Here is a 230,686-nt window from a genome sequence, read left to right on the forward strand (position 1 = left end):
TCCTCAATGAAGACCCGTGGGAAAGACTGCGCAAACTACGGGATGTGATCAAGAATACCAAACTTCAGATGCTTTTAAGAGGCCAGAACTTGGTCGGTTATCGCCACTACGCCGATGATGTAGTGGAGTCCTTTGTCAAAAAAGCCATTTTCAATGGCATTGACATCCTGCGCATCTTCGATGCCTTAAATGATCCGAGGAATTTAGAAAAGGCCATGACTGTAGCCAAAAAAGAAGGAGGCCATGTTCAGGCCACCATTTCTTATACCATTAGCCCCTTCCACGATTTGGCCTATTACTTAAAGCTGGCCCAGACTCTGAAGGATCTGGGGGCAGACTCCCTGTGTATCAAAGATATGGCAGGTATCATTACGCCCACGATGGCCTTTGACTTAGTGAAAGGTTTAAAGGAAAATATTCAGCTTCCGGTGCAATTACACTGCCATTATACTAGTGGTATGGCCGCTATGGCCTATTATAAAGCCGTTGAGGCGGGAGTAGATGTACTGGATTGTGCTATGTCTCCATTCGCCCTCTCTACCTCCCAACCAGCGGTGGAGACGATGGTAGCCAGTCTGGAGCATACTCCCCACGCAACCGGTCTGGACTTAGAAAAATTGTCCGAGATCGCAGAGTATTTCAAGGGCGTAAGAGGAAAATACAAAAAATTTGATGTCGCCGACAGTACGGTAGATACCAATGTGCTCCGCTACCAGATTCCGGGTGGCATGATTTCCAACTTTATTTCTCAACTGCAGCAGCAGAATGCGCTGGATAAACTGCCCCTGGTTTTGGAGGAAGTGCCTAGAGTGCGGGCGGATTTCGGCTTTCCTCCTTTGGTGACGCCGTCCAGTCAAATTGTAGGATCACAGGCCGTGTTAAACGTTTTGGTAGGCGAGCGGTACAAAATGACATCCAATGAAACCAAAAGCTATATGAAAGGCCTGTACGGCCAACCTCCGGCTCCTATGAATGAAGAGGTGAGAAAAAAAGTGATCGGAGAGGAACAGCCCATTACGGTACGCCCGGCTGATTTGCTGGAGCCCCAAATGGAGGAAGCGAAAAAAGAAATCGGTTTTTATGCGGAAACAGAGGAAGATGTCCTGTCCTATGTTCTGTTCCCTCAGGTGGCGAAAAAGTTTTTGGAAGAGCGCTTAGCCGGAAAGGCCCAGGTAGATTTTACTTTGGTAGGAAGCGAGAAAAACGTGAACCATTATCCGGTGTAAAGGAGAAAGCCCTTGGGCTTTCTTGGGGATCCGGAGAAGGAAAAAGATCCAGAAGGGATCAATTTACGAAGTAAAAAAGAATTCCAGGCTATCTGCCTGGTTTTCTTGCTGTTTAAGGAAAAAATTTCTTTATTTAGGGAACATTTTTTAATTTTTTTAGTCAAAAGAATGATAGGAAAAACGGGCCCGGAAAAATGAATGACAATTTTTGGCTTGTTCTTTTGGCAGGAATGCAGGAGGGGAAAGCGAATAATAAAATTACAGATATTTGAAGGAATTTTGTCGTCATGAAAAAGGGGCTTCAAAAAGCCTGATGGTTCTAGTCGGAAAGGAGAAAACCTTGAAAAAAAACAGTTTAAGGATCAGTATCATACTTCTGTTTTGCTTGTTTGTTTCCGGAAATGGGTATGCTCAAGGGGAGCAATATTATACCAAATCGGATCCCTGGGTTTATACGATCACCCATAAAATAGTCTTAAGCAATCCTTCTCAGGAGGAAATCCGGGATATTAGCGTGACCCTTCCCTTAATGGATACCAATCAGCCTGTTTATCAGGAATTGTTGGGCGAAGAACTTAGCCCGTGGCCCGATCAGATCATCCGGAGCAAAACGGGTACCCGCCAGGGGGTTTTTCACATCCCGGTCCTGAGGCCGGGAGAGAAAATAGTCCTTCAACAACGCTACGGGGTGAAAAATTTTGCCATCGAATACAAAATTGATCCCGAGCAAGTTTCCTCCGATTATGCCGGTTATCAAGGAATTGATCCCAAATACTTACAGCCGGAAACAAAAATCGAATCGAATCATCCCTTAATTGTCAATTACACCCGGGATGCCGTGAAGAATGAAACCAATCCCTTATTGATGGCACAAAAATTATTTGCCGATATCAATTTATTTATGACCTATAAAGAGGGGATTAATGCCAATAAAGGCGCTTTGAACGCGATTCGCACCGGTGAAGGAAATTGTGAGGACTATACGGATCTTTTTGTGGCGGCAGCCCGGGCGGTGGGAATACCGGCCCGATGGAAAAGCGGTTATTTATATCTGCCCAAGGAATATAACGCTCCTCCTTATATCCGGGAAGATGGCAGCCTTGATATTACATTGATGCGGCACACATGGCCGGAAATCTATCTTCCTGAGATCGGGTGGGTGGTGCTGGATCCCACTTACACCTATACCGTTCAGTCCGGAAAGAAACAGGAAAAAGTAGTGGACTGGAATAAGTTCGGCAAAATTGAATCTAGTTCCCGGCATATTTTCTTTAGTTATGGAAGCCATGATGACGGATTTATTGAATGCAAGCGCAGAAGCGGCGACCCCCAACCGGACGTGGACTTTTCTGAGAGCCTGGTTTTTGGAAACAATGTTTTTCCTTTCCGGGATGCCTCTACCCATTGGGCGAAAGACAGCATTATGTTCCTGACCACAGGATATCCCATCCGGATTCTGGGCGGATACGGGGACGGCTTGTTCGGGCCCAATGACTATATCACCAGGGCCCAGCTTGCCGCGATGTTAAACCGTGTTTTGTCCCTGGACTATCATGTGGGCAAACCTCAGTTTTCCGACATCACGCCGGGATATTGGGGATATGCGGACATTGCTGCGGTGAAAGGAGCAGGAATCGTGGCCGGTTTTCCGGATGGAACCTTTAAGCCCGAAAGGTATGTGTCCCGGGCGGAGCTGGCCGTTATGTTAGACCGGTCCTTCGATTTACCCTACCCTGCCGCCGGGATCACTTTTAAAGATTTGAAGCAACCGGGGTTCTCCTGGGCAGACGCCAGTATCGTTACTTTAGCAGGGAACGGCATCGCCGGCGGATACAAAGGGGGCTTGTTCAAACCGGAAAAACCGGTAACCAGGGCGGAAGTGGCCGTCTTTTTGTCAAGAATATTGAATGGAACGTTTAGGGCAAAAGTCCACTAAAGAATCAGGAATAGGCTTTTCTAAATGGAACCACCGGCAACTAATACCGGTGGTTTTTAATATAAATATTACAAAATTCCCTTTCTATAACCTGTCAATGTATATTATGGAAAATTTTTGAGTATAATCTATTAATGATTTATATTGTTCAAAAGAAAGGGGGGCTGTAAGATGAGCGTAAACAAAAAAGTGGAAAAAGAGTTTTTCACTTTAAAAGAGGTGGCAGAGGCAATTGGTGCCAGCTATGGAACGGTGAAAAGGGATATTGATAACGGCAACCTTCCGGCATATCGGATTGGCCGAAAATATTTTGTCGGTAAGGAAGATGTAGGAAATTACCGCAGTGACATGCACCAACGCCGGAACGTAAATGGCTATACTATTCAAGAACTGATGGAGAAGATCCCACTTAGTTATGCTTTTATTGTTGAGTTAATTAAATCAAAGAAACTTGAGGCAGTAAAAGTTGGCAGGCAATATGTAGTTCCATTCGAAACCTTTGATAATTTTATGGAAAAGAAGAAAATAGAAGGATAAACGATGAAAAGTCCTCCAGGATCCATGGGGGACTTTTCATCGTCGGAATATTAATGAAATTTCTCCTGTAATTATTGAAATAACGCGGAAAAGATTGTTATAATAATTCATAGTAAACGGGAAAGGAAATATTTGACCATATGAAGGAGGTAGTTTTATGTCGTTGGTGGACAAGAGCTGTCGGGAGTTTGTGGATGCTTTAGCGGCTAAAGTCCCTGTTCCGGGTGGCGGCGGAGCGGCTGCCTTAGGAGGAGCGATTGGTATTGCCCTTTCCACAATGGTGGGAAATTTTACCGTGGGAAAGAAAAAATATGCGGATGTGGAAAGTGAAGTAAAGGAACTGATCGAAAAGGGGTTAAAAATTCAGGCGGACCTGATGGATTTGGTGGCAAAAGATGCGGAAGCCTTTGAGCCCCTTTCTCAAGCTTATGGATTACCCAGCGAGACGGAAGAGCAGAAGAAGATCAAGGCAGAGACCCTGGAAAGAGAATCGAAGAATGCCATTGCCGTACCTTTGGAGATTATGAGAAAAGCCTATGAAGGAATCAAGGTCCATCAGCGGATGGGGGAAATTGGCAGCAGGCTTTTAATCTCGGATGTGGGATGCGGGGTGGTATTTCTGCGGGCAGCCTTAATCGCCGGCCAATTGAATGTCGTGATCAACTTAAATACCATTAAGGATACGGATTTTGTACATAGGACCAAAGAAGAAGTGGACCATTTGGTAAACGATGGAATTCAGGTTGCCGATGAAGTCTGCCGGTTAGTATTAGGGCAAATCTCCTCCTAAATGGACAGTAAAAGAGAAACCCCAGAGAAGCGGATGACAATTAACCTGGGAAAGGAATGAATGTAAAAAATGGCAGAAAAATTGATGGGAAAAGACGTTGCCGCCGCCATGAAAGAGAATTTAAAAGCGCAGGTGACGGAAGCCAAGGAAAAGGGCTTTGTGCCCAAACTGGCAATTATTCGCGTGGGCGCCCGCCCGGATGACTTGTATTATGAGGGCGGGGCGAAAAAAACTTGTGAATCCATCGGCATGGATTGCCAGGTATTTGAATACCCGGAAAACATTGAACAGGAATCTTTTGAGCAGGCTGTAAAAGAAGTGAATGCCCGAGCGGATGTAAACGGCATCTTAATGTTCAGTCCGCTGCCGAAGCATTTAAAGGAAAGCAAGATCAGAGAACTGATTTCGCCCGATAAGGATGTGGATAGCCTCACTTTGGGCAGTGCCGCAAAAGTCTTCGTAGGTGATAAAACCGGATTTGCCCCTTGCACTCCCCAAGCCGTGATGGAGATTTTACATCATTTCAGCATTCCTGTCCAAGGGAGAAAAGCGGTCGTATTGGGACGTTCTCTGGTGGTGGGGAAGCCGCTGGCGATGCTGTTATTAGGGGAAAACGCCACGGTCACCGTATGTCATTCCAAAACCCAGGATTTGCCCGGAGTGTGCCGGGAGGCGGATATTTTAATCGCTGCCGTGGGACGGGCAAAGATGGTAAAGGCCGACTACGTGAAGGCCGGGCAAGTGGTCATTGACGTCGGCATCAATGAAGATCCTGATAACCCGGGAAAATACTGTGGTGATGTAAACTTTGCCGCTGTGGAACCGATTGTGGATAAGATTACTCCTGTGCCGGGCGGGGTAGGATCGGTAACGACTGCCGTACTGTGCAAACATACCGTGATGGCATGTAAAATGCAAAATGGGTTCTAAAAAAGTCATTAGCTCGGGGAATACCCAATAGACAAGTTTGGGCAGCATAAGGATGAAGGACAAGTTATCGTACAGATCAAAATTTTTTAGAAAAAAGCGCAGTGACGCGCTTTTTTCTAGTTCGGTACCCGGATCCCGAAGGCATTCTTTTATCCCACCAAGGGTATCTTGCGATTTTTATATGGAAGTATAGCATGCCGTCCTTTTGATAGAAGCAAGTAAATAATGGCAAGAATCAGGGAAAATTTAAAAATAATTTCCGTAAAAAAAGGTAATTTTTCATAAAAAAAGAAAAGATAATAGAAAACCTATAAGGAGTCGATGTAAATTGACCAATTACCGAAAAAATAATTTATTGCCGTTGGTATTATCTATTCTATTTTTCATTGGCACGATCATTAATTTTTTAATACGGTCCTATACCATGGCAGGTATTTTGCTCATTTTAGGAATTCTTTGGTTTGTGGGCTATATGATTAACCAGAGACCTTATTTGACCCTTGGAGAGGGAAAATTGATTGTGTCCCGGGGAATCATGCAGCCGAGAGAATATGATTTGTCCAAAATTACGGTTGCCAAGACGGAAAAAGGATATATGCAGCTCATCTATGGACCGAAAAGCGCCGAGGAAAAATTAAACATCGTGTTAAGTGCCATGGGAAGCAAAGTTGGGCAGCAGTTTCTGGAGGATTTTAACCGAAGCCTGAAAGACGCGAAAGATAAAAGATCTGCTCATTAGCAGCAGTGATGGGGAACCTTTTTGAAACTTTTGGCGTCTATCAGGGAAAAGGAGGGGAGCACAATGAACTGTAAAGAAATTCAAGACCTTTTATCCCCTTACCTGGATCAGGTTCTGACTCCGGAGGAAATGGGCTTGGTTCGTCAACACCTGGCGGGTTGTGAAATCTGTCGTCAGGAGTTGATGCGGCTGAAAAGAACCATTCGTTTAATCCATACGTTGGAAGATGTTCCGTTGCCTATAAATTTTCAGCATGATCTTCATCATAAATTAGTGTGCGCCCATCAAGAAGAAACAGAAGAAACGGCAGCTTCTTTTTTTAATCGGAAAAGCAGCTGGGGAAAATATTTTTCTAAATCCCACTGGATCTCTGTTTGTGCCGCCGCCGTGCTTCTATTTTTTATGTATACGGCATTTTCCCCGCTTTTTTTCAGCAGAGAAGACTCAGATCTGCCGGCCCCTCCATCATCGCCTCAGGAGTCGGTAAAATCTGGTGAGATGGACCAAGCACAAAATAAGGCCAAGGACGAGACCAATGATCAAAAGGAATTGGTTCAACCCCAGGAAAGCACCCAGACAGGGGAAAAAATTTCTGATGATGCCGTGAAGGCGCCAAAAAAAGAGAAGAAGATTGCCAGTCAAGGAACAGGCGACAATCAAGTGACAGGCGATAGCGGAGAAAAAAGGCAAAACGGCAGCCAGGCTGCCCGGGGAAAAAAGGGTGAGCAGGTTGACATGGCAGTTCTTCAGAAAGCGGCGGCTGCTCCAAAACTGATACCGGTGCCGGCTTCTTCTCAGGACCTGACGGAGGATGCCTCTAGGAGCATGAAAGGGTTTAGCGTGGCAAAAGCCTCCGGGCAGAAGGGGGAAGAGATCATGCTTCAGAACGTTTATGTGGAACTGGAAATCGGTGCGGGGGAATATCAAAAGGTGATTACGCAGATCAACAATTTACCCTTAAAAATACCTGATGGCATGATCATAATTGATGCGGATTCCGGAGAGAAAACACAGGATGCCGAAATTACGGTTTCTGTGGCGAGGGATTATACGGAACAGGTTTTGTCCTCGTTGGAGTCAATGGGAAAAGTATTGACTCAAAACACTTCCGGAGAGATCAAGATGAACACGCTGTCCTTTGAACAACCGAAAGAAGAGACGAAAGAAGAACCCGCCTATGTGACAATTAAGGTGGTGTTAAAAGAAAATTCCAATTAAGCCGGATGAATCAGAATATACTGTGGGAGGAGTATGGGTGGATAGATCCCTTTCGATGCAGTTATATCAAAACATGGTGCACAGGCTGCTGGACCCGAAATGGTTAGGACAGTTTACTGTGTTGGCGCCAGCTGTAAAAAGATGGGTAAAAACGCCGGATTTTTTGAGCCAGATAGAGAGGATGGTAGACAAGAAAGATTATACCTGCCAGAACGTATTTTCCTTATGCGGGCCGGTTTTAAGCGAAATTGCAGGAGAAGATGAGCCTCAGGATTGGCTGAGTTTTATTTACCGGTATGCCGTGGGTAAATCCTTCCCCCATACCGTTGATTTTTATGCCTCTCAAGGATTAAGTGAGGCGTGTATGTTATTTTTGGAATCTTTGCGGGTCGTATCGGAGTTCCAAAAAAGTTTTGGGGAAGATGACACCTGGCAGAGTAAATATCCCATGAATTTTTTGACCCGGAAAGAAGAAAACAACCTGGAAAATCCGGAGGAATATAAACAATTCCTCCATGCTTTTCAGAAAGATTATGTTTATGAAATGATGAAAATAAACCAAGAGGTGATCGGATTTAACTCTCTGGACCATATCCTGGGGGTGCATTTTCTTTCTTTATATATTGGCCGCCAATTGGCAGAGGCAGGCTTGCCCATCGATCTGGGCAGGGTTTCCGGGGCCGCGGCAGGTCATGATATTGGGAAATTTGGCTGCCGGGATAACGAAATGAGCCGGGTGCCCTATGTGCATTATTATTATTCGGGAGAATGGTTTAAAAGGCATCAAATCGTTTATATTCGTCATGTGGCGATTCATCATTCCACATGGGATCTGGAGCTGGAGAACCTTTCATTAGAATCTTTAATCCTGATCTACGCAGATTTTCGCGTCAAAAACCTGGGCCGAAAAATGCATATTTACGCCTTGGCAGACTCTTTTGATGTGATCCTGCAAAAACTGGATAATGTAGATCAGGCCAAAGAAAGAAGATACCGGCGGGTATATGCAAAATTAAAGGACTTTGAGGATTATTTGGTTTCCTTGGGCATTGGCATCGATCCTCATCAGGGGCAAAGGCCCGTCCCCAAGGATGGGCTGGTAAACTGCGCTCTTCTTCAAGGGAAAGAAGTCATTGAAAGTATCAAGTACCTTGCCATCAATCATAATATTAATTTAATGTATCAGTTGCGCAATGAAGTGTCCTTGAATACTGTTTTGGAAATGGCGCGCAGTGAAAATGATTGGCACAACCTGCGCACCTATTTGCGCATTTTTGAGGAATATTCTACTTATCTCACCCAGAAGCAAAAATTAAATACCATCAAATTTTTGTATGAACAGATGATCCATCCGGAAGATGACATCCGGCGCCAGTGCGCCGAACTGATCGGCACCTTAATTGCTATTTTTGACGAAGAATTAAAAAAAGAAGTTCCGGAAGGAGTAAGTGTGCCGAAACCTGAATTAACCAGCATGGAATTGTTTGACCAATATCTCCAGCTCTTCTTTTTACCGGATCATAAGATTATTCCTTTGCACCGGACCTGGATCTGGTATAGTGTCAGTGCTATGATCGCTTCCTTGTTTCGCACCTGCCGCCCGGCCAAAAAAAGAGATTATCGCCAGGTTCTGTTAAAATATTACCAAAAAGACGGGAAAAACACGAGAGACTTTGAGTTGTATTTAATTGATGCGGCGAAATATCTGCCTGTGGATGATCCGGATGATTCCTTGGGGGATTTGTACCGGTACCTGGGTGAAATGATCGAGTCTCCGGAAAATACCCTGAGAATTTGTGCTTGGGACACCACCCTGTTTTTGGTGCCTTTGCTGCCCAAGGAAGACGTCTTTTGTCAGGATCTGAAACGGAAGCTGACTCAAAAACCGGTTTATTCCAGACTTGCTCCGGAAAACTTTATCAAAGGGAAAATTGTCCAATTGCTGGATGCGGACGGCCTCACAAAGGAAAAATATCACAACTTTTGCGTCATGGATTATGCGCAGATTCCCGATATTTTCTTAAGCAATCTGAAGACGGCAGTAGATTGGGTGAGCAAAAAAATTCAGGTGGAAATATTGGTGGAATATGCTTTGGAAAATCCCCATATGGAAGCACTGCATACGGCCATGCATTTCTGTAATTTGTTGAAGTCCAGCGGGGTGGAAAGCATACGCAACCAGGCAGGTGAGGCTTTAGTCCGCATCGTGCCGGTTTTGTCCCTGGAGCAACGAAATGATGTGGTAGTGGAGCTCCTGCGTGCCTTGGAGATTCGAGGCTATCAATTCAGTGAAATTCCTTATTTTTTGGGGCGTCTGCTCATTTCCCTCCAGCCGGTGGAACTGGACGAAATGATCGAAGGATTTATCCAACACATCAAGCAGCCTAACCCCAAACTCATCTATCTATTGCTCCGTACCATTGGGGTGGCCATCGAAAATTATCCCCAGTACCATGAGGCCTTCCGGGAAGAGGAACCTTCTTTTCAGGCCCGTTTGGAAAAAATGCTGGGTATTCTCCTCAATGGTCTGGGCAATTATAATTCCCAAATTAAGCAAATGGCCTTTAGCGTAATTGGGAAAGAAATATTCGGCTCCCAACATCTCTCCTTGAAAGAAAAAAATCATATTTTCCGGCTCTTTGCCAAAAAGGTGCTCACCTTGCTCAGTGACGATAAAAAGCATACCCTGGTGTTTTTGACCAATGCCGCCGGTCTGAATCATATCTATCGCTTTATTTCGGATTATGTCTTTTTCCTGGGTGAGATTGAATTAAAAGTACCCGAAAAGGTGGCTTTTTTCCCGGGGGCTTTTGATCCCTATTCCTTAAGCCATAAGGAAATCACCCGCACCATCCGTAATATGGGATTTGAAGTATATTTGCAGACGGATGAATTTTCCTGGTCCAAGCTGACTCTGCCGAACAAATTGCGCCGGAATATTATTCAAATGTCTATTGCCGAAGAGCTGAATATTTACCTTTATCCGGACGACAGCCCCACCAATCTCGTCAATGGGGCTGATTTAAAATTACTGCGCACGAATTTCCCCCACTCGGAGGTTTACATGGTGGTGGGCAGTGACGTGATCCTAAATGCTTCCGCGTACCAGAGTCCCGGAGGAGAAGATTCTATTTATACCTTTTCTCATATTATCTTTGAAAGAAAAAATGGCCCTGATGAGGTGGACCAGGGGCTGGATGAGGCCATCAAAACCATTAAAGGGAAGATCATTAAATTAGCGCTTCCCCTCCAATATGAAGACATTAGCTCTACCCAAATCAGAAATTATATTGACGAGAATAGAGATATCAGCAGTTTGGTGGACCCTTTGGCGCAGCAGTACATTTACGAAAACGGGTTTTACCGCCGGGAACCCCAGTACAAGACCTTGATCGGCACCATTTCCATAAAAGTTGATTTGATCAAAAAAATGACGGTCCGCATCGAGCAGGAGCTTTCCATGCTCTTCCCCGGGGATGATAATAGTGCGGTTTTAAAGAAACTGTCTGACTTAACCCAAAAATTTTCCGCCAAAATGATGGCCATTCGGGATGTGAATCAAGGCGGGAAGATTTTAGGATTCTCGGTCTTTCATAATGTGCGGGCCCATGACTTTTATCTGGAATTTAAGAATAGCATGATCTCGGAATATATCCGAGAAAATGCGGTGGGCCGGATTGTGATCATTGACGGCATCTTTGTGGACCGGGCCGCTGCCTGGGAGAATTTAGAGCAGACCATCCTCAGCGAAACGCTGGCTTTCTGCCTGGGAGATGAGTATCACTATGCGGTGTATAAAAATGAAATTGAAGACGACCGCTATTTGAACGAGATTCTTCAGTTGCACGGGTTCCAAAGGCTGCCTTATGATAACGAAACCCATCCCGTTTTTCTGGTGAATATGAATACGCCCTGCACCTTAATGCTAAATGTTGAAGCGGGCATTAAAGAACCTTTGCGTAGCAATTCCCATGTCAAGGCCGCCATTGCCCGGTCCCGGCAAAGGCTGCAAAAAGCCCTTACCACCTTATATCCGGGAAACCTGGTGTTAACCTTTGACATGAAAATGATCCATGAAGTACTGATCCAAAAAATATGCGATGAAAACGGGGTTCCCACCGTTCCTGCCCTTCCCCGGAGACTGGGACGGGCCATGTGTGTGCCCTTCGGCAACATCTTAAACCGATATATTGTGCCCAATACCGTCACCAAAGCTTTGCATACGGAAAAGTATTATGCTCCGGATATCAAGAGTTTTACCATTAGAAGTTTTCCCCACTATCTCAACCTGGAAAATCAGATGAAGATGCTTAAGTCTTTTAACAGGCCGGTGATCCTGGTGGATGATCTGCTCCATAAAGGATACCGGGTCAAGGCCATTGACCCCCTGCTCAAGGACGCAAAGGTTGAAGTGGAGAAAATTATGGTCGGGCTGCTGTCCGGTCGGGGCAAAGAACTGATGGACATTCAAAACCGAAAAGTGGATGGGGCCTACTTTATCCCTAGACTGAAAGCCTGGTTCAATGAAGATATTTTATATCCCTTTATTGGGGGGGATACTTTATGGAGAGGTGTTTATCCGGAAAGGAACCTGCTTCCTTCCGTAAACCTGATTCTCCCCTATGCTGCTCCCCATTTTCTTAATGATGCCCCCAACAGCGCCTTATATAATATGTCGGAGGTCTGCATTGAAAATGCCGTGGATATTCTTACTACCCTGGAACAAGAATATTTAGCCGCCCATGGCCGAACATTAACCTTAGCTCTTTTAGGAGAAGTGTTTATTGCTCCTCGTTGTCCGGACCAGGGGCAAGATATGAATTATGATTTAAAGTACAGCCCTTCTTATTACCTGCAAAATGACTTGGAAATGCTGAGAAGGATTGAGCAATTTGTCGACCAGACCAAAAACACGACTTATCCCAGCCAGTATTATTATTAATACCGTCGGGAAGCGTCTGCCAAGAGGGTGAACGGCATGTTCTATTATGAGATTGACAACCATGGCTTGATTTCCCCGTATCCCTACCCCGGTTTAAAAGAAATACCTGAACAGGCTGTTTCCGGATGCCGGGACAGGGTCTATTGGTTGTTCCATAAAAACCCGGAGGTTTTTCGCAGGAGTTTTTCCCTTGCCGATGCTTCTTTGGCCTTCCCTGAAGAGGAGGGAATCAATCTATTACTGAAACCGCGCGAAGAGAACCGTGTTTTGCCGGTCTGGCTCCAGGAAAAAATAGGCGGCGGCAAAGTAACTGCTGTCAATACGGCATATCCGCACTGGAAAAGTGTCTTAGACCATCGGCTTCCCGTAAAATGGACGGTCAATATTGCGGGCTTAGGTGACGTAGGCGGGATGCTTTTAACGGGACTGAGACTGTTGGGCGGCAAGCTCATCGACAAGATCGGCATTTACGATACGGATCTTAATAGAATAAAAAGATGGGATTATGAGGCAAACCAGGTTTTTTCCCCTTTTGCGGATGCGTGCTATCCTCAGGTAGAAGGAATAGGGGAAAACCAAGTCTTTGACTGTGATCTGTTTGTCTTTTGCGTGTCCGTGGGCGTTCCTCCGGTGGGGCAGGAGCAAAAAGACGTGCGTCTGGCCCAATTTGCCGGGAATGCCCGCATTGTCAACCAGTATGCCAAAATGGCCCGGGAAAAGGGATTCCAGGGGATCTTCGCCGTTGTTTCCGATCCGGTGGACCTCTTGTGCAAATCGGCATTTGTGTCCAGTAATACGGATGAAACCGGCAAAAAGGATTTTTTGGGCCTGGCCCCGGAAAAAATCAGAGGCTACGGGTTAGGTGTGATGAACGCCCGGGCTGTCTATTTTGCTAAACAACGGGCCGAGACCATCCATTATTTGGAGGAAGGAAGAGCCTACGGCCCCCACGGAGCAGGGCTGGTCATCGCCGACAGCATCGAAAACTATAGCGACCAGTTATCTCAGTATTTGACGGAAAAAGCCCGCACCGCAAATCTGGACGTGCGGGGCATGGGTTATAAACCCTATATCGCCCCGGCCTTGTCATCGGGAGCTTTATCTTTAATTGCCACGATGCAGGGATCCTGGCACTACAGCGCCACTTTTATGGGCGGAATCTTTATGGGAGCAAAAAACAGGCTAACTCCTTCCGGGGGGGAAATTGAAAGGCTCCCTCTGCCCGCAAGATTAATAGATCGATTGCAAGACACTTATAAAATGCTGGGGAGTCTTTGATCATGGCCCCTTATTACTTAGTTGCCCCAGGGAAAATATCACCTGCCCTGGACCGGATGATTCAAGGGATCCTGTCCGCCGCGGGGATACCTGCCGCAATCATTAAAAAAAACCGGGATTTGCCGGATTTAACGGAAAAGAAAATCGTTTTTGCCGTCCAACTGGACCAGATTGGAGAAAACCCGGGTATTTCAGGGATCCTTTCCGCCCTTTATGCCAGAGGGAACCATTCTCTTGCCGGTGCCAGCGCCATTCTTCTCATCGCCAGTCCCAATGAATTGTATACTAAAAGCTATGCCCAAAATTTGATTTTCCTTACCAACCGTTTGGGATGCAGTTTCCTGGGACACCCGCTGGTGGAAGTAACCCAGGGGTACCGGAACCTGCGCACCTGGCAAAAAGCTTTGGATCTGCCTCTGGAGCAGATTGCCCTGGAGTTGTGTAAACGGCAAGGAATCCGCTTCATCAACGACAAGCCGGCCTTAATTGAGCATCCCCGCATCTTAGCCCTCCATGCCAGTTCTCGCAAAACTTCCAACACCGTGATGCTATGGGATGAGATAAAAAAGTATCTGGATGGGTATACAACGGAGGAATTGAATGTAGAAAAGGGCATGGTGCTTGATTGCCGGGGTTGTGCCTATACGGAATGCCTGCATTACAGCCAGCAGAACAGCTGCTTTTACGGGGGGGTTGTGGTGAAAGAAATTTTCCCGGCCATTGAGAGAGCAAACGCCATTATCTGGATTTGCCCGAATTATAATGATGCCATCTCCGCCAACCTGATGGCAGTGATCAACCGGATGACGGCCCTGTATCGAAAAAAAAATTTTTATCACAAAGTGCTTTTTGCCATCATTGTTTCGGGAAATTCCGGCAGCGACGCGGTAGCAAAACAATTGATCGGCGCTTTGAATATTAATAAAGGGTTTCGCTTGCCGCCCAACTTTTCCGTTATGGCTACCGCCAATGATCCGGGCGACATTAAGAAAACTCTCGATCTGGAAGAAATGGCCAAATTATTTGCCCAAAGCCTGCTGAAGGAAATCAGGGTGTAACTGTTGACTTTAGACCTTTGACTCATGCTTGAAAGGATATTTTTGGGAGTGCTGAGATGAAAGCGAAAATTTTAGTTGTCGACGATGATCCCAATATTGTCGATCTGGTGAGAATTTATTTAGAAAAAGAAATGTTTGACGTAAAGACAGCCTACCACGGGGAAGGGGCGATGGAATTGTTTTATTCCTGGACCCCGGATTTGGTCCTGTTGGATATTATGATGCCCCAAATGAATGGCTGGGAAGTGTGCACCCAAATTAGAAAAGTAAGCCGGATCCCTGTCATTATGCTCTCCGCCCGGGGGGAGACTTTCGATAAGGTCTTGGGGCTGGAGCTGGGCGCAGACGATTATATCGTCAAGCCTTTTGACCCCAAAGAAATGGTGGCCCGGGTGAAGGCGGTCCTGCGCAGAACGACCACCTCTTTTAGCGCCCGGGAAGAAGTGGTGTTTCCCAATTTGATCATTAATAAGAGCGATTATAGCATTACTTATCAAGGCCTGAAAACCGAAATACCGCCCAAGGAATTGGAACTGATCTATTTTTTGGCCCTTCACCCCAATCAGGTCTTTACCCGGGAACAGCTTCTGGAAAAGGTCTGGGGATATGATTTTACCGGTGATTCCCGCACCGTGGATGTCCATATTAAGCGGCTCCGGGAGAAATTTACCGATGAGGCGGGCCGGTGGGAAATCAAAACGGTCTGGGGTGTGGGATACAAGTTTGAGGTGAGATAATGAGACAGACCATTTTTAAACGACTGTTTCTGACCTATGGCATCACGCTGATTATTGGCTTTGGCATCCTAGCTTTACTCCTCCTCCAATTGTTCAACCAGTATTTTATTGAAACGAAAAAACAGCTCCTGATGGACCAGGGTAAAAAAATCCGGCAAGAAATTGTCCTGGGCCTCTATACGGGACAATTGGATCAAAAAAAGCTTTTTGACGACCTGCAGATTTTGGACAAGTTTTTAAATGCCCGGATCTGGCTGGTGGACAGCCAGGGCGTGATTTTTGGGGTCTCCGGCCCCCATGAGGAAAAGTATTTGGGGAAAAAAATCGATGGCAAGCAGCTGCTCCCTTTATTTCAAGGGAAGAGCATCTTTGAAAAAGGCACCTTTGGCGGCAAGCTGGAAGAACCCTCTTTAACCGTGGGATACCCGATCTTTTGGAAAAATTTGTTTAAGGGGGGGATTCTGATTCATGCCTCCCTCCCTGAGGTGCAAAAAACCTTTGCCGATATTTACCGGCTTACGGTTTGGGCGATCCTCCTGTCCGGCCTTATCGCTTACGGGATCCTCTACATCCAAATCAGGAAAATCTCTCAGCCTCTGAAAGAAATCAGCGAAGCGGCTAAAATTATTGCCGACGGTGAGTTTCAGAAAAGATTATCCATTGAAACCGGCGATGAAATTGAAGAGTTAGGAAAAAGCTTTAACCATATGGCGGAATCCCTGGAGAAAATTGAGGAAAACAGAAGAAATCTGGTTGCCAATATTTCTCACGATCTGCGCACACCGATGACCTCCATCCGGGGCTTTATTGAAGGCATCGTGGATGGAACCATTCCCCAGGAAGAACATCAGCATTACCTGAATGTTGTTTTGGAGGAAAGTAAACGGCTGATTAAGATGACCAATGACCTTCTGGAATTAAGCAATATTCAGCAGGGACAGGTAGAAGTACGGAAGCAGGCCTTCGAACTGCATGAAACGATCCGGCGCAAATTAATTTCTTTCGAAAAACTAATTACGGAAAAAAACCTGGGTGTGACGCTGATTCTTTATGCGGATCAGGTACGGGTCTTTGCCGACCCCCTATTTGTGGAAAGAATTTTGTCCAATTTATTGGATAATGCCGTTAAATTTACCCCGGAAAAGGGAAACATTGTGATTCGGACTTCTGATGATCATGAGCGGGTAAGAGTAGAAATTGAAAATTCCGGAGTAAACATCAGCGATGCAGAAGTGAAAAAAATCTGGGAAAGGTTTCATAAGGGAGATTCTTCCCGGGGGAAATATAAAACCGGTTTTGGGCTGGGATTGGCGATTGTCAAGGAAATGGTGGGGCGGATGGAGGAAAGAATCTGGGCGGAAAGCGGACAGGGAAAATTAAAAGTGATCTTTACGGTGCAAAAGGCATAAAATTTACAATTTGTTCATATTCTGTTCAAACCTTTGGATTATAGTCTTATTAGTAAGATTCAAAGGAGGGATCCAGATGGATATCATCGATGAAAATGAAAACAGTCAGTCAGATTTTAGTGGTAATGAAGACAGTCAGTCAGATGTCAGTGGCGTGGATGAGAAAGGATTTTACCAGGAGGTCATCGTCAAAAAGCCCCGTACTTATGGGAAAAAAGCCATTGCTCTTTTTTTGGCTTTTGGGCTGCTGGCCGGAACTGGGTTTGGATTAGGCGTCAATAAACTTTTTGGCGATAGAATAACCAGTCCTAATGTTGCCTATGCCACGGAAAGTACTACAAATACCGTTACAAGTTCTTCCACCGTGTCTCCGGTCGTGCCTATTGCCAAAAAAGTTTCCCCCTCTATCGTGGCAATTGAAGTAAAATCAGCGGCAACAGACTTTTGGGGAGAACAATTTGAAAGGAAGGGTACCGGATCAGGCATCATTATCGACGCTGAAGGACATATCGTCACCAATAACCATGTGGTGGAGGGGGCTCAGGATTTAACCGTCGTCTTAAAAGACGGCAAGGAGCTGCCCGCTCAATTGGTGGGACGGGATCCAAGTTCCGATCTGGCCGTAATTAAGGTTGACAAAAAAGACCTTCCTGCTGCGGAACTGGGAGATTCATCCAAGATTGAGGTAGGAGAATTAGCCGTGGCGATTGGAAGCCCCATGGGCACGGATTTTGCCGGATCCGTCACCGCGGGAATTATCAGCGGCATCAATCGGCAGGTTTCCGTAGGAGACAAGACGATGACGCTGATTCAGACAGACGCGGCCATCAATCCGGGAAACAGCGGGGGAGCCTTAGCGAATGCAAAGGGCCAAGTCATCGGCATCAATACCGTAAAATTGGCGGATTCCTCGGTGGAAGGCATGGGGTTTGCCATTCCGATCAATGAGGCAAAACCCATTATTGATCAACTGATCAAAGAGAAAAAAATTGTCCGTCCTTATTTAGGAATTCAGGGGATTACCGTGACCAAAGAAGACGCCCAGACCTACGGATTGTCCCAAGGGGTATATGTCCATGTGGTTGCGCCCTATAGTGGCGCAGAAAAGGCCGGCCTGAAAAAAGGCGATGTGATTACCAAAATTGATGGAAAACAAATTTCAACAATTGAAGAACTTGCCAGTGAAGTTAGCAAACATCAGGTGGGGGACGTGATAAAAGTGGAAGTGGTTGGTGCCTTTGACCAAGTGAGAACCTTATCTATCAAACTAACGGAAAATCCCGATCAAGAATAAATCATAAAAGGGATGCGGGCACCGGTTGCCGGGATCCGGAAAAATCAAAAAGGCCTTAAAGGGTTCCTTTCGGGTGTGGGCAAACCCAGCCACAATCAGTAAGGAACCCCGGTAACCGGTACTCCGAAAAAGCCCTTAGGTTTTTTACACCGAAGTTTTCCGGCCCTTCGTGAGGCAGTTAGAAGCTGTTTTTCTCTGCCTCGGAGGCCTGAGCTTCATGAAAAGATTGGTCCAGACTGAGCGGGTTTTTTTTCACCGTATTCTTTTGGCTTGATGATGGTCCCATTTGGGGGGAATTCTTTGATGATGTTTTTGCCATTTTCTTATCACCTCGGATTTAGGTTCTCCCCGGAGAAAAAAATTATGTGGAAAATTCTTGGAGGGATCTGCTTTTTTGCTTGACAGAAAGATTTTCTTACGATAGTATTTCAGATACTATATAAAAAATAAGGTGTGGGTATGTGTGGGAGATTTACCTTAACCATATCATGGGATGATCTTTGCACCTGGTTTAACCTGGAACAGAGTGAAATTGAATACTTGCCCAGATTTAATATTGCACCTACGCAATCAGTACCGGTGATCATCGATCATGAGGGTAAGCGCCTTGTTGTTGCCATGCGGTGGGGTCTGATTCCCTTTTGGGCAAAAGACATGTCCATCGGCAACAAAATGATCAACGCCCGGGCAGAGACGCTGGAGGACAAGCCTAGCTTTCAGAAACTGATCCAGCAAAAGCGCTGTTTGGTGCCGGCGGATGGATTTTATGAATGGCAGAGACTGTCTGGAAGAAAGCGTCCATACCGAATCGCGCTTCATAACGGAGGTCTGTTTTCCTTTGCCGGCTTGTGGGATGCCTGGAAATCTCCGGAGGGGAAGACGATTTATTCCTTTACGATTATTACTACACCCGCGAATTCCCTGGTTGCTCCGATTCATGAAAGAATGCCGGCTATTCTCACGAAAGCGGAGGAAAAAATTTGGCTGGATCACACCGTAAAGGAAAAGGGCCGGATCAAAGAATTGCTAAAACCCTATCCGAGTGAGGAAATGACGATTTACGAGGTGTCACCACGGGTAAATGCACCGGGAAACGATTTCCCTGATTGTGTGATACCCGTTCAGAAAATTTTCGAGTAATAAAAAAATATGCCGCCGGGAGGCGACAAAGGTATCGGTTTCAGCCTGTTCGTGCCTGATTTCTCAGGATCTGGGACCATCGTCTTGCATATTGTCCTGATTGTTTCCAGGCCTATTTTCTTGGTAAGAACTTTCCTTTTCTGATCTAGTCGGGTTTAGTCCTTTAATTTTCCCTTCGTTTACTTCTTTTATGGCTTCCTCCAGCGTCATGTTTCTTTCGTCATCTACAATCAGGTTTGACATTTGATTATGATCATTTTCCCGGACTCTTCTAACTTTTACCAACTGCATCACCTCGCGTTTTTTCTTACTCATCTGCAATTTATTCTCTCCCAAAAGCAGGAGATTATGATCGTGTTCCGGCATGATGGCTTTTATTTTCTGGTTTTGCAGGATATTTTAAGCTGTTTTGGGATAAATAATATCTTATGACATATATTTACTGTTTATAATCCTTTATAGTAAGATTAAAATTGAATATATATGCGAAAAAATAATTGAAAGGGGATGAGCAAATGGAAGTAGTAGAACACAAACAATATCCGAAATTTGCTGTTTTAGGTGCCGGACACGGAGGCACTGCGATGGCGGGACACCTGTCTTTAATGGGTTTTGATGTCAGCCTCTATAACCGGGGGCCGGACCGGATTATGGCGATGCAGGCAGGAGGAGGCCTGGAAATTATTACGGATAATGATTTAATTCCCCGGGGTTTTGCGGAAATTGAAATTGTCACATCGGACCCGGCCAAGGCGATTGCGGGAAGAGACATTATCATGGTTGTTGTTCCTGCTACAGGCCACCGGTATATCGCTGAACAAATTGCGCCGCACCTGGTCGACGGACAGTTTGTCATCCTCAATCCGGGACGTACAGGAGGCGCTCTGGAGGTATTACAAGTATTGCGGGACTCGGGATGTAAGGCCGAGATTGTTGTTGCCGAAGCGCAAACCCTCCTGTATGCGAGCAGATCTGTTAACCCTGCCCAAACCACGATTTTTCGCTTGAAAAACAGTATTCCGGTAGCGGCTTTGCCCGCCCACAGTACCCCGGAAGTAGTGAAAGCGCTTCGAGTCGCTTTTCCCCAATTTGTACCGGGTGATAATGTGATGAAGACCAGTCTTGACAATATCGGCGCCATATTTCATCCGGCTGTGACTACTTTGAATGCCGGGAGAATTGAAAGTACCAACGGCGATTTTGACTATTATACGGAAGGAATTACTCCCTCCGTGGCCCTGATCCTGGAGAAAATGGACCAGGAACGTGTTCATGTGGCAGAGTCCTTGGGATTTAGAGCGATGACCGCCCGGGAATGGCTGTATATTGCCTATGACGCTGCGGGACGCACCTTACACGAAGCCATGCGGGCCAATCGGGGTTACGACGGCATCAAAGCCCCTAAAACGGTGTTTCACCGCTACATCAGCGAAGATATACCGATGAGCCTTGTTCCCATCGCTTCTCTGGGCCGCCTGGGAAATGTACCCACGCCCACCATCGATGCTATTATCCTGCTGGGATCTACCCTCCACCAGACTGATTATTGGGCCCAAGGGCGAACGGTCGAGCGGATGGGGCTTGCCGGCATGTCGTTAAAGCAACTCAGAAGGTTTATTATTGACGGAGAAAGATAGATAGATAGGAGGGGTTGTCATGGCAACAATTATAGCCGGAGCGATAGGAAACTGTGTCCATGTGGCAGGAGTAGTCCAATTTCTGCGCATTGCTGAAGAACTCGGTTACCAAACTTATTTTCTGGGAGCAGCGGTTCCTGTTGAGGAATTTGTGGCTGCGATTCGCCGGCACAATCCTGACATCGTCGGGGTAAGTTTCCGTCTTACCCCGGAAGTTGCAGAAAGATTATTGAATGAATTAAAGGACAGGATGGAAAAAGAACAGTTAGGGGAGAAAAAGTTCGTTTTTGGCGGAACTCCTCCTGTTTGTCAGATAGCAGAACAATCAGGCCTCTTTGACCGTTGTTTTTCCGGTTTGGAAAATGTCAATGACGTTTTGTTATATCTGGGGGGCGGCAGCAAAGATCACAAAAAAGAGATCATCGGGGATGATCTGCCGGGCCGGCTAAAGGCGATGCATCCATATCCCCTGTTGCGGCACCATTTCGGGCTGTCTGATCTGGAAATCACCATCAAAGGTGTGGAAGAAATTTCCCGGTCCGGTATTCTCGACATCATTTCTTTAGCCCCGGACCAGAATGCGCAGGAGTCCATGTTTCGCCCTCAAGAAATGGATCCCATGCTGGATGGAGCCGGAGGCGTGCCGGTCCGGTCCCGGGAGGATCTGGTGCGCATAAAGGCCGCCAGCCAGACCGGAAACCGTCCCCTTCTGCGCATCTACAGCGGTACCAGGGATTTAATCCCCTGGGCTGAGCTGGGGGCAGAAACAATCAACAATGCCTGGGGAGCGATTCCCCTTTGTTGGTATAACGCTTTAGACGGCAGATCCAAACGGAGTCCTGAGGAAGCAATCTGTGAAAACCAGAAAGCCATGGGCTGGTATGGAGCGCGGGGGATTCCCCTGGAAGTGAATGAAGCGCATCACTGGAGCCTGCGGGATGCTCACGATACCATCGCGGTAGTCATGGCCTATCTTGCCGCCTATAATGCCAAAGCCCGGGGGATAAAAACTTATGTAGCCCAGTATATGTTTAATTCGCCCCCCATGATCACACCGGCCATGGATCTGGCGAAAATGCTGGCAAAAATCGATTTGATCGAGTCGCTGCACGACGAAAACTTTGTCTCATACCGGCAGGTCCGGGCGGGACTGCTCCACTTGTCTCCCCGGGAAAACGTAGCCAAAGGGCAACTGGCCGCTTCCACCGCCTTTGCCTTACAGATAAAGCCTGATATTGTTCATGTGGTGGGGTATTGTGAAGGAGATCATGCTGCTACGGCCCCGGATGTGATCGAAAGCTGCGAGATTGTTCATGGCGTCCTGAAGAATTGTCTGGGGGGCCAGCCGGATTACCTTTCGGACCCTGCTGTGATTCAGCGTAAAAATGAGCTTTTGGAGGAAGCCCAAGTACTCCTCCATGCCATTCAAGAAATGGGAGATGGGAAAGAGGATCCCTTTACCAGCCCCCGGGTACTGGCCCAGGCCATTCAACTGGGCGTCCTTGATGCCCCCCACCTCAAAGGCAATCCCTATGCGGCTGGAAAGGTAGAAACCCGTTGTATCGGCGGAGCACTCTATGCCTGGGATAAAAAAGCTGGCCGCATCATCAAAGAAACAGAACGGTTGGCCCAGGTTATTTAAGAAAATATTAATTTAGTTTTTTCGATGAAATTTCGACAAATTTTTCTGCCTCGACATGGTATGATATAATCTGTTAGGAAGGCAGAAGGAGTGTTCAGAGATGTCGGTTTGTTTGGATAAAACTTGTCCCATGGATCTGTTGGAATTAGAAAGAGAAACATTACACCGCATATTGGAATCAAATGAATTTGACTTGCAAAATAAAAATATATTAAAAGCAAGCCAGAGAATGGACCGGGTCATTCTTTACTGGTATCACAGTAAGAAGGCAACCCTGAAACAAAAGAGCACCATGGTCAAAAATACAGACCGGATCAATGCGCCTTTCAGGGGATAAGGTAAAATCTGAAGAGGACTCTGCAGAACAAACAGAGTCCTCTTATTTATTAGCGCCAGGTCCCGCCAAGCCAGATCCCGGCTCTTATGGGTTTTCCCGGTAACCGGATCCTGAGTCCCGAATTTCTCAATCTAAGTATTTGGCTGCATCCGGTTTGGCGTCCGGGTTGGGGTCAACCCAACAGGTTCTTTCATAGGTATCGTTGATCTCATTTCCTGAAAGACAATGGGCATCCGACTCACCTGCAGTTGAAACGACTTGAGAGAAATTTACGCAATGTTTACATAATTTTGCTTTGCGCCGGTTTATTAAATAACGTCCACATTGGGTGAGCCAGTTAATGTTAATATGATCTTCCGTACACAGTCCGTTGTCATCACAACTCCGGCAATACTGCATCGCACATTTAACCTTAGGCATCCATATTCCCCCTTTTTTTGACTATAATGGGTTCCCAACGTGATTCTTAAAAAAAATGAACCTAGAACCAACTTTCTATAAAAAGTATTAAACGCCGCTTTACTTTTTCCTGCCGGCTCTAAAAGAAAAGTCCCTGCAGCTATTCTTCATGCCCAGTTTATTATATGGGAAGAGTGATTGATGGGTTCGGCTTATTTTGAGCAGCCTGAAAAAGAGATCCTCATCTGTTTTCCGGGAGGATCGCATCAAATGCATAACATACTGTTATATAGAGACCGGATGGCATCACTTGGCTCAATCCCTAATTCTGTTTTAAACAATTCTTGCATGGACTGATAATGGGTGACGAATGCGGCCCGGTCCTTCTTAATAAAATACAGTTTTAAGAGCATTTCGTGGATCGACTCGTCGAAATGGGATTTTCCTAGAATGCTATGAAGGATTCTTTCCGCGGCAGTGTGATCATTTTTCTTCATGTAATACTTTACCAGAGAAGTTGCTAGCTTGTAATATTTTTTTGCATAGACCTCTCTTTGGGATAAGGACCAAAGGTAGTCGTGATCTTCCAAATAATCATTTTTGTACAGAGAAAATGCTTTTTCATATTTTTCTACGGCATCTTCCGTGATCACATAATTAAAATCAACGATGGAATCAAACACCAGGATATCGGTGTATATATGGGGGAGACTCATCCAATAGCAGCCGTTGATAAATTTAATCTCAAATTTGATCTGGGCCAAAGTTAATACCTTTTTCAGCTTGTAAATGGTGGTATGAAGATGGATGTCTATTTTTTCAATGTCGCATTCAGGCCAGAGCGCTTCGCAGATTTTCCATTTGGGCACTTCTTTTTCCAAATTCTGCAGCAGATAAGCAAAAAGTTCTTCCGTTTTTGAAGTGCGCCATTTTACAGGCTCCTCACTGGCAGGTCCATATACGGATAATTTTCCGAAACAATAAACCCGGCCGTTTAAAAAATGATGGGGAGGAGCGGAGGAAAATCCTTTTCTTTTCATGAGCCGGGCCACAGTCTGCTCCACATCTTCCAGCAGAAGGGGTTTTAATAGGTAGTCCAGCGCGTTGACCCGAAAGGCGTTCAAGGCATATTGGTTATAGGCGGTGACAAAGATGATTTCCAGATCAGGGTTGAAGACGAGAAATTTTTCCGCTAACTCCAAGCCGTTTATTTCCGGCATTTCAATATCCAGAAAGGCTACATCAGGATTTAAAAATTGCATGCCGTCTAAAGCATCCGCCCCGCTGAGAAAGCCGCCCAGGACAGTCACCTGACCCGTTTTTTCCAATAGGATCCTGAGTACATGGACGGCAGGTTCTTCATTATCGACGATGATTGCTTTTAACATGAGACAATACGACCTCCAAATCTATGATATATCCATACCGGCCGCGGATAAAAGAGTCGTGTAATTTTTTGCCGGGATACTGAACGATACTGTTGTGCCCTGGCTTTTTTCACTTGAAATATCCAGCGCTGTCCCGTACAAGTTCAAAAGCCGGCGATTAATATTGGTCAAACCCACACTGCCGCTTTCCGGTTTGGCGTTTCTTAAGCTCTCCAATATAGGGGCGGGAATGCCGATGCCATTGTCTATTACTTGAATATTAATCCGTTCTTCCTGAAACAGCAAGCTCAAAATAACTTTTCCGCCCAGATTCCTTTTCATCAAGCCGTGCCGGATGGAGTTTTCCACTATAGGCTGGATGGTAAGGGGGAGAATGCTGTATTTTAAAGCGGCGGGGTCAATATGGTACTCCACCTCGAGCTGTTTGCCAAACCTGGCTTTTTCAATGGCTACATAGGCTTGCACAAGCCGGAGTTCTTTTTCGATGGGAATAAAGGAAGAGGTGCTGGTAAAATCAACGTGGCTTCTTAAGAATACCCCTAATTCTCCCAGCAGTTCTCCGGCTTTAGTGGGATTGGTATAGCAAAAGGAGCGCAGGGTATTTAAAGCATTGAAGAGAAAATGGGGCCTGATTTGGGCCTGCAAAAAAGCGGTTTCCTTCTCAAAAAGCAAGTCCTTTGATTTCTTCAGTTGAACCAGGGTGTGCACGCGACATTTCAGTTCTCCGACTTCAAAGGGTTTTTCCAGAAAGTCGTTGGCCCCGGCCTTAAAGCCGGCTTCTAAATCTTCCGGAAGGGCTTTCGCGGTAAGGAGAAGAATGGGAAAATCAAGAGGGGAGTAGCGTTCTCTGATTTTCCGGCATACTTCATAGCCGCACATGCCGGGCATCATGACATCAAGGATGCACAGATCGTACTTTAAGGCTCCCTCAAGGAGATGCAAGGCGGCTGCTCCGCTTCCCACCGCAGTAACATTGTATTTACAGACCGTGAGGATATTCAGCAGGGCTTTTAGGTTGGAGTATTCATCATCCACGATCAGGACGGAAGAATCCCCACCGACATTTACCGTATAGGGCAGATTGCTGTCCCGGACAGAAGCATAGAGGATCTCCTGCCCTCCCATTTTGTTTGATGGGGCGATCTCCCTGTTTTTTCCCTTTTTGGCCCGGGGTAAAGAAAAAGTGAAAGAGGAACCCTTCCCAGGCTGGGAGGCAGCAAAGATCTTTCCCCGATGAAGCTCCACCAGCTGCTTGGTGACGGACAGGCCCAAACCGGCGCCCGTGGTCTCCGGACTAATGGAGGCAAGCTGTTCGTAAGAGCTGAAGATATCTTTCAACTTGTTTTCCGGAATGCCGATGCCGCTATCCCGCACTTCAATAAAGGCAAATTCTCCTTCCAGGTAGCTGCTGATGGTGATGGTTCCTTGAGGAGTAAATTTGATCGCATTGTCCAATAAATTGGAGATAATTTGCTTCAGCCTGTTTTCATCGGCGAGAACAATGCAGGTATCCGGCCGTATGTTGTTTTCGATGTGCACAGGCTTGCCTGTGATCAAATACCGAAAAATATCCGCCGCGGATTCCACCACTTGATGGACATCGATGCTGCTCAGGTTTAAGGTAAGATCCATCACTTTCAATTTTGAGTAATCTAAAAGATCATAGAGCAAGATGGAAAGGCGCTTGCCGATACTGGCGATGAGTTGGACATCTTCCGCTTGGGCCCCATTCAACCTGCCTCCTGATCCCTCTAAAAGAGATTGAGAAATATTGATGATGCCGTTTAAAGGGGTTTTCAACTCATGGGATGTTTTCGCAAGGAAATCGTCTTTCTGCTTGTCTAGAGCAGATAGCCTTTCACTAAGCTGTTCTACGGTTTTATAGTAATTTTCGTATTTCTCGGACATGAAGAGGGCCAGGGACAAGACGAAGATAGGCTGAAATACCGGCAGGAAGATATTAGATTCAAGAGCCCAAACAATATTGCACAGCCCCATAAGGAAAAGGATCGAGGAACTGATAATCGCCGTATAGAGATAGTATTTGCCTTCCACTTTTACATAAGCTTGTTTGTAGATGATATATACTACTGCCGATATGATATAAATATTTCCGGCGCAAAAGAGAATATACGTATAATGCCATAAGTAAAAATTGGTGAAACAAGTTAATAGAATAAAAAACAGGGAAAGGGCAGCAGTTATGATTTTTGCTTTTCGGGCATAAGTAGCATTAAAAGCATGATAGACACAGTTAAACAGCGCGTAGAAACTTAATATCAGGGAAAGAACCTGGATTTTTACCGAAGCATTGTAGGAGAGGCTGGCTAAGACATAATTGAGAAGAACCTCGGAGCAGGTACTGTCGTGTATGGCGGAAAATAAGCAATAAACAGCAAAAAACAGCACTTCCAGCCGGTTTTTTCTCTGAAAGCTTAAACCTAAAAAGTAGAGGGCGATAAAAATCATGCCTGAGATCAGGGCGGCATCGATAAAAAAATTATACAACCGTAATGCGGTGATCGATTTCTCATTGCCGAAATATATTTCGTAATAAATGCCGCTATAAGAGGAAATGTAATTGGCTACCTGAACCAGTATTTCAGCTTCATTTTTGGTAATAGAGAAATAGCCGGTATCCGCGCAGTATTTATGCACCGTGTTTTCCGGTGCGTTCCCCGGGTTACCGCATGTTAAGACTTGTTGCCCATCCACAAAGATGCGGGCGGATGCATAGATGCTGGTGATTTTGATGCCATAGCTGCCTTTTGCGTCAGGAAGTAATATTTTCAGCCGGTAAGTGGCGGTTCCATGGGTGGGCACTTTGTTTGCGCCGATTTGGTACGAGGTCCATCTGGCCGGAACATGCTGGATGGTTTTTCCGTCCGGCTGCTGATTTTTAAAATCTGCAGGCGTCAGCAGCTTTCCAAAATAAAATTCCCATGCTCCATGCAGCTTTACCGGGCCATCTTTATCCCTGTCCCAATTTGTCAAATCCAAGGTGCCGTTTACCGCTTGGGGTCCTTTCGACGATATCAGGCGCATACCCGGAACCGCAATGCTTGCCGCCATCAGCAGCAGCATAAAATAAAAAAAGAATTTTTCCCCGTTCCTATTTTTTGCAAGGGATACCATGTAAAATCCTCCAAATACCACCTTTATACATATTCTATTATATTATGGAGGATTTAAACAGACTATCTACCCTTATTTCCCAATAATATAATATTCAGAAAATGTACGGAATCCATTGATATAAGTGATATAATGAAGTAAAATCAGCAAAGAGTACCCAAAACGATGGGATCACAAGTACATTGGGAAGAGGAGACAAAAATGAGTAATTCATTAAAAAGTTTTGCATGGAAAGATATTGGCGATATTGCCAAAGGCAGGCCTACCATGGGTGTAAAAATGCATGTGGCTGTTTATCGGATGTTTCAGTATTCTCTTCGCAATGTTCTGGAAAATAAATATGGCAAGGATGCGATAAAGCATATATTAGTGGAAGCGGGCCGGGTCTCAGGCATAGAATTCTGCACCCACCTGCTGGATATTGATTTGGCCCCCCCTGATTTTTTTGACGCCCTTAAGCAAAAGATGGAAGAACTGGGCATCGGCCTATTGGAGGTTGTCCAGGCCGATTTTGAAAACTTGATATTTATTCTTACCGTGTCTGAAGACCTTGATTGCTCGGGAGTGCCGGTTAGCGGAGAAACGGTTTGCCATTATGACGAAGGCCTCGTGATGGGCATTCTGGAGAAATATACCGGGAAACAATTTGTGGTGAAGGAAACCGATTGCTGGTCAACAGGCCATTGGGCCTGCAGGTTTCATGTGGTGGCCATCTGACAAAAAGGACAACATGGGCTCTTTTACAGGAGTGTTGTCCTTTTTTCACTTTTATACGCTTATGATACTTTAAACCCTTTCACCTGGGTATGCAGTTCCTCGGATAAAATTGTCATTTCTGTCGCGGAAGAGGCAATCTCTTCAATTCCTGCCGCACTTTCTTCCGTTACCGTCGTTAATGGTCTTTATTTCCGGAATCCTTTCTTCTTAGGGTCAGCTATGCATAAAGTTGATAAAATCCATTGAGGCATGAGGGTCAAATTGGGTGCCGGCACGCCGTGCCAGCTCATCGACCGCTTCCTCATGGCTGAGCGCAGTTTTAAAAGGCCTGTCGTGGGTGATGACATCATAACTATCCACCAAAAAGAATATTCTTGCCAGCTGAGGGATCCTTTTTCCCTTAAGTTTTAGGGGATATCCGCTGCCATCCCAGTTTTCGTGGTGGGATAAAATCAATTCAGAGATAAAGGTGATTTCCGGGATAAGCTGGGCGATGCGGTAGCCGTATTCGGGATGTTTTCTTATTTCCAGCCATTCTTTTGGGGAAAGGGGAACAGGCTTTTTGATAGTATCTTCGCTGATACGGACCATACCGATATCGTGAAACCAGGAAAGCTTATTTAGGGCATCCTGTTCATTTGCGCTTAAATTGAGGTATGAGCCAAATTTAGTGCACAGCAAGCCCACACGTGTACAATGCTCCATCATGAAAGGGTTTTTGTGATAAATGATTTTCTCAAAAGAATCGAGGATTGATGTGCGCACAATTTTCTCTTCAAAAAGCTTGCTGGAATACATATGATCTTCCGCATCTTTGATCACTCCGAATAGATCCTGGCCCCGATCCGTTTTTGTGGCAACTCCCAGGGCAATACTTGGCTTAATGGGGTCATCTCCGGCGCCGGTACATGTTTCTTTTACGCGATTAAGCAATTTTAAAGCATTTTCATAAGTAGTGCCGGGAAGCAGGACGGAAAATTCATCGCCGCCCCAGCGCGCAATGATCTCTTTTTCTCTGAATGATTTTTTCAATATGGATGCGACATTTTTCAACAGCCGATCTCCCGCCTCATGTCCGAAGGTATCGTTTGTCAGCTTTAACCCATTGACATCTCCCATCATGATGGAAAGAGGCAAGTGCCTTTCCGTATCCAAACGCGCCATCTCTTCCTCAAAAAATGCCCGATTGTATAAACCTGTAAGCTTGTCATGAAAGGTGAGATAGCGCAGTTTTTGAATGCTTGCCTCCTTTAAATTGCTGTGCTGCAGGCTAATGGGGTTCTGGTCGGAGCCGACAAGGAGATTTTCTAAATGGGACTGATACCCTTTCATTTGCGCCTCTAAGCCTTTTTGTTCTGTGATATCGTGGAGCATGATCCCCAAAAAGATATTTCCAAATGTAAATGCCGTGATCCGGTACCACTTTTGAGACCGGGTAGTATAAAATTCTGTTAAATACTTCCTTTCCATAATCATGGTATGAAAAAGAAAGGAGGAAAAATCCGTTGTTTTTCGGTTCTGTTTTATGATTAGCTCTGAAGCGTTTTTCCCGATCAAAGCTTTCTTATTCAGACCGATCACTTGTTCAAAGGCCTGGTTCATGCCGAGGAAAATAAAATCTCTTGGTTCGTTCAGATGGTTAAAAACCAATTCTGCGTAGGCCATGCCGTGGGGCATCCCTTCCATTATTTCGGATAAATTGATTTTTGGGAGTTCATTTGTTTTCATTAAATCACAACCTTTATGCAGATGCTTGCCCAGGATGACATCCCATTTGCCGGGTGTTTATTGGATTCTCTGCGTAATTTGTATCATCCATTGAATGGCCTCTAAATAAATCTCTGTAATTTTTTTGGTGTCCACGTGCAGGTCTTTTGCCAAGTCCTCCACATTCTGCCAATGGCCCTTTTCATACTCTAGGAGCAGCTGGTAGCTTTGGGCAATTTTGCTGTCATCGTCCTTATAGAGGAGTGTATTCTTCACTTCATCAGCAATAGGGATTTCTTCAAAGACCTTTTCCAAGGGACAGCCTGATAAAACATCCAGCATAGACAAGATTCCTACCGTCATGAACTCAGATTTGCTATTTTCCATGCCAATAATGGGGGAAAATGATTCCATAAATTTGGCCCGAACCATGCAATAATTAATAGCTTCGGTATGTTTCCCCTCCGCAAGATTTCTGAGTACGGCAATATAACACCACTTCCTTAAATCCTCCAACCCGATTCTGACCAGAGCCTGCCTGATTGATTTCACTCTCGTACCCCTGCTGAAAAGTACGGAGTTAACGATCCGCAACACCTCATAGGAATAAGCCGCATCCATTTCAATTACATTGGCAAGTACGCCAAAATCAATGACTTTGGCATTGATCGCTTCGATCAAGCGCATTTGGTTTAATTTAGCCGGGGGGATAATATTTCTGGACAGCATCACCGGTTTGGCAAAGAAATATCCTTGAAAATAGGTGTATCCCATGCGCACCGCTTTTTCAAACTCTTCTTGTGTTTCAATTTTTTCTGCCAGAAATTTTATTCTTTCATTGCGGAACCGCCGTATGATCGAGGCTTTTTCTGCGTCGGAGGAGGATAAAAAGTCAACTTTTACAATATCTGCCAGTTTGATTAAAGGGGTGTATTCCGGTTTGAAAATAAAATCATCCAGGGCAATGGTGTAGCCGGCGTCTTTCAGGTTTTTACAGGCGCAAATAATTTCTTCGTGAGGAACCACCGTTTCCAGAACCTCCACTACCAGAGAATCCGAAGGTAACAGGGTGGCAATTTCCTGGGTGAGAAGATTGTCCGTAAAATTGACAAAAGTTTTTTTATCCCCTGTAAGCGTATGAAATCCCAAGGACAGAAAACCCCCCAAAATGACATTCGAGCTTGCCATATCTCCATCCGCGGAAATATAGGCATTTTGCTCTGTTTCCCGATAGAGCAATTCATAGCCATACACTTTTTTGTTTTTATCAAAAATAGGCTGCCGGGCAATCAACATGTCCATAGATTTTCACATCCTTCCTGAAGGACTAAGATTTATTATTATTATAGTCCTTGATTCTGGACATTTTCTGAACATGTCGTTATATTCTGATTGAAAAGGAGCTAAAGGTTTAGTTTTGTAATTGGAAAATTTTTTACAAGATATGGTGGATGAATGTAGCCTATACTGAAAATTGATATGAAGATCTATGTCAAGGGACCTGTCCCCATGACAAACCAACCGGAAAAAATAGAGGGAAATATTCCTATTGGTCGAATCTTTCCTATACAATGAGTTTGGAAATCATTATTTATCTTTTTCTATCATCTGATCGGATTTGAAAAAATAAACTCCCTAATGGGGGAGCCGATTATGATGGTTGGTTTCGAGGAGGAACAGTGATGCGGTTTTTGATTCCGGCACTTTTGTTTGCAATAGGTCTTGCTGCAGGTTTATTGATCGCGAATTATGTCATGAAAAAGAAAAAGTAAGCATATTATTGGAAAATCTACAATACTGAAAGCTTAATTATTTCAAGATTTGGCATCGGTGATCATGTGATCACCGATGCCAATATTGAGGGATTGGCCGATTAACACGTCTTTTTTACACAGTCTGCCTTACCAGGGATTTATCTTCATGATTCAGCGTCGATTTCTTTTTAAACCTCTTCTGACGCCTATCATCTAAAATGCTATAAACAACCGGAACCAGGAACAGGGTGACGAAGGTTGCCGCCAGTAAGCCCCCGATCACGACGATAGCCAGGGGAGCGTTGGTCTCGCTGCCTTCTCCCAATCCCATCGCCAGGGGTATCATGGCCAATATGGTAGCCAAGGCGGTCATTAATATCGGCCTGAGTCTGAGCCGGCCGGTCTCCAACAAGGCAGCAGTCCGCTCCATTCCTGCAGCAAGCAGGTGCTTCAGATAATCAACATAAACAATGGCGTTGGCTACGGCGATTCCTACCAGCATAATGAGCCCGATAAACGCGTTGACGCTGAAGCTTGTTCCCGTTACCAGCAGCGCCAAAACCACCCCGATGATAGCACCGGGAAGAGAAAACAGGATCACAAATGGGTCCAGGAAGGACTCATACTGCACCACCATCACCACGTAGACGAGCATAATCGCCATGAGAAGGGCCAGAATCAAACTGGAAAAAGCTTCTGCCATCTGTTCATTCTCTCCGCCATAGTCGATGGTGTATCCTGCCGGCAGCTTAATGGTATTTACTCCTGCCTGAATATCCTGGGTAACACTGCTCAAATCTCTATTTAACAGATCGCAGGAAATCGTCCCTTGGCGGGTCTGATTTTCCCGGTCTATTTGCACCGGTCCGGTTGATAACTCAAAACTGGCCACTTCAGATAAGGGAATGCTGTTGCCCTGAGCGGTGAGGATGGGCAAATCTTTCAGCGTATCCATATCGCTGGTTTCTTTGCTGGTACTGGTTACTGTGACATCGATTTCATCTCCCTCGAGACGAAATCTGGATACAACCGACCCGTCAATGGCAGCTTTGATTTCGCTGGAAACCTGCGCCGGCGTCAACCCGAAATCCATGGCCCGCTGACGGTTGATGCGCAGCTGAACTTCCGGATTCCCATCTCCCAGCGAGGAAGCCACGTTACGCGTTCCCGGCACCTTTGCCACAATGCCTTCAATCTGTTTGGACAGGCTACGCAGCGTATCCAGATCATCGCCCCGAATGTTGACCGCGATAGCGCCTCCCGAACTCGATGATGACAGGCCGCTGCTTACGCTTACGGTACTTTTGGCGCCGAAGATGTCCTTAAGTGATTCCCTGATTTCTTCAGCGACTTGTTCCACGCCTTTCCGTTCGCCTTTAGGGATGAGCTGCACCCGAAATGAGGCTTCATTGGATGCAGCACCCATCATGGCCATTTCTCCTGAGCTGCCCACGGTAGTATAGACAATGTCAACGGCCGGGTTTTTCAATAGTTCCGCCTCCACTGTCTCGGCCAGCTTATCCACATCCTCGAGTTTCGCTCCCTTGTCCGCTTCAAGTGTCACCTCAACCTCACCTGAATCAGACGGCGGCATAAACTCAGCACCAATCTGAGGGACCATAGCCAGGGATAAGACGATTAATACCACCACACTGAATATTACACTGCGTCTATGGCCCAGTGCCCAGCGCAGCCCTATTTTATATTTTTCGCCCAGATTGTCCAGCCATTCTCCCAGGCGATGGAACTGTCTGCTTAGGAAGAACTTACCGGTACCTTTCTTTACCATCGCCTTGTCCGTCAGCATACGGGAAGACATAAAGGGAACCACCGCTAAGGATACCATCAAGGAACAGGCGATGGCTACACAAATCGTAAGGGCTAGAGGCTTGAACAAGACCCCGCTGATCCCTTCGGCCAGACCAATGGGCAGGAATACCGCGATCAGGGTTAAGGTGCTTGCCAAAACGGCTCCGCCTACTTCCGCGGTTCCCTTTAAGGCAGCTTCGGGGGCGGACAACCCCAGGTCCCGATGACGATAGATGTTTTCAAAAACCACAATGGAGTCGTCGATCATTCGCCCTACCCCCAGGGCCAGACCTCCGAGCGTGAGGAGATTCAGGGTGCTGCCGTTGTAGAACAAGACGATAAATGTGGCGAGCAGAGATAGGGGGATGGCGATGCCGACAATGGCCGTACTGCGCAGGTTGCGCATGAACAGGAATATAATCAGGACCGCTAAAACCGCGCCTTCCGCCAACGTTCTGGTAGTGCTGTTCAGCGATTTATTGATATTATCCGACTGATCCATGACGATCTCTACATTAATTTTGCCCCCAAGTTCGTTCCGGATTTTTTCCATTTCTTCTTTCACCTTGGTGCAGGCTTCCACCGTATTGCCGTCTGTCGCCTTCTGGACCAGCAGGCTTACCGCCGGTTTTTTGTTTACCCGGGTAAGCTGTTCCACTTCTTTATAGTCTTCACTGATTTCGGCAATCTCTTTCAGTTGAATTTTATTGCCGTTGGCAGCTGTGAGGGCCACCTCGCCGACAGCGTCCACGCTCTCGAATTCCTGCAGACTACGGACAAAATACTCTCGTTCTCCATAAGAGATGTCTCCGCTGGACATGTTGTAATTCTCTGCCGCCAGAAAACTGCCTATCTGGGTCAGGCTCAAACCGTAATTTTGAGCCTTTACCGGATCAACCGCCACTTTCACTTCCCGTTCAAGCCCTCCCAGAACAGTCACGGAAGCTACCCCTGAAATACGCGATAACCGGGGTTCAATGTCATCTTCCGCAACACTTTGCAGTTGAGCCAGAGACAACTGGTCGGAACCAATCGCCACCGCGATGACCGGCATGATATTGGGGTTAATCTTCATCACCATCGGTTTATCTGCATCCTCTGGAAGATAGCTTTCCGCCATTGAGATCTTATCTCGAATATCGGCCATAGCGCTGTCCATATTGGTTCCATAGTTGAAGCCGATAATGACGATAGACGAATTGGCGCTGGACTGAGACATTAAGGTATCAATGTCACTGACGGTGGCAACCACATTCTCAATCGGTTTGCTAACCTGCTCTTCAATTTCTTCAGGGCCGGCTCCTGAATAGGTGGTCATCACAATTGCGTAAGGCAAATCCATTTCAGGCAGCAGATCGGTACGCATCTGGACTACGCTCATTACGCCGATAATGGAAAGCGCTGCAATCAGGATAATGATCGTTGCCGGCCGGTTTATTGAAAATTGGGCAATTCTCCTGATCATTTCGCAGTTCCCCCATCACTAAAATTCAGCACGCTGGTTTCATCAATGAGGGTGTTGCCTTTGGTGACAACCTTCTGTCCTGCCTGAAGACCTTCGGTGATCTCAGTATAGGTCCCATCATTGAGTCCGGTTTGAACGACTACCGCTTGCGCACGATTTTCCCCGTTCACCACATAGACGACACTTTCCCCGCTTTTAGGCAGGACTGCGTCCATCGGAATAGCGATAACACCTGCCCGGTGCTCTGTCCCCAGCATCACCTCGGCAAACATACCGGATTTCACCTGGGCGGCTCGATTATTGGGTAGGGCAACCTTTACCGGATAAGTACGCGTAACCGGATCAGCGACGGAGGCCACACTTTTGACAGTACCGGTAAACGGTTCTTCGCTAATGGCTTTGATCCGCACTTTGACGGCTGTCCCGGCTTGAACCGACGATACGTCGGATTCACTGACCTTAACCTCCACTTCCAAATCCGCGGTTTTATTGATGACCGCAACCGGGCTCTGCAGACTGGTCATATCTCCCACCGAAACATCGACACGCCCCACGATTCCGTCCATGGGACTGGTAATCTCGCAATCGGCCAAATTCTCCTGGGCCAGACTAAGTGCGGCCTGCGCCTGCGCTATGCCCGCTTCTGCAGCACCGGTGTTCAGGGCATCATACTGAGCCTGGGCTGTTTCAAGTGCCTGTTTGGAAGTAGCCCCTGCATTGTAAAGCTCTTGAATCCGTTCATAATTGCTCAAAGCTGTCTGCCGCTGAACCTCATTTGCTGCCTGTGCGGCCTGGGCAGAAGCTAACGCCGCTTTGGCCTGCTGGACGGCTACATCCAGCTTACTCGGGTCTAAACGAATAATCACTTGCCCCTGCCGAACCGCCTGGCCTTCGGTCACATAAACCTCTGTAACCCGGCGTGATAGCTTGGGGATAACTTCCTCTTCAAGATTTCCTTTCACCTTGCCGGAATAGCTTGAATATCTGGTGATATCCATTGTTTTTACAACTGCTGTTTCCACGTTTATTACATTTTGTGCCTCTTCCTGGGGCTTTTCACCACAACCGCTGGTACCTATGAGTAGCGATATGATTACCAGCACGAACATGATATGATGATACCTTGTTTTCACCCAAATTCTCTCCTTTAATCATTAATTATTCATTATGAACGCATGGCAACTTTCTCATCGCGGCAAGGGATTCCCATTCCCTCAGAAGCTTTTTCCCTTTTTCAGGACATCGTGAAGAACGGTAAGGCCCGCCAGCATAGACTCTATCTGGGCATCGGGAATCTCGTTCAATAGGTTGGTAAACTGCTCCTCCAGGTAAGCCCTGATGTTCCTCCAAAGATCGGTCCCGGAGTCGGTAAGAAAAATTCGGGTCAGCCGCTGGTCGTTTTTATCCGGCCGTTTATCCACCATCCCCCTGAAACTCAGTTCTTCAATCGTGGTAGAAATATACGACTTGACAAGCCCGCTTTGCCTTGACAGCTCGCTCACCGTTATTCCCGGCTCCTTCTCAATCTGAGCCAGGATCATCAGGTGCGTCCCGGGCAGATTGTACCGCTTGAGCATCTCCTTGTTGTGCTCCATCAGCCGGATATGCACCACCTCAAACAGGTCCATCAGTTGTAAACGTAACCGTGGGTCCATTGAATTTTCACCTCTGTTCCATTTAATTTTAGTAAACGATCCGTCCTATGTTGTTCGTTTATGAACGTTCTGTTCAGAACCATATTAACCAAAATTTACATATCTGTCAATCTCTTTTGAATCAGATACAGCCTTTTTCTGTATTCGCTTTTGACAGGTATGATTGACGGAACCGTTGGGGTTGGAGTCCTACAGGCTGTCAAATACCTTGCGCTCTTCGACAAAGAAAGCACGCTAACCACGCGCAATATAGGGACTATCAGATACTTCAAAGGAGATGCAAGACAGGTATGAAAACGTATCGCAAGAAAAGAAAAAAGCCCTTAAATCCGCTTATATCGCGGCTTTAAGAGCGATTTATTTCTGGTGCTCGGGGTCGAACCGACATGGGTTTTCAGCCTATTTTTATTGGGATGCCGTCCCTGTTTATGGTAATCCAATATTAAGTCAGACGGCTCATCAAAAATTAGGTCACTTAAAGGGCGGAAACATTAAATATCTTAGTAAATATTCTCCTCTTCAAAAAAACTTTGTCGAATATATAAAATATGTTGGGTCATATATTTTTCAGCTAAAGCACTGTCACGATCCTTTATGGCAGCAAAGATTTTCTGATGCTGTTCTTGAAATTTCTTTATGCGTTCGGAAGTGGAACTTCTCCTTTTTAAAGTTTCCCACAAATTTTCTAATCGGGCATTGTTAATGATTTGCATAAACTTAGTCAATAAAGTGTTGTTTGCCGCAAGAGCGATTCTTTCATGGAATTCATTGTCCAAATGGACAAATTCGGTATAATTGTTCATATCATGATCCAATTCATCTAATTCATCAATGCAACGTGATAAATGATTTATATCTTCTTTCGTAGCATTCTTTGCCGCCAATTTAACCAGAAAAGTCTCAATAGCCAATCTCGCTTCAAAAATCTCCAATGGGCTCGTTTGTGTTTCGATTTCGGACAGGACATTATCAATATCCATTAAGGTTTTTGCTTTAATAAAGGTTCCTTGCCCTACTCTGCTTTCAGTTAACCCCATTACCTCTAGTACGCGCAGTGCCTCTCTTATGGTAGGCCTGCTCGTCTGGAAACTTTCTGCAAGATTTCGTTCAGAGGGCAATTTGTCGCCTGGTTTTAGGTTCCCAGACTCAATTTGATTTCTGATCTGCCTGGCGATTTGGATAAATGCTTTATTATGTTCAATGGGGGAAAATAGCGTCATTCTTTTCATTACCTTTCTAAATAATGTATAGGGGAAATTTACAATAGCCAAGATTAGCAACTGGTATAGCCGCCGTCTCGCCTCCGTTTCCTGCAAGCAAGCACATGTTAATGGAACCCTGTAACACTTTTCTGCTTTTGCACATGTTTGTGCCTGTCGAGAGAAGAGGAATGATCATCTGTGGTTGGATAAACCACATTACCTTTATAGAATTATGAATTTTAACAGTCAAGTCTAATTTTAGCATATTTTAATGTATTAGGCAAACTGTTTACTATTAATAAATTAACGAAAATCCCGGAATTATTTTATTTATTGAGCAGGCCCTTTTTATAATTCTAATGGCCAGACAACTCGACAGGTTTAAAGCGTTTTAAGGCTCATTTTGATCTTTTCATTACTTTTCTTTTTGAATTCTTGAGAAAGTATCACGGTATTTTATGACTCGTGCTATTTTGGCTTTTTTTAACTTTACTGTTCCATTTCTTCTTAATATTATAATAATTGGTAATGGCTAACCTGACAAAGTTGGAGGACTGCTTGCTAAGGCAACTTTGCCAGAACCTTAATGTTTATGGCTGCCAACTGTTTTTACTCTATCCAATAGTTTTAAATTGAGTTTTTCTATATGATAATTTATCTAAATGGCTAGACCGGTTTTTGCTTATTTAGCAGTAATGTAGCCTAAAGAGATAAAAACAGTCTGCAAGTTTATACAGCCGAGAGACAGCTTGTTTTTAAGAAATAGCCAGGATGTTCCCCTATTAGTATTATTTTAAAAGTTATTAATATTTATATTGACAAAATAGCCTGAGCATTTTATAATCCAAATTGGTAAGACAACTTAACATTTGTGGTATAAAGTTTATTTTTGGCACGTTTTAACTAGTGTAAATATAGAGATAAAAATGAAAAGGAGAGCGAAAGAGAGCAAACACACGGTAGAAGGGGGTGACAAATGAAATTATTTGCAGTGCCGGTAAAGCGCGCTATATTTTTGGTAGTATTCCAGAATTAAAGAGAAGGTGGTGCCAAAATATGAGTACTCTTGACGCTTTGGGGATAGCTTTTTCATGTTTACTTTCGGCAAAAGGTCTCATGTATGTGTTTTTAGGAAGCGTTTTTGGGCTGTTATATGGAGCCGCGCCCGGTTTGGGTGGTGTTGCTGCAATAAGCATGCTATTACCTTTCGTTTATGGGATGGATGTGAATAATGCATTGTTGTTAATTATGGGTACCGCAGGAGCTGTTCCCTTTGGCGGGTCAATAACGTCAATATTACTTAATACACCAGGGACGCCGACAAATGCAGCTACTTGTTTTGATGGGTTTCCCATGACTCAGAATGGTGAGGCGGGTAGGGCCTTGGGGATCTCTTCGGTCGCTTCTTGCCTGGGCGCGGTTTTTGGGGTCATTTGTTTAATTATTGCCATGCCGTTTTTCAAGGCTATTTCTTTAAAATTTGGCCCTCCGGAGTTCTTCATGCTGGTTTTATTTGGTGTCTGTTGCATTGCCGTTGCATCAAGGGGAAATATTGTAAAAGGCCTGGCGGCGGGTGGTTTGGGTCTTAGTTTAGCTCTGGTGGGATTTTGTTCATTTTCCGGGGAAGTTAGGCTTGGTTTCGGCACCATGTATCTTTATGAAGGCTTTGATATAGTACCGGTAGTAATCGGACTGTTCTCCATTGCGCAAATGTTTACGTTAGGTGAAACAGGAAAAGCTATAGCCCCAAATTATAAGACTACGTTTTCCAATGTTCTTGAAGGTGTAAAAGATATTTTCAGGTATTTTGGATGTTTTATAAGAAGTTCTCTCGTAGGAGTAGGAATAGGTATATTGCCCGGGGTAGGTGGCGCAACAGCGAACTTTCTTAGTTATTTATTTGCAAAGCAGTTTTCTAAAACCCCCGAGAAGTTTGGTACGGGTCATCCGGAAGGGGTTATCGCTTCTGAGTCATCCAATAATGCCAAGGATGGTGGCTCGCTTATTCCTACGCTTGCGTTTGGGATACCGGGAAGTGCAATAACAGCGGTTTTAATTGGTGCGCTTGTTATGCTTGGCATACGCCCGGGACCGCATCTGATGCGGGACTATCCTGATATGGTATGGGTGATCATTCTTGCTTTGGTAACATCCAACATCATTGCATCTTCATTTGGGCTTGCTCTTGCTAACGTGATCGCAAAAGTAACAAGAATAGAACCTGTCTATTTAATCCCGGCGATAACTTCATTGTGCCTGGTAGGAGCCTTTGTTTTAGAGAAAAATATCCTAGATGTTGCAACCGCCATTGTGTTTGGTTTTCTTGCATATGGGCTAAGAAAATTTGGCTATAGCGCAATAACATTCGTGATAGGATTTGTGCTCGGCGATTTGGTAGAAAAAAACTTTTTCCTCTCACTGTCGATGAATTATAATAATTATTCCATTTTTTTCACACGGGGAATATCTTTGACAATATTTATTTTGATTATCTTGTCTTTAATGCTGCCGTCTTTTACCAATTGGAGAAATAAGAAAAAAGAAGGAAAGGGAGTGGCAAGTTGTTAAGGAAACGATTGTTTTCAATCCTATTATTATTAATTATGGCAGCTTACTGGCTAATAAATTTGGGGTATAGACCAAATACCAGGCTCCTTCCGCTTTTTTTTATGACAATAACTATAATCTTCCAGATACTTGCTGTGATTGGAGACTTTAAGCCGGAATTTGGTAAAAAGTTTGATGTGGATATGTTTGGCGAGGAAAGATTTGAACAAGATGGCCCCAAGAGCACTAAAACTCCGTTTGTAATGATCTGGATGGTCGCGTTTTTTATTGCCATACTTTTGATCGGTTTTATACCGAGTATTGCTATATTCTATTTTATCTTTATGCAGATGTATCACAAAAAACCCTTGTTGCAGTCGATTGCCATTCCATTGTCCACAGCTTTTATTATTTTTGTAGTATTTGAGCTGCTGATGGACTTCCAACTTTTTAGAGGACTGCTTTTTGGTGCCCATGTCAGTCTATAACCAAAAGACCTGATTAAGATCTTTTACAGAAAGATCTTAAAAAGTTAATAGGAAAGGTGGGGAGGTGATAAAAGAAATTTCCGGTGCCTCCTATATAAAAAAGATGGAAGGTGATAAGAAATAAAAGAATTTACCCAGTTCGTTTTTAAACTTAGAAGTTTAATATAATTTTTGCTTTAGTTCAATTTCAAAGAGATTAATTTAATGGAGGGCTAATGCAAATGAATAAAAAAATTAAAATACCTTTTATGTTACTTTTACTATTGGGTTTAGTACTAATTTTTTCCGGATGCGGCACTAATTCAGAAGGAAATCAGCCAAGCAGTTCGGAAGCAAGCCAACCAACCAATCCGGAGTACCCTACGGAAAATATATCTTGGTATGTAGGAAGTCAGCCCGGAGGTGGTTTTGATACCTATGCACGCGGTGTTTCCCGTGCAATGCAAAAATATATACCAAATGGTGACAAAATACAAATTTTAGTAGAGAATATGCCGGGGGCTGCACATAGGAGAGCATTGGAGTTTGTTTATAATTCTGAACCGGATGGGACCAAACTGCTTAACCCCAACATACCAGGAAACGTGATCGTTCAAATGACGGAAAAAGTCAATTATGATTTGGCTAAAGTTAAGTGGATCGGAGCTTTTGCTGTCGACAAATATGTCATGTGCGTTAGTAAAAATTCTAAATTTAAAACGATAGAAGATCTACAAAATGCTGATGCCAGTAAACCGGTTCGTTTTGGATCCCAGGGTTATGGATCAACGGATTATTTATTGCTTATTGCTGCCGGACAGGACATGAAAATACCAAATACGATTGTTACCGGTTTTGAAGGCAGCAGTGAAGTAATCATGGCAATGCTGCGCAATGAGATAGACCTTTTAATATATCCGATTACATCCATATTAGATTATATTAAAAGCGGTGACTTAATACCGTTAATGGTTTTGGATTCAGAAAAGAATGAGCTTTTACCTGATGTTTCTACTTCAGCCGAACTGGGATATCCTGACCTGACGACGGTTGCCGGATTGTATAGAATGATAGGTGTTGCGCCTGACACACCTCAGTATATGGTGGATACTCTTAGAGAAGCTCTCGAAAAAACAATGCAAGATGAAGAACTAATTCAGTGGTCTAAGGATACGGACCACCCCTTAACTTATATCAGCGGAGAAGAATGTGCGGAGTCTATTGAAAAACTGCAAACAGCTTGGGCAAAGTATATTGACGCAATTCAAAAGAGTACCGGCGGGGCAACAATGCAATAAACTATATTCAATATTACTTGACAGCCTATATTATCTGAATTTTAGAGTATTGTAAAGTATAAGTTCGCAAACCATCAGTCAATTCCGAAGATGTAAGTAGCGGACAAACCCAACTCGATGCTACCGATACCGATTAAAAGCGCCATAACTTTCTTGGGGGTTCTGATGGTTTTTGCGAACATGTTGACACTAACAGAAAAAGTATCCCTTAACCTAAAGCTAGCAGCAAGAATTAAACTACTAAAAAATAAATGAAAGGGAGAAAATCATGAAGATTGAAGAAAAATTAGCAATATCCTGCCGTATTTTAAGTAGGGAAGGACATGAGGATCTTGATCTAGGACATATGAGCGCCCGAAAGGTTGACCAGGATAATGCCATGTATATCAATTGCCGGGGTGTTTGCCTAAGTGAAATGCGGGCAGAGGACTTTGACATTGCTAATTTTAACTATCAAGTACTATCCAGTGACCGTTCATTACGTATAGAATCTGCTCTTCATGTTGAAATATATAAAGCTCGGCCAGATATACATTGTGTGATTCATACACATCCTCTTTATGCTACTGCCTTTGCGGCTTCAGGAAACCTCTTAAAGCCGGTTAATAACATTGCAGCTTTGTTTGTAAAGCCTCTACCATATTTTGATTTGACTAGTCACATGATAGCTACACCTGAATTAGGGGCCGCTTTAGCTGAAAAACTGGGTGATGAAAATGTAGTACTATTGAAAAACCATGGCGTCGTAGTCGCTGCGGAGACTATAGAGAAAGCCACAATCATCGCATGTTTTTTAGAGAGAGCGTGTAAAAGTTATTTCATTGCCAAGAGTTTCGGTGACATAAATGTGACGGAAAAAGATAAAAAAGAAGCGGAAGAAAAAGCAAAACAAATTGAAAAAAGTTACACGAGAATGTGGGAGACCTTAGCGCGTTTGTGTAATCAAAAATGAAAGTTGACTGAATAGGTTGACTCATTATCCTTTCCATTGGTTAATACGGTAACTTATTCGTTGAACAACGATACGGCACATATTTGCCTAACAGTATATAATTGCGTATCATCTTAATTTACCAAGGCGGAAGGTGACCAACTGTTGAAACTTCCCATAATTAGCATTGCTGCGGCTACAGTGATATTAATCGTTATTGCTTATTGTACGGGGGGCTTACCCCTTGTGCTGGAAGGAATAGATAATGCCTGGGAAACAGCCATGGATACCATGCTGTTTCTTGTGGCGGCATTTATCATTATTGGGCAGCTCAGACAACTTTTGACGACAGAATTGGTTAATAACTGGATACAGAAATTTTCCGGGGTTAAAGGGATACTCATATGTGCGTTATGCGGTGGTTTTTTACCTGGTAATCCCTTCGTAGTGTATTCCTTTCTAGGCAGTATGTTTAAGAAGGGTATTCCCTTTCATATACTACTTTCTATTATTGCCGGTAAGCGTATTTACAATTATACCCGATTTCCGATCGAGATTGCCCTGATTGGTCCTCAAGTAGCCATTCTGCGTTACCTGATTACTCTACCTGCACCTCTTTTGATGGGCTTATTATCCTATCGTTTATTCCCGAATAAAATTGTAACATCCCTGCTGGAAAAAGAAGGTGAAAGCGATGCTCGTACCACTGCTAATTTTTAGTTTTACCTTAATAATCATCAATAAGAAGAAGGGTAGACATGTTAACGGGTTAAAAGATGGCGGAAAGCAGTTAATAAATGTGTTACCCCTCATTGCCGCTGCACTATTACTGGCCGGGATGATTGAGGCTGTTATACCAAAAGAGTTTGTGCAGCAGTGGCTGGCCCATGAGGCCGGTATAAAAGGAATTATCCTAGGTTCCTTTGGCGGAATGTGCCTTGCCATGGGGCCTTATGCAGCTTTTCCGATCATGGCGTCCATTTATAAGGCTGGTGCAGGCCTGAGTACGATGGTTTCCGTATTTGCGGGATGGGCATTTATGGGAGTTCTTGATTTCACCTATGAGGGCAGTATCTTTGGCATCAGGTTTGCCGCAACAAAATTGGCCTTGGGTCTGCCTTTTTGTTTTCTCACAGGGGGAGCTGCCTACCTGCTGGAGTCGGTGCTCTTGAAATTAAATTAATTTTTTAGGCGTCAGGGCTTGGAAAGATGCCAACGACTGATGTTTATATCATTTAGAAAGGTAATGAAGAGAATGACGTTATTTTCCCCAATTGAACATAATAAAGCATTTATACAAATTGCCCGGCAGATCAGAAATCAAATTGAATCTGGGAACCTAAACCCCGGGAACAAATTACCCTCCGAACGAAATCTGGCGGAAAGTTTCCAGACAAGCAGGCCTACCATAAGAGAGGCGCTGCGCGTACTTGAGATCATGGGGTTAACTGAAAGCAGAGTAGGGCAAGGAACCTTTATCAAAGCGAAAACCTTAATGGATATCGATAATGTCCTGTCCGAAATCGAAACACAAACGAGTCCATTGGAGATTTTTGAAGCAAGATTAGCCATTGAAACTTTTCTAGTTAAATTGGCGGCTAAGAATGCTACGAAAGAAGATATAAATCATTTATCACATTACATTGATCAATTAGACGAACTAGATAATGATGTAAACAATTATACCAAATTTGTACAGTTGGACAATCAATTCCATGAAAGAGTAGCTCTGGCGGCAAACAACACTTTATTGGCTAAGTACATGCAAATAATTAACAACGCTAGGTTAGAGAACTTGTGGGAAACTTTAAAAAGGAGAAGTTCCACTTCCGAACGGTTAAAGAAATTTCAAGAACAGCACCAGAAAATCTTTGCGGCAATAAAAGACCGCGACAGTGCCTTAGCTGAAAAATATATGATACAACATATTTTATATATTAGACAAAGTTTTTTTGAAGAGGAAGACATTTACTGAGGATAAAAAGTTATTAGTGTGGTAGGTCTTGTAGGGTAGAAAAAGGTGGATGAGAATTATCTGCTTTTTTTCTATAGATTTTCTATAATATCACTTATCTAGAAAGGAAGTTTTTAAATGGAGGGTCTGGCCCATTTACAGATGCGGATTCAGGAAGTCCAGGATGCTATGGGCAAAGTGATTATGGGAAAGTCCAAAGCAGTAGAATTATTATTAGTAGCACTCTTGTCCGGAGGGCATGTTTTGATTGAAGATATGCCTGGTACCGGTAAAACGACATTAGCTAAAGCGTTAGCCCGATGTTTAGACTGTTCTTTTCAACGCATTCAATTTACTCCCGATCTTTTGCCGGCAGATGTAACGGGCTACAACTACTTTGATCAGAAAGAGGAAACATTTCGCTTTCGTGAAGGACCGGTGATGAGTAATATTGTCCTTGCAGATGAAATCAACCGGGCGATACCCCGCACTCAATCCAGCCTTCTGGAGTGTATGGGTGAAGGTCAAGTGACTTTAGACGGAATTACCAGGATGCTGCCCCGGCCTTTTATGGTTATAGCTACCCAGAATCCGATTGAACAGGAAGGGACCTTTCCTTTGCCGGAAGCGCAATTAGATAGGTTTTTGTTTTGTTTGCCTATAGGATATCCTACATTGGATGAGGAAAAAATAATGCTTGATGCATACAGCAGGAACGAGCCGATAAATACATTAAAGCCTATTTTAATCCCGACGGAAGTGGAATCTTGTAAGAAATTATGTACTGAGGTTAAAGTCGAACTGTCTCTTAAATACTATCTTCTAAATATCAGCTGCGCCACGAGAGCGCATCAGGCAATTGCAGTAGGGGCCAGCCCCCGGGCTAGTCTGGGGTTATTATTTGCTTCTCGGGCTTTAGCGGCGGTCAGGGGTCGTGATTACGTCATTCCTGATGATATTAAGTATTTGGCGAAAACGGTTTTGGCGCACCGTTTAGTTTTAAAACCTCGAGAAAGGATGCGGGGGGTAACCGGGACAAATATTGTTCAGGAAATATTAGAAACTGTCTCAGTACCTGTCCTCAGAGAGGGCGATTTTTATGCCTAATTTTTCCCGGGTAGGCGCCCACCATGGCAGCTTGGTATTTAGCGATCGGGGGTTATGGGGGTTAACGGCAATAATGCTTGCCGCTCTTTATTACCGCTATTACTCACTAGTAATGTTGGTTACTCTTGTGGTAATTGTTTGGCTGTTAAGCCGTGCCTGGGCAAAATTTGTGTTGCAGGGTGTAGTCTTTTCTGAGAGGATTTCTGTCGGGGAGGTGTTTCCCCTTGATCCTATCAAGATCGAAATATCCGTGGGCAATAGAAGCCCCTTGCCTATACTCTGGCTGGAGTTAGAACGGTTTTTTTCCAGTGATGGTGGAAAGGTTGAAGAGGAAAGTCCTTTTCGATTAGAAAAGGACGGCGCGGAGATATCCCGGCTGGGTTGGATTTTTTGGCATCAAAACAGCACCCATGAATACAGGATAAGTTTCAAACGCAGGGGGTACTATCGTTTTGGTACCGCTAAATTAAGAAGTGGAGATCCTTTTGCCTTTTTCTTTAGTGAAATAACAGTAAAGGTCCTTCCTGAGGTTATTGTATATCCCCATTTTTTACCTGCTGAGCGGTTTGCACTGAATCGTAGAGACCCACTGGGGAACAAAGCGGATCGAAATTTTCTTTTTACAGATCCTTTGTTTATCATAGGACTTCGCGACTATCACGAATCTGATCCTCTTAGACGGGTAAATTGGAAAGCAAGCGCCCGCTTTCAGTCTTTAAAATCAAATATTTGGGAAGGAAAAGCCGCTAACCGAAGTTATATTTTTTTAGAGACGGGAAGCCTTAACGCGCAACATTGGTCCAAAGAAAAGGAAGAATTAGCTTGGGAAGTATTGGTTAGTGCGACAGCTACCATCGCAGCGGCAATGACAGGAAAAAACCAGGAGTGGGGCTTTTTTACAGATATTATGGCCCAATCTGAAGATCCGAAGTCTTATTTCATATCACCGTCAACCAGCAGCCCAAGCGGACATTTATTCCAACTCCTTGCAACCTTGGCTTGTCTTAAACGCAGCGCTTTCAGAATAAGACCATCTTCTTTGTTAAATGGGGCCATAATTCCACTTGGTGTGACGTTAATTGTTCTCTCTGCCGCATCCGAGCCTGAGCTTCATGAAAGTTTGAATACAATTGCTCATAGGCAAAGAGTTGTTTGGATGCAGTTAGAACCGGCTAATGAATATGAAGGAGTCTGTGAGCAAATCCAGTTAATACCGGGCTGGGAAGATGATCCTTCGCTGAGAGAGCTATTGGGATTAAATCCGGCTGGGGAGTTCTCGGAAGGTATGCCGAAAAGGGGAAGCGGGTTATGACCAACTTATGGCAGTGTTTAGAAATTATTTGTTTTATTTATCCTTTAACCGCGGTGTTAAATCCTGCGGTTGGATTGAGGAGCACAATTATTCCATGGTGGTTATGGGGTACTTCCTTAGCTTTAGCTCTCGCCGGCAATAAGTATTTCTTACGTCGCGGAAGGAGTGTGCTATTAATCATAATATTTAACATGCTCTTGGGAACTATCTTCGGTATTTTCCCTATGATCATGATCCAAATAATTACTTCCCCAGCCGGATGGTGGCCTGGAGCACTTCCTGGTATGGTTGAAATAGCAATTCTGTGGCCCCTTTATGTGTTTATGTTAATTGAACCGCTGCCTGCCAGGGACCGGGTACGCATTTTTGAAATCGGCTTGTACACGGGCGCTCTTCTATTGCTGGCTAAACAACATTTTGGCTTGGAGATTTCCTATTTTTGGTTTGCCCTGGGTGGTTTTATTTTTACAGGGTTAATTAATGAAGCTTTTGCGCATTCCTACGGATTCTCGAAAAAGTTAAGCGCTTTCAAGTTGAACGCCTGGTTTCCATTTTTGCTTTGTGTTCTGTTAATTGCAGCAGGCCTTTTTCTGGGGTGGATAGTGGCCACTAATCGTATGGCAAATTTATTGGAAAAAGTTATTCAGGCATTTATGGTGTGTATGGGCTTATTAGCCCAATTCATCCATAAAACAGGACTTGATCGGGCGATTGGGCCAACAAAAATCATGCCTAAAATAGTCGGTGCTGAACCAGTTGTGACTGATGCATATTTTGGAGATACAACACCTCTATGGGTCATGATCGTTTTATGGACAATTCTGGCAATACTTTTAGCCGTTAGCTTGATCCTTGCAGTGAAAGGGTTAGGGCGCGTCATCCGAAATCTTATGTTAATGAAGCAATCACTTCCTTCCTATCAAAGAAATGCTTTTGCCTTTAACTTCGATAGGAACAAGTTGGCTGCACAGTTTAAGGACATCCTAACATATTTTTTTCACAAGGTAAGACTATTTTTGCAAGAATTATCACCTCTCACGCCCCGGGGAGTGTACGATTTATATTATTTCTTTCTTAAATGGGGAAAACGTAATGGGTTGGGACGAACTTTAGGAGAAACACCTCAAGAGTACTTTGAACGTTTATTACCATTATTCCGGGAGAAAAATCCTCAATTAGCGGAGTCACTGTCAGATTTAACAGCAGCTTATTATCTTGAACGTTATCGGGAGGATCAGCAACCTTTTTCTAAGGAAAAAATCAAATTAATTCTACATGGTTTAAGTTTGGCGAAATTAAACGAAAGCAAAAAATGAACAGAATGGTTTACTCCGGAGATACTGATGCAGATTCTTTAGTGGAAAAGGGGCTTCCTTATGAGGCTTGTTGTTGGATTTTACCATGAGCGCTTTCCCCGTTCCATTCTTGGCTATCTTTGTAAAACATGTAGTCGTTTCCCTCTTTGAGGATATGGACAATATTCTTACCGTTATTCAGTATATTATATTGACAAAATAATGTGAGCATTTTATAATTGAAATTGGTAAGACAACTTAACATTTAGAAAATGGTTCTTTGCATTATCTATTATTTTAAAAGGCACTAGTATTTATAATTTATATTACAAAATAGCCTGAGCATTTTTATATCCTATCTGGTAAGGCAGCTTAACATTCGAACTGCCATTCTATTCTTTTTGACAGGTTTTAACGAGTTCTGATATGGGGGGGATGATATGGCGAATTCAGGAATTATTTGAGCGATAAAGCCAAGGATTACTTTACTTCAATTCAACCTGAGACTGAAATCTTAAAAAATGGATTTAGGCAATTTTCTTACAAAAATAACTAGTTGGAGGTAAAAATGAAGAAAGGTTTTAATGATTTAAAACAAGACATAATATCTGCCGGCCTTTGCACGACATGTGGTCAATGTGCGGGTAGTTGTCCAAAGCGGATTATCCAACTGAAACAAGTTGATGGGGAATTGGAGCCGGTTTTGGACGGTGAATGTGATTCTTGCGGACAGTGCTATCATACTTGCCCGGGCCGTTATATTCCTTATCCGGATTTAGAGCGGGTGGTCTTTGGGCGAGAGCGAAAAGAGAGTGAGCACAGGTTGGGGATCTGGATAGAGTCCTACCGGGGCCATGCCACAGATCCTGATTTGCGTGCCACAAGTTCAAGTGGAGGAGCTTCTTCCGCCCTGATTGCCTATGCTCTTGATTCCGGTGCAATTGATGGGATGGTGTTTGCCTCAGATGATCCAGACAATCCGTACCGGGCAAAAGGAACATTTACATCAAGCAGTAAAGAATACATGCAACAAAAAGTTAATTCTTATTATTCACCGGTAGCTACGAATGCGGCTTTGTGGGATGCCGTAGTAACAAATAAGCTTAACAAGGTAGGTTTAATTGGATGTGGATGTCACATTCAAGCAGTCCGAAAAATGCAGCTTTATGGTAAACCTAAGAGACTGGTTGACAGCATTGATTTAACAATCGGCCTTTTTTGCTCTTCTAATTATTATTTCATGGGTACTGAGCATTTGTTAAAAGAATTTGGAAATGTTGAACTGGAAGATGTGGCGAAGGTAAACTACCGTGGAGGTGTTTGGCCGGGCTATCTGGAAGTTAAGACGAAGGATGGAAGTACTAAAACAATCATGTCAAAACATGATTATTCTTGGCACTTCCTTTGTTCTGCCCCTTATAAAAGAGACCGCTGTATTATGTGCCCTGACTTTAGTGCAGAACTGTCGGACATCTCGATTGGAGATATCTATGTTCCTACTGAAGAAAATCCACGGTGGGCGGTTATTCTTGTTCGAACCGAAAGGGGCGCCCGATTGGTGAAAGAAGCAGTTGCAGCAGGCTATCTACATATCAAGGAGCATAGTCCGGAACTTATCCCGCAAAGTGGAGTGGGTTGGGAGGGACAGAAACATTCATCTGTATTCCGTCTAGGTCAAAGGAAAAAGTTTGGCTGGCCTGTGCCTGAATACAATATGGAAATACCGATAAACCTTGAGCGGCGGAAAGAATTGTTTTTTAAATAAAATCCAAACCTTAAAAAATTTTAAATGAAAAGGAGTGAAGATTCATGAGGACCGCGGATGCAATTGTAGATTTTTTTGTTGAAGCAGGTTTGACCCATTACTTTGGTTTCGCCGGGGGGGCATTATGGCCTATTATGGATGCCCTTGTTGATCACCCTGAGTTTGTGGGGATTCAAGGTAAAAACGAGATGATTTCATTTCACATGGCTGATGCCTACTACAGGGCAACCGGTAAGCTGGCGCCAGTCTTTGTTACCAAGGGGCCAGGCGCGATAAACCTTCCTGAGGCTGTATGCAATGCGATGAATGATTCTTCGGCAGTTATGGCTATCTGTGCCGCAGGGCCGACCCATTTCGTTGATAAAGGCGGTTTTGAAGAAGTCTATTTTAATCAGGCTGAGGATATGATTTCCGTGTTTCGGCCGTTGGTGAAACGGGCTTGGCAAGTAACCCGCCCGGAAGATACTGTCGACGTTTTGCAAAAAGCATACAAGACGGCAATCAGCGGACGTCCCGGACCGGTTTTTGTGCAAATTCCCTGGGATATTCAATTGTCTGAAGTACCTGAGCGCAGATACCATGTCCTGAAACGGCTTGTTACTTCACGGGTCCGGGCTGATGCGGAAAGTGTTGAGAAGGCGGCATGCATAGTAAAAGAAGCAAAACAACCAGTGGTCGTCGCCGGCGGGGGCGTCATGTTGTCCTGGGCGACAGATGAACTGCGCGGTTTTGCGGAAAGATTTAGAGTTCCCGTTGTGACCTCCTATACTGCTAAAGGTGCGCTTCCTGAAGATCATGAATTAGCACTGGGCCCTGTGGGAAGGTCAGGATGGGATTGTGCCGCACAGGCTGTACGTAAATCAGATGTAGTCATTGCCATAGGTGTCAGGTTTAACGACAATCACACCGCTAACTGGCGGGATAGCATGATCTACGATTCAACAAAAACTAAAATTATTCATGTTGACATAGATCAGGAGGAAATAGGAAGAAATTACCCCTGCGAATTAGGAATCGTAAGCGATGCCCAGACATTTATCAAAGACCTGGAGGAAAACCTGCAAAATAAAGGTATCGACTCTCTCGGGAGCGATGAATGGATAGGGGAAATTACCGGTTTCAAAAAGGACTGGGAAGCAAGGGTAGTAGCAGACTTTGCAAGTGCGAAAGAGGATCTGATCCATCCGGGTCAGTTGGTGTACGAAGTTAAAGAAGCTATGCCAAAAGATGCCTTTCTTTTTGTAGATGTCGGCGACATCATGCAATATGCGGAGGCTTATGCCAAAATGTATCAGCCACGAACATGGTTTGCCAACCCAGGAATGGCCACGATGGGGTGGGCTAGTGGAGCTATGCTGGGTGCGAAAATAGCATATCCGGATAAGGCTGCGGTAACCCTTGTGGGGGATGGCGCTTTTAATATGGTGCCGAATGTGCTTGCGACTGCAGTCGAATATGATATCCCTGCGGTTTGGGTTATTCTCAATAATGGCTATCTAAACATTGAACGCAAGGCAGAAATCGCCATGTTTAAGAGAATTCATCCCTGGGTACAATTCCGCAGAAAGTCAACAGGAGAACCTTATAATCCTGATTTTGTGGCGCTTGCCAAGGCGTACGGAGCAATGGGAGAGAAAGTGGAAGACATCAAAGAGGTTGGAACGGCGGTGAAAAGAGCATTGGCGAGCAATCAGCCTTATGTGATCGAAGCAAAGGTGGACCCCAATGTGACAAGTTTCTTTACCAAAGGCATAGACCGCGCATATCCCAGTTCATGGCATGATCGATATCCCTTCCAAAAACCTGCAAAATAAGGTCCGGTAATAAGGATCGATTTTCGGTTTCGTCAATAAAAGCGCAGAAAACGAGTGGAGCGATGAAGGCAGGAGGGCGGGGAGCAAGGCCTTGTAATTTCGGCAAGGTCGGTGGTCCGGAGTTAGAAGAATGAGGGCCGGTCCTTATTCATAAGGTTGGGCAACCCGCCGGTAAAAATATGAATGCCGATAGATGATATTATTTAAAGGGAGGTCGGGTGACGGTCAATGTTTGTTAAATATAATAATTTGCGTGAATGGCTGAAACTGGTTGATGATATCAACGAACTGAAAACCCTTGAGAATGCGAATATAGAAGAAGACGCCGGGGCGATTGGGGAAATGCTAGCCAGAAGTAACGATGCCCCAGCGGTGATTATGGATAATATTCCAGGCTACCCCAAAGGAAACCGTATATTGATAAATAATCAGGGTACCAGGCGGAGGGTAGCACTGACATTTGGCTTCGATACGGATATTAGTGATTCTGAACTTGTAGAGGCCTTGGCTACCAAAAGGCTCAATAACAAGATCATCCCGGCTGTCACAGTTAAGGACGGCCCGGTGATGGAAAACGTACTAAAAGGTGACGAAGTTGATTTGAACTTGTTTCCTTCCCCTATTTGGCATAAAGAAGATAGTAAAGGGTACATCGGTACCGGTTGTTACCTCGTAACCCGGGATCCTGATGAGAATTGGGTTAATTTGGGAACCTATCGCGTAGAGACACAGGGTAAAAACCAAGTTGGGTTTTATGTAGCACCCGGCCATCATGGTTGGATCCATCGGGAAAAGTATTTTAAAAAGAACGAACCCTGCCCGGTGGCAATTGTGTTGGGTGGGGATCCCCTGCTCATGGTTGCCGGGTGTACAGAAGTCCCGTGGGGAGTTTCGGAGTATGACTGGGCGGGCGGGGTTAGAGGCGCTGCTTATGAACTGATTATCGATCCCATTACGGGGCTTCCCATTCCTGCTGAAGCAGAAATTGTGCTTGTAGGCTTTGCTGATCCTGAAAAAAGACAACTTGAAGGACCTTTCGGGGAATGGACGGGATATTACGCATCAAAGAGCCGGGTAGAACCTTTCATAAAAATAGAGGCGGTTTATTACAGGAATAACCCCATCATTATTGGTTCGCCTCCGAACAAGCCCGATGAAGCTGATAAATGGAGGCAGTATACAAAATCCGCCATACTTTTAAATGACTTAAAGAATGCCAGCGTACCCGGCGTAAAAGCAACCTGGTGCTATGCCGTGGGAGGTTGCAGGCTTTTAATAGCTGTTGCGATTGAGCAAAGATATGCAGGGCATGCGATGCAAACAGCTCTTTTAGCATCCCAACTGCCGGCCGGTGCCTATTTGGGCAGGATTGTTGTAGTAACAGATGACGATATTGATATCAGCAACATGGAAGAATTAATGTGGGCAATTTTAACAAGGTATGACCCTGCAAAAGACACAAATATTCTCACTAATTGCTGGAGTGGTCCTTTAGACCCCCTGATCCCCCCAGAAAAGAAAGCTAAAGGCGAATATTTCAATTCTCGTCTCATTATCGATGCAACGAAGCCCTGGCACTGGCGTCATGAATTTCCTAAATCGATCATTCCTGATAAAGAATATCGAAAGAAAACGCTTGAAAAATGGGGGTTTTTATTAAACAAATAAGGTTTTATGGTAAAAATACTTAATCAACATGTCAATGTTCATACATAAAAGAAAGTTTAATCTGCCGGCGGTGCCGGTAAATAGCTCCTATTAGTCATCTTTCCTCTGCAACTTCTCTGAGTCCGAATTTCAAAAAATATTTGAGCCCTGAATTTTGAGCTGCAGTGATAACCAAAAAGTAGGTGTGGAAAATCAGTCCACAAATTTCGGGGGAGGAGTTAAGTATGAATTTATTTAGATTAAAGTCAATTACTAAAGTCTTATGTTTATTATTGATATCGGGGCTTTTTATGGTTGTTATGGTTGGTTGTCAAGGGTCTACCACGTCTTCTGAAGGAGGCAGCACCGAAGGAGATCAAGCATCTACAGCGCCTTCCGAAGGAGATAAAACCGATGCCATTTCAATAGGAACCGGATCTATCGGAAGTGTTTTTTATGTTTTGTGCGTAGGAATGGCAGACCTAATCACAAAAGAAGCAAACATAAGTGCAAATGCAGAGCCGATGGCGGGTTCTGATGCTACTGTCCGGGCTGTAGCTGACAGGGTTGTTGAATTTGGCATGGTTAACGCCTCCAGTGGAGTAAGTGCCTACTTGGGTGAAAACCAATTTAAAGAAGAAGGCAGGAAACCGTTAAGATTAGTTGCAGTAGGCCATCAAAGTTTAAGACAGCTTGTTGTAAGAAAAGACCGGAATATTAATACTCCGGAAGATTTAGTAAGTAAAAATATTGCCGGACGCCGCAGGGCCCTTCAGGATGTGGAATTAGTTTTTAACGCGATTCTAGAAGCATACGGAATACCTAAAGAACAAGTTAATAATGTGGAGCTAGGAGATACAGAAGAAACAGAGGCCGTGGCGATAGGCACTGTTGACGGCGCTATTGCAGCTGCAGGTATTAGGGCGTCTGACTTAATTGAGTTGTCGGAAGGTACGGATGTCAAATTTATTTCCATACCGGAGGATAAATTATCATTAATACTTGACAAACTTGGCCCGGCATTTATTAAAGGAACGATTCCGGCTAATTCCTATCGTGGCCAAACGGAAGACGTTTCTGTACCCGCGATACCTGTTTTACTGCTTGTGAATCCTGATGTCCCGGAAGAAACAGTCTATCAAGTAGCCAAAACGATATTTGGAAACCCTGACAAAATTACCGCTCTCCATGCCGAGGGAGATAAATGGACTTTAGAAAATACTTTGAAAAATTTTCCGATACCTTTTCATTCAGGTGCCATCAAATACTTTAAGGAAATAAACGCTTGGAATGATGAACTTGAAAATCGTCAAAATCAATTAAGCCAATAGTTGATCCTTGTTTATCTTTGCCGTTCTGGTGATGCAGTGTATGTACTTGCGGGTGTTGCTGGCCCTCGATTGATGAAGGCCAACAACATCCGTTCCATGCGCCCTTTTCGCTGCAATTCCGTCCATCTATTGCATCAGACTCAGTTTTTTCCATTCCCTGCCACGAACCTTGAGCTTGAGGGAGCTCGGTAAATTGGAAATGTGGAGGTTAAGAAAATGGCTGAAGAAAAAAACATGGTACAAAAAATATTACTTTTTATAGCGGGCTTAACTTCACTTTATCAACTTGTTGTTGCCAGTAGAGTTTTGACACATTTTAATATTTTCTTACCTGAAGTACAACATAAAGCTATTTCTTTGCTGTTTGCGGTCATCCTGATCTTTGGTTTTTATGCGTTAAATGGCTCGAAAAAGAAGGGTTTTTATAACTGGTATGATTATTTCTTTGTCATCTTCGGAATCATCAGCACCGGGTTTGTCGTATTTAATTACGATGCCATCCAGGATTACACACTTTATGGATATTTAGATTTTAAAGGAATGCTGTTGACTATTTTACTCATGATAGTTTTGTTGGAGGCAGTACGACGTGTAACAGGCAAAGTAATCCCCATTCTCGTTCTTCTTTCATTTTTAATGACTTTGTATCAGAATTATTTACCGGGCATCCTGTATGGGAAAGGTTTTCCCCTGGATCGTTTAACCTTTAGCATTTACGCGGGAAACGGAGGAATCTTTGGAAAACCGCTAGGCGTTGCGGTAACGGTACTGATTACCTTTATAGCCTTTGGCCAATTATTTAGTGCCGTAGGTGGAGGAAAATGGTTTCTGGACTTTGCGGTAGGATTGACGGGCTGGATGCGCGGAGGACCTGCAAAAGCAGCCGTTGTAGCGAGCTGTCTTTTTGGCATGATTAGCGGTTCCCCTTCAGCGAATGTCGCTACCACCGGTATGTTGACGATCCCTTTAATGAAGGAAACCGGTTATCCCAGTCGTTTGGCCGGAGCGATTGAAGCTGTGGCTGCTACGGGAGGGCAATTTATGCCGCCGGTGATGGGTGCCGTAATTTTTATTATGGCTGAGTGGTTACAAATAGCTTATGCGGAAATAATCAAATATGCGATTGTTCCGGCACTTTTATATTATGTGATCCTTTTTATGTCCGTTCATTGTGAAGCAGTAAAATTAGACTTAAAACCAGTAGCGCGCTACGAAAGATCTACGTTGTTAAACATTCTGAAAAGTGGATGGACATATTTAATTACTTTGGCGGTTCTTCTCTATTATTTGCTGGTAAAAGCATATCCCCCTGAAATGGCTGCCACATATTCCATTATTGTGATGATTGCCTTGAGTTTCTTATTGCCGGACAAAGAAAAACATTTAACCATTCCAAGAATTTGGCAAGCCCTAATTAGTACTACTAAGTCCTGGTTGTTATTGGCCGCTGTTACGGCGTCGATTGGTATGCTGATTGGTTCTTTGCAATTAAGTGGCTTAGGGGTGAAGTTTTCCACATTTATCGTTAGCCTTACAGGGGGAAATTTATTGGCAACCCTGATATTAGTGGGAGTGGCTTGCTTTATCCTGGGCATGGGGCTTGATTCTATGACGTCGTATATGACTTTGGCCATTTTAATTGCACCAGCCTTAGTAAAAATAGGATTACCGCCAATAGCTGCTCACTTGTATATCATCTATTGGGCTATGTCTTCATTTATTACACCACCAGTATGTCTATCTGTTTATGTAGCATGCGGAATTAGTGGAAGTGATCTTTGGGAAACAGGCTGGGAAGCAGTGAAATTAGGTATTGGTGTTTTTATTGTCCCATTCCTATTTGTATATAATCCATATATTATGCTTCAAGGACCTACATCACATGTTATAGCTGCGGTCGGTTCAGCTTTTTTAGGTTCAATATTAATAGCGGCGGGTATCAGGGGGGCGTTCATCAGTAAAATATCAATCTGGCGCAGGGTTGTACTGATCATAGCTTCCTTAATACTGATGGGACCAACTAACGTATGGACATTTTTTGGCGGTTTAATATTAGTTTTTATATCGTTATTCAACCAATTTAGGGGACGAAAGTTAGAAGAAGGATTAAATGCTTAAAGGCTGATCTGCCCAATTGAATACTGACAAAACGCATGCCGTGTCCGCTATCGTGTTGCTCTACTTACCGATGGAAGGTTAATATCTCGTAAAAAATGAGGTGATCAGGATGATAAATGTTTTGGATGGTGTCAGAGTCCTTTGTTTTGGGATGGGGGCAGCATCTCCTCTGGCTACTGCGATACTAGGCGATTTTGGAGCCGAAGTGATAAAGATAGAACCCTTGTCTGGGGATTGGGCTAGAAAGACACCGGGCTTAGGATTAAGAGAGTTTAACCGGAATAAGAAAAGTGTAGCCATTGATATCAAAAAAGCGCGCGGAGTTGAGCTGATGAAGCAACTGATTAAAGACTCTGACGTCTTAGTGGAAAGCTTTCGTCCCGGAGTCATGTCAAGATTGGGGCTAGGATATAAAGCCGTAAAAGATGTGAATTCTCAGATTGTCTATTGTTCCGTAAGTGCCTATGGCCAAACAGGACCATGGAAGGATAAACCCGGTGTGGACGGAATCATTCAGGCTGCATCTGGCATCATGAGCGTTTTAGGAGATGAAGAAGAAAATAAGGAGCCAATAAAGGTACCTTTTCCTATTGCTGACATGACCGCAGGGTTATTAGCCGCACAGGGTTTATTATTAGCACTTATTGCTAAAGAGAAATATGGCATCGGTCAATACATTGACGTCAGCTTACTGGAATCAGCACTCGTGATTCAAAAATCATTAATAACCCGGTATTTGACTTCACGGAAGTTGCCCAAAAAGACTGGAAGCGCAGCCCCATATTCTAGTCCCAACGAGGCCTACAGGACGAAAGACGGGTATGTCATGTTAGCTGCTTATCATCCCAAACGGTGGAAATCTTTGTGCTGTGAGGTGTTAGGAAATCCGGCATTAGAAACAGATCCCCGCTTTCATTCCGAGAAAGCCAGGCTGGAAAATAAAAAAGAATTAAAAGCAATCATTGAATTAGTGCTGAAAGAGCGAACTACAGACGAATGGCTGAGAATATTTGAAGACAATGATCTATTATATTCTCCGGTTAATAATTATCATGATGTTGTTCAAATGGAACAGGTTAAAGCGAGAAATGCCGTAGAAACTCTCACACTCCAAGACGGAAGCACCATGGGAACAGTTACCATCGCGCCAAGGTTAAGTGAAACGCCAGGTAAAATCGTATCGCCTTACCCGGAACGGGCCGGACAGCATACGAGAGAAGTTTTATTTTCATTTGGTTTTGCTGAAGAAGAGATAAGAAACCTGGAAGATGAAGAAGTAATTAAGTGTAATTAATTAAAAGAGGGGAGGAAAGATCTGCTTTTAAGCGGATCAGGATTATGGGGGAAAAATTGAAAAACAAAGTGGCTATTATCACAGGAGGCGCAGGCGGTATAGGAGGTGCCATATCCGCTCTTTACGCAGCGGAAGGGGCAGTAGTTGTCGCGAATGACATAAATGCAGAAATTACGGAAAAATTTGCCACAGATCTTTCTGCTAAATTAAACTGCACCAATATCATTCCCTATGCGGCAGATGTTTGTAACCGGGAGCAAGTAAATAAAATGGTCCAGGATGTTCTAGATCAATTCGGACATATCGATATTTTGGTAAACTGTGCGGGCAGGTCGAAAGATGCCTTGCTTCATAAAATGAGTGAGAGTGACTGGGATTTTGTAATAAATTTAAATCTAAAAGGTACGTTCAATTGTGTTCAGTATGTTTATCCTTTTATGAGGCAACAAAACCAAGGAAAGATTATCAGTCTTACCTCAAGGGCACGCATGGGGACAATTGGGCAGATAAATTATTCTTCAGCGAAAGCCGGTCTGGTTGGACTTACGTGCAGTTTGGCTAAAGAGGCGGCTAGGTTTAACATTAACGTGAATTGTATTTCGCCAGGCTTTGTTTTAACGCCCAGATTAAGTCAAATGGAAGAAAAGCACCTTGAGGCCAGAGTCCAACTGAATCCCTTTGAGAGAGCAGTACAGCCAGAGGATGTAGCAAATTTAGCCTTATTCCTTGCTACAGAAGATAGCAGGAACATTACCGGACAGGTCATAAACATTGGTGCATGGTAAAAAGGGGGGAATACCTTGAACACCATTTTTGTTAGTGTTGAAAGCAGTATAGCTTTTGTAACTCTTAATCGCCCGGAAGTCTTGAACGCGATTAGTATACAACTCAAGAAAGAATTAATTGATGTCTTGGGAAGTTTAGCCATGCGGGAAGATGTTAAAGTACTGATTCTTCAAGGAAAAGGAAGGGCCTTTTGTGCCGGAGCCGATCAGAAAGAAAAAAAGGGCGTTACCTACCAGACGATGAGAGATCAAAGGCTGCAGATGCCTAGTATCTATAATATGATTGAAGATTTTCCCAGACCTGTAATAGCTTCGATTCACGGGTACGCCCTGGGAGGAGGCTTAGAATTAGCTTTAGCCTGTGATATTAGGGTAGCGGAAGAAAATGCGCTTCTTGGCCTCCCGGAGGTTTCCATAGGAGCTTTGCCTGCGGGTGGCGGTACTCAGCGGCTGACTAGGGTTATAGGAATTGCTAAGGCTAAAGAGTTAATTTATACCGGACAAAAAATTTCTGCCCAAGAGGCCTTTAATTTGGGGCTGGTTAACCATGTTGTCTCTTCTGAAAAATTGGAGGAGTTTACCAAGGAGCTGGCCCAAAAAATAGCAGCCAACCCTGTATTGTCAGTTGCTGCTGCAAAAAGGGTGATAAATATTTGTGAAAACGTAGATTTGAAAAGCGGCTGCATGTTTGAATTGGAGGCCTCCCTCACTTGTTTACAGGAGAGAATGAAACCTTGATGTTAATAATACGAATGCAAATCACTCTGTAAGTGAGCGTAATTCAATTCCTTTGGGGAAAAGGTAGAAAACAGTTTGGATCCAATTTAGTTAGAGCAAATTGTGTTATAAGATTCAATTTAGTTAAGTTCATAATTAGAAATTTTGAGAGGTGATAAAGTTGAATAGTAACATTTATGATACAGAAGCGGGTAATCTGCGGATAACCGCTGTGAAGTGTAAAAAATGCGGTGAAATATATTTCCCCAATATCACAACCTGTATGAACTGCAGAGGAACTGAAACAGAAACAGTAGATTTAAAGGGTGAAGGCAAGATTTATAGTTATACTTGGGTGCATAGAACACCGCCCGGAGTTCCAGGCCCTTATTGTCTTTGTTTAATTGATTTGTGCGAAGGAGTACGGGTATGGGCACAAGTTGAGGCTCAAGAGGGAGAAGTTAAAATTGGGCAACCAGTTAAAGTTTGCAGTATTAACGAGAAAAACGTCATGAAATTTAAGCCGGAAAAGGAGGGCGCACAGGATGGTACACTATAATGGTAAAGGAGTTTTTATTTTAGGTGTTGGTATAGCCCCATTCGGTAAACAGGAGGAAACACCCCTTGAAAATATCGGTGCCATAGCAATAAATAATGCCATTGATGATGCGCAAATAGAACCGGAACAAATACAAGCAGCTTTTTGTGCACATTCCTATGGGGGGCGCGTGGCAGGCCAAAGAGCGATGAAAGAAGCAGGAATCAGCGGCATTAAAGTGATTAATTGCGAAAATGCCTGCTCCGGGGGAGCCACAGCTTTTCACCTTGCCTACCAATCTGTTGTTAGTGGACAGAATGATTTGGTTTTGGCGATTGGCATGGATAAAATGAGCGGTGGTCTTATTACGCTTCCGGAGACTGATTACGAAGCGGCAGCGGGGAAAACTCTTCCCTCAAAATATGCCCTGAGAGCTGTACGCTACATGCATCAGTATGGAATGTCTGAGAAAGAACTTGCCCTTGTTTCATTAAAAAACAGGGGTAACGGGGTATTTAATCCTAAGGCCCACTTTCAAAAAGCTATTACCTTAGATGAAATTATGAGTGCCAAGTTAATTTCCTATCCCTTTACATTGCCTCAATGTTGCCCCAATAGTGATGGAGCAGCAGCCATTATTATAGGTAGCAAGAAGTGGCTCCCTGCCTGTAAGCACCCAGCGGTTGAGGTTTGTGCTTCGGTTGTCTGCTCGGGAAAATATCAAAATCCTGTTACCGCCAACCCGTCACCCGATGATGAAATTACTGTGCGGACAGCGACAAAGGCCTTTCAAATGGCCGGTTGTACGCCGAAAGATATTGATGTAGCAGAAGTTCACGATGCATTTACAATTGGAGAAGTTCTTGCCTACGAGAACATTGGTCTGTGTGGCAGAGGTGAAAGCAGAAACTTATTGCTGGAAGGCAGAACTCAGCTTGATGGGGATATACCGGTTAACCCCAGCGGGGGATTGATCTCAAGGGGTCACCCACTTGGCGCCACGGGCGCATGTCAACTTGCTGAAATCACATTGCAGTTACGTGAGCAGGCCGGCGCGCACCAGATCAAAAAAAGACCCAGGCTCGGCCTCACACATTGCACGGGCGGTTCTACTCCTCTAATTGGTACGGCAGCTTGTTCCATTCATATTCTTGGTACTTGCTAGAAAGAAAATACATTTGCTTAAGTACCGCAGGGTAAAAATTATGATTGAGCGGAGGAAGGGAACCAAATGCGACTGAAAAAAGTTTGGCTGAATATTAACGGTGTCGATAGAATCATGGTTTGCAACCCGGAAATCGATACGCTGGCTGATGTGCTCAGAAGAATTGGTTTGACAGGAACAAAAGTAGGATGTCATGCAGGTCAGTGTGGCGCGTGTACAGTTTTGTTGGAAGGTAAGCCCATTAGAAGCTGTGTTAAAAAGATCAAAAATGTACCTGAGTATGCAAAAATTGTCACGATTGAGGGTATCGGCACGCCCCAGCATCTTCATCCGCTCCAACAAGCATGGATCACCTATGGCGGCGTGCAATGCGGTTTCTGTACGCCGGGTTTTATCGTATCAGCCCAAGGGTTGCTTGATATCAATCCAGCGCCTACCAGAGAAGAGGTGCGGGCATGGTTCCAAAAACACCGGAATCTCTGCCGTTGTACCGGCTACAAGCCGTTAGTAGATGCGGTAATGGCGGCTGCGGAAGTACTGCGCGGGGAAAAAACCATGGATGACATTACCTTTCAACTAGGCGAAGACGGTAAGATATATGGCACTCACTACCCTAAGCCGACGGCACTGTCAAAGGTTACCGGGCTTTGTGATTTTGGCGATGATATCGGCATGAAAATGCCTGCCGGGACCTTGCATTTGGCCATTGTGCAGCCTAAAGTCTCCCATGCAAAAATTTTGAAGATTGATTTTTCTGGGGCGGAAGCAATGCCCGGCGTTGTCAAAGTTATTACCGCTAAAGACGTCAGGGGAACGAACAGAGCTACCTTTCCCCAGGAGCATCCCCGTGCGTCCTGTGACGGTAAAATCAAACCCATTATCTGCGATGAAAAGATCTTCCGTTATGGGGATGTAGTGGCTGTTGTCGCTGCGACGACCAGAGATGAAGCCCGGGCTGCCGCGGAAAAAGTGGTGGTTGAGTGGGAGGAACTCCCGGCGTATATGACGGCGCTGGAATCGTTAGCACAGGGCGCGCAGCAAATCCACGCCGAAACGTCCAATATTTTTTTAATGAACCGTGTCGTAAAGGGTGAAGATACCCGCAAAATTATTCCCGGGGCGGAATACGTGGTGGAAGGCAGTTTCCATTCTTCACGGGAACCTCATTTGGTGATTGAACCGGATACCATGCAGGCCTATTGGGATGAAGAAGGCCGGATGACGGTGCAATGCAAGAGCCAGACTATTCATGTTCATAAGAATTCGATCGCGGAAGGTATTGGCTTGTCCCCTGAAAAGATCCGCATTATTGAGAACCCTACCGGGGCAAGCTTCGGTCATGCCATGACCCCCGGAGCACCTGCCTTGATGGCGGTATGCGCCATGGCACTGGATGCTCCGGTGACTTTAACCATGTCCTATTCCGAGCACCAGGCTTTCAGCGGCAAACGGGCTCCGTCCTATACCAACGCTCGTTTGGCTTGCGATAAAGAGGGCAGGATTGTAGCCCTGGAATATGATATGGTTTTGGAGCATGGCGCTTATCCGGAGGATGCAACCAAGTTGGTTGATAAGGCCGTTCGTTTTATCGGGAATCCCTATCATGTCCCGAATATTAACGGTATCGTTAAATCTGCCTTAAGTAATCATTCCTTTGGCATTATGTACCGCGGTTTTGGTTCGCCTCAATGCTATACTTCTTCTGAAGCACTGATGGACATGATGGCGGAGAAAATCGGCATGGATCGCTTTGATTTCCGGTACCTGAACATTGCCCGGCCCGGCGATCTAACGGTCAACAGCTACCCCTATCGGGAATATCCCATGCAGGAAATGATGGACATGATGCGCCCTTTCTACAAAGAAGCGGTGGCCCAAGCCAAAGCGGAAAGCACGGCGAGCAAAAAGCGTGGGGTGGGCATTGTATGGGGCGGCTATCATGTTGGCGGCCTCCGCGACAAATGTGAGATTGAGCTGGAGCTGAATCCGGACGGCAGTATTACCCATTATAATTCATGGGAAGCGCAGGGACAGGGCGCTGATATTGGGACCCTTGCCCATACCCATGAAGCGCTGCGCCCTCTGGGGATTAGTCCCGATCAAATCAAACTGGTGCAAAATGACACCGCGATTACGCCGGTGACAGGCCCTGCGGCAGGCAGCCGCTCCCATTATATGGCCGGTAACGCTACCATTCTTGCCGCCCATCAGCTGATAGCGGCAATGCGCAAGCCGGATGGCAGCTACCGTACCTATGATGAAATGGTTGCGGAAGGGATTCCGACCAGATATAAAGGCATATCTGATACTATCGACAGTACTGTTCTGATTGATCCCGATACAGGTCACGGAAACGCTTCTCCGGAAGCCAACTATCTGTTAATGCTGATGGAAGCGGAAGTGGATTTGGAAACCTGCAAGCCAAGGGTACTGTCTGTCAAGGCTATTTCCGATATCGGCAAAGTCGGCAATATCCTGGCGGTGGAAGGGCAGGCATACGGAGGTCTCTCTCACTCCATAGGTTTTGCTCTTAGTGAGGATTACAGTGATTTGAAGCGTCATTCCACGCTGCAAGGGGCCGGTATTCCCAATATTCTGGATGTCCCTGACAAGATGGAATATATCTTCCATGAAACCCCGCGGGCAAGAGGACCGCATGGTTCCAGCGGCTGTGCGGAAGGTTACCAAAGTGTCGGTCATATGGCGGTGATTAATGCGATCTACGATGCAATTGGCGTAAGAATCTATGAATTACCGGCTACGCCCGACAAAATTAAAGCGGCTTTAGAAGCCAAGGAACGGGGAGAAGAATTAAAGCCGGAGAAATATTTCTTAGGTGCCGATTTCTATGAAACTTTGGACTATATGGAAAATAACCTGGTAAAAAAATAGGGATGGCAAACAGGCGATATTACGGGGGAAAAAGTGAATGATGGAATTTGCAACACGTATGGACAACTTTGGAGTAAGCGTTTTCTCTAAACTGGCAGAACTAAAAAATGGACTTTTGTCAAAAGGGCGGTGTTATTGATCTAAAAGAGATTACTCCGGAAATTGCCCGAAAAGCAAAGCTGATCATTGTCTCGTATCCCAACAATCCCGGTTTCCAGTGTAGCTCCCCCTTTGTTTTATCGGGATTTGGTGGAATTTGCCCAAAAGTACCAGATCATCGTGCTTCACGACAATACCTACAGCGCTATCATTTTTGAGGAAAGACTTGTGGCAGCTTTTTAGCCTATGATGGAGCAAAAGAGGTGGGGGTGGAATTTAACTAGGTTATGTCCGGATATCCTTTGTGCAAAATGGAGAAAAGATCCGTGAGGCTATTGACATTATCTGGGAGAGCGGAGTGTTATTACCATAGAGAGGGATGGAGTGTGTGAACTTGTGATTAAGGAGAAATAAGTTACATCGTGATTATAACTTAGGGCCAAGCCGGTTTACGCAGCTGTTTAAAACCGGTGGAGTGAATGATTAGGACCGTGATCGGAATTTGGGAGACTAATGATTATCTAAAATTTTATAGAGAGGTGCACCAAGGTGAGAATTGTCTTAGCTATCACGGGGGCCTCAGGGGCTGTCTACGGAACAAGAATGCTTGAGGCACTGCACGAGAGTGGAGTTGAAGTACATTTGATTATAAGCAGGTGGGGGGAAGAAACAGTTAGAATAGAAACGGGGAAATCGGTTGCGGAGCTGGAACAATTAGCATTCAAAAGATATGAAATGACCGCAATGGATGCCCCCATATCCAGTGGTTCTTTCCAGACGGACGGTACGATGATTGCTCCGTGCAGCATGAAAACCTTGTCCGCTATTGCTCATGGTTATTTAGATAGCCTTATTGTTCGTGCAGCGGATGTGGCTTTAAAAGAAAGACGTAAACTTATTCTCATGCCAAGGGAGAGTCCCTTGCATGTGATTCACCTCGAAAATATGATTAAAGTGGCACAAGCAGGAGCCATCGTGATGCCGCCAATGCCGGCTTTCTATAATAATCCTCAATCCTTATCGGATATTATTGACCATCAGGTAGGTCGGGCTCTGGATATTTTCGGTATTCGTAATTGCCTGTTAAAACGCTGGGGTGAGAAAGAGGAACTGCACCCATGAACTCTAAAGGGAAAAAAATATCTGGTTTCGTTTCTGCGGGTTGATGCCCAACGGGTTGTTCGAGGGGCAATCGCAAACCATGTACGGACAATCGGTTTTGTAAAAATTTCTCTATCCCAACATGGATGTCGTATGTTACCTTGTAGGTATTCACCATGTGTTTTTCTTCATTCGTTTTTATGCTTACGCTCCTTTGCAGGTAACGGAAAAGGGGCGGCTATCCGTCCCCTCTAACTCACATGTCATTTTTTGTAGGATCCAATACCAATTTGCCTACAAATTTTTTTGCCAAGAAATCTTCCTGCGCTTCTCGAATATTCCTTAACGGATATGTTTTGGCAACCATTGGTACAATTTTTTCCTTTTCAATGTAACGAATCAGATTTCTGAATGCATTTTTTGATTGGAATGTACAACCAAAAAAAGATAAATCCTTCAAGTAAAGGGTTCTGACATCATGTTCTACAATCGGACCAGCGATGGCTCCAACAGATCCGTACCTTCCTCCCCTTTTTAAAATATTCATATGATGATTAAATAAAGGCCCGGCAACCATATCAAGAACAACGTCAACAGACATATGTCCAAGAGCTTCCGTGATGTTATCACCTCTAACAAGGACTTTGTCTGCCCCCAGATTCTTAATCCTGTCTGCTTTATCAGCATCACACATGGCAATAACTTTTGCCCCGCGGAGTTTTACCAATTGAAGCGCTGCTGAACCTACACCGCCTGATGCGCCAGGAATGAAAACTACATCGTCCTCTTTAACTCCAACCCTGCAGATCATATTCTCGGCAGTAGAATATGAGCATGGGAAGGATGCAAGCTCAATATCAGTTAGAGTGGAATTGATTGCGAATGCTTCTTCAGATGAAGTTTTCGTATACTCTGCGAAACCGCCATCACATTCAGAGCCAAAAGTGATACAATTCAATCCCTTTTCCGATAAAGGCCGTTCCTGGAGCGTTCTAACAAGTACACGCTCACCGACTCTATCATCGTTAACCTTAGAACCTACTGCAACAATTGTTCCTGCAACATCGGCTCCTTGAATCCTCGGGAACTGTAAAGGAATTCCTGACCAGCTTGCGTCTTCATCATCAATGCTTCCAAAACCTGCAGATCCCCCTGTATTAGTATCCTTTTTCACTTTTTTTGAATACCAACCAATCCGGGTGTTTATATCCGTGTTATTTACAGCCGCGCCGCCAACTTTAATCAATACCTCGTCGCCCTCTAATTCAGGTACACCGATATCACTTCTGTATACAAGCTTCTCAAATCCGCCATGTCCAGTCAGAAGTACTCCCGACATTTTTTTAGGAATAGTAGCCAGTATAATTCTCCTCCCTGTTTAACCCATATAAATAAGGGCTTTATTGAAATAAGGCGATACTTTATATAAAAAAGTTTATATGAACAATTTAATTATATGTCCCAATGTTAATTTCTTCAAACGAAATATACTTAATTATGAATTTAATAATATTGAATTCATGCTATGATCTGATAAAATATTATTAAGATTTCTAACTGAAGAGGTGAAAAATGGCTAAGCAACTGGACCTTGAACTATTGTATACGTTTACCTTAGTGGCAGAAATCGGTGAGTTAAAAAAAACGGCCGAAAGATTGTTCAAATCGCATTCAGCAATTTGTATGCAAATCAAAAGATTGGAAGAAATTGCTGGTGTTTCCCTTATTGAGCGCAAACATAATAGAATAGCCCTTACACAAAAAGGAGAGATTTTACTCTCCTACTGTAAACGCATGTTATCTTTAAACGATGCAGCAATTGCCGCTTTACAGGATAATGACATTTCAGGTCAGATTTCCTTTGGTATTCCTACAGATTATGCAAAAGATTTTGTTACCCTCTTTCTTCCTTCACTTAAAAATAAACTACCCAATCTTCAAGCTAAAATCGTATGTGACCGAAGCAGAAGCTTAAGAAACAAGATTGTCTCCGGTAATCTTGATATCGCAATTGTAGCTGGAGAAATGGGAGTCATTGATGAAGAATTTTTATGGAGCGAAAAACTGCTTTGGGTTTCATCACCAAACTTCCAATATGATGCCAGCCAAGAAATACCCGTTGCTGTTTTGGAAGACGATTGTATTGTCAGAAATTTGACTCTTGATGGATTAAAGAGTTCCAGGCTGAATTATAAACAGGTTTTTACCAGTCCTATGCTGGATAATATTGCTGATGCTGTTTTCAATAGTATGGCGATATCTCTCTTACCCGAATCTATGCTCACAAAGGCAAACTCAAAAGTTCTTCCAAACAGCATTATTAAAAGCAAAGACCTGTTAATTATGAATCTTATCCGTTCTTCCTCTGTTGCCGACAACATATTCAGGATAGTTTGCGAACATATGACAGATATATTTACATCATAATATATCTGTCAATGTGAATGTCTAAGCACGGTAAAACGTGCCATAAGGCATGGAGGGAAGCGGCTTGCTAATCAAGGAAGCGCGCAAGTAGTCACAAGAACCCCTTTACCACAAGGGTGTTTTTTTCCTGTGACACAATAGATTCAAGGGGCTGGATTATCTTTTTATCTGGGAAAGTTAAGCTAACCAGTATATTGGACAATATCAATAGTGTTACTACGTGGTTTTAATTTCTAAAAAAAACATTGTAAAAAAACAAAAAATTGAATAGAATTATACATATAAAAATAAAATTATTTAATGAGAAAAAATGAGGTTTGTTATGACAGATGAACTTTTAGGAGAAAGAATAAAAATAATAAGAAAACAACGAGGTATGACGCTGCAAGACTTGGCTGACTTATCGGGGCTATCTATTGCATTTATTAGTAAGGTTGAGCGTGGATTAACAAGCCCAACATTTAGCGCTCTTTTAGAAATTTGTAAAGCGCTTGAAGTTGATTTGGTTGATTTGGCCCAATCCTCAGAGGAAAAACGACCGGTGATAAAGAAAAACGAACGTATTCCTATGTTACCTATAGCAGATGGTCGGATAAGACACGAATTTGGAACACAGGGATCTAGGAAGATGAAGGGTCTTTGGATGACAATACAACCAGGTACGACAGATGTTTCCAGAGGTCATCCGGAAGAAGAAGTAGGGATTATTATTAAGGGTAGGTTGGGGGTTACTATTGGAAAAGACACCTATGTTTTGGAAGAGGGAGACACTTTGTATATAGATGCTCATGTTCAACACAGTTTGACAAATATTGGAGATCGCGAGTGCGTGTGCTTTTTTGCTATTAATTAGTGCCGAAAGTGCGGAAACCAAACCGATTGAACAATTTTTAATGCTGAACGAAACTCTATAGGATTAACTGAAAGGCCAGATAGAAACAAGTATATCATCATCATATGTTGGTATGCTTGTTTTTTTTGTTAAAAATCGTATTTAGGGCATATATCTTATTTTATACTTATTTCAACTTTGTAAGAGACAAATATGCAATGAAAGTAATAGATCAGTTAAATATTTATTACTATTGAAGGATTTTCTAGAAGCAAGGAGAAAGATTTTATCATTGGAAAAAAAATTTGACCATTGGAAATTTTTCATATACTTTGATATATTAAAACTTTATATTTTAAATTTAAGTATTTGGCAAAGAAATTTTGGGGGTGTTTAGCATGGAAAAACCCAGCTAAAAATTAAACTATTACAAATAAATCAAAAATATGAAGATGATGCGGCTGCGAAAAACCTACAGGAGCGGTTGTGGGCAGCAGACTTTCGGCGGCTTTAGAGCTTCCGGAACCAATGATAAGGCAGGAAGTAAATTGAACCTTTACCATTGGATCAATCCGCGGACGATTAAGGAAAATCGAAATCCCTCAAAAGTATTTAGATATAGTTTTATGGAAGAAAAGTAACAAAAAGAGGTGAATTTAGTTGCAAGAAGACTTAAAGAGAATTCATCAAGCATCCATGGAAATATTGGCGGAAACAGGGGTAAAATTTTATCACCCTGAGGTATTGGATCTGCTTCAAAGTAAAGGGATAAAAGTGGTAGGAGAAACTGCGTTTTTTAAAGAAGACCAGGTTATGGACTGGATCAGTAAGGCCCCATCGCTTTTTAAAATCTACGCTCGAAACCCCAAGTATGATATGTTGATTGGTCAGGATCGGGTCGAATATGTTTCATGTAATTCCGGATTTCCCTGGATAGCCGATTTTGAGGGAACAAGGCGAAAAGCGGTCTTGCAAGATTATTTTACATTTGTCAAGCTCGTGAACCAGACGCCATTTTTTAATATGAATGGCGGAGTGATGGTTACACCATCAGATTTAACCTATCATCCCATATACCCAATTATGTTAGTGATTGCTTTGACCCACTCAGATAAGTGTATGTTCGGCGGATTAGGGGGCGCCAAGGAATCTGAGATGATCATGGATATACTCCAAATTGTTTTTGGAAGAAATGAAGAGCTAGTCAATAAGCCGAGAATTGTTACCATCATTAGCCCTTTGTCACCCCTTCAATTTGACAGGACCATGCTAGATACCTTACTTATATATGCGAGGTTTGGGCAGCCCATGATTATTGCTCCTGCTGTAATGGCTGGTACCACAGGTCCGGTTACATTGGCAGGGAGCATCGCCTTATCAAATGCTGAAAGTTTGGCAGGGGTTGTAGTTTCTCAAATGGTTCGTGAAGGAACTCCGGTAATTTATGGCTCGGCAAGTTCAGCATCGGATTTGAAAACGGCGAGTTTCTCTATTGGTTCTCCTGAATCAGCGCTTTGTGCCGCCTACTGTGCCCGTTTAGCAAAGTCTTACGGTCTTCCATGCCGTGGAGGGGGGACGCTGAATGATGCGAAATCAGTTTCGGTTCAGGCCGGTTACGAGGGTATGATGGTGATGCTGGTTGCCGCACAGGAGAAAATCAATTTTATTCTGCACAGTGCCGGGGCTTTAGACAGCTATGGAGCAATGTCATTTGAAAAGTATATTGTGGATCTGGAGATAGTTGGGATGGTCGACCGTTTTGTTCAAGGAGTGAAGATGGACCATAAATATTTAGCCTTAGATGTTATTAAGCAGGTAGGACCTGGAGGCGAATTCCTTTCACACCCCCACACCATGGAGTTTTGCCGAAAAGAACTATGGGGTCCTGATATTAGTTCACGGGGACCGATAAAGGGTAAGGAACCTAATGAATACTTAAAAGAAAACATAAATAAGAAGAAATTACAGATGTTAGAGAGCTATTCCGTGCCGAAATTTCCTGCTGAGGTCAAATTAAGACTTCTAAGGTACTTAGTAAATAGCGGAGCTGACCCGGAAATCATTAATTGCAATATCTAATGGGCAGCCTTTTCACACTTAATCGTCCAGCGCTGGTCCCGTTTACATTGGTTTAGAACAATATTATTTATAAAACCTTCATTGATATCTCGGAAGTATAATCGAGTTGTAGGAGCTAATTCTTCGCCCTTTTTAGGGCATGGCATCTTGAATTAGCTCCTATTTTTATAAAGGTTCAGCCCATATGTGTATTTAAGAGAAGTAGCTTATTATTATTTTTCCCAATAAAAAAATTACAATAAATAAGTATTGAAAAGGAAAAAAAATTTAACAAATAGCAAAATATTAAACGTATATTGCAGGAAATTTTCCTATTGTAAAGAATATTATTCAATTAGAAAAAAGTATCGTTAAAAATTTTCTAATTGTAAAATTTTTAAAAGGAAGTGATTGTCTTTGCGTCAAGTCCTGGAAAGGCTTCATGAGGCATCGCTGCAAATACTGGAAACGACCGGGGTAAAGTTTTTTCATCCTGAAATTTTGCGGGTAGTTCAAAAAAAGGGGTTAAAGTGATTGGACAAACCGTTTTTTTTTCTCCCAATCAGGTAATGGAATGGATCAAGAAAGCACCTTCGGTCTTTTCTGTCTATGCCAGAAATCCTGAACACAATATTCTGCTTGGCGGCGAAAGAACAGAATTTGCCGCTGGCTACGGGGCTCCCGCTATGATTGATCAAAAGGGTATGAGAAGATCGGCAATGTTTTCTGATTATTTAAATTTTTTAAAGCTGGTGCAACAATGCCCTTTCTTTAATATTAATGGCGGAATCCTTGTCCAACCCAGCGATATTAGCCCAGGGCAATGTTTTCCTTCTATGCTGTATGCTACGTTAATCTATTCTGATAAGTGTCTGATGGGCGGAGCTGGCGGGGCAGAAGAGACCAATACAGTTTTAGATATGCTGGATATTGTTTTTGGAAAAGAAAGTCTGATCAGGACACCTAGGATTTTGGCTATCTTAAACAGTACAAGCCCTTTGCAGTTTGATCACGATACTTTAGACACGCTCTTGCTGTTTACTGAATACGGTCAGCCCGTAATTATTACGCCGGCAGTTATGAGGAACTACCGGACCGATCACCCTTGCAGGTACAATTGCCTTATCAAATGCGGAGATCCTGGCTGGTATTACTGTAGCTCAAATGCTGAGGGAAGGGACTCCTGTGATCTATGGCATGCAATCTACGGCAGCTGATATGAGAACGGGAGGAATTGCCGACGGTTCACCTGAAAGAGCCTTATGTGTTGCTTATGGAGCCCGCTTAGCAAAAAAATATGGCATACCCTGTCGGGGCGGGGGAACAGAAAACGATGCGAAAAGTTTATCCATCCAAAGCGGATACGAAAGTATGATGGATATTTTGGTTGCCTGTCAGGAAAAAACAAATTTGATTATTCACAGTGCAGGGATTTTAGATAGTCATGGTGCCATGTCCTATGAAAAATTCATCGTGGATCTAGAAATCTTAGGAATGGTAAAGAGGTTCCTGCAAGGGGTCAATACCGATGAAGAGTCTCTGGCTGTTAGTATTATTAAATCTGTTGGTCCTGGAGGTGAGTATCTTTCAAATGAGCATACCATGAGGCACTGCAGGAAAGAGCCATATTTACCTTTTGTCAGCATGAGAGGGGCCCTTCCCAAAGGAATCAACCCTGATCAAGAATTGCTTTGTATTATTAATAAGAAAAAGGAAGAGATGTTATCCCAGTATTGTCGGCCCGAGTTGCCTCAAAAAGTTTGTTCCCGGCTCAAAGAGTACCTGGCTTCAAAAGAGATAGGGACAGCAATTTTATAGAAACAAATAACTTTTCTAAGGCTGTATCCATAAAGAATTTCAAGGACAGAGTACGAATTTGAGTACTTTTAGTGAAAGGGGGTTGCGTTTTCTGTAAGTGCAATAATTAAACCCTATTAATGGGGATATTCCTGGGCACAAGAGGCAAGAGGAAAGAGGAAAGATGAGGTGCGTACCCTGACATAAATTGGGGACATTCCTCGGCGTGATAGGAATGCCTGAAAAAGAGGTGTGTCCCCTAACCTTTAATAATAAAGGAGTGTATGGCATGGATCATTCTGCAATTTTGGATCTATTAGTGGGGGGTATTTTAAGAGGAGGACTGTATGTACTTATGGCCATGGGTCTTTCCCTGGTATTTGGGGTGATGAAGATTCCTAATTTTGCCCATGGTGAATTTTATATGTTGGGAGCTTATTTTGCCTATTTTGCTTGCGCCGTATGGGGTCTCCCACCGGCCGTAGCTATTATGATTGCCGGACTGGGAGGCTTTGTGTCTGGCGGCATAATAGAAAAAATGACTTTTGCCCCATTGAGAAAAAGGTCTCGGGGAGATTGGATCATGAATAGTTTCTTGGTTACAGCAGGCATTTCTTTTATTTTGCAAAATTTGACCCAGGCATTGTTAGGACCGAATTTTAAAGGGGTTCCCCAGTATTGGGGTGGGTCATTTAATTGGTTTTCCGGACTAAACATTTCCATCGACCGGGTTGTGGGATTCTTAATTGCAATGGCATCCGTAGCAGTATTCTGGTTGTTTTTAAAAAAAACCAAGACCGGGAATGCAATTTGGGCAGTATCCGAGCATGAGACAGGCGCCATGCTCATGGGGATTGAACTCAATAAAATCCATACCTTAACATTTGCTTTGAGCAGTATGCTGGCTGCCATAGCCGGGGCCGCTTTGCTATCCATCATTCCTGCCTATCCAACCATGGGTTTGCAGCCGTTATATAAGTCCTGGTTTGTGGTGATGCTGGTCGGCTTGGGAAATATTGAAGCCACCATTATCGGCGGGTTTATGGTTGGGCTAATTGAAGCGGTAGCATCATTTAGTTTAGGAGCCATGTGGCAGGACGTGATTTGTCTATCCATTATTATTTTAGTGCTCCTGTTTAAACCCGCCGGTTTATTCGGGAAAAAATTGAAGGTATAGGAGGTGATCAATATGACAAACCAAAAGACTTTGGATATAGGATTTACGCACAGTTTAAAACATAATTTGGAAAAAGTCGGACTGTCACCTCTGGTAATAGCAATGTTTCTCTTACTGGGATTTGCTCCCTACCTGATTGCAGATGAATACATTCTTCATTTGCTGGTGATTAGTTTAATGTTTGGAACATTGGCGATGGGGTTTGATTTGTCTGCTGGTTTTATTAATGTAGCGAACTGGGGATATTCCGGATTGATGGGGCTGGGCGCATATACTTCTGCTCTGCTTCTGATGAAAATGGGAATTTCCCCCTGGATCGGAACGATTGCCGGTGCTTCTCTGGCGGCTTTATTAGGGTTGCTTATTGGAATCCTTACGCTCAAGATGGATGGAATGTATGCCGCTATCCTGGCGTGGTTTGTCGGTTTAATCCTGATGGCGCTGACCACTTCTCTGACGGATTTTACCCGGGGCGCGCTGGGTCTGAATGTTGATCTGTACTTTAATACAGGTTGGTCAAAACCTTACTTTTATGTAATCTTTGTGATCTGTATTGCCACTTATATTGTATTAAGGTGGGTGACAAAATCAAATTTAGGACTGGCTTTCACTGCTTTAGGGCAGGATTGTGAGGCTGCCCGAACCTGTGGTGTGGATCCCATGAAATATAAGGTAACTAACTTTACCATATCCTGCTTTGTGGCAGGGTTATGCGGAGGTTTCTACGCTCACTTTATGGGTATTCTGACCCCTGATCTTATGTCCACGAAGCACGCGGTAGAAATACTGGTTATTGCCTATATTGGCGGCAGAGGAAGTATCTGGGGACCATTATTAGCAGCATTTTTGGTTACTCCCATTTTTGAGTACCTGAATTTTTTATTAGAGTTTAAATATGTTATTTACGGAGCGTTGTTAATAGTAGTAATGGTTTTTTATCCAAGCGGGATAGCTGGTTTTTGGGATTACTTAGCTAATATTTTAGCCGAAAAAAGAAGAAAATTAGCCGGATCAAAGAGTAACCCCTTGGCCTAATTTGTTATTTGGGGATAAAAATATAGGCAAAGGGAGGTGACTAAGGGGAGTAAGGAGTCAAGGAAAGGTAGGAGTATGGTTGACAAGGCAGATGGTCAAGCAAGTAAAAAGAAAAAGGGGGCAAATTTATGAAAAGGTTTAATAAACTATGGCCAATTCTTTTAGTTGTGTTGCTTTCGACTGCTTTATTAATTACAGGTTGCGGAAACAAAGCCGCCACAGAAGGTGACGCCAAGGTACTAACTATTGGTGTGGACTTGCCGCTGACTGGTCCCAGCGCTAAAGCGGGAACCGAATTCAAGGACACTGTTACCCTGGCTTTTGAAGAAGTAGGAAATAAAATTGGTGACTACAATGTAAAGCTGGTTTGGATTGATGACCAGGCAGATCCTCAAAAGGGGACTTCCGCTTATGAACAGGCTGTAGTCCGGGACAAAATCGACGTGGGCATCCTGAATTGGAACAGCTCTGTGGCGGTAGCCTTAATGGAGACGGTAGCCAAATATCAGATTCCTCACTACTTCGGCATGGGTGCTGCCGGCACGATCAATGAAAAATGGCTGTCTAATGAAAAGTATCATTATTGGATTAATAAAGGCTGGGCTATGCCTGATAAGATGACCCAGGCTTATGTGGATACTATCGGACAAGCCATTGAGAGTGGCCTTTGGAACCCCCGCAATAAGAAGATTGCTATATACGGTGATGATACGGACTGGGGCAGAAGCTACGGGGCCAGTATGAAGAAGAGATTTACTGATGCCGGTTGGCAGGTAGTCAATGAAGAGTATACAAAATTAGGGGAAACAGACATGTATCCTCTGCTGACTAAGATGAAGAGTCTGGATGTTTCCCTGGTGGCCGGAACTATTTCTTCACCTCCTTCTATTGCTGCCTTTATTAAACAGTCAAGAGAAGTAAAGTTAAATGCTTTAATGATTTGTGACGCTTTAGGGGAGACCGCTGATTTTTATTCATTAACCGGTGATGCCTCTGATTATATTCTTGATAATCGCCCTGTCTTTACTTCGGACCGAGCTAAAAAATTTGCTGCTGATTTTAAAGAAAAGTATGGTTATGAACCCGCGCCGGCTTGCGGCGGGCAAGTATACGATTACACCCGGTTCTTCATTAAGTGCGCGAATGAATGTTTAGCGGAAAACGGAAAATTGGATAAAGAAACACTTTATAAATTTGCCCAAGAAAAACTCATGACCGGACAAATTACCTTTACCGACGGCGTTGTGTGCGACGAGTATAAATATGACGCTACATCTGCCCCCGATCCTATCACAGGTGAAGGGAAGTACATTTTCCCTGTAGTTCAGTATTTTGGCGGAAAAGCAACGGTTATTTGGCCGGATTCTCAAAAAGTGGCCGATCTTAAAATCCCGGATTACGCGAAATAAAGAGTATCTAAGTTAAACTGCGTCCAGGAAAATAAGATATCTAAAATGCATCACTTTCTGCGCATGCTAAGGGGCTCTAAAAATAAAGGGGGTAGATTCGTGAAAAAGTTTACTAAAATAGGACCTATCCTTTTAGTTATGTTGCTTGCTGTGGCTCTATTGATTACAGGATGCGGACAAAAAGAGACAGCAGAAGGTACCTCCAAGGTACTAACGATTGGAGTGGATTTGCCGCTGACCGGTTCCTGCGCCAAGGTGGGAACAGAGTTTAAGGATGCCTGTACCATGGCTTTTGATGAGATTGGCAACCAAATTGGTGACTACAAAGTAAAGCTGGTTTGGATTGATGACCAGGCAGATCCGGAAAAAGCCACACGGGCCTATGAACAGGCCGTGCAAAAGGACAAAATTGATGTGGGGATACTTAACTGGAACAGCTCTGTTGCCGTAGCTTTGATGGAGGTAGTCGCCAAATATCAGATACCGCACTTTTTTCCTACGGGAAATGCTGCGGTAGTTAATGAGAAATGGCAGTCAAATGAAAAGTATCGATATTGGGTTACCAAAACATGGGCATCGCCTGACAAACTTAGTTTAGCTTACATCTATACGATCAACCAGGCCGTTGAAAAAGGCCTGTGGAAACCGCGCAACAAAAAGGTAGTTATCTACGGCGAAGATAACGACTATTGCAGAGGTTTCGGATCCAGCCTCGCTCAACAATTCAAGGATGCAGGGTGGGAAGTTGTCGGTGAGGAATGGATCAAAACCGGAGAAACGGACATGTATCCTATACTCACCAAGTTTAAAAGCCTTGATGCTTCGATTGTAGCAGGCAGTATCTCCGGTCCTGCTTCTATGGCGGCATTTATTAAGCAGGCCAGAGAAGTAAATTTAAAAAGCCTAATGATATGTGATGCATTGGGTGATATCGGCGAGTGGTATAAGTTAACCGGTAATGCCGCCGATTATGTACTGGATAATCGCCCCATTTTTACTTCAGAAAAAGGCAAGAAGTTTGCCGCTGATTTTAAAGCAAAGTATGGTTATGAACCCTCTGCAGCAGCGGCGGGACTGCAATATGACGCCGCCAGGTTCTTTATCAAGTTAGCCAATGAGACCTTGAAAGAATATGGCGACCTAAATAAGGAAACATTGTTTAAATTTGCACAGGATAATTTATGGACCGGCCAGATTACATTTAAGGACACCGTTGTATGCCCGGAGTACAGATATGATCAACAATCTCTCCCAGATCCGGTGGTGGCGGAAGACGGTTTTATTTTTCCGGTAGTTCAATATTTTGATGGTAAAGGGACCGTTATTTGGCCGGATTCTCAAAAAGGGGCGGATCTTAAGATCCCGGATTACGCGAAATAAAGAGTATCTATTCCGGTGCCCGCTGATATTACGGGCACCGGAAAACATTAGCTTTGACCTAACTTATTCCGAAAGCAGGTGAAATCTGTGCTGTTAAAAACCGAGGGAGTGGAAAAAAGGTTCGGCGGCTTGGTGGCAGTAAAGGATGTATCCATTACTGTCAACAAGGGAGAAATATTTGGTTTAATCGGTCCCAACGGAGCAGGTAAGACTACTTTCTTAAACTGTATTTCCGGCTTTTACAAGCCCGAAAAAGGCAGAATTACTTTTAAGGAACAGGATATTACCGGATTGTCTCCCACTCAGCTCTGTCACAAAGGAATAGCCAGAACATTTCAAATTGCGAGATCATTTCCCAAATTAAGTGCCTTAGATAATGTGAAGGTATCTGTAATCTATGGAGGCAAGCAACATCAAAACCCGGAAAGACGGGCAAAAGAAATAATGGATTTTGTTGGTTTTCCTGTAGCAACAAACATCATTGCCGAAAACTTAAATACCATGCAACTGAAACGTCTAGAACTTGCTCGTGCTTTGGCAACCAACTCTGAGCTGCTTCTTCTTGACGAAGTAGCGGCCGGATTAACTCCGTCCGAACTGCCGACTTTTATTGAACTGATAAAAAAGATTAGAGATAGTGGGGTTACTATTATCTGCATAGAACACGTCATGAAATTCATTATGGGAGTTTGTGACCGGATTGCGGTATTGAATTTCGGAGCGAAAATCGCAGATGGGACTGTAGAAGAAATTAAAAATGATCCTAAGGTAACGGAAGCCTATTTAGGAGAGGAAAACGTGCATTAATATAAACGTATCAATAAGTTAGGAGGGGATTAATATGCTCAAACTGAGCAATATTAATGCCGGTTATGGGAAGCTGGGCGTATTGTGGAATGTTTCCCTCGAAGTCAATGAAGGAGAGTTTGTTGCTTTGCTGGGGCCCAACGGGGTAGGGAAAACAACAGCTTTGCGCACGATATCCGGGATTGTCACACCTGCCCAAGGTGAAGTATGGTTTATGGGTAAAAAGATTAACGGACTTCCGGTTCAGAAAATTACCAGGATGGGAATCAGCTATGTAACCGATGACGGATGTCTTTTTTCCGGCATGACTGTAATGGAGAACCTGATGCTGGGTGCCTATACCATTAAGGACAAAAAAAAGGTGAAAGCTTCCCTGGAGAAAGTCTTTGCGCTGTTTCCCCGGTTGGCAGAGCGTAAAAAGCAGTTTGCCGGCAGTATGAGCGGAGGAGAGAGAAAAATGCTTGCCATTGCCCGGGGGTTAATGCCTGATCCCAAATTGATGCTGGTTGATGAACCATCACTGGGCCTTGCGCCCAAATTGGTACTGGATGTTTTTAAAACCTTAAAGGAATTAACCACCATGGGAGTGACTGTTCTACTTGTGGAACAGAATGTGAATACGACTTTGAAAATTGTCGACCGCGGCTATGTTCTTGAACAGGGTAGTATTGTACAAGAAGGCAGCAGTCAAGAATTAAGGGAAAATGACCATATCAAGAAAACTTATCTGGGCATAGCCTAGCAATGGATCGTAAATTGATTACTTGAATGTTTATTACTAATGAAAAAACTTCACAGAGAGACTTTAACTAAACCCCCAAAAAATAAAAAAATTTATTTATAATTTAGCAGGAAAATACGGATTAATAAAGAATTTTTCTATATAGAAAAATAATTTTATATATAGAAAATGATAACGTTGAATACCAACAGGGTAAGGACTCTTATGATGCATAACTGACATCCACTTTATGGGAAGGCTGTGCGGAGGATTACTCTAGTGGTCAAATAAAAAAACATATTAAGGAGAGGTCACAATGCGATCAAATTTTACTCAATTTACTACACCCCGAATGCGTGTATTGTCTGACGATCAGATCAATTCAATTTACTTAGCTGCACTAGAAATTTTAGAGAGAACAGGCATGAAAATTGACTCTAGGGAAACACTGCAGTTCCTTGCTGATCACGGCGCCCTCGTGGGACCAGGAAACAGAGTAAGAATTCCTGCATTTCTTGTAGAGCGCGCTCTGAAAACAGTACCGCCCCGGGTAGTTCTTTGCAGCAGGGAGGGAGAAAGAAAGTTATTTTTAGAAGATAACAATGTGTATTTTGGGTGCAATCCGGATAATCCGGATTATATCGATCCATATACAGGTGAGAGACGCCCTTTTACCAGTATAGACGGTAAGGATTTGGCCACAATTATTGATTATTGCCCCAATATAGACTTTGTATTAAATGCCTGCTTTAGTTCTGATGTACCACGGGATGTTGCAGACCGGGTAATTATCAGACAAATGATGCTTTATATGAGAAAGCCCATCGGGTTCAGCTGCACCAACGCAGATTCCTTATTGGATATTATTGATATGGCAGCCATTGTCGCCGGCGGATATGAAGAACTCAGAATGAGCCCCTATATTTTCCATATTCAGGAACCTATCAGCCCTTTGAGTCATGACGGTAATGCCATGAAAGAAGTTAAGATTTGTGCGGAAAAAGGAATTCCCTTGGTTTACTACCCTATGCCTATGGCTGGAGCGACAGCCCCCGCAACTTTAGCCGGTATGCTGGCGCAAAATTTGGCCGAAGCTTTCACCGGTATGGTAGTTCACCAGCTTACAAAGCCCGGCGCTCCTTTCCTCAGTGGTGGCGTGGCCTCTATTATGGACATGAAGACAACCCGGTTCTCTTACGGGGCTCCGGAAATGAGTCTCAGTGTTGCGGGTCTTACCGATATCTTGCATTATCTTAAAATCCCGGTTTGGGGTACTGCAGGCTGTGTTGATGCCAAAACTGTGGACCAGCAGGCGGCTGCGGAAATTGCGATATCCTGCCTGATGTCCGGCTTAAGCGGAGCCAATTTGATTCATGACACCGGCCTGATGGATCAGGCAACGGTTATTGCCCCTGAAGTTCTCCTTCTGGCTAACGAAATCCAGGGCATGGTGAGAAAGATTCTGGGCGGGATTCATGTGAGCGATGAAGATCTTGCCCTTGATGCGGTAAATGATATTGGAAATGGCGCAAGCTATATTAGCCATGAGCATACATTCAAATATTTCAGAGATTTCTGGGTACCTACTTTATTCGACCGCTCCGTATTGCAGAAAGGACAAACACTTCCTTCCTTAACGGAAAGATTAAATGAAAAGGCACGATACGTAATCGAAAACCATGAGGTTCCGCCCCTGCCGCCGGATAAGCTGAACGATCTCTTACAATTAGAAAAGAAATGGCTGGGATAAGCGGAAAAGGAGTCAATAGTATTTTGCTTTGAAGGAGAGAAAGATCATGGCAAAGAAAATGAAGCTTGGTTTACACACTTACACGCTTCATCTTTGGGGGTTAGGGGAAAATTACGCGAATTATAATGAACCCCGGCCCAAAGCGATGACATTAATGCAGCTGATAGACAATGCGGTTAAATGGGGGTTAGACGGACTGCATATTACCGGTTGTGATCTGGAATCCAAGGATGAGAAGCGTCTTAAAGAAGTCCGGGATGCATTTGAAAAAAATAATCTTTATGTGGAATACAATTTTTCACTGGATTGTACATTTGATTCCCGGGTTACTGACAGCATAGAGGAAGGCATTAAAATTGCCGCAGCACTCGGGGCTGACATTGCAAAGGTTAGTTTAGACGTGCGCCGGCCTCGGCCTCTTTACGGCAGCTGCTTTCATCCGGAAGTAATGAAACAACTTATTGCTATTTATGAAGAGATCAAGGCTGCGCTGCCTTTGCTTGAAAAAACCGGAATTAAGCTTGCGATAGAAAACCATACGGATACTTATGCAGATGAAGTTATTTGGCTGATTAAACAAATCAATCATCCCATGGTTGGTGCCTGTGTAGATACGGTTAATTCCATGTGCGTTCTTGAGGACCCCTTGAGCGCGGTGGAAAAACTGGCGCCATATGCTTTTGTTGTTCATTTCTGCGACCATAAGCTTGACAGAGATGAGTACGGAGTTCGTTTTCATGGAGTGGCATTAGGGGATGGCGATATTGATTGTGTAAAGGTATACAATACGATTCAAGCAGTGTCGCCAACTGACCGGATTGATTTTGAAATCGAATGGGATATGGAGGGAGACTCTCTCGAAGTGGCTCAGCAGAAACAACTTGAGGCGTGCCTTAAAAGCATAAAATATGCCCGGGAAGTTCTCGGCATCGGAAAATAGTGGAATGAGATTTTTATTGAACGAACCGGAAGATGCTATTTTGCAATTAACCCCCCTCTTGTAAGGTAGTTGCGATAAAAAATTTATTGCAGCTACCTATTTAAATAATAGACTGATAAAAAAATAAAGGAGACAAGAATATTATGGCAAATTTTGAAGCGTTGAACCAAAGTGTGATATCCGGAAAAGAAGCACAGGTAAAAGAAACAGTTAAGGCCATGGTAGACGCAGGAGTCAGCCCCCTGGAAATTATCAACCAGGGATTAATCGCCGGGATGAACGTAGTAGGCGCCCGTTTTAAAAATGGAGACATGTTCGTTCCTGAAGTACTGATGTCGGCTAAATCCATGGGAGCCGGGATTGAAATTGTCAAACCTTTGATTGCCGACACCGATATGCCCAGCAAAGGCAAGGTTCTCCTCGGCACCGTGAAAGGGGACCTCCATGATATCGGCAAAAACTTGGTCGGCATGATGTTGGAAAGCGGCGGCTTCACGGTAGTAAACTTAGGTATTGACATCGCTCCTGAGAAATTCGTGGCAGCTGTCAAAGAACATAAACCGGACATCGTTGCTATGTCTGCTCTTCTCACCACTACCATGCTGCATATGAAAGATACCATCGAATTAATCAAAGAAGAAGGCTTAAAAGTAAAATGTATCGTAGGTGGAGCCCCTATTTCTCAGGACTTTGCTGATGAAATCGGAGCAGACGGATTTGCCCCGGACGCTGCTTCTGCTGTAGAACTTTGCGTAAAGCTAATTGGCTAATAGTCGTCAAGGCTCACTGGTGTTTTTATGCATCAGTGGGCTTTTTTCTCTATATCAGAATTGATGGACACTTTAAATCAAGATCGTAATATATGGAGAGGAGGGCCCATTGGCTTTGATGGGCTGATAAAATGAGAATTTGGAGAACTTTTCAAACCATAGATACGCATACCGGCGGAGAACCCACCCGAACCGTCGTGGGCGGTGTGCCGGTGATTCCCGGTGCGACGATGCAGGAAAAATTCATTTATATGCAGACGCATAATGACTGGATGCGTAAAGTATTAAGTCTGGAACCCCGGGGCAACGAAGTGATGTCCGGCGCCTTTTTAACACCGCCCTGCACTCCCGGGGCGGATATCGGCGTCATCTATTATGAAACAGGGGGCTGGCTCCCTATGTGCGGTCACGATACCATTGGCGTTGCCACTGCCTTGGTGGAAACCGGCATGGTGGAAGTAAAAGAACCCTTTACCGACATTGTTTTGGATACGCCCAGCGGTGTTGTGAAAGTCCGTGTGAAGGTAGAAAGTCAAAGAGCGAAGAGTGTTACGTTCGTGAATGCACCTGCCTTTGTAATTGGCCGTGACTACCGGGTTGACACGCCTGAATTCGGCTCTGTTACCTTTGACGTGGCCTATGGGGGAAATATGTATGCCATCCTGCCCGCGGCCGCTCTCGGTTTGAAGCTGGTGCCGGAACGGTCCAAAGAAATTGTGGCAAAGGGTGTTTTGCTGAGAAAGTACATCAATGAGCAGATCCAAGTCCGCCATCCCTTGCTTCCCTTTGTGGACAAGGTCACGCATATCGAGTTTTCCGCTCCCTCGGCTACACCGGGCGTTTCTGCCCGGAACGCGGTCATCATTACCTCCGCCGCCATCGATCGATCTCCCTGCGGTACCGGGACCTCTGCCAAAATGGCGCTGCTGCATGCCAAGGGCGAATTAAAGGTTAATGAAACCTTTGTTCACGAGAGCCTGATCGGAAGCATATTCACCTGCCGGATTATCGAGGAGACGGAAATTGCCGGGATGCCGGCGATCGTGCCGGAAATCAGCGGGCGCGCCTTTATTACCGGCATGAGTACCTTTATGATGGACCCGGAAGATCCTCTCGCGGAAGGGTTTGAACTTGGCTGATTTCCCTTTGCTTCCGGCTAATGTTTGAGGGGCGTATGCGCAAGCATGCGGGTTCAAGTCTTCCTACTGCACCATGAACTTTTGATAGGAGAACCTTGGTTTCAAAAAAGCCAGGGCTCTTTTTTTCATGAAAATTAAAGAATGGCGAAATAAATATCAATTGACAATGAAGAAGCTTAATCATAGATTATTATGAAACTATGTTTAGCTGACATGCGTCTATACCTAATATAGGATATAGGAAGAGTTTAATGGGGTAACAAGCTTGAGAAGTCATAATTTGCTAATTAGGATGTTTATTGGATTCATAATTGGACCAAGAGAAGGTAACAATGAATATTAGCAGGATATGGGAAATATTATTCGAATAACTTAACAAATAGAAAGTGCTTAAAGACGATTTCTGAATGTTATTAGCATTAAAGAAAAAGGAGAGGAAACTTCTATGTTTTTTAAAAAAATGTTGTTAATCCTATTTATGGTCATGCTTTTTCCCGCAGCATCTTTTGCCGCAGACTGGAACGATTACTGGGTTAGTGGCTGGCATGATGATAATTCCGGGTACGATATCTACAATCTAAGCCCAGCAAACGAAAAGGTAAAAGACCGGACGGTGATCATGCATAACTTGGGTCAGAATGAATGGGTTCGCCTGGAAGAAGGAGTTCAGAGCCTTTGGCAGCCATATGACGGCAAGTTACCCGGAGCCTGGGTAATGGAGAAGGGAAAAGAATTCAACCCTTATGAGAATTACAATTATGATATTAAAAATAACCGATTGATCTTAGGAGAACAATATCATATCTCACCGGATGAAAAATGGGGCATTCAGCAAAATGATTATTACGAATTGGTCAAGCTGGGCAATATTTTCATTTACAATCATGGTAGTATCGAGGCTGCTCCTAGTAAAACTAAAAGTTACCTGCTGAAAAACTTGGAGAATGGAACAATTGAAGAATGGCTAAAAACGGAAAACAGTACCTGGTATTACTGGCTTCCAGACAGCACTGTACTATTATGTACATATAGCCAAAATGAGAAACAGAATGTAATTTCTATTTTTGACCCAAAGACAAAGAAGTTTGAAAAAGTAGTTTCGGGCAGCTTATACGCTTATGATAGAGAGAAAAATCGTATTCTATTTGTGAAAAATGAACCCATGCGGAAAACCTGGGTCATGGATCTTTCCACCAGGATTGAGAAACGAGAAATTAATACGGCATCATTCTATCCATCACCTGTCACTCTACCGAAAGTACCTCTGCCTCCCAAGGATTTGAATATTGATAGTTTAAAGGTAGTAACTCCTGAAAGAGTTACCCGGTACGAACACGAAATCCGAATGGGTGATCAGATTATCCCCGTCCCTTACATATTTGAAAGAGAAAACAAAGAATTTATCCCCCTTCGTCCTTTAATCGAAACCCTAGGAATTAAGGTTAATATCAAGCAACTGGGCAGTTACGTTAAGGAATACCAAGTTTCTTACCAGGGAAATAAGTTTACCCTTTTAGAAGAGGAATTTATTAACTATAAATGGAAATTATTTGTTACTACGGATGTGTTAAAGAAAATGGGACTCCCGGAATTTACGATCAACCAATTTAAAAACTAGAAAAAAATTATACTTTCGCAAGTTATTTGAGGAAGACAAACCGTGTGGGTTTGGTTCCCCTCACCTCCACCATCATTTTAGTTCAAAAAAGGTGCCATGCGGTCAAAGCCGTATGGTATCAGCTTTTTTAGAGGTTTTTACCCTATTCGCGTCCGGTACCTGCGTCTCCCCAAACAGCTCGTTTGTCAAGCCGAATTCCGGCGAATAGGGGATTACAAGCCGCAGGAGTACAATCAGCCATACAAAAGTCATAAGTGTGTTGAAAAATTGATTCTTTTTGGTATACTGATTCATGTGGCAGTTTGTGAAAAATATCAAAACCAAGCCCTGGATTTTAATAGGTATGCAATCTGATCTGCAGCAAATATGATTAATCCGATATGTAGGTCATAAAGGGGATGTGTTATGACTGCAACGAACACAAACTCTTTTATGTTTTTTCGTTTAATAAATCGAAAGATGGTGTGTTATGGCCGATACAAGATACAATACCGGGAAAAAAAGCACAAGTGCATTAATGGGCAGACTTATAAAAGCAACAAATATTAAGCGTTTTATCGATAAGAACGCTTCTTACATGAAGGTTGTGCCCTTTCATGAATACATCCGGCAAAAATGCAATGAAACAGGTGTCGTGCCGGAACAGGTTATCAAGCGCTCCGATATAGAACGGACTTATGGTCATCAGTTGTTCCGGGGCCTGCGCATGCCATCACGGGACAAGGTCATACAGCTTGCTTTCGGATTTGAGTTCGGCGTGGAAGCTACGCAGGAGCTCTTAAAATCAGCCCGGAAGAGCAGCCTGTATCCAAAAATCAAGCGTGATGCGGTAATCCTGTTTTGTATTAACCGTGGGATGAGTATTTTCGATACCCAAGCGGTTTTAGAGGAGCTGGGGATTTCATTGCTGGGAGAAGGTGACCGGAATGGGAAGGATTGATGTTTCGGATTTTTTGAAGGAATTTGATGAAACCGGGTTCCCGTCCGATTTTCTCCGCGAATATGAGCTTTTGGAGTGTCTGTCACAAAATGAAATCAACGAAACCTTTTTGATTAAAAGCAGAGATGACGGCGTATTGCGCGTCGCCAAATGCTATAAGAGAAAAAACTATCCCGCCGCAAATGCCGAAAGCGATATTCTGAGCAATTTGCATCATGAAGGACTGCCGCAGTTTGTTTCATGCTATGAAAACGACGCCGCAGTCTTTGTCGTACGCGAATATGTTAGGGGAGTTTCTCTGGATGAATATGCAGGGGGCAAAGGACTTCTCCCAAATGAGGTTCTCTCGATTGCCAAACAGCTGTGCGATATCCTTGCCTATCTGCACGGGCAAAAGCCGCCCATTATCCACCGCGATATCAAACCGGAAAACATTATTATAAACGACGGAAAAATCGTGCTGATTGATTTCGGCATCTCCCGCAAATACAATGACGAAGCAACAAAAGACACTACATATATCGGCACAAGGGAATTCTCTCCGCCGGAGCAGTTCGGCTTCTCCCAGACCGACAACCGTTCGGATATTTATGCCTTTGGAGTTTTGCTGTGCTATCTCCTGACAGGCGGAACGGACCTGAAACGAATTCAACAGACGGTCAAAAATAAAAGACTCCGCAATATTATTCTAAAATGCACCGCCTTCTCCCCCGACAGGCGTTATGCCGATATCGCCGCAGTCAAAAGCGCTTTGCTTGATTTGGAGGGTATTCGCAGATACAAGACGCATCTGATTGCAGCGGCTGCTGTGTTAGTGATTGTGTCGGCCGGCATCATGGTCTATGGCTGGTATCGGGAGCCTGCGCCTGTTCATGAAGACTTTTTAGCTCAGGAGAGCATGGTTCTTTCTCTTAATTCGGAGAAAGCGCCCATAACGAGGGCTGAAATATGCCGTATTGTCGTCGATGCTCTTGACATTTATGATGAATACGCCGAAAGCAATTTTACCGATGTTCCGGTAGATGACCCCCGCTATCATTATATTTCCTCCGCCGTGCAGGCAAAGCTGGCGCATGGATTACCGGATGGAAGTTTTCAACCTGATGAGCCGATTTCAGCCGGAATTTATTCTGTCTTCATTATGGAGAACGTATTGGGGATTTACAAGGTAACCAATTGGGATAATACGGAGAAAGCCCTGGTGGCGGCTGCAAAGGCAGGTAATAATTATGGCATTATTACCGATGAGCAGCTGGAGCAGGCTGTGACCGACCCGTTTCATCCGCTGGAGAGCATCCCCGACGGTATTCTGGTGCCGAAGGCAATCAGCGGCGCGTGGATTGAATGGAAAAGCTCCGATGAGTCGGTGGCGACCGTCGACGGCGGACAGGTAACTCCCAGGGGACCCGGAAGGGCTGTGATAACAGCCGAATATGGCCGGGGAAATACGGTTTTCGATACCTGTGAAGTTATCGTCAACTAAAATGAAATTTCTGATAAAGGTGTGCAGACTGCACACCTTTTTTCCTGCATTATTTGCTATATTTATTGATATATAACATTTATAAACAGGAGGTTGTGCCAAAATATGGGGAAATTTAAGAAATTGTTTTTTCTTTGCCTTATGCTCGTCCTGTCGATGGTCCTGTTCTCCGATACGGTTGTCGCGACGCCTAACCATTGGGCGTCTGATGCGGTGGATAAGCTCAATGAGCTTTACGGTGGCGGAACGTTTTCGGATGATTATGAAGAAATGGTCACAGTCGGTGATTTGGACGATTTGCTTGAGCAAACTTTCAAGTATTCCGATCTAAGCGGCTTTACCGGACTGGACGGCGCTGAGGAGGATGGTACGGTCACACGGGGCATTCTGGTTCACACGCTGGTAAAGCTTTTTAACCTGGGAGAAATCACAGGAACAGATGATGAGGAAAGAATCAGCTCGGCGATTGAAATATGTGTAAACAAGGGGATTATGTCCGGTTATCCGGACGGGACCTTCGGCGAAAATGACCCGGTGAATCACGGGATACTGGCGGTTTCCTTTTACCGCGCCGTGAACAAGGCAGCCGGTGGCACCGAAGAGAACAAATGGGGGCTTACGCCGGGCGCATACGGGTATGAGGGGCTTCTGTACTTTACCATAAGAAGTATACCCTACGGCGAGGACGTCTACGAAACAGCCTTTGATGATGTGGCGATAACGGTAAGCGAGGATGTCTACGACCCGGAACTTGGTGAAACTGTGTCGGAGGCGGTATACAGCGGCGCTGAGGATGTCTGGAATAAATGGGGCGATATGCTCAACGCCCTGGAGCCGGAGCTCTCAGGCACCGGATACGATATTGAATCGCTGCCTGAGGAACCGACAACGGCAGACGCTGTAGTGGAAATAGTCAGGCAGTACAGAGAAGACCTGGCGGAAATCGAAAAAAATACGGGAATATTTTCCGATGTGTCTTCTTCAGACTGGTTTTACGATGGCATCATGTACCTTTTTAATCAAAAGCTCGTCATGGGATACGGCGGCGGCCTCTTCGGGCCTGATGATCCGATTACCCGCGTCCAGATGGCTGCATTAGTCCTGCGGGCGCAGGGAGTGGATACAGAAGGGCTTCCCGAACCGGGCGTGGAAGAATTCACTAATGTTTTTACAAATCCGGATTTTATCGTTGATGGCCACTTGGACTGGAGGGGGACAGTCATATGGGCAGCAAGGGTGTATTACAGCGGAGAAACGAATTTTGCCCCCGACGACACGCTTACCCGCGAGAGTATGGCTTTTGCGGCGGTCAGACTGTTCGAGGGCTATGATGAAGACAACGTAAACCTGGCGATTCTCGATCGTTTCGTCGACAAGGACGATATCGGAGAGCAGTACAAAAAGGCCCTTGCCTTTCTTGTGTCCATCGGCGTGCTGAACGGCTCCCCGGAAGATGACGGGATCCATCTTAACCCTCAGAACACCTGCACCAGAGCCGAGGCAGGCGTGTTTCTGGCCCGGGTACTGCAAGGACTTGATAAATCAAAAATGCAAGATTACAAGAATGCCCTTGATTATGTGCAAAGCGCCGGAGGTGACGAATGATGAAGTGTAAAGGGATTATATTGTTCATCGGCCTTTATCTTTTGCTCGCGCTTTTTCCGTCGGCAGCATCGGCGGTAGAGACCAACGGATATACGCTTATTCTGACTGAGAACTGGAGACTTACAGACGATCTTGACCTCAATGTTCCGGAGAACGCCACTCTCACAATCGATGGCCACAATACCTATTATATATACGAATTTGGCGGCGCCTTAATAAATAACGGTGCGGGCAATGTGGTATTAAAGGATACTATTCTTTACCCTGCCGGCGAAACAGAGGTCAGGTCTCTTTTCATTACAACGGCAGCACTTCCCGCTGCAAGGGCAGGCAGTACATACAGTCAAACAATTGAAAAAAGCTATACGGGCGATAGCACAGTTACTTTCAGCGCAACCGGCCTGCCCGAAGGGCTGTCCATTGACCCGGGAACCGGCCTCATTAGCGGCACACCGGCCAGCGGAGCGAATGCAAACTCTCCGTACAGTGTCGAAGTGACAGCCACAGTCGGCGCCGGCACATTGACAGCCACGCTCACCGGTGCATTGGCAGCCACCAAAAGGTATTCTCTGGCGGTCAACGCTGCTTACTCCGATGACGGTGACGACGACGATCACAGTGGAAGGAGTGGCGGCGGCGCTTCTTCCACCCCCGCGCCGACTTACAAGGCGGATGTTTCTGGGTCCGGCAAAGCGATCAGCTTACCGGTTACCGTTGATACGGACTCAAACAGCGCAACCGTAGATGTGGATATTGAACAGGGCAATCTCTTTAACAGCCAGAAAATAGTGCGCATTACCGTACCCTCAATTCCCAATGTAAACAACTATACCCTTGACCTCCCGGCTGATTATCTGTCCAAGCCTGACGGAGAAGGTATTCTGACCTTCAATACCGATGTAGCCAGCGTGAGCATTCCGGAAAATATGCTGGCAGGCGTGGAAGGCAATGAAGCGGGAATTACCATTGGCAAGGGTGATATATCCGGTTTGCCGGACAGTGTAAAAGCAGCTATAGGCACCAAACCGCTAATCAGGCTCACCCTGACAATGGATGGCAGGCAAACCGAGTGGAACAATCCGGACGCGCCGGTGACGGTAACCATCCCCTATACGCCGACAGCGGCGGAGCTTGCAACCCCCGAAAGCATCGTCATCTGGTATATAGACGGCAGCGGCAACGCAGTCTCCGTGCCAAATGGACATTATGACCCGGTCACCGGTACCGTAACCTTTACCACCACCCATTTCAGCGACTATGCTGTGGTTTACAACAAGGTGAGCTTCAACGATGTGCCTGCAGGTGCCTGGTATAACAAAGCGGTGAGCTTCATCGCGGCAAGAGGCATAACGGGCGGTAAGGGTGGCGGCAATTACGATCCCGATGCCAGGCTGACGAGAGGCGATTTTCTTGTACTGCTGATGAAGTCCTATGATATAGCCTCAGACGCAAATCCGACCGATAACTTCTCCGATGCGGGCAATACATATTATACCGGCTATCTGGCGGCGGCAAAGCGGCTCGGCATATCCGACAGCGTAGGAAACAATAGGTACGCTCCGGCAAGAGAGATCACCCGTCAAGAGATGTTTACCCTGCTGTACAATACCCTGAAGGTCATCCATCAATCGCCGCAAGGCGGTTCCGGCAAGACACTTTCCGACTTCACCGATGCGGGACAGATCGAATCATGGGCGAAGGACGCCATGACACTGCTGGTTGAAACCGGAACCATCGGAGGAAACGCCGGAAGGCTCACTCCGACGAGTGCGATGACCAGAGCTGAGATGGCACAGGTGCTGTGTAACCTGCTGTCAAAATAAGAGCGGTGAAGAAAGAGTATCGCTTCATGCAGGCGACCTATCCGATAAGCTAAACACAATAAAATGCCAAGCAAACATATGCCCGCCGGAAATCCGGCGGGCATAAAATTTACTTCTCCATAAGTGCATCGCGTTCGCAACGCGGGGGTCAGGGGTTCGAATTTTCTATGCTCCGCCACAATTTTTTTCGCAAAAAATTGATTGCCGTTGCGATGGGCTTCTTTAACTTTATATGGCAAAATAATGATTGTTTATATGCTGCGTATTAGTAGAAAAATACGAATTATAAATGTATAGCATTTGAACTTTAAGGAAAAGTATTACAATATAGAAAACAAGAAAAATGGAGGCTTTATTTATATGGAAACTTATCAATTAACTCGTAACCCGGTTGTAAAAGCCGAAATGCTTATACGTAAACCAGTTGCCGAAGTATATGAGGCTTTTATCAACCCTGCCATTACTACAAAGTTTTGGTTTACTAAAAGTAGTGGAAGGCTTGAACCCAATAAACAAATCCAGTGGGATTGGGAAATGTATAATTTATCTGTACGGGTTAGTGTAAAAGAAATTGAACAAAACAAGCGTATACTTGTTGAATGGAGTATGTTTGGCACATCCACTACGGTGGAGTGGTTATTTACACCAATAGAAGATAACGCTACTTTCGTCAGCATTTCGAGTACTGGGTTTAAGGGAGATGGTGATGAGATTGTAGACCAAGTGATTGGATGTACAGAAGGATTTGCGTTAGTCCTCTCTGGATTAAAGGCATTTCTTGAGCATAATATTATTTTAAATCTTGTATCAGACCGTTTTCCCAATCAGCAAATACAATAGAATGCAAATCTAATCGCAATTTTTATATAATGAGAAGTATCAAATAAACAGGGACCGGTTATGTTATCTACCAAATAAACAAAAAAATTATGATGTAATAAGAGGAAGCTTTATGGAAGAAAAGAAAGATGGACATAGGTACATGCAAAGCGTAAAAGTAATTAAAAAGATTGATGATATTCCCGAACTAAAGGAAATATTGATTACAATTAGCGAAAGTAAAACGCACAAACAGATGTCTCAGTATAGTTTGCTATTGGCTAAACATATTTTAGAGATCAGCGAGGTTGAGTGTTGCAGCGCAATTGCCGAGTGCTTTGATATAAACAAAAAATGGCAGAATGGTGAAGCGAAGTTCCAAGATGCAAGGCAGGTTGCCTTTATGGTAAACAGGCTTGCCCGTGAAGAAAAAGATCCTGTTAAAGTAAAGGTCTTGAGGGCAATGGGACAAGTTGCTGCTACACCTCATGTAAAATGGCACGCTTTGGTTGCGTCAGAGTATGCAATCACTTTGATAAATGTAATGTATCCTAAAAATTTGGAGGAAGTAAAAAAGGAAAGAGAAATTCAAATTGAATTGATGAAGAGTGTTTAAAAGATACAGCATGATAAATTCCAATTTATCGGTTTGATTATAAGTATAATTCACATCAAACGCCTTATATTCAGGTTATGGAAAAAATGATCAGGAATGATCGATCCTACTTGCCATTAGAATGAATATACCCCGGTCATGGGAACGCTTACAGGTTAGAAGTGTAAGTAATGAGCATAATAGATGCAGGGATCGTCACGAGGCCAAATGAAATAACCGATCGATGTGCTACGGGCATAAATTACATCTCCTGTACCAGTTTAACCAAAATACTGGCAAATACAAATAAAATAGAGACGTGGGATTGCACCTCATCAAAAAAATGGATAACCCAGGCAGAAGCAGCGAATAATACCTAGAGAGTTCATGATAAGATACGATAAACCGCAGTATATCAAAAAGGTAAGAAATGTGAATGATTACAAAATTAGAAGAATACAACCGAAAAAGGAATTTTGAAAAAACGGTCGAACCTGAAGGCAAAACTGAAAAGCCCGAAGAACGTCTGAAGTTTGTTGTCCAGCACCATATTGCCCGCAGAGATCACTTCGACCTACGCCTTGAATGGGATGGAGCTCTCTTAAGTTGGGCGGTGCCCAAGGGACCTTCCTATAATACCCGGGACAAGAGGCTCGCCATACAAGTGGAGGATCATCCCCTGGAATACAGGAACTTTGAGGGGGTTATTCCCAAGGGGGAATATGGCGGCGGCGTAGTGATGCTCTGGGATGAAGGCTATTGGGAACCTCAGGCGGATGTAGATGAAGGACTCAGTGAGGGGTCCCTTAAGTTTGTTCTAAAAGGAAGAAGACTTAAGGGAAAATGGGCTTTGATCCGAATGAAAGCAAAAGCGGGTGAAGCTATGAATAACTGGCTTTTGCTCAAAGAAAAAGATGATTACACCAAAACTGCCGATGGGATTTCTCAGTTTACCACCAGCATCAGAACCGGACGCACCATGGCGGAAATTGAAGAAGGGGGAGATGAAAAAATCACGAGGAATCCCTTTAGCAAGGCCGATGTGCAACTTGCCAAACTTGTAAGTAGGGTTCCTGAGGGCGAGGATTGGCTATATGAGCTAAAATACGACGGCTACAGGATTTTGGCATATCTGGAAGGCAACAACGCTCGGCTCATAACCAGGAATGGCAATGACTATACAAATCGGTTCCAAGATATCGCATATTCCCTCACCGATTGGGCTGCCGGAAGGGCGATGGTCCTGGACGGGGAAATGGTGATCACGGATACGGAAGGCAAGACAGATTTTCAGGCTCTGCAAAACTATATAAGAAATCCTAAGGGTAAAAACCTTACCTATATTGTTTTTGATCTCCTGGCCTTGGATGGAGCAGACTTAAGAGGACACCGCCTGATTGACAGAAAAGAAACGCTTGAAGCTCTTATGAAGGATTCACCAAAAAACCTCTACTATAGCCAGCATATCAGAGGAAATGGAAAGGAAAGTCTCCTTGCAGCTTGTAAAGCAAATTTGGAAGGGATAGTAGGTAAAAAAGCTAATTCCGTATACAGCGGCACGAGAAATGGCGATTGGATCAAGCTAAAATGCGCTACAAGGCAGGAATTCGTCATTGGAGGATATTCCCTATCAGATAAGAAAACGAGTGGGGTAAGCTCGCTTCTCCTTGGCGTCTATGAAGGAAAGGAATTGATCTATGTCGGTCGTGCCGGAACGGGCCTGACAGTTCGTAGCATGAAAGAGCTCGAGGAAAGATTTGAAAGTATAAAGAGGAAAACGACTCCTTTCAAACAGGCGCCGGAGCCCAGGAAGAATGAAAAAATTACCTGGCTTGAACCTGAACTGGTTGGGGAAATCAAGTTTGTCGAATGGACGGTCGATAATCTGTTAAGACAAGCAAGCTTCAAGGGTCTGCGGACGGATAAGGAGGCCAGGGATATAAAAAAGGAAAATGTGGATAATAAAACACAGTCAGACGAAAAACCGAAAGAAAAGCAATCACACGCCAAAGATTTGGAGAGACCAATGAAAGCAAAGGTTGATAGTATCATCATCAATGGAATAAAGATCACCAGCCCAGACAAGGTAATATTTGATGATCCTGAAATCACAAAAGCAGATGTGGTCCAATATTATGCAAAGGTGTCGGAACGCATGATGCCGTATGTGGGTTACAGAATTCTCAGCATTGTACGCTGTCCCAAGGGAATATCCCAGTCTTGCTTCTATAAAAAGCATCCCGGTCCGGATAACAAAGGAATCGTCACAATGCCGATCCTGAACAGTAGCGGAGAAAAGGAAGACTACTTCTATATCCAGAATGCAGCCGGACTCATATTTGAAGCACAGATGGGTACAGTGGAATTTCATACCTGGGGAAGCCGTGTAGACGATATGGAAAAGCCGGATATAATGGTATTTGACCTGGATCCGGATGCGGGAATGGACCTGGAAAAGGTGCGCCAGGGTGTGAAAAATATAAAAAGTCTTCTTGACCAGCTTTCGCTAAACTCGTTTCTCAAGACGAGCGGAGGCAAAGGGTACCATGTGGTCGTACCTTTCAAACCATACGTGGAGTGGAATACGTTTTACGATTTTGCCAGGCGGATTGCCGAAGCTATGGAACAGAAGTGGCCTGACCGCTACACAAGTAATGTCAGAAAGAATAAGCGGACAAATAAGATATTCATCGATTGGATTCGAAACGGCAGAGGAGCCACAAGTATTGCCCCCTATTCCATAAGAGCAAGAAAAGGGGCGCGGGTCTCTATGCCTATCACATGGGAAGAACTTGACACGGTGGCTCCCGATGGTGTCGATATGGCAGATGCGCTAATGAGGATTGGCGGCAGTGATCCGTGGAAGGATTTCTTTCAAATCAATCAACGACTTAAATAAAGATCTTACAAGGTTCGGTAAGCGTCATTGTAAGCTTCCTCGCTTCCGTACATGGAAATCATGATATCCTGTCACTCGCTGTTGTAAACTACCAAAGAAAGGCTATCAGTACAGGAAGGTGAGTTTATGGATAAGTACACGAAAGAAGATTTAGAAGAAGCTCTCCGGGCTATAGATTCAACGATTAGCAAGTGTGAGAAAGTACAGCCAAAATTGAAACAAGGTACTTCTCAGCACACGCTGCTCATACGCAGGATTAAGGCGCTCTATATCGCATCAGCGCTGATAAAAAGAGAATTAGGTTTGTAGGAAACTTGGGTTAAGATGTTGAGAAATCAGCGTCTTTTTTATTGCTCAAAAGAAGCCGCATAAGTACCCCCATCTAACTTGAACAATGTTTATATTGACAAACAGGTCTATACATCATAGACTAAAGGAGCGAGGTCTATATAATATAGACTCAGGAGGAATTGCCATGAAAGAATATAAACTGTCGCAGAGCGAAGCGAGATTTGCTGAAATCATTTGGCAGCACGAGCCGCTTGGATCGGGTGAATTGGTTAAGATATGCGAAAAAGAAATGGAGTGGAAAAAGTCTACAACCTATACGGTACTGAAAAACCTATGCGAAAAAGGTATCTTCCAGAATCAAAATGCAGTCGTTACGTCTCTGATCAAAAAGGATGAGTTTTACGCAAGGCAAAGCAGGCGTTTTGTTGAAGACACCTTTGGGGGATCGCTGCCGAAATTCATGACCTCTTTCATTGGTGGCAAGAAGCTGACTCGCAAACAGGCGGAAGAACTCAAACGCCTGATCGATGAACACAGGGAGGACTGACTATGGATAAGCTGTTTCTTTCTGTCTTGAATATGAGCCTGACGGCGAGTTTTGTAATAGCCGCGATAATGTTGGTGCGGCTTCCGCTGAAAAAAGCGCCAAGAACAATATCCTACGCGCTGTGGGCGGTGGCTGGCTTCCGGCTCGTGTTCCCGTTCTCGTTTGAGAGCGTGCTCAGCCTGATTCCGTTCAAGTCTGCGCCTATTCCTGTGGACATCGCCACACAGACAATACCGCGAGTTGATAGCGGGATTAACATTGTAGACCATGCTGTAAGCCAAGTTCTCCCCGCCGCAACGCCCGTCGCGAGTGTGAATCCGTTGCAGATCTGGCTGACAGTCGGCGCGTACCTGTGGCTTACGGGTGTCGCAGTTATGCTGATTTACAGCGTTGTATCCATTGTGCTGCTGAAACGGGGGCTGACAGGCGCGACGCTCGTTGAGGATAACATCTACAAAGCCGATAACCTCAAAACACCGTTTGTCCTTGGATTATTAAGACCGAAAATCTACATTCCGGCGGGACTCACGGAGGAGGAAAAATACTATATTATCCTGCACGAGCGGACGCATATCCGGCGACACGATCATGCGGTGAAGTTCTTCGCTTACTTTATTCTCTGCCTGCACTGGTTCAATCCGTTCGCGTGGGCGGCATTTCTCTTGATGGGCGCGGATATGGAGATGTCCTGTGATGAGCGGGTGCTTAAGGAAATAGGCGGTGAAACGAAGAAGGCCTATTCTATGTCACTTCTGTCTTTAGCGTCGGAACGGCGCATCATCGGGGGCAGCCCGCTCGCTTTTGGCGAGGGCGGCATGAAAGAGCGGATTAAAAACGTGTTGAACTTCAAGAAGCCCTCACGGGTGATTGTCATTGTTGCAGTCGCACTCGCAGCAATTTTAAGCATAGGGTTTGCGGTGAACCGAATTGATGTTGCGAACTCATCAAATTGGGAAATATATCATTTTCCAAGTTACTTTTACGACAGAGTTACATTCAATGCTGATGCTGAAACCTTCTCACCATCGTTTAAAGCTGTCACAGCGAAGCTGACAAACAAAGAATTGGCAAGCGGTCTAATGTGCGGCAAGACATTTACTCTTGTCAAACAGGTAGGCAAAGACTGGCGGATCGTGCCTTTTAAAGAAGGGGTGGCTTTCGATGACATGGCGATAAGTCTTGCTGTTGGGGACAGCGAGACATACACGCTTACACCCGATATGCTGGCAAGTAAACTTGATGGGGGGAATTACCGCATCGTTACTGACATTTGGTACGCCAATGAACCGTCGCAGCGAACAATACGCCATGTCTGGGCAGAGTTTACTATAAGTGAACATGAAGCGGAAATAACATTGAACGAAGTCCGGGAGTTAGCGAAAAAAGGGGATGCCCTGAAGATTGAGGACTTCCAGGATTTCAAAGGCGTTGATACCAGTTCCCAGCTCGGTTATCACATTATAGAATACAGTGTTGAAGGCGGCTATTGCCTGATTGTCGAAACCGACGGCAAACGGCTGGACAGCGTGAATCTTGAAAGCATTTGGTTAAGCAGTGCCGGTGTTATTGACATTCGAGACAACAATGTTGACGAATTCATTAAGAGTCACCCTTCATCGGCAGATGGAATTATTGAAGATCCGGAGAAAATCATAGCAGACATAAACGCTGAGTTTTTAGAAAGCGGAGATCCCGCTTATGCTCTTGGTGTCAACGAAAACGGGCTGCCGGTTTTTGTGAATCCTGATGCCGCTCTCGAAGCTGCGCTCAGAGATTATGCCGAAGGCTTTGCTGCTGTCAGCGAAGAATTCAACCTTGATCCCGTTAATAATGATAATTATTCCTGGTATAAAAAATATGGGTGGCAACAGCCATACGAAGATCTCAGGTATCAAGGGATTCAGATTTCTAAATTCTTTGACATATATGAAAACAGTTTCAGCAATGGTAACGATGCTGACGAATTTATCAAACCCTCGTCAACAGTGATTAAATTAGAACCTACATCACCGGAATGGTCACAGGAGCAGAGAATCGATATTGTTGGTATGGCAGAATTGGATTACGCATCAGACGATATCGTGATTTTCCACGGTTATTTCGGGCTGTTTGTATATGACCTTAATTCGCTTCAAATCATTCGAAGCCTGGATTTAAAACCGCTTAATTGTACCGCAATACAGGGCGACGATTACTGCGACGTTACGGTCAGCATGGATGGAAATACGGTGCAACTCCATCGCATGAGCAGTAAAAATATGTATGTCTATACTGTTTCAGACAATACCCTGGGGGAAACGACTTTTGAGCGTATGAGTGAACGGTTTGGCAGCAATTTTGTGCCGATAGAGGATGTGGTCGATTCTAAACAGCTTGCTAAGTACAGCTATAACGCCGTCCGTTTTGCTACGGGGGAATATGGCTATCTCCATACCTCCGACATGACGCTTGGTACACTCTCTTATGTACGTGATGATATGATATATAGGTTGTTTGATATATAAAGAAGCCGAAGCCATTGCATAGGTTGTGGTTGAACATTACCTACGCTAGATAATTGTTATACAACCAGCATGAAGCAATATCTATTGGTGTTGGATTTCTAAAAAGAAGTCCCAGAAGAATAAATTTTTGTTAAATGTAAAGGATTTTTATGATATAGTACGAAATTAAAATTAATTGATCTATGCCCGGAGGAGAGGGTTATGATACTTTTTGCGATTACGAATGAGGAGAAAGAGTCTGTTTTAATAATAATCTCACTGAGGATAAAAAATATGCAACGATAAAATAAGGGGGTGATGTCAATTGATTAATGAAGTACGGGTTAATACAAGTGTGGCTAAACTCCATCAGGAAATATTAGAATTATTCTCGGACGGGATTTATGTAACAGACGTTAATGGAAAAACCCTGGCTGTCAATTGTATGTATGAACAACTTACGGGATTAAAACGTGAAGAACTAGTGGGTAGATCCGTTATCGAGTTAAGAAACGAAGGAAAATTTGATGTCATTTTATACCCGGATATTATTGCTTCCGGTAAGAAAAAAACTTCCCTGCAGACCACTAAAGCAAATCGAAAGGTTTTATGTAACGGTTATCCGGTATTTAATGAAGACGGCAAGGTTGTTCTGGTGATAACTTTTGTTAGGGATTTAACCTTAATGAATGAACTTAAAGAGCAGATTATGAATCAACAAAATATGATCGAAAAATACCGTGAAGTTAATAATCGCTATAAAAAGCAATTTAATAAAGACGCGGCAATCTTCGAAAGTGAGAAAATGGTTCAATTAATGGAGAAATTAAAAAAGATTGCCAAGACAGATGCCACTGTCCTGCTTTTAGGTGAAACCGGGGTTGGTAAGGATGTTTTATCACGAAAAATTCATGAGTACAGTCTTCGCCAGCATGAACCTTTTTTGAAAATAGATTGTTCGGCTATTCCTGAAAGTCTAATTGAATCAGAATTGTTTGGTTACGAATCCGGAGCCTTTTCCGGGGCCAATAATAGAGGTAAGGCTGGCCTATTGGAGATGGCCGATAAAGGAACCATATTCTTAGATGAAATTGGAGAAATTCCCCTGCAAATGCAGGTTAAATTATTGCGGGTGATACAAGAACAGGAATTTATGCATGTCGGTTCAACAAAAGTAAGAAAAGTGAATGTCCGATTTATTGCCGCCACGAATCGTGATTTAGCTGAAGAAGTTAGAAAGGGGAATTTTCGTAGCGATTTATTCTATCGTTTACACGTAGCCGTTCTTGATATTCCCCCCTTAAGGGAGAGACAAGAGGATATTGTGGCGATGGTAAGATTTTTTCTTGACAAATATAATGATAAATATCATAAGAATGTGACATTTACGAACCAACTCGAAGAAGCATTAACGTGTTATAAATGGCCAGGTAACGTGCGGGAGATTGATAATTTTATCCAAGGCCTTGTGGTTTCACATGAAAATGAAATTTTAGATATTAGCGACTTGCCCCATTACATGCTCATGGACTCCATTGACTGCGATAAAATGAACATTAATGAGAGTAATAAGTCCTTAGATGAACTGGTAGGGGATTATGAAAAGGTCTTGCTCAAGAAAGTTTTACAAATGCACGGTTCAGCTGCTAAAGCGGCCAGGATTTTAAAAGTCGACCGCTCCACAATATTTAGGAAATTAAAAAAATACAATTTAGGTTAGGTAACCAATTGGTGCAGTTTTAAAACTGGAGTTGCAATATTGCGACACCAGTTTTTTGCGTAATTGTCAAAAACTTTGCACATAGCAACTTCCTTTAAGAATTGGGATAATAACCTCAAAACTATTTAGGGGAGGAATTATCCTTGACTCTTGAAGAGCAGTCCATGATCAGACGCCAGCAGGTAAACGATTTTCGTGCTTCTGGCCTAACTGCTACCGCATGGTGTACGGAACATAACCTAAGCATCAGCACACTTCGGTACTGGCTTACCAAGTGCAATCGCGAAAACAAAGCTGGCCTCAAACAAGAAACCTTTATTGAGCTGAAGCAACCATCCTTAAAAGAAGTTCCGGTCATTCTTAAAATCGGTGTGATTTCTATCGAGCTGTATTCAGGCTTTCAAGCAGAGACTCTACGCGAAGCTATTGCTGCTATTCGTTCCACATGGGTTTAAATGCTGCTGGCCTTAGAATATTCCTTTCTTGCAAGCCCTGCGATATGCGAAAAAGCATCGAAGGTCTTGCTACATTGGTCCAGACGCAGTTACAAATGGACCCTTTTGAAAACTGCCTTTACGTGTTCTGTAACCGGACCTGTGATAAATGTAAGATCCTTCATTGGTCTAATAACGGTTGGTGGTTATACTATCGCAAATTGAGCCGTGGTATCTTCCGATGGAAGTTTTACGAAAACAAACAGGTCCTTGAGGTTTCTGAACGGCAGTTTAGATGGCTTTTAGATGGTTTATCAATGGATCAGCCATCAGCACATAAGCCTGTTAAGCAGCGGATAATCCTTTAACCGGTTTTGCGGAAAAGCACCTAAAATAATTGCTGTATTTCCCCTGTTTCAGGGCTTTTTACCGCTATTATCCTGTGATTTCTCGTTAAATTCTTATATAATAAGGACATGAATAACGAGATAAAGTTACCTCAAAAACCACAACTGAATTACATGGAAATGTCACAAGCAGAACTAGCTGCACACTGCGAAAAGCAAGATAAGGCCATTACCGAACTGACTCAGAATATGAATCGTCTCATTGAGATGATTCGTTTGAATAACCATAAGAAGTATGGTTCCAGCGGTGATTCTGTATCCTATCCTGATGGCTTGGATCAACTCTGCTTATTCAACGAAGTCGAAGCCACTGCTCAGAAAGGAGTGCCAGAACCGACCTTTGAAGAAGCGACGGCGAAGACCCCCAGAAAACCCAAACAAAAGGGTAAGCGTGAACAAGACTTTAAAGATTTGAAGGTCACCGTCATTGAACATGAGCTTCCTGCAGAACAGCAGGTTTGTCCAGTGTGTGACAGTCCTTTACACGATATGAAAGTTGAAATTACTAAGACACTGAAACTTGTACCAGCTCATTTCGAAGTTGAGGAACACCGCCGTCATGTCTATACCTGCCGTACGTGTGAAAAGAATCAAGGTGAAGGTGATAAAATACCCTTCGTTCGTGCTAATATGCCCAACTTGCCGATTCCCGGAAGTTTTGCTACCCCGGAGTTGATCGCTGGCATCATCAATAGCAAATATACCAATGCAATGCCACTTGCCCGGATTGAGCGAGAGTTTGACCGGATGGACAGCGTCAGGATCTCTAGGCAGAATATGAGCAATTGGGTACTCCAATGTTCGGAGGAATACTTTTCAAAGATCTATACCCATATGAGAAATGTCCTTCTGAGCAAAGACATCTTGCACGCCGATGAAACTTGGACCCGTGTCGTGCAGCAGGACAGCAGAGACTCCAAGAAAAAATGCTATATCTGGGTTTACTGCAGCGGGGTCCATGACGAGCCAATTATCTACTATGAATTCCATGAAAGCCGGGCTACGGAATCGGCCAAGGAGTTCCTAAAGGATTACTCTGGTTTTTTGCATACAGATGGCTACGAGGTTTACCATCGTTTGGAGCCGGGAATCACGGTGGTTGGATGTCTCGCCCATATTAAACGCAAATTCACTGATGCTATTAAAGCATTAAGTCCGGAGGAGCAAAAGAAAACCGTTTGCTTCAAGGGACAGGAGTATTGCGACTACCTGTTCCATATTGAAAAGAAATACAAGGATGCTACCCCCGAGGAGCGTCATAACAAGCGTCTCACCCTGTTAAAACCGGTGATGGATGCCTTTTTGTCGTGGCTTAAAGAGACCAAGCCCATTACTGTACCCAAATCCCATGCTTATGAAGCCATAAATTATGCGTTGAACCAGTGGCCGTATTTTGAAAATGTCCTTTTGGATGGCCGACTGGAGCTGACCAATAACCTAGTCGAGAGAAGTATACGTCCCTTCACAATTGGCCGGAAGAATTGGGTCACAATGAAAACGGACCGCGGTGCGCACGACAGCTCCATAGTATACAGCATCGTACAGACTGCGCTGGCTAACGACCTGAAAGTTTATGAATATCTAGTCTATTTATTGAAACAAATGCCGAATACCGATTTCAACCAACATCCAGAACTGATTGAGAAATTTGTTCCTTGGTCGAAAGAGCTCCCGGCTAACTGCTACAAAACTAAAAATTGAGAATCTACGTCCAACCTTTGGGTTGGGCTTTTTTGTTTTGTTTACTTTAGGTGCTTAGGATTTGACAATTACTTAGCGACTTGCCCCATTACATGCTCATGGACTCCATTGACTGCGATAAAATGAACATTAATGAGAGTAATAAGTCCTTAGATGAACTGGTAGGGGATTATGAAAAGGTCTTGCTCAAGAAAGTTTTACAAATGCACGGTTCAGCTGCTAAAGCGGCCAGGATTTTAAAAGTCGACCGCTCCACAATATTTAGGAAATTAAAAAAATACAATTTAGGTTAGGTAACCAATTGGTGCAGTTTTAAAACTGGAGTTGCAATATTGCGACACCAGTTTTTTGCATTATATTAGCTACATAAAGATTTTGACTATCAATAATGTTGCAATATTGCGACTTCCCTCGGAAGATGTAAATTCATCTCCTAGTGAAGATATAAGATTCCAGCCTGCTCGTGTCTGTTGGATTAAGCTGATGAACAAGAAGAATGATTTTGCTCCTTTTATCAATATAATTAGGATTTTGGGATTGGCATAATAATTGCTTCTTATAAATTGTAACTATTAATCAAATGATTAGTCAGACTAATCGGTGTTATTTACAAAAAAATGATTACATAGGGGGTGAAATTTTAGATTTAAATAATTAAGAATGGCAAAATTAAAACAACAATTTGAAAACATCGTGGAGGGTAAAAAAATGGAAAGCGAGTATAAAAATCTAATTCTAGAAAAGAAGGATAGGGTTGGCATGATCACGATGTATAACCCACCGGAAAATCGATTTGTTCTTTCTATGTTAAAAGAGATAAGAGCCGCTTTTAGTAGATTTGATCAAGATGAAGATGTGTTTTTAATTATGCTTAAGGGAAAAGGAGAAAGTTTTTGCAGGGGCGGCGACGTAGAAACCATACACAGTCATGTAGGTTGGGATGCAACAGAATTTTTCCAAAATGTAGCTGAAACAGCGAAAGCAGTAAGGAATACCAAAAAAACGACGATGGCTGTAGTAGACGGTTGGGCTACGGCAGGTGGCGGAATTCTGGCAAACGCCTGCGATTTGGTGGTAGCTTCGGAAAATTCTGCTTTTGGTGCCACTGCAGTAAACTTCGGGTTATTATGTTATTTTGGACCTGCTGTCCTTCTGCCGGCTCTTGGCCCTAAAAAAGCATTTGAATATATTGCGACCGGAGATTTGATCGATCCATATGAGGCAGAACGAAGAGGTATGATTAATAAGGTAGTTCCCAGAGAACAACTGGAAGAAGCTGCCTGGGAATTAGCAAATAAAATAATATCCAAAAGTCCTACTGCGATTCTGCTCGGCAAACGCTGCTTACAAACCTGCATCGGATTAGAGTACGATAAAGCGATGGCACATGGTTCTGCCTGTATGGTGCAATATCAAATGACAGGAGAAGCTGCAGAAGGATTGAATGCTTACTTGGAAAACAGAGAACCGGACTTTAAAGTGATTGGCTTGCGCGGAGATTTTTCCGTTGTACGCAAGGAATAGTTTGCTAAATTTACCCAATCAAAAAAACAAATGATAAATGAGGAGGATTTTATAAATGGGAAAAGAGGAAGTAATTCAGAAAATGAAAGATGCCCTCTTCACTTTTGATGAAAATATTACGCTGGAAGCTGCACAAGAGGTAATCCAAACCGGAACAGACATTATTGAAACGATCAGTGCTATGGGCGATGCAATGGGTGAGTTAGGTGAAAAATTCCAAACGATGGAGGTCTTTTTGCCAGAGGTACTTCTCGCCTCGAAGGCCTTTAAGGCAGCAATGAAATTGTTTGAACCGGAACTTCTCAAGTCAGGAACGGTTCAGGCTGACCGGCCGAAGATTGTTATTGGCTCCGTAAAGGGAGATCTGCATACAGTGGGCAAAGACATGGTAACCACGATGTTAACGGTAGGTGGCTTTGATGTAAAAGACCTGGGGATAGATCTGGATGCCTCCACCTTTATTAACGAAGCGGAAGCTATCGGGGCAAAAATTATTGCCGTGTCTGCTTTAATGTCTTCTACGATAGCGCACCAGAAAGAAGTTATTGAGTTTCTAAAAGCGAAAGGGGTCCGAGATAAATTTAAGGTTATGGTAGGCGGCGGTCCATGTACACAAAACTGGGCAGATTCCATAGGGGCTGATGGATACAGTAAAGATGCCGTTGGGGCAGTAGCAGTTGCTAAGAAATTGGTAGCAAATTAATTCTAAAGGAGGTTTTGCTGTTATGATGATAAGTGGCAGAGGCAGATTCCTAGATTTCTGGAGAAGAGCGGAAGAAGGCCCTATTTGCTTTAGAGATGATTTTGATACCAAAGTATATTGGCCAAAGGTAAAAGCCATCACCGAAAAATATGGTATTAAGTACGATCCCCAACACATGATTCCCTGTGATGACGACATGCTTGATCGCTTATGGCAGGCTGCAATAGAGTTGGTAGTTGAGGTTGGTGTATTATGTCTGGATACGGAAAGGGTAATTGAGTTCTCTGAAAAAGAAATCCATGACGTAATCGATAATATACCCGATCAATATGTGATGGGCAGAGGCAATGATGCCCTTGTTTGTAAACATCGCGGCTTTGAGGATTACGACGACTTAAAGCAGCCTGTTTTTTTAACGGGCCGTATATTGGGACCTATTTCTGAAGATCTGTATGAAAAAATGTGTTGGAGTTATATTCAAGAACCATTAGTAGACTATATTGCCTTCCAAGGTAATTTAACCAAAATATTCGGCGTTCCTGTGACACCTAATTCCCCCTGGGAAATGATGGCCGAGATGAAATGTATTTCTATTGTTAAAGATGTTTGCCGTCGGGCATGCCGTCCCGGGATGCCGGATGGCGGAATTAGAACCATTTCATTGCCGGCACAAACTGTAGCCGCGAACCCGGGCTGGGGTATTCAAGCAGGGGATAATAGGTGCTGCCTTATTACGCCTCATCATAAAGTGGATTACAATCATTTAACCAGAGCATTGATGTGGCATGCCAATGGGATCAATATTCAAGGGGGAATGTGCAGTTATGTTGGCGGTTTATCCGGATCTCCCGCCCACTCTGCAGTAACGGGTACAGCGGAGTTTATTTTAAATAAATTGTTGTTCGATATCACAATTGATGGCTCTTGGTCAGTTGATGCGATGTATTTCAGCAATACCAGCAAATATTCCATGTGGTGCAGTAATTACCAGAACGCAGCTGTGGTGAAAAATACCCATACTGCTCCTTTGATCGGGGGAGGATGGCAGATGACAGCCGGTATCGGCAGCGAAGAATTTTTCTGGGAATCTGCGGCCTCGGCCATCAGCGCCATTGTTCTTGGATGTGGGGTTTCCGGTGGGTCCGGCTGCCAAAGCGGCGGTTTAGATCATGCCAGTGGTTTGGGTCTTAGATTTTCCGGTGAGGTAGCAAAAGCGGTTGCCAAGGCAAGACTAACGCGTGAACAGGCCAATGGGCTTGTCTTAGAGATCATGAAAAAATATCAACCCTTTATTGATGACCACACTGCTCATACTTTAGGCGGCGATTTTAGGGCGTGCTATGATCTGGAAACAGTTCAGCCGAAAAAAGAATATCTTGCTATTTACGAAAAAGTTAAAACTGAACTAAGACAAATGGGTCTTCCAATTTATTAAGGGATATTTGGTATGAGAGCTTACTTACGAAAAATGATTAGTTAATTCCAGGTATGACGGGAAAGGGGCAGCACGGAAAGTTTTTTTTATATTGCTGCCCCTTATAACTTCAATTTTAACGAAATATTTAGTTCAGCTATAGTAAATAAAATCCGTCTTGTCTTTAGGTCATGCGGTTAATTTCTAGAGATTTAACTACTAGAAGGAGGATTTAAAATGGCGGATACAACAAATAGTGTTCAAGTGCCGGATATTCAATCATTCATTAAGGGCCTTCCTTGGGTCATCATGATTATGGTATTTGCCTTTTTGTCTTGGTTGTTTTGGGGCCCATTTCTGAGTATATTTATGGATTCAGAGTCTGCCCAATATGCTTCGATTGGTATGTCAACAATTGGGGCATATGTAGTTAGTATATTAGCTTTAGCTGGAAATTGGCCGTTTCAAAAAATTGAAAGTAGATGGCTTAAAGGGATTCTGTTAATTTTATTAGCAAAAGTTATAACTGCTCTATTTTGGATCACACTGGTCTGTGTTTTCAAAGTCAATATTGTGGTGTGGGCTTTTCCAATTATATCTAACGCATGGTTGATTCTTGCTGCAACCAGTTTTGTTGGTGGCGATGCCCACATGAAACATATTCCGGAATTAAGAAGAATGTTTCTTAATTTGCTGATTGCTGTGGGTGGTACTATAGCGCTTTTGCGTACGATTGTTATATTTCCCTCCTTTTGGTTTGCTATGCTGCAACCAATAATAGTTACAGGAGGATTGGCCTATTATTTTCGACGTGTCAAGCAACCGACATTTAGTTTGCTCTCATGGGCTTTACTCTTGGGATTAATGTGGGTATTTGTTTCAGTAGCTTCCTGGTTTGGTCATTTCAATATTGAACATAATGCCCCGCAGTTTTGGACATGGAATTTAGGAGCTGGTTCGGCCGAATTTGGATTGTTTTTTGCATTGGCATGCGGTTTGAATTTTGCTGTATTCGCTTGCACTCAGTGCTGGCCTTTTTGCCGAATCAAACAACCGTGGGGAACAACTGTAGCTTTTTTCTCTGTTTTGGCTTGGTGTTTCCTGATTACTTGTGCCTTAATTCCTTTATTTAAAATGATCGTTCCGGGTGACGCTTCCTTATGGCAAGCACAGCTTATGGCGTGGCATACTGTATTTTGGGGTTTTGCTTGGGTTTATTGTTTTGGTGTTGGTCAGGGGCAATATGTATGGGCCGGGCAGAAGACACCTGGGACCTGGGATGATGTGGATTAAGAAAACTATGTAACACAAAATTTAGCAATGTTTTAAAAAGGAGGATTAATGAATCATGGAAACAATTTTAAAAAGTAAAACAAAAACGGTAACGATCAGCCCGGAAAATCCGTTTGTTATTATCGGTGAAAGGATTAACCCTACAGGAAGAAAAAAGTTAACTGCTGAACTAGAAGAGAATAACCTGGCAGGGGTTGCCAGAGACGCAGAAAGCCAAGTGCAGGCAGGTGCCCATGTGCTGGATGTGAATGTAGGGGTTTCCGGTATAGATGAAGTAAAGACTATGATTGAAGCTATTAAAATCATTACTCAGATCACAGATGTTCCATTATGTTTTGATTCATCCAAGAGTGAGGTATTGGATGCTGCTCTTAAGTTATATGAAGGAAGAGCATTAGTAAACTCGGTTTCCGGAGAAGAAGAAAAATTAAAAAAGATTCTTCCTTTGGTAAAAGAGTATGATGCGGCAGTTATCGCACTCCCTTTAGATGATACAGGGATTCCCAAGGAACCCGAAAAACGTTTTGCTATAGCTGCTAGAATTGTGGAACAAGCAGAAAAAATAGGGATAAAACGAGAAGACATCATCATTGACTGCTTAACCATGACCTTAAGTGCAGACCATGAAGCAGCTAAATTAACATTAGAAACAATGAAGCTGGTACAAAAAGAGTTAGGGTGCAATATGAGTTTAGGGGTCAGCAATGTATCATATGGCCTGCCGGATAGGGATGTTATTAATGCTATATTTTTAGTTGCAGCGATTGAGAATGGCTTGACTTGTGCTATTATTGACCCAACCAAAGAAGAAACGAAAAGAGCAATAGTGGTTTCCGAACTAATTAAAGGAAGAGACAATGATTGCTTAAAATATATTCAATTATTTAGAAATAAAGTAAGAAGATCAATTTAGTATTTAGTAACTGGGATTTATGAGTAAACAATGTGCCTTTTTGATAAAGAGTCGACCCGATAACCCAAAATCCTAGTAAGTAGTCAGGTGTTTCCCAAAGGAAATATCGGCCACATGCACCGATAAAGGAAAAAGTACAGAGACACTATTATTTGGATAAAAAATAATACCCGCTCTATTCCTGAAAGGGCGTGTCGCAAACGTTGATATGCTCCCTTCAAAGTAGACAGATGAAATAAAAAAACATCTGAAAACTTTGAAGGGAGCATTTTCATGCCACAGTTCCACAGCAGCCTCTTTCCTTTATGGGCATTACTTTATTATATTAATCAAGTCCATATCCTGGAATAAATAATCCGATGAATTTCCACCACCTGTGCTTTCACTGCATAAAAGACCGCATAATTTTTGACTGGCAGCAGCCTGTATTCATCCGTCAATACCTTAATGGGCTGATACACCTTACAGGATTAAGGGAATTGTCGAAACCTGGATATAGATTCATCCAGAGCATCCAATAAATCCTTACCATGCTTTTGCCCGGTTGCACAATGAATCTTTGCCCATTTCCCAATGCTTCCGGCTTTTTCTTTTGCATCACTGGCCTTTTCTTCTACCGGATTTTACTTTTTCATTTAACCTTTATATAATGAGAAATATCAGATAAACAGGAATTTTAACGTCGGACCGTTTATGTTTATCTGCCAATGGGCAAGTTTTTTGATGGATGACAATCGGCCCAATAAGGAAAAATTGCTGAGCGAAAAAAAGAGGGTATGAGTATTATAGGAAACTGTTTTTGAGTTTCGCATTGTTTATAATATGCGCGTACAAAAGGGGTAGGTTATCTGCTCAGGTCTCTCTTTAGTCTCTTTAATTTATCCAGAATTCGGTACTCATTTCTATCCGATTCGGCAGATATGACAAGGCTTTAAAAGAAAGTCAATTCGAAGGCGGTGAAAACCATGTGGCAATGTCCGAAGTGTGAACGCATGTTCAAGAATACAAATCAAGACCACTATTGTGGTCAAATAACCACAATCGACGAATATATCGCCGCGCAGTCCGAGGCCGTTCAGCCACTCCTGCAACAAGTGCGTAAAACAATCCGCTCCGCCGCGCCGAAGGCTGCGGAGAAAATATCGTGGCAGATGCCGACCTTTTGGCAAGGCGAAAATCTCATCCACTTCGCCGCATTCAAGAAGCACATCAGTATTTTCCCAGGCGGCGAGGCTGTTGCAGTTTTTGCAGAAAGGCTAACTGCATACAAAACGTCCAAAGGGACGATACAGTTTCCGCGAACAAGCCAGTTGACTATCAGCTGATCGCCGACATCACGCGATGGAGAATAAAGCAAGTGGGAGAAAAACGAAAATGAACTCCAAAACCTACAAATATGACGCAATAATTTACAAAGTCCCCGACATAGATGGTGCCTATGTCAAATTTCCATATGACGTGAAAGCGGAGTTCGGTAAGGGGCGTGTCAAGGTTCATGCGACTTTTGATGGCGTGCCGTATAATGGCAGTATCGTCAATATGGGTGTGAAGAACACTGATGGCTCGGTTTGCTACATCATAGGCTTGCGTAAGGACATTCGTACGAAAATCGGAAAGCAATCGGGCGACAGCGTTCACGTTACGATAGAGGAGCGTGATTAATGTGGAAAAAGAAAAATGTGATTTGGTTAACCCGAACGGCGTAAAATAAAAAGATTTTAAAATCATCGACGGGTTAACTATCAAGTATCCATATAATGCATAGTTAAACAGGAATTTATAGGGGCACGAGATGAACGCGAAAACCTAGCCTCTTTATAAAGAAAGTAGGAAGCAAAATGAAAATGCTACGGTCGACTTTTAGCAAGTATAGGTATAGCCGGACGGCGCTGGTTTGCGTTGTAATTTTTTTGTTGGCCACGCTGATGGCGGCCTGGAATTCGCAGCAGGACGCACGCATGTACAGCGTGGATGATTTGCGCGCGCGCGGCCTTACTGAGAAAGACGTTTTGTATATTTACCCAACCAAGGGAGACATAACAACCACAGCCGAGCCGACCAAGTGCGCGGCGACCGACCTTCAAAGCTTTTTGCGCCTAGTGGAGGGACTGACGCAGGCCGACGTCGCGCCCGATATGGAGCAAAACGCCGTGTCGTCGCTTTACCGAACCCTGCTGTTTCAGGGGGTTCCCCCTGTCGCCGGATATATCGTCGGTGAGATCGACGGCAAAGCTTATGCCCAGCGCCCCGACGGGGTCGTCTGCAGGCTGTCTTATACTGAGTATGAGTTTATGCTTGACCTTTGCAAGGTCGTTCGTCCTTACCCGGAGGAGCTTGACCAGATGGAGCTTTTGGGAGCGGTAAAGGCTATGACGACCCTTTACCGGGAAGGAACGATCCCGGTCGGCGCCGAGTTTGATACCCGTTTGCCGCAAAATGTTAATTTTACAATTCCCTCCGTGCAAACAGTGGATGATTTTTATATCATAGACGCCTGTCCCTACACACTCAGCGATATCACGCCGCCCAGCGGGCAATACATCGCCGTCGTGCCCTGCGGCAATTATTACGAGCTGCAAATCGGAGTGACCAAGGCGGACGGTCAGTGGCAGGTGAACGGAGTAAAGGTCGCCCGCTCAAACATCCGAATGATGCAGTACCCCCAAAATGAGGACTGGCGTCTTGTGGTTTTTGGCCCTTCCATCACCGATATTTCGGGATGGGGGATGTCCCAGCTGGACAGGGTAGAACTGTTCGATTATAAGACAGGCGAGGTTCTGTGGCAAACCGACGGGCTTTGTGTGGCCGGAAGAGATGCATGGTCTGAAGACGGGCGATATTTTGCGTTCAGCCATGAAACCGGCCGGGCGCAAAATCGCGGTCTGCAAACCATGCTTCTGGACACCACCGGCATGACGGCGATAAATCTGGTTGCGCCCGACGGAAAAGCAGACTCCAGGCTGGAGGTGCGCGAATGGGTAAGCGACCGCAAGTTGACGCTGGACTACAAACCGAAAGGGCAGGAGACTCAAATGGTTGTGTATGATGTACAATCCGGCGTCATATCGGAGGGCGGTAAGTAGCAGTAAACACCCCGTTCAACTCCGCTTGCCACATTCCATTCGCTCTGTCGCCATAAGTATGGGGAAAGTACATAAACATGAATTTGTACGCAAGTTTTGAACTGCAAATTATTCATATTATACGGAGGATAAGGAAAATGAAGATTCTGCTTGATGAAACATACGCTTCAAATGACGGAAAGCAAGCGAGCAGGAATATTTGGTATGGAGATGCCGATATCTATGTTGACGGTGAGTACGGAAAAGTCATTGGGCTTAATGAAAGTTTAATGAATAGTCTATGCGAAATAATAAAAAACGACTTATCCAAGAACGTTGCCCATGCCCCTACCGAAACTAACTGGTATTTCTATGGAAGTGCTGTAACTCAGGATGATATTGGCGACAATAGCCGTTCGACAATTATGGTTCGTGAGAGATCTGGCGAGTTTATAACCAATTTTAATATCAGTGACCACGATTTTGCTGTAAATATTGATGCTATTCTATTGTTTAAGGCAGATTTTGAAAAACGTTTAACGAGTCATTGACGAGTAGTAGCAGTATAAGCATAATACGGAGCAGTCAAATTCCAATTTATCGGTTTGATTATAAGTATATTTAGAGGTATAACCTATGGAGACCTATTGCATTCCTATTAAGCATGCAAACTGCTATTTGGTACAAATAAATGATTTTTATATTGCAATAGATGCAGGTTGGCCAGGTTACATCCATGAATATGTGGAATCTTTAAAAAGTTATAACATTAGGCCAGAGAGAATAAAGTATTTAATCGTAACACACTTCCACCCCGATCATGCAGGCTTAGTAGAAAATATAAAGAAATTCGGTACTTGCTTTATTTTGTTTGATCATCAAATACCTTATATTCAGGTTATGGAAAAAATGATCAGAAGTGATCGATTTTATTTGCCATTAGATATGAATTCAAATGTTGTTCTAAACACTGATGAATCAAAGTCGTTTTTTAAAGAAAATAACATTCCCGCACAGGTAATAAAAACGATTGGCCATTCTGATGATAGTATTTCGGTGGTATTTAAAGACGGTTCTGCTTTTATCGGCGACTTACATTCCCCAAATTTAATAATGGAAGACGACTATAAAAGCAAGCAAAGTTGGTGTGATTTAAAGCTAAAAGGTGCGAGAATAATATACCCTGCTCATGGGAACTCTTATAGGTTAGAAGTGTAAGCTGTAAGCATAAAGGGTACTTGACTAAGGTGTTGAGAAATCAGCGTTTTTTATTTTTCCTGAAATTACTGTATAAGTATCACGGGCAGGAACGTTGACTTCCTGCTCTTCCTTTTTCGGCCAGTAATTTGATAACGATCGTAACCAACACCCAACACAAGACTGCTGTCTTGTGTTGCAGCAAGCACTGAATTTTGTCTCCCAAAATTCGCTTGTTAGGGGGGCACCCCCTAAAACCCTCATTTTAAGAATGAATTTGACTACTTAGAGAATAGCCAACCTATTTGTTATCGACGACAAAAACAACAGTAAATGTATGATATGCAATTAGGCTACAGCGAACCTATTTGCTCGCTGCAGCCATTGCTTTTTTCTGGCGTATAAGTTGTAACTTGTTCTGTACTGCCTGAAATGACGCTTCAATCAACGGCCCTGCCGATTCCTTTTCCAATAGATCAGATATGGGATGAAGCCTAACAGAAAGACATACTGCTTACCCATGTAGGAGCTTCTGAACAAATGCCGTCCTGTATAGATTTGATCCGGCAACAGCGGATAGATGGCAATGAGAATAATAAACGGTACAACGAGTATCAGAAGATTTATGATTATTTTTTTTATATTTGGTTTCATTCTCGATCAAACACCTTTCTGGAACGAGTAATAAAGACTGCGCTGATGATACCAGCCGCCAGGAGAATGCCCTCCACGGCCAAAAGACTTAAAGCGCCTTTTTGATAAAGTGCCGCAGGGAAATCAACGGCTGCATGGAGCAGTATGGCAAGCAGAAGTAAATGGCTTTTTCCATTTTTCACCCCGTACAGCACAAGCAGGGACAGCGCAATTTGCAGTAGGAAAGCCATCGCTCTTTCATATCCAACAACTGCAAAGGTGTACGACGGAGCGCTGATCATTGCCTCTTTAAGCCTCGATATGTCCACTCCAGGAAGCTTTGCCGCCAGCTTGTCAAGCAGTCCACGGTTGATCAGGATGGAATTAACGAGCTGGTTAATACCGGCAAACATTCCGGTAAAAATGGCCTCGACGCCGCCGTGGCCAATGCCATAAGCGATCCCGCCCTTCCATTCCCGGACCTTTTTGAGAAGGAACTTAAAAGCGACAAACCGGCCGCATTCCTCAAATATACCTGCGGCAAGACAGCCATAAACCGCATAAGCTAACGGATTCTTTAAAAACTGGACGGTCGATACGTTGTATTTCAAAAAGTACAGGTGCATCAGCTTTTCCAGTATTTGCGTGAATATAATAAAAACCAGGATGCCGACACCGACCGCCTTAAAGCTGATTTTATAGCGAAGGCGGAAATAGGTCAGAAACGCCACAGGCAGTCCGACAGAGATGAGCAATGAAAAGACCATTGCGGCGATGGAAGCACCGCTTACCATAATATTACCTCTTTTCCTTTCATATTTTATGGTTAAAACTTGTTCCTTTAAAATAACACCGGCTTATTTATTCCACAAAGTCTTAAAAACGATGAACAAGATAAGCGCGGCAAGAATGATCCAGGCCGCTGGCCGGCCAAAATTGACAGTCCGGCCGATACCGCTTCTTTTTTCAACAAACAGCGAAGGGTCGGCCGGATTAAAATAAATCCGGCCGAGAACCCATTTGTCATCGTCGTCGAGCACGGCCCCCGAGGGCTTTTGGTACCTTGCCATCCGGAAAAACACGGCAAATAAAACAATTACAAGAAGGGCAATGAGCACCGTGATTACGGATGTCCCCGCCTGCATATTGCGGACGACCCCCAGGTAAACAAGCTCAGTCAGCAGGAATTTTGTTTCAATCACCAAAGTGACGGCAATAATAATGAATGAAACAAATCTTCTGAAGGCTGCGTATCCAGGCGCGGCCCCTGGATTGCCTTTGACAGAAGCAGGCGCGCTCCGCGCTAAAATACCGATGAAAAACATGAGGGCGGCACAAACAATCTGATTGAAGATAGGCCCCATGATAAGGCTGAGAGACTTTACGCCCCATGCGTCCTCAACACCGCTCCGGTTAAAATGAGTGGCAATTTTTTCGGGCATCCCCGGATAATAGAGAGCAGCTAATATGACGGTAACCGCAATAGGCACCAGCAGCAACAAAAACCATCCGATTGATACCGGCTCATTGTTTTTGCGATTCGTTCCTCCTATTTCTACCGTGATTTTATTTTTCACCAGATTTTCATTTTGCAGCATTGCTTTCAGCTTTTTCATGCTGGAGTTTGCCAGGATATAAGGAACCATACCCAGGAGAATCAGCGCAAGAACAGTTGCTGAATAAAGGTGCGTTAAATTGATTTCATTCAGCGGCGTGTCATTGTAAACCAGCCAAAACGCGCCGGCCAAAAAGACCGCGAGTGCCGAGCAGGCCGATACAAAACGCCGAATAACCTTGCGGGCGGTTTCCTGCTTCCAGATCTCAGTATCGCCGAAAACCACGCCAAAAAGGACATTCTTTCTGGAAAGCCAGGGACGGGCTGCTAAAAAAGCTGCGAGTAAAACATAGATGACTCCGTAACGGATGAAAAGCTCTTTCATAAACGATCCCCTCCCGTTTCATGATAAAGACGGTTGATGATTCCGATTAACTGCTCCCGCCCGATGGATCTGGTAATGGCCTCGGAAACAATATTTCTGAGTGTTTCCGTGGCCGCTTCCATAAAGTCCTTTGAATCCCGGCCCGAACCACCCAAAGATATGACGGTACCGCGATTGCGCACCATTTTGACGAATCCGCCGAGCTTCAGCATTTTATATGCCTTGTTGACGGTGTGGAGATTCACGCCAAGCTCCGATGCGAGCATCCGCACGGGAGGAAGCATATCGCCATCTTTGAGCTTCCCGTTTGCAATCCCCTCGACAACACCGTTCCGTATCTGCAGATAGATCGGTTGGTCTGATGCCAGGTCTATGGTCAATAGCATCTTTCATTCCTCCAAGTGCTATAAGTTATATTTGTTATATATGGAGTATAACTATCGACAAATTAAATGTCAAGCCAAAACCCAAAGAAGCGAGGGGACGGTTCGAAAACACTGAAAACATACAATAAAATATGACAAATAATACAAATATTATCATAGAACAGACGATAGAAAAAGCGAAGCAAATTCTAATTGACCCCAAATTTATTCAACAAAAAGGTGTGCGGTCACTAGTAGACGAAGATGCCAGAGTCGGATATAAAACTAAAACAGATAGTTTTTTCGGATACAAGGTTGAATTTGCCATGATACCGGAAGAGCGGATCATAACAGCCGTGGAAGTTCAAGATGGAGCCTATGTAGATGGCACAGAGTTCAAAAACTTATATGAACGAAAGCTTGTGGGGTTCCAATAACAGAGGGATATGGAGACAAAGCATATTTTCTATACGGTTTTTGTGCGGTATTTACAAAAATAAAAGGACTCCCAAGTAATTTGAGAGCCCTTTGGTGCCGAAGGTCGGGGTCGAACCGACACGGTATCGCTACCACTGGATTTTGAGTCCAGCGCGTCTGCCAATTCCACCACTTCGGCATGGTTATTGAGATTTTCTCCTCTGATATCTCCAGCTTTACTGGATTATCTCTTTTCGGAGAACTGCTTGCCCGAGCAATCCGGGCAAAATTTATTGTACAATTGAATCAGGAATTTTGCAAGGGGTTTTTTATCAATTGTTTATGTTTTTTCTGGGTTTCCTGCCATGATTTAATCAATCGTCCGCCTGATGAGGCGGAATATGGTCCTTTTTATCTTTTTCAATGAGGCCCAAGTAAACCAGGAGGTTGGAAATTTGCAACGCAACCAGCATAAAGGCGATGGTAACAAAGACCAGGAAGAAATGGCCTAATCCTACGGCAATTCCCAATCCGGCAGCAGCCCAAATGTTGGCGGCGGTAGTTAAACCACTGACATCTCCGGAAGGATCCTTCCAAATGATCCCGGCGCCAAGAAAGCCAATGCCGGTAATGATGCCTACGATCAGCCTGGCCGGATCCATATTGAATATTCCTTGGAATTCTACAAATCCGTATGCCGACACAATAGCGATAGAAGTAGAAGAAATGCTCACCAAAGCATGGGTTCGAATCCCGGCCGCTTTGTGCCTTTTCGTGCGTTCAAAGCCCAGGACGAGTCCTACCAGTAAACCGACAAATAATCTTAACACGATATCCTCATTTGAAATACTCATCTCTTCACCTCTGGGAATAAGAGTTAAAAAATTGTCGTTTTTTGGAGAAGAAAATCTGCAAAGTTTCAAGCATTTATCCTTTAGTGTCTGATATAATGAGAATATATTGTAGTTATTGTAGCGGTTTGTAGAAAAAAATGCAAGGAATTCAGGATTTGAAGTGTAATATAGACAACAATAAAGATTTTATGAGTCCAGTTTAATAATGATTGGAGTACAGGACGGATATGTTTATAGATGACGAAGACCTGGTTAAACGAAGCCAGCAGGGAGACATTGAAGCGTTCGAGCAGTTAATATCCAAGTACCAGCAAAAGGTATTTAATATTGCATACCGTTTAATAGGAAATCCTCATGATGCCAGTGACTTGGCCCAGGAAGCACTGATCAAGGTATATAAATCCATTAAAAGCTTCCGGCTGGACGCTTCTTTCAGCACATGGGTTTATCATATTGTAACCAATGTCTGCCGTGACGAATTGCGTAAACGGAGCCGTCATCAGGTTTCTTCTTTGGATGAACCGTTGGTGAGCCAAGATGGAGAAGTCAACAGGGAAGTTCCTGATTATTCCAATTGCCCGGAAACTGCCTATGAACAGAAAGAGTCAGGTGAGTACATACAGGGCCTCATTAACAGCCTGAGCCCGGAATACCGGATGGTTGTTGTGATGCGGGAGATGATGGGATTAAGCTATGAGGAAATTGCCCAAGAATTGAATATTACTTTGGGTACGGTTAAATCGCGCCTCAATAGGGCCAGAAAATACTTGAAGGACAAAATAATAGAAGATAGGGAACAACGCCAATCAATGGGACGTCTATCGGTTGAGAGGGGGAAAGCTTAATGAATTGCCTGGACATTCAGGACTTATTATCTCCTTACCTCGACGATGTGTTAACTTCCGAAGAGATTCTGATGGTGGAAAACCATTTAGAAGGCTGCCCTTCTTGCCGGAAAGATCTGGCAGAGCTCAAAGAGACCGTTGCTTTGATCCAGTCTATACCGGAGGTTCCCTTGCCCAGTGATTTTTCCGATCAGATTCATGATTTGCTCACCAAGGTGCATGAGGATAAGAACCGGGAAATGCCCTTGGAAACGGGAAGAAAGTGGTGGAAAAAATTTGCCGGACCCCAGCGGATATTTGTTGCCGCTGCAGCCATGATCATCATCGTTCTTTCCCTTTTTGGCAGCGACCTTTTTCAAAAGCCCCAACAGGATGGGGGGCAGGCACCTTCGATCATGAGTGCCCAACCGGCTGGTGAAGAAGAGAGCGCCGCCTCAAAAAGCCCTGCAGAGGATCAAGACCTGCAGAGCGAGTCCTCAACCGCTGAAAGGTCTATGAAATCGTCGGTTCAGAAGGATGGCACCCAGGAAAAAAATATTCAGGTTTTTACCCGGGGAAAAGTGCAAACCATCATTATTTTTATCGTTGTAACGGCGGCGGCTGTACTGGTGGCCGGAAAAGCTTTTAAGCTGTTTAAACAATGAATTTAAGTTCGGTGTGCAGGAAGTTGTCTTTGCACACCGAACTTTTTTTAAGGGTGGTTTTGAAATGAAAAAAAATGGTAAAATATTAGTAAGCCTGATCATGATGGTTTTCCTCCTTTCCTTAACAGGCTGTATTTCCTTGGTCGGAGACATGTCCCCCATCAAAGAGGAAGAAGAAACACCGGTGGCGGTTCCTGAGGTAATTGTTCCGGAGATTTCATTAATCGGGGTGGGAGATGTGATGCTGGCCCGAAAGCTAGACCGGTTGATCAGCCGGCACGGCATGGAGTATCCATTTCAGCAAACCCGGGAACTCTTAGCTTCAGCTGATATTGCTTTTGCGAACCTGGAATCACCTCTTTCCGATCAAGGGAAGAAAATTGAAGGAAAGGGAATCTGGTTCCGGGGTAACCCGAAAAACGTTCAGGCCCTTTCTCAGGCCGGGTTTGACGTGATCAGTGTCGCTAATAATCATGCCTTAGATTATGATTCTCCTGCCTTTTTGCAGACCTTAGAAATTTTACAAGGAGCCGGCATCAAGCCGGTGGGCGGGGGGAAGGATATCGAACAGGCCCGCAGTCCGGTAATCATGGATGTCCAGGGGATTAAAGTTGCTTTTCTCGCCTATAGTGAAATGGCAGACATGATTTGGAGTGCAAAACACCCGAGAAAATTAAAGGCAACCGAGGACATGCCGGGAATTGCTCCTTTGGTCGTGGAGCAGATTGAAGAAGACGTGGAACAGATCAAAAATGAAGTGGATTATGTGATGGTCTCCCTCCACTGGGGGGAGGAATATCAATATTTACCGCAATCATACCAGCAAGAAATAGCCCACCAGCTTATTGATGCGGGGGTGGATGTGGTTTTGGGCCATCATCCCCACTGCCTCCAGGGTGTGGAGTTGTATCATCAGGGCTTGATTGCCTATTCTTTGGGAAATTTTGTGTTTGACCAGAACCAGATGGAAAAAACCAAGCAGGGACTGCTCCTCCATTTAAAGCTGGATCCGACCAAAATATTGTCGGCAGAATTATTGCCTATTTATATTAATGACGGTCAGCCTGTGGTGGCCCAAGGCGAAATGGCGCATGAAATTTTGCAGCGCACCTGTGATGTTTCGGAAAAACTAGGGACCAAGCTGGATCTAAAAGAGGGAAAAGCTGTGATTATGTCTCAGGTTGAGGCGCAGGAGGGAGGAGATACCTTGTGAGAAAGTTTTTAATTGTAGATGGAAACAGTTTAATCCACCGGGCTTTTTATGCCCTTCCTTTGCTGACAAACGGGGAAGGGGAATTTACCAATGCCGCCTACGGTTTTACCACCATGTTTTCTAAAATATTGGCAGAGGAGAAGCCGGACTGGGTCGTGGTGTGCTTTGATAAGGGGAAGATCACCTTTCGTACAGAACAGTATCAAGAGTATAAGGGGCACCGTAAGGCCACTCCGCCCGAATTGCGTCCCCAGTTTCCATTAATTAAAAAGATATTGACGGCCATGAACGTGGCCTTTGAAGAAAAGGAAGGCTTTGAGGCGGACGATTTGATCGGAACTTTTGTCCGGCAGGGGGAAAAAGAAGATGTGATAAATCTAGTTTTGACCGGAGATAAGGATGCCCTGCAATTGGTTTCTCCCAAGTCGGTGGTATTATTGACCCGCAAAGGTATTTCCGAGCTGGAGCGCTATGATGAAAAAGCCGTATCCGACCGGTTTGGACTTGCTCCGGAGCAAATTATAGACCTCAAGGGTTTGATGGGGGATTCCTCCGATAACATCCCCGGAGTTCCCGGCATCGGAGAAAAAACCGCCCTGAAGTTGCTGCAGCAGTTTCAAACAGTGGAAAATATTTATCTCCACCTTAACGAAATCTCCCCCAAGCTGCGGGATAAACTGACGGAAAATCAAAATTTGGCGATTTTGTCGAAAGGGCTGGCTACCATCGAATGCTGTGTTCCTATCGAAATCGACTTTAACAGGCTGAAGTATGAAGAGCCGGATTATGAACAGCTTTTAGGCCTGTATAAAGGGTTGGAATTTAAAAGCTTGATCAAAGGAATTTTGGAAAAGATGGCTACCCGGGAAACGCCTCCGGTCCTGCAGGAAAACGGAGAAGGTGAGGCTAACTTTCACCGTCTGGCCGCTCCGGAAGAGATTTCCCGTACAGTCCAAGAGGTTTTGGAGACGGGAAAGGCCGCGATCTATGTAACGCACCGGGGGAATTACTTTGACGGCGATATTTCCTCGATCTCTTTTGCCGTGTCCGAAAGCAAGGCATATACCGTATTCTTTGACGGCGACCGGGACCGGGAAAAACTGATGTCTCTGAAAGAACTCTTTGCGACGGAAAATATAGAAAAAGTAGTTTATAATGCCAAAGACCTTCAAGTAATGCTTTTTCAAGCAGGGCAAGAACTACAAGGGGTTTGTGCCGATGTGATGCTGGGGGCCTATCTCTTGAATCCCGGTTCCTCAGAGTACAGCCTGGAGTCTTTATGCCTGGAGTATCTGAACCGGGCCTTGGTGACCCGGGAAGACGAAGTTTTGGACCACTGCGGCCGGGCCCAAGTGGTGTGGCAGTTAGCGGGTATCATTGAGCAAAAGATTGCGGATCAAGGGATGAAAGATTTGTACGACCAGGTGGAACTCCCTTTGGAAAGCGTATTGGCGGAGATGGAAATAGCGGGAGTAAAAGTGGAATCATCTCAATTGAAAAATATGTCTCAGGAATTGGAAGCAGCCGTGCAGCACATCAGCCGGGAGATATTTGAACTGGCCGGAGAAGAGTTTAATATCAATTCACCCAAACAATTAGGGGTGATCCTTTTTGAAAAATTGGGTTTGCCCCCGGTGAAAAAGACAAAAACAGGTTTTAGTACCAATGCGGAGGTTCTGGACCAATTGGCTCCCCGGCATGAAATCGTGGCTAAAATTTTAGAACACCGGACCCTGGTAAAACTGAAATCCACTTATGTGGACGGCATGCAAATACTGATTAATGCCAAGACGGGAAAGCTGCATACTTCCTTTAATCAGACGGTTACCGCTACGGGGCGGCTTTCTTCCACGGAACCCAATCTGCAGAATATTCCCATCCGCATGGAGATGGGGCGGCAAATTCGCAAGGTCTTTGTTCCATCACGGGAGGGAAATATTCTTCTGGCGGGAGATTATTCTCAGATCGAATTAAGGGTGCTGGCCCATATTTCCGGTGATCCGGTACTGAAAGAAGCTTTTCAGCAGGATCAGGACATTCATACCCGAACGGCTGCGGAGGTTTTTGGGGTGCCCATGGATGCGGTCACAAGTGAAATGAGAAGAAGAGCCAAGGCGGTTAACTTTGGCATCGTCTATGGAATCAGTGATTATGGCTTGTCCAGGGACTTGGGCATTACCCGTAAGGAAGCAAAGCGTTATATTGACAGTTATTTTGCCCGTTATCCGGGTGTAGCGGATTATTTGGACCGGGTGGTACGTGAGGCGCGGGATAAAGGATATGTGACGACTTTACTCAATCGCCGGCGTTATCTTCCCGACATCTATAGTTCCAATTTTAACGTCAGGAGTTTTGGCGAAAGAACTGCCATGAACACGCCGATTCAGGGAAGCGCCGCCGATATTATCAAGGTTGCTATGATCCGGTTATCCCGCTATCTTCATGATCAGGGCAGCCGGTCCCAAATGATTCTTCAGGTGCACGATGAGCTGATTTTTGATGTGGTCCCGGATGAAATCGATACCCTGGCGAAAACGGTGAAAGAGTTAATGGAAAACGCCGTGCCGCTGGATGTTCCTATAAAAGTGGATTTAAAAAGGGGAGAAGATTGGTACCATATGACGAAGATTTAGAGAAACGCTTTTCATCATGATCAGGCAGATAAAAGGAGGCAGCGGCATGCCGGAACTTCCGGAAGTGGAAACAGTAAAACGTACGTTGGCAGAGCATATCCTTGGTCTTACCGTCACCGGTATCACCTTAAATCAGGAGATTGTGATCAAGACACCGGGTATTCAAGAATTTAGGGAAAAAATAACCGGGCAATCCTTCCGGAATATTGACCGGCGGGGGAAGTACTTGATTTTTGCTTTGTCCCAAGGATCTAAAATGGTGGTCCATCTCAGGATGACCGGACAGCTTGTGTACTGTGAGCAGGATCATCCCCTGAAAAAGCACACCCATGTGATTTTTTCTCTTGACAATGGCAGGGAACTCAGGTTTGTAGATCAACGCCGTTTTGGCCGTATTTGGCTGGTCCCGGAAAAAGAAATTGATCAAATCTCGGGGCTTTGCTCCTTGGGACCGGAACCGTTGGGAGAAGAGTTTACTTTAGAAAATTTAAAAGAGAATTTAGCAGGTAAGAAAAGCAGGATTAAGCTTTTCCTGCTGGACCAAAGCATGATTGCCGGGATCGGCAATATTTATGCGGATGAAATTCTATACCGGTGCGGGATCCATCCGGAGCGGACAGCAGGTTCTTTATGCCATGAAGAAATGACTAGACTGTTTGAGGAAATCAGAAGCACCTTAGGGGAAGCTGTGGAACACAGGGGAACCACATTTAGTGATTATGTGGACGGGCGGGGAGATAAGGGAGCCCACCAGCACTTCTTAAATGTTTACCAGCAGGTAGGAAAGAAATGCCCCCGGTGTGGAACTGCGGTAGAAAGGGTGAAGGTAGGGAGCCGAAGCGCTTACCACTGCCCGGGTTGTCAAAAATAGTAGGATGGATGCGAGGACAGACAGGTGAAAATTATTGGTTTAACGGGCGGGATTGCCAGCGGCAAAAGTACTGTTTCCTCAGTTCTCAAGGAACTGGGCGCATTGATTATTGATGCGGATAAAGTTGCCCGGGAGATTGTGCTTCCGGGTAGTCCTGCTTGGAATGAGATTGTCCAGGAATTTGGACAGGCCATTCTGCAGCCTGACCAAAATATTAACCGGAAAGAGCTGGCCGGGATTATTTTCCGGGACCAGGCAGCCCGGAATAAGTTAAACCGGATCACCCATCCCCGGATCATGGATGAGATCCGAAAAAGAATTAATGCCGGGAAAAGAGGAAACAACTATCTTATGATCGTTGTCGATGCGCCTTTGCTGATTGAGTTAGGCATGACAGCTATGGTTGATGAGGTTTGGTTGACTGCTCTTCCCAAGGACATCCAGATCATGAGATTGATGGAAAGAGAGGGCTTGCCGGAATGGGAAGCCGAAAAGAGAATTGGCGCGCAAATGCCTTTGGAAGAAAAGAAAAAGTTTGCGCACCGAATCATTGACACATCAGGCTTGGTACAGGATACTATTAATCAGGTGTATGATATCTGGAACCAAATTACTAGGCATGAAAAGGAACAAAATACGTAAAATATTTACTACATTGGTTTTAGGAGTTGGCATTGTTGTTGGTTTTGAGAGTCCGTCGGCTGGTCCGATTCTTTTTGATCCTGGGTATTCTAATTAGTTTATGCTATGCGGTCATTCTAAGTCCTCCCGTACAGAAATTGTTTTATCCCATACCGCATTCAGAATATGTGTATCAGTATTCCAGAAACTATCAGGTAGACCCTTTACTGGTGGCGGCAGTGATCCGAGCGGAAAGCAGGTTTTCCCATACGGCTGAGTCCGGATCAGGCGCCCGGGGATTAATGCAGATTATGCCGGAAACTGCGGAGTGGGCGGCGCAGAAATTAAAGATAGATTTTCATTCTGAAATGTTGTTTGACCCCCAGTATAATATCAGAATCGGCTGCTGGTATTTACGGGAACTGCAGGATACTTTTCCGGATAATCTGGCGGTCGTTTTAGCGGCTTACAATGCCGGTCAGGGGAATGTGAGCAAGTGGTTGGAAGACGGGGTCTGGGACGGGCAGCTGAACCATTTGGAAGAACTTCCTTTTCCCGAAACCCGGATTTACGTGCAAAAAGTGTTAAAGTATTATCAACGATATCAAGAATTGTACGGATAAAGGACAATGGATGAAAAGAAATGAACGGAGTATCGGTAAGCAAACGGAGGACTTCCGGGGAACTAAAAAGGTGATCGTAATTCGAAAGCACCGGAATCCGGTGTTTTCTTCATACTTTTGCTTTTAAGTATTGGACGGAAAAAACAGTGACTAAGCCAAAAACAATATTCAGCAGGGTATAAATAGTCTGATCTATGATAGTGTTTTTTACGGGGAGGTTCAGGATGTTGGCCATCACTCCTCCGATGATCAGCCAGGTAATGGCGCCAAGAAAAATTCCCTTATATATTAAATAATCCGTTCCCGTATAAGGGAGGAGGTAGATATAGACAACACCGACCATTGCACCAACCAAAAGATGAATTATCAGCCCATAGAGATTTCCGGCAATAGAATGGGCGGTTGGTTCCAGTAAAAAGATGGAACTGTTTAAAAATAATAATTCTATTTGAGTAATGCCCAGAAAATTAAAAACGAAAGAAAAGAGAGCCAAAATGCCGGCACCCGATATGCCAGCAATACTCCCGATCATTACTCGATCAAGCATAAACTTCGTCCCCCTTTGGATGAACATCGGTAGTATTCCCGAAATTTGGCGAAAAATGTAGAAAAGAAGTATTCTTTTTAATAGCTTTTTTCCGGAAGATATTTTAGAATAAAAAAGAAACTTAGGACGAATGGAACAGTGATCTTATGAAAAGGATGTTAATGATACTGCTGCTCGCTTTGCTGGTGTCCGGCTGCGCACGGACTGGCGGGGATCAAACCGACCCGGAGCAAACATCTTTACCTGCGGGGAAAGATGTTGTTTATGAACAATTAAAAACCCCTGTTACGACCATTGATCCCGCTTATGTGCAGAGTGACAGTGAAGTAATGGTGGCCAAGCTTATTTTTCAAGGCCTGGTTAAAGAAAATGCGTCCGGCAAAGTTGTTTCCTGCATCGCCCGCAGTTGGGAGGTTTCACCCGACGGGCTTACTTATGTTTTCCATCTAAACAAAAGGGTATTGTTCCATAATGGGAAAGAAATTACGGCGGATGATTTTAAGTTTTCCTGGGAAAGGGTGTTGCGGCTGAATGCGCCTTCCGCGTATCTTTTTACGAATATCCAGGGGGCGAATGAAGTCTTATCGGGCAACCAAACACTGGCTGCAGGGATTGTTGCTGTGGACAAATATACCTTAAAGGTTACGCTGGTGCATCCTCAGGATAATTTTATCAATTCACTGACCCATCCTGCCGGTGCCGTACTGGACCGCTACGAAGTCGTTGAACAAGGTGTAAAATTCGCGAAACCAGGAACATTCAAGCAGCCTTCTTTAATCCCTAGCGGAGCCGGTCCCTTTAAGTTCATAGAGTGGGTAGACAGCCGGAGCCTCACCTTAGGGAAGAATACTCAATATTTTGGGACCAAACCGGCCATCTGGCGCATTGAATTTTTGTTGAACCAGCCTACAGGTGATGCCGTATGGGATTTTCTCGCCGGAAAAACACACATCCTGCAAGATGTCACACCGGGTGATATGCCGCCCTTATCCGGACAGATGGGGAATCTTTCTCTGGTAGAAAAACCTGTTTTAGAGGTCCGTTATGTGGGGATGAATGCCAACCTGGAGCCGTTTACAAACAAAGCAGTCAGGGATGCCGTATCCTATGGGTTGGATCCGGCGAAAATTCTGAAGGCCGCCCGGGGTAAAAGCGGGGAAGTATTGTCCGGATATCTGACAGATTACTGGTACGGGCAGTCAAATCAGGAATCACAAGAATCAGTAGTATCTCATGCCTATGAGAAGGGACTTGGTGCCGAAATGTTAGAGCTTTCGGGCCATCCCGGCGGGAGCGGCTTACCTCAGATCACCTTGTACTGTGGATCCGCCTGGGAAGATCAGATCGTGGCTCAAAAGATAGTGGAAAACCTGTCTTCCCTAGGTTTTAATATTAAAATCCAGGCCCTTTCCCAAAAAGATCTGCGTAAAGCGGTGCGGAACGGGGAAGCAGCATTTTACACGACAACATTTGCCGCCAGGAGTACGGAGCTGGATGATTTTTTCCATGAGCAGATTAACTCCAGATGGCAAAAAACAATAGAAAATCCGCTTTGGGACCAATTGCTGGATAATGCTGTCCAACAAAAAGGTGCTGCGAGATTAAGTCTCTACCGACAGTTGGAACGAGAGGTTGTTAACGATTCCAGAATCAGATATCTCTACACGTATAAATCTGCTGCCGCTGTATCGGATCGTTTGGCGAACTTTCAATTAGGACCTGGCAACAATGTAGTGTTTGAAGAATTACAATTTAAGAACCATTAATCATGCATAAAAATTTTTACCAGGGTGACATAATATGGTAAGAGTCCAATCATGGAGGTATTGCCCGTGATTGATTATAAGTATCATGTCACAGCACTGGTCGCCATATTTTTAGCCCTGGGAATCGGTATTCTTATTGGCAGTATGATCATCGGTGATGAATTTGTCGGGAACCAGCAAAAATTATTGATTGATCGTTTGGAAATTGACTTTCAGCAAATGCGTGTCCAAAACGGATTAACAAAAGGCCAACTGGCTGCTGCCAATGAAACCATGGAAATTTACCAGAAGTTCTGCCAGCAAATCATGCCTGTCCTGATCCAGGATAAGCTGCAGAGTTACCGGGTTGTGGTGGTGCAAACGAATAGCAGCTGCAATCTGAACGATATTATTAATCCCTTAAAAATTTCCGGGGCGGAGATTGAAGCGGTAATCAGCGTTTTGAATGACTTTTCTCTGGCTAAGGTCACTGCTGATTCACTTTCTCCGGCCCATGACCAAGGGAGCCAGTTAATGAAAATGATGGGGGAATCTATTCTTTTTGGGGATGACCAGGGCACTATATCCGATTTGGTTAAGAAAAAAATGATCAAGATTTCCGGAACGACCGGAGAACCGGTGGACGCTGTAATTTTGGCCGGGGGTAGTCAGACCAATTTAGGCGAGCAGGCTAAATGGCTGGATCTGGCTTTGTCCGATTACATTCTGGAGAATGAGGTCATGGTCGTTGGCGTCGAGGCCAGTACGGCGGCGTATTCCTATATGCCGTATTACCAATCCAAACCGATGGTTACGATTGATAATATTGAGTCGATACCAGGTCAGATTTCCCTTGTCTATTCCATCTTAGGGGAAAAAGGAAATTTCGGCATTAAAAAAACAGCCAAAAAACTGATGCCGGATTTATGGTAATCAGTTTCGGGATGCCATAATCTTTACTTGATTTACACCAAGGCATTTGCTATAATAACATTCGGGCATTGCCGAAGGGAACTTTTTCAGTTGAATTAGGTGCACGAATGTGCTAAAATAGGCTTTGTTCTTAAAAAATACGTGTCGGAGTGGCGGAACTGGCAGACGCGCACGTTTGAGGGGCGTGTGAGCAATCATACGGGTTCAAGTCCCGTCTCCGACACCAAAATTTGATAGAGGAACCATGACCAAAAAAGTCATGGTTCTTTTTTGGTTTAGTTAAGAATGAGTTAAGACCATCATTTTGACACCGTCCAAGATAAAACAGAGAATATGGTCGAACGTTATAAAATATAACACAATAATGGGTGATTCGATCTTAAATCACCCATTATTTATAGGTACTAATCTATTGTTCTCCGATTTAGTGGTAGTTGCACAGTAAATTCAGTTCCAACACCAAGTTCGCTATTACAAGTGATGCTCCCTCCATGTAATGCGACGATCTTTCGCGCCAATGTCAGTCCCAAGCCGTTGCCGACGGTGGCATGGGAAGTATCCGTCTGATAGAATTTATCGAATATACGAGGTAGTTTGTTGCTGCTAATTCCACAGCCGCTGTCTCGTAAGAAGAATTCTACATAGTTATCAATCCGTTTTAATACAATGTTGATCGTTCCGCTTTCCGGTGTGAATTTTATTGCATTATCGATAAGATTTAGCCAAACCTGACTCAGCAGTTCTTCGTTGCCTACATAAGATATATCCTGTATATCAACGGATAATGAAATCCTTTTTTGCTCCCATTTCGATTCAAGCAGGATGATACAGCGCCGCACCTGCTCGCCGAGGTCAAAGGCGTGCTTTTCAGAAAGAATGGTTTGATTCTCTACTTTGGACAGATTTAGTACGTTTGTGGCAAGGGATGCCAGCCTACTGGATTCACTGATGACGATATCAAGGTATTCATTTCTTTCTTCCGCTGTCAGATCCTCGTATTTAAGCATCTGGGCAAAACCTTTGATAGATACAATAGGTGTTTTGAATTCATGAGAAAAATTGTTGATAAAGTCAGTACGTAACAACTCAATCCCCCCAAGCTCCGCCGCCATGCGATTGAAACTCTCGCCTAGTTTCCTGAATTCCAAGGGATGAGTGATGTTAAGCCGTGTGGAGAATTCACCGTTTGCAAGTTTATTGGTGGCCGAAATCACTTCTCGTATGGGTTTCAACGAGAAACGTCCCATAACAAGGGAAACTATGGTACCAACAATGGTGCTTGATATCAGTAGAATAAGTACTGGAACAAAGGGTCCATAATGACCAAATCTATTTGGATGCCCTGATGCGATCACTAAAAAGCTGATGGCGGCCACAATCAGCGCCGTGATTAGAAAAATAAAGAATACGACAAGAGAAAACAGCAAGGACAAGCCTATCCGCTCTCGAAGTTCGCCTTTCATACTTTTTTCACCGCCTTGTAGCCAAGTCCGCGCACCGAAACGAGTTCAAATTCGGGGTAATCATCAAAGCGTTTGCGCAGTCGATTAATATGAACATTGACGGTGGTGTCCGTACTCTCGGATTCCATACCCCATATCTCATCCATAAGCTGGATACGGGTGAAAATTCGATCGGGGTAAGACAGAAGTTTATAAAGCAGATAAAATTCTTTTTGCGGAAGGGTCTGCTTATCCTTTCCCCGTGTAACAGTTAGAGCATCATAATCAAGAATGACCTCTCCGATGACGAGTTTGTGATCGTTCGCAATTTGAGATCGTCTAAGCAGTGCTTTTATTCTCAGAAGCATTTCTTCGGCATCTATGGGCTTTGTCATGTAGTCGTCTGTGCCTACGAGAAAGCCTTTCTTTTTGTCAACCGGGAGCTGCTTTGCCGTGGCCATAAGGATTGGTGTCATGCAACCGCTCTCGCGCAGTTCTTTTGTAAAATCGTAGCCGTCCATGCCAGGCATCATAATATCTAAAACGATCAGGTCAATATGATGCGCATCCATCAAATCCAGTGCTGTGGTCCCGTTTTCGGCGGTATACACGGAGTACCCATCTCTTTTTAATATGGCCTCCATCAGCTTTCTTGTGTTTTTATCATCCTCTACGACTAATATGCTGAACATTAGTTATCACCTCCGTAGGATTTATTATACTCCGAATTATAAACCGAAAATAAATTTTTAGTTTATTTTGAGTTAATAATCCGGTTGTAAAATAAATTTGTTACATGAGAAATATGCGAACTAAGCAAAGAGAAAGGGATGGTATCAATGACATCAAAGCAGCCAGAAGAAGAAAATGAAGATTTTCATGGGATAACCCAAAAACCCGGTACCCAACAAGCAGGTTTAGCACAACATGAAATTGAGCCCGATGATTACCAATTTCCTGATGCGGAAAGTATTAACAAAAAATCAAGAAGAAAAAAAATACTTATAATTTCTGGGGTAGTTCTGTTGCTAATAATGTCTTTCTTTGTTGTTACAAAAATTATAAATGGAAATAAAGATACAGCATCAAATGGCAATTTTGCAACGTATGAAGTTAAGCGCAGGAACATTACAGTTACCCTTAGCGGAAGTGGAACACTTCAGCCTGCCAACTCATACACTATTAAGTCTCTGGTGGACGGAGATATTATCAGCTCACCATTTGAGGAGGGACAGGTTGTCAAAAAGGATACATTGATCTATAAATTGGATAGTTCAGATGTGTCAACCGGCATTGAACAAGCGGAAAATTCTTTAGCCCAGAGCCGGAACAATTATGAATATAAAATTAAAAGTCTGGATGATATGAATATAAAAGCCACAGCAGATGGGACGATTACCGAACTAGACGTAGAAGCTGGTGACACCGTAAAATCCGGGCAAACCATTGCCGTAGTCCGTAACATTAATGTGATGAGTATTACTTTGCCCTTTGTATCCGCATTTGCCGCAGATTTTCATGTCGGTCAAAGTGCCTCTGTTTTGCTGAATGATATAGGTGTAACACTGAATGGTAAAATATCTAAAATTGGCGTAGAAAAAGCCATTGAAGGGAATGCAGCTGTCAGAGAGGTGACAATTGATGTTGTGAATCCAGGCGCACTATCCAGTTCTCAAACGGCATCAGCCACGGTTGGTGACATAGCAAGCTTCGATGAAGGTACTTTTCATTATAAGGATGAGGAAACGATAACTGCCGATGTTGCCGGCAAGGTCTCAGAAATAAAGGCAAAAGAAGGAGAACGGGTTGTAAAAAACCAGGTTATCGTCGCCATGTCAAGCGATACAATTGATGCGGATATAGATAATGCTGCCGGTTCTCTTAAGGATACTGAGCTTTCCTTACAAAACGCGAGGAATAAATTGGATAATTATCATATAACATCCCCTATCGCAGGAACTATTGTAGAAAAGAATTATAAAGAAGGGGATACACTGGAAGCCGGAGATACACTTTGCACAATATTTGATCTTTCCTATCTAAAACTTGTCCTGAATGTTGACGAACTGGATATCGGAGAGGTTAAAACAGGACAGTCCGTAAAAATTACGGCAAACAACGATGATGGTACGGAGTATAACGGAATTGTTACGAAGATAAATATCAATGGAACTACGGTAAATGGAGTTACTTCTTATCCTGTGACGATAAGAATTGATAATACCGCTGATTTACTGCCAGGTATGAATGTGGATGCTAAAATCGAGGTAAAATCCCTTGAAAATGTTCTATCCATTCCAGTTGGAGTAGTTGCAAGAAACGGACAGGTACTTGTGAAATCAGGGGAATCGGCTTCAGGTACAGATAAGGCCAATGATAAAATACCCGCTGGCTATGCATATAAAAAAGTCAATTTAGGAGGCAGCAATGACGATTATATTGAAATTGTGGATGGTTTAAAAGAAGGCGATATTGTTGCTGAAATAAAAGAATCTTCCACTGTGCCTCAAATGTTCGGACCTCCCGAAGACGACGAGCCCGGAGGATCATCTCAGCAGGATGGTGTACCTAATCAAGGTGATGGGGGTGCTGCCAATTGAAGGCCTTAATAGAATTTAGGAACCTCTACAAATTATATACCATGGGAGATACTATTGTTCGCGCCGTTGACGGCATTTCAATAAAAATATACAAGGGCGAATTTGTGGCAATCGTCGGACAGTCCGGTTCTGGAAAGTCAACATGTATGAACATTATCGGCTGCCTTGATGTTCCAACATCAGGCCAGTATTTGCTTGGCTCGAAGGATGTGGGCAAAATGAATGATGATGCTCTTGCAGAGATCCGCAACAGAATGGTTGGATTTATATTCCAACAGTACAATCTTTTGCCCAAATTGACTGCACAGGAAAACGTAGAGGTACCTATGATGTATGCCGGTGTTCCTAAAAAAATTCGTCATCAACGTTCAAAAATTGTGCTGGAACGAGTTGGCCTGTTAAACAAAATGAAACACCTACCCAACCAACTTTCCGGCGGACAGCAGCAGCGTGTTTCCATTGCCCGCGCGCTGGCCGGCAATCCTTCTGTTATTCTTGCGGATGAACCCACCGGAGCCTTGGATTCAAAAACAGGCCGTGAGGTGATGCAGTTTCTCAAGGACTTACACAAGGATGGAAATACGGTTGTATTGATTACGCATGATAATTCTATTGCGGCCCAAGCGGATAGAATTATACGCCTTGAGGACGGAAAGATAGTTTACGACGGTCCCTCCTCAGGAGTAAAGGATTCTGTGGAAACGGCAGAGCAGGAGGAGGTCGAAACAGCATGAACTTTGCTGAGACTTTTCAGTTGGCCATAAAAAACATTCTCTCAAGCAAAGTGCGTTCACTGCTTACAATGCTGGGTATTATTATAGGTGTTGCCGCTGTTATTGTTATTGTCGGAATGGGCAATGGCATGCAAAATTATATGACTTCACAATTCCAGAGTATGGGGACAAATCTGCTGACAGTGAATATTATGGGAACAGGTTCTTCACATCATATTTCAGTAAAAGATATGTATGCTCTGGTAGAAAAGAATCCAAAATATCTGACTGATGTATCGCCGACGGTTACGGTAAATGGAAGTGTTAAAATCGGCAGCGAAACTCTGGATAAAACAAGTGTCACCGGTGTCAGCGAAACCTATGATGATATGAAGCAATATGACATTCATGAAGGTCGCTTCATCCAGTATGTTGATATTTTGAATCGCAACAAGGTTTGTGCTGTGGGCAGCTATATAGCAAATGACTGGTTCAACGGAAATGCTGTGGGAAAAAGCCTGAAGATTAATGGAACCACTTTCGCTATTGCAGGTGTTGTGGCGGAGGAATCTGAAAGTGAAGAAGGCGGAACGGATGATGCAGTGTATTTACCATACACTACGGCAGCCATATTAGCATCAACCGGAACAATATCAAGCTATACGTTCGAGATGACATCCGAGGACAATGTATCGGACACAAAAGCCATTCTAGAAGATGCCCTGTACGATGTTTACAAAACAGATGATGCTTATTCTATCATTAGTATGTCCGAGATGATGGATATGATGAGTAGTATGATAAACATCGTAGTAACAGTTTTGGCGGCAATTGCCGCAATATCTCTTGCAGTCGGCGGCATCGGTATCATGAATATTATGCTCGTATCTGTTTCAGAACGCACGAGGGAAATTGGTATTCGAAAGTCCTTGGGTGCCAAGCAGCGTTTCATTATGCGACAGTTTGTCATTGAGGCCGCGACTACAAGCGCATTGGGAGGAATAGCAGGTATAGGCTTTGGTTATATTCTTTCATTCATTGCCACTGAAGTCATCACCAAAATGCTTTCCACCAGTATCCAGGTTACACCTTCGATGACCGCTGTTCTGGAAGCATTTACAGTCTCAGTAGCCATAGGTATCATCTTTGGATATCTTCCCGCTAAGAAAGCGGCTCGACTGAATCCTATCGACGCGCTCCGTTATGAATAGTGATAAATTCCTATCTGGGTAAGTAACACGCCTCATTGGACAGAGGGCAGTGGACTGGGGCTATATTAGTAGTACAAAAGAATGTCACGCTGCATGGCAGTAAAAATCACAAGCCAGGAAAACAAATATGTCAGAGGTATTTGTAGAGGTTTGACTCCCCTCGCCTCCACAAAGAAGAAAGCTGGAGTATCTCAGAAAATGTTACTTGGGGACAAAGAAAACGTTTTGCTGATGGAAAGGTCAGTCTTCCATACGGTCAGTTCCTTGGTTACGGGCTAACGAGGGTGAAGTTCCAAAGTATTATGTAGAAAACAGCCACCCAGCAATTGTTTCTCCGGATGTGTTTGATATGGTTCAGCATGAAATGAAACGCCGAAAAGAAAGCGGTGGGCACCACAGCGGGGCAAGCTGTTTTTCAAGTAAAATAATCTGCGGCGAGTGCGGCAATTTCTACGGTTCAAAGGTGTGGCACTCTACCAGCAAATACCGTAGGACAATTTGGCAATGCAATAATAAATTTAATATTGAAAACATTTAACCCGCAGGGCTGGCAGTAATGCTGGTCTTGTGGGCTTTTTTGTTTGTAGCATTTTTGTGTATAATATTCCTGAAGCGTATAAGTAGGATAAACCGAACTTATATATTGATTAAAAAATACTAGGGTGTATATAATATAATTGTCATGACAACAAGGTGGTAATGTATATGGTATTTAAATTAGAGGATTCATTGGGGTTTATTCTAAATAAGACGAATTCAAAACTAAAAAATAAATTATTTCAACGATTCAATGAATATAATGTTACGCCAGAACAATGGTCTATACTTAACTGTTTATGGGTACAAGAAGGTATTACCCCTAAGGACTTGGCAGATATTATCTTTAAAGATAAACCAACTACTAATCGCATTCTTGAAAAGCTAGAAATGAAAGAATTGATTTTCCGAAAGCCTCATCCAATAGATAAAAGAGCTTATCAAATATTTTTAACTAATCGCGGCTGGGCATTAAGGGATGAATTAATTCCTATAGCTATGCAATTACTGGAGGAGGCAACAATAGGAATAGAAAAACATAAAGTACTAGAAATGAAAAAACTGTTAAATCAAGTGTTTGATAATCTTAAGTAGTAATTTTTATCCGTATAGTTGTTCTGACAACTATGCATAAAAATTGATATGCTAAATGAAATGTTGGATTAATATAGAAAATTTGAAAGGGAGTGTTAGTATGAAAAGTAAGATTGCCGAGTCCATTAGGCTAAAAAATCAATTATTGAAAGCATTCCTTTAAGTACAGCCGGTACAGCCGAACCGGGGATGGGTTATAAAGACATAATCAGTAACAGCAAATAAAAAAATAACTTATTCCTCACAGATAAAGAAAAGTTGACAGTACAGAAATAATTGGTATTTGCAAATATTAAGAGGAAAACATAGTCTATGTTTTGGTGTCGTTCACTTTGAGCAAATGAAGCTCAAGCCATATTTTCATGGGGAGTGAATTTATATGGCCTTTAGAATTTTCATCCAAGATGAAAAAATGGGACCGGCATTAGCCGTGAAATCATACTGTTCAGAGGCAGAGTGGCATGGCCTGCTCAAGGCCAAAGAGGATTTTTTAGTAAGGGATATTGATCCGCGTCTTTCAACTTGTGTAAGTCAAGAGTTGGCTGAGTCTTGGATTAGATCTCGTGATTATGGAGTTAACCCTAATAAAATGTTCAGCCCGTTGACTCTTCCTCAAGATGAGTTGGAGAATCTTATAAATACCAATAAGCAATTAATTGATATAGTAAAGTCTCACATCATGCCCTTCTGTCAACTGGCAAGTCCCTCAGGTTATGAAATTGCCTTCCATGATAGAAATGGAATATTAATTTTTTTGGATGGAATTTCAAAATCCTTAGAGCACAAAAAGAGTAAATATAAGGTGGGTATGGTTTTTCAGGAAGAAACAATTGGCACCAATATATTTTCTCTATGTAAACGTTATGCAAAGCCTGTGCAGCTTCTTGCCCCAGAAGTCTATGCGACCACTGGGGAGTTTGACATTGTATCTGCGGCCAATATAATGAATGAAGACGGGGATTTGTTAGGGGTTTTAGTATATCGTCAGATCAATCAGCAGCTAACGGAGAAACCTTGGCTTAAGGATTATCAGGATATCAGGCTCCAAACGTTGGGCTTTATTACAGCCATGGCACAATCAATAGAGGCCCAGTTAAAGTTAAGGAAGAGTTATTTTAATCTTGAAACATCACACAAAATGTTAGAAGCAATGTTGCATTTCTTCGGAGAAGGCATTGTAATAATTGATTCAAATGGCGACATTATTAAAATTAACTCAGAGGGAAAACGAATATTGCGCGTTGGTGAAAATGAACCTGAAACCAATATCAGTCAATATTTAAGCGATAAATCTAGACAAATTGATTTGATCGGGAACAATAATTTTGTCGATTATTATGAAGAAATTCTTCAATTTCCTAATAACAGTACCCAATCTATTATGATTAGCAGTTATCCGATTAAAAATCAGATTAGTAATCAGGTAGAAGCTTCGGTTTTGCGTTTGGCTGAGACTAAAAAATTTAATGCTATGGCAGCCAAACGGGTGGGGACAATAGCCCGGTTTAATTTTCAAGATATCATTGGCGAAAGTAAGACAATGCAAAGGGTCAAGTTGATGGCAAACCGATTTGCCGTTTCAACTGAAAACGTCTTATTGCTTGGAGAAAACGGTACCGGCAAAGAACTTTTTGCCCAGTCCATTCATAATAAATATCGTCCTAATCAGCCCTTTGTCGCATTGAATTGTGCAGCTTTTCCAAGAAACCTGATTGAGAGTGAGCTTTTTGGTTATGAGGGCGGGGCATTTACGGGAGCAGAACGTACAGGACGTCCGGGTAAAATAGAATTGGCTAATAAAGGAACTTTATTCTTGGATGAAATAGGTGATATGCCATATGAGATACAAGCAATACTGTTAAGGGTATTGCAGGATAAACAAGTGATGAGAATTGGCGGCCACCGCTCTCAGCCTGTTGGTTTTCGAGTAATTGCGTCTACTAACCAAGACCTTCACAGAATCATTAAAGACAAGCAGTTTCGCGAGGATCTGTATTACCGACTTTCGATACTTACTATTGAGATTCCGCCGCTAAGGGAAAGGGGTTATGACATAATACGGTTAGCTAACTACTTTATTAAAAACTACTCCTGCCGGATGGGTTGGCCTATACCGGTTATCAGAGATGAGGTGCAAGAATACATCTTGGCATATCATTGGCCGGGCAATGTACGCCAACTGGAAAATGCCATGATCTATGCGTGTAATATGACCGAAGGCGGATATATTGATTTAAGCCATTTGCCAATTGAGATAACTGAGAATGGTACTCCTTTCTCGTCAAATTCTCGCTTAGTACAAGCTGGTAGGACTGAACAGGATATTGATGGTGCAGATTCACTAAAAGAACTTGAGAAGAAAATGCTGCAAAATTTTTTAGACAAAGCCGATAGCAATATTGTTAAAGCAGCTAAACTGATGGGCATTAGCAGGTCCACTATGTATAGAAAATTAAAAAAGTATCAAATTAATTATTAAGATTCTCTACTATATAATTACTACAATTGTTTCTACTAGATAATGTGTTATTTTCTCAATAAGCCTATTGACCATGTAAAGTCAATAGGTCTTTTTATTTGTTGGTAGAAGAGTGTTTATTCTGTCGCAGTTTTCGGACATGTGTGTCATAATTAGGAAATTGTCGCATATCTGGGATCCATATAATGGAGATAATTCATTAAATGGTTTTAAGATGAGCATATTATTTATTTCTTACTCTTCATGTCTATCTTCCGAATACACTGTATTCCCATCCAAATCAAGCAAGCATTAAAAATCTCACGAATTAAGGAAAATCATTAAAATGTTGGCATAGTTATTGCGAAATAAAAGAGCAAATGCATTTTAATTTATATTCTTGTTCTTTTTATTACAAACACTGTAGGCCTCAGTGTAAATTAATTTCTAATGGAGATGAGTAATATTATGAAACTGAAAGGAAAAATTGCGTTAATCCCGGGAGGTACTGCAGGTATCGGAGAACAAATCGCTCTTGCATTTGCTCGGGAAGGAGCCACAGTAATTGTGGCTAGCCGGAACCAGGAACGAGTTGACCGTGTAAGCAAAGCCATTAAAGCGATAGGTACAGGAGGGGGCTTGGTCGCGGACATTACAAAGAAAGACCAGGTCGATAAGATGATCTCCCAAGTGGTAAAGGAGTATGGAAAGGTTGACATCATGCTCAACAGTGCCGGTTTTTATCCGGCTACTCCGGTGACTCAAATTAGTCCGGAGGAATGGCAGATGGTAATGGACATCAATTTGACAGGACCTTTCTACTGCGCGCAAGCTGCTGCGAAGGAAATGGTCAAACAAAAATACGGCCGCATTATCTTTATTACTTCGGGCCAAGGATTACGTGGTGTACCGCTAATGGCGCATTACAGCGGAGCCAAAGGCGGATTGATTGCTTTGGCCAGAGCTATGGCTGCTGAACTGGGTCCCTATGGCATAACCGTTAACACAATTGCCGCCGGGCTGACGACTACTGATATGGTAAACAATAATTTGCCTCCCCAATTATTGGAGGCAGTTGCCCAAAATGTACCGGTCAAGCGCTTAGCTGTTCCGGAGGAATATAATGGAGCCGCTATCCTTCTGGCTTCGGAAGATGGATCGTATATCACCGGTGAAACTCTGGCAGTAGATGGCGGATCGGTAAACGCTGATGCTGTCCACTAAAGTTAAGATTTGATTCGCTTAAATTTCTTATTAACAAGGAGGAAATAACATGTCCAACACTTACGATGTCGTTATTGCCGGCGCCGGCCATAATGGCTTAACAGTAGGTTGTTATTTAGTGAAAGCCGGCTTAAATGTGTGCCTAATTGAAAAAGATAACACAGTCGGTGGCGGGGTAAAATCAAAAGAACTTATTGCCCCTGGATTCGTGACTGATATGTGTTCAACCATTCACGTTATTGCCCCTCATAGCCCTATGATTAAAAATGATGAACTTGGCTTCATATCCAAATATGGTTTTAAATACATTTATCCGGAAATAGAAATGTGTATTCACTTTACCGACAATACATATTTGGCCATCTACAAAAATTTGGATAAAACTTGCCAATCAATTGCCCAATTCTCTCAAAAGGATGCAGAAGCCTATAAGAAATTTGTTCAATGGGCTGATGTCGGCGTAGAAATGATTGTACAAGGCTTCTACTCTCCCCCGCCGTCTTACGGATTATTTGCTTCTATGATGGACGGCAGTGAAGATGGAAGAGAATTGATGCGCACCATGCAGATGAGCGTTATGGATGTGATAGAAGAATGGTTCGAACATGACAAAACCAAGATTGCTCTCACCCGTTGGATATCGGAAATCATGGTTGATCCCCAGACACAAGGTACCGGCATCATGGTATTTGTCATGCTGGGATTAGCCCACCGGGAGCCAGGTACAGGCATGCCGGTAGGTGGCTCCGGTAAATTAAGCCAAGTAATGGAAATGTTTATCAAAGACAATGGCGGAACCATCATTACCAGTAAGATGGTTAAAGAATTTATCGTACAAAACGGTGAATGTAAAGGTGTCATCTTGGATGACGGAGAACGGATATTCGGTAAAAAAGCAGTCGTTGCCAATTTAAACATTAAAAACATTTTCCCCAAGATGGTCAAAGATGCTCCTTTGCCGAATAACTTCGTTCATAGGGTTCAGAGACTCAAACAGTCCGACTTCTCCTGCTTCCAGCAGAGCTATGCTTTAAATGAAGTACCAAAATTTAAATTAGGTGTTCCCGAGCTTCACGAGGCTTTTATTGTGGAATTTGCACCTTCAAGCTTAGAAGAATACCTTCGCTATTTCAATGATTTGAAGTTCGGCATTCCTGGCCACAATCCATTGCTGGCAATCCAAAGTGTACATGATCCAAGCCGGGCCCCGAAGGGGAAACATTCGATGTATTTCTATGAATATGCCCCTTACGACCTCAAAGATAGCGGAGCCGCCAAATGGGATGAAATCAGAGAACAATATGCCGATGAATTATTGGAGTATATTCGCAAATATACAACGAACATGGGCCCGGAAAATATCATTGGCCGTTGGATAGAATCACCTTTGGATTTGGAACGGGCTAATCCCGCATTTGTAAAAGGTGACTTTGGCGGTTTGGGTAGTTTTTCACATCAATTTATGGGTAATCGCCCACTTCCCGAATATAATTACAAAATGCCTATCAACAAGCTTTACCTTTGCGGACCCAGTACTCATCCCGGCTCAGGAGCCAATGGCGGCGGTAGGGCTGCAGCAGTAGCAATATTAGAAGATATGGGTATCAGTATTTGATAGCGTAGTAAAATAATTAAGTAAAGGGACGTCTGGTTTCCGAACTGGCCGTCCCCCTCTATACGAGGGGAAAAGAAAAAACTAAAAATTTTTAGATAGGAGAATCTCATTAACATGATTAATAATGAAAATGTATTGGCTCTGCCATTACGTATAGGCAATATCACCACAAAAAACAGGATCTGGTTATCTCCTATGGAAAGCAACACTTGTTCCATTAACGGAGAAGTAACTGATGTTTTGATTGCTCACTATGAAGCTCGTGCCAAAGGTGGCGCAGGACTGATTGTTCAAGAATTTACTGCCGTGGACGGCAATCATACTATGAGACCGGTGCAAGTACGTATAGATCATGATAAATACAAGGTCGGGCTGAGCCGATTGGTAAATGCAGTCCATTCTTACGCTACCCCGATTATTTGTCAATTACATCATGCCGGTATGTTTTCAGAGGATCCAGTGTCACCTTCAGGTGTAGCTTGTTACGAGTTAGGAAAAGGACACTACATTCAACCACGAGTTCTTTCTGTAAAAGAAATAGAAAAAATAAGGGATAAATTCATTGCTGCAGCCGTAAGGGCAATGGGAATAGGGTATGATGGGGTCGAATTGCATGGTGCCACGTCTTATCTGCTTGCCCAATTTTTCTCGGGATATAACAATAAGCGTACCGACAAGTACGGCGGCAGTATAGAAGGACGTATGTTGTTAGCCCAGGAGATTGTCAGGGGAATTCGTCAAAAATGCGGACCCGATTATGTTTTAGGTTACACCATGGTTGATAAAGATTGGCTTCCAGGGGGTGTAGACCGGGACGAAGCTATTGTCTTTGCCAAGACCTTGGAAAATGAGGGCCTTACTTATATTGATTTTCAAACCGATGGGACGTATGAAACTTTTCATCTGGAACAATGCGCTGCGGGAGCTCGCCGTCAACCCCGGGGGACTTTTAATACAACAAGGTTTTATAAACAGAATCTTAGGATTCCTATAACATGTCGTTGTGCCGGGGAGTATAACCCTGTTGTATGGAACGATGCCGTTAAAAACGGATATGTTGATGCGGTAAGAGCTGCTAAACCTCACTTGGCCGAACCTCAATTAGCTCAAAAAATATTAAGCGGCAATATTGAGGATGTCCGCCCATGTATCCGTTGCTTGAATTGCTTGGATAGTGCTGTTGTTAAGCACATGTCTTTAAATTGTTCGGTTAACAGCGGCTGTGCTCATGGAGAAAAGCCGATTGAGCCAGCCTATGTTAGAAAAAAAGTCGTGGTTATCGGAGGCGGCCCAGCCGGCCTGGAAGCAGCACGTGTTACAGCGTTAAGAGGGCATACAGTGACCCTTTTAGAAAAGCAGGATCATCTTGGGGGCAATCTTTACGTAGCCTCACTGCCGATTGGAAAAGAAGACTTCAACCTTTTTACCCTCTGGTGCGAGAGACAGTGCAACAAGCTTGGGGTTGATATACGTTTAAACACAGAGGCTACTCTTGAGACTGTTAGAGAACTTAATCCTGATGCGGTAATTGTGGCAACTGGTGCAAAACCGATAATTCTACCGATAGAAGGTATCAATGAACGGCATGTTCTTTTAGCGGAAGCTGTCCTGCAGGGAAAAGCTAAAGTGGGAAAACGGGTAGTAGTAGTCGGGGGCGGTGAAGTTGGAGTAGAAACCGCTGACATGATTCTTTATAAAGACATTGCCCAAGAAGTTACCATTGTGGAAATGCTGTCTGGAGTTGGCCAGGACATGGCCGGGATGGATAAAGCCTCCCTCTTTGGCAATCAATTTCCCAAGTATATTCCCAATAGGTTAAAAATAGCCTGTAATACAAGAGTTGAAGCGATAACAAAAAATGGCATTTTAGTAAGCGATAGAAATTGGCACAGATACGAGATTGAAGCGGATACTGTAATAATGGCTGCTGGATATGTTTCTAACAGAAATCTCTTTGATTCTCTAAACGGAATAGTTCGGGAACTGTATATGGTAGGGGATGCTGTGCGCCCGCGCAAAATAGTTAATGCTATTCATGAGGCTAATAACTTTGGGCGGAGTATTTGAAATTACTTGACACAATCAAAAATTATACAGGGAGAGAAAATCATGAAAATGTATTCAAAGGAAGGACAGATTCTTGTCGATGTTACAAAAATGCATCGTGAAGGTAATGATATAGTTATGAAAGCTAAACTGATGAATGCCTACTCAATGAACATCTATTTGAGACCTGAGGAAGTTTGGCGGATGCTGAAGCTTTTGTCTTGGAGTATCATTTTATATGCCCCGGCTATGCTTATTAAGGGATGGCGCAGAGTAAGGAAAGAAAAGAAAACTGATAAATAATGCATAGGAATTAAAATAAATTATTTGTTGTTGGCTAATACTGACCATTTGTAGGCACATACTCGTTTGCACTAATCTTTTCGGCAATCAGGGAAATCTTATTGATCAGGACACAATCTGCTGGCGCTTTGATGCTTTAGCTGCATCTTAGGGAAAATAATAATAATGCATTGTGTTTAAACTCCGTTTAAAATGATGGTGTATGATAAAGGCAGGAGGTGAAGCTTCAAATGAATAAAATTCTAATCGTGGACGATGATGGATATATCCGAGAGCTTGTATGCACCATACTCAAAAATGAAGGATTCAGCACCTTTGAAGCATCCAATGGACGTGACGCGCTGCAAAAAATGACGGATGTGAATCCTGAAATCTGTATTATTGACATTATGATGCCCAATATGGATGGCTTTGAGCTGTGCCGTCAGCTTCGGCGTTACTATGAGAATATACCTATCTTAATGCTGACGGCAAAAGTTGATATAAGCCAAAAGGTCAAGGGATTTGAAATGGGAACAGACGACTATTTGACTAAACCCTTTGAGGCGGCAGAGTTAATTGTCCGCGTAAAGGCATTGCTAAAACGGTATAAGATAAGCTCATCGCAAATTGTTCAGATTGGTACTTTATCAATGGATAGAAGCAGCTATTCCCTTATGGCTGGCGGTGTAAAAATGGATATTCCCATGAAGGAGTACGAGCTGTTATTCAAACTTGCCAGTTATCCGGGCAAAACCCTTTCTCGCAGTCAGCTTATTGAAGATGTTTGGGGGTTTGACTTCGATGGTAATGAGAGGACACTGGATGTGCATATTAACCGTTTAAGAGACCGTTTCCCGCCGAAAATGTTTTATTTCAAAATTACCACCATCCGCGGATTAGGTTATAGACTGGAGGCAACTCCATGAGAAAAGCAAAATGGTATAAAATCGCAGCAATAATAATTTTATTTCTAATATTCATCAGCTGTGCTATTGGTGCAGGTTCTGGCTTGAGTAGGGCGATTTTCAGCGCAACAGGGCAGCCGTCCATGCTTGTAGATCTTCTGGTTTCCGGCCTGATTTCGGTGATTCTGATGGCAACGGTTATTTTGCTTGTATTTTTTCTATATCGGCAAATTGATGGAGGAAAACATAGCGATTCTAGCCGTTCAAAGATGTTCGAAAATATCATTGATGCCATGAGCAGGATTGCTCAAGGAGATTTTAATGTGTTACTCTCTGTAGATAATGATTACGGCCCATTTACTGAGTTGGTGACAAGCGTAAATAAAATGGCAACGGAGCTGGATTCCATGGAGAAGCTGCGGCAGGACTTTATTTCAAATGTATCCCACGAATTTCAGTCTCCACTCACCTCTATCAGCGGATATGCCTCTTTGTTAAAGCGGGAGCAATTAAGTCAGGAGCAGATTACTCACTACGCCACGATTATTGAAGCAGAAAGTAAGAGATTATCAAAATTGAGCGAAAATCTTTTGCGGCTTTCGGCGCTGGAGGCTGATTGCGCTCCCTTGGAATACAGGCCCGTTCGTCTGGATAAACAGCTTGAAAGCATACTTTTGATGCTGGAACCACAATGGGCCGAAAAGAACATTATGCCTGATGTATCTTTACCTATAATCAGGTTGACAGGTAATGAGGATTTGCTAAATCAGGTCTGGATCAACCTAATATACAACGCTATTAAATTCACGCCTGAAAATGGATTGATTCGTGTTATGCTTACAAGCAATAAAGACAGTGTAGTATGCACTATTGCCGACAACGGTATTGGCATCTCAACCGAGGATCAGCTTCACATTTTCGAACGGTTCTACAAGGTGGACAAATCCCGCGATCGTTCCTTAGGAGGAAATGGCTTAGGGCTTTCGCTGGTGAAGAAAATTGTCGAGATGCATGGGGGGAGTATTACTGTCAGAAGTGAGATAGGAAAAGGTGCTGAGTTTATTGTAACGCTGCCAAACCATGCTTCTGGAAAAAATAATTCGTAAAGCGGAAGCTATATTTTAACTGTTCCTAAGTAAATTTTATCAAAGCCCTATTATACATAAACGTCGCATTGTCATAATGAACTGCGACGCTTTTTTTATACTTTCTATTGCAACCCCGTTTACATTGCGTTTACATTACGTTTAACTTCTGTTTATTTTCAAAGCCTATGATTAGGAATATAAAATATAGAGGAGGGGTCGATCAATGATAACACGAAAAAAAGTGATTATTTTGATAGTCGTTTTGGTTATTTTGGTTGCCGGTGTTGTAGCAATCGGCAGCAATATGGGGGCATTGGGGACTGAAAAAAAGAAAGCTGCATCTGAAGCTGTAAATAATACGGTTTATGTTAAGGTTCAGAAGGCAAATTCTATTGAAAAAGCATCAGGAATTGAATTCAAGGCTTCCTTGGAAGCGTCGGAGGAAGGTATCGTAAGTAGTAAAGTCGGAGGAAAGGTTGTTCAAATTCTGTTTGAAGAAGGTAAGTACGTACATCAGGGAGAGCCTCTATTTAAGCTTGATGATACGGAGGCAAGAAATAATCTTAGAGCGGCTAAAAGTCAACTGTCTGCAGCCCAAGCAAGTTTGACAGGTGCTGAAGTGAATTTGGAATCGGAACAGAGTAATTTTGATCGGATAAAAGTGCTTTTTGATAATAATGTAATCGCTAAGGTTGAGCTTGAAAACGCAGAAACAGCTTTAAAGGCGGCTAAAGCAAATTTCGAGGCACAAAAAGCTAGTGTCGTTACATCTCTGGTCAGTGTGGAGAATCTAAGAGATTCCTCAGCTGATAACATTATTACTGCCCCAATAAGCGGAATTATGGATGAAAAAAGCGTCAATCTGGGTGAATATGTAAATCCGGGAAGCGTACTGGGGAAAGTTAAGAATATTGTACCTATAAACGCTGTCATAGAAGTGGAGCAGAGCAACCTGGAATATATTAAACTAGGTCAAAAGGCTCAAGTAATGATTGGAGAAAGCAGCTCAAAGAGATATGAAGGATTTGTAAAAAGTATCAATGTGTCCGCTGACCCTTCCTCACGGGTTTTCAAATGCAAGATTCAGTTGGATAACAAAGATCAGACACTAAAACCGGGAATTTTTGCCAAGGCAGAAATATTTAATGACCAAAAAGTTGAACTAGCGGCAGTCCCCATAGCAGCTTTAGCAGGAAATGAAGGCAGCTACTACGTTTACATCAATGACAAAGGGATTGCACATAAACGCAGTATAACAATTGGTGAAACTGATGGAAATGTTATAGAAATCAAATCCGGTGTACAAAAAGGCGAGAGTGTAATTTGTACCAATGTGAACACATTGCAGGATGGAGACACCATATCTGTAGTTTCGGAATAGGGGGGATAACGATGATTTTAGCTGATGTTAGTATAAAGCGACCTGTTTTTATTACGGTTATTTTTGTAGTTCTACTTGTAGTAGGTATTCTTTCCTACAATGGACTGACGGTAAATGACATGCCTCAGGCTAATATGCCTTACGCTACTGTATCTGTTGTGCAAAGGGGAGCACCTCCTGAACAGCTCGAAACTAAGGTGACGAAGATCATAGAGGAAGCAGCAGGACAGATTTCAGGAGTAAAGCATATAAGTTCAACCATCTCCGAGGGTGTTTCAAATACCGTGATAGAGTTTTCTATGGATAAATCCGCGGACGTAGCGGTTCAAGAGGTGAGGGATAAAGTTGGATCCATCCGGGGGCAGTTGCCTCAAGAGGTTGAGGAGCCGGTTATTGAAAAAATGGATATGAGTGCTGAAGCTATATTTTCCTTGGCAGTATCGGGGAAGGTAGAAAATAAAGAGTTATCTCAATTGGTCAATGATGTTGTAAAAAGGGGCCTCTATACGGTAAAAGGCGTTGGTGCTGTAAACATACAGGGTAATACGGAACGTGAAATACATATCAAGCTGGATAAGGAAAAGCTTGCTGCTTTTGGATTAACTACTTCAGAAGTACTAAATAGCCTGCAAAGCGATAATGTTGAGATGCAGGGTGGTAAGGTGACTGATGGGAACACAGAAATTTCACTTAGTACAAACAGTAATATAAAGGAAATTGAGGATTTTAATAATATCCTTGTTGCAAAACGTGCAGGTTCTGAAATCAGGGTGCATGATGTAGCAGAAGTGACAGATGGTATTAAGGATATGGAATCTCTATGTTTTTATCAAGGGAAGCCTGCAATAGGTATTGATATCATCAAACAATCAGGTGCCAATACAGTGGGTGTATCGGATGATGTTAAAAAAGAGCTGGCGCGTATTGAAGAATCCTTACCTAAAGAGGTAAAAGTTGACATTGTTCGTGATAATTCCCAAGCTGTAAAGGATACTGTAAACAACGTTAATAAAACTGTCCTGGAGGGATGTATCCTTGCCATTGTAATTGTATTTCTATTCTTAAATAAGTGGGAAAGCACCTTGATCAGTGCAGTTTCTCTTCCTACCTCCATCATTACGACTTTTATAGCGATGAGGGTAATGAATTTTTCCATCAATACCATGTCAATGATGGCGATATCACTTTCGGTTGGACTTCTGATAGATGATGCGATTGTTGTAATAGAAAATATAGAGCGTCATCTGCATATGGGTAAGTCTCCATTTCAAGCAGCGAAAGATGCTACTTCTGAAATTGGTCTTGCTGTACTTGCGACAACACTGTCGGTCGTAGCCGTGTTTCTCCCGGTTGCCCTGGTTAGCGGATTAATCGGGAAAATATTTATTGAGTTTGGACTGACAGTTGTTTTTAGTATGTTGGTGTCTCTGTTCGTTTCCTTTACTCTTGTACCCATGATGTCATCTAAAATGTTAAAGGCAGGGAATAAAAAGGGGAAAACATTTATTGGAAAATTTTTAAGTTGGTTTAACCAAAGGTTTGATAAACTTGCCGATGATTATTCACAATTTCTTAAGGTAGTCCTATGCCACAGGCTGATAACACTGATACTGGCTTTCGTTATGTTTGCGGGAAGTGTCGCACTGGTTCCTTCGCTGGGTTTTACCTTTCTTCCTGCCACCGACTTAGGAGAATTTACCGTTTATGCAGGACTAGACTCAGGTTTATCACTTGAAGCTGCAGGACAAAAAGCTATGGACCTTGAGAATATAGCCAATAAATATCCTGAAGTACGAAAAATCTTTACTTCAGTAGGAAAAGATAAAGTCTCACTTTTCATAAAGCTATCTGATAAAAATGAACGAAAAGATAGTGTCAAAGACATCATTGAGAAAATGAGAACAGACTATAAAAAAGTCCCGGGAATAGAGCTTGAAATTATCTCAGCTTCCTCTGGATCAGGCAACAGTAAGGACGTACTTTTTTATATTAAGGGAGATAATTATGAGCAGATGCAAACTGTTGCACTTCTGGCAAAACGGATAATGAGCCAGGACCCTAATGCCCGGGATGTGAGCATTAGCTATAAGGTAGGAAAGCCTGAGATAAAGCTGGATGTGGATCGTGATAAGGCAGCAGACCTGGGTGTCAATACAGCTGCAGCAGGAGAAACCTTAAATACGTTGTTTGACGGTGCAGTAGTGAGCAAGTTTAACGTAGGAAAAGACCGCTATGATGTAAGGGTTTCCATGAAGGACGATCAGCGCAAGAACTTAGACAGCCTGAGCGGAATCTATGTGTCAGGTTCAAATGATCGTATGGTTGCACTGAACCAGGCGACCCGAAAGGTTTTTGCTACCACAGCTTCAACACTTCAAAGGTACGATCGGGCAGGACAAATTGAACTCTCTGCAAATGTTACAGGGATTTCCCCCGACGCCTTTTCGGCTTCGAATTTGAAAAAGCTCAATACTGAAATTCAGGTGCCAAAGGGTATTTCTATTGTGATGGCTGATAATCCGATGGGAGAAGGCTTTAGCCAGCTAGTGGTAGCATTGGGAATGGGCATTCTGTTTATATTCCTGGTTATGGCAGCACAGTTTGAAAGCTATATTGATCCGGTAGCCATTATGTTTGCTCTTCCTTTGGCTATCATAGGAGCAATACTTGGATTGTTTATCACGGGCAGTCAGCTAAGCGTTATGTCGTTGATCGGTGTCATTTTGTTGATGGGCCTTGTTGCGAAGAATGCCATTTTGCTTGTTGACTTCGCCAGACAGAAGAGAATAGAAGGAGTAGAGAGGAATACAGCATTGATAGAAGCTGGATTGGTAAGGCTGCGTCCCATACTGATGACCTCTTTGGCAATGATTTTCGGAATGGTGCCTTCAGCCTTTGCGAAAGCAACCGGCTCGGAGCAGTATGCACCAATGGCCCATGCAGTTATCGGGGGATTAATTACTTCAACGATTCTTACTTTGTTTGTAGTGCCAGTTATTTACACATTGCTGGATGATTTCAAAAAAATATTCAAAAAGAAATCCTCTGCAATCACTGCTAAAGAATCAGTTGAGAATATTTACAACAAACTATAAATTGTTACAGATAACCAAGCTTAAGCTTGGTTATCTGTAGAACGACGGGGGAAAATACGACGACACCAAAATTTGATAGAGGAACCTTGGTAAAAGCCAGGTTTTTTCTGTTTTAGTAAATCTTTTTATCAGGAGCTAATTTGGGGTAAATATGGATAATATTCTTTTCCCTTAACCATTTTATTTAAGGCGTAGTGTTACTTTGTAGCGGGGTATTTGCAGTACATCAAACCCTATCACGGTTAGTTCGCCGTTATCCTGCAGTACCTCATTCAAGAGCTTGAGCGGAAGCTCTTCCCGAAAAACTGGAACTGGTTCCGTCTCCAATACTGCCAATTCTTGCAGAACAGCTTCTTTGGAAGTCCAGTTACCCAGATTTTGTGGAGTTGTATTGACCCATTTTTTAACTCTTGGCAACAGATCCATAATGTCCATTATTGGTGTTTTCTTTGGATAATTGAGACAAATAACACCGGAGGTAAAATCGCCCGAGGCCGGGTAAGATCGGAAAAAACGCATGGAGTTAAGACCAGGGGAATTTTTCAATAGATTTAAGTCGTTTTCATGTAATATGGAAATTTGAGAAGAACCCAAGTCGACGATACTCTGACCCGGAGAACCCCACAATAACCTCTGGCGGTTTTTTGACAATGCTCCAACGATATCCAGTAAAGATATAGCATCTCCTGTTCCATCCAAGGTTGCTTGCTTTGAACCGGGATAATAACTAAATGCCCCCTCGTTATCCAGATAGGAAGTCTCAAAGGTACTTTTAACAATATTCTCCATGAAGGTTTTCGCCGCGTTTTTATTTTCCGTAGAAATTCCCTTCCACAGGTAATCTGTCAATAGTTTTATACCATGGTACCTTGTTAATTTCCAGTCATGTATTTCAGCCAGGTTGGCATCATCCGGCATAGGCTGGGAAAGTTTACGTAAGATGGTTGCAAGCATCTCATCTTTATAACGCAAAGGGAATTGGGGATGGAGGTTGTTACCATGCTCATCTGCAAACAATTGGACGATTTTATAGGTAGAGCTTAGATCTCCTTCATATAGGAGCTTACCACCGTTACGCATTCTTGGCCCCCAAAATCCCGTTTTGCAGTCCTGGTTTGTGTAAAACCACTTTAAAAGCGCCTGCTTCCACTCCGGAGAAAATGTATAGAGCTTATCGCGTTCCAGTTCATCGTAGTTATGATAGAAAGCGATCGTGATGTAATTTGTTTTCGGCAATTTGGAGCCGATCCATCCTACAGAAGACAGATCATCAAAAACTGCCTTTAATTCTTCCGGGGTATTGATTTGATCCAGAAATTTAAGCGGATACTTCAACTGAAAGGGCTGACCGGTTTCTTGGGATAGAAGTTTAAGATGGTCCACGACATTTAATGTCGGCTCGAAATAAAAAAAGGCTGGATAGGATGGATCCATAAAGGCGCCTGTTTCGGGATTCTGCAGGCTTAAATAAAAATCCATCTCCTCTTTTTTATCAGCAAAATTAGGTACCTTAATCAAACCTTCCCGGGTCTTCATTTGTTTATGTAGCTTGTTTAACCTGGAAAGAGAGGTAATATATTGCCCTTTGTCCAGGTAATAGGCACATCCCAGCATTTTAAATTCAAATTCAGCCATGTAGTAACCTTCTGCCTGCAACTGGCCGTTCAGTTTAAACATTTCGGAGATTGAGGCTATGCTGCGATAAACATACAGCCCCGCTCCAACAATGATGATTGCTGCAATGATCAATATGGTGGCGATTAATTGCTTAGGTTTCACCGACATTATTTTTCATCTCCTTTATTTCTCTAAGGTAAGCCAAACTCTCTTCCGCCCAGTGAATATGTGATTCAACATCATGAAATCCCCTGCTAAGGACGATTTTCCAATAATGGACTTCGTTTTCTTTGCCAAGCATATGCGCATATTCTTGCATTTTGTTTTCCACAGCTTTAAGGTTATGTAAATCTCTCTGGTATTTTTTTAATCTCTTCTGAATCTGGAAGATTAATTCGTCCCCGCCTATTTGAGATAACAAAAATACTCTCAATAAAAATGCATTGCGGTTATCCTCATCTACTGTATCAGGCATATCAGCCAACCAGTTTTTCAAGTATTCAGTCCCCTTATCCGTGATGCTATAAATGCGTTTATCCGGACCTTTTTCGTTTATTTGTACTTTCGATGTAATACAGCCTTTTTTTTCCCAGCTTTTTAACTCCCGGTAAATTTGACTGGTCTGCGCTGACCAAAAAAAATTGATCGAATCATCAAAGAGTTTCTTTAAATCATAGCCGGTCATAGAAGAATAATTCAGCAGACCAAGTACAGCATAGGATAATGACACGTTATCACCCTTTCAATACTATTCTATATGTATTATATAACATGTGGAATATTACTGACAATTAATTCGTAAAATAATCCATGATTGGACGCCAAGATTTAATACGAAGAACCGTTGAAAAAATTGGCGGTTCTTTTTTATTGAATCCTGCAAGGTGGTGAGACTGTTTAGAGATAATACAAATGATGTCTTGATTTTTGCAGGTAATTCTCCATTTTTATGGAATAATACCTTCATGTACTATGAACTTACTTTTGTTAAAAAACGCATTTCGACTTAAAGGCGAACCGTATCTGGTTATGCAAATACATAAAAGCGGTGGTGATATCATGGCTCCTGGTAAATTAGCAGAGCAGATTGGTGCACTCTCGGTGAATGAGGCGTCGGCCATGGCCCGGCAGATGCTGGCAGAAAAAATTGATCCTTTCGTGATCTGTGACGAGGTGATGGACGGGCTGCGCATTGTAGGGGACAAATACAATAACGGCACATGTTTCATTGCCGACCTGATCGTTTCCGGCATGCTGGCACAGGAAATTTTTTCTTTCATCAACGACGCGGTGATGGACATTAGTTATGAAAAAGTCATGGGCAAGGTGGTCATCGGTACGATTTACGAGGACATCCATGATATCGGCAAGAACCTGTTTTGTGACTGTCTTCGCTGCAACGGTGTCAATGTGATCGACCTGGGCGTGGATGTGCCTGTGGGGGAATTTATCGCTGCGGCAGAAAGGCATAAACCAGATATTCTGGCTATCAGTACCGTGATGGACAATTCCTTTACCCATATTAAGGACCTAATCATGGGCCTGGGAAAAGCGGGTATCTCCGGGAATATCAAGATTGTGGTAGGTGGGGCTGCCGCCGATGCCCGCTTCGTTCAACTGGAAGGTATCCATTGCCTCACCAACGACTGCCGGCAGGGCATTGATTTTTGTTTGCGTACATTAAAAGAAAAAAGCGCCTAGAAAGAAGCTGCATGTATGAATGAAGTCCTCTATCTCTCCATCGTAAAAAAAATTAAAGAAAACATCTTAAAAGGACATTACAAACCGGGGGATATGCTGGATTCCGAATCCGCTTTGATGAAAGAATTCCAGGCCAGCCGGATGACCATCCGCAAGAGTTTGTCCCTCCTGTCCAATGAGGGCTATGTCTACTCGGTGCCGGGCAAGGGCAATTTTGTCTGCACACCGGAGACGGATTTGTTCCAGTTTCGCTTCAATAAGTATGACGATTTGCTGGTGCCCATCGACGAGGTGAAGCTTCTTTTCGTCAAGGTGAAAGAGGCAAGCGCCCAATTGGCCGACAAGTTTTCTCTGACCACCAGTGATAAGATCATTGAGGTGTCTCGCTTGCTCTCTTCTGCCGGTGAACCGGTGGCTTTGGAGTTTATCTATTTTAAATACATTCCCAACCAGCCTGTGGTAGAAGACCGCTTGAAGTTTGCCAACCACCTGGAGCGCTTGGAACGCAGTCTCGCTTTTGCCATTCAAAAGACGTTGGAAGTGCGTGCGTTGAAAGCTGATCAGTCTGTGAGCCGCCGTCTCGGCTGCCCTGAAGGAGATGTTGTCTTCTGCCTGGAGGAAATGGTGGTCAACAGCGAAAGCGACAGCGTGATTTCTTATACCCTCTTTTACGTCCAGCCAAAGAATATTGAGATGAGAGCCACCACGCCCAAAGAGGAGAACAACGCCAAACGCATTTTTTAAGAAATCATGATTGACAAAAACCGGTTTTGCCAGATATACTTTTATTAGAACTTGTACGTACAGGTATGTATATATCAAAAGGGGAGGAATGTACAATGAATGAGGTTCTGGTAAAAGCATTTGGAAAGCTGGACGACGATGCCGTGATGGAAGAAGTGAAAAAGATGCAAGCAGCGGGGACTAATGCCATGGACATTCTGAATGACCTGCAAGAGGGGATGCAGGAAGTGGGTCAGAAATATGCCGAAAACCAATATTACCTCTCAGAGCTGATTATGTCGGCAGAAATCTTCAAGGAAGCCATCAAAGCCATCGGCGGCATCGGTCAGGCTGACAGCGGGAAAAAATACGGCACCATGATACTCGGCACCGTTAAAGGGGATATCCACGATATTGGCAAGAATATTGTGGCCGCTGTAATGGGGTGTAACGGTTTTAAGATTATCGATCTGGGTGTTGATGTGCCCATCGCCAAATTTGTCGACGCCGTTAAAGAAAACCAGCCGGATTTTGTAGGCATTTCCTGTTTGCTGACGACGAATTTCGATAACACCAGGGAAACTATCACTCAGGTGAAGGCCGCAGGCTTCCAAGGGAAATTCATTATCGGCGGCGGTCCGTGCGACGAAGGAACGGTCAAATATGTCGGCGCCGATGCATTGGCCAAAGATGCCCAGGAGGGCATTAAAATCGCGAAAAAAATGCTGGGGGTGAATTGACATGACCAACAAGGAAAGGTTTGACCAAAGTCTTAAGAGAATTATCGGTGCCGTCAATTTTGAGAATATCGACCGTGCCCCCGTCGTATTGGGCGGCCTCTCCGCCCCTATGCTTCATGTGGGCGGCAGTTTTGCGCCCATGATGGAAAAACCCCTCTATCAAACAGAATGCCTGATTAAAACGTATCAGGAGATCGGTTTGCCTGACGGCATCCAGAACCCTTCTTTTAATCCCCATCTTTTGAGCACCATTTGGCTCTCCAAAGTCAAGGTGCCTGGCATAGACATACCGCACAATGAAATATGGCAGGTAGACGAACAAGAACTGATGACCGTTGACGATTACAAGGACATCATCGATAACGGCTTCAACCAGTGGTACAACAATTTCCTGGTGGAACGTCTCGACAACCTGCCGGCTAAACTTGTCTCCTTCTACGAGAATTTTCCCACCACGATCCAGATGGTGGCCGATGCTGGTATCGTGCCCTTCAGTCCCGTGATTTTCACGGTACCCTACGAGTATTTCTGCGGCGGCCGCACCATGGTTAAATTTGCCCGAGACCTTTATAAGCACTATGACCTGGTTAAAGAGGCCATGGACGTGGCTCTGCCTGATATCCAGCAGAATATTAAAAATATTATCCACGGTTCCGGCCTGATTGCTGTTTGGCTCGGTGGCTGGCGTACGGCCAGTGAGTTTATTGCCCCCAGATTCTGGGATACCTTAGTCTATCCGTATTATAAAGCGTTGACGGAAACAGTGCTTGCAGAGGGCGTCATTCCGGTCTTCCATCTCGACTCCTGCTGGGACCGGGATGTATCTGCTTTCCTGGACATGCCCAAAGGCTGTGTCTTTTCGCCGGACGGCAAGACTGACATTTTCCGCGCCAAGAAGATTTTGGATGGTCACATGGGTATCATGGGCGACGTGCCGGCATCGATGCTCTCAATCGGTACGCCGGCGGAAGTGAAAGAATACTGCAACCGCCTCCTGGATGAGCTGGGTCCGAAAGGCTTCATTCTGGCCCAGGGCTGCGATATTCCGCCCAATGCCAAGATGGAAAATATCGCGGCTATGATTGAAACTGCCATGGCTCGCTAAGAAAAGTTTTGAGGATAAAAGGGCCGGGAGATGTTTTCCGGCCTTTTTACATCATGTGGCCAAAATTTGTGCTAAAATAAAATGACCGGAGTTGTTTTTTTACCCTGACGGAAGGGGATGTGCTTATTTTGGAAACAAGGTTATCCAGAGAACGCACTGGGGAATTGAAAGCGTGCATCAGTTGTGAGAATAAAAGACCGGTTTTTCTGATGCAGGGCATGCCCCCTCTTGTCCGCTGGGCAGGATTGTCTCTCGCTGATTTTTGCCGCCATCCCCTGACCGGGTTTATGGCGAGCATCGAAGTGCTGCGCCGGGCAGAACTGGAAGCAGGTGCCATTCACGGCCTTAACTTCGCAGGATGGGGCACCCGCCCGGATCTGTATCTGCTGCTGTCCCACAGCGCCCAGGTTTTGCTGCCTGGCCGGGAATTAGGGGAAAACACCATCTGGCAGGCCAGGGAAAGGGAAGTGATGACGGCAGGGGATTATGGTTTCCTGATAGAGCAGGGTTATCCCTCCCTCTTTCGTAAAATACTTGCCGATATCACCGATGTGGCAGAATTCGATCAGCTTATGGCAGAGATACCACAAAGCAAGGCCACTTTCGGGCGAGCCTTGGCCGGTGCTGGTTTCATAGAACTGGCTTCCGCTTTTCCGGTACCCCAGGTACCCTTCGAGATTCTATCCGGTATGCGCATGCTAAAGAACCTGCTCCATGACTGCTATCGCAATCCGGACAAAGTAAAAGCCGCTTCTGACCGAATTTTGGCAGACCAAATGGCGTCTTCGTCCCTTCTTTTTGCCCAAGAGGAAGAGTTTTCTTTGGGAGGTTGGATTGGGGGCTGGATCTGTGCGCCGGTTATGCTGGCACCCAAGCTGTGGTCGGAGCTGATCTGGCCTTACCTGAAAAAGGCCGGTGATTTCATGCTGGAAAACCATAAAGTTCCCGTCTTTCATCTGGACCAATGCTGGGACCGGGAAATCGGTTGTTTTGCTGATTTTCCTCCCGGTTCCGTTGTTCTGCATACCGACGGTACTACCGACCTTGTCCACGCCCGCCGGATTCTGGGGGACAAAGTCTGTCTCATGGGCGACGTTCCAGCCTCTTTGCTGGTATGCGGTACACCGGCCCAGGTGGAAACATATGTTTTACGGCTTATCGACGGCGTGGGCCCCGCAGGGCTGGTGGTTTGCCCGGGATGTGACGCGCCCCACAATACCCCTTATGAAAATTTTATTGCCATGGTCAATGCTGTTAACCACTGGCAGTGAGGAGGATAAAAATGGCTCAGACCATAAAAATAGATATTATTTCCGGATTTTTGGGGGCAGGGAAGACAACACTTATCAACAAGCTGTTAAAGGAAGCCTACATCGGTGAAAAAATTGCCTTGCTCGAAAACGAGTTTGGCGAGATTGCCATTGACGGCGCTTTTTTTGACGGACACGACATCACGGTTAAGGAGATTGCCAACGGATGCATTTGCTGTACCCTCCAGGGCAGCTTTGTCAAGGGTATCGTTGAGCTGGTGCAAAAATATACTCCTGACCGTATCATCATTGAACCCACCGGCATCGGTCGCCTTAAGGACATTGTTTTTGCCTGCACCGAAGCAGCGAAGGAAACGAATATAGCCATTAATTGTATGATCACAGTAGTGGATGCCACCATGTACCCCATTTTCATAGAGATCAGCGGCGAATTCTATCAACGGCAGATCAGTGACGGCCGCACCATCGTTTTAAGTGCTGTTCAAAACCTCTCGGAAAGTGACAATTTGTGCGGGATTATCGATGGCATCCGGGCCTTAAATCCTCTGGCGCCCATCTTTGCCAAACCATGGGCTGAGATGGACGGGCTGGAACTGCTGCAAGTGGCGGAAGAAACGGGATTGGACCACCGCCAGGATTTCTCCCATGAACATGATCATGACCATAGCCATGACCACCACCACGACAACGAGGGTTTCCAGTCCTGTTCCTTGGAGACGGACAAAGTATGGACGGAACAGGAGATCAGAGACATGATGCAAAAACTTGCCCGGCGTACTTACGGACAGGTCTTTCGCGCCAAGGGATTCCTGAAGACAGCAGCAGGCATGGTTAAGGTGGATTATGTTTACGGCCGGAGTGAGATAGTACCGTCACCCTATACTGGTCCGGGCAAATTCGTGACGATCGGTAAAGACATAGCCGGAAATATGGTGGAAAAACTGTTTGCCGGAGAAACCGCAGCAAAAAACTACCTGATGCTGGCCTGTCCCATTCTCCAAGACGAGATCCGGGCAGCAGCAGCTGAGACGGAAGTGAAGTTTCCTATTCTTTTTATACCTTCAGACTTGCATTTGCTCCCGGACAAGCTGCGGGATTATCTCCAGGAGATGATTGACCGTCTGGAAAATGTGGACTGTCTGCTTTTGCCGATGGGACGCTGCGGCAACGGCACCTTGGGCCTTAAATCGGATAAAATGACGATTATCCTGCCTAAATGCGAGGACTGTATAAACCTGACTCTTTCAGATGAGAAGCTGATGGTGGAGCGCCCGGTTTACAGCTATTTCCTGACTGCCGGCTGGCTCCGGGAGAAAAACGCCATCAACAACGAATATGACGCCACTTTGAAGAAATACGGTCCGGAAAGGGCGGCGATGATCATGGGAATGATGTACGCCAACACCGTAATTTTACGCTGATCGATACCGGTGTTTACGACTTGGCCGCAGCCAGAGAGAAGATTCGCCCCCTGGCTGAGCTGGTCAATCTTGAAGTCAATGAGACGAAAGGGAAATGTGGAGTCCTGAAAAAGATGATTCGCCTGGAACTGGACGATAATTTCATCATCGTGCCCCCGGGTGAGACCGTATCCGAAAGACATTTTCGAAATAAGGCTATTTCCTGAGAGCATAGATGATTATATGATCATCGTAAGAAGTTCCACGATTAATAAAGGATTTTATCTAAGCGCCACTTTCTTGTTAAGGGTTGGTACCTATAGGTATTGTATTGTAAAGGTTTTACTCTTTCCTAAAAAATTTACCGTCGGTTTCATAGAAGGATTTTTTGTCTTGATACATGCGCTGATCAGCGATCAACAGAATCGCGTCAAAACCAGTTCCTTCTGTAAACATGCTGTATCCAAGGCTTAAACTTAGAACCAATGGGTTTGCCTGACTGGGTATTTCGCTCTTTTCCTTAATTCTTTGTATCATTTGCATGGCTATTTTTTGATCAGCGGTTGTAAGTATGAGAAATTCGTCACCGCCAATGCGGAAAACCAGGTCACTTTTTCTCACATTTTCGTTAATTGTTTTAGCTGCTTTGATAATAATTTCATCTCCGGCGCTATGACCATAATGATCATTAATATATTTGAGACCGTTAATGTCTACCATGATCAAACCATAGGGTTTGGAATTTTGTTCATATTTCTTTATTACTTTATTTAGTAATTCACGGTTAAAAAGCCCGGTCAAACTATCTGTGTGGGCCGCTTTTTCAATATGGGAATAAGCTTTTTCCCTTGCTGTGACATCTTTGGAGATAATCATGGCCCCGGTGATTTTCTCTGGAATAGAAATCGGGGAATAAGTATTTTCCACATAACGCCCTTTCCTGTTGATGATTCGATGCCATTCCCGATTACTATGATGATTTAATTTATCTATAACTTTTCCTTGAATTTTTGGATGATGGCAAGACAAAACTGTATTGCTATATGTTTCATGCCAACCTAGTAAATCCTGCGCTAACTTATTGAAATAAATAACTTTTCCTGTATGGTCAACAAGGGTTAAACCAACTTTCAATTGTTCAAGAACAATGTCAATTATTTCACTTGAAATATTATTTTTCATAAACACTCCTGATGTTTGATATCAACTTTATCTTATCACAACAGGGTATTGACAGGAATATTTGCTTTCAACATCTTTTACCGAAAACGTTTCAAAATGTCTTATTCAAGATAAAATTGTTAGATTTGAGGCAAACGGTTTTTTTTAGATAAAACTGATATACATAGATGCAGAAATGAAAAGAACTCAATAATAAATGCGTCAAAAGGAAGGGTTATATGAATTCCATCTGTAAAAAAATTTACCTCGAGCTGAAGACACCTGGTTTCGGAGATACAGTAGCGGACAAGGACAGAATTATCCGGGCGCTAAAGCCTGATTACGGGAATGTGATTATGTCTCTTGATAAATTAAAGTCTTCCTATAAGATATTAAGAGATTTTGATTGGAAGCTTACGGTGACGATGGTTCATCTGGGTTATGCGTGGGAAATCGTGCGAATAGAGCGTGGAGATACTACGGACAAGAACTATGCTTATGCGGCTGATCTTGGCAGCACTACTGTCGTAATGCAGTTGGTTGATTTAAATAGTGGAAGTATATTGGGGGAAGAGAGTATTTTTAATCATCAGATCCCTTTTGGAGATGAAATACTGAGCCGGATTATCTATGCACAGGATAATGAAGCGCATTTGAAGGAAATTCAAAAATGCACACTGCTTAATTTCAGCGAGCTTATGGATAAGCTTCATGACAAAACAGGGATTTCCCCGGCAGAATGCGGAGCCTTAGTTATGGGCGGCAATACTACCATGATTCATTTCCTTTTTGGCATCGATCCCTGGTGTATCTTCTATACCCCTTATACACCTTCTTTTAACAGCAGCGGATTCATATCCGGGCGGGAGTTTGAACTGCCCTTTGACGGGTTGGTTTACTGTTTCCCTTCTGTGGCTAATTACCTGGGGGGTGATATCATTAGCGGGCTATTAACGTCTGAGATGTACAAAAGCAGTGAACTGGCCTTATATGTGGATATCGGCACAAACGGCGAAATGCTTCTGGGAAATGATCAATTCATGCTTGCAGCAGCAGGTGCAGCCGGACCTGCCCTTGAAGGAGGCATTAGCAAACAGGGGATGAAGGCCAGCGCGGGAGCGGTGGATTCGGTGAGGATCGTTGATCATGAGATGATCATTACAACGATACAGAACGAAAAACCAATTGGCATCTGTGGCTCAGGGATTGTTGATCTGCTGGCCGAGATGCTCTTGGAAGGGTGGATCGATTATGCGGGAGCTTTTGTTCCTGGTAAATCAGAGCGTATCGTCATGCGGGAAGGAGAATATGCAGTAGTCTACGCATGGGAAAATGAATCCGGATCTCATCAAGAACTGGTATTCAGCCAATCTGATATTTTCAAGTTTATGGATACAAAAGCTGCTGCGAACACCATGGTAGCTTTTCTGGTGGAAACATTGGGCATCGAAATTGATGATATTCAAAAGGTTTATGCCGCTGGAGCCTTTGGGACCCACCTCAATCTTGAGTCGGCGATAACGATCGGTCTATATCCGGATCTCCCCAGAGAACGTTTTGTTAATATCGGAAATGGTTCACTTAAAGGAGCCTGTATGCTGCTGAAAAATGCAGAACTCTTTTCTAGCGCCGAAAGTATCATAGAGAAGATCGTTTATTTATCTCTTGCCGAGGCGAAAGATTTTCTGATGAAAATGCATGCAGCAAAGTTTTTACCGCACACAAATTTTGATTTATATCCATCTGTCATGGAAAAGCTGAAACGCCGTCGGAAGTGATGAAGGGAATACGAGACCACTCTTTCAGTAGTTGGGATGCTTCCTTTGAATAAGGAGAAAAGTTTCTAAATATTTTTTAATTCTGAAATAGCCTCATCCGCACTAATAAACGAGCTGTTGCCGAAATGTAAAAGCTTATTGATAAAGCTTGCGAAATTAGGAGACAGGTGAAGCACGGTTTCCCAGGGCTGATGAAAATCAGTTTCGTCTTTTACCCAATTGGTAAATAAATCAAGGGCAATAATACCTGTTCCAAAAAGGTCGCTACTTGGAGAAATATCCCTACGTAAAGATTGATATGTTCTGGGGCCGGGATCATTGACGATTTTGTTTTTCGGCATCGATGTATTTTTTCTTTGATTTAAAAAACGATCAATTGGCGGATCAGGACAGTATGGAAACTGTTTTGGATCTAAAAATCTTGCAAAGCCAAAATCAATGAGAAAAAGTCTGTTATGATTCATAATTAGGTTAGATAACCTTAAATCACGATGGACAACAGATTTTTCAGGAACGGAAGAACAATGTAAATCTTTTAAGACCATCAGAAGCTGACGAACGATCTCCTTCACCTGGTCTTCGCTAAATACATACCCCCGGTCAATCAAGGAGCTTAAAGGGTATCCTTCAATGATCTCTTGTACAATACAGTGGTTATTGTCAACGGAAAATACCTCAACGAGTTTTGGTACCCGGGGATGGTTTAAACTGGAGAGAATCTCTGTTTCCAGTTGAAAGCGTAAAAAATTTGTTTCTTCCGGCTCATCCTTTTTCTTTAAAACCTTTAATGCATACACTACGCCATTCCGTTCGGCACGAAAGACATTCCCAAAACTACCGTCACCTAAATAGCTTTGGATGGTATAATTTCCCCACCGGGGATAACCCTCTCAGGACGAAAACAGGTGTCCGAAAAGACCTTTCCGACGGTGTTTGCCGGAGCTGCTTCCGCTACGGTGGCCGTGTCCATAGCCGTAACCATGCCCGTGATCACTGGGCGGGTAATTTGGAGATGGGGTAGGTTGTATGGGATTAGACTGCTTTACAGTTGATACCAGCTTATTACCGCAACTAGGACAGGCGATCCAACCCGGCTCTACTTTACTTTGGCAGGCAGGGCAAAAGGATGGGGTATTTTTTACTTGAGTGCCACAGAACGGGCAGAACTTAAACCCTGGTTGTAATGGTTGTTGGCAGTTGGAACAATTCATATCTTTCCCTCCTTGTATCTCACTACCATAATATTACCAAATTAATAGAGCATTTGTACAGTATGCTCAGAAAATCACCTGTTATGCAGGTTCCGGAGTTCCTAAGTGATGAAAGGATATAAAAGATTTTTTGGAATGTCCAATCTCAGCGGTTAAGCTGTATGTTCTGCGACGATGGATACAGGTAAATAGTAAACGGCTAATCTTCTTTTCATAATTTTTTCATCGGGAGAATTTTTTTATACAATTTGGAGATAGTTAAAAACATCTATAGTAAAGTTATGATTTCTTTCGAAAAGGTTCGGACGGAGTGCGCATTTTGAAAGACCGTTTATGCGCGGGTACCTAGCAGACATGGCGGGGTGGCTGGAGGATATTAGGTTGAAAGATCAATTCCTTTGTGGTTTTGTTTCCGGATTAATTGCCAATAGTATGGCATCTCTGATTGATGTTGTGCTTGTCTCCGTATTTAAATTTGGATCTCTCCGTTTTCTTGATTTTTCCAGTATTTTTATTTATGGAGGCAAACCGCTTAATTTACTGGAAGAGGTTTTTGCTCAATTCGGGGAACTCATGTTTGGTGGGTTCTTAGGCATTATATTTGCTTACTTCGTTTTCAAGAATAAGTATCATCTATTAAAAGGACCCATTTATGCCGTGATTGCATGGTTCGTCATTTATGGGATTGTTATTATGTACAGGGTTCCGCCGCTAAAAAATATTTCGCTGGGGTCATCTCTGGAAAATTTATTAGTTTCGTTAATTTATGGATTTTTATTGGCTTCAACCATGGGCTATTTAACGAAATTGAGACAGGGCGCGTAAGAAAGGAGCAAGTATCTTGAAAGATCGTTTTCTGAATGGATGTATTGCCGGGTCTCTGTCAGGTCTTGTCGCATCATTATTTGATTATCTATTTGTTTCTTATTTCAAATTTGGAACTATCCACTTAATTGATTTTGCAGGGGTATTTATCTTTGGCAGCAGGCCCCAAACTTTGGGGGAAAAAATATTTGCTCAATTTGGTGTTTTGGTATTTACCGCGTTAATCGGAATTCTATTCGTACATTTAATCTTAAAAATATCCTCAAGGTATCTTTTATGGAAAGGGCTCATCTCTGGTATTTTACTTTGGTTCTTTGTTTATGCTTTGGTCGAATTATATAAAGTGCCGCATTTTCACAGGACATCTCTGGCATCCTCAATGGAAAATACCATCATTGCCATGATTTACGGGTTCGTTTTGTCGGCCTTATTAACATGGTTACAAAATAGGGAGAGAATATAGGCGCATGGAGTGATTGTGATAGATACCTCCTGGAATCATACTCCCGGGGGCATTTTTGCTGGGAAAGAGGGGTAGTTATAAGAAGAATAAATTAGTATAATATAATTGGATAAATTTGAGAACAAAAATATGTTAAAGTAAATATTTCCGGCGATAATCTATGCTTAAGCAGTACAGATTTTTCATGTTTTGATGCAAGAACAACCGGAAGAAAAGGGAGGAAATGAGGCGATAAATTTAGAAAGGAGGTTTTTATGGTGTCGAACGGCTCTAAAGGGGAAATCCAAGTTGTTGCCGCCCGTTTTGTAAATATTTTACCACCGCCATCCGTAAGTAGTGTCAATTCCAATGATAATCTTTTCTAGCCGGAAGGATTGCTACTTACACTAACGCATTGGTGGAATCCTCCTTGGCTCGAAAAGAGACAAGGAGATGATAGGTATGTTCAAGGACAAAACCCTCTTGGGGTTGATTTTAGCGGTTGTGTTCATGATGGTCGGAGTAGGCATGATCGTCGCTTTACTGCCCCAGCGCGTTGTCGATTTGGATGGAAATGGGCGATCCGTAGGGTATCTAGCTTCGGCCTTTGCCTTCTCGTATCTGTTGCTGCAAGTTCCAATGGGACATTTGTCGGATAAGATAGGCTTCAAGCCGCTGCTCATTGGGGGATACCTGCTGTGTTTTCTTACCGGATTGGTGTTTTATCTGGCCACAAGTTCACAGATGATATTTTTTGCCCGGTTTTTGCAAGGCGCCGGCGAAGCACCGGTTTGGGCATTGGCACCTGCGTTGCTATCGCTAAAATATCCCTTGGCTAAGGGGAAAGTAATGGGGATATATAATGCGGTATTTCATTTTGGTCTTACCATGGGGCCTTTTCTTGGGGTCATATTGGCGCAGGGATTAAAGAGCAAGGAGATATTTTTGGTTTACTCTTTTGCCTGTTTAGCGGGGGCTGTGGTCATCTATCTTCTCGTCGAGGCTCCTGTGAAGAAGGAAGAGCAGACAACGGGCCTATTGGATTACCGGATCCTATGGGAACTGGTAAAACAGGGACAGATGTTCCTTTGTTTGATAGGAATCACTTTCTATGGAACAGGGTACGGCATCTTTCTCACTACAATTCCCGCCTTTCTTTTGCAGGAAAAGGGGTTTAATCCACTTGGTATGGGCCTGTATTTTTCGCTGTTTTATATGGCGATCAGCCTGGCACAAGCTATTACCGGTCCATTGTCGGACAGATTTGGCCGGAATAGGTTTATGATTTTGGGTTTATTACTTGCTGCCGGTGGGATGATGATGACGCCGGTTTCCCACTTTCCCTTGATTTTTTGGGTACTAACGATCGCCAGTCTTGGGGTGGGGATTTTTCATCTTGCTTCCATGGCCTTCTTGAATGAAACTGTACCTGATTCCTTAAAAGGCACTATTTCCGGGACATATTATCTTTTTTGGGGCACCGGGATGCTTTTCGGTCCTCCGATCATGACCCGGATCGCCACTTCCGTCAGTTTTCAGGCCTCAATGGCCGGTTATTCATTCCTGATACTCTTGGTTGCCGTTGGGATGATGAAGATATGGGGGTGGAAGAGCCCCGCTAAAAAACAGAACCTTTATGAATAGCAAGTCTATCAGGCGTTATTGCGATAATATGATTGTATTGTAATTGTGCTAGAGAGCGCATGATAACAGCTATTATGGCAAATTGCCCCACAGCATTCAATTGTGGGGCAATTTGCTTATATGAGGGCTTTATTTGGATTTGGATAAATAATACTGAACGCATAGGAAGGATACCGGAATATTTAATAGAAATCATCATGGTATCTAAGAAAAGTAGTGATAGAAAGGATGAGATTGATGAAAATAGCTATTTTATCTGGTAACCCTAAAAAAGACGGCTTATGCCAATCTGTCATAAATGCCGCCAAACAGGGGGCTTGTGAGGGCGGGGCGGAAGTTGATGAAATCAGGCTCTGTGACTTTAAGCTTGTTCGCTGTCAGGTTTGTGGCGACGGCTGGGGTCCATGCCGGGCAGAAAATTACTGTACCTACGGTTCAGATGGATTTGATGAGATTAAAATGCGCCTCCAATCCAGTGAAGCAATGATTATGGCATCCCCGGTATACTGGGGTGAGACCACTGAAGTATTTAAATCTTTTATTGACCGGTTGCGGCGGTGCGAGTTTAATCAGACCGGGGTCCTAAGGGATAAGCAGGTTTTGCTGATTGCCACGCCGGGTGGCACGGGAAACGGTTTGCTAAGCTGTTTTGAACAGATGGATCGTTTTTGTCGCCATACTGGTGCAGTCATTTTCGATTATATTGGTGTTAATCGATGGAATAGCGATTATAAGAGAGAAGCCGTTAAGGCGGCCTCTTATGCCATGGCACAGGGGAGAATAAATGGTGATACAGTGAAATAGGCTTGAAAAGCTGGGACAATTGTATAGGAATTCAACTAAATACTATTAAAATCAGGGTTTAGGAGTATTCTGCATCTGATCTTGAATCATTTTAAGCTGAATTTGCATGTTTTTTACCTGCTTCTCCAGAGAATCGGATTCCGGGGAATTGTTATTTGAGGATTCCTGAACTGCCAGTTGAGCTGCTTTCGTTAGCATGAGTGAGCCTACGCCAACCAAAAAATTACCAATTATATTTAAGTCGTCTGCACTTAAGTCCTCCGACAATATCAGCGCAACTAGGGCACTTAAAATTATTAATTGATTAGAATCAGAATTTGGCAATGTTTTCACCTCTAATTATCATATGCGCAGTAGGTTAAATTGGTTTAAATGGACTGACTGACGCCTAGGATACATGGATATATATTGTAAATTTTGGGCCATGGAACAAAGCCATGGTTCTTTTTTTGTCTGCCGGGCCATCAGAAAAATTCCGGGAGATGGTACGATGAGCTTCCTTTGTGATAGGGCGTCCGGCTCCGTATGCCGCTAGTTTGTCGCTGATCAGTGCCAGGCAGTCCTGTAATAATAAGTAGGATTCAATGACATAATAGGTATGATTTTTCTACTTTTTCGAACCGAATATAGGAGGAGAAAAGGTAAGTGGTTTTACTAATTAATTTAGGAGTGGTTTGCATATGTCGGATACGAATGAATTGTTACAGGCACGTTCGCAGCGTATTAGGGATGTTATCGCATTAAAAGAGCCGGATACCGTTCCCTTTGCTCCTAAGGTGGGGAACTATTATGCCAGGGGTTATGATATTTCCATGTATGATGCTATGAAGGATATCAGGAACATTATGCCGGGGGTCATGGGTTTTTTAGATGATTTTCAGCCGGATCTGGCCTGGGCTCCCGTGCTATATCCCATAGATCCCATGGAAGCAATGGATTGCCAGTATATTAAGTGGCCCGGCGCCACCCACAACCTGCCCTTGAATGCCTCCTTCCAGATCATCGATAACAGTTTCCTGGATGATGATGAATTTGATGAATTTTTATTTGACCCGACTCATTTTTTCCTTACAAAGGTATATCCCAGAAAATTTAAAGCCTTGGAACCCTTATCCAAAGTAGTCTTTAGGAATCCCATTGAATATGCCCTTTATATCGAACTGACGACGCTGGCCCAACCAGACGTAAAAGAGGCCATGGAAGCACTGAAGCGGGGGGGAGAAGCCGCTGCCAGATGGCTTGGTTATATGGGTTCGATCATAGGAGAAATTGCCCAAAAGGGATACCCGTTGGGGGCTGCAACAGCCCAGACTTGTCCTTTCGACATGTTCTCCGACAATATCCGGGGGTTAATCAATACCATCAGCGATATTTATCATCGGCCGGAAAAATTATTAGCGGTATTGGATTATATGACGGAGGTCTGTATTGAAAGAACCATAACTACCGCCAAGGCTTTAGGGGTAGACTTTGTCTTTATTCCCCTTCATGCCGGGATGGACGAGTTTATGAGTCCGGCCAATTATGAAAAATTCTATTGGCCCGGCTTGCAAAAGCTGATCATCGCCATCATCGATCTGGGGATTACCCCCTATGTTTTCTGCGAAGGGAAATATAACAGCCGCCTGGAAGTGATCAGCGATGTGCCCAAAGGAAAAGTTATTTATATGTTTGAAGAAGTAGATATTGTGCGGGCCAAAAAGATTGTCGGCCAGTCGGCCTGCATCTGTGGAAATCTCCCCACTTCCTTATTGGCCTATGGAAAAAAGGAAAAAGTGATTAATGAAACAAAACGTCTCATTGATCAGTGTGCCGGGGGAGGCGGCTTTATTATGGACTGTTCCATCGTTTTGGATGACGCCAAAAGAGAGAATATGGAAGCCTGGGCGGAAACAACCAGGTTATATGGCAAATACTAATGAGATATGCCGCGGAATTTTGCGGACTTTTTTGAACGATAAACATTCTAAACCGTGGAAAATCCCACGGTTTTTTTTTACACTGCGGGCAAATCCATTCTTCGGGTTTCTTCGATACTATTTGGAGCAGTTCTCAGAATAAGTAAAACAGAGTAAAAATAAGAATGAAAAACAAGATAATAAACATTTGACAAAATATTAAACATAATGTAATATACATGTATATACACGTATACCAATTCTGCATTAAAGGAGGGGTTGGCTATTGATTGTAATTGGAGAAAAGATTAACGGAACGATTCCCAGTGTCAAAAAAGCCATCGAAGATCGGGACGAGGCATTTGTACGTTCTCTTGCCGTGAAACAGGCAGAAGCAGGGGCCCATTATCTCGATGTCTGTGCGGGGACGGCACCGGAGTTAGAAGCCGACACTTTAACCTGGTTAATGGACATTGTGCAGGATGCTGTGGATACCCCATTATGTATCGACAGCCCCAATGCCAAAATTATGGAACAGGTGCTGTGCCGGGCAAGACGGCCGGGCTTAATCAACTCCGTATCGGCAGAAGGGGAAAAATGCGAAATTATTTTCCCCCTCATACAAGGGACAGAATGGCAGGTAATTGCCTTAACCTGTGATAACGGTGGCATCCCCTCGGATGTTCAAACAAGGGTGGAAATAACAAAAAGAATGGTGGAAAAAGCCCGGAAATATGGCATTACTCCAGATAGAATCCACATTGACCCACTTGTTTTGGCTTTATCCGCAGACAACAGGTCCCTGTTAAATTTCACGGAAACCTTACAAATTGTAAAAGATCTCTATCCGACTATCAAGGTAACATCCGGATTAAGCAATATTTCATTTGGTATGCCTCTGAGAAAAGTAGTGAATCAAAGTTTTTTAACCATTGCACTTTATGCCGGAATGGATTCAGCGATTGTCGACCCTTGCAACAGGGAGATGAAGGCCGCTCTTTTCGCCACAGAAGCATTATTAGGGCGGGACCGGTTTTGCCGGAATTTTTCAAATGCCTACCGGAAGAATAAAATTGGTCCGCTTAAGGAATGCCTATAGCATGCAGGGATCCCGGGGTAAAACCCAAAAAATATTTAAGGGGGAAACAAAAATGGCTGATTTACAGGTTCTAACACAGGCAGTAGGAGATTTGGACGAAGCTCGGGTTTTAGCAATTTTAAACGAGTTCGTTTCCACAAATCCGGGATGGGAAGAAGCAGGAAAGGTAGTGAATGCCTGCCAGCAGGGCATGGCAATTGTGGGAGACCTTTTTGAAAAAAGCGAGTACTTTGTTGGTGACCTGATTTTTGCCGGAGAGCTCTTAAATGCCGCGATTGATACCTTGAAACCGGTTTTGGGAGGAGAAAGTTCCAGAAAAATCGGTAAAATTGTTCTGGCCACTGTCCAGGGTGACCTCCACGACATTGGCAAAAATATTTTCAAAAGCATGTCGGACGCGGCCGGCTTTGAAGTTTATGACCTGGGCATAGACGTGCCTCCCAGTGCCTTTGTGGCGAAGGTGAAAGAAGTTCAGCCGGAAATTGTGGGCATGAGCGCTGTTCTTACCCTGGCCCTGGATTCTATGAAAGCAACGGTTGAGGCACTGAAAGAAGCCGGTTTGCGTGACCAGGTAAAAATTATCATTGGGGGAAATCCTGTCACAAAAGATGCTTGTATGCAGATTGGGGCAGACATGTTTACGACAAATGCCGCTGAAGGGATAAAAATATGTCAGGGGTGGGTGAAATAACATGACTGATCAAATGAGATTGTCTCAGGAAAGAACACAGTTGTTTACTGATTTAATGGATGGCAAGATCCCGAAGCGGGTTCCTGTCTCCGCTCTTTTTGCCCATGAATTTGCCATTCAGTATGCCGGCAGGGATTTGACAGAGGTTCAGTGGGATACGACGGACCTGGAAGCCACCTTTGAAAAGGTGAGTGAGGATTTCTTCTCAGACTTGCTGCCTGTCTCCGCCTTTAGAATGCCTTCCTTTTACAAGATTTTAGGATCAAAGAACTTTGTCATGGGTTCAAATGGTTTCCTGCAGCACCCGGAGGTGGAGGGACTTGCGGTAGAAGATTACGATGCTTTCATTGCTTCCCCCTATAACTGTATTGTAGAAAGAGTTTTACCCCGGCTGTATTCCGAACTGAACAGGGATCCGCTGACCAGATCCTTAGTGATGGCAAAAGCTTTTAATGCTTTTACAGATGAAACGGGCAATACGGGAAGAATCTACGGAAACCTGATCCAAAAATATGGTTATGGATACACGAACTTTTTCGCCGGCTTTTGTGAAGCTCCTTTTGATTTTCTCACGGATCAGTTAAGAGGCTTTAAAAATATCTCCGTCGATGTGAGAAGAATTCCGGATAAAGTAGAAGCGGCTGTCAATGCGGTTACGCCTCTTATGATCAAAATGGGCAATCAGCCCGTGCCCCAAAAATACAATGCCACCTTTATTCCGCTGCATATGGCCCCTTATCTGCGCGGGAAAGATTTTGACCGATTCTACTGGCCCTCCTTCAAGAAGCTGGTCGATGGTCTGGCGGAAAAGGGAATGCGGTCTTATCTTTTCGTTGAGCAGGACTGGATGCGCTATATTGATTATTTGGCGGAACTGCCTGCAGGTACCGTGATGATGTTTGAGTATGGGGATCCTAACCTGGTGAAAGAAAAACTGGGTGCCAAGCATATCATCAGCGGATTCTATCCCCTTTCCTTATTGAAAACAGGCACCAAGCAGCAGTGCATTGATAAGGCGAAAGAGCTCATCGATATCCTGGCTCCCGGCGGGGGATATTACTTTAGCTTTGATAAAGTCATTATCACCCAGGACAGCACCAATGTGGAAAACACCAAGGCGGTGCTGGAGTATGTATCTTCAAATGCCAACTATTAAGGAGGGGTATTCATGAATACAAATTATTACAAAACCTGGGAAGAGTACTTGGCTGAGCATCCGGAAATAGACGAAAAACAGGCGCAGGTGATGGCACCAAAGATGCAGACCTATGAGGAGATGTTGTTTGGTTTTATTATGTTTCTATGTGTATAAATGAATGGGGGCCGGTAAACAGAGAGAGCACGCCTCTCTCTGTTTACATCTAGAATAACTGGAAAGGGATGAGGCAATGAACAATGTTTCCAAGCATGAAAGTTCTCCATTCCGCTGGGTGATCCTGCTCATGATGTGGGCCTCTCTGTTTATCGGCCTGGTGGCCCAATTTCAGATTGCAGGCCTTGCTTACAAAATTATCCCTGATTTCAAACTGACACCCGGGCAGTATTCCCTGGTCCTCACAGCACCTATGCTGGCGGGTGTATGCTTTAGCTTCGGAGCAGGGGCCTTGGCCGACCGGTTCGGCGTGAAGAGAGTAGTTGCCGTAGGGTTTGTCTTTTCCATTATCGGCGTATTTTTCCGTTACGCTGCCCATAACTTCTGGGAAATGTTTGTGCTGATGTTTTTGGCCGGCATGAGTCCCGGCCTGCTGAATGCAAATGTATCGAAGTTACTTGGTGCCTGGTTCCCCAAAGGGCAAATGGGTACAGCCATGGGAATTTATTTAACCGCCATGGGTGCGGGGATTAGTGTAGCTTTAGCTACTTCCGCCTTGTTTCCCTCCCCCAAAAGTGCCTTCATCACGGCAGGTGTGATCATGTTTTTGATCTGGATCCTCTGGATGATCCTGATCAAGGATAAGCCTGAAGGGGCACCCGATCTTCCGGTGATGCCGGTATCAAAGTATATCGGTGTAGCTGCGAAAAGCAAAAATATCTGGATGGTGGGAATTGCCCTTATGTTTTTCATGGGTTCTAATATGACGTTTACCGGTTTTTTCCCCAATGCCTTGAATCAGATCTGGGGAATGAGTCCGGTGAAAGCCGGATTCATGGCATCAGTAATTACCTTTGGCACCATTGCCGGCAGCTTGGTAGGACCGGCCCTTTCCGAACGGATGGGCAGAATGAAGCCCTTTTTAATGATTTCAGCCCTGCTGGGCGGGTTTGCCGGGTATGGCGCTTGGATCGGGCCCAATGAGCTGGGCATGTCGATCCAGCTATTTCTTCTTGGCATGTTTTTAGGCGTATGTTTTCCTTTGCTGATGGCATTTCCCATGCTGCTCCCGGAGATTGGTCCCGTATATGCAGGAAGCGCCGGCGGCATCATTGGTACCCTTCAGGTTATCGGCGCTGTGTTTATTCCCTCGGCTTTTATTGCCCCGTTGGCAGGCCAGAACTACAACCTGTTATTTGCCCTGGGCAGTTTATGCCTTTTGCTTGTGGCGTTGATCAGTCTCCTGCTTCCGGAATTAGGGGATCAGACCCGGAGGAAAATATCCCACCGTTGACAAAAGAAATTTCCGATTATATGATGAAATCAATTGTATATGGATGTATATACGTCTCCATGGCCGGTATGGATTTTGTTCCCTGCTGGACTAGATCAAAAACAGTAACCTGAAACGAATAATGGCAAGTGATAAGACTTGATTCATTAAATTTGGCGGAGGGTAATATGAAAAACTTCGGCAAAAAGAAGCAACTGTTAATTAAGTATGTGGAAGATCTGGAGGAAGAAAAAGTTCTGGAATTGGCAAAAGAAATATTAAATGACGGTGCGCCACCCATGGACTTGTTGGTATTGATGAATGAAGGGATGAACCGGGTGGGCAAGCTCTACGAAAAAAAGGATTATTTTATCGCCGACCTGATTATGGCGGGGATCATTTTTAAACAGGTGCTGGAACTTGAGAAAATGACGGCACATTTTAAGGGAAAACAAAAGGAAAAAATAGGCAAGGTGGTTCTCGGCACTGTCAAAGGGGACATTCATGATATTGGCAAAGACATTTTTCGGGGCATGCTGGAAGCAAATGGTTTTGAAGTGGTTGATCTGGGAGTGGATGTGCCTAAAGAAGTCTTTGTGAAAAAAACCCTGGAGCACAAGCCAGATATTGTGGGATTAAGCGGAGTTTTGACGAGTACGGCAGATGAAATGAAAGCCGTGGTCGATGCGCTAATTGAGGCCGGACTGCGGGATCAAGTCAGGATTATTGTCGGAGCCAATTACCTTACTCAGGAAGCGGGCAGTTATATCGGGGTGGACAGTATTGCCAACGAGGCTTCAGGCGGAATAAAGGTATGCAAGGAATGGATGAATACGAATGAACAGAGATGAGCAGATCATGGGTAGTCCGGTTTACATGCAAATATTTGAAGACATCAAAAAGAAGATCAATAATACCGAGTTAAAGCCCGGTGATATCGTACCCTCTGAAGCCGCCCTGTGCAGAGATTATGGGGCCAGCCGGATGACTGTACGAAAAGGCCTCGCTTTATTGGTTAATGAAGGCTATATTTATTCCATTCCCGGAAAAGGTAACTTTGTCAGCAAGCCGGAGAGTAACAAATATACCATCTATTTTGACGAAATGGAAAACCCCATCAACCGGGTGGATCAAACCAGGCTGTTGGAAGTCACAATCATTATGCCTGATGAGAAATTGGCGGGGGAGCTCTGTACGACAAGAAATAAAAATGTGATTATGATTCGCAGGCTCTTTTATACAGAGGGCGTCCCCGTTGCCTATGATGTGAAATATTTGCTTTACCATAAAGGAATGCCCATCGTGGAAAAAGAAATTGAGCATGCCACGTTCACAGAAATGATTTCCAACAATATGCCGATTTTTGCCTTAAAGAAAGAAATCATGATTTATGCCCAGATCCCGGATGAAGAAATAAAAAGGCACTTAAATATCTATCATAATTTGTCTTTACTGGTGGTCGAGCAGAAACTTTTCGACAAGGAAGAGAAGCCGATGGGTCTGGGTATTACTTACTTCCGGGGAGATTATATCCGTTTGCAGGGAACGAATGCTTAATCCAAAAACGGTATCCGCCTTTGAGGCAGTTTTGGTTGACCCGACTAAAACGAAAAGGATGAAATACAAAGAATGTACTGAGAAAATTAGGAGAAAAATTCTCCTGACCAACAAGCCGGTCTAAAAAGCCGTAAGGATAATGGGCTCACCTTTGGTCACCACGACAGTGTGCTCATATTGGGCCACGATACTTTTGTCCGGGGTCCTTAATGTCCAGCCGTTTTTATCTTCCACCGTATGCTCTGCCCCTGTTGAAACAAAGGTTTCTATTGCTAAGACCAGTCCTTCGTTTAAAATTCGGTTATCCCGGATGTCAAAATAATTTAAAATATAACTGGGCTCTTCATGCAATTTTCTGCCGATACCATGACCGGTCAAATCTCTGATTACGGTAAAGCCTTTGCTTTTGGCCTCATGATAGATTGCTCTTCCAATTTGATTGATCCGGGTGCCTGCCTTTGCTTTTCTTATTCCCTTGGTAAGGGCAGAGAGGGAGCAATCACATAGCTCCCTTTTAAGAGCAGATGCCGGTTCGACAATTACAGTTGCCCCTGTATCGGCAAAATATCCGTTTAATACTGCTGATACATCGATATTTACCGAGTCTCCTTCCCGGATCACCTTTGAGCTAGGTATCCCATGGGCAACCTCATCATTCACACTTATACAGGTGGCCCCGGGGAAATTGTACTCGTGCTTTGGCGCAGATGCTGCACCATAAGAAGATAAAACCCTCTCTCCGATCCTATCCAGTTCCAGGGTAGTAATCCCGGGTTTAACAGCCTTCATCATCTCTTCCCTAGCCAGGGCAACAATATTACCGATCTTTTTTAGGGCTGCTAACTCACTATCTGAGCTGATCGTCATTATCAATCACCTTTCCTTCATCGATACGAGGTAATCTATGCTAATCTATTTTATGTTAGAAAGCATAAAACTATCAATCTGGCTCAATTATATCATAACCACCCGCCAAATAAATTGATGATTTACCGGGAACTGCTTGTTATTTACCAATGAAGACGATTGCCCGGGCAATGGTAAAGATCCCCAAAAACGTACCACTAATTACATTTGACCGCAAGTCCACACTAATACTATAATGGATAACGTAAAAAATTATTCCTGATCCGAAAGGTTGGATGAAAGCTCGTTTATGCGCGAAAATAAAGGGCATGTGGCTATATCAAGAGCCGTAGAGATAGGATCCACGGCTTTTTTTCATGAATAAATAGAACAAGACGCAAAAACGCCGGTGAAGGTGTTTGGGCGATTTAGTAAGGATGAACAGTTTTATGGAGAAACAGTATGAAATAAAAGAGGTGTCCGTTTTACAAGGTTTAGGGAGTCTTTCTAATTTTATTTTGCTGCTTGTTTCCACTATTTTTTTTACCAGCACCTATTATATCCTGCTTCCTGTTTTACCGCTGCACTTAGGGAATCTGGGGAGTAATTATTTGCAGATTGGCTTAATCATGGGCATATTTTCCATCTCTTCTTTGGTATTACGGCCGATCAGCGGTAATTTCGCCGACCGCATGGGGCGAAAAACTTTACTCTATATTTCTATCGCCCTGTTTTTAATAACACCTGTTTTTTACATGGGTACATCTTCTTTGCTACTAGCCGGTGTTACCCAAATTGTCTATGGCTTTTCCGTGGGTGCCTTTGCCGTGGCAAGTACTACTTTAGCGACGGATCTGGTCCCCCATGAGAAGCTTATCCAATATGTAGGAATATTTTCTTTGGCTTTTACTGCGGCCAAAGGATTTGCTCCCGCCGTGGGCAATTTGTTGTTTCTCCAGTACGGGTTTCCTGGCGCCGTATTCTGCTCCTGGTTGGCGGGGTTGCTTTCCTTGGTGCTATTAATTCCTGTCGCGGAGCCCAGATTAACAGTATCTGAAAAGAATGTGCCTTTCGGCAAAATGTTTTTAGACTCCCGGGTCCTGATGCCTACGATGACCCTGTTTTGCGGCATGGTGACCTTCGGCATCCTGTCCAATTGGCTTACTACCTTTGCTGCCCGGCAAGGAATCGTCAATGTCAGTTCTTTCTTTTTCATAAATACTGTGTTTATGATTCTTTCCCGCTTGTTGACCGGTAAGGTTTCCGAAAAGGGATTGCCCAAATTAACGATTTTCACCGGTTTGCTGCTGGTTGTTTCCTTGTGGCTTCTCGCCGGGGTCACCCAATTGTGGCAGTTGGCACTGGTCGGTATTATTTACGGGATCGGCTATGGCGCTTATTACCCAACCCTAACATCGATTGTGGTGTTAAGTGTCACCAAGGAAGAGCGGGGAACGGCTCTGGGGATTTTTACCACCGCCTTTGACTTAGGGGTATCCGCCGGGTCTATTTTAGGCGGCCTTTCCCATTATTTTGGCTTTAGTTACGTTTTTTGGGGCATAACCGTAATTCCTCTTCTGGGGTTGGTCTATTTTTGGCATCAACACCGTCGGGTGCAAACTGGTTTTTAAATATCTTCAGGGAGTACATGCTCCGAAAAAATCGCAATTTCATATAATACTTTAAATAAATTACCTTGACTCTCCGAAAAAGAAGAAGTCCCCGTAACAAACGGCGACTTCTTCTTTTCTAGGTACCCTTATGATCAAAAGTTGAATTTTAATTTTCAAAAACACAACAGCAAAGGAATTCAAGAACAATCAAGATGATAATCAAATCAACTATGTCCTCAAAACAGCCGTTTCCGTTTCTTCCAACTAAGTTACCCACGTTGCCTAAGCCTCTAAACAAGCCCATTGTTTTCCTCCTTTCTTATTAACACGGAGCCTCTTCATCACTGAGAACTGCGCACAAAAACTCAATCACAATTAAGACAATGATCAGCATAATAATGTCTTCAAAACAATTTTCTCGAACGGGAGATACAACCGCACAGTTTTCTGCTTCTGCTGCGAGAACCGGTGCTCTTCTCCTACAACATCCCATAAAGCCTCCCCCTTTCCTTTTGATAGTACAAGTTATGTTTGTCTACAAATTTTTGTTACATAAATCCCCCAAAAATTTCATATTGGGGACCCTTCCGTATTTTTTAACATATGACGGTTCAGAAAGGATCTGTCACTGATTTAAGTATGGGGCCGCGCACTAAAGAATAGCGCCTAGCAAGCCTAAAAGTATCAATGCACTAAGGAACCCTCCAAAAGGGCGATATTGGTAATCATAATAGGAATAGGGATAGGGAAAGGAGTACGGAGGGTCATTTAGAATGGTATAATTGATCCGGTCAATGCGTTTTCGCGCCTTTTTGGTCTGACATGCTTTCTCTCGGGTTAAAGCGGCCAGGTGGTTCAGGTGTCTTCGTTTTACCGCTTCCGGTACTTTGGAGCTGAAGGATCCGATTGTTGTCATAAGGTCATTTTCCGACAGATGTCTATAGGGAGCCATTTGACGGTAGAAACAATTTCGATAATTTTCGTCATTCATTAATCTGTAAAAGTGGGTTCTTAAATCAGAGGAGTAGGATCGATTCATTTCTAAGTTTCACCTCCCCTTTGTTTGTCCTACTGGTTATACTATGTCCCAGGGCAACAGAGTGTTCCAACAGGAGAGAAATAATAGAACATCTATTGAAACGGTTCCCATTATTTTGAAATTCGTTCAAATATTCAGGTAATTAGATGACTTGAAGGGGCACAGACCCGGTAAAGTTAATATTTTGCTGTATTTCTTTGCCTTTTGCTTTTATAATGTAGATGACATCTTTTGAGGGGGATAGTACACCATGAATTCCATAAAACTGAGAAAACTAACCAATTCCGGCCTGATGGCCGCTTTAGTGGTTGTGGGGACCATGGCCATCCGGATTCCTACCCCTACTAAAGGCTATATTCATATCGGGGATAGCGTCGTATATCTTTGCGGTATTATCCTTGGTCCCTTATACGGGGCCGTTGCCGCCGGACTAGGCTCATTTCTCGCCGATATTTTAGCCGGCTATGTTGTTTACGCACCGGCTACACTGGTAATTAAATTTTTGGATGCCATGCTGGTGGGGTTCATTTACGGGCGGTTTACCAAGAATAACCCCGGAAACTTAAGAAAACTGGCCGTCTTTTCCCTGGCGGTATTTTGGGGGGGATTGATCATGGTCTCAGGATACCTTGCCTTTGAAAGCATCCTTTATGGATTTCCCACAGCTGTTTTGGGTATCGTGCCCAATATTACCCAGGCTGTGGCAGGGGGTATTCTGCTCGCTCCAATTTTATTCTTTCTGGAAAGACGAAAACTGATCGGAAAATGATTTCCCGGCAACACGGAGAATGATGGGCAACCAAACCCATTAGAAGTAAGAGAAGAACGAAGAAAATTTTTTCATACTTAGGAATGAAAGGCCTTTGCGCAGATAAAATACGCAAGGGCTTTTTGTTTCTTTGTGTTCTTTGAATGGGGAGAGTTTAAAAAATTTATTGATTTAAGGATTAAAAAGATAGTTTCCCTAATACATTTAATTAGGATCACAAACAGTATGTGAGGAAAAAATGAGGAAATTACTGCTTCCTCTCTTTTTAATCTTACTTATGGTTCTCATCTCACCGATGATTTTTCACAGGTACACCGGTCAGCCGGCATCTTCGTCCCTCGTCATGCCTGTATTCCCTGAGACAGATCTAAATGGGAAAATTCTGCAGGGAAAATCAAAGATAGCGCCTTGGTCCGGCTGGTGGTGGCCCTTTCATGTCAAGATGCCTCCCAACCTATATAACCCGAAAGGACCGATGGATAAATATGATCAGTTAAGTATCGCCCGGGGCCAGTCTAACCCGGGGACTATGGCCTGGGAAAGAGAGAATCACTATACCGACAAAAATGATGAAGAATGGTTCGGCCATTGTAACGGTTGGGCCGCTGCCGCTGTGCTGGAGCCGAAACCGGAAAATGAGAAAGTGATATCCGGTGTTGACTTTGAGGTGAATGACATCATGGGGCTCATGTCGGAGTGGCATTGGTGGGATCCTGCCATCGCTTTTTACGGCAGTCGTTATGACAAGGAATCGGATGATATCAATGATATCTATCCCCAGGAATTCCACCATGTGGTGATCGACTTTATCGGTACGCGGGAGATCCCCCTCATCGTGGATATCAGCGGCGGGGAAAAGGAAAAAGACGATCCTCAGGTTTGGAACTTTCCCGCCTTCCAATATGAATTTGAATATCGCCCGGACGATTCGGATCAGGAAAAAAATCATGTGCATTGCCGGTTATGGTATACCGATTTCGCGAATCCGGAATCCCTGCGCCCGAAGACATTTTTTATCGATTATTATTACTGGATTAAAGGGGACAAAAGCAATCCCACCTCCGGTGCATGGGAAAGTGCAAAAGACGGAGGCTGGGGATCTCATGGCGACAGCCGGAAAAATCACCCGGATTTCTTATGGTACCCGGGGATGGCTAAAGAGCATCCGGTTCTTAAGCGTGATCAATATCTGGAAATTGCAGGGCAGGGTGAAAACAGATGAAAATTGTGATTTTTGACCGGGGGAAAAGAAAATTTAGTCTGACCATTAAATTAACCATTACCATCGTATTATCCTGTACGATTTCACTTTCTGTTTATCAGCTTAACCAGCCTGCCCTTCAGTGGCAGGAAGCCGGTCAATGGCAAGTTAAGGTTTATCAGGAAGCGGATCAAATGATGTCAACTACTCCCCCCTGGCTCCTGGTAAATGAACTGGAGATGCGCCTAACCAGACAGGAAAACGGTCCGGCTCCCTGGTGCCTTCAAATACGTGACATAAAGGGTGATCAACTTTTCCCGGGCATTACAGGCCTCTTAATCTATTATTCAAAAGATTTAAAAGTGGTTTCGGGTTTTGCGCTAAATGAAAATAGCGGGAAAGCAATGGACATTCATCAGTTTTTTGACCTCTCCTTATACGGATCCGAATTTTTTTGCCCGCAAATGAAAAAATACCAGAGCCTGGGTCTGCTCTTTCGGGACCAGGTAAAAATAGAATTAAGCGAAAAAAGAGGGAGAAGTGCCTGGTGGGATAAAGAGCATTCCTGGTGGATTACCTATGAAAGCAATGATCCGCCTCTGAAAGCACAACTGATATCCCAATAATAAAAAAAGATTTTTCTTACCGGGAAAAAGTGATAGTAGCAGGATTGCCAAAATCTTCATAGTATGTTTTAGAAATACTTTTTTTAAGAGTGATAGCAAAATGGACAAGTCATCGGAAATATTAAATAAGGACCCGATTGTGGTAGGTATAGGGACAGGGGAAGATTATGGGGCCGTGACCCGGAAAGCCGTTGAACATGCAGGGGGACTGGAAAGTGTCGTGGGGGACGGTGCTGTAGTGATCATCAAGCCCAATGTCGTAACCGGGGCCAAGACGGATCAGGGGATGGTAACGGATTATCGGGTTGTTCAAGAAATTGTCGACCTAGTCAAAAAATGCGGCGCTGCCAAAATAACAATCGCTGAAGCATCAACGCTGGGAAATATGTTTCAGGAGGCCCGGTACCACAATATTATCGGCGCCGATTTATGGGACATGAACGAATGCGGCAAGGAAGATTGCTATGAGATCCAGCCCATAAAAGGTCTAACGGGAAAGAATTTTTTAATACCGAAAAAATATTTGGATGCTGATGTGGTGATAGGAGCGGCCAAATTGAAAACCCACTTTGAATATGATGCCGTCGTCTCATTAAGCCTGAAGAATTCCATCGGCATTTGCCCCAACAGCCTTTATGGAGAAGGATATTTTAAAGATCAGATTCATTATATGGGGCTAAAAGAAGCGATTGTCGATCTGAACAAAATACGTAAACCTGATTTTGTAGTAATAGATGGCATTGTCGGGGGCGAGGGCTATGGGCCGTTAAAAGCCCGGCCTGTTAAATCTAAGGTGATATTTGCCGGAAAGGATCCGGTTGCGGTAGATACAATTGCTTTGAATTTCATGGGATTTACCGTGGAAGAAGTTCCTCATGTAAAGCTGGCGGACCAGGAAGGGCTAGGCGTTTGTGATCTGAACCGGATACAAATTGTGGGCGCGGATTTAAACACCATAAAGATGAAGTTCAGATCAGCCCAGGATCCTGCGCTTAATTAATTTAAAATGGGTCCTGTTAAAAATCCAGGTCTTGAAATTAAGGGACAATGGGCAATGCCCAGGGTCCTTTTTCTTTTTTGGCATAGAAAATTTAGGCAAAGGGGTAGAGGATTGAAAGGATCACCTCCTAGCCCGGAACATTTATCCGATCTGAAAAATATATAATAGTACGGAGAAAATTTGTGTAGGTGAAATCTATGCAGCGAAAAGGGTTTAGCTCAGGATTTAGAAGCCTTGTTGTTGGAGTTAATACAAAGGTTCCACTAGAAAACGGCAAACATGTGACGGCCATTAATTTTGATAATGCCGCAACCACGCCTCCTTTTGTATCCGTGATGCGGGAAATCAACAAGTTTGCTCCCTGGTATTCCTCCATTCATCGGGGTACAGGATACAAGTCCCAGCTTTCGTCAGACATTTATGAGGACTCAAGAAAGGAAGTATTGGATTTCGTAAAAGCCGATGCGGATTATTACACGGTGATCTATGTAAAAAATACTACTGAAGCAATCAATAAACTATCTTATCGGTTATATCATAATTTGAAAAAAGGGGTGATTCTCTCTACGCAAATGGAACATCATTCCAATGATTTGCCCTGGCGGGATAAGTATTGTGTCCGCTACCTGCATACGGATCGCCTGGGCCGGATTTCCCTAAAGGACTTGGAAAGAAAACTCCGCAAATACCGGGGAAGGGTGAAACTGGTAGCTTTAACAGGGGTATCCAATGTAACGGGTTACATTAACCCCATTTATCAAGCGGCAGCGCTTGCCCATAAATATAAGGCCAGAATATTAGTGGACGGTGCCCAGTTGGTACCTCACTGCCCGGTGGAAATGAAACAGGTCGGGTCTCCGGAGAATATTGATTTTCTGGTGTTTTCCGCCCATAAAATGTATGCCCCTTTCGGTGTCGGCGTAATTATAGGCCCCAAGAAGTATTTTAAAAAAGGCGGTCCGGAATACATGGGCGGGGGTACCGTGAAACTGGTTACCCTGAATAAGGTGATCTGGGATGATGCTCCCCATAAGGAAGAAGCAGGTACGGTTAACCTCATGGGTGTGGTGGCCTTGTTAGCCGCGATGCGAACAATCAAAAATATTGGGATCGACCAAATCAATCGCTTTGAAAGATCATTAACGGATTATGCCCTGGAAAAAATGCGCCGTATCCCGGATCTCAAAATCTATGGCGATGCGGAAAACACCGGTGATAAGGTTGGTATTATTCCATTTAACATTAAGGGAATTCCCCATCAGGTTGTGGCTCAGGTCCTTTCCCAGGAAGGGGGAATTGCCGTGAGAAACGGTTGTTTTTGTGCCCAGCCCTATATCCAAAAGCTGCTTTGTCTGTCCCGCAATGATATCAAAAGATATATCAAAGACACCCAAATGTTACGGCCCGGGATGGTTCGAATCAGTTTTGGACTTTATAATCATTTTTCCGAGATCGATACGCTGGAAAACATGTTGCGCTACATCGTGGAAAATAAAGAGGAATTGATCCAAAAATATCAGTCCATGCAGGCAGAGTCAACCTGAATGTTCTAGAATAAATACTCCCGGATGGGAGTATAAGGGGAGACTTGATTTCTCAAAGGTTATTAGCTTGTCTAAAATATATTTTTCCACGATATTTTTTCCGTTTCCGGGATATGTTTTAGATACTGGTTTAGCACCGAAAGCTCGCCTGCGCTCAGTACCTGGTTATGATGCCTTAAGTACTGGTCTGTCCTGGTGATGGAAGTATCAATGTTATCTATTTCTTTGTGGTCAATGACGATGGCCCACCATTTTTTATACTTTTCCCATTGTTCTTTGGTAAGAGAAAATTGTTTTTCTGCGGTAACCCAATCCTGCCTGTCAACAGCAACTGTAATCCGATCAAAATTGCTCGTGATTTTTTCTGTACTGTCCGATAAAAAATGGATGGTAAAAAACCCCAGAAAGAGAGTCAGCAAAAATAACACGAGCAGAGAAAGATAGTACTTCATAGATCTACTTCCTTCCCGCCGCAGCTTTTAATTGAAAAAATAAATTTCCCAGGGTGTCTAGACTGGCGAAAAAGACATGTTTCAGATTCTGGACACCAAACTTGGCTAATTCATTTTGCAGCCATTTTTCATCTAAATTCATTTTGCGCAGATTATCGTGATTTACTTTTCCATCAATGATCAGTGTGGTGGGCAAACCCTCATATTTGGTCGGGATATTTAAATCTTCCGGTTGCACAGGACGTTTTTGGGACTTGGGAAGCACGCTTAAATGACCGTTTGTTTCTAAAATACCGTATTCTACATCGGCAATATTATAGATATTTTTGGCTCTCATTTGCTCCAGCAGGTCATTAACATTGACCCGTGTTCTTCTTAATTCTTGCTCCAGAATTTTTCCGTTTTCAATTAAAATGGTTGGTTTTCCACAAATCATGGCGCGGGCCCTTTCGCTTTTTAGATTTAGTAAGGCTAAAAAAACCTGCAGGATGACCACGGTGATGATCGGCACAATACTGCTGGTGATGGGGATGCCGGTATTCTCCATAGAAATGGCAGCCATCTCGGAAATAATGAGGAATACAACCAATTCAAAGGGCTGAAGCTGGCCAACTTCTCTTTTTCCCATCGCTTTCATGGCGATTACCACTATAAAATAAAGGATGGCTGTTCGAATGATGAGAAGAAGCATGTAGAATCACCTCAATCAAGAATTGTCCGTTGTTTGGGGGACAAATTTTATTTTTTCAAAAAATAGGCAGACTATTCATCTCTTATGCAAGTGTCCCCCTGGAACCAATAAGGGAAAAAGCCGGAAGGTCTATCCTGCCGGCTTTTCCTTTTTCTTAACTAATTATTGTTTGATAAAAACGACATTGATGGCCTTTACTAAAGCGTTGACGGTGTCGCCTTGTTTAAATCCGGCATCCTGTAAACTGTCTCGCGTCATCACGGACGTGAGTCGGGGACTATTTCCCACTCAGCCGCCTACTCACATCGTTACCTGGGCCATAATCTCGTCTGTCTTGATGTTTTCGATTTCACCGGACAAATTGTTGCGTACTCCTGCGTCCAAAAAAATCACCTCCTAAAGGATTTGCTAACGAGTATTGTTTCCGAAATACTCTGGAAATAAACGAATTCTTTGACAAACCGAAGGGAATATTCCAGCAGCATATATGGTGTAGGGAATCCCTTGAGCATTATTTACCAAATAAGAGTTGACATAAATTTTAAATAGGATTATGCTTTTTTAAACCTGGACCTGCGTTAGGGAAGGTACCGGGCAGCTTTTGCCATGAATTATTGTGGAGCCGGCCTTCCGGGTGATCTTTAAAATGCTCGCTTTTGAAAAGATGCCTGAGTAGCCGGTCCGGAGGAAAGGGAAGTGCATCAATCATGAAATCTTTGCCGGATCTGAATCCAGACCCCCAGGGAATAAATCCTCAGTATTTAGAAAACTTGGCTACGGCCTACTGGTTTTCTCAGGTCCTTTTTACCGCAGTGGAAAGGGATCTCTTTTCCCGGCTGGCACCGGAGGGGAAAAAACTGGAAGAGCTTGCCGACCTGCTGCACCTGAACCGGGAGGGTTTGCAGCGCTTCTTACATGCTCTTTGCGTCATGGGTTTGATCTGTTGTGCGGAAGGGATATATTTTAACACCAAGCTGGCCCGGAAGTATTTAGTCCGGGGTGAAGAGGATTACCAGGGTGATGGGATCCTGTGGCGCAAAGATCTGGCGGAAAACTGGCAGGAATTGGGCCGCTGCCTTGAAAAAGGCACCGGGTTTGTTTTTCCGGATCAGGATGAACGCGAGGAGGATTTAAATAGAGGTTTTCACCGGTACTGCCGGGCTATGGACTGCATGATCAAAAACAAGGCGAGGGAGATTCTTCCCCTTTTTTCTCAAGTTACTTTAGCGGGAGAAATTCTTGATGTAGGGTCCGGGGCAGGTTCTCTTTCCGCAGCTTTCCTGAAAGCTTTTTCTCAGGTTAAGGCAACTCTGGTGGACATGCCCCAGGTGATGGATTATGCCCGAAGATTGAACGGGGAACAGGAATACGGGGCACGGATGACATATATTCCGGCTAATATTCTGGACCCATGGGCGGCAGAAAAAGAACATTTTGAGCTGGTGATTTTATCCAACATCGTTCATGCTTATGCAGAAGCAGAAATAACACAGCTGCTGGACAAAGCAACTGCCTGTTTAGCCCCGGACGGCATGATCCTGATTCATGACTTCTTTTTTGAATACGATCCGGAAAGATCAGCTCTGGCAGATTTGAATCTGTTTATCAATACTTTCCATGGCCGGGTTTATCCGGCAAGGTGGTTGCAGGAGCAATTGATCCAGAGGGGCTTGACGGTAACGGAGCTTTTGCCTTTGAACTCCGATACCGCCCTGGTGATTGGGGCCAGGAACCCTCAAAGGCTGGAAGATCTTTGCCTGGACGGTAGGGAGCAATTGGCCTCTAAAATAGCTAGAATGGGCTTCCGAAGGGTTCTCCCTGTTTCTCCAGAGATGATTCATGTGCCGGGATGGGTTGACCTGCACTGTCAATTCGGCTGTTCCAGTTTCGGCAAACCCCACTGTCCTCCGAACAGCTTAGCGCCGGAAAAAACGAGGGAGATGCTAAAAGATTACCGCCATGGTTTTATTCTGGAAGGAGCACCGCCCACGAGAGATTTTCAGCACCTGGTGCTGGAGGCGGAACATGAAGCCTTTAAAGCAGGGTATTATAAAGCGTTTGCCTTATGGGCCGGGCCTTGCTCTCTTTGTACCTCCTGTACGGAAGAAGGCAGGTGCAAAAATACCAAAAATGCCCGCCCGTCTATGGAAGCTTCCGGGATTGACGTGTTTGAAACTATGCGGAGAGCCGGTATCGCCCTGCGCACATTGGCTGAGGGAGACGATTTTGTAAAATATTTTGCGATTTTGTTACTGGAGTGATGATCATGGGTTTGAATGGTTCAGGCTCCCATCAGATTATCAGTAAGTTAAGAACTTGCGGTAATCTGGTTGACAAGATAGAGGATGATGTTATAATCCCGTATTTGACACTTGATCAAAATAAAAATCCTGCAAAGCCTTGATTTGAAAGGTTTTGCAGGATTTAATGTATGTGTAAAAAGTGCGTACTTTTTTTACTTTTTCGTTTCTTTAAAAATTTTTTTCATGATGCTTGTTGCAACAATCTGATAGTCCGTGCGAAAGCCAAAAGCATCATGAAGCGCATCGGTAAAATCTGTTCTTGTGTAGGTTGGAACATACCCTTCGTTTTTAACTTCTAGAAAATCCATATCTCTCAGCCCGCCAATAATCTCGTGGCATGTGAAATTTTCGTTGAGCCTCTTTTCAAGTAGCCTAAAAATAATTAGCGATATAAAGCAAGTGGTAAAATGCGCTTCAATCCTGTCATCATTGCTTAAGTACACAGGTCTTGCTTTGAATTCGCTTTTCATAATCCTAAAGCATTCTTCGATCTCCCATCTCCTGTGATTTACCTTGATGATTTCAGATACATCATCCTCAAGGTTTGTGCAAATTCCATAAAAACCATCAAAGGCTTCTTCTTTCTGGATGAGAGTAGAATCAATGCTGTAGATCTCTTTTTCTGCGACTTCTCCATCAGGAGTACAGCTTGTTTTATGAATAAACCTTTTGTAATCGTTAGGATTGCATTTCTTAATTTTTATTGGGTTTGCATCTATAACCTTTTGGGCACGTTCTATTTGAGAGTTACGGATTTTACGCTGATAATCCCTGTATTTGATAGAGTAGGTTACAATAAGCCTTTGTTCAAAACCGTTTTCTTTGATCCAACGTTCCTTGTAAAAAACTTTAGCTCGTATTTTGGCTTTATCTTCAGTAGTGGCTTTATCTATCATTTCATCAAGCTTGGAAATGTCATAGGTTTTTTCGCTATCTGGAAGTTTCCAGCCATCTGGAGCAAGAGCCCATTTTTTTAGGTGCTCTTTTAATTTTTTAATAGACTGAGTTGTAATAAACGCCCGTCCATCTTTGTCGTTAAACTTTCGATTATCTTCGGAAGCAAGGCCTGCATCAGTACAGACGATGAATTTGGAAAGTTCAAAATCGGATAAAATCTTTTTTTCCAATGGCTTTAAAGTCAGCTGCTCGTTCATATTACCCCTGTTAATGCTAAAAGCCAGAGGAATGCCATCCCCGTCCATGAATAGTCCCATTTGGACTATTGGGTTTGGTCTGTGTTCTTTTGACGGACCGTATTGTTTACTGCCGTCTTCCTGTTCTATTTCAAAAAAGTAATTGGTGCAATCATAGTAAAGTACACTGGTGTTTCTTTTGGAAACCTTAAGGCTGTTTTCATACAAAGAGGACTGAATAAAACCTGTTTCCTTGGAAAGCACTTCAAGAGCTCTGTATATTTGATGTAAATCAAAATTAGGCTGCTCAATAAACCTTTTAGAAAGCTCGTATGTTGCAAGTTTTGAGGAAGGGAAGATAACTCTGCCGTAAATTAACCTTGAGAGAATTGAATCCAGGTCAAAATCAAATTTGTACCTTTGGGAAATATCTTTACAGATCTTATGAATTCCGAGTTCGTGATAAATCTTTTGCAGAAATAGATATCCGCCGTTGAAGGAACGCTGTTCGTCTTTCGAAATAATTTTAGATTGCTCGAAAGGAACAAGTATTTTCCGTATTTGTTCCTTTTCTTTTTCATTCAATTTTCTTATATATTCTTTAGCCCACTCATATGGATCTGCACCATTAAGTTTTTCCCTGAGTTCAGTTTCGGTTCCAAGTTTCTCAACAGTAATTGTGCGTTCTTTCTTATTCATATAAACAGTTTTTGTAACATAAAGTGAAGCTGAATTTTTTGAACGTGATACCTTTAATCTCATAAGCAATCCTCCAAACTACTTATATTATAACATATCACGCGTTATCACGCAATTGGAAGTGCGAAAATTTGACAAAAAAATAAGCCTATCTCAAGGCTTTCAGGGATTCTTTCTTTATTCAACTGTCAAAGGCCCGGGTTTGAATGGTTCAGGCTCCCATCAGATTATCAGTAAGTTAAGAACTTGCGGTAATCTGGTTGACAAGATAGAGGATGATGTTATAATCTAGTAGAAGGTATTTACTTGGGCGTGCAACCTGGCTGGAAGCATCCGGTATGATACTAATTTCGTGACACTAAACCAATGCGGGTATTCATTAACACACAATATTTGGGACTGTAGTTCAGAGGGAGAACGCTTGGCTCGCATTCAAGAGGTCGTGGGTTCGAATCCCATCAGTTCCACCACTAAAAATGAAGCAAAAGGACTTGAACCCTCGTGGGTTGGGTCCTTTTGTTTATGTAACGTTTCTGATAAACTAATTCAGACTATTTATATTTTGTACGCCTTCTGGGCGATAAGGCGAATTTATTACATTGACATAATGATAGTGTCATGATAAAGTAAATTAAACAAAGAGGGAGTGTATTGATGTCGGTAATTCTGTAAGGACTTAGGTTAATGGCATGAAATGAGCAGTTGTTCTGCTCCTGTTTGTGTTGTCAAAAACTGCCTTACAGATTGAACGAACATCCATTATTTATAATGGTGTGATTTGTAGCGCAGTAGCATACTGTGCTTTTTTGTTTCTTTCTATAAGGTGATAATTAGAAAGGAAGGAATACCATGTATACATTTACAAACCAGTTTATTTCTAATGATAAAAATGCTGAGTTCCTAAAAGCCGCTATGATGGGGCCAAACGCCATGCGCGTAGCGGAGGAATTAGCGTCACACCTAAACATCAATAAGAATATGCGAATACTTGACCTCGGTTGCGGGTGCGGTCTTTCCACGCTTTTGTTAGCGAAAAAATATGGTGTGCCCGTTTTCGCCGCCGATCTTTGGATTTCGCCAACTGAAAACTATGAGCGTTTCCAATCTATCGGGATTGATGATAAGGCCATTCCGATTTCCGTAGACGCGACCAAAGGGCTGCCTTTCGCAAACGGATATTTTGACTTGTTGTTCACCGTGGACGCTTACCATTATTTCGGTGATACGTCAGAAATGCTCCCGTCGCTCGTTTCTTTTGTAAAAAGGGGCGGCTATATCGCCGTGGCTATTCCCGGCTTAAAATACGAATTTGGGAAAAATGTTCCCGATGAAATGCAGCCGTTTTGGAACAGCGAGATGGAAAGAACCTTGCACTCTCTTGATTGGTGGAAAGATTTGTGGAAGAGGACAGAGGGTATTGAAATGGGGGACAGTCGTGAAATGGCCTGTTGCGGACAGGCGTGGGAAGAATGGCTGACCGGCTACCATCCCGTCGTCGCGGATGACATTAAAATGATGGAGGCTGAAGGCGGAAAGTATTTTAATCTCGTTCAGTTAATTGCTAAAGTCATTTGAATATACTTGCCGTTTTGCCGTTCACCTTTGCCCCCAAAGGCGAACCTAATAAGCATAAGCGCAGTACTTGAAAGTCATCTTTTATTACCTAACTTCCCATCATTAGGCCAAAAAAGATGCCATGCGGTCAAAGCCGCATGGCATAAGCCTTTTTGAGGCATTTTATAGATTACATGTGAGATTACATCTGTACTTAGAGGTCTGACACAAAAATATTCAATTTTACACCCGCTTTTTATACACCCTCATCGCCAAGATATATGCCACAAGCATAATTCCGACGCACCATGCAAGAGCGACCCATATATCATTGCCAACCGGCTGACTTGACAGTAGTGCACGGATAGCTTCTACGATAGAGGTCACCGGCTGGTTTTCTGCAAAGGCACGAACGACTGACGGCATCGATTCGGTGGGCACAAATGCCGAACTGATAAACGGAAGGAAGATAAGCGGGTAGGAAAAGGCGCCTGCACCGTCCACAGATTTTGCGGACAGTCCGGCAATCGCCGCGATCCATGTCAAGGCCAGCGTAAACAGCGCGAGGATACCGGCAACGGCAAGCCATGACAATACTCCTGCCGATGAGCGGAAGCCCATAATGAGCGCTACGAGAGAATGATGACGACAACCGAAATCGCATTGGATACCAGTGAGGTCAGCACATGCCCCCATAGTGCGGCCGAACGTGCAATCGGCATGGAGTGGAACCGTTCGAAGATGCCGCTTTGCATATCCATAAACAGACGGTAAGCTGTATAGGCGATACCACTTGCAATCGCAATCAGCAGGATGCCGGGCAAAAGGTAATTCACATAGTTATCCGTGCCGGCCTGGATAGCGCCGCCGAATACGTAGACGAACAGCAGCATAAGCGCGATAGGCGTGATGCACACTGTGATGATGGTATCCATGCTGCGGAAAATATGGCGCATGGAACGTCCAAGCATGACGCCCATGTCGCTGAAAAAATATTTCTTTACCGCTTCCATTTATTTTTCCTCCTTCTTGCCGACGATTGCGAGGAATATTTCCTCTAAGCTCGGCTGTTTTTCAATGTATTCCACCTTCGCGGGCGGGAACAGCTTTTTCAGTTCTTCAAGCGTGCCGCTCACGATAATCCGTCCCTCATGCAGAATGGCAATCTGATCTGCAAGCTGCTCGGCTTCCTCCAAATACTGTGTGGTCAGGAATACCGTCGTGCCATTATCAGCAAGTTCTTTAACTGTCTTCCAAACCTCGTTGCGTCCTTCGGGGTCAAGCCCGGTGGTCGGCTCGTCGAGGAAAATGAGCTGCGGTTTTCCGATCAGACTCATGGCGATGTCGAGCCTGCGGCGCATACCGCCCGAATAGGTGGAAACTCTGCGGTCGGCGGCGTCGGTCAGGCTGAAGCGGTTCAGTAAATCATCCGCAACCTGACGCGGATTGGTGAGGTGCCGCAGCTTTGCGATCATGATCAAATTTTCCCGCCCGGTCAATATCTCGTCCACGGCGGCAAATTGCCCTGTCAGGCTGATCGACTGCCGTACATGGTCGGGCTTTGACGCGACGTCAAATCCGTTTACGACGGCAGTGCCTCCATCTTGTTTAAGCAGCGTGGTGAGGATTTTAACAATCGTCGTCTTGCCCGCGCCGTTGGAGCCGAGTAGGGCGAAAATCTCACCTTTTTTCACTTCAAAATCGACGCCCTTTAGGACTTCTGTGTCCTTGAAAGACTTTCGCAGACCTTTCACTTCAATTGCTTTTTCCATCCCGATATCCCCCTTTTACTAAGTTTTATCCGTAACCTTTTTCATGGCCTTGTTAACCTCTTGGTCAACAGATTCTTGATAGATGTCAGCGTAAGTTTTTGAATCTTTGATTAGATCGTCGCAGAAAGCCGCTACGTCGCTGCCCGTCACTTCGAGCACGCCTTTCCCCAAGGCCGCGCTCTCTTCAAAAAGATCGATAATCCCCGAGAGCAAACCCGTCCCGTCGTTTAGCTCAACAGGGCCGACCTTAAAAAGATATTTTTGAATCTCTTTATAAACAATCCGATAATCTTGCGGGAGCGCTTTGACACGCGCCACGTGCGCTCGCCACTCTTTTTTGCCTTCGATGATATCTTGTATTCTCATTTTATCCTCCTATTTACCTAATTTTTTAGCGATATTATTGTTGAGTTGCTCGCGCCACTTGTCGCGAAAAGACTTTGCCCCTTCTTCGCCGGCCAGCGCTGAACAGAAGCCTTTGATATCGTCACCCAAAACCTCTTGGACACTCTGACCGTCCGCCGCCGTTTCTTCGAGCAGGCCAAGCACACCGTCAAGAATTGGCATGAGGTTGCGACCGGTGAAATCTGAGTGCGGCCAAAGATTGGCATTAATTTTTTCCCATGCCGCTTGATAATCAACCGGCAGCTTTTTGGCCCGTGATGCAAAAGTTTTCAATTCTTTAGTCATGTCGCTTCCTGTAACTTTTTCCCAGAAATTCATTATTCTTTCTCCTTTAACTCGTTAATTTTTGATGATACGAACTCCCATTTTTCCCAGAACTTCCGTAGTTCTTTGCGCCCCGCGTCGTTGAGCACGAAAAACTTGCGCGGCGGTCCCATATCGGATGGTTTTTTTTCTATGTCCACGAGTTTATTCTTCTCAAGCCGCACCAAAATGGTGTAGACAGTTCCTTCCACAACATCTGTGAAGCCGAGAGCATTCAACCGCCGTGTGATTTCGTAGCCGTAGGTTTCTCCGCGGTTTATAATTTCAAGAACACAGCCTTCAAGCACGCCTTTGAGCATTTCCGTTAGGTTTTCCAGCATAATCACCCCCTGCTATTCTGTATCACTAGTATGAAGTAATACATACTACTGGTATATAGTACCGCAGAATAGCGCGGCTGTCAACAGAGTAATTTTCGTATTAAATTGAGAACCGACCTAAGATGCCGGTCTTCCTCCGCTTGTTCTTCATTTCCGGACATCAAAATCACGAAATGGAGGACAAGCTCATGGAGCATAGTAAATATACACTAGTAGAACAAAAAACGGATTTCAGTGACCAAGGAGGTCTATAAAGCCTACTACCACTGGAGGAACAGATAAAAATATTTGGACAAGCTGGCAAATAAGAACAACATTTCGCTTGAAAACTGCATAGAGAAAGGCATTCCCGTGGAGTATATGATTAGCCCAGTAGAGGATACCATTGAAGAAGCACTCGCCACGAAGGGATTGATTGTAAAAATGCTGGATTGCTTAGCTCTACTTGATGATCGTGATAGGTACCTTATTATTGAATTATTTTATCATGGCAAAAGTGAACGGACTTTGTCTCTGGAAATAGGAGTTCCGCCGATGACGATCCATGACCGCGAATGTAAAATACTTAAAAAGCTAAGAAAACTTATATCACAATAATGCTTCAGGTTTAAGGTTAAAGGACAGTTTGCCGATATATAGTAGACTGTCCCTTGAATTCTTTAAAAACTCAGGGAATTTATTGCTTAAAACCCTTGCTATTGACGAAATTGATATTTATATTTGTGTGAAAGACTATCAATATCGCGATATTCAGAAAATCTTAAGATTTTAATAAGTAAAAAGCTATAAATTGGATTTTTGCTTCGCGGTATTATAATTATGGGGATATACTTAAAAGAAAGAAGATGACGCTTTTGGCTGCAAATATTTTAATAGTTGATGATGAACAAGCTATTGCCGATTTGGTTGAAGTTTATTTGAAAAATGAGAACTATAATATCTTTAAATTTTATAACGGCAAGGATGCCCTTAACTGTATTGAAAATGAAAAACTAGACCTCGCCATTTTGGATGTTATGCTCCCCGATGTAGACGGTTTTTCAATCTGTCAGCAAATCCGGGAAAAGCATAATTTTCCGGTTATCATGCTGACAGCCAAAGAAGAAGAAATCGATAAGATTACCGGGCTGACATTAGGTGCGGACGACTATATCACTAAACCGTTCCGCCCTTTGGAACTTATTGCCCGTGTAAAGGCACAGCTCCGGAGATTTACCAAATATAATTCTTCAGAGCCAAATCAAGAAGAACACTTGATTGCCTTTTCCGGCTTGGTATTGGACATGGATACCCATGAATGTATGCTGAATGAAAAAAAGCTATCTCTCACTCCTACAGAATTTTCTATTCTTTGGGTCCTTTGCTCCAATCGCGGACGGGTGGTCAGCTCGGAAGAATTGTTCCATGAAGTATGGGGAGACAAATATTTCACCAATAGCAATAATACGGTAATGGTTCATATCAGGCATTTAAGGGAAAAAATGCACGACAGCGCAGAAAATCCCAAATATATCAAAACGGTATGGGGGGTTGGCTATAAAATTGAAAAGTAAGAGAGATAAAAGAAGGAATGATTATACAAAATTAGAAAGGAAAGTATTTTTTCAAATGTTTCTGATTACAGTTGCCGCCGCTGTGACTGTTTATCTATTGCGCTATATCTTGCGTGGACAGATCGGAGATCGTATCGTTCTATTTTTAGTCAACGCTTTTCATTTTGAAAATTCGGACGCACTGACAATCTATCAGTTGGTGTTTCGCAACAATATGAACATGATCCTTTTTGTTGTAATCCTAATATTTTTAGTTATCCTTTTTCGATTCTCTGTTTCCTGGTTTACCAAATATTTCGATGAGGTCAGCGCCGGAATGGATAAACTCGCTGAGGAATCCGATGCTGAAATTACATTATCACCGGAACTGGATTTTATGGAAAATAAGCTTAATCAGATAAAAAACAACTTGGAAAAACAAAAGAAAGCCGCGCTTGATGCCGAGCAGCGCAAGAATGATTTGATAGTTTACTTGGCTCATGATATAAAGACACCTCTGACTTCTGTTATAGGATACTTAAGTCTTCTGGATGAAGCTCCTGATATGCCTCCTGAACAGAAGGCAAAATATGTCGGTATTACCTTGGAAAAAGCTTATCGATTAGAGCAGCTTATCAATGAGTTTTTTGAGATCACAAGATTTAATCTTCAAACTATTGTTTTGGATAAAGAAAAAATGAATTTACTTTTCATGCTCCAGCAGATGGCAGATGAATTCTATCCAATGCTGACTCCACAAGGAAAGCAGGTGTCCGTCAATGTGCCTGACGGCCTCACTCTGTGGGGAGATGCAGACAAACTGGCTCGTGTGTTCAATAACATTCTGAAAAATGCGATAGCCTATAGCTATGAAAACAGCGTCATTGACATTTCTGCTAAACAGCAGGACAAAAATATTGTTATAACTTTTACTAATCAGGGAAATCCAATCCCGCAGAAAAAGCTTGATAGTATTTTCGAAAAATTTTACCGATTAGATACTGCACGTTCCACAAGCACCGGTGGAGCGGGGCTGGGTTTGGCAATCGCACAAGAAATTGTCACGGCTCACGATGGAACAATTTCTGTGGAAAGCACCCCAGAGAATACTACATTTACAGTAAAGCTTCCGTTATAAGAAAATCTTAAGAAGTTCATAAGATGGAATTCCAACATAGCTCCTTGTTCTGTGGTTGAATAATATCAGCACAGAATAAGGAGTTGTTTTATTATGGTACGAAAAGTAAAAAAGAAAAAGTCAGGAATACGTATATTTGTAGCATTTCTGTTGATGGTTGTGATAGCTGTCTTTGCATGTAAATACATCATTACCCCTGTCGCCCAGCATTTATTTGAAAAATACGTCGACGATAGAACCACGTCGGTACCCTCATTGAAAATAGGGCATGACTCCGCTGTCGCTATATCGTCAGACAGGCTGAACAGTCCTAATGCGATTCTGATCCGGTTAAAAGATGATAACATCCTGATGCAAAAAAATAGCGAAGAAAAAATCTATCCTGCTTCTTTAACTAAAATGATGACAGCCATTGTTGCGATAGAAAATCTACCTGACCTGAAGGAAGAAATCAAACTTACCAATTCTACGTTTCAGGGGCTGTACGGAGCAGATGCATCAATGGCCGGTTTCCAACCAGGTGAGCAGGTCCGGGCAATCGATCTGTTATACGGCGTAATGCTGCCGAGCGGCGCGGAGTGCTGTATTGGACTTGCTGATCAGATTGCGGGATCAGAGCAGAATTTTGTGAAATTAATGAATCAAAAGGCGGCAGATCTTGGTATGGATAATACCCATTTTGAAAATGCCACCGGACTTCACAATGAAAACCATTACACAACAGTCAAAGATCTGGCTATTCTTCTAAGCTATGCTTTGCAAAATGATACTTTCCGGGAGGTTTTTACGTCGACACGTCATTCCACACGGCCTACGAATAGGCATCCTGATGGGATAGCCTTTTACAGTACCATGTTTGAAGACCTCAACAATCAAAACATTATTGGTGGAGAAATTTTAGGAGGAAAAACTGGATATACCGATGAGGCCGGTCTATGTCTCGCGAGTCTCGCCAAAGTGGGTAAACAAGAATATATTCTGATTTCAGCTGGTGCAAAAGGAGATCACCATTCGGAACAGTATAATATTACCGATGCATTAGCTGTATACAACAGCATAAGAAAATAATAAGTTCTTCATAAGAATTTATTAAGATTTTGCTAAGTTAAAATTCCAACATCGCCTGCCTGATTTCGGTAAGATGAAATTGCCGAAAGGAGGCGCGGACATGAAAAGAAAAAGAATTACTCAGCTGTTTCCATTCTTACTGCCGATCCGCAGGGTACAAAGAAAAGTAATCTTCTATACCAAGATGCACATTGACCGGAACCGCTATGCAAAAACAAAGGCTCCAGAGCTTTTGTCTTTTTGTATATATGAAACCAAATCGAAGCTTCTAAATGAAAATACAGGCTTTGATATGAAATATCATATGCCTGCCCGCATTGATCCTGATACGGCCGAGCGTATTAAACAGGCGGTTTCCGTTATTTCCCGGGCGCTCGTTTGCTCGGGATTTCGATTAAGCCGTTGCTTGGTCCATCACGATTAGGGTGGTAAAGATGAGAACCGAAAAATTAAAAACTAATAACGGCTGCCTGGCCTGGCTTTTCCTCGGGCCCAGCCTGCTGGGTTTTTCTCTTTTTTATTTGCTCCCGTTTGTCACCGGCTTTTACTATTCCCTGGTGGACAGTCCCATTAACGGTACTTTTGTCGGATTACATAATTACGGCGCTTTGTTAAAAAACCCGAGCTTTTTATTAGCTCTGGCGAATACAGCCAAGTTTACTTTAATCTGTGTACCTCTTAATATGATTCTCTCCCTGGGAGTGGCCTTGTTATTGAACCCAAAAATCCAGGGCCGGAACCTGTTTCGCACCATCATGATAACTCCTTTGGTGGTACCCGTAGCTTCGGTTGTTTTGGTCTGGCAGGCTTTCTTTGATTTAAACGGCGTTTTAAATTCCCTGATCCATGCCCTGGGTTACCCGCCCGTGGACTGGATGAAAACCAACTGGTCCAGGATGGTGGTCCTGGTGGTTTATCTATGGAAAAACATTGGTTACAGCGTAATCATGTTTCTGGCCGGATTGCAAAATATACCGGCTGAATACTACGAAGCGGCCAGAATAGACGGGGCCAGCCAACCGCAGGAGTTTTTCCGAATAACCCTGGTTTATTTGACCCCCACGACTTTTTTTGTTTTTGTTATCTCGATTATCAATTCATTTAAAGTTTTCCGGGAGACGTATCTTATCTCCGGAGAATATCCCTATAACAGCATCTATATGCTGCAGCACTACATGAACAATATGTTCATGGCTCTGGATTACCAAAAATTGACTTCTGCGGCCTTCATTATGGCTGCCTTTATCGTGGCCGTCGTTTTACTGCTTTTTATCGTGGAGAGAAAGATCACCAACCTGATTAATTAGAATCATATCTACACGAACTACAAGGAAAATTGTGCAGCGCACGGAGGGAACCACCGGAGCGCCAGATACAAGTAACTTAAAAACTTTTTTCATGGGTAGTAACAAACTTAGAACTGGTGATAGGGTGTGTGTGTGTTGAATCGTAACCACCGAATAAAAAATATACTCCGTATTACAGTTTTACTGGTACTGGCTGTCATATTCATATTTCCCCTGGCTGTAACCGTCACCAATTCATTTATGAGTGAACAGGAAATTGCTGATAATTATGACCCGGTGACGGACAAAAATTTAAGCAGCTATAACGATGACACCGCGAATCACTTCGCCCGGTTCCAGCTTATACCCGACGTGGTGGTGCTGAAGCAGTATTATAACGTACTCATCAAAAAGACCCAGTTCCTTTTCATGTTCTGGAATTCCGTGCTGATTACCTTCCCTATCGTCATTGGGCAAACGATTGTTGCAACCATGGCTGCCTATGCCTTTGCCAAGCTGAAGTTTAGAGGCAGGAATTTCTTGTTTTTTTTGTATATCATTGTGATGCTGATGCCATTCCAGGTAACTCTTGTGCCCAATTATTTAATGGCTGGCCAGCTGGGCCTGCTTAATAGCCGCTGGTCCATTATCTTTCCCGGCATCTTCAGCACCTTTGGCGTATTTCTTTTAAAACAGTATATGGAGCAAATACCGGACTCCTATATTGAAGCAGCCCGGGTGGACGGAGCCAACCAGCTCCAGATTTTCCTCAAAATCATCGTGCCCATGTCCAGGGCCGGCATAGCAGCCATGGCCATACTTGTTTTTATCGATAACTGGAACATGGTCGAACAGCCGTTGATTTTTTTACAGGATGCGGCCAAACAGCCGCTTTCACTCTATCTTTCCAGAATCATCGACGGTGAAAAAGGATTGGCCTTTGCCGCGTCCACTTTATATATGATGCCGGTGCTGCTGAACTTCCTTTACGCCGAAAAATACTTGCTGGAAGGGATCCGGCTTTCTGGAATCAAAGGCTGAGCAACTGGTGACTTGTTATATAAATTCTTGCACACTTACTCTACAAGGGCTAGTGTGTCGCTGCGCTAGTCCAGGAAGGGAGACAGAAAATTGGGGAATGAAGCAATTGCAGGTGATGCGCAAAGAAAAAAAGTGATCGGAAAGTTAAGCCTGCTGTTCCTAATGGCGATGATCGGGTTAACTTTCTTCTCCAATACCATCAATAACTTTACTCTGCCCAGGGTCCAAACGGCCCGGCCGACGAACGGGGCGTTAATCAAAGAAATATTCGGTGAAGGGACGGTCGAGGTCAAATCAACTCGGGAGGAATACGCAGATGCCAATTTGCGAGTAAAGGAGGTCATGGTGGAGCAGGGGGATAGGGTTAGCAAAGGCCAGCCCATCATCATCCTGGACGTGAACGAACTGAAGTCGAATTATCAGGATGAACAGGCCCGCTACCGGCAGCTGCAGCTGTCCCTGGCAGGGGCCCGGGAAGAGCAGGCGCAAAAACAAAGGGATTACGATAACCTGAAGTACCTGTTTGATAATGAAGCCGAAACGGCGGTGAACCTGCAAAATGCCGAAAAGAACCTGGTGGACGCGCAAAGAAACTGTGAGGACATTCAGCTTAATCTGGAAATACAGGCCAGAAAGGTGGATACCCTGGCCAAACAGGTGGCAAACAACGGCGTGTATACAGCGCCCGTGGACGGCATGATCACAGAACTGAATTTCGCCCAAGGGTCTATGACCAATAACTCCCTGCCCCTGTTTAAATTGGCTGATCTCCGGCAGGGGTTCCGGCTGATCGTGCCAATTGACAATGATTTGGTTGATTACGTCAAACCCGGAGATACGGTGAGTGTTAATATTCTCTCCCTGGGGGATAAAAGAACCGAGGGAAAAATTGACAAGATAGTTGAAAACAGCCAGCACAACGGAGAAGAAAAGGATTTGTGGATCGACGTGTCTCTGGAAGGCCTGACAGGCGGCGAAAAGGGAGAAATTTATTTAAGCAAAAAAACAAAGCCTTACGCCAACCTCGTACCTAACAGCGCGGTTTATAACGACAGCAGCGGCTCATATGTCTTCGTTCTGGAATCAAGAAAAGGACCTTTAGGTAGGTCGAACTATTTGCAAAAGGTGGAAGTAAATGTGGAAGACAGTGATAATGAAAAGTCTGCTCTCACAGATATGGTGATGGGCGAAGTGGTGATGCAAAGCAATAAACCGGTGGAGGACGGGGATAGAGTTCTGAAGGAGGCGGCAAATTGAAACCGGCCAAATCAGCCTATCCGGCCTATCTTATTCTGGCCCTGAGCATATTGGTTTTAACCTGGAGCACCGTCCTGGGGTCATCCCTGCCCGCTAAATTGGCGGATCTTGGCGGCCTGCACAAAACCAACAAAATCACCGCCACCTGGCTGAGCAACTCCCATCAGCCGGAGGCCGCCTCTTTTTCCCTGCAGAAAATGAGGCAGCTGGCTCAATACGACCTCCGGGACAATGATCTGGCTTACGCCATGGAGGCTTCAACTTCTGCCGCCTATCAAAAGAACCAGAGTCAAGCTCAGGTGCTGGGGGTGAATGACAGGTACGATCAATTCCATCAAATAAACCTAAGATCAGGCGTTTTTTTAACTTTCGAACAGGAAAACCAGCAGGTCGCCGTAATCGATGAAGATCTGGCTCAGGCTCTTTTTCAGAACTGTAATGTGGTGGGCCGGAAAATAGAACTGTATGGCCAGGAATTTAAAATAACCGGGGTGGCCGGGGCTGACCATTCCCTGATCGGGACTCTGACGGACAGGGGATACGGTACAGTGTACATACCGGTGAAAATACTGTTGGAACTGGAAGCGGATTCCCGAATAACCTCATTGGAAGTGGAAACAAAGGATGCCGGCACCACGGGCCGCAATACCGCTGTTTTGGAAACGGCCCTGGCCTCAATCGGCCAGGACCCCGCCAACTACAAAATCATCGATTATAACGTGGCGGGTCTCCTGATGGAACAAAATAACCTGCTGCGCAATTTCGTGGCGGGGATGGTGGCAATTGTGATAATTTTCGGCCTGCTCAGGCGAAAAATAAGGGGTATTTATCATTTCTGCCGCCTGAGACTCCGGGATAAATATTGGTCGGAGATGATCAAGGGGGACGCCGCCAGGCTTGTGCTTGGTATGGCGGAGGTATTAGCGCTTGTTGCGGTGTTGCTGCTGCTATGGAAATTAATCAGATTTACCTTATATATTCCGCCGGAAAACATACCTAATGAACTTATTGATGTTTCATTTTGGGCTGACCTCATTAAAAACGGGATTCAAACCGGGCTGCAAAGCGCCGGATATGTAGCGCCGCCAGGAGAGGTTCAGTTGAATGTCCTTAATACCATCCAGAACTGGAACTTGTTTTTAAACATCTTTCTTGGTTGGCCGCTGTTCTTGCTGGGACTTTACCAGATCAAGCTGTTGAAGGAAAAACTACTCAAAGTTGAAGTGTTTTGCAGCGTTTTCATGCTGGCCGCCTTAAGCCTGGGCACCGCCTTGCTGTTGATAATAAAAATGCCTCCTGTCATAGAGACCGGGGAGGTGTTGCTGGTATTTAGCTCTATATTTTTAACCGTAAGTAAGAGGTCAGGGGACACACCTGCTGAAGCTCGGGTTAACATTTAGGAAACAGGAATGTCCCCAAATAATAGGAGGGCAGCGGATGGCGAGTTTATATCTGAAAAATCTATCTAAGACCTACCCCGGCAGAGTTATGGCAGTCAGGGATTTCTCTCTGGAAATAAAGGATCAAGAATTCTTAATCCTGGTAGGTCCCTCCGGCTGTGGCAAAACAACCGTTTTAAGGATGATTGCCGGGCTGGAGGAAATTTCATCCGGTGAATTATATATTGATGACCGGCTGGTTAATGACGTGGCTGCCAAGGACCGGGATATCGCCATGGTTTTTCAAAATTATGCTCTTTATCCCCATCTATCGGTCTATGACAATATGGCTTTTGGACTTAAGTTGAGAAAGATACCCAAGGCTGAAATCAGGAAAAATGTGCAGGAAGCGGCCAGGATTCTTGCACTTGAAGATCTTCTGAAACGCAAACCCAAGGAACTTTCCGGTGGGCAAAGGCAAAGGGTGGCCCTGGGACGGGCCATTGTTAGGAAACCCAAGGTTTTCCTGATGGATGAGCCTCTGTCCAACCTGGATGCGCAGTTGAGAGCCCAGATGAGAATAGAGATTGCCAAGCTCCATAAAAATCTGCAGACAACTTTTGTTTATGTAACCCATGATCAAACCGAAGCCATGACCATGGGCACCAGAATCGTGGTGATGAAGGATGGCCTGATCCAGCAAATTGACAGCCCGCAATCCATCTATGACCACCCGGTCAATATGTTTGTGGCCGGTTTTCTCGGTAGCCCCGGGATGAACTTTCTGGAAGTTTTAATTATAGAGCAAAACGGCTGTATTTTTGCCAAACTGGCTGACGCCCTACTGCCTGTTCCCGCTGCCGGGGGACAAAAGTTAAAAGAGCAGGGGTATCTGGACCAGGAAGTGGTCCTGGGGATAAGAGCGGAGCATCTCTGCGGAAACGGAGATTTTTTGGACCGCCATCCCGAGTGTGCTTTGCGCGGGAGGCTGGAGTTTACCGAATTGAGAGGGGCTGAAACTTACCATTATGTAAGGATAGCTGGCAGAGAGGTGGTTGTCAGGGTGAGTCCGGAGTTGCCCGCCGAAACCGGACAGGAAGTCAGGGTGGGTTTTAATATGTCCAAGGCCCATTTTTTCGATCAAGAAAGTGAGGTGAACGTCAAATCTCTACTGAATTCTGGCTCCTGAATTCTGAATACTTAAAGAAAAGGGGTGTTTTGATGATAAAAAACAAATGCGGAGTTGTCCTAATCCTGGTTCTGGTCCTCGGTATGGGGGTATTTACCGCCGGCTGCGGCAATACTCAGGCTGCCAGGGAAGATAATAATCCTAATTCCCTGACCATTGCGGTTGTGACCAAAGATATGTACCTGGATACGGCAGTAAAAAAGTTTGAGGAACTTCATCCCGGCGTCAGTGTGGAAGTGAAAGAATACACCTCCAGTACTTCGGAAAAAGGTGAAGGTGTCAGGGCGGCAGATCCCGGCGATATTGAAAAATATGTCACGACTATGAATACCCAGCTCATGTCCGGCCAGGGCAGCGATATAATTTTATTAAACAACCTGCCCTATCAGACCTATGCGGATAAGAATCTTTTAGTTGACTTGGGGGGGCTGATGCAGTCGGATCAAAGCTTCGACAGGGGCAAATACTACCAAAATATTTTCAAGGCTTTAGAATATAAAGATAAACTATATGGGCTGCCGGTTAATATCGGTATCGATATGATTGCCGCCGATAGAACCTTACTGGCTGATTCCCAGGTGCAAATCGACGATAGCAACTGGGATTGGAACGATTTTGTCAAGACGGCGGAAAAGGTCATTAACGACAAGCAAAACGGGGGAACCCAGGAGATGTATGCCTTGGCCGGGATGGATGAAAAAAGACTGATTATGACTCTGGTTAAAGAAAACTATGACAACCTGGTCGATCCGGAGAAGGAAACAGCCAATTTTACCGGCCAGGAATTTCTTGATTTACTTTCCTTAAGTAAATATCTGATTGACCACAAACTGGTTAATACGGATACAGCCCAGACCAACATTATGGACATGGCCTCCCGGGGTAAACTTGTTTTTAATTTCACTTCTCTTAGTGGGTTTTGGGACCTGCAAGTGGCCAAGGCGATTTTCAGCGAGGGTGTTCAGCTTTTAAAGCCCCCCGGAAACGTGTTCTTTTCCACGGACTCTATGTATGGAATCAGCAGTAAATCAGCCAATCAAGAACTGGCCTGGGAATTTTTAAAATTTTTGGTCTCTGATGATATGATGACTCAGGGAGGAATGCCGATTAATAAGAGTGTGCTTCCCCAGATTGCCCAGAATTTCACCCAGGCTATCCAAAAAAGGGGCGGGAAAATGATGATCAAGGACGACGGCATTCCAGCTCAACCTATAACACTGCAACCCCCCACCCAGGAGGATGTGGATTACATGGAAAACCTGCTGAGTCAAGCGAAGGTCTACATCGGAACGGACCAGAAGATTATTTCCATTGTTCAGGAGGAAACCGCGGCCTTCCTTACAGGACAGAAGACAGCGGAAACGACTGCCCAATTGATTCAGGACAGGGTGAGCACATACTTAAATGAATAATAGGAAAAGAATAAGTTCTTCATAAGAATTTATTAAGATTTTGATAAGTTGAAATTCCAACATCGCCTGCCTGATTTCGATAAGATGAAATTGTCGAATCGGACAGGCTTTTAACATTCCTGAAAGGAGGCATGGACATGAAAAGGAAAAGAATTACTCAATTGTTTCCATTCTTACTACCGATCCGCAGGACACAAAGAAAATTATTCTTCTATGCCAAGATGTGCTTTGACCGGAACCACTATGCAAAAGCAAAGGATCCAGAGTTTTTGCCTTTTTGCATATATGAAACCAAGTCGAAGCTTCTAAATGACAATACGGGCTTTGATATAAAATATCAGGAAAACAAGGTGTTTAATCTGCGCCTTGCCGCGGAGCCTGTAAATGGCATATTAATATGCCCTGGTGAAACATTTTCATTTTGGCAGCGTGTGAGATATGCCGAGAAAAATGAGCGGTATAAGGACGGTTTGTGCATGGTAAATGGCGAATTGGTCACGGTTCCGGGAGGCGGTTTGTGTCATCTCAGCAATTTTCTGTTCTGGCTGTTTCTGCATACTCCGCTCACCATTGTAGAACGGCATCCTCATCAGATTAAGGATTTTCCTTCTCCTGATGAGGATGAACCGGATGGTGTGGACGCTACGGTCCGCGAAGGGTGGTTGGATTTAAAGGTCAAAAACAACACCAATCTTACCTTCCAAATTAAGATATCCCTCAATGGACCTTACATTTATGGCTCTATTTTTATAGATCAGGCCATAGGGCATCGTTACGGGATTATTAATCGCGAAAAGAGCTATTTCAAAAAAGAAGGGAAAACCTTTGAGCGGGTTTCTGTCTGTCAGCAGAAGATAGACATCAAATCCAAACAAGTTATTTCAGAAAACCTGCTTTATACGGACGTATATGAAGTCGGGTATCCGCTTCCGGAAGAAACTGCTATCGCAGAAGTAAAGAAGTGATTGTTATGAAAAAAAAAGTTGCCGTTTTATTCGGCGGATGCTTTACAGAGTTTGAATTTTACTTGTTATATAATTTATGAAAGGATAAATCTAAATCATGGCAAAAATGGGAATTTCAATTTATGGATGCGGGCAGGACGAGGCCGTTTTGTTCCGAGAGATGGCGCCTCGCTTTGGCGTTATGCCAACTATCACAGATGCAGCGGTATCTGAAGTTAACATTGAACTGGCATTTGGAAATCGATGCATCAGCGTCGGTCATAAAACTCAAATCACAAATTCCATTCTTCTTGCGCTCAGCCAAGCCGGTGTAAAGTATATCTCCACAAGAAGTATTGGATATAACCATATTAATGTAAAATGCGCGGAGAGCGTTGGCATTTCCGTTGAAAATGTCGCTTATTCGCCCGATAGCGTGGCTGATTACACATTAATGCTGATGCTGATGGCGGTGCGAAATGCAAAATCCATTATCAGACGTGCAGATATTCATGATTTCAGATTGAATGATGTACGCGGGAAAGAATTACGCGATATGACCATTGGGGTAATTGGAACAGGACGCATTGGGGCAGCAGTTATGGACAGGCTGCGGGGCTTTGGCTGCCACATATTAGCCTATGACCATCGTCCCCAAACCTCTGCCGATTACGTTCCTCTTGATGAATTGTTACAGCAGAGCGATATTGTAACGCTCCATACACCACTTAACGCGGATACAAACCATCTTTTTAATCGTCAACGTATCGAGCAGATGAAGCACGGCGCGTTTATTATCAATACTGGACGCGGTTCACTTCTTGATACCGAGGCTCTTATTTCCGCGTTGGAAAGCGGTAAACTAGGCGGTGCAGCGTTGGATGTCCTCGAAGGAGAGGAAGGAGTATTCTACTTTGACTACAGAAACAAACCCATTGAAAGCAAACTGTTGTTGCGGTTACAAAAATTACCGAATGTGCTTATTACTCCGCACACCGCCTATTACACAGAACACACCTTGAGCGATACTGTTGAAAATACTATTATCAATTGCCTGAAATTTGAAAGGAGAAAGCAGCATGGATAGGTTGAAAATCGCAATTATATTCGGAGGCTGTTCCGAAGAACATCCCATCTCCGTTAAATCTGCGCAAGAGGTCGCAAAAAACCTTGATATCGAAAAGTATGAACCGTTCTATATCGGGATTACGAAAAATGGTGTTTGGAAGCTTTGTCACTGCCCTGACGCAAATTGGGAAAACGGCAGTTGCCGGAGGGCTATGCTGTCACCGGACAGAAGCGTACACGGATTGCTTGTTCTGGAGCAGGGACAATACAAAACGATCCGTTTGGATATGGTGTTTCCCGTTCTGCATGGCAAACTTGGCGAGGATGGTGCGATGCAAGGTTTGTTGGAGCTTTCCGGCATCCCCTATGTAGGCTGCGATGTCCAAAGTTCTGCTCTGTGTATGGACAAATCCCTTGCTTATATCGTCGCCAGAAACGCGGGAATTGCTACGCCAAATTTCTGGACTGTCACGGCGAACGAGAATATTGATGCCGACCGGCTTACTTATCCCGTTTTTGTAAAGCCGGCCCGTTCGGGTTCATCTTTCGGCGTCAGTAAGGTATGTCGAAAAGAAGAATTGCTGAGTGCAGTGGAAACCGCAAGACAGTATGACTCGAAGGTGTTGATTGAAGAGGCTGTCGTCGGCAGCGAGGTAGGATGTGCGATATTAGGGAACGATATGGATTTGATTGCAGGCGAGGTAGATCGAATTTGTCTATCTCATGGTTTTTTCAGAATCCATCAGGAGAATAAGCCTGAAAACGGTTCCGAAAACTCAACAGTAATCGTTCCCGCTGACATTTCGGCAGAGGCGCGCTTACTCGTTCAGGAGACAGCAAAAGCGGTATATCGCGCCTTGGGTTGCAGGGGACTTTCGCGGGTGGATATGTTCCTGAAGGAAGATGGAAAAGTAATACTTAACGAGGTTAATACTTTGCCCGGTATGACCTCATACAGCCGTTATCCGAGAATGATGGCAGCCGCAGGGTTAACCTTTGCCGAAGTGATCGAGCGGATTGTGTCGTTGACATGGAAAGGAAAAAGACGATGAAAAATGATTTTGTCTTTGTAGACGAGTTTGTATCCGGAATACGTTGGGATGCTAAATACGCCACATGGGATAATTTTACCGGAAAACCGGTGGACGGATATGCAGCAAATCGAATTGTCGGTACGAGAGCTTTGTGCAGAGCCCTGGAAAAAGCACGAGAAAACGCCGCATCCTTTGGCTTTGGCTTGCTTCTTTGGGATGGTTATCGCCCTCAATGCGCCGTAGATTGTTTTCTGCGCTGGTCAAAACAGCCGGAAGATGGCCGGACGAAACCAAAACACTATCCGAATATTGACAGATCCGAGATAGTTGAAAAAGGATATGTGTCCGCTAAGTCGGGACACAGTCGGGGCAGCGCAATTGACTTAACGCTTTATTATTTAGCTACCGGTACACTTGTTCCAATGGGCGGTGACTTTGATTTGATGGATTCAGTCTCACATCATGGAGCAAAAGGAATCACGCAAGTCGAAGCGAGAAACCGTCAATACCTTTGTTCTATCATGGAGGCCTGCGGTTTTATTTCATACGATTGCGAGTGGTGGCATTACATGCTGAAACACGAACCTTATCCAAACACTTATTTTGATTTTCCCATCAAATAGTTGAGCCGGCCAAAGAAATTGCCAAAAGCGTTGAAAGTATTTTATGATTCAAAAAGAAAGGCGATACCCGCCAACAAAATCAGATGAAGTAGCTGAGGCATCTTTTTTTACCTAACTTCTCAGAAAATCTGCCACCTATTGATAAAAAGGATTTTATCAATAGGTGGTTTCTGTTTTGAGAGGTGTTTTGCGACTGCACTTTTACTATATCACTCCAGAGGAAATTAATTGTGTATGATAGTACTGACGTTTTTTGGAAACTTTCACTTAATCCCTATGATTTTACATATTATATATTATCAAAGGATACTTCAAAATCACAGACGGTAATGGGAGATGAAATAAATGACAGATTTTAAAAGTAATTATACTCCATGTATTTTTCCAAACTCAATTACACAGGTTGCCGATATGCCCTATGCCTTGTATCTATCGCTTCAAGGAAAATATTTTGTAGGGTATGCACCTGACGTGCAATTCGTTAAAGGTAAATACGGATGGGCAGGACTAGTAAATCCTGATCATTCCTGCGTAAATCTTCATGTCTATGTATGGACAGTTACCAATTTCGGCGAATCTCCATTAAGTGCAGAAATATGGTTTAATACCAATACTCCAGAAAACTCAGTAATATCTGAGTTTACATCGCCAGCTAACACCGCTATCTGTCCTCTGCCACGGCCAAAGGTAGGAATACTTCAAGCAAATAATGTCAGCGGTCATCCGCAATGCGGTAATAGAATATCTGTCAAAAAAGTTCTTTCTGAGGTTACAATCGTCGGTGAAGAAGTCGGCAGATTTATCTTTCCGCCAGGAGGATCTTTTAGTGTTTTATTATCCAATGCCGAAGCATCAAGTCAATCAGGAATAGCAAATCTTGCTTTCGGATGGTGGGAAGAAGAAATAAAGTAGTTTATAAAAGGAGGTATTATTAAAATGAAAAGCTGCAAGAAAAATGCTATACTTCTGACCAATCCGATAACCCAAATTGCCGGCATGCCCTATTCCCTATACCTGTCACTCCAGGGGAAATATTTTTCAGGCTTTACGGGAAAATTGGCGTTTGGAAATGGTAACAATGCCTGGGCCGGTTTATTGAATCCAGTCAATTCCAGAGTCAATTTGCACCTATATTTCTGGGAGGTATCCAATATAGGTCCATCACCTGTTCGGGCACGAATATATTTCAATTCCTACCCTCCTGGACAAAGAACAATAGTGAAAACGGTATTTCAAGGTAACACTACGCTATGTCCGCCACCAAAACCGAGAATAAGACTATATCAGGCATCAGATGTAGCCGGTGAGCCAGAGGGAGGGGTCAGAGTATTTGTAAGAAGAGCTTTACCTGAAGTTACAATCGGTGATGAAGAGGTGGGCAAATTCATATTTCCACCTGGAGGGTCCTTTGTAATTTTCTTATCTAATCCGGAGACACCGGATGAACCTGCAAGTGCAACCCTTGGTTTTTCATGGTGGGAAGAAGAGGTAAATTGCCAATAAAAAAGGTGAGCATAAAATAGTAGGGCATTTTATTCAGTTTTAGGTACTGGGAAAAAACTTACCGGTTCCCATTGTCCATATAATATACTAATATTGATAAAAAATAGGCTAGATAGGTTGACATCTTTTTTGACCTAACTTTTCATAATTTTTATCGAAAGAAGTCGATTGCGGTTAGCGGTTGGCTTCTTTGTATTTAGATGGAAATCTGTATGACCAGTGGGAATCTTTATTCAATCCAGAGGCTTTCCGAAGATAATTTGGACTTTAGGAAGATTTATTAATCAGGCAGTTAAATATGTCATACATAGGAAGGAATCGTCGATTAATATTTTTTTCGGGAATGTTCTTTGGCAAGGGTGAAGGCCCGTGATGAGGACCAAAGAGCTGAAAATCATTCAGGCATAGCCATACTGAACAAAAACAGAACATTGGAATCGTGGAGACCTGCCATAAAATGGCGGTTTTTTAATTTTTTTAAAAATACATTACTTTCGTCACATGTAAAGCAAAAAAATTTACGATAGAATCCACCATAGGAAATAGTGTATTTTGTGGTCAGTCTTTCGGAAGGAGAATCCCTGGACGAAAGGGGGTATGAACTCAAAATAGCTAATAAAAGAAAGGAAAGAATCTATGAAAATACCAGGTAATGTTGATTTAACAATAGATTTCTGCGGCTTGAAATTACCCAATCCATTTATACTAGCCTCCGCTCCGCCAACTGCTGGTGCATCCCGGATTAAACGTGCTTTTGCACTTGGATGGGGTGGAGCAGTTACTAAAACCATCCCTCCTGACAGCATGGAAATAACTGATGTTTCGCCACGGTTAAAGGCTTTGCGTAACGATAACGGATCAATTTACGGCATGGAGAACATTGAGCTACTAAGCCCCAAACCCATTTCCTTATGGCTGGATGAAATCAGAGATATTAAGCAATGTTTTCCTCAAAACTTGTTGATAGCTAGTTTTATGGCGGAAGTGCGTAAAGAAAGATGGCAGAATATGGCAATGTCTCTCCAGAAAGCAGGAGCCGACGCCCTGGAACTGAATTTTTCCTGTCCGCACGGCATGCCGGAAAAAGGCCTTGGTTCCGCCATTGGCCAGGACGAGGAACTAATTAGTCTTATCACATCCTGGGTTAAATCAGTGGCATCCGTTCCGGTAATTGTCAAGCTTTCTCCAAATGTTACCGATATAGGACTCATGGCCCTGGCTGCGGAAAAAGGTGGAGCAGATGGTTTAGCAGCCATTAATACAGTACAATGTCTCGCAGGGATAGATCTGGACACATTTGAACCGCAGCCATCTGTTAACGGTGTTACTACTTTTGGTGGTCTATCAGGGCCGGCAGTAAAGCCTATCGGACTGCGTTGTGTGGCGCAAATAGCTCAGAGATCCAGACTACCCATCTCTGGGATAGGCGGTATCCGCAGCTGGAAAGAGGCGGTTGAGTATATCCTGGTAGGAGCTAGTAATGTACAGATGTGCACCGAGGTAATGTTGAATGGTTATGGAATTATTAAAGGGTTGACCGAAGGGTTGACCCAATACCTTAAAAGCAAGGGAATTGATAAAGTAGATCAACTGAGAGCTAAGGCTCTCTCAAAGCTGGTGAATCACGGGTCTCTTAACCGTAGCTACCGTGTGTGGCCGGATTTAAATAAAGGGACCTGTAATGCCTGCGGACGTTGTGTCGTCGCCTGTCGTGATGCCGGGAGCAATGCCCTGCAAATTACTGATTCTAAGCTCACCTTAGATATTGAGGCCTGCGACGGATGCTCCCTGTGCATAAATATTTGTCCTTCTCTGAAACAGAGTGATCCACGGGGACGATGCAATTAATTTTTGCAGCGTACCATCGAAAAGATTGGGTCTTAGCAACCACCTTTCTCGCTGTTAGAAAGACTGATCAAAAATCATTGGTATGGTCTATAACGAATATTTAGATTTAACAAAACCTTAAAAGTTAATTAAAAAATACCAAACCTTGGTTTTGTGTCCACATGGTGAGTGATATAATCAATTAATAAATACATTCTTTTATTTCAGGAGGTGTAATCAATGAAAAGAGTTTGGAGATTGATTATTTCATTGTCGCTGGCCTTCGTCATGACATTTGGCATGCAGCCGGGAGGTATCACTGCCATTGCAGCCGACAGCGAGCCCGGTCCCGGCGACATCGTCATCATCTATACAAATGACGTGCATTGTGGGGTAGATCAGGTCGAGGGCAATGATGGGACCGTCACAAACATCGGCTATGCCGGCGTTGCGGCTTATAAAGCAGAAATGGAGAAACAAGTAGGCGAGAATGACGTCACTCTGGTTGATGCAGGCGATGCCTTACAAGGGGATGCCATCGGTACGCTTTCAAAGGGGCAGTACCTGGTCGACATTATGAATCAGGTCGGCTATGACATCTTTGTACCCGGAAACCATGAATTCGATTACGGCATGGATCGTATGCAGAAGTTGATGAAGAGTCTTGATGCTAAGGTGATTTCCAGCAACTTTACCAATTTAAAAACCAAAAAGCTTGTTTACGAACCTTATACCATCGTCACCTATGGCGAGGGTGCTGATGCGACGAAAGTTGCTTTTGTCGGTATTACGACACCTGAATCTTTCACAAAGTCCACACCCGCATATTTCCAGGATGACAGCGGGGAATTTATCTATGGCTTCAAAGAAGGGGATAACGGAAAAGAACTGTATGACGCCGTTCAGAACGCGGTGAACGCGGCTAAAAAGGAAGGTGCGGCTTATATCATCGCCCTCGGTCATTTAGGCATTGACGCGCAGTCCAGTCCGTGGCGTTCTACTGACGTTATCAAAAATACCACTGGAATCGATGCGTTCATCGACGCACACTCCCACAGCACCGTTGAGAGTGATATTGTGGAGAATAAGGACGGTGAAGACGTTATTCTTACACAGACCGGAACCAAACTGGCCAGCATCGGACGCATGGTGATAGAGGCTGACGATGGCAGGATTACCACTGATCTGATCACAGGCTACGCAAATCAGGATGCGGCGACCGCCGGCTTTATTGCGAATATAGAAAAAGATTTTGCAGATGATTTGGCCGCAAAGGTGGGCAAAACCGAGGTGGCGCTGACGGTCAACGATCCGGCGACGAACAAACGCATGGTGCGCGCTGGGGAGACCAACCTGGGTGACCTGTGCGCTGACGCCTATCGCTATGTTTTGGGTAATGGCAAGACCGGGGCGGAGAGCGGCCCGGCTGATATAGCCTTTGTGAACGGCGGTAACGTTCGGGCCAATATCGATGCAGGCGATATCACTTTCGGTGAAGTCATCGCTGTGCATCCATTTAATAACGTTGGCTGCGTCGTGAAAGCGACGGGTCAGGAAATCCTGGATGCATTGGAAATGGCTGCGCGCGTGGCTCCGGTGGAGAACGGCGGATTTTTACAGGTTTCCGGCCTCACTTATACCATTGATACTTCCGTGGCATCTACGGTAGTGGTCGATGACAAAAAGAATTTTGTAGAGGTCACAGGTGCCCGCCGCGTTAAGGACGTTAAGGTTGGGGGCGAAGCCATCGATGTAAGCAAAACCTATACATTGGCTTCGTATAACTACATGATGCTGGACGGAGGCGACGGAATCAACATGTTCCGCGATAACGAAGTCGTTGTGCAGCCTGTTTTGCTGGACAATCAGGTTCTCATCAGCTATATCCAGGACTATCTGGACGGCATAGTCGGCGATCAGTATTCCGATCCTTACGGACAAGGCCGTATTCAGGTACAAGCCGTTAGAACCTTCTCCGATACAGTCAACCACTGGGCATCCGAGGCGATTGACTTTGTGATAGAAAGAGGGCTTTTCTCCGGTACGGCAGCAGCCAAATTTTCGCCGGATGAACCTATGACCCGCGGCATGCTGGTTGCCGTACTTTACCGTTATGAGGGCATGCCACAGGGTGCGACACAGACCTTTGCTGATGTCCAGCCAGAAAAATACTACGCCGCTGCGGTTTCGTGGGCTGCACAGAATAAGATTGTTGAGGGCATGAACAACGGCTTTTTGCCGGAGAACAACATCAGCCGCGAGCAGCTTGTCGCGATCCTTTACCGTTATGCAGCGCCGGAACAGACAGCAGGCAGTCTTGACAAATTCCCCGACGGCGCAAAGGTATCCTCCTGGGCAACAGATGCGATGACTTGGGCAGTCGGCAGCGGACTGCTCTTAGGTGACACCAACGGGAATCTCAATCCTGCAGGAAACGCAACACGTGCCGAGGTTGCGACTATTCTGGAGCATTTTATTAAGAACGCGGAGAAATAGGTTGGTTATATCGTTTATATAAGGCTGTTTGGTTTAAATACAATACAAGAAATTCCTTTGAAGGCAACCCGGAAGATATAAGGAGAGAGAATGAAAATAAAATATGTACATACAAATATTATTGCAAAAGACTGGAAAAGGGTTTCATTATTCTATCAAAAGGTTTTTGGGTGTCAACCAATTCCCCCGCAGCGGGACTTAAGGGGAGGATGGCTAGATAAGCTAACTGGGATTCAAAATGCCCATATAACAGGGGAACACTTAGCATTACCAGGATATGATGGAAATTATCCGACTTTGGAGATTTTTTCATATAACAGTATGATGACCGATAATCCCAAAACTGTAAATGGCGTTGGACTTGCCCATTTGGCTTTTGAGGTCGATGACGTTGCTGCCGTATTACAAAGGATTAAGCAAGAAGGCGGTGGACAATTGGGTGAATTAATAAAAACAGAATATCCCAATTATGTTACTGCTACTTTTGTTTACGCTAAAGATATAGAAGGGAATATTATTGAATTACAAAGCTGGGAGAAAGAGAAAATCTGACCCCTTCGGCTATATATGGATGGTCAAAAAATGTGCACGAGGTCTGCCAATCAGGTTAGCTTGGTTCTTTCGTAAATCCATTTAGATACTGCTGCTAATACTAAACCGTAAGCTGCTGAACCAATAATATCAGTTATGACATTTCCCAGCGTACTGGTTGAAAGCCCTGGAAGATAAAAAAATATTGATAAAGCATTCAGGGTAAACCATACAAATAAGCTGTATAGCAATCCTTTTAAGAAATAGTTTTGCTTATTTAATATCCTAAAGACTAAAAAAACAAAAAAAATACCTAAAAAACCCGTAAAGACCAAATGACTGGCTTCAGCTAAAACAGCCTCAGAAATATTCTTAGTTATGTGTCCATACATTAAGACCGATGACCAATCAAGAAAAAGTGTTTTACTTACTCCAATTCGATAAAGAATAAAGTCTGGTATCAGCATAGCTATTCCGCCAATAACGCCGGAAACGAATCCTATAGTCATGCGATCATTTAAATTCAATATCGGATGCTCCTTTTATATTTTTATTATTTTCTTCCATAATTTTTTTGTGTATACATTTTATTTTAAAAAAACTCAGGCCACTTGGTTCCCCTTTTATAATTCTCAAAAGGAGAGAGAGAATTATAAAAGGCCCGGAAGGGTATCTAAACCAGGGGAGACTATTGATCTTTAAGCTGATTATATTGAAGAGTAGCAGTATTGTGTCCGCAAGCACCAAGCAAATCCTACCCTGATGTCATATGCCGTTTTTGGCCGTAGGGCCGGCCTGCCGGATTGGGAATGAGGGGAGAAAAAGATAGACCGAAACATTTTGCGGAAATCAGCGCCGGAACGGGTCGCTTCACCGGAAAGACCGAATGAATATCTTAAAATAATCAGTCCCGGTGCGGTAACTACTTGACTATTTTCCATAACCGCTTTAAAATAAAAATGTAAGCTTCTTGTCCACCATTATTGTAACTCAATATGGGCGCATAGATCAGCGGGAGATCGCTTGACTCACATTCAAGAGGTCGCTGGTTCGAAACCAGCTGTGCCCACCAAGGAAAGAGAAAATACCAAGGGTTTTGACCCTTGGTATTTTTCTTAAAGCGGTTTCTTTTTACGAAGTACTCCAGGTGAAATGATCTGGTTGGGACAAGGGAAATATGAACTAAACCAAAATTTCACCATCTTTTTTCCTGGCTTTGATGCGATCCAATAATTTGGCAACCTCTGAGGTGAACAGGGGCACCAGGCACAACCCGAACACAAACAACCAATCCATAGGGTTGAGGAGAGCCGTCTCGAAAACACCCCTCAAAGCAGGAATAAAGATCACAGAGAATTGCAGCAGGGTGGAGATGAGAAAAGCGTAAATAAGGCTTTTATTGCTGCGTATGCCTGTGGTGAAAAGCGATTGCTCCATACTTCGAAGATTAAATGAGTGAACAAGTTGGGACATCGCCATCGTCACAAAAGCCATGGTATGCGCTTCCTGGACGGTTTTTCCCCAATAGAGTGCCAACCAATAAGCCAGTAAGGAGATCCCACCAATGACAAGACCCTGAATGATGATGTTACGGCCGACCCCGCCGGCAAAAACCCCTTCCCGGGAATTGCGGGGCGGGCGGCTCATTACGCCCTTTTCAGGCGGTTCCAGGCCTAATGCCAGTGCCGGGGGACCATCCGTCACCAAATTAAGCCAAAGAATTTGCAGGGGGGTCAATGGGCTGCCCAGTCCAAAGAGAATAGAAAAAAATATCGCGGCAATTTCACCGGTATTGCAGGAAAGCAGATATTGAATTGCTTTGCGAATATTGCCATATATGGTTCGGCCTTCCTCTACGGCACTAACGATGGTTGCGTAGTTATCATCCAAGAGAACCATATCGGAAGCTTCTTTGGCAACCTCAGTCCCTGTAATGCCCATGGCAGCGCCGATATCCGCCCGCTTAAGGGCCGGGGCGTCATTAACCCCATCTCCCGTCATAGCCACCACATGGCCCTGGGTTTTCAAAGCACGGACAATCCGTAATTTGTGTTCCGGAGATACTCTTGCATAGACAGTAACTTTATTAACGGCCTCCTTCAGCGCCTCGTCATCTATTTGTTCTATCTGCATCCCGGTAAGAATCTCATCTCCGTTATGGTAGATGCCCAATTCCTTGGCGATTGCCAGGGCGGTGGCCTGGTGATCTCCCGTAATCATCACGGTTTTGATGCCGGCCTGCCGTCCTACCCGGACAGCGCCTTTAACTTCGAGGCGAGGAGGATCCTGAATGGCAAAGAATCCTACGAAGGTTAGTTTGTTTTCCGTTTCATCAGGAGCGAGGTTATCAGGAATCTGCTCCCACTGGCGGATGGCCAGCGCTAACACCCGTTGCCCTTCAGCGGCAATTGCGAAATTTACTTCCAGGATACTGTTAGAGACCTTGTCTGTTAGTTCTTCGACCCCATGATCCGTTAAAAGATGGGTACAACGGGATAAGAGAATATCCGGGGCACCCTTTGTAAATGACTTAATCTCTCCGTCAAAATTATGAAAAGTAGTCATCATTTTTCGTCCTGAGTCGAAAGGGATCTCTGCCAGACGGGGGAACTTTTGCTCGATTTCTTCTTTAAGCATACCTGCCTTGGCGGAAACTACCACCAGAGCCCCTTCCGTAGGATCCCCAATCACCTGATAGCCTTTGTCTTCCTTTTTGATACTGGCATCGCAGTTTAATACACCGCCCAGAAGTAAGAGATTAAACCTGTTATCCTTTAGCACGGAAAACAGCTTTCCTTGATTGTCCTGGAATTCACCGCTGGGAGTATAGCCCGTACCGGTTACCTGGATGTATTTGTTCATGGCATATAACTGGGTCACGGTCATTTCATTTTTTGTGAGTGTTCCTGTTTTATCGGAGCAGATATAATTTGCCACTCCCAAGGTTTCTACCGCAGGAAGCTTACGGATGATCGCATTTTTCCGGCTCATCCGGGTAACACCCAGTGCCAGAACGATGGTTACCACCGCAGGAAGCCCTTCCGGAATGGCTGCCACGGCCAGGGCAATGGCTGTCATAAACATTTCTACCATATTTTCTCCCCGAACCAGTCCGGTAAGGAATACGGCGCAAACGATCACTCCCGCAGCGATCCCCAGAGACTTGCCCAGACGGGCCAACTGCCGCTGGAGAGGAGTGGGATCAGGAGGAGTCTCCTGGAGCAGTTGGGCAATTTTACCTAACTGGGTATTCATACCTGTTTCTACCACAATCCCTTTACCCCTGCCTCCGGTAACGGTAGTGCCTTTGAAGGCCATATTCTTCCGGTCGCCAACGGAGAGATCGTCGGTACCGAGTATTCTGATATCCTTTTCTACGGGAACAGATTCCCCGGTTAGGGCTGCTTCGTTTAAGAATAAGGAAGCGGATTCAAATAATCTAAGATCAGCGGGGATGGAATCCCCGGCTTCCAACAAAACGATATCTCCAGGAACCAGCTGCCCCACATCTATCTGGGTCACACAACCATCCCGCAGCACCTTCGCATGGGGTTTCGTCATTTGCTTCAATGCTTTCAGGGCTTGCTCAGCTTTGTTTTCTTGAAATACTCCCAGGGCTGCATTCAGCACGACAATAATCAGGATGACGATGGAATCTTCCCATTCGCCCAAAAAGCCGGAGATCAATGCTGCTCCAATGAGAATTAATACGAGAACTTCTTTGAGCTGCCCGATAAACATGGATAGAAGGCTCCGGGAAGGCGGCTCCTCTAAAGTATTGGGACCATACTGATTTAAGCGATTTAAGGCTTCTTCCTGTGAAAGGCCTTGATCGGTCTGAGAAGAAAATCCTTTTGTAATCTCCTCAATCCTTTGGGCATACCATTTTCTTTCCTCCAAATTATTTCCTCCTTTTAGTCTTAGTTAAAATTCGTCAATAGGGGGCACCTTTAGGGCAGATATGCTCACCTCCTCTTCATTAAATCGGGTGCTTAAAAATAAAAAGACCTTTATCCCTTAAAAATAGAGATAAAGGTCTGGCTTTTTGCATGCGCATTTAATAAAGCCGGGCTTACGCCGAAATGTCGACTTTACCTACGGTGTGAACCGCAAGCTACTCCCCTTTAAATATGAAGTTAATTTTTTATTTAAGGATACCATAAGCAAGGAATTTGTCAAGAGTTAGAATACAGATAATTTTAATAAATCAGGTGATTGGGCACATAGAACCCCTTCTTACGGGCTTAAAAATTTTTTTAGTGGTTGCGTCACCTGATACCAGGCAAGCATAACATGTATTAGAAAACAGGGAAAGGGGCCTGTTTTTTTATGTTTTTTTCCCCGGGTTTGTGGAGAAAATAAAAAAGCATAAAAGGAGGGAAAAGAAATGGAAATTTTTTTGACCCAATTGGCGGACCCGGGGTTCTGGAGCGCCGTAATTTCAATTGGTATTATTAATCTGGTATTAAGTGGTGACAACGCGGCGGTAATTGGTTTGGCCATTCGTGATTTGCCCCGTGATTTACAAAAAAAGGCAGCAATCTACGGAGCAGCAGGTGCCATTATTTTACGGGTTGTTTTTACGATTTTTGCCACTTATTTGATATTGGTTCCCTATTTGAGCGCCTTTGGCGGTATTGTTTTAATCTGGATTACGTACAAGTTTCTTCAGCATGATGAAGGGGAAGAGAATATCAAAGCCAGCCGTGAGATTTGGCCGGCCGTCTGGACCATCGTGATTGCAGATCTTTCTATGGCCTTTGACAATGTGCTGGGGGTGGCGGGAGCAGCCCATGGAAGTGTGGGTTTGATTATTTTTGGACTGATGCTGTCCATTCCCATCCTGATTTGGGGATCCACCTGGCTGGCCGGCATGATGGGGAGATATCCGATCATTATTTATATTGGGGCGGCAGTTCTTGCGCACACGGCAGTTTCCATGATTATTCATGATCGTGCTTTGCATCTGGTCCGATATATGGGTGAAATGTGGGGAACAATCCTGCCCTGGCTGTTCGCTTTTCTCTTGTTGGTCTACGGAATAATCGAAATCAAAAAAACCTCGAAACAGCCGGCGCCAAGTTTCAAAAAAAAGTGATAGTTGCCATTTTAAAGCCTTTAATTTAAACTGTTAGTAACAGTTTTATGCTGTAATAGCAGTTCTGGAACCAGGAACTTGCGCAACAGGAGGCTTATCATGAAGTATGTGGTGATTCTAGGAGACGGTATGGCTGACTATAAATTGGCGGCGTTTGGTAACCGAACGCCGCTTCAGCTTGCCTATAAGCCCAATATTGACGGGCTGGCAAAAGCATCCGAAATGGGAATGGTGCGTACGGTTCCCGATGGTTTTGCTCCCGGAAGTGATGTGGCAAATTTAGCCGTATTAGGGTATGAGCCGGAGATTTATTATACCGGGCGGTCGCCCATTGAGGCGGTTAGTATGGGTGTGAATCTGGATGCGCATGATGTCGCCTTCCGGTGTAATTTGGTTACCTTATCCGGTGAAGACGATTATCAGGAAAAAATGATGCTGGATTATAGCTCCGGAGAGATTAGCACTGAGGAAGCCCGGGAATTGATGCATGACATTAATCAGGAGCTGGGGTCAGAGCAATTTCGTTTCTATCCCGGCATCAGTTATCGCCATTTGCTGGTCTGGGCAAATGGCCGGTTTGAATTTGACCTGACACCTCCCCACGATATTTCGGATCAAAGAATTGGCCCATATTTGCCAAAAGGTGCGGGATGCGAGGTCTTGACCGCATTTATGCGCAAAAGCCTGGCCATTTTTGCCGATCATCCGGTGAATAAAAAAAGACGGCAAAGAGGACTTAATCCAGCCACCTCCCTGTGGATTTGGGGCCAGGGTAAAAAAACCGTATTGTCGTCTTTTGCCCAAAGGTATGGGCTAGAAGGTTCGGTTGTCTGTGGGGTTGACTTGATTAAAGGGTTGGGAATTTGCGCCGGTCTTAGCGCCCCCGACGTGCCGGGAGCGACAGGAAACATTGACACTAATTTTGCGGGAAAAGCCGAGACTGCTTTGAGAGAATTAAAAGATGGGAAAGATTTTGTTTATGTGCACGTGGAAGCGCCTGATGAAGCCGGACACCACGGAAATATCGAAGAAAAAATCAAAGCCATTGAAGAGATCGATGATAAAGTGGTGGGAAGAATTTTACCCGGATTGGATGCTCTGAAGGAGGACTACCGGGTAATGATTTTACCGGACCATCCTACCCCGGTCAGCATCAGAACCCATACCGCGGAAATTGTGCCTTACATGATTTATGACAGCCGGTACCCCATCAAGGGTTCCATAGATACTTATTGTGAAGAAAACGCGTTGTCTTCCGGCAGTTTCATTAAAAACGGACCGGATTTAATGACACGATTTATTAAAGGGTGATTCTGCGTGCAGAAGCCTCTTAATCCATGGCCGGGAGGTTTTCATGACTATTTTACCAAGCAAGGAGCAGAAGGAACATTACGTTCGTGAAATGTTTGATTCCATTGCTGCCAAATATGACTTTGTGAATTCCCTGATGAGTTTGGGGATGGATCACAGGTGGCGCCGGTTTGCCGTGCACCGGGCAGAAATCCGGCCGGGCGGCGTGGCTTTAGATATCTGCTGCGGAACGGGAAAGATTACGCTGGAATTGGCAAGAAGGGTAGGACTAGAGGGGCGCGTCACAGGACTGGATTTTTCTCCCCGCATGTTGGAAGTGGCCCGTCAGGCGGTGGCAGCATCCGAGTTTAAAGAAATCATTAATCTGATCCAGGGAAATGCCCTCTGCCTCCCCTTTGAGGATAATTCTTTCGACGCCGTGACCGTAGGGTGGGGGTTAAGGAATGTTCCGGATATTTTTACCGTGGTGCAGGAAATGATGCGTGTGGTTAGACCTGGGGGAATGGTCGTCTCTCTGGATATGGCAAAACCGGAGCTGCCCGTTTTTAAACAGGCATACTGGCTCTATTTTGAAAAGATCATTCCTTTGCTGGGGAAAATTGGGGCGCACAAGGAAACGGCTTACCAGTATTTGCATCAATCCGCCCGGGTATTTCCCCACCAAAAAGAGCTGGCCCGGTTGTTTCATGAAGCAGGATTGGAGGCTGCCTGCTACCATAATCTTTGCGGTGGTGTTGTTGCCGTTGTTGAAGGTAGAAAGACACGAATTCGGTGAAATGAGATGATGAAATTGGCAGAGGCGGAAGATATGTCCCGGGGGTTTATTAAGTTTCTCGGGACGGCAGGGGCACGGGTTGTCATGTCCAAACAGTTGCGTTCCTCAGGAGGAATCTGGATCTGCTTGGGCAAGTGCCACCTTCTCCTGGATCCTGGCCCCGGCACTTTGATCAGGTGTTGGGAAGGTAGTCCTCCTTTGGACCCCACCCTGTTGGACGGAATTATCCTTTCGCACCGCCATCTTGATCATTCCGGGGACATGAATGTGATGGTGGAGGCCATGGCCGATGGCGGATTTCATCCGAAAGGACAGGTATTTGCCCCCGCGGACGTAATAGAAGGGCCGGAGCCGGTTTTATTTCAATATTTAAGGAGCTATACGAAAAAGATTAATGTGCTGCGGGCAGGGGCAGCTTTTGATCTCAAAGACATCCGCATTGAGGTTCCCGTGCGGCATCTCCATCCCGTGGAAACCTACGGAGTGAAATTGTTTTATCAGGATATCAGTATCTCCTGTATTACAGATACCAGGTTTTTCCCCGGGCTGATAGATGCTTATCAAGCGGATATTGTCATGATCAATATGACCTTTCTCAAACCCTTTCACAGTGAAAAGGCTTTTCACCTGTCCGCTGAGGAAATATTACCCTTAATCTCTTGTCTGAAGCCCAAGGCTGTCCTTCTTACCCACTTCGGCAAACGGGTGATCGAGGCGGGTCCGGAAATGATCGCCGGGCAGTTGGCAAAGGAAACAGGTGTTTCGGTAATCGCGGCAAAAGACGGAATGATGTTCAATTTTTGAAAAGGAGTAAACGATGTCGGTAAGGGGAAATATCGAAGGTCTTTCTCAGGTGATGATCCAAAGGCTGGAATCTTCATATGATATAACCGTAGAACGAGGTCAGGTGATCAACGTTCAGTTGGCCCAAGAAATGGCAGCTATTACCCATGCCACCAATAAAGAAATCGCGGTATACCTGGACCGGCGCGGGAAAGTGCTTCATGTGGCTGTTGGTAATGGGGATACCGTCCCTCTGGATGAGATTTCCGTCCGGAGAGGGCACCGGCGCCTGAGTGGGGTCCGCTGTATTCATACCCACCCGGGGGAAGACGGCGACCTGAGTCCGGCGGACTTAGCCGCTTTGGAAATCATGAGATTTGACTGTATGGTTGCTTTGGGTATTCTCAAAAACGGGTCCATCGGCACGATCGGGTTAGGTTTTCTGGAATTAAAAGCGTCCGAACCGGTGACCCGAAAAATGGTTTTGACCGGTTTGAGGGAATTGACAGAATACGATTATCTGACTGACGTGGAAGAGATCGAGAAAAGTGGGGATCCCTTATTTCCTGTTGACCAAAAGTCGGTCCAGGAAAAAGCCCTTTTGGTTGCTCTCCAAACAGAAAAAGACAACCAAACCACGCTGGAATCCTTGCATGAGTTGGCACAGCTGGCTGTCTCGGCCGGTCTTGCGGTGCTGGGGAAGGATCTTCAAAAAAGAAGCCGGCCGGATGCTGCGACCTATATTGGCCAGGGAAAAGCGCAGGAAATTCAGCTGGCGGCTCAGGCACAGGGTGCGGATGTGGTTATTTTTGATGATGAGCTGTCGCCGGCCCAGCAAAGAAATTTGGCAGAACTGATCGGAGTCAAGATTATTGACCGGACCATGTTGATTTTGGATATCTTTGCCCAAAGGGCATGGAGCAATGAAGGAAAGCTTCAGGTGGAATTAGCGCAACTGAAGTATTTGCTGCCCCGCCTCACCGGGCAGGGTACGGCTCTATCTCGTTTGGGAGGAGGCATTGGCACCAGAGGCCCCGGTGAAACCAAGCTGGAAGTGGATCGGAGACGGATCAGAAAGCGCATTTCCGATTTGGAACACCGCTTAGAGACGGTGCGTAAGGTCCGGAACATCCACCGCCGGCGTTGGGAAGCAATGGAGTTGCCGGTGGTCGCTTTAGTAGGTTATACGAATGCAGGCAAATCTTCTATCATGAATTGTCTGACCGGGGCGGGCGTGTTGGTGGAAGACCAATTGTTTGCCACCCTTGATCCCACGACCCGGATTGTGGAATTGCCTGGTCACCGGTCCTTCCTCCTCACAGATACGGTTGGTTTTATTCGAAAACTGCCTCATCATCTGGTGGCGGCTTTTCGGGCTACTTTGGAAGAAACCATGGAGGCTGGTCTTTTATTGCATGTGATTGATGGAAGCAATGATCAGGTAGACGAGCATATTTTAGCGGTGCATCAAGTTTTAACGGATCTGGGTGTCATGGGAAAACCGATGATTTCTGTGATTAATAAAATTGATTTAATCGATAGCGATGGGACTTTGGCGCGCTTACTGCACAGAGTGGATCACGGGGTGGCTGTGTCTGCCCGGAAAAAGATGGGCATAGACCAATTGCTGCAACAGATTGGGGAAATGCTTCCCCAACCCTTAACACTGATCAGAGTCTTGATTCCTTTTAAAAAAGCTTCTTTGGTTACGGCGCTTCATGATTATGGCCGAGTGATTAACGAAAGATATTCTGCCGAAGGAATTGAAATGGAGGCATATGTGGATCAGCGCATGAAGGGTATGCTGGAACGAGAAGGACTCCTTACGGACTAAAAGCACAAATCAGTGCTTTTTTTCTTCTTCTTTCGGGAATCTTAATGAGGAAACCAAATAAATATACAAGGAGTCATGCTTTTGTGGCAAACACAATCTATTTTTTAGGCGCAGGAGCCTCAAGAGAAGCCGGAGTTCCTACGCAAAAAGAGATTTGGGAACAGATTGAGGCCGTAGGGCAAAAAACAGGAGAACAGAGAATTTGCACCCTGCTGGATTTTGCCGTCTATCTAAACTTTGGCCAACCGGGCCAAAAGGTGGCTGTTGATACGGCGGAACTGTTAACCCTCATCGACCTGGCTTTAGAACAGAATGTTTCTGTAGGAAAATACCAGGTGGAGGATTTGCGGAGCATTCGGGAGACTTTGATTCGGGTCATATGCAAAATTTTAGAGGCATCGGTGAAACCGGAACGATTAGATGTTTTTGCCGGATTTTGCACAAGATTAGCGCAGGAAGATACCATTATTTCGTTGAATTATGATACGGTGATAGACCATATCCTTACTTCCTTTGTAGGCCAGGTAACCTATGGATTTAACTTTGCTGCCCAATTGGGAGAGGGAAGCGGTAAGAAAAGCAAAGGGACACAGCTGTTGTTAAAGCCTCATGGTTCGTTAAACTGGCGGTATTGCAGCCGGTGCAACAATATTTATCTCCTGGCCGGTGAAAAAAGCGACTGTTTTGACGGTCCGGATCAGAGGTGTCCGGCTGATGAGCATCCTCTTCTAGCCGTAGTTGTTACGCCATCTTACCGGAAACAGTTTTTAGTTCCCCAATTGCATGATGTTTGGATGCAATGTTTCCACCAGATTAAAAATGCGGATGTGATTAACTTTGTGGGATACTCTTTTCCTCCCGGGGATGTTCATATCATTCACCTGATCAAAAGGGCGGTTTTGGCCGGAGAAAAAAGGCCGGTGATAAATGTCATTTCCCGGGATTCCCAGGGCATGGTTTTTGACCGCTGCCAGAACATTTTTGCCGGTTTTAAATATTTTCAGACTTCTTTTGGTCATTATTTTTGTGATATGATTAATTAAGGAAATAAATCACTCCGGTGGAAAATAAAGAGTGAAAACTCAACCAGGGGAAACGGTGAATTATGGATATTCTCGCCGTGATTAAAGAAAAGATAAATAAAAAAGAATGGATGCACTTTGTTTACCAGGAGCCCGACGGCATGATCAGATTTTATGCTGTTTTGCCCTATCTGCTCGGGCAATCCTTTTTTCAAGGCCTCACAGAGAAAGGAACCGCTTCTTTTCAGATTTCTAATGTGCTTACCGTCCAACCGCCCACAGAGAAAGTTTCCTGGCGCTTGATTTGCCGGAAAACCAGTTTGATTATTTTTCCCGGTAAGCCGGGAGCCGCCTTCTTTTATGATTTGTCGGAAAAAGAAAAGAATCTTTTAATGCAGGCCTTTTTTTCCCGCCGGGTGATCATGATCGGTGATTTTATTTTTTTGCAGCAGGGAGAGAAATAATGTACGATTATCATTTGCACTCCACCAATTCGCCCGATGGTCGCTTATCCATAGAGGAAGTATGTGAGCTGGCTATCCAAAAAGGATTTAAAGAAATTGCTTTTACCGAGCATTTGGATTATGACTGTCCCGGTCACATCGATTTGTTATTGGATTATGAAAAATATTCCGAAGAGATCGACCGGGCCAGAGAAAAATATTTTGGCGCTCTAAATATTGTCAAAGGCTTGGAAATGGGGCTCCAGCCTCAGGTAATGGAGAGGAACAGGGACTTTGTCAGGAAAAATCCTTTTGATTTTATCATTGGCTCGGTCCACCACATTGACGGCTTGCAGCTGTTTAACGGGGATTTTTGCCAGGGCAAGCGGCGTGAGGAAGCCTATCGAAGCTATTTGCAGGAAGTGGACCGGCTGGTGGAGACATTTGCTGATTTTCATGTTTTAGGGCATATGGATGTGATCCGCCGGTATCCCGGATTTGATGATCGGACCATCAGCACACGGGAATATGCCGATTTAATCGACAGCATCCTGAAGAAGTTGATCCGTTCCCACCGGGGCATAGAAGTCAATTCATCCGGATTCAGATTTAAATTGGCGGACACATTACCTACGCTAGATGTGGTAACCCGCTACCGGGAATTGGGCGGAGAAATTATCACGGTGGGGTCAGACGCCCACCGGACAGACGCCGTGGGCTATAAAATTGAGGAGGCTTATCAGGTATTGAAAACCAGCGGCTTCAATTATGTCTGCCTTTTTAGAAACGGAGCGCCAATAAAGGTTCCCCTACCTGTCTAAACGCGAAAGAACCCTAAACAGAGAATTGGTTCCGGGTTCTTTTCCATCAGTTTTAACAGGATCTTAACAATAAATTAAAGGAAAAACCGCTTTTTTATGGAACAATTGCTTTAAAACGATATTAATTATTAGGGTGGGAGAAATGCAGAAAATATTAATTGTCGATGATGAAGAAAATATTGTCAGCCTGATCGAATACAATTTAAAAAATGCCGGTTTTCAGACGATTGCAGCATATGATGGCCGTAAAGCTGTGACGATGGCCCGTGAGCAAAGGCCCGATTTGATTGTTCTGGATGTGATGCTGCCGGGAATGGATGGCTTTGATGTGGTACGGGAACTAAGAAAAGAAAGTAACGTGCCGGTTTTGATGCTCACAGCGCGGGCGGAAGAATTCGACCGGGTCTTGGCTTTGGAGCTGGGGGCAGACGATTATTTAATTAAACCCTTTAGTACCAGGGAATTGGTTGCCCGGGTAAAAGCCATCCTGCGCAGGGTCACCAGTGAACCCCGGGAGGAGGAAAAAGCCGTGATCAAGGCCGGCCCCATTACCGTCGATGTGGAGAGACACGAGGTCCATGTGGATGAGAAAGAAATTCAGCTTACGGCGAAAGAATATGAATTGCTAAAGCTTTTGGTCACCAACCGGGGCAGGGTTTTTTCCCGGGAAAAATTGCTGGAGCAGTTGTGGGATTATGATTATTTTGGCGATACCCGCACCATTGATGTGCACATGAGACACCTGCGGGAGAAAATTGAGCAGGATTCCGCTAATCCCCGTTATTTAAAAACTATCCGGGGTGTAGGGTACAAGTTTGAGGAGTGATCATATGTTGCGGGTGTTTCGGGGGATTAGAGGCAGAATCATTTCCACTTATCTTTTTTTAATCTTAATATCCATGGCCGTACTGGGCATCACCTTAATCTGGATGCTGCAGAACTACTTGTTGTCAAATCTAGAAAGTAACATGGCAAATCAGGCCGGTTTAGTGTCAAATCTGATTTCTGATCCCATTGCCCTTGGCGAATTTGACCAGGTTGACGCCCAGATCAAGGATTTGGGCAGGACCCTCCAGGCCAGAATCACCATCGTTTTGCCCAACGGCAAAGTAGTGGGGGACTCTCAATTTAATCCTTCGAATATGGAAAACCATGGTCACCGGCCGGAAATCCAAAAGGCCCTGCACAAAGAGGTGGGCGAGTATGTCAGGGTGAGCAGCACGGCCGGATTGGAAACCATGTATGTGGCGGTACCCATTGAAGCGCAAGGTCAAGTGGTGGGTGTGGCCCGAATCTCCCATCCTCTCCAAGAAATCAAGCACACTTTTCTAAAACTGCGGGGAATCCTGTTTACAGGAATTATTATTGCCACCTTTATCGCCGTTTTATTAAGTTTAAAACTGGCCAAGGGATTCACGGAGCCCATTGAAAGTATTAGTGCAGGAGCCCGTAAAATTACCGCGGGCGATTTAGATGCCCGGGTGTACTCTAGTTCCAGGGACGAATTGGGAGAATTAGGGAGTACCATTAATTATATGACGCAGACTTTAAAAGAACACATTGATGAAATATCCCAGGAAAAGAGCCGTTTGGAAAACATTTTGCACACCATGGTCAGTGGGGTCGTGGTCCTGGATAATCACGGATTGGTGCGCATTGTCAATCCGGCTGCGGAAGAAATGTTTGGCATCAGCGCTGTGACCTCCGAGGGAAAACATAATCTGGAGGTAATCCGCCACTTTGGCTTAAACAATCAGATTGAAAAATGTCTCATTTCGGAAAAAATCATTGAATATGAGTTTTCCCTTCGTTTTCCGGAAGAAAGGGTGATTCAGTGTTACATTGCACCGGTCTACCGGGACAAAAAGATTAGTGGAATTACCCTGGTGTTTCACGATATTACCAAACTGCGCAAACTGGAACAGATGCGCGCGGATTTTGTGGCCAATGCCTCCCATGAACTGAGGACACCCCTGACGGTGATCAAGGGATATGTGGAAACTTTGTTAAACGGAGCCTTAGACGACCGGCAGGTGAGCGAGAAATTTGTCACGGTGATCGACGAGGAAGCTGACCGTTTGAAAAGGCTGGTAGATGAACTGCTAACCCTGTCCCAACTGGAATCCAATCGACAGGAAGCAGAAGAGCCTGTGCTGGTATTGGGGATTATTACATTAGTGGCCGAGGAAATGAGGCAACGTTTCCAAGAAAAACAAATTGCTCTGGAATTAAATCTTCCCGGCGTTGTTCCCCAGGTGAAGGCGAATCCGGACCGGGTGAAGCAAATTTTGGTTAACCTGCTGGATAATGCCTTAAAATATACACCTTACGGAGGCAGGGTGACGGTAGGGGCGGAGGAAGAAGAAAACTTTGTCAGAATATGTGTGCAAGACACCGGGATGGGAATTCCTTCTGAAGATTTGCCCAGAATATTTGAGCGCTTTTACCGGGTGGATAAAGCGAGAAGCAGGCAAATGGGAGGTTTTGGACTGGGTCTTTCCATTGTCAAGCATATGGTGGAAAATATGGGAGGAAGTATTCGGGTGGAAAGCACCCTCAATGAAGGAAGTACTTTTTGGTTTACCCTGCCTAAGTATGAAGCGGTTGGTTAAGAAAAGGTTAATTCGGGGTAAATATTGCGAAAAAAAGAGGCGGCAGCCTCTTTTTTCTTAACCTATTCTTAACAAAGCGGTAATACTAGATTTACACAGGCGCGGTAAAGTGTATTCAGATCAAAATTTACCAAAAAATTTAAAGGAGGAACTTAAGTACATGTTTTCGAAGAAGTTGGGAAAATTTGCTTTACTATGCTTATTGATGGTAGCTTTGGTGGCAGCCGGATGCGGCCAGAGTGGGGATCAGGATGCCACCCAAAATGATACCCAGGAAGAAGAACAAGGTACAGAAACTTTATCGGGAAATATTCAATTAGCAGGATCCACCTCTGTGCAACCCTTAGCGGAAGAGTTGGCCAATGTATTTATGGAAAAGAACCCCGGTGTTAAAATTGATGTCCAGGGCGGAGGTTCCGGCGCCGGAATTAAGGCTGCTGCTGAGGGAGTTGCCAACATCGGCATGTCTTCTAGAGAATTGAAAGAAGATGAGGGCGGATTAGGGCTTGTGCCCACAGTCATAGCCAAGGACGGGATTGCCGTGATCGTAAATTCTGCCAATAAAGTAGAAGGTCTTACCAAGGATCAGATTAAAGGCATCTTTACCGGTGAAATTACCAATTGGGAAGCTGTAGGCGGAGACAGCGCCCCCATCGTTGTGATCAACCGTGAAGAAGGTTCCGGAACCAGAGATGCTTTCCAAGAGCTGGTACTAGGGGCAGATGCTAAGTTTACGGACAGCGCCGCCATTCAAAACTCTACCGGTGCAGTCAGAACCGCTGTTTCCAGTGACGCCAATGCTGTCGGTTTTATCTCCCTGGGCTCCCTGGATGATTCTGTGAAAGCGGTCAAAGTTGACGGCGTGGAAGCTTCCGAAGAGAATGTGATCGCCACCACTTATACCATTTCCCGTCCCTTTCTGTTCTTGACGAAAGGGGAACCTACCGATTTAGCCAAAGCATTCACGGATTGGGTTCTGAGTGCGGAAGGCCAGGAAGTAGTTGGGGAAGAGTTTATTGCCATCAATTAAGTGATCCCAAGAGCAACAGGAGATAATCGCCGGATAGGTTGAAAAGCCGGGGTGGCCCAGCCACCCCGATTTTGCCTGTCTGGAAGTAAAAAAACATGGGGGTATTAATTCCAAGGTTTGATTACTCCTTTGGTAAATAAGAAACGAAAACGCCGGAGGATGTTACAATGGCAAACAAAACAAAAGAAAAAGTTATTGAAAAAACGTTATTTTGTGCGGCTTTGGCCCAGGTTTTAGTGATTATTTTGATTGGCTTCTTTGTTTTTAAAGAAGGGCTGCCGGTGATGGAGAAATATGGCATCTTTCATTTCCTTTCCGGAGAAATATGGAATCCTACGAAACAAATTTACGGCATTTATCCCATGATCATTGGGACCTTTGTGGTGACCTTGGGCGCTTTAGTTCTGGGCGTACCTTTAGGCGTTGCCACAGCAATTTTTTTGGCTGAAATCGTATCCGAAAAAACCGGGCGCTTTTTCCGTCCTGCCATCGAGCTGCTGGCCGGCATCCCCTCAGTGGTTTATGGTTTATTTGGGATGGTTTTGGTGAAAAATGTTATTCTTTATATTGAACGCCACTTTCTCAGCAATTTCTTACCACCGGAATACCAATGGGGCTACAGCATTTTAACAGCCTCCATCATTCTTGCCGTAATGATTTTGCCCACGATTATTAACATCTCGGAAGATTCCATCCGCAGTGTCCCCATAGAATACCGGGAAGGCAGCCTGGCGCTGGGCGCCACCCACTGGCAAACAATAGCGAAAGTTTTGCTCCCGGCTGCTCGTTCCGGCATATTGGCTGCCATCGTACTGGGGATGGGAAGGGCCTTAGGAGAAACCATGGCAGTGATTATGGTGGCAGGAAATACCGTAGAAGTACCTGCTTTGTCCTTGTGGGGTATTTTTGCCCCGGTGCGGACCTTGACAGGAAATATTGCCTTAGAAATGGGCTATGCCGGACCTGAGCATCAGCAGGCCTTATTTGCCACCGGAATTGTGCTGTTTGTGTTTATTATGATTTTAAACCTGATTGCC

Annotated in this window: 200 protein-coding genes, 4 tRNA genes and 6 pseudogenes (2 of these 210 cut by a window edge); 171 read left to right on the forward strand and 39 right to left on the reverse strand. The window is 44.0% G+C overall.

All coding sequences use genetic code 11. From position 1 onward, the window contains the following. The 13 genes from DCMF_RS01830 to DCMF_RS01890 form a co-directional block, all read left to right on the forward strand. Window positions 1-1,226: the 3' portion of an oxaloacetate decarboxylase subunit alpha gene (locus DCMF_RS01830; protein ID WP_148132852.1), read on the forward strand. The gene continues 181 nt to the left of window position 1, outside the view; only the last 1,226 of its 1,407 coding nucleotides appear in the window; its start codon lies off the left edge, out of view; it ends in the stop codon at window positions 1,224-1,226. A gap of 340 nt (window positions 1,227-1,566) precedes the next feature. Then, complete coding sequence (locus tag DCMF_RS01835) at window positions 1,567-3,162, forward strand: S-layer homology domain-containing protein (RefSeq protein ID WP_214659028.1); 1,596 nt, start codon at window positions 1,567-1,569, stop codon at window positions 3,160-3,162. A 171-nt stretch (window positions 3,163-3,333) separates the two neighbouring features. Next, window positions 3,334-3,699: a helix-turn-helix domain-containing protein gene (locus tag DCMF_RS01840; RefSeq protein ID WP_148132854.1), complete on the forward strand. Its 366-nt coding sequence runs from the start codon at window positions 3,334-3,336 to the stop codon at window positions 3,697-3,699. A 163-nt stretch (window positions 3,700-3,862) separates the two neighbouring features. Then, window positions 3,863-4,489, forward strand: coding sequence for a cyclodeaminase/cyclohydrolase family protein (locus DCMF_RS01845; protein WP_418219638.1), 627 nt, complete (start codon window positions 3,863-3,865; stop codon window positions 4,487-4,489). A 69-nt stretch (window positions 4,490-4,558) separates the two neighbouring features. Then, window positions 4,559-5,419, forward strand: a complete 861-nt coding sequence (locus DCMF_RS01850) for a bifunctional 5,10-methylenetetrahydrofolate dehydrogenase/5,10-methenyltetrahydrofolate cyclohydrolase (protein WP_148132856.1) — start codon at window positions 4,559-4,561, stop codon at window positions 5,417-5,419. Window positions 5,420-5,747: 328 nt separating this feature from the next. Continuing rightward, window positions 5,748-6,158, forward strand: a complete 411-nt coding sequence (locus DCMF_RS01855; protein WP_148132857.1) for a hypothetical protein — start codon at window positions 5,748-5,750, stop codon at window positions 6,156-6,158. 63 nt (window positions 6,159-6,221) lie between these two features. Next, window positions 6,222-7,376, forward strand: coding sequence for an anti-sigma factor family protein (locus tag DCMF_RS01860; protein ID WP_148132858.1), 1,155 nt, complete (start codon window positions 6,222-6,224; stop codon window positions 7,374-7,376). A 37-nt stretch (window positions 7,377-7,413) separates the two neighbouring features. After that, window positions 7,414-12,318 carry a cytidyltransferase gene (locus DCMF_RS01865; protein WP_236860164.1) on the forward strand — a complete coding sequence of 1,635 codons (4,905 nt, stop codon included), beginning with the start codon at window positions 7,414-7,416 and terminating at the stop codon, window positions 12,316-12,318. Window positions 12,319-12,354: 36 nt separating this feature from the next. After that, the gene (locus DCMF_RS01870; protein ID WP_148132859.1) at window positions 12,355-13,596 is read left to right on the forward strand and encodes a Rossmann-fold NAD(P)-binding domain-containing protein; all 1,242 of its coding nucleotides are present in this window, start codon (window positions 12,355-12,357) and stop codon (window positions 13,594-13,596) included. 2 nt (window positions 13,597-13,598) lie between these two features. Continuing rightward, window positions 13,599-14,654: a flavodoxin family protein gene (locus tag DCMF_RS01875; protein WP_148132860.1), complete on the forward strand. Its 1,056-nt coding sequence runs from the start codon at window positions 13,599-13,601 to the stop codon at window positions 14,652-14,654. A 56-nt stretch (window positions 14,655-14,710) separates the two neighbouring features. After that, window positions 14,711-15,391, forward strand: a complete 681-nt coding sequence (locus DCMF_RS01880) for a response regulator transcription factor (protein ID WP_148132861.1) — start codon at window positions 14,711-14,713, stop codon at window positions 15,389-15,391. Beyond that, complete coding sequence (locus DCMF_RS01885; protein WP_148132862.1) at window positions 15,391-16,800, forward strand: sensor histidine kinase; 1,410 nt, start codon at window positions 15,391-15,393, stop codon at window positions 16,798-16,800. The genes DCMF_RS01880 and DCMF_RS01885 overlap by 1 nt, the downstream gene beginning before the upstream one ends. A 76-nt stretch (window positions 16,801-16,876) precedes the next feature. Next, window positions 16,877-18,094, forward strand: a complete 1,218-nt coding sequence (locus tag DCMF_RS01890) for a S1C family serine protease (RefSeq protein WP_148132863.1) — start codon at window positions 16,877-16,879, stop codon at window positions 18,092-18,094. A 178-nt stretch (window positions 18,095-18,272) separates the two neighbouring features. Here DCMF_RS01890 and DCMF_RS29030 read toward each other — a convergent pair whose 3' ends face one another. Further along, complete coding sequence (locus tag DCMF_RS29030) at window positions 18,273-18,413, reverse strand: hypothetical protein (protein ID WP_214659029.1); 141 nt, start codon at window positions 18,411-18,413, stop codon at window positions 18,273-18,275. Between the two features lie 140 nt (window positions 18,414-18,553). Here DCMF_RS29030 and DCMF_RS01895 point away from each other — a divergent pair, with 140 nt between their 5' ends. Further along, entirely contained in the window at window positions 18,554-19,234 is a 681-nt protein-coding gene (locus DCMF_RS01895) for an SOS response-associated peptidase (protein ID WP_148132864.1), read from the forward strand. Window positions 19,235-19,297: 63 nt separating this feature from the next. Here DCMF_RS01895 and DCMF_RS01900 read toward each other — a convergent pair whose 3' ends face one another. After that, entirely contained in the window at window positions 19,298-19,549 is a 252-nt protein-coding gene (locus DCMF_RS01900) for a hypothetical protein (RefSeq protein WP_148132865.1), read from the reverse strand. A gap of 200 nt (window positions 19,550-19,749) precedes the next feature. On the opposite strand from DCMF_RS01900, the gene DCMF_RS01905 reads away from it, so the two are divergent. The 3 genes from DCMF_RS01905 (at window position 19,750) to DCMF_RS01915 (ending at window position 22,850) form a co-directional block, all read left to right on the forward strand. Further along, on the forward strand, window positions 19,750-20,871 hold the full coding sequence (locus tag DCMF_RS01905; protein ID WP_148132866.1) for an NAD/NADP-dependent octopine/nopaline dehydrogenase family protein: 1,122 nt from the start codon (window positions 19,750-19,752) through the stop codon (window positions 20,869-20,871). A 19-nt stretch (window positions 20,872-20,890) separates the two neighbouring features. Then, window positions 20,891-22,513: a cobalamin B12-binding domain-containing protein gene (locus DCMF_RS01910; RefSeq protein ID WP_148132867.1), complete on the forward strand. Its 1,623-nt coding sequence runs from the start codon at window positions 20,891-20,893 to the stop codon at window positions 22,511-22,513. Window positions 22,514-22,613: 100 nt separating this feature from the next. Continuing rightward, window positions 22,614-22,850, forward strand: a complete 237-nt coding sequence (locus tag DCMF_RS01915) for a hypothetical protein (protein WP_148132868.1) — start codon at window positions 22,614-22,616, stop codon at window positions 22,848-22,850. A 126-nt stretch (window positions 22,851-22,976) separates the two neighbouring features. On the opposite strand, the gene DCMF_RS01920 is transcribed toward DCMF_RS01915, so the two are convergent. The 3 genes from DCMF_RS01920 to DCMF_RS01930 form a co-directional block, all read right to left on the reverse strand. Then, the gene (locus DCMF_RS01920) at window positions 22,977-23,270 is read right to left on the reverse strand and encodes a hypothetical protein (protein WP_148132869.1); all 294 of its coding nucleotides are present in this window, start codon (window positions 23,268-23,270) and stop codon (window positions 22,977-22,979) included. A gap of 245 nt (window positions 23,271-23,515) precedes the next feature. Beyond that, entirely contained in the window at window positions 23,516-24,637 is a 1,122-nt protein-coding gene (locus tag DCMF_RS01925) for a response regulator (RefSeq protein ID WP_148132870.1), read from the reverse strand. A 21-nt stretch (window positions 24,638-24,658) separates the two neighbouring features. Then, entirely contained in the window at window positions 24,659-27,772 is a 3,114-nt protein-coding gene (locus DCMF_RS01930) for a hybrid sensor histidine kinase/response regulator (protein WP_148132871.1), read from the reverse strand. A gap of 201 nt (window positions 27,773-27,973) precedes the next feature. Here DCMF_RS01930 and DCMF_RS01935 point away from each other — a divergent pair, with 201 nt between their 5' ends. Next, entirely contained in the window at window positions 27,974-28,489 is a 516-nt protein-coding gene (locus DCMF_RS01935; RefSeq protein ID WP_148132872.1) for a V4R domain-containing protein, read from the forward strand. Window positions 28,490-28,702: 213 nt separating this feature from the next. Here DCMF_RS01935 and DCMF_RS01940 read toward each other — a convergent pair whose 3' ends face one another. From DCMF_RS01940 to DCMF_RS01965, 6 genes are all read right to left on the reverse strand, one after another. Further along, window positions 28,703-30,217: a sensor domain-containing diguanylate cyclase/phosphohydrolase gene (locus DCMF_RS01940; RefSeq protein WP_148132873.1), complete on the reverse strand. Its 1,515-nt coding sequence runs from the start codon at window positions 30,215-30,217 to the stop codon at window positions 28,703-28,705. A gap of 57 nt (window positions 30,218-30,274) precedes the next feature. After that, a complete protein-coding gene (locus tag DCMF_RS01945; RefSeq protein WP_148132874.1) occupies window positions 30,275-31,498 on the reverse strand; it encodes an EAL and HDOD domain-containing protein in 1,224 nt (407 codons plus the stop codon). A 585-nt stretch (window positions 31,499-32,083) separates the two neighbouring features. Further along, window positions 32,084-35,224 carry an efflux RND transporter permease subunit gene (locus tag DCMF_RS01950; protein WP_148132875.1) on the reverse strand — a complete coding sequence of 1,047 codons (3,141 nt, stop codon included), beginning with the start codon at window positions 35,222-35,224 and terminating at the stop codon, window positions 32,084-32,086. Beyond that, window positions 35,221-36,357: an efflux RND transporter periplasmic adaptor subunit gene (locus DCMF_RS01955; protein ID WP_148132876.1), complete on the reverse strand. Its 1,137-nt coding sequence runs from the start codon at window positions 36,355-36,357 to the stop codon at window positions 35,221-35,223. Before DCMF_RS01955 ends, DCMF_RS01950 begins: the two co-directional genes overlap by 4 nt. Window positions 36,358-36,438: 81 nt before the next feature. Further along, entirely contained in the window at window positions 36,439-36,879 is a 441-nt protein-coding gene (locus tag DCMF_RS01960; RefSeq protein ID WP_148132877.1) for a MarR family winged helix-turn-helix transcriptional regulator, read from the reverse strand. A gap of 500 nt (window positions 36,880-37,379) precedes the next feature. Continuing rightward, window positions 37,380-38,108 (reverse strand): FadR/GntR family transcriptional regulator, encoded by a 729-nt coding sequence (locus DCMF_RS01965; RefSeq protein WP_214659030.1) that lies wholly within the window; start codon window positions 38,106-38,108, stop codon window positions 37,380-37,382. 942 nt (window positions 38,109-39,050) lie between these two features. On the opposite strand from DCMF_RS01965, the gene DCMF_RS01970 reads away from it, so the two are divergent. From DCMF_RS01970 to DCMF_RS02075, 23 genes are all read left to right on the forward strand, one after another. Then, a complete protein-coding gene (locus tag DCMF_RS01970) occupies window positions 39,051-40,649 on the forward strand; it encodes a tripartite tricarboxylate transporter permease (protein ID WP_148132879.1) in 1,599 nt (532 codons plus the stop codon). Then, complete coding sequence (locus tag DCMF_RS01975) at window positions 40,643-41,116, forward strand: tripartite tricarboxylate transporter TctB family protein (protein WP_214659031.1); 474 nt, start codon at window positions 40,643-40,645, stop codon at window positions 41,114-41,116. The genes DCMF_RS01970 and DCMF_RS01975 overlap by 7 nt, the downstream gene beginning before the upstream one ends. A gap of 221 nt (window positions 41,117-41,337) precedes the next feature. Then, window positions 41,338-42,393 carry a Bug family tripartite tricarboxylate transporter substrate binding protein gene (locus DCMF_RS01980; RefSeq protein WP_214659032.1) on the forward strand — a complete coding sequence of 352 codons (1,056 nt, stop codon included), beginning with the start codon at window positions 41,338-41,340 and terminating at the stop codon, window positions 42,391-42,393. Between the two features lie 268 nt (window positions 42,394-42,661). Beyond that, complete coding sequence (locus DCMF_RS01985) at window positions 42,662-43,345, forward strand: class II aldolase/adducin family protein (protein ID WP_148132882.1); 684 nt, start codon at window positions 42,662-42,664, stop codon at window positions 43,343-43,345. Window positions 43,346-43,570: 225 nt separating this feature from the next. After that, window positions 43,571-44,044, forward strand: a complete 474-nt coding sequence (locus DCMF_RS01990) for a permease (protein WP_214659033.1) — start codon at window positions 43,571-43,573, stop codon at window positions 44,042-44,044. Further along, window positions 44,019-44,507: a permease gene (locus DCMF_RS01995; RefSeq protein ID WP_148132884.1), complete on the forward strand. Its 489-nt coding sequence runs from the start codon at window positions 44,019-44,021 to the stop codon at window positions 44,505-44,507. The genes DCMF_RS01990 and DCMF_RS01995 overlap by 26 nt, the downstream gene beginning before the upstream one ends. Before the next feature lie 39 nt (window positions 44,508-44,546). Next, window positions 44,547-45,299: a FadR/GntR family transcriptional regulator gene (locus DCMF_RS02000; RefSeq protein WP_148132885.1), complete on the forward strand. Its 753-nt coding sequence runs from the start codon at window positions 44,547-44,549 to the stop codon at window positions 45,297-45,299. A 117-nt stretch (window positions 45,300-45,416) separates the two neighbouring features. Beyond that, entirely contained in the window at window positions 45,417-46,385 is a 969-nt protein-coding gene (locus DCMF_RS02005; RefSeq protein WP_148132886.1) for an AAA family ATPase, read from the forward strand. Then, window positions 46,378-47,697 carry a DUF58 domain-containing protein gene (locus tag DCMF_RS02010; protein WP_148132887.1) on the forward strand — a complete coding sequence of 440 codons (1,320 nt, stop codon included), beginning with the start codon at window positions 46,378-46,380 and terminating at the stop codon, window positions 47,695-47,697. The genes DCMF_RS02005 and DCMF_RS02010 overlap by 8 nt, the downstream gene beginning before the upstream one ends. Then, window positions 47,694-49,013, forward strand: a complete 1,320-nt coding sequence (locus tag DCMF_RS02015; protein ID WP_148132888.1) for a DUF4129 domain-containing protein — start codon at window positions 47,694-47,696, stop codon at window positions 49,011-49,013. The genes DCMF_RS02010 and DCMF_RS02015 overlap by 4 nt, the downstream gene beginning before the upstream one ends. A gap of 547 nt (window positions 49,014-49,560) precedes the next feature. After that, a complete protein-coding gene (locus DCMF_RS02020) occupies window positions 49,561-50,757 on the forward strand; it encodes a Coenzyme F420 hydrogenase/dehydrogenase, beta subunit C-terminal domain (protein WP_148132889.1) in 1,197 nt (398 codons plus the stop codon). A gap of 44 nt (window positions 50,758-50,801) precedes the next feature. After that, window positions 50,802-52,571: a thiamine pyrophosphate-binding protein gene (locus tag DCMF_RS02025; RefSeq protein WP_148132890.1), complete on the forward strand. Its 1,770-nt coding sequence runs from the start codon at window positions 50,802-50,804 to the stop codon at window positions 52,569-52,571. A 228-nt stretch (window positions 52,572-52,799) separates the two neighbouring features. Further along, window positions 52,800-54,239, forward strand: a complete 1,440-nt coding sequence (locus DCMF_RS02030) for a UbiD family decarboxylase (protein WP_148132891.1) — start codon at window positions 52,800-52,802, stop codon at window positions 54,237-54,239. Window positions 54,240-54,463: 224 nt separating this feature from the next. Further along, complete coding sequence (locus DCMF_RS02035; RefSeq protein WP_148132892.1) at window positions 54,464-55,549, forward strand: TAXI family TRAP transporter solute-binding subunit; 1,086 nt, start codon at window positions 54,464-54,466, stop codon at window positions 55,547-55,549. A gap of 216 nt (window positions 55,550-55,765) precedes the next feature. After that, a complete protein-coding gene (locus DCMF_RS02040; protein ID WP_148132893.1) occupies window positions 55,766-57,667 on the forward strand; it encodes a TRAP transporter permease in 1,902 nt (633 codons plus the stop codon). A gap of 109 nt (window positions 57,668-57,776) precedes the next feature. Continuing rightward, window positions 57,777-58,961, forward strand: coding sequence for a CaiB/BaiF CoA transferase family protein (locus tag DCMF_RS02045; RefSeq protein WP_148132894.1), 1,185 nt, complete (start codon window positions 57,777-57,779; stop codon window positions 58,959-58,961). Between the two features lie 56 nt (window positions 58,962-59,017). Continuing rightward, on the forward strand, window positions 59,018-59,746 hold the full coding sequence (locus tag DCMF_RS02050; protein WP_214659034.1) for an SDR family oxidoreductase: 729 nt from the start codon (window positions 59,018-59,020) through the stop codon (window positions 59,744-59,746). A gap of 15 nt (window positions 59,747-59,761) precedes the next feature. Next, window positions 59,762-60,484 (forward strand): enoyl-CoA hydratase/isomerase family protein, encoded by a 723-nt coding sequence (locus tag DCMF_RS02055; protein ID WP_148132896.1) that lies wholly within the window; start codon window positions 59,762-59,764, stop codon window positions 60,482-60,484. Window positions 60,485-60,644: 160 nt separating this feature from the next. Then, complete coding sequence (locus DCMF_RS02060; protein WP_214659035.1) at window positions 60,645-61,022, forward strand: Zn-ribbon domain-containing OB-fold protein; 378 nt, start codon at window positions 60,645-60,647, stop codon at window positions 61,020-61,022. Then, window positions 61,009-62,166 (forward strand): thiolase family protein, encoded by a 1,158-nt coding sequence (locus tag DCMF_RS02065; protein ID WP_148132898.1) that lies wholly within the window; start codon window positions 61,009-61,011, stop codon window positions 62,164-62,166. Before DCMF_RS02060 ends, DCMF_RS02065 begins: the two co-directional genes overlap by 14 nt. A 66-nt stretch (window positions 62,167-62,232) precedes the next feature. After that, entirely contained in the window at window positions 62,233-65,058 is a 2,826-nt protein-coding gene (locus DCMF_RS02070) for a molybdopterin-dependent oxidoreductase (RefSeq protein WP_148132899.1), read from the forward strand. Between the two features lie 186 nt (window positions 65,059-65,244). Beyond that, the gene (locus tag DCMF_RS30310) at window positions 65,245-65,400 is read left to right on the forward strand and encodes a hypothetical protein (RefSeq protein ID WP_214659036.1); all 156 of its coding nucleotides are present in this window, start codon (window positions 65,245-65,247) and stop codon (window positions 65,398-65,400) included. A gap of 306 nt (window positions 65,401-65,706) precedes the next feature. Beyond that, complete coding sequence (locus DCMF_RS02075) at window positions 65,707-66,279, forward strand: UbiX family flavin prenyltransferase (protein ID WP_148132900.1); 573 nt, start codon at window positions 65,707-65,709, stop codon at window positions 66,277-66,279. Between the two features lie 235 nt (window positions 66,280-66,514). Here DCMF_RS02075 and DCMF_RS02080 read toward each other — a convergent pair whose 3' ends face one another. After that, a complete protein-coding gene (locus tag DCMF_RS02080) occupies window positions 66,515-67,597 on the reverse strand; it encodes an alcohol dehydrogenase family protein (protein WP_148132901.1) in 1,083 nt (360 codons plus the stop codon). A gap of 233 nt (window positions 67,598-67,830) precedes the next feature. Between DCMF_RS02080 and DCMF_RS02085 the strand changes: the two genes are divergently transcribed. From DCMF_RS02085 to DCMF_RS02290, 41 genes and pseudogenes are all read left to right on the forward strand, one after another. After that, complete coding sequence (locus DCMF_RS02085; RefSeq protein WP_148132902.1) at window positions 67,831-68,685, forward strand: LysR family transcriptional regulator; 855 nt, start codon at window positions 67,831-67,833, stop codon at window positions 68,683-68,685. Between the two features lie 322 nt (window positions 68,686-69,007). Continuing rightward, window positions 69,008-69,538: a cupin domain-containing protein gene (locus DCMF_RS02090; RefSeq protein WP_214659037.1), complete on the forward strand. Its 531-nt coding sequence runs from the start codon at window positions 69,008-69,010 to the stop codon at window positions 69,536-69,538. Window positions 69,539-70,177: 639 nt separating this feature from the next. Continuing rightward, a complete protein-coding gene (locus DCMF_RS02100) occupies window positions 70,178-71,596 on the forward strand; it encodes a trimethylamine methyltransferase family protein (RefSeq protein WP_236860165.1) in 1,419 nt (472 codons plus the stop codon). A gap of 509 nt (window positions 71,597-72,105) precedes the next feature. Beyond that, entirely contained in the window at window positions 72,106-72,792 is a 687-nt protein-coding gene (locus DCMF_RS29960; protein WP_250645163.1) for a trimethylamine methyltransferase family protein, read from the forward strand. Continuing rightward, complete coding sequence (locus tag DCMF_RS29965; RefSeq protein WP_335582418.1) at window positions 72,716-73,393, forward strand: trimethylamine methyltransferase family protein; 678 nt, start codon at window positions 72,716-72,718, stop codon at window positions 73,391-73,393. The genes DCMF_RS29960 and DCMF_RS29965 overlap by 77 nt, the downstream gene beginning before the upstream one ends. A 268-nt stretch (window positions 73,394-73,661) precedes the next feature. Beyond that, window positions 73,662-74,549, forward strand: coding sequence for a branched-chain amino acid ABC transporter permease (locus tag DCMF_RS02110; protein WP_214659038.1), 888 nt, complete (start codon window positions 73,662-73,664; stop codon window positions 74,547-74,549). 12 nt (window positions 74,550-74,561) lie between these two features. Then, window positions 74,562-75,584 carry a branched-chain amino acid ABC transporter permease gene (locus DCMF_RS02115; RefSeq protein WP_148132905.1) on the forward strand — a complete coding sequence of 341 codons (1,023 nt, stop codon included), beginning with the start codon at window positions 74,562-74,564 and terminating at the stop codon, window positions 75,582-75,584. Between the two features lie 128 nt (window positions 75,585-75,712). Then, window positions 75,713-76,993, forward strand: coding sequence for an ABC transporter substrate-binding protein (locus DCMF_RS02120; RefSeq protein ID WP_148132906.1), 1,281 nt, complete (start codon window positions 75,713-75,715; stop codon window positions 76,991-76,993). Window positions 76,994-77,092: 99 nt separating this feature from the next. Further along, the gene (locus DCMF_RS02125) at window positions 77,093-78,373 is read left to right on the forward strand and encodes an ABC transporter substrate-binding protein (RefSeq protein ID WP_214659039.1); all 1,281 of its coding nucleotides are present in this window, start codon (window positions 77,093-77,095) and stop codon (window positions 78,371-78,373) included. Window positions 78,374-78,460: 87 nt separating this feature from the next. Continuing rightward, window positions 78,461-79,180 (forward strand): ABC transporter ATP-binding protein, encoded by a 720-nt coding sequence (locus DCMF_RS02130; RefSeq protein ID WP_148137698.1) that lies wholly within the window; start codon window positions 78,461-78,463, stop codon window positions 79,178-79,180. Window positions 79,181-79,214: 34 nt separating this feature from the next. Then, window positions 79,215-79,922 carry an ABC transporter ATP-binding protein gene (locus tag DCMF_RS02135; protein WP_148132908.1) on the forward strand — a complete coding sequence of 236 codons (708 nt, stop codon included), beginning with the start codon at window positions 79,215-79,217 and terminating at the stop codon, window positions 79,920-79,922. 295 nt (window positions 79,923-80,217) lie between these two features. Continuing rightward, window positions 80,218-81,651, forward strand: a complete 1,434-nt coding sequence (locus DCMF_RS02140; RefSeq protein WP_148132909.1) for a trimethylamine methyltransferase family protein — start codon at window positions 80,218-80,220, stop codon at window positions 81,649-81,651. A 46-nt stretch (window positions 81,652-81,697) separates the two neighbouring features. Next, on the forward strand, window positions 81,698-82,591 hold the full coding sequence (locus tag DCMF_RS02145) for a sugar phosphate isomerase/epimerase family protein (protein WP_148132910.1): 894 nt from the start codon (window positions 81,698-81,700) through the stop codon (window positions 82,589-82,591). A 143-nt stretch (window positions 82,592-82,734) separates the two neighbouring features. Next, window positions 82,735-83,361 (forward strand): cobalamin B12-binding domain-containing protein, encoded by a 627-nt coding sequence (locus DCMF_RS02150; protein ID WP_148132911.1) that lies wholly within the window; start codon window positions 82,735-82,737, stop codon window positions 83,359-83,361. 131 nt (window positions 83,362-83,492) lie between these two features. Further along, window positions 83,493-84,500 (forward strand): proline racemase family protein, encoded by a 1,008-nt coding sequence (locus tag DCMF_RS02155; RefSeq protein ID WP_148132912.1) that lies wholly within the window; start codon window positions 83,493-83,495, stop codon window positions 84,498-84,500. A 445-nt stretch (window positions 84,501-84,945) separates the two neighbouring features. Beyond that, window positions 84,946-86,118, forward strand: coding sequence for a hypothetical protein (locus DCMF_RS02160; protein ID WP_148132913.1), 1,173 nt, complete (start codon window positions 84,946-84,948; stop codon window positions 86,116-86,118). Window positions 86,119-86,587: 469 nt separating this feature from the next. Next, the gene (locus DCMF_RS02165; protein ID WP_148132914.1) at window positions 86,588-87,058 is read left to right on the forward strand and encodes an XRE family transcriptional regulator; all 471 of its coding nucleotides are present in this window, start codon (window positions 86,588-86,590) and stop codon (window positions 87,056-87,058) included. Further along, entirely contained in the window at window positions 87,045-88,541 is a 1,497-nt protein-coding gene (locus tag DCMF_RS02170) for a serine/threonine protein kinase (RefSeq protein ID WP_148132915.1), read from the forward strand. The genes DCMF_RS02165 and DCMF_RS02170 overlap by 14 nt, the downstream gene beginning before the upstream one ends. A gap of 105 nt (window positions 88,542-88,646) precedes the next feature. Continuing rightward, on the forward strand, window positions 88,647-90,146 hold the full coding sequence (locus DCMF_RS02175; protein ID WP_148132916.1) for an S-layer homology domain-containing protein: 1,500 nt from the start codon (window positions 88,647-88,649) through the stop codon (window positions 90,144-90,146). Beyond that, window positions 90,143-91,969: an S-layer homology domain-containing protein gene (locus tag DCMF_RS02180; RefSeq protein WP_148132917.1), complete on the forward strand. Its 1,827-nt coding sequence runs from the start codon at window positions 90,143-90,145 to the stop codon at window positions 91,967-91,969. Before DCMF_RS02175 ends, DCMF_RS02180 begins: the two co-directional genes overlap by 4 nt. Before the next feature lie 360 nt (window positions 91,970-92,329). After that, a complete protein-coding gene (locus tag DCMF_RS02185; protein ID WP_148137699.1) occupies window positions 92,330-92,809 on the forward strand; it encodes an SRPBCC family protein in 480 nt (159 codons plus the stop codon). A gap of 112 nt (window positions 92,810-92,921) precedes the next feature. Continuing rightward, window positions 92,922-93,404: a putative immunity protein gene (locus tag DCMF_RS02190; protein WP_148132918.1), complete on the forward strand. Its 483-nt coding sequence runs from the start codon at window positions 92,922-92,924 to the stop codon at window positions 93,402-93,404. A gap of 415 nt (window positions 93,405-93,819) precedes the next feature. Beyond that, window positions 93,820-96,282 (forward strand): DNA ligase D, encoded by a 2,463-nt coding sequence (ligD, locus tag DCMF_RS02195; protein WP_148132919.1) that lies wholly within the window; start codon window positions 93,820-93,822, stop codon window positions 96,280-96,282. Between the two features lie 126 nt (window positions 96,283-96,408). Continuing rightward, window positions 96,409-96,591 (forward strand): hypothetical protein, encoded by a 183-nt coding sequence (locus DCMF_RS02200; RefSeq protein ID WP_148132920.1) that lies wholly within the window; start codon window positions 96,409-96,411, stop codon window positions 96,589-96,591. A 166-nt stretch (window positions 96,592-96,757) separates the two neighbouring features. Then, complete coding sequence (locus DCMF_RS02205) at window positions 96,758-97,120, forward strand: BlaI/MecI/CopY family transcriptional regulator (protein WP_148132921.1); 363 nt, start codon at window positions 96,758-96,760, stop codon at window positions 97,118-97,120. A 2-nt stretch (window positions 97,121-97,122) separates the two neighbouring features. After that, entirely contained in the window at window positions 97,123-99,624 is a 2,502-nt protein-coding gene (locus tag DCMF_RS02210) for a M56 family metallopeptidase (protein ID WP_148132922.1), read from the forward strand. A gap of 304 nt (window positions 99,625-99,928) precedes the next feature. Next, the gene (locus DCMF_RS02215) at window positions 99,929-101,323 is read left to right on the forward strand and encodes a sigma-54 interaction domain-containing protein (RefSeq protein WP_148132923.1); all 1,395 of its coding nucleotides are present in this window, start codon (window positions 99,929-99,931) and stop codon (window positions 101,321-101,323) included. Between the two features lie 143 nt (window positions 101,324-101,466). Continuing rightward, window positions 101,467-101,778 (forward strand): IS66 family insertion sequence element accessory protein TnpA, encoded by a 312-nt coding sequence (tnpA, locus tag DCMF_RS02220; protein WP_148132924.1) that lies wholly within the window; start codon window positions 101,467-101,469, stop codon window positions 101,776-101,778. Next, window positions 101,769-102,125: an IS66 family insertion sequence element accessory protein TnpB gene (gene tnpB / locus DCMF_RS29995; protein ID WP_148132925.1), complete on the forward strand. Its 357-nt coding sequence runs from the start codon at window positions 101,769-101,771 to the stop codon at window positions 102,123-102,125. The genes tnpA and tnpB overlap by 10 nt, the downstream gene beginning before the upstream one ends. Before the next feature lie 108 nt (window positions 102,126-102,233). Continuing rightward, window positions 102,234-103,865 (forward strand): IS66 family transposase, encoded by a 1,632-nt coding sequence (gene tnpC, locus DCMF_RS02230; RefSeq protein WP_148132926.1) that lies wholly within the window; start codon window positions 102,234-102,236, stop codon window positions 103,863-103,865. 122 nt (window positions 103,866-103,987) lie between these two features. Further along, window positions 103,988-104,158, forward strand: coding sequence for a helix-turn-helix domain-containing protein (locus tag DCMF_RS30000; protein WP_257790942.1), 171 nt, complete (start codon window positions 103,988-103,990; stop codon window positions 104,156-104,158). Window positions 104,159-104,573: 415 nt separating this feature from the next. Next, entirely contained in the window at window positions 104,574-105,389 is an 816-nt protein-coding gene (locus DCMF_RS02240) for an enoyl-CoA hydratase/isomerase family protein (RefSeq protein ID WP_214659040.1), read from the forward strand. A 55-nt stretch (window positions 105,390-105,444) separates the two neighbouring features. After that, the gene (locus DCMF_RS02245) at window positions 105,445-106,092 is read left to right on the forward strand and encodes a cobalamin B12-binding domain-containing protein (RefSeq protein ID WP_148132928.1); all 648 of its coding nucleotides are present in this window, start codon (window positions 105,445-105,447) and stop codon (window positions 106,090-106,092) included. Window positions 106,093-106,114: 22 nt separating this feature from the next. Next, the gene (locus tag DCMF_RS02250) at window positions 106,115-107,527 is read left to right on the forward strand and encodes a monomethylamine:corrinoid methyltransferase (RefSeq protein WP_148132929.1); all 1,413 of its coding nucleotides are present in this window, start codon (window positions 106,115-106,117) and stop codon (window positions 107,525-107,527) included. 216 nt (window positions 107,528-107,743) lie between these two features. Further along, window positions 107,744-108,799, forward strand: coding sequence for a hypothetical protein (locus DCMF_RS02255; protein WP_148132930.1), 1,056 nt, complete (start codon window positions 107,744-107,746; stop codon window positions 108,797-108,799). Window positions 108,800-108,854: 55 nt separating this feature from the next. Further along, complete coding sequence (locus DCMF_RS02260) at window positions 108,855-109,712, forward strand: dihydropteroate synthase (RefSeq protein ID WP_148132931.1); 858 nt, start codon at window positions 108,855-108,857, stop codon at window positions 109,710-109,712. Window positions 109,713-110,677: 965 nt separating this feature from the next. Beyond that, window positions 110,678-111,090 (forward strand): annotated as a pseudogene (locus tag DCMF_RS02270) (iron chaperone). Then, window positions 111,087-111,374 (forward strand): DUF1905 domain-containing protein, encoded by a 288-nt coding sequence (locus tag DCMF_RS02275; protein WP_148132932.1) that lies wholly within the window; start codon window positions 111,087-111,089, stop codon window positions 111,372-111,374. The pseudogene DCMF_RS02270 and the gene DCMF_RS02275 overlap by 4 nt, the downstream one beginning before the upstream one ends. A 488-nt stretch (window positions 111,375-111,862) precedes the next feature. Next, window positions 111,863-112,795: a hypothetical protein gene (locus DCMF_RS02280; RefSeq protein ID WP_148132933.1), complete on the forward strand. Its 933-nt coding sequence runs from the start codon at window positions 111,863-111,865 to the stop codon at window positions 112,793-112,795. A 137-nt stretch (window positions 112,796-112,932) separates the two neighbouring features. Next, on the forward strand, window positions 112,933-113,325 hold the full coding sequence (locus DCMF_RS02285; RefSeq protein WP_148132934.1) for a hypothetical protein: 393 nt from the start codon (window positions 112,933-112,935) through the stop codon (window positions 113,323-113,325). An 85-nt stretch (window positions 113,326-113,410) separates the two neighbouring features. Then, window positions 113,411-113,992: an MBL fold metallo-hydrolase gene (locus DCMF_RS02290; RefSeq protein WP_148132935.1), complete on the forward strand. Its 582-nt coding sequence runs from the start codon at window positions 113,411-113,413 to the stop codon at window positions 113,990-113,992. A 629-nt stretch (window positions 113,993-114,621) separates the two neighbouring features. On the opposite strand, the gene DCMF_RS02295 is transcribed toward DCMF_RS02290, so the two are convergent. From DCMF_RS02295 to DCMF_RS02305, 3 genes are all read right to left on the reverse strand, one after another. Then, window positions 114,622-115,398, reverse strand: a complete 777-nt coding sequence (locus tag DCMF_RS02295; protein WP_148132936.1) for a YhfC family intramembrane metalloprotease — start codon at window positions 115,396-115,398, stop codon at window positions 114,622-114,624. Window positions 115,399-115,461: 63 nt separating this feature from the next. After that, window positions 115,462-116,544, reverse strand: coding sequence for a DUF1648 domain-containing protein (locus tag DCMF_RS02300; RefSeq protein ID WP_148132937.1), 1,083 nt, complete (start codon window positions 116,542-116,544; stop codon window positions 115,462-115,464). After that, the gene (locus DCMF_RS02305; RefSeq protein ID WP_148132938.1) at window positions 116,541-116,930 is read right to left on the reverse strand and encodes a GntR family transcriptional regulator; all 390 of its coding nucleotides are present in this window, start codon (window positions 116,928-116,930) and stop codon (window positions 116,541-116,543) included. Before DCMF_RS02305 ends, DCMF_RS02300 begins: the two co-directional genes overlap by 4 nt. Before the next feature lie 158 nt (window positions 116,931-117,088). Between DCMF_RS02305 and DCMF_RS02310 the strand changes: the two are divergent. Then, window positions 117,089-117,375 (forward strand): annotated as a pseudogene (locus tag DCMF_RS02310) (IS5/IS1182 family transposase); the annotation flags it as partial. A 63-nt stretch (window positions 117,376-117,438) separates the two neighbouring features. Here DCMF_RS02310 and DCMF_RS02315 read toward each other — a convergent pair. Together DCMF_RS02315 and DCMF_RS02320 are read right to left on the reverse strand one after the other, a co-directional pair. Then, window positions 117,439-117,525 (reverse strand) — tRNA-Leu (locus DCMF_RS02315). Between the two features lie 175 nt (window positions 117,526-117,700). Beyond that, window positions 117,701-118,180 carry an MgtC/SapB family protein gene (locus DCMF_RS02320; RefSeq protein ID WP_148132940.1) on the reverse strand — a complete coding sequence of 160 codons (480 nt, stop codon included), beginning with the start codon at window positions 118,178-118,180 and terminating at the stop codon, window positions 117,701-117,703. 227 nt (window positions 118,181-118,407) lie between these two features. On the opposite strand from DCMF_RS02320, the gene DCMF_RS02325 reads away from it, so the two are divergent. The 7 genes from DCMF_RS02325 to DCMF_RS02355 all read left to right on the forward strand — a co-directional run bounded on the left by DCMF_RS02325 (window position 118,408) and on the right by DCMF_RS02355 (window position 125,630). Beyond that, a complete protein-coding gene (locus DCMF_RS02325) occupies window positions 118,408-119,025 on the forward strand; it encodes an RNA polymerase sigma factor (RefSeq protein ID WP_148132941.1) in 618 nt (205 codons plus the stop codon). Beyond that, complete coding sequence (locus DCMF_RS02330) at window positions 119,025-119,669, forward strand: anti-sigma factor family protein (RefSeq protein WP_148132942.1); 645 nt, start codon at window positions 119,025-119,027, stop codon at window positions 119,667-119,669. The genes DCMF_RS02325 and DCMF_RS02330 overlap by 1 nt, the downstream gene beginning before the upstream one ends. 64 nt (window positions 119,670-119,733) lie before the next feature. Beyond that, window positions 119,734-120,882 (forward strand): CapA family protein, encoded by a 1,149-nt coding sequence (locus DCMF_RS02335; RefSeq protein ID WP_148132943.1) that lies wholly within the window; start codon window positions 119,734-119,736, stop codon window positions 120,880-120,882. Then, the gene (polA, locus tag DCMF_RS02340; protein WP_148132944.1) at window positions 120,879-123,515 is read left to right on the forward strand and encodes a DNA polymerase I; all 2,637 of its coding nucleotides are present in this window, start codon (window positions 120,879-120,881) and stop codon (window positions 123,513-123,515) included. Before DCMF_RS02335 ends, polA begins: the two co-directional genes overlap by 4 nt. 46 nt (window positions 123,516-123,561) lie before the next feature. Next, window positions 123,562-124,386 (forward strand): DNA-formamidopyrimidine glycosylase, encoded by an 825-nt coding sequence (mutM, locus tag DCMF_RS02345; RefSeq protein WP_148132945.1) that lies wholly within the window; start codon window positions 123,562-123,564, stop codon window positions 124,384-124,386. 24 nt (window positions 124,387-124,410) lie between these two features. Further along, complete coding sequence (gene coaE / locus DCMF_RS02350; protein ID WP_148132946.1) at window positions 124,411-125,028, forward strand: dephospho-CoA kinase; 618 nt, start codon at window positions 124,411-124,413, stop codon at window positions 125,026-125,028. A 35-nt stretch (window positions 125,029-125,063) separates the two neighbouring features. Further along, entirely contained in the window at window positions 125,064-125,630 is a 567-nt protein-coding gene (locus tag DCMF_RS02355; RefSeq protein WP_214659041.1) for a lytic transglycosylase domain-containing protein, read from the forward strand. 109 nt (window positions 125,631-125,739) lie between these two features. Here the strand turns inward: DCMF_RS02355 and DCMF_RS02360 are convergent, their stop codons facing one another. Further along, window positions 125,740-126,177, reverse strand: a complete 438-nt coding sequence (locus DCMF_RS02360; protein WP_148132948.1) for a hypothetical protein — start codon at window positions 126,175-126,177, stop codon at window positions 125,740-125,742. 146 nt (window positions 126,178-126,323) lie between these two features. Here DCMF_RS02360 and DCMF_RS02365 point away from each other — a divergent pair, with 146 nt between their 5' ends. The 3 genes from DCMF_RS02365 to DCMF_RS02375 all read left to right on the forward strand — a co-directional run bounded on the left by DCMF_RS02365 (window position 126,324) and on the right by DCMF_RS02375 (window position 129,081). Next, window positions 126,324-127,943: an ABC transporter substrate-binding protein gene (locus DCMF_RS02365; protein WP_148132949.1), complete on the forward strand. Its 1,620-nt coding sequence runs from the start codon at window positions 126,324-126,326 to the stop codon at window positions 127,941-127,943. Between the two features lie 66 nt (window positions 127,944-128,009). Continuing rightward, window positions 128,010-128,855 (forward strand): copper transporter, encoded by an 846-nt coding sequence (locus DCMF_RS02370; protein WP_214659042.1) that lies wholly within the window; start codon window positions 128,010-128,012, stop codon window positions 128,853-128,855. 143 nt (window positions 128,856-128,998) lie between these two features. Beyond that, window positions 128,999-129,081 (forward strand) — tRNA-Leu (locus tag DCMF_RS02375). A 178-nt stretch (window positions 129,082-129,259) separates the two neighbouring features. Here DCMF_RS02375 and DCMF_RS02380 read toward each other — a convergent pair. Together DCMF_RS02380 and DCMF_RS02385 are read right to left on the reverse strand one after the other, a co-directional pair. Continuing rightward, window positions 129,260-130,318, reverse strand: a complete 1,059-nt coding sequence (locus DCMF_RS02380) for a sensor histidine kinase (protein ID WP_148132951.1) — start codon at window positions 130,316-130,318, stop codon at window positions 129,260-129,262. Continuing rightward, the gene (locus DCMF_RS02385; protein ID WP_148132952.1) at window positions 130,315-130,989 is read right to left on the reverse strand and encodes a response regulator transcription factor; all 675 of its coding nucleotides are present in this window, start codon (window positions 130,987-130,989) and stop codon (window positions 130,315-130,317) included. The genes DCMF_RS02380 and DCMF_RS02385 overlap by 4 nt, the downstream gene beginning before the upstream one ends. Before the next feature lie 147 nt (window positions 130,990-131,136). On the opposite strand from DCMF_RS02385, the gene DCMF_RS02390 reads away from it, so the two are divergent. From DCMF_RS02390 to DCMF_RS02455, 14 genes and pseudogenes are all read left to right on the forward strand, one after another. Beyond that, window positions 131,137-132,897 carry an RND family efflux transporter gene (locus DCMF_RS02390; protein ID WP_214659043.1) on the forward strand — a complete coding sequence of 587 codons (1,761 nt, stop codon included), beginning with the start codon at window positions 131,137-131,139 and terminating at the stop codon, window positions 132,895-132,897. Further along, a complete protein-coding gene (locus DCMF_RS02395) occupies window positions 132,894-133,631 on the forward strand; it encodes an ABC transporter ATP-binding protein (RefSeq protein WP_269467156.1) in 738 nt (245 codons plus the stop codon). Before DCMF_RS02390 ends, DCMF_RS02395 begins: the two co-directional genes overlap by 4 nt. Next, window positions 133,628-134,821, forward strand: coding sequence for an ABC transporter permease (locus DCMF_RS02400; protein WP_214659044.1), 1,194 nt, complete (start codon window positions 133,628-133,630; stop codon window positions 134,819-134,821). The genes DCMF_RS02395 and DCMF_RS02400 overlap by 4 nt, the downstream gene beginning before the upstream one ends. A 164-nt stretch (window positions 134,822-134,985) precedes the next feature. Further along, window positions 134,986-135,341 (forward strand): annotated as a pseudogene (locus tag DCMF_RS29535) (recombinase zinc ribbon domain-containing protein); the annotation flags it as partial. A gap of 185 nt (window positions 135,342-135,526) precedes the next feature. Beyond that, window positions 135,527-135,952 carry a MarR family winged helix-turn-helix transcriptional regulator gene (locus DCMF_RS02410; protein ID WP_148132954.1) on the forward strand — a complete coding sequence of 142 codons (426 nt, stop codon included), beginning with the start codon at window positions 135,527-135,529 and terminating at the stop codon, window positions 135,950-135,952. Window positions 135,953-136,331: 379 nt separating this feature from the next. Continuing rightward, complete coding sequence (locus DCMF_RS02415; protein WP_148132955.1) at window positions 136,332-138,431, forward strand: sigma-54 interaction domain-containing protein; 2,100 nt, start codon at window positions 136,332-136,334, stop codon at window positions 138,429-138,431. A 447-nt stretch (window positions 138,432-138,878) separates the two neighbouring features. Further along, window positions 138,879-139,634 carry an SDR family NAD(P)-dependent oxidoreductase gene (locus DCMF_RS02420; protein WP_214659045.1) on the forward strand — a complete coding sequence of 252 codons (756 nt, stop codon included), beginning with the start codon at window positions 138,879-138,881 and terminating at the stop codon, window positions 139,632-139,634. A gap of 49 nt (window positions 139,635-139,683) precedes the next feature. Further along, the gene (locus tag DCMF_RS02425) at window positions 139,684-141,249 is read left to right on the forward strand and encodes a phytoene desaturase family protein (RefSeq protein WP_148132957.1); all 1,566 of its coding nucleotides are present in this window, start codon (window positions 139,684-139,686) and stop codon (window positions 141,247-141,249) included. A 114-nt stretch (window positions 141,250-141,363) separates the two neighbouring features. Next, a complete protein-coding gene (locus tag DCMF_RS02430) occupies window positions 141,364-143,316 on the forward strand; it encodes an oxidoreductase (RefSeq protein ID WP_148132958.1) in 1,953 nt (650 codons plus the stop codon). Between the two features lie 42 nt (window positions 143,317-143,358). Then, a complete protein-coding gene (locus tag DCMF_RS02435) occupies window positions 143,359-143,598 on the forward strand; it encodes a hypothetical protein (RefSeq protein ID WP_148132959.1) in 240 nt (79 codons plus the stop codon). A gap of 230 nt (window positions 143,599-143,828) precedes the next feature. Next, window positions 143,829-144,506: a response regulator transcription factor gene (locus tag DCMF_RS02440; protein WP_148132960.1), complete on the forward strand. Its 678-nt coding sequence runs from the start codon at window positions 143,829-143,831 to the stop codon at window positions 144,504-144,506. Next, window positions 144,503-145,591, forward strand: coding sequence for a sensor histidine kinase (locus DCMF_RS02445; RefSeq protein WP_148132961.1), 1,089 nt, complete (start codon window positions 144,503-144,505; stop codon window positions 145,589-145,591). Before DCMF_RS02440 ends, DCMF_RS02445 begins: the two co-directional genes overlap by 4 nt. Before the next feature lie 205 nt (window positions 145,592-145,796). Further along, the gene (locus DCMF_RS02450; RefSeq protein WP_148132962.1) at window positions 145,797-146,954 is read left to right on the forward strand and encodes an efflux RND transporter periplasmic adaptor subunit; all 1,158 of its coding nucleotides are present in this window, start codon (window positions 145,797-145,799) and stop codon (window positions 146,952-146,954) included. Window positions 146,955-146,965: 11 nt separating this feature from the next. Further along, window positions 146,966-150,049, forward strand: a complete 3,084-nt coding sequence (locus tag DCMF_RS02455; protein ID WP_148132963.1) for an efflux RND transporter permease subunit — start codon at window positions 146,966-146,968, stop codon at window positions 150,047-150,049. A 180-nt stretch (window positions 150,050-150,229) separates the two neighbouring features. Here DCMF_RS02455 and DCMF_RS02460 read toward each other — a convergent pair whose 3' ends face one another. Further along, window positions 150,230-151,834 (reverse strand): hypothetical protein, encoded by a 1,605-nt coding sequence (locus DCMF_RS02460; RefSeq protein WP_148132964.1) that lies wholly within the window; start codon window positions 151,832-151,834, stop codon window positions 150,230-150,232. After that, window positions 151,818-152,396 (reverse strand): PadR family transcriptional regulator, encoded by a 579-nt coding sequence (locus DCMF_RS02465; RefSeq protein WP_148132965.1) that lies wholly within the window; start codon window positions 152,394-152,396, stop codon window positions 151,818-151,820. The genes DCMF_RS02460 and DCMF_RS02465 overlap by 17 nt, the downstream gene beginning before the upstream one ends. Before the next feature lie 329 nt (window positions 152,397-152,725). Between DCMF_RS02465 and DCMF_RS02470 the strand changes: the two genes are divergently transcribed. From DCMF_RS02470 to DCMF_RS30400, 7 genes are all read left to right on the forward strand, one after another. Then, the gene (locus tag DCMF_RS02470; protein WP_214659046.1) at window positions 152,726-153,367 is read left to right on the forward strand and encodes a cobalamin B12-binding domain-containing protein; all 642 of its coding nucleotides are present in this window, start codon (window positions 152,726-152,728) and stop codon (window positions 153,365-153,367) included. A 15-nt stretch (window positions 153,368-153,382) separates the two neighbouring features. Continuing rightward, window positions 153,383-154,111 (forward strand): GntR family transcriptional regulator, encoded by a 729-nt coding sequence (locus DCMF_RS02475; RefSeq protein ID WP_148132967.1) that lies wholly within the window; start codon window positions 153,383-153,385, stop codon window positions 154,109-154,111. Window positions 154,112-154,206: 95 nt separating this feature from the next. Then, window positions 154,207-154,830, forward strand: coding sequence for a cobalamin B12-binding domain-containing protein (locus tag DCMF_RS02480; protein WP_148132968.1), 624 nt, complete (start codon window positions 154,207-154,209; stop codon window positions 154,828-154,830). Window position 154,831: 1 nt separating this feature from the next. Then, complete coding sequence (locus DCMF_RS02485; RefSeq protein ID WP_148132969.1) at window positions 154,832-155,935, forward strand: uroporphyrinogen decarboxylase family protein; 1,104 nt, start codon at window positions 154,832-154,834, stop codon at window positions 155,933-155,935. A 128-nt stretch (window positions 155,936-156,063) separates the two neighbouring features. Next, window positions 156,064-157,206, forward strand: coding sequence for a uroporphyrinogen decarboxylase family protein (locus tag DCMF_RS02490; protein WP_148132970.1), 1,143 nt, complete (start codon window positions 156,064-156,066; stop codon window positions 157,204-157,206). Window positions 157,207-157,217: 11 nt separating this feature from the next. Beyond that, complete coding sequence (locus DCMF_RS02495) at window positions 157,218-158,627, forward strand: GTP-binding protein (RefSeq protein ID WP_148132971.1); 1,410 nt, start codon at window positions 157,218-157,220, stop codon at window positions 158,625-158,627. Next, window positions 158,627-158,833, forward strand: coding sequence for a hypothetical protein (locus DCMF_RS30400; protein ID WP_472297459.1), 207 nt, complete (start codon window positions 158,627-158,629; stop codon window positions 158,831-158,833). Before DCMF_RS02495 ends, DCMF_RS30400 begins: the two co-directional genes overlap by 1 nt. 115 nt (window positions 158,834-158,948) lie before the next feature. On the opposite strand, the gene DCMF_RS02505 is transcribed toward DCMF_RS30400, so the two are convergent. Continuing rightward, a complete protein-coding gene (locus tag DCMF_RS02505; RefSeq protein WP_148132973.1) occupies window positions 158,949-159,788 on the reverse strand; it encodes a GGDEF domain-containing protein in 840 nt (279 codons plus the stop codon). A 215-nt stretch (window positions 159,789-160,003) separates the two neighbouring features. Here DCMF_RS02505 and DCMF_RS30405 point away from each other — a divergent pair. Together DCMF_RS30405 and DCMF_RS30410 are read left to right on the forward strand one after the other, a co-directional pair. Then, window positions 160,004-160,237: pseudogene (locus tag DCMF_RS30405) on the forward strand (ASKHA domain-containing protein); the annotation flags it as partial. Next, entirely contained in the window at window positions 160,223-161,545 is a 1,323-nt protein-coding gene (locus DCMF_RS30410) for an ASKHA domain-containing protein (protein WP_418219639.1), read from the forward strand. The pseudogene DCMF_RS30405 and the gene DCMF_RS30410, both read left to right, overlap by 15 nt. Window positions 161,546-161,610: 65 nt before the next feature. On the opposite strand, the gene DCMF_RS02515 is transcribed toward DCMF_RS30410, so the two are convergent. Continuing rightward, entirely contained in the window at window positions 161,611-162,405 is a 795-nt protein-coding gene (locus tag DCMF_RS02515; protein WP_148132975.1) for a protein kinase domain-containing protein, read from the reverse strand. 45 nt (window positions 162,406-162,450) lie between these two features. Here DCMF_RS02515 and DCMF_RS29540 point away from each other — a divergent pair, with 45 nt between their 5' ends. After that, window positions 162,451-162,597 carry a hypothetical protein gene (locus DCMF_RS29540; protein ID WP_236860166.1) on the forward strand — a complete coding sequence of 49 codons (147 nt, stop codon included), beginning with the start codon at window positions 162,451-162,453 and terminating at the stop codon, window positions 162,595-162,597. Window positions 162,598-162,606: 9 nt separating this feature from the next. Here DCMF_RS29540 and DCMF_RS30415 read toward each other — a convergent pair. Next, a pseudogene (locus DCMF_RS30415) lies at window positions 162,607-162,756 on the reverse strand (zinc ribbon domain-containing protein); the annotation flags it as partial. Window positions 162,757-163,137: 381 nt separating this feature from the next. On the opposite strand from DCMF_RS30415, the gene DCMF_RS02525 reads away from it, so the two are divergent. From DCMF_RS02525 to DCMF_RS02540, 4 genes are all read left to right on the forward strand, one after another. Beyond that, a complete protein-coding gene (locus tag DCMF_RS02525) occupies window positions 163,138-163,581 on the forward strand; it encodes a hypothetical protein (protein ID WP_214659047.1) in 444 nt (147 codons plus the stop codon). Window positions 163,582-163,597: 16 nt separating this feature from the next. Continuing rightward, window positions 163,598-164,044 (forward strand): hypothetical protein, encoded by a 447-nt coding sequence (locus DCMF_RS02530; RefSeq protein WP_148132978.1) that lies wholly within the window; start codon window positions 163,598-163,600, stop codon window positions 164,042-164,044. 441 nt (window positions 164,045-164,485) lie between these two features. Further along, window positions 164,486-165,667 (forward strand): MFS transporter, encoded by a 1,182-nt coding sequence (locus DCMF_RS02535; RefSeq protein ID WP_148132979.1) that lies wholly within the window; start codon window positions 164,486-164,488, stop codon window positions 165,665-165,667. A 237-nt stretch (window positions 165,668-165,904) separates the two neighbouring features. Beyond that, window positions 165,905-166,471: a flavodoxin family protein gene (locus DCMF_RS02540; RefSeq protein ID WP_148132980.1), complete on the forward strand. Its 567-nt coding sequence runs from the start codon at window positions 165,905-165,907 to the stop codon at window positions 166,469-166,471. A 51-nt stretch (window positions 166,472-166,522) separates the two neighbouring features. Here the strand turns inward: DCMF_RS02540 and DCMF_RS02545 are convergent, their stop codons facing one another. Then, the gene (locus DCMF_RS02545; protein WP_148132981.1) at window positions 166,523-166,795 is read right to left on the reverse strand and encodes a hypothetical protein; all 273 of its coding nucleotides are present in this window, start codon (window positions 166,793-166,795) and stop codon (window positions 166,523-166,525) included. Window positions 166,796-167,151: 356 nt separating this feature from the next. On the opposite strand from DCMF_RS02545, the gene DCMF_RS02550 reads away from it, so the two are divergent. From DCMF_RS02550 to DCMF_RS02580, 8 genes are all read left to right on the forward strand, one after another. After that, the gene (locus DCMF_RS02550) at window positions 167,152-168,390 is read left to right on the forward strand and encodes a uroporphyrinogen decarboxylase family protein (RefSeq protein ID WP_148132982.1); all 1,239 of its coding nucleotides are present in this window, start codon (window positions 167,152-167,154) and stop codon (window positions 168,388-168,390) included. Between the two features lie 265 nt (window positions 168,391-168,655). Next, on the forward strand, window positions 168,656-169,468 hold the full coding sequence (locus tag DCMF_RS02555; RefSeq protein WP_148132983.1) for a methyltetrahydrofolate cobalamin methyltransferase: 813 nt from the start codon (window positions 168,656-168,658) through the stop codon (window positions 169,466-169,468). A 52-nt stretch (window positions 169,469-169,520) separates the two neighbouring features. Next, window positions 169,521-170,159 carry a cobalamin B12-binding domain-containing protein gene (locus tag DCMF_RS02560; protein ID WP_148132984.1) on the forward strand — a complete coding sequence of 213 codons (639 nt, stop codon included), beginning with the start codon at window positions 169,521-169,523 and terminating at the stop codon, window positions 170,157-170,159. 1 nt (window position 170,160) lies between these two features. Continuing rightward, on the forward strand, window positions 170,161-171,315 hold the full coding sequence (locus DCMF_RS02565) for a uroporphyrinogen decarboxylase family protein (protein ID WP_148132985.1): 1,155 nt from the start codon (window positions 170,161-170,163) through the stop codon (window positions 171,313-171,315). 12 nt (window positions 171,316-171,327) lie between these two features. Then, on the forward strand, window positions 171,328-171,471 hold the full coding sequence (locus DCMF_RS29040; protein ID WP_214659048.1) for a hypothetical protein: 144 nt from the start codon (window positions 171,328-171,330) through the stop codon (window positions 171,469-171,471). 76 nt (window positions 171,472-171,547) lie between these two features. Further along, window positions 171,548-172,765 (forward strand): MFS transporter, encoded by a 1,218-nt coding sequence (locus DCMF_RS02570; RefSeq protein ID WP_148132986.1) that lies wholly within the window; start codon window positions 171,548-171,550, stop codon window positions 172,763-172,765. 167 nt (window positions 172,766-172,932) lie between these two features. Next, window positions 172,933-173,595 carry a cobalamin B12-binding domain-containing protein gene (locus tag DCMF_RS02575; protein WP_148132987.1) on the forward strand — a complete coding sequence of 221 codons (663 nt, stop codon included), beginning with the start codon at window positions 172,933-172,935 and terminating at the stop codon, window positions 173,593-173,595. Window positions 173,596-173,602: 7 nt separating this feature from the next. Continuing rightward, a complete protein-coding gene (locus tag DCMF_RS02580; RefSeq protein ID WP_148137703.1) occupies window positions 173,603-174,301 on the forward strand; it encodes a GntR family transcriptional regulator in 699 nt (232 codons plus the stop codon). 120 nt (window positions 174,302-174,421) lie between these two features. Here DCMF_RS02580 and map read toward each other — a convergent pair whose 3' ends face one another. Continuing rightward, window positions 174,422-175,168, reverse strand: coding sequence for a type I methionyl aminopeptidase (gene map, locus DCMF_RS02585; RefSeq protein ID WP_148132988.1), 747 nt, complete (start codon window positions 175,166-175,168; stop codon window positions 174,422-174,424). A 428-nt stretch (window positions 175,169-175,596) separates the two neighbouring features. On the opposite strand from map, the gene DCMF_RS02590 reads away from it, so the two are divergent. Next, entirely contained in the window at window positions 175,597-176,778 is a 1,182-nt protein-coding gene (locus tag DCMF_RS02590) for an MFS transporter (RefSeq protein WP_214659049.1), read from the forward strand. Window positions 176,779-177,082: 304 nt separating this feature from the next. Here the strand turns inward: DCMF_RS02590 and DCMF_RS29045 are convergent, their stop codons facing one another. Next, the gene (locus tag DCMF_RS29045; RefSeq protein ID WP_214659050.1) at window positions 177,083-177,253 is read right to left on the reverse strand and encodes a hypothetical protein; all 171 of its coding nucleotides are present in this window, start codon (window positions 177,251-177,253) and stop codon (window positions 177,083-177,085) included. Between the two features lie 159 nt (window positions 177,254-177,412). Further along, window positions 177,413-177,799, reverse strand: coding sequence for a hypothetical protein (locus tag DCMF_RS02595; RefSeq protein WP_214659051.1), 387 nt, complete (start codon window positions 177,797-177,799; stop codon window positions 177,413-177,415). Between the two features lie 250 nt (window positions 177,800-178,049). Between DCMF_RS02595 and DCMF_RS02600 the strand changes: the two genes are divergently transcribed. From DCMF_RS02600 to DCMF_RS02620, 5 genes are all read left to right on the forward strand, one after another. Continuing rightward, window positions 178,050-178,568 carry an ECF transporter S component gene (locus tag DCMF_RS02600; protein WP_148132991.1) on the forward strand — a complete coding sequence of 173 codons (519 nt, stop codon included), beginning with the start codon at window positions 178,050-178,052 and terminating at the stop codon, window positions 178,566-178,568. Window positions 178,569-178,806: 238 nt separating this feature from the next. Next, window positions 178,807-179,790: a hypothetical protein gene (locus DCMF_RS02605; protein ID WP_148132992.1), complete on the forward strand. Its 984-nt coding sequence runs from the start codon at window positions 178,807-178,809 to the stop codon at window positions 179,788-179,790. Continuing rightward, window positions 179,787-180,395, forward strand: coding sequence for a hypothetical protein (locus tag DCMF_RS02610; protein ID WP_148132993.1), 609 nt, complete (start codon window positions 179,787-179,789; stop codon window positions 180,393-180,395). Before DCMF_RS02605 ends, DCMF_RS02610 begins: the two co-directional genes overlap by 4 nt. 100 nt (window positions 180,396-180,495) lie before the next feature. After that, window positions 180,496-181,395 carry a DUF362 domain-containing protein gene (locus DCMF_RS02615; protein WP_148132994.1) on the forward strand — a complete coding sequence of 300 codons (900 nt, stop codon included), beginning with the start codon at window positions 180,496-180,498 and terminating at the stop codon, window positions 181,393-181,395. Between the two features lie 197 nt (window positions 181,396-181,592). Continuing rightward, on the forward strand, window positions 181,593-182,939 hold the full coding sequence (locus tag DCMF_RS02620) for an aminotransferase class V-fold PLP-dependent enzyme (RefSeq protein ID WP_148132995.1): 1,347 nt from the start codon (window positions 181,593-181,595) through the stop codon (window positions 182,937-182,939). A gap of 71 nt (window positions 182,940-183,010) precedes the next feature. Here the strand turns inward: DCMF_RS02620 and DCMF_RS02625 are convergent, their stop codons facing one another. Then, window positions 183,011-183,391 carry a DUF4363 family protein gene (locus DCMF_RS02625; protein WP_148132996.1) on the reverse strand — a complete coding sequence of 127 codons (381 nt, stop codon included), beginning with the start codon at window positions 183,389-183,391 and terminating at the stop codon, window positions 183,011-183,013. A 4-nt stretch (window positions 183,392-183,395) separates the two neighbouring features. Beyond that, window positions 183,396-184,082 carry a DUF421 domain-containing protein gene (locus DCMF_RS02630; protein WP_148132997.1) on the reverse strand — a complete coding sequence of 229 codons (687 nt, stop codon included), beginning with the start codon at window positions 184,080-184,082 and terminating at the stop codon, window positions 183,396-183,398. A gap of 707 nt (window positions 184,083-184,789) precedes the next feature. Here DCMF_RS02630 and DCMF_RS02640 point away from each other — a divergent pair. Continuing rightward, window positions 184,790-186,343, forward strand: a complete 1,554-nt coding sequence (locus tag DCMF_RS02640) for a DUF2284 domain-containing protein (protein ID WP_148132999.1) — start codon at window positions 184,790-184,792, stop codon at window positions 186,341-186,343. A gap of 194 nt (window positions 186,344-186,537) precedes the next feature. Here the strand turns inward: DCMF_RS02640 and DCMF_RS02645 are convergent, their stop codons facing one another. Further along, complete coding sequence (locus DCMF_RS02645) at window positions 186,538-188,280, reverse strand: IS1634 family transposase (RefSeq protein ID WP_148132591.1); 1,743 nt, start codon at window positions 188,278-188,280, stop codon at window positions 186,538-186,540. Window positions 188,281-188,612: 332 nt separating this feature from the next. Here DCMF_RS02645 and DCMF_RS02650 point away from each other — a divergent pair. Together DCMF_RS02650 and DCMF_RS02655 are read left to right on the forward strand one after the other, a co-directional pair. Beyond that, window positions 188,613-188,687 (forward strand) — tRNA-Ala (locus DCMF_RS02650). 379 nt (window positions 188,688-189,066) lie between these two features. Further along, window positions 189,067-189,792, forward strand: a complete 726-nt coding sequence (locus DCMF_RS02655) for an SAM-dependent methyltransferase (RefSeq protein WP_148133000.1) — start codon at window positions 189,067-189,069, stop codon at window positions 189,790-189,792. Between the two features lie 222 nt (window positions 189,793-190,014). Here DCMF_RS02655 and DCMF_RS02660 read toward each other — a convergent pair. The 5 genes and pseudogenes from DCMF_RS02660 to DCMF_RS02680 all read right to left on the reverse strand — a co-directional run bounded on the left by DCMF_RS02660 (window position 190,015) and on the right by DCMF_RS02680 (window position 192,592). Beyond that, window positions 190,015-190,784 (reverse strand): annotated as a pseudogene (locus DCMF_RS02660) (ABC transporter permease). Beyond that, window positions 190,785-191,543 (reverse strand): ABC transporter ATP-binding protein, encoded by a 759-nt coding sequence (locus tag DCMF_RS02665; RefSeq protein WP_148133001.1) that lies wholly within the window; start codon window positions 191,541-191,543, stop codon window positions 190,785-190,787. An 18-nt stretch (window positions 191,544-191,561) separates the two neighbouring features. Next, entirely contained in the window at window positions 191,562-191,909 is a 348-nt protein-coding gene (locus DCMF_RS02670) for a DUF1048 domain-containing protein (protein ID WP_148133002.1), read from the reverse strand. A gap of 9 nt (window positions 191,910-191,918) precedes the next feature. Next, window positions 191,919-192,266, reverse strand: a complete 348-nt coding sequence (locus DCMF_RS02675) for a DUF1048 domain-containing protein (protein ID WP_148133003.1) — start codon at window positions 192,264-192,266, stop codon at window positions 191,919-191,921. Beyond that, window positions 192,266-192,592: a PadR family transcriptional regulator gene (locus DCMF_RS02680; RefSeq protein ID WP_148133004.1), complete on the reverse strand. Its 327-nt coding sequence runs from the start codon at window positions 192,590-192,592 to the stop codon at window positions 192,266-192,268. Before DCMF_RS02680 ends, DCMF_RS02675 begins: the two co-directional genes overlap by 1 nt. Before the next feature lie 288 nt (window positions 192,593-192,880). Here DCMF_RS02680 and DCMF_RS02685 point away from each other — a divergent pair, with 288 nt between their 5' ends. The 20 genes from DCMF_RS02685 (at window position 192,881) to DCMF_RS02780 (ending at window position 213,941) form a co-directional block, all read left to right on the forward strand. Next, entirely contained in the window at window positions 192,881-193,189 is a 309-nt protein-coding gene (locus DCMF_RS02685; protein WP_236860167.1) for a sigma-70 RNA polymerase sigma factor region 4 domain-containing protein, read from the forward strand. A gap of 248 nt (window positions 193,190-193,437) precedes the next feature. Continuing rightward, window positions 193,438-194,145, forward strand: coding sequence for a VanR-ABDEGLN family response regulator transcription factor (gene vanR, locus DCMF_RS02690; RefSeq protein WP_418219618.1), 708 nt, complete (start codon window positions 193,438-193,440; stop codon window positions 194,143-194,145). Then, the gene (gene vanS / locus DCMF_RS02695) at window positions 194,123-195,262 is read left to right on the forward strand and encodes a vancomycin resistance histidine kinase VanS (RefSeq protein ID WP_418219619.1); all 1,140 of its coding nucleotides are present in this window, start codon (window positions 194,123-194,125) and stop codon (window positions 195,260-195,262) included. The genes vanR and vanS overlap by 23 nt, the downstream gene beginning before the upstream one ends. A 93-nt stretch (window positions 195,263-195,355) precedes the next feature. After that, on the forward strand, window positions 195,356-196,330 hold the full coding sequence (locus tag DCMF_RS02700) for a D-alanyl-D-alanine carboxypeptidase family protein (protein ID WP_148133007.1): 975 nt from the start codon (window positions 195,356-195,358) through the stop codon (window positions 196,328-196,330). A gap of 100 nt (window positions 196,331-196,430) precedes the next feature. Next, window positions 196,431-196,754, forward strand: coding sequence for a hypothetical protein (locus DCMF_RS30420; protein ID WP_418219620.1), 324 nt, complete (start codon window positions 196,431-196,433; stop codon window positions 196,752-196,754). Window positions 196,755-196,764: 10 nt separating this feature from the next. Next, window positions 196,765-197,637, forward strand: coding sequence for a carbohydrate ABC transporter permease (locus DCMF_RS02710; protein WP_148133008.1), 873 nt, complete (start codon window positions 196,765-196,767; stop codon window positions 197,635-197,637). Between the two features lie 135 nt (window positions 197,638-197,772). Next, entirely contained in the window at window positions 197,773-198,657 is an 885-nt protein-coding gene (locus DCMF_RS02715) for a carbohydrate ABC transporter permease (RefSeq protein WP_148133009.1), read from the forward strand. 90 nt (window positions 198,658-198,747) lie between these two features. Then, window positions 198,748-199,914: an efflux RND transporter periplasmic adaptor subunit gene (locus DCMF_RS02720; protein WP_148133010.1), complete on the forward strand. Its 1,167-nt coding sequence runs from the start codon at window positions 198,748-198,750 to the stop codon at window positions 199,912-199,914. Then, window positions 199,911-201,314: an ABC transporter permease gene (locus tag DCMF_RS02725; protein ID WP_148133011.1), complete on the forward strand. Its 1,404-nt coding sequence runs from the start codon at window positions 199,911-199,913 to the stop codon at window positions 201,312-201,314. The genes DCMF_RS02720 and DCMF_RS02725 overlap by 4 nt, the downstream gene beginning before the upstream one ends. A gap of 37 nt (window positions 201,315-201,351) precedes the next feature. After that, window positions 201,352-202,482, forward strand: a complete 1,131-nt coding sequence (locus DCMF_RS02730; RefSeq protein ID WP_148133012.1) for an ABC transporter ATP-binding protein — start codon at window positions 201,352-201,354, stop codon at window positions 202,480-202,482. A 32-nt stretch (window positions 202,483-202,514) separates the two neighbouring features. Then, window positions 202,515-203,894 carry an ABC transporter substrate-binding protein gene (locus DCMF_RS02735; RefSeq protein WP_148133013.1) on the forward strand — a complete coding sequence of 460 codons (1,380 nt, stop codon included), beginning with the start codon at window positions 202,515-202,517 and terminating at the stop codon, window positions 203,892-203,894. Window positions 203,895-204,031: 137 nt separating this feature from the next. Continuing rightward, window positions 204,032-204,859, forward strand: coding sequence for a glycopeptide resistance accessory protein VanW (gene vanW / locus DCMF_RS02740; RefSeq protein ID WP_148133014.1), 828 nt, complete (start codon window positions 204,032-204,034; stop codon window positions 204,857-204,859). A gap of 97 nt (window positions 204,860-204,956) precedes the next feature. Beyond that, window positions 204,957-205,925 (forward strand): D-lactate dehydrogenase VanH, encoded by a 969-nt coding sequence (vanH, locus tag DCMF_RS02745; RefSeq protein ID WP_148133015.1) that lies wholly within the window; start codon window positions 204,957-204,959, stop codon window positions 205,923-205,925. Continuing rightward, window positions 205,918-206,958, forward strand: a complete 1,041-nt coding sequence (gene vanI, locus DCMF_RS02750; RefSeq protein WP_148133016.1) for a D-alanine--(R)-lactate ligase VanI — start codon at window positions 205,918-205,920, stop codon at window positions 206,956-206,958. Before vanH ends, vanI begins: the two co-directional genes overlap by 8 nt. Then, window positions 206,955-207,563 (forward strand): D-Ala-D-Ala dipeptidase VanX, encoded by a 609-nt coding sequence (vanX, locus tag DCMF_RS02755; RefSeq protein ID WP_148133017.1) that lies wholly within the window; start codon window positions 206,955-206,957, stop codon window positions 207,561-207,563. Before vanI ends, vanX begins: the two co-directional genes overlap by 4 nt. A 345-nt stretch (window positions 207,564-207,908) precedes the next feature. Beyond that, window positions 207,909-208,475, forward strand: a complete 567-nt coding sequence (locus DCMF_RS02760) for a DUF6143 family protein (RefSeq protein ID WP_148133018.1) — start codon at window positions 207,909-207,911, stop codon at window positions 208,473-208,475. 24 nt (window positions 208,476-208,499) lie between these two features. Beyond that, window positions 208,500-209,066, forward strand: a complete 567-nt coding sequence (locus tag DCMF_RS02765) for a DUF6143 family protein (RefSeq protein ID WP_148133019.1) — start codon at window positions 208,500-208,502, stop codon at window positions 209,064-209,066. 636 nt (window positions 209,067-209,702) lie between these two features. Beyond that, window positions 209,703-210,914: an NAD-dependent dihydropyrimidine dehydrogenase subunit PreA gene (gene preA, locus DCMF_RS02770; protein WP_148133020.1), complete on the forward strand. Its 1,212-nt coding sequence runs from the start codon at window positions 209,703-209,705 to the stop codon at window positions 210,912-210,914. Between the two features lie 219 nt (window positions 210,915-211,133). Next, on the forward strand, window positions 211,134-213,389 hold the full coding sequence (locus tag DCMF_RS02775; protein WP_148133021.1) for a 5'-nucleotidase C-terminal domain-containing protein: 2,256 nt from the start codon (window positions 211,134-211,136) through the stop codon (window positions 213,387-213,389). A 90-nt stretch (window positions 213,390-213,479) separates the two neighbouring features. After that, window positions 213,480-213,941, forward strand: a complete 462-nt coding sequence (locus tag DCMF_RS02780) for a VOC family protein (protein ID WP_148133022.1) — start codon at window positions 213,480-213,482, stop codon at window positions 213,939-213,941. Window positions 213,942-213,991: 50 nt separating this feature from the next. Here the strand turns inward: DCMF_RS02780 and DCMF_RS02785 are convergent, their stop codons facing one another. Then, window positions 213,992-214,447 carry a hypothetical protein gene (locus DCMF_RS02785; protein WP_148133023.1) on the reverse strand — a complete coding sequence of 152 codons (456 nt, stop codon included), beginning with the start codon at window positions 214,445-214,447 and terminating at the stop codon, window positions 213,992-213,994. 470 nt (window positions 214,448-214,917) lie between these two features. Here DCMF_RS02785 and DCMF_RS02790 point away from each other — a divergent pair. After that, window positions 214,918-214,992, forward strand: a tRNA-Val gene (locus tag DCMF_RS02790). 110 nt (window positions 214,993-215,102) lie between these two features. Here the strand turns inward: DCMF_RS02790 and DCMF_RS02795 are convergent. Continuing rightward, complete coding sequence (locus DCMF_RS02795; protein WP_148133024.1) at window positions 215,103-217,820, reverse strand: cation-translocating P-type ATPase; 2,718 nt, start codon at window positions 217,818-217,820, stop codon at window positions 215,103-215,105. 487 nt (window positions 217,821-218,307) lie between these two features. Here DCMF_RS02795 and DCMF_RS02800 point away from each other — a divergent pair, with 487 nt between their 5' ends. The 12 genes from DCMF_RS02800 to pstC form a co-directional block, all read left to right on the forward strand. Further along, window positions 218,308-219,018 (forward strand): TerC family protein, encoded by a 711-nt coding sequence (locus DCMF_RS02800; protein ID WP_148133025.1) that lies wholly within the window; start codon window positions 218,308-218,310, stop codon window positions 219,016-219,018. A 99-nt stretch (window positions 219,019-219,117) separates the two neighbouring features. Beyond that, entirely contained in the window at window positions 219,118-220,329 is a 1,212-nt protein-coding gene (locus tag DCMF_RS02805) for a cofactor-independent phosphoglycerate mutase (protein WP_148133026.1), read from the forward strand. Window positions 220,330-220,372: 43 nt separating this feature from the next. Further along, the gene (locus tag DCMF_RS02810; protein ID WP_148133027.1) at window positions 220,373-221,104 is read left to right on the forward strand and encodes a demethylmenaquinone methyltransferase; all 732 of its coding nucleotides are present in this window, start codon (window positions 220,373-220,375) and stop codon (window positions 221,102-221,104) included. Window positions 221,105-221,110: 6 nt separating this feature from the next. Then, window positions 221,111-221,908 (forward strand): MBL fold metallo-hydrolase, encoded by a 798-nt coding sequence (locus tag DCMF_RS02815; protein ID WP_148133028.1) that lies wholly within the window; start codon window positions 221,111-221,113, stop codon window positions 221,906-221,908. A 13-nt stretch (window positions 221,909-221,921) separates the two neighbouring features. Continuing rightward, window positions 221,922-223,721 (forward strand): GTPase HflX, encoded by a 1,800-nt coding sequence (gene hflX, locus DCMF_RS02820; RefSeq protein ID WP_148133029.1) that lies wholly within the window; start codon window positions 221,922-221,924, stop codon window positions 223,719-223,721. An 83-nt stretch (window positions 223,722-223,804) separates the two neighbouring features. Beyond that, a complete protein-coding gene (locus DCMF_RS02825; protein WP_148133030.1) occupies window positions 223,805-224,764 on the forward strand; it encodes a hypothetical protein in 960 nt (319 codons plus the stop codon). A gap of 62 nt (window positions 224,765-224,826) precedes the next feature. Next, the gene (locus tag DCMF_RS02830; protein WP_148133031.1) at window positions 224,827-225,207 is read left to right on the forward strand and encodes a hypothetical protein; all 381 of its coding nucleotides are present in this window, start codon (window positions 224,827-224,829) and stop codon (window positions 225,205-225,207) included. Beyond that, window positions 225,207-226,007: a histidinol-phosphatase HisJ family protein gene (locus DCMF_RS02835; RefSeq protein WP_148133032.1), complete on the forward strand. Its 801-nt coding sequence runs from the start codon at window positions 225,207-225,209 to the stop codon at window positions 226,005-226,007. The genes DCMF_RS02830 and DCMF_RS02835 overlap by 1 nt, the downstream gene beginning before the upstream one ends. Window positions 226,008-226,149: 142 nt before the next feature. Next, window positions 226,150-226,833 carry a response regulator transcription factor gene (locus DCMF_RS02840; RefSeq protein ID WP_148133033.1) on the forward strand — a complete coding sequence of 228 codons (684 nt, stop codon included), beginning with the start codon at window positions 226,150-226,152 and terminating at the stop codon, window positions 226,831-226,833. Between the two features lie 4 nt (window positions 226,834-226,837). Then, entirely contained in the window at window positions 226,838-228,619 is a 1,782-nt protein-coding gene (gene pnpS / locus DCMF_RS02845; protein WP_148133034.1) for a two-component system histidine kinase PnpS, read from the forward strand. 160 nt (window positions 228,620-228,779) lie between these two features. Continuing rightward, window positions 228,780-229,649 (forward strand): phosphate ABC transporter substrate-binding protein, encoded by an 870-nt coding sequence (locus DCMF_RS02850; protein ID WP_148133035.1) that lies wholly within the window; start codon window positions 228,780-228,782, stop codon window positions 229,647-229,649. Window positions 229,650-229,816: 167 nt separating this feature from the next. Continuing rightward, a protein-coding gene (gene pstC, locus DCMF_RS02855; protein WP_148133036.1) for a phosphate ABC transporter permease subunit PstC crosses the window boundary here: on the forward strand, window positions 229,817-230,686 show its 5' portion. It continues 36 nt past the right edge of the window; 870 of the gene's 906 nt are visible here — the first part of the coding sequence; its start codon is at window positions 229,817-229,819; its stop codon lies beyond the right edge, outside the window.

It is taken from the genome of Candidatus Formimonas warabiya (genome assembly GCF_002777255.1).
Lineage (GTDB): Bacteria > Bacillota > Dehalobacteriia > Dehalobacteriales > Dehalobacteriaceae > Formimonas > Formimonas warabiya.

Excerpts from the sequence above, each read along its gene's own strand:
- DCMF_RS01860 (WP_148132858.1), top strand. The coding sequence starts at position 6,222 with ATGAACTGTAAAGAAATTCAAGACCTTTTATCCCCTTACCTGGATCAG.
- DCMF_RS02550 (WP_148132982.1), top strand. The coding sequence starts at position 167,152 with ATGTCGGATACGAATGAATTGTTACAGGCACGTTCGCAGCGTATTAGG.
- DCMF_RS02840 (WP_148133033.1), top strand. The coding sequence starts at position 226,150 with ATGCAGAAAATATTAATTGTCGATGATGAAGAAAATATTGTCAGCCTG.
- DCMF_RS01895 (WP_148132864.1), top strand. The coding sequence starts at position 18,554 with ATGTGTGGGAGATTTACCTTAACCATATCATGGGATGATCTTTGCACC.
- vanH (WP_148133015.1), top strand. The coding sequence starts at position 204,957 with ATGGCAAAAATGGGAATTTCAATTTATGGATGCGGGCAGGACGAGGCC.
- DCMF_RS02390 (WP_214659043.1), top strand. The coding sequence starts at position 131,137 with ATGACATCAAAGCAGCCAGAAGAAGAAAATGAAGATTTTCATGGGATA.
- DCMF_RS02730 (WP_148133012.1), top strand. The coding sequence starts at position 201,352 with ATGGCGAGTTTATATCTGAAAAATCTATCTAAGACCTACCCCGGCAGA.
- DCMF_RS02540 (WP_148132980.1), top strand. The coding sequence starts at position 165,905 with ATGAAAATAGCTATTTTATCTGGTAACCCTAAAAAAGACGGCTTATGC.
- DCMF_RS01850 (WP_148132856.1), top strand. The coding sequence starts at position 4,559 with ATGGCAGAAAAATTGATGGGAAAAGACGTTGCCGCCGCCATGAAAGAG.
- DCMF_RS02360 (WP_148132948.1), bottom strand. The coding sequence starts at position 126,177 with ATGCTTGATCGAGTAATGATCGGGAGTATTGCTGGCATATCGGGTGCC.
- DCMF_RS02595 (WP_214659051.1), bottom strand. The coding sequence starts at position 177,799 with ATGAATCGATCCTACTCCTCTGATTTAAGAACCCACTTTTACAGATTA.
- DCMF_RS01995 (WP_148132884.1), top strand. The coding sequence starts at position 44,019 with ATGCTCGTACCACTGCTAATTTTTAGTTTTACCTTAATAATCATCAAT.
- tnpC (WP_148132926.1), top strand. The coding sequence starts at position 102,234 with ATGAATAACGAGATAAAGTTACCTCAAAAACCACAACTGAATTACATG.
- DCMF_RS02305 (WP_148132938.1), bottom strand. The coding sequence starts at position 116,930 with ATGCTATTGACCATAGACCTGGCATCAGACCAACCGATCTATCTGCAG.
- DCMF_RS02250 (WP_148132929.1), top strand. The coding sequence starts at position 106,115 with ATGATGATAAGTGGCAGAGGCAGATTCCTAGATTTCTGGAGAAGAGCG.
- DCMF_RS30420 (WP_418219620.1), top strand. The coding sequence starts at position 196,431 with ATGAAAAGAAAAAGAATTACTCAGCTGTTTCCATTCTTACTGCCGATC.
- DCMF_RS02290 (WP_148132935.1), top strand. The coding sequence starts at position 113,411 with ATGGAGACCTATTGCATTCCTATTAAGCATGCAAACTGCTATTTGGTA.
- DCMF_RS02185 (WP_148137699.1), top strand. The coding sequence starts at position 92,330 with ATGGAAACTTATCAATTAACTCGTAACCCGGTTGTAAAAGCCGAAATG.
- DCMF_RS02205 (WP_148132921.1), top strand. The coding sequence starts at position 96,758 with ATGAAAGAATATAAACTGTCGCAGAGCGAAGCGAGATTTGCTGAAATC.
- DCMF_RS02425 (WP_148132957.1), top strand. The coding sequence starts at position 139,684 with ATGTCCAACACTTACGATGTCGTTATTGCCGGCGCCGGCCATAATGGC.
- DCMF_RS02005 (WP_148132886.1), top strand. The coding sequence starts at position 45,417 with ATGGAGGGTCTGGCCCATTTACAGATGCGGATTCAGGAAGTCCAGGAT.
- DCMF_RS02600 (WP_148132991.1), top strand. The coding sequence starts at position 178,050 with ATGAATTCCATAAAACTGAGAAAACTAACCAATTCCGGCCTGATGGCC.
- DCMF_RS02365 (WP_148132949.1), top strand. The coding sequence starts at position 126,324 with ATGAAAAGGATGTTAATGATACTGCTGCTCGCTTTGCTGGTGTCCGGC.
- DCMF_RS02460 (WP_148132964.1), bottom strand. The coding sequence starts at position 151,834 with ATGTCGGTGAAACCTAAGCAATTAATCGCCACCATATTGATCATTGCA.
- DCMF_RS02155 (WP_148132912.1), top strand. The coding sequence starts at position 83,493 with ATGAGAATTTGGAGAACTTTTCAAACCATAGATACGCATACCGGCGGA.
- DCMF_RS01960 (WP_148132877.1), bottom strand. The coding sequence starts at position 36,879 with ATGGACCCACGGTTACGTTTACAACTGATGGACCTGTTTGAGGTGGTG.
- DCMF_RS02190 (WP_148132918.1), top strand. The coding sequence starts at position 92,922 with ATGGAAGAAAAGAAAGATGGACATAGGTACATGCAAAGCGTAAAAGTA.
- DCMF_RS02145 (WP_148132910.1), top strand. The coding sequence starts at position 81,698 with ATGGCAAAGAAAATGAAGCTTGGTTTACACACTTACACGCTTCATCTT.
- DCMF_RS02140 (WP_148132909.1), top strand. The coding sequence starts at position 80,218 with ATGCGATCAAATTTTACTCAATTTACTACACCCCGAATGCGTGTATTG.
- DCMF_RS02165 (WP_148132914.1), top strand. The coding sequence starts at position 86,588 with ATGGCCGATACAAGATACAATACCGGGAAAAAAAGCACAAGTGCATTA.
- DCMF_RS01965 (WP_214659030.1), bottom strand. The coding sequence starts at position 38,108 with ATGAAAAGAATGACGCTATTTTCCCCCATTGAACATAATAAAGCATTT.
- preA (WP_148133020.1), top strand. The coding sequence starts at position 209,703 with ATGAAAATACCAGGTAATGTTGATTTAACAATAGATTTCTGCGGCTTG.
- DCMF_RS02015 (WP_148132888.1), top strand. The coding sequence starts at position 47,694 with ATGACCAACTTATGGCAGTGTTTAGAAATTATTTGTTTTATTTATCCT.
- DCMF_RS02680 (WP_148133004.1), bottom strand. The coding sequence starts at position 192,592 with ATGCTGGAAAACCTAACGGAAATGCTCAAAGGCGTGCTTGAAGGCTGT.
- DCMF_RS02200 (WP_148132920.1), top strand. The coding sequence starts at position 96,409 with ATGGATAAGTACACGAAAGAAGATTTAGAAGAAGCTCTCCGGGCTATA.
- vanI (WP_148133016.1), top strand. The coding sequence starts at position 205,918 with ATGGATAGGTTGAAAATCGCAATTATATTCGGAGGCTGTTCCGAAGAA.
- DCMF_RS02020 (WP_148132889.1), top strand. The coding sequence starts at position 49,561 with ATGAAGAAAGGTTTTAATGATTTAAAACAAGACATAATATCTGCCGGC.
- DCMF_RS02065 (WP_148132898.1), top strand. The coding sequence starts at position 61,009 with ATGGTACACTATAATGGTAAAGGAGTTTTTATTTTAGGTGTTGGTATA.
- DCMF_RS02245 (WP_148132928.1), top strand. The coding sequence starts at position 105,445 with ATGGGAAAAGAGGAAGTAATTCAGAAAATGAAAGATGCCCTCTTCACT.
- DCMF_RS02655 (WP_148133000.1), top strand. The coding sequence starts at position 189,067 with ATGTATACATTTACAAACCAGTTTATTTCTAATGATAAAAATGCTGAG.
- DCMF_RS02450 (WP_148132962.1), top strand. The coding sequence starts at position 145,797 with ATGATAACACGAAAAAAAGTGATTATTTTGATAGTCGTTTTGGTTATT.
- DCMF_RS02665 (WP_148133001.1), bottom strand. The coding sequence starts at position 191,543 with ATGGAAAAAGCAATTGAAGTGAAAGGTCTGCGAAAGTCTTTCAAGGAC.
- DCMF_RS02535 (WP_148132979.1), top strand. The coding sequence starts at position 164,486 with ATGTTCAAGGACAAAACCCTCTTGGGGTTGATTTTAGCGGTTGTGTTC.
- DCMF_RS02440 (WP_148132960.1), top strand. The coding sequence starts at position 143,829 with ATGAATAAAATTCTAATCGTGGACGATGATGGATATATCCGAGAGCTT.
- hflX (WP_148133029.1), top strand. The coding sequence starts at position 221,922 with ATGTCGGTAAGGGGAAATATCGAAGGTCTTTCTCAGGTGATGATCCAA.
- DCMF_RS29045 (WP_214659050.1), bottom strand. The coding sequence starts at position 177,253 with ATGGGATGTTGTAGGAGAAGAGCACCGGTTCTCGCAGCAGAAGCAGAA.
- DCMF_RS02040 (WP_148132893.1), top strand. The coding sequence starts at position 55,766 with ATGGCTGAAGAAAAAAACATGGTACAAAAAATATTACTTTTTATAGCG.
- DCMF_RS02330 (WP_148132942.1), top strand. The coding sequence starts at position 119,025 with ATGAATTGCCTGGACATTCAGGACTTATTATCTCCTTACCTCGACGAT.
- DCMF_RS02430 (WP_148132958.1), top strand. The coding sequence starts at position 141,364 with ATGATTAATAATGAAAATGTATTGGCTCTGCCATTACGTATAGGCAAT.
- map (WP_148132988.1), bottom strand. The coding sequence starts at position 175,168 with ATGACGATCAGCTCAGATAGTGAGTTAGCAGCCCTAAAAAAGATCGGT.
- DCMF_RS02810 (WP_148133027.1), top strand. The coding sequence starts at position 220,373 with ATGACTATTTTACCAAGCAAGGAGCAGAAGGAACATTACGTTCGTGAA.
- DCMF_RS02240 (WP_214659040.1), top strand. The coding sequence starts at position 104,574 with ATGGAAAGCGAGTATAAAAATCTAATTCTAGAAAAGAAGGATAGGGTT.
- DCMF_RS02590 (WP_214659049.1), top strand. The coding sequence starts at position 175,597 with ATGGAGAAACAGTATGAAATAAAAGAGGTGTCCGTTTTACAAGGTTTA.
- DCMF_RS01925 (WP_148132870.1), bottom strand. The coding sequence starts at position 24,637 with ATGTTAAAAGCAATCATCGTCGATAATGAAGAACCTGCCGTCCATGTA.
- DCMF_RS01880 (WP_148132861.1), top strand. The coding sequence starts at position 14,711 with ATGAAAGCGAAAATTTTAGTTGTCGACGATGATCCCAATATTGTCGAT.
- DCMF_RS02320 (WP_148132940.1), bottom strand. The coding sequence starts at position 118,180 with ATGAGTATTTCAAATGAGGATATCGTGTTAAGATTATTTGTCGGTTTA.
- DCMF_RS02010 (WP_148132887.1), top strand. The coding sequence starts at position 46,378 with ATGCCTAATTTTTCCCGGGTAGGCGCCCACCATGGCAGCTTGGTATTT.
- DCMF_RS02035 (WP_148132892.1), top strand. The coding sequence starts at position 54,464 with ATGAATTTATTTAGATTAAAGTCAATTACTAAAGTCTTATGTTTATTA.
- DCMF_RS02640 (WP_148132999.1), top strand. The coding sequence starts at position 184,790 with ATGAAATCTTTGCCGGATCTGAATCCAGACCCCCAGGGAATAAATCCT.
- DCMF_RS02760 (WP_148133018.1), top strand. The coding sequence starts at position 207,909 with ATGACAGATTTTAAAAGTAATTATACTCCATGTATTTTTCCAAACTCA.
- vanR (WP_418219618.1), top strand. The coding sequence starts at position 193,438 with ATGACGCTTTTGGCTGCAAATATTTTAATAGTTGATGATGAACAAGCT.
- DCMF_RS02835 (WP_148133032.1), top strand. The coding sequence starts at position 225,207 with ATGTACGATTATCATTTGCACTCCACCAATTCGCCCGATGGTCGCTTA.
- DCMF_RS02710 (WP_148133008.1), top strand. The coding sequence starts at position 196,765 with ATGAGAACCGAAAAATTAAAAACTAATAACGGCTGCCTGGCCTGGCTT.
- DCMF_RS02625 (WP_148132996.1), bottom strand. The coding sequence starts at position 183,391 with ATGAAGTACTATCTTTCTCTGCTCGTGTTATTTTTGCTGACTCTCTTT.
- DCMF_RS02410 (WP_148132954.1), top strand. The coding sequence starts at position 135,527 with ATGGTATTTAAATTAGAGGATTCATTGGGGTTTATTCTAAATAAGACG.
- DCMF_RS01910 (WP_148132867.1), top strand. The coding sequence starts at position 20,891 with ATGGCAACAATTATAGCCGGAGCGATAGGAAACTGTGTCCATGTGGCA.
- DCMF_RS02780 (WP_148133022.1), top strand. The coding sequence starts at position 213,480 with ATGAAAATAAAATATGTACATACAAATATTATTGCAAAAGACTGGAAA.
- DCMF_RS29030 (WP_214659029.1), bottom strand. The coding sequence starts at position 18,413 with ATGGCAAAAACATCATCAAAGAATTCCCCCCAAATGGGACCATCATCA.
- DCMF_RS02570 (WP_148132986.1), top strand. The coding sequence starts at position 171,548 with ATGAACAATGTTTCCAAGCATGAAAGTTCTCCATTCCGCTGGGTGATC.
- DCMF_RS01935 (WP_148132872.1), top strand. The coding sequence starts at position 27,974 with ATGAGTAATTCATTAAAAAGTTTTGCATGGAAAGATATTGGCGATATT.
- tnpB (WP_148132925.1), top strand. The coding sequence starts at position 101,769 with ATGGGTTTAAATGCTGCTGGCCTTAGAATATTCCTTTCTTGCAAGCCC.
- DCMF_RS02255 (WP_148132930.1), top strand. The coding sequence starts at position 107,744 with ATGGCGGATACAACAAATAGTGTTCAAGTGCCGGATATTCAATCATTC.
- DCMF_RS02480 (WP_148132968.1), top strand. The coding sequence starts at position 154,207 with ATGAATGAGGTTCTGGTAAAAGCATTTGGAAAGCTGGACGACGATGCC.
- DCMF_RS02675 (WP_148133003.1), bottom strand. The coding sequence starts at position 192,266 with ATGAATTTCTGGGAAAAAGTTACAGGAAGCGACATGACTAAAGAATTG.
- mutM (WP_148132945.1), top strand. The coding sequence starts at position 123,562 with ATGCCGGAACTTCCGGAAGTGGAAACAGTAAAACGTACGTTGGCAGAG.
- DCMF_RS02645 (WP_148132591.1), bottom strand. The coding sequence starts at position 188,280 with ATGAGATTAAAGGTATCACGTTCAAAAAATTCAGCTTCACTTTATGTT.
- DCMF_RS02630 (WP_148132997.1), bottom strand. The coding sequence starts at position 184,082 with ATGCTTCTTCTCATCATTCGAACAGCCATCCTTTATTTTATAGTGGTA.
- DCMF_RS02435 (WP_148132959.1), top strand. The coding sequence starts at position 143,359 with ATGAAAATGTATTCAAAGGAAGGACAGATTCTTGTCGATGTTACAAAA.
- DCMF_RS02420 (WP_214659045.1), top strand. The coding sequence starts at position 138,879 with ATGAAACTGAAAGGAAAAATTGCGTTAATCCCGGGAGGTACTGCAGGT.
- DCMF_RS29040 (WP_214659048.1), top strand. The coding sequence starts at position 171,328 with ATGAATACAAATTATTACAAAACCTGGGAAGAGTACTTGGCTGAGCAT.
- DCMF_RS02115 (WP_148132905.1), top strand. The coding sequence starts at position 74,562 with ATGACAAACCAAAAGACTTTGGATATAGGATTTACGCACAGTTTAAAA.
- DCMF_RS02470 (WP_214659046.1), top strand. The coding sequence starts at position 152,726 with ATGGCTCCTGGTAAATTAGCAGAGCAGATTGGTGCACTCTCGGTGAAT.
- DCMF_RS02085 (WP_148132902.1), top strand. The coding sequence starts at position 67,831 with ATGGCTAAGCAACTGGACCTTGAACTATTGTATACGTTTACCTTAGTG.
- DCMF_RS01980 (WP_214659032.1), top strand. The coding sequence starts at position 41,338 with ATGAATAAAAAAATTAAAATACCTTTTATGTTACTTTTACTATTGGGT.
- DCMF_RS02300 (WP_148132937.1), bottom strand. The coding sequence starts at position 116,544 with ATGAAAGAGCTTTTCATCCGTTACGGAGTCATCTATGTTTTACTCGCA.
- DCMF_RS02045 (WP_148132894.1), top strand. The coding sequence starts at position 57,777 with ATGATAAATGTTTTGGATGGTGTCAGAGTCCTTTGTTTTGGGATGGGG.
- DCMF_RS01940 (WP_148132873.1), bottom strand. The coding sequence starts at position 30,217 with ATGAAAACAAATGAACTCCCAAAAATCAATTTATCCGAAATAATGGAA.
- DCMF_RS02030 (WP_148132891.1), top strand. The coding sequence starts at position 52,800 with ATGTTTGTTAAATATAATAATTTGCGTGAATGGCTGAAACTGGTTGAT.
- DCMF_RS02670 (WP_148133002.1), bottom strand. The coding sequence starts at position 191,909 with ATGAGAATACAAGATATCATCGAAGGCAAAAAAGAGTGGCGAGCGCAC.
- DCMF_RS02385 (WP_148132952.1), bottom strand. The coding sequence starts at position 130,989 with ATGTTCAGCATATTAGTCGTAGAGGATGATAAAAACACAAGAAAGCTG.
- DCMF_RS01920 (WP_148132869.1), bottom strand. The coding sequence starts at position 23,270 with ATGCCTAAGGTTAAATGTGCGATGCAGTATTGCCGGAGTTGTGATGAC.
- DCMF_RS02160 (WP_148132913.1), top strand. The coding sequence starts at position 84,946 with ATGTTTTTTAAAAAAATGTTGTTAATCCTATTTATGGTCATGCTTTTT.
- DCMF_RS02295 (WP_148132936.1), bottom strand. The coding sequence starts at position 115,398 with ATGGTAAGCGGTGCTTCCATCGCCGCAATGGTCTTTTCATTGCTCATC.
- DCMF_RS02260 (WP_148132931.1), top strand. The coding sequence starts at position 108,855 with ATGGAAACAATTTTAAAAAGTAAAACAAAAACGGTAACGATCAGCCCG.
- DCMF_RS02090 (WP_214659037.1), top strand. The coding sequence starts at position 69,008 with ATGACAGATGAACTTTTAGGAGAAAGAATAAAAATAATAAGAAAACAA.
- DCMF_RS02000 (WP_148132885.1), top strand. The coding sequence starts at position 44,547 with ATGTTTATATCATTTAGAAAGGTAATGAAGAGAATGACGTTATTTTCC.
- DCMF_RS02170 (WP_148132915.1), top strand. The coding sequence starts at position 87,045 with ATGGGAAGGATTGATGTTTCGGATTTTTTGAAGGAATTTGATGAAACC.
- DCMF_RS02805 (WP_148133026.1), top strand. The coding sequence starts at position 219,118 with ATGAAGTATGTGGTGATTCTAGGAGACGGTATGGCTGACTATAAATTG.
- DCMF_RS02455 (WP_148132963.1), top strand. The coding sequence starts at position 146,966 with ATGATTTTAGCTGATGTTAGTATAAAGCGACCTGTTTTTATTACGGTT.
- DCMF_RS01900 (WP_148132865.1), bottom strand. The coding sequence starts at position 19,549 with ATGAGTAAGAAAAAACGCGAGGTGATGCAGTTGGTAAAAGTTAGAAGA.
- DCMF_RS02580 (WP_148137703.1), top strand. The coding sequence starts at position 173,603 with ATGGGTAGTCCGGTTTACATGCAAATATTTGAAGACATCAAAAAGAAG.
- DCMF_RS02830 (WP_148133031.1), top strand. The coding sequence starts at position 224,827 with ATGGATATTCTCGCCGTGATTAAAGAAAAGATAAATAAAAAAGAATGG.
- DCMF_RS02135 (WP_148132908.1), top strand. The coding sequence starts at position 79,215 with ATGCTCAAACTGAGCAATATTAATGCCGGTTATGGGAAGCTGGGCGTA.
- DCMF_RS01985 (WP_148132882.1), top strand. The coding sequence starts at position 42,662 with ATGAAGATTGAAGAAAAATTAGCAATATCCTGCCGTATTTTAAGTAGG.
- DCMF_RS02475 (WP_148132967.1), top strand. The coding sequence starts at position 153,383 with ATGAATGAAGTCCTCTATCTCTCCATCGTAAAAAAAATTAAAGAAAAC.
- DCMF_RS02765 (WP_148133019.1), top strand. The coding sequence starts at position 208,500 with ATGAAAAGCTGCAAGAAAAATGCTATACTTCTGACCAATCCGATAACC.
- DCMF_RS02120 (WP_148132906.1), top strand. The coding sequence starts at position 75,713 with ATGAAAAGGTTTAATAAACTATGGCCAATTCTTTTAGTTGTGTTGCTT.
- DCMF_RS02175 (WP_148132916.1), top strand. The coding sequence starts at position 88,647 with ATGGGGAAATTTAAGAAATTGTTTTTTCTTTGCCTTATGCTCGTCCTG.
- pnpS (WP_148133034.1), top strand. The coding sequence starts at position 226,838 with ATGTTGCGGGTGTTTCGGGGGATTAGAGGCAGAATCATTTCCACTTAT.
- DCMF_RS02150 (WP_148132911.1), top strand. The coding sequence starts at position 82,735 with ATGGCAAATTTTGAAGCGTTGAACCAAAGTGTGATATCCGGAAAAGAA.
- vanX (WP_148133017.1), top strand. The coding sequence starts at position 206,955 with ATGAAAAATGATTTTGTCTTTGTAGACGAGTTTGTATCCGGAATACGT.
- DCMF_RS01885 (WP_148132862.1), top strand. The coding sequence starts at position 15,391 with ATGAGACAGACCATTTTTAAACGACTGTTTCTGACCTATGGCATCACG.
- DCMF_RS02495 (WP_148132971.1), top strand. The coding sequence starts at position 157,218 with ATGGCTCAGACCATAAAAATAGATATTATTTCCGGATTTTTGGGGGCA.
- ligD (WP_148132919.1), top strand. The coding sequence starts at position 93,820 with ATGATTACAAAATTAGAAGAATACAACCGAAAAAGGAATTTTGAAAAA.
- DCMF_RS02615 (WP_148132994.1), top strand. The coding sequence starts at position 180,496 with ATGGACAAGTCATCGGAAATATTAAATAAGGACCCGATTGTGGTAGGT.
- DCMF_RS02110 (WP_214659038.1), top strand. The coding sequence starts at position 73,662 with ATGGATCATTCTGCAATTTTGGATCTATTAGTGGGGGGTATTTTAAGA.
- DCMF_RS01905 (WP_148132866.1), top strand. The coding sequence starts at position 19,750 with ATGGAAGTAGTAGAACACAAACAATATCCGAAATTTGCTGTTTTAGGT.
- DCMF_RS02180 (WP_148132917.1), top strand. The coding sequence starts at position 90,143 with ATGATGAAGTGTAAAGGGATTATATTGTTCATCGGCCTTTATCTTTTG.
- DCMF_RS02070 (WP_148132899.1), top strand. The coding sequence starts at position 62,233 with ATGCGACTGAAAAAAGTTTGGCTGAATATTAACGGTGTCGATAGAATC.
- DCMF_RS02505 (WP_148132973.1), bottom strand. The coding sequence starts at position 159,788 with ATGAAAAATAATATTTCAAGTGAAATAATTGACATTGTTCTTGAACAA.
- DCMF_RS01930 (WP_148132871.1), bottom strand. The coding sequence starts at position 27,772 with ATGGTATCCCTTGCAAAAAATAGGAACGGGGAAAAATTCTTTTTTTAT.
- DCMF_RS02210 (WP_148132922.1), top strand. The coding sequence starts at position 97,123 with ATGGATAAGCTGTTTCTTTCTGTCTTGAATATGAGCCTGACGGCGAGT.
- DCMF_RS01840 (WP_148132854.1), top strand. The coding sequence starts at position 3,334 with ATGAGCGTAAACAAAAAAGTGGAAAAAGAGTTTTTCACTTTAAAAGAG.
- DCMF_RS02620 (WP_148132995.1), top strand. The coding sequence starts at position 181,593 with ATGCAGCGAAAAGGGTTTAGCTCAGGATTTAGAAGCCTTGTTGTTGGA.
- DCMF_RS02485 (WP_148132969.1), top strand. The coding sequence starts at position 154,832 with ATGACCAACAAGGAAAGGTTTGACCAAAGTCTTAAGAGAATTATCGGT.
- DCMF_RS01915 (WP_148132868.1), top strand. The coding sequence starts at position 22,614 with ATGTCGGTTTGTTTGGATAAAACTTGTCCCATGGATCTGTTGGAATTA.
- DCMF_RS01870 (WP_148132859.1), top strand. The coding sequence starts at position 12,355 with ATGTTCTATTATGAGATTGACAACCATGGCTTGATTTCCCCGTATCCC.
- DCMF_RS02565 (WP_148132985.1), top strand. The coding sequence starts at position 170,161 with ATGACTGATCAAATGAGATTGTCTCAGGAAAGAACACAGTTGTTTACT.
- DCMF_RS02815 (WP_148133028.1), top strand. The coding sequence starts at position 221,111 with ATGATGAAATTGGCAGAGGCGGAAGATATGTCCCGGGGGTTTATTAAG.
- DCMF_RS02325 (WP_148132941.1), top strand. The coding sequence starts at position 118,408 with ATGTTTATAGATGACGAAGACCTGGTTAAACGAAGCCAGCAGGGAGAC.
- DCMF_RS02335 (WP_148132943.1), top strand. The coding sequence starts at position 119,734 with ATGAAAAAAAATGGTAAAATATTAGTAAGCCTGATCATGATGGTTTTC.
- DCMF_RS01945 (WP_148132874.1), bottom strand. The coding sequence starts at position 31,498 with ATGGACATGTTGATTGCCCGGCAGCCTATTTTTGATAAAAACAAAAAA.
- vanW (WP_148133014.1), top strand. The coding sequence starts at position 204,032 with ATGAAAAGGAAAAGAATTACTCAATTGTTTCCATTCTTACTACCGATC.
- DCMF_RS02735 (WP_148133013.1), top strand. The coding sequence starts at position 202,515 with ATGATAAAAAACAAATGCGGAGTTGTCCTAATCCTGGTTCTGGTCCTC.
- DCMF_RS02025 (WP_148132890.1), top strand. The coding sequence starts at position 50,802 with ATGAGGACCGCGGATGCAATTGTAGATTTTTTTGTTGAAGCAGGTTTG.
- DCMF_RS02850 (WP_148133035.1), top strand. The coding sequence starts at position 228,780 with ATGTTTTCGAAGAAGTTGGGAAAATTTGCTTTACTATGCTTATTGATG.
- DCMF_RS02560 (WP_148132984.1), top strand. The coding sequence starts at position 169,521 with ATGGCTGATTTACAGGTTCTAACACAGGCAGTAGGAGATTTGGACGAA.
- DCMF_RS02605 (WP_148132992.1), top strand. The coding sequence starts at position 178,807 with ATGAGGAAATTACTGCTTCCTCTCTTTTTAATCTTACTTATGGTTCTC.
- DCMF_RS02275 (WP_148132932.1), top strand. The coding sequence starts at position 111,087 with ATGAACTCCAAAACCTACAAATATGACGCAATAATTTACAAAGTCCCC.
- DCMF_RS02080 (WP_148132901.1), bottom strand. The coding sequence starts at position 67,597 with ATGTCGGGAGTACTTCTGACTGGACATGGCGGATTTGAGAAGCTTGTA.
- DCMF_RS02800 (WP_148133025.1), top strand. The coding sequence starts at position 218,308 with ATGGAAATTTTTTTGACCCAATTGGCGGACCCGGGGTTCTGGAGCGCC.
- DCMF_RS02700 (WP_148133007.1), top strand. The coding sequence starts at position 195,356 with ATGGTACGAAAAGTAAAAAAGAAAAAGTCAGGAATACGTATATTTGTA.
- DCMF_RS01890 (WP_148132863.1), top strand. The coding sequence starts at position 16,877 with ATGGATATCATCGATGAAAATGAAAACAGTCAGTCAGATTTTAGTGGT.
- DCMF_RS01950 (WP_148132875.1), bottom strand. The coding sequence starts at position 35,224 with ATGATCAGGAGAATTGCCCAATTTTCAATAAACCGGCCGGCAACGATC.
- DCMF_RS02415 (WP_148132955.1), top strand. The coding sequence starts at position 136,332 with ATGGCCTTTAGAATTTTCATCCAAGATGAAAAAATGGGACCGGCATTA.
- DCMF_RS02445 (WP_148132961.1), top strand. The coding sequence starts at position 144,503 with ATGAGAAAAGCAAAATGGTATAAAATCGCAGCAATAATAATTTTATTT.
- DCMF_RS30000 (WP_257790942.1), top strand. The coding sequence starts at position 103,988 with ATGAACATTAATGAGAGTAATAAGTCCTTAGATGAACTGGTAGGGGAT.
- DCMF_RS02285 (WP_148132934.1), top strand. The coding sequence starts at position 112,933 with ATGAAGATTCTGCTTGATGAAACATACGCTTCAAATGACGGAAAGCAA.
- DCMF_RS02610 (WP_148132993.1), top strand. The coding sequence starts at position 179,787 with ATGAAAATTGTGATTTTTGACCGGGGGAAAAGAAAATTTAGTCTGACC.
- DCMF_RS02400 (WP_214659044.1), top strand. The coding sequence starts at position 133,628 with ATGAACTTTGCTGAGACTTTTCAGTTGGCCATAAAAAACATTCTCTCA.
- DCMF_RS02775 (WP_148133021.1), top strand. The coding sequence starts at position 211,134 with ATGAAAAGAGTTTGGAGATTGATTATTTCATTGTCGCTGGCCTTCGTC.
- DCMF_RS02575 (WP_148132987.1), top strand. The coding sequence starts at position 172,933 with ATGAAAAACTTCGGCAAAAAGAAGCAACTGTTAATTAAGTATGTGGAA.
- DCMF_RS02380 (WP_148132951.1), bottom strand. The coding sequence starts at position 130,318 with ATGAAAGGCGAACTTCGAGAGCGGATAGGCTTGTCCTTGCTGTTTTCT.
- DCMF_RS01875 (WP_148132860.1), top strand. The coding sequence starts at position 13,599 with ATGGCCCCTTATTACTTAGTTGCCCCAGGGAAAATATCACCTGCCCTG.